This window comes from Nitrososphaera sp. (assembly GCF_013388945.1).
In the GTDB taxonomy this organism is placed as follows: Archaea; Thermoproteota; Nitrososphaeria; order Nitrososphaerales; family Nitrososphaeraceae; genus Nitrososphaera.
Window position 1 is genome coordinate 1 of sequence record NZ_JACAEH010000014.1, and the last position, 178,465, is coordinate 178,465.

205 protein-coding genes, 4 tRNA genes and 1 pseudogene are annotated in these 178,465 nt (G+C 55.4%); 103 read left to right on the forward strand and 107 right to left on the reverse strand.

Annotated elements, in window-relative coordinates:
- From aspS to HXY31_RS07250, 3 genes are all read right to left on the reverse strand, one after another.
- Positions 1-1,262, reverse strand: a 1,262-nt coding sequence (gene aspS / locus HXY31_RS07240) for an aspartate--tRNA(Asn) ligase (RefSeq protein WP_292641412.1), incomplete at its 3' end; no start/stop codon positions are given.
- 37 nt (positions 1,263-1,299) lie between these two features.
- Positions 1,300-2,220, reverse strand: coding sequence for a DHHA1 domain-containing protein (locus tag HXY31_RS07245; RefSeq protein WP_292641415.1), 921 nt, complete (start codon positions 2,218-2,220; stop codon positions 1,300-1,302).
- 33 nt (positions 2,221-2,253) lie between these two features.
- Positions 2,254-3,048: a MarR family transcriptional regulator gene (locus HXY31_RS07250; protein ID WP_292641418.1), complete on the reverse strand. Its 795-nt coding sequence runs from the start codon at positions 3,046-3,048 to the stop codon at positions 2,254-2,256.
- 125 nt (positions 3,049-3,173) lie between these two features.
- On the opposite strand from HXY31_RS07250, the gene HXY31_RS07255 reads away from it, so the two are divergent.
- Both HXY31_RS07255 and HXY31_RS07260 read left to right on the forward strand, forming a co-directional pair.
- Positions 3,174-4,025, forward strand: coding sequence for a carboxypeptidase regulatory-like domain-containing protein (locus HXY31_RS07255; protein ID WP_292641420.1), 852 nt, complete (start codon positions 3,174-3,176; stop codon positions 4,023-4,025).
- Positions 4,026-4,077: 52 nt separating this feature from the next.
- Positions 4,078-5,118 (forward strand): formate--phosphoribosylaminoimidazolecarboxamide ligase, encoded by a 1,041-nt coding sequence (locus tag HXY31_RS07260; protein ID WP_292641421.1) that lies wholly within the window; start codon positions 4,078-4,080, stop codon positions 5,116-5,118.
- Here HXY31_RS07260 and HXY31_RS07265 read toward each other — a convergent pair.
- The 9 genes from HXY31_RS07265 to HXY31_RS07305 all read right to left on the reverse strand — a co-directional run bounded on the left by HXY31_RS07265 (position 5,111) and on the right by HXY31_RS07305 (position 14,475).
- Entirely contained in the window at positions 5,111-6,946 is a 1,836-nt protein-coding gene (locus tag HXY31_RS07265) for a CFI-box-CTERM domain-containing protein (RefSeq protein ID WP_292641423.1), read from the reverse strand. The genes HXY31_RS07260 and HXY31_RS07265 overlap by 8 nt on opposite strands.
- A 58-nt stretch (positions 6,947-7,004) precedes the next feature.
- Entirely contained in the window at positions 7,005-7,892 is an 888-nt protein-coding gene (locus HXY31_RS07270) for a hypothetical protein (protein WP_292641425.1), read from the reverse strand.
- A 57-nt stretch (positions 7,893-7,949) separates the two neighbouring features.
- Positions 7,950-8,450, reverse strand: a complete 501-nt coding sequence (locus HXY31_RS07275) for a hypothetical protein (RefSeq protein ID WP_292641428.1) — start codon at positions 8,448-8,450, stop codon at positions 7,950-7,952.
- Positions 8,451-8,596: 146 nt separating this feature from the next.
- Positions 8,597-9,088: a hypothetical protein gene (locus HXY31_RS07280; protein WP_292641431.1), complete on the reverse strand. Its 492-nt coding sequence runs from the start codon at positions 9,086-9,088 to the stop codon at positions 8,597-8,599.
- A gap of 8 nt (positions 9,089-9,096) precedes the next feature.
- On the reverse strand, positions 9,097-9,606 hold the full coding sequence (locus HXY31_RS07285) for a winged helix-turn-helix transcriptional regulator (RefSeq protein WP_292641433.1): 510 nt from the start codon (positions 9,604-9,606) through the stop codon (positions 9,097-9,099).
- Complete coding sequence (locus HXY31_RS07290; protein WP_292641436.1) at positions 9,606-10,007, reverse strand: hypothetical protein; 402 nt, start codon at positions 10,005-10,007, stop codon at positions 9,606-9,608. Before HXY31_RS07290 ends, HXY31_RS07285 begins: the two co-directional genes overlap by 1 nt.
- 75 nt (positions 10,008-10,082) lie before the next feature.
- On the reverse strand, positions 10,083-10,865 hold the full coding sequence (locus HXY31_RS07295) for a hypothetical protein (protein ID WP_292641439.1): 783 nt from the start codon (positions 10,863-10,865) through the stop codon (positions 10,083-10,085).
- Between the two features lie 5 nt (positions 10,866-10,870).
- Positions 10,871-11,509: a hypothetical protein gene (locus tag HXY31_RS07300; RefSeq protein ID WP_292641442.1), complete on the reverse strand. Its 639-nt coding sequence runs from the start codon at positions 11,507-11,509 to the stop codon at positions 10,871-10,873.
- A gap of 80 nt (positions 11,510-11,589) precedes the next feature.
- Positions 11,590-14,475 carry a copper resistance protein CopC gene (locus tag HXY31_RS07305; protein WP_292641444.1) on the reverse strand — a complete coding sequence of 962 codons (2,886 nt, stop codon included), beginning with the start codon at positions 14,473-14,475 and terminating at the stop codon, positions 11,590-11,592.
- Positions 14,476-14,579: 104 nt separating this feature from the next.
- Here HXY31_RS07305 and HXY31_RS07310 point away from each other — a divergent pair, with 104 nt between their 5' ends.
- On the forward strand, positions 14,580-15,254 hold the full coding sequence (locus tag HXY31_RS07310; RefSeq protein WP_292641447.1) for a hypothetical protein: 675 nt from the start codon (positions 14,580-14,582) through the stop codon (positions 15,252-15,254).
- On the opposite strand, the gene HXY31_RS07315 is transcribed toward HXY31_RS07310, so the two are convergent.
- Genes HXY31_RS07315 through HXY31_RS07325 form a run of 3 tightly spaced genes read right to left on the reverse strand, consistent with a single transcriptional unit; the run spans position 15,251 to position 17,045 of the window.
- The gene (locus HXY31_RS07315; protein ID WP_292641449.1) at positions 15,251-15,748 is read right to left on the reverse strand and encodes a hypothetical protein; all 498 of its coding nucleotides are present in this window, start codon (positions 15,746-15,748) and stop codon (positions 15,251-15,253) included. The two genes, HXY31_RS07310 and HXY31_RS07315, sit on opposite strands and share 4 nt — an antisense overlap.
- Before the next feature lie 31 nt (positions 15,749-15,779).
- Positions 15,780-16,223, reverse strand: coding sequence for a hypothetical protein (locus HXY31_RS07320; protein WP_292641451.1), 444 nt, complete (start codon positions 16,221-16,223; stop codon positions 15,780-15,782).
- Positions 16,224-16,250: 27 nt separating this feature from the next.
- Positions 16,251-17,045 (reverse strand): plastocyanin/azurin family copper-binding protein, encoded by a 795-nt coding sequence (locus HXY31_RS07325; protein ID WP_292641452.1) that lies wholly within the window; start codon positions 17,043-17,045, stop codon positions 16,251-16,253.
- A gap of 84 nt (positions 17,046-17,129) precedes the next feature.
- On the opposite strand from HXY31_RS07325, the gene HXY31_RS07330 reads away from it, so the two are divergent.
- Entirely contained in the window at positions 17,130-18,041 is a 912-nt protein-coding gene (locus HXY31_RS07330) for a cobalamin-binding protein (protein WP_292641454.1), read from the forward strand.
- Here HXY31_RS07330 and rpsJ read toward each other — a convergent pair.
- The gene (gene rpsJ, locus HXY31_RS07335; RefSeq protein WP_292641456.1) at positions 18,035-18,346 is read right to left on the reverse strand and encodes a 30S ribosomal protein S10; all 312 of its coding nucleotides are present in this window, start codon (positions 18,344-18,346) and stop codon (positions 18,035-18,037) included. The genes HXY31_RS07330 and rpsJ overlap by 7 nt on opposite strands.
- Positions 18,347-18,351: 5 nt before the next feature.
- The gene (gene tuf / locus HXY31_RS07340; RefSeq protein ID WP_292641459.1) at positions 18,352-19,665 is read right to left on the reverse strand and encodes a translation elongation factor EF-1 subunit alpha; all 1,314 of its coding nucleotides are present in this window, start codon (positions 19,663-19,665) and stop codon (positions 18,352-18,354) included.
- A gap of 155 nt (positions 19,666-19,820) precedes the next feature.
- Here tuf and fbp point away from each other — a divergent pair, with 155 nt between their 5' ends.
- Genes fbp through HXY31_RS07355 form a run of 3 tightly spaced genes read left to right on the forward strand, consistent with a single transcriptional unit; the run spans position 19,821 to position 22,706 of the window.
- Positions 19,821-20,942: a fructose-1,6-bisphosphate aldolase/phosphatase gene (fbp, locus tag HXY31_RS07345; protein WP_292641460.1), complete on the forward strand. Its 1,122-nt coding sequence runs from the start codon at positions 19,821-19,823 to the stop codon at positions 20,940-20,942.
- Positions 20,939-21,604: a triose-phosphate isomerase gene (gene tpiA / locus HXY31_RS07350; protein ID WP_292641462.1), complete on the forward strand. Its 666-nt coding sequence runs from the start codon at positions 20,939-20,941 to the stop codon at positions 21,602-21,604. The genes fbp and tpiA overlap by 4 nt, the downstream gene beginning before the upstream one ends.
- Positions 21,605-21,647: 43 nt before the next feature.
- Positions 21,648-22,706, forward strand: a complete 1,059-nt coding sequence (locus HXY31_RS07355) for a class I SAM-dependent methyltransferase (RefSeq protein ID WP_292641463.1) — start codon at positions 21,648-21,650, stop codon at positions 22,704-22,706.
- Here HXY31_RS07355 and HXY31_RS07360 read toward each other — a convergent pair.
- Entirely contained in the window at positions 22,696-23,343 is a 648-nt protein-coding gene (locus tag HXY31_RS07360; RefSeq protein WP_292641465.1) for a trimeric intracellular cation channel family protein, read from the reverse strand. The genes HXY31_RS07355 and HXY31_RS07360 overlap by 11 nt on opposite strands.
- Before the next feature lie 300 nt (positions 23,344-23,643).
- Here HXY31_RS07360 and HXY31_RS07365 point away from each other — a divergent pair, with 300 nt between their 5' ends.
- Positions 23,644-24,369, forward strand: a complete 726-nt coding sequence (locus HXY31_RS07365) for a class I SAM-dependent methyltransferase (RefSeq protein ID WP_292641467.1) — start codon at positions 23,644-23,646, stop codon at positions 24,367-24,369.
- Between the two features lie 21 nt (positions 24,370-24,390).
- A complete protein-coding gene (locus HXY31_RS07370) occupies positions 24,391-25,515 on the forward strand; it encodes an MFS transporter (RefSeq protein WP_292641469.1) in 1,125 nt (374 codons plus the stop codon).
- Here HXY31_RS07370 and purN read toward each other — a convergent pair.
- Both purN and HXY31_RS07380 read right to left on the reverse strand, forming a co-directional pair.
- Positions 25,510-26,127, reverse strand: coding sequence for a phosphoribosylglycinamide formyltransferase (gene purN, locus HXY31_RS07375; RefSeq protein WP_292641472.1), 618 nt, complete (start codon positions 26,125-26,127; stop codon positions 25,510-25,512). The two genes, HXY31_RS07370 and purN, sit on opposite strands and share 6 nt — an antisense overlap.
- A 147-nt stretch (positions 26,128-26,274) precedes the next feature.
- Entirely contained in the window at positions 26,275-27,081 is an 807-nt protein-coding gene (locus HXY31_RS07380) for a hypothetical protein (protein ID WP_292641474.1), read from the reverse strand.
- Between the two features lie 676 nt (positions 27,082-27,757).
- Here HXY31_RS07380 and HXY31_RS07385 point away from each other — a divergent pair.
- On the forward strand, positions 27,758-28,762 hold the full coding sequence (locus HXY31_RS07385; RefSeq protein WP_292641475.1) for a hypothetical protein: 1,005 nt from the start codon (positions 27,758-27,760) through the stop codon (positions 28,760-28,762).
- Here the strand turns inward: HXY31_RS07385 and HXY31_RS07390 are convergent, their stop codons facing one another.
- A complete protein-coding gene (locus tag HXY31_RS07390; protein ID WP_292641477.1) occupies positions 28,763-29,845 on the reverse strand; it encodes an LLM class flavin-dependent oxidoreductase in 1,083 nt (360 codons plus the stop codon). It abuts the gene before it with no gap.
- 232 nt (positions 29,846-30,077) lie between these two features.
- On the opposite strand from HXY31_RS07390, the gene HXY31_RS07395 reads away from it, so the two are divergent.
- Positions 30,078-30,296 (forward strand): hypothetical protein, encoded by a 219-nt coding sequence (locus tag HXY31_RS07395; RefSeq protein WP_292641479.1) that lies wholly within the window; start codon positions 30,078-30,080, stop codon positions 30,294-30,296.
- Here the strand turns inward: HXY31_RS07395 and HXY31_RS07400 are convergent, their stop codons facing one another.
- Genes HXY31_RS07400 through HXY31_RS07425 form a run of 6 tightly spaced genes read right to left on the reverse strand, consistent with a single transcriptional unit; the run spans position 30,297 to position 35,474 of the window.
- Positions 30,297-31,520 (reverse strand): NADP-dependent malic enzyme, encoded by a 1,224-nt coding sequence (locus HXY31_RS07400; protein ID WP_292641482.1) that lies wholly within the window; start codon positions 31,518-31,520, stop codon positions 30,297-30,299. It abuts the gene before it with no gap.
- Positions 31,521-31,558: 38 nt separating this feature from the next.
- Positions 31,559-32,734: a citrate/2-methylcitrate synthase gene (locus tag HXY31_RS07405; protein ID WP_292641485.1), complete on the reverse strand. Its 1,176-nt coding sequence runs from the start codon at positions 32,732-32,734 to the stop codon at positions 31,559-31,561.
- Between the two features lie 55 nt (positions 32,735-32,789).
- Positions 32,790-33,044 (reverse strand): hypothetical protein, encoded by a 255-nt coding sequence (locus tag HXY31_RS07410; RefSeq protein WP_292641487.1) that lies wholly within the window; start codon positions 33,042-33,044, stop codon positions 32,790-32,792.
- Between the two features lie 50 nt (positions 33,045-33,094).
- Positions 33,095-34,807 (reverse strand): urease subunit alpha, encoded by a 1,713-nt coding sequence (gene ureC / locus HXY31_RS07415; protein WP_292641489.1) that lies wholly within the window; start codon positions 34,805-34,807, stop codon positions 33,095-33,097.
- Entirely contained in the window at positions 34,804-35,166 is a 363-nt protein-coding gene (locus HXY31_RS07420; RefSeq protein ID WP_366933090.1) for an urease subunit beta, read from the reverse strand. The genes ureC and HXY31_RS07420 overlap by 4 nt, the downstream gene beginning before the upstream one ends.
- Before the next feature lie 5 nt (positions 35,167-35,171).
- Positions 35,172-35,474 (reverse strand): urease subunit gamma, encoded by a 303-nt coding sequence (locus tag HXY31_RS07425; RefSeq protein ID WP_292641491.1) that lies wholly within the window; start codon positions 35,472-35,474, stop codon positions 35,172-35,174.
- A 155-nt stretch (positions 35,475-35,629) separates the two neighbouring features.
- Here HXY31_RS07425 and HXY31_RS07430 point away from each other — a divergent pair, with 155 nt between their 5' ends.
- From HXY31_RS07430 to HXY31_RS07445, 4 genes are all read left to right on the forward strand, one after another.
- Positions 35,630-35,782, forward strand: a complete 153-nt coding sequence (locus HXY31_RS07430; RefSeq protein WP_292641492.1) for a hypothetical protein — start codon at positions 35,630-35,632, stop codon at positions 35,780-35,782.
- Positions 35,783-35,941: 159 nt separating this feature from the next.
- The gene (locus tag HXY31_RS07435) at positions 35,942-37,930 is read left to right on the forward strand and encodes a sodium:solute symporter family protein (protein ID WP_292641493.1); all 1,989 of its coding nucleotides are present in this window, start codon (positions 35,942-35,944) and stop codon (positions 37,928-37,930) included.
- A complete protein-coding gene (locus HXY31_RS07440) occupies positions 37,931-38,437 on the forward strand; it encodes a hypothetical protein (protein WP_292641494.1) in 507 nt (168 codons plus the stop codon).
- Between the two features lies 1 nt (position 38,438).
- Positions 38,439-38,864: a universal stress protein gene (locus tag HXY31_RS07445; RefSeq protein ID WP_292641495.1), complete on the forward strand. Its 426-nt coding sequence runs from the start codon at positions 38,439-38,441 to the stop codon at positions 38,862-38,864.
- 117 nt (positions 38,865-38,981) lie between these two features.
- On the opposite strand, the gene HXY31_RS07450 is transcribed toward HXY31_RS07445, so the two are convergent.
- Complete coding sequence (locus tag HXY31_RS07450) at positions 38,982-41,300, reverse strand: sodium/solute symporter (RefSeq protein ID WP_292641496.1); 2,319 nt, start codon at positions 41,298-41,300, stop codon at positions 38,982-38,984.
- Positions 41,301-41,444: 144 nt separating this feature from the next.
- On the opposite strand from HXY31_RS07450, the gene HXY31_RS07455 reads away from it, so the two are divergent.
- Positions 41,445-41,984: a histidine kinase gene (locus HXY31_RS07455; protein WP_292641497.1), complete on the forward strand. Its 540-nt coding sequence runs from the start codon at positions 41,445-41,447 to the stop codon at positions 41,982-41,984.
- On the opposite strand, the gene HXY31_RS07460 is transcribed toward HXY31_RS07455, so the two are convergent.
- Complete coding sequence (locus HXY31_RS07460) at positions 41,985-42,848, reverse strand: ParB/RepB/Spo0J family partition protein (RefSeq protein WP_292641498.1); 864 nt, start codon at positions 42,846-42,848, stop codon at positions 41,985-41,987.
- Between the two features lie 74 nt (positions 42,849-42,922).
- The gene (locus tag HXY31_RS07465) at positions 42,923-43,096 is read right to left on the reverse strand and encodes a hypothetical protein (RefSeq protein ID WP_292641499.1); all 174 of its coding nucleotides are present in this window, start codon (positions 43,094-43,096) and stop codon (positions 42,923-42,925) included.
- A gap of 135 nt (positions 43,097-43,231) precedes the next feature.
- Between HXY31_RS07465 and thsA the strand changes: the two genes are divergently transcribed.
- Entirely contained in the window at positions 43,232-44,899 is a 1,668-nt protein-coding gene (thsA, locus tag HXY31_RS07470) for a thermosome subunit alpha (protein WP_292641500.1), read from the forward strand.
- Here thsA and HXY31_RS07475 read toward each other — a convergent pair.
- The 4 genes from HXY31_RS07475 to HXY31_RS07490 form a co-directional block, all read right to left on the reverse strand.
- Positions 44,893-45,684 carry a hypothetical protein gene (locus HXY31_RS07475; protein WP_292641501.1) on the reverse strand — a complete coding sequence of 264 codons (792 nt, stop codon included), beginning with the start codon at positions 45,682-45,684 and terminating at the stop codon, positions 44,893-44,895. The genes thsA and HXY31_RS07475 overlap by 7 nt on opposite strands.
- Before the next feature lies 1 nt (position 45,685).
- The gene (locus HXY31_RS07480) at positions 45,686-46,072 is read right to left on the reverse strand and encodes an urease subunit gamma (protein WP_292641503.1); all 387 of its coding nucleotides are present in this window, start codon (positions 46,070-46,072) and stop codon (positions 45,686-45,688) included.
- 7 nt (positions 46,073-46,079) lie between these two features.
- Positions 46,080-47,225 (reverse strand): agmatinase family protein, encoded by a 1,146-nt coding sequence (locus HXY31_RS07485; RefSeq protein WP_292641504.1) that lies wholly within the window; start codon positions 47,223-47,225, stop codon positions 46,080-46,082.
- Positions 47,226-47,340: 115 nt separating this feature from the next.
- On the reverse strand, positions 47,341-48,096 hold the full coding sequence (locus tag HXY31_RS07490) for a ParB/RepB/Spo0J family partition protein (protein ID WP_292641506.1): 756 nt from the start codon (positions 48,094-48,096) through the stop codon (positions 47,341-47,343).
- A 190-nt stretch (positions 48,097-48,286) separates the two neighbouring features.
- Between HXY31_RS07490 and HXY31_RS07495 the strand changes: the two genes are divergently transcribed.
- The 6 genes from HXY31_RS07495 to HXY31_RS07520 all read left to right on the forward strand — a co-directional run bounded on the left by HXY31_RS07495 (position 48,287) and on the right by HXY31_RS07520 (position 52,149).
- On the forward strand, positions 48,287-48,559 hold the full coding sequence (locus HXY31_RS07495) for a hypothetical protein (RefSeq protein ID WP_292641507.1): 273 nt from the start codon (positions 48,287-48,289) through the stop codon (positions 48,557-48,559).
- A gap of 79 nt (positions 48,560-48,638) precedes the next feature.
- The gene (locus HXY31_RS07500; protein ID WP_292641508.1) at positions 48,639-50,162 is read left to right on the forward strand and encodes a hypothetical protein; all 1,524 of its coding nucleotides are present in this window, start codon (positions 48,639-48,641) and stop codon (positions 50,160-50,162) included.
- Between the two features lie 45 nt (positions 50,163-50,207).
- Positions 50,208-50,729, forward strand: coding sequence for a hypothetical protein (locus tag HXY31_RS07505; RefSeq protein ID WP_292641509.1), 522 nt, complete (start codon positions 50,208-50,210; stop codon positions 50,727-50,729).
- Between the two features lie 185 nt (positions 50,730-50,914).
- Positions 50,915-51,082, forward strand: coding sequence for a hypothetical protein (locus tag HXY31_RS07510; protein ID WP_292641510.1), 168 nt, complete (start codon positions 50,915-50,917; stop codon positions 51,080-51,082).
- 41 nt (positions 51,083-51,123) lie between these two features.
- Complete coding sequence (locus HXY31_RS07515; RefSeq protein ID WP_292641511.1) at positions 51,124-51,615, forward strand: hypothetical protein; 492 nt, start codon at positions 51,124-51,126, stop codon at positions 51,613-51,615.
- Positions 51,616-51,672: 57 nt separating this feature from the next.
- Positions 51,673-52,149: a universal stress protein gene (locus HXY31_RS07520; RefSeq protein WP_292641513.1), complete on the forward strand. Its 477-nt coding sequence runs from the start codon at positions 51,673-51,675 to the stop codon at positions 52,147-52,149.
- On the opposite strand, the gene HXY31_RS07525 is transcribed toward HXY31_RS07520, so the two are convergent.
- The 4 genes from HXY31_RS07525 to HXY31_RS07540 are packed head-to-tail and all read right to left on the reverse strand — an operon-like array spanning position 52,150 to position 54,880.
- Complete coding sequence (locus HXY31_RS07525; RefSeq protein ID WP_292641514.1) at positions 52,150-53,040, reverse strand: urease accessory protein UreD; 891 nt, start codon at positions 53,038-53,040, stop codon at positions 52,150-52,152.
- Position 53,041: 1 nt separating this feature from the next.
- Positions 53,042-53,692 carry an urease accessory protein UreG gene (gene ureG, locus HXY31_RS07530; protein WP_292641516.1) on the reverse strand — a complete coding sequence of 217 codons (651 nt, stop codon included), beginning with the start codon at positions 53,690-53,692 and terminating at the stop codon, positions 53,042-53,044.
- Between the two features lie 17 nt (positions 53,693-53,709).
- Positions 53,710-54,393: an urease accessory UreF family protein gene (locus HXY31_RS07535; protein ID WP_292641517.1), complete on the reverse strand. Its 684-nt coding sequence runs from the start codon at positions 54,391-54,393 to the stop codon at positions 53,710-53,712.
- A complete protein-coding gene (locus tag HXY31_RS07540) occupies positions 54,383-54,880 on the reverse strand; it encodes an urease accessory protein UreE (RefSeq protein ID WP_292641519.1) in 498 nt (165 codons plus the stop codon). Before HXY31_RS07540 ends, HXY31_RS07535 begins: the two co-directional genes overlap by 11 nt.
- A 66-nt stretch (positions 54,881-54,946) precedes the next feature.
- On the opposite strand from HXY31_RS07540, the gene purM reads away from it, so the two are divergent.
- The 11 genes from purM to HXY31_RS07595 all read left to right on the forward strand — a co-directional run bounded on the left by purM (position 54,947) and on the right by HXY31_RS07595 (position 64,129).
- Complete coding sequence (purM, locus tag HXY31_RS07545) at positions 54,947-55,990, forward strand: phosphoribosylformylglycinamidine cyclo-ligase (RefSeq protein WP_292641520.1); 1,044 nt, start codon at positions 54,947-54,949, stop codon at positions 55,988-55,990.
- 41 nt (positions 55,991-56,031) lie between these two features.
- Positions 56,032-57,615, forward strand: a complete 1,584-nt coding sequence (locus tag HXY31_RS07550; protein WP_292641521.1) for a tRNA uridine(34) 5-carboxymethylaminomethyl modification radical SAM/GNAT enzyme Elp3 — start codon at positions 56,032-56,034, stop codon at positions 57,613-57,615.
- Entirely contained in the window at positions 57,616-59,238 is a 1,623-nt protein-coding gene (gene lysS / locus HXY31_RS07555) for a lysine--tRNA ligase (RefSeq protein WP_292641523.1), read from the forward strand.
- 44 nt (positions 59,239-59,282) lie between these two features.
- Positions 59,283-59,699, forward strand: coding sequence for a hypothetical protein (locus tag HXY31_RS07560; protein WP_292641525.1), 417 nt, complete (start codon positions 59,283-59,285; stop codon positions 59,697-59,699).
- Positions 59,700-59,731: 32 nt separating this feature from the next.
- Positions 59,732-60,385 carry an HAD family phosphatase gene (locus HXY31_RS07565; protein ID WP_292641528.1) on the forward strand — a complete coding sequence of 218 codons (654 nt, stop codon included), beginning with the start codon at positions 59,732-59,734 and terminating at the stop codon, positions 60,383-60,385.
- Positions 60,382-61,338 (forward strand): hypothetical protein, encoded by a 957-nt coding sequence (locus HXY31_RS07570; RefSeq protein ID WP_292641530.1) that lies wholly within the window; start codon positions 60,382-60,384, stop codon positions 61,336-61,338. The genes HXY31_RS07565 and HXY31_RS07570 overlap by 4 nt, the downstream gene beginning before the upstream one ends.
- A gap of 67 nt (positions 61,339-61,405) precedes the next feature.
- A complete protein-coding gene (locus HXY31_RS07575) occupies positions 61,406-62,170 on the forward strand; it encodes an SDR family oxidoreductase (protein WP_292641532.1) in 765 nt (254 codons plus the stop codon).
- A 102-nt stretch (positions 62,171-62,272) separates the two neighbouring features.
- Positions 62,273-62,617: a P-II family nitrogen regulator gene (locus HXY31_RS07580; protein WP_292641535.1), complete on the forward strand. Its 345-nt coding sequence runs from the start codon at positions 62,273-62,275 to the stop codon at positions 62,615-62,617.
- 73 nt (positions 62,618-62,690) lie between these two features.
- On the forward strand, positions 62,691-62,984 hold the full coding sequence (locus HXY31_RS07585) for a hypothetical protein (protein ID WP_292641538.1): 294 nt from the start codon (positions 62,691-62,693) through the stop codon (positions 62,982-62,984).
- An 84-nt stretch (positions 62,985-63,068) separates the two neighbouring features.
- A complete protein-coding gene (locus HXY31_RS07590) occupies positions 63,069-63,932 on the forward strand; it encodes a cation diffusion facilitator family transporter (RefSeq protein ID WP_292641540.1) in 864 nt (287 codons plus the stop codon).
- A 62-nt stretch (positions 63,933-63,994) separates the two neighbouring features.
- On the forward strand, positions 63,995-64,129 hold the full coding sequence (locus HXY31_RS07595; RefSeq protein WP_292641542.1) for a hypothetical protein: 135 nt from the start codon (positions 63,995-63,997) through the stop codon (positions 64,127-64,129).
- 1 nt (position 64,130) lies between these two features.
- Here the strand turns inward: HXY31_RS07595 and HXY31_RS07600 are convergent, their stop codons facing one another.
- Positions 64,131-64,475, reverse strand: a complete 345-nt coding sequence (locus HXY31_RS07600) for a P-II family nitrogen regulator (protein WP_292641544.1) — start codon at positions 64,473-64,475, stop codon at positions 64,131-64,133.
- 148 nt (positions 64,476-64,623) lie between these two features.
- Here HXY31_RS07600 and HXY31_RS07605 point away from each other — a divergent pair, with 148 nt between their 5' ends.
- Together HXY31_RS07605 and HXY31_RS07610 are read left to right on the forward strand one after the other, a co-directional pair.
- Positions 64,624-65,037 (forward strand): hypothetical protein, encoded by a 414-nt coding sequence (locus HXY31_RS07605; protein WP_292641547.1) that lies wholly within the window; start codon positions 64,624-64,626, stop codon positions 65,035-65,037.
- Positions 65,034-65,252: a C2H2-type zinc finger protein gene (locus HXY31_RS07610; RefSeq protein WP_292641549.1), complete on the forward strand. Its 219-nt coding sequence runs from the start codon at positions 65,034-65,036 to the stop codon at positions 65,250-65,252. Before HXY31_RS07605 ends, HXY31_RS07610 begins: the two co-directional genes overlap by 4 nt.
- Here HXY31_RS07610 and HXY31_RS07615 read toward each other — a convergent pair.
- Both HXY31_RS07615 and ppdK read right to left on the reverse strand, forming a co-directional pair.
- A complete protein-coding gene (locus HXY31_RS07615; RefSeq protein ID WP_292641551.1) occupies positions 65,238-65,405 on the reverse strand; it encodes a hypothetical protein in 168 nt (55 codons plus the stop codon). The two genes, HXY31_RS07610 and HXY31_RS07615, sit on opposite strands and share 15 nt — an antisense overlap.
- A gap of 33 nt (positions 65,406-65,438) precedes the next feature.
- Positions 65,439-68,102: a pyruvate, phosphate dikinase gene (gene ppdK / locus HXY31_RS07620; protein WP_292641554.1), complete on the reverse strand. Its 2,664-nt coding sequence runs from the start codon at positions 68,100-68,102 to the stop codon at positions 65,439-65,441.
- Positions 68,103-68,252: 150 nt separating this feature from the next.
- On the opposite strand from ppdK, the gene HXY31_RS07625 reads away from it, so the two are divergent.
- The 7 genes from HXY31_RS07625 to HXY31_RS07655 all read left to right on the forward strand — a co-directional run bounded on the left by HXY31_RS07625 (position 68,253) and on the right by HXY31_RS07655 (position 75,466).
- A complete protein-coding gene (locus HXY31_RS07625) occupies positions 68,253-68,714 on the forward strand; it encodes a hypothetical protein (RefSeq protein WP_292641556.1) in 462 nt (153 codons plus the stop codon).
- Between the two features lie 27 nt (positions 68,715-68,741).
- A complete protein-coding gene (locus tag HXY31_RS07630) occupies positions 68,742-71,300 on the forward strand; it encodes a DEAD/DEAH box helicase (RefSeq protein ID WP_292641559.1) in 2,559 nt (852 codons plus the stop codon).
- Between the two features lie 42 nt (positions 71,301-71,342).
- Complete coding sequence (locus HXY31_RS07635) at positions 71,343-73,028, forward strand: DNA topoisomerase I (protein WP_292641561.1); 1,686 nt, start codon at positions 71,343-71,345, stop codon at positions 73,026-73,028.
- A 115-nt stretch (positions 73,029-73,143) separates the two neighbouring features.
- A complete protein-coding gene (locus tag HXY31_RS07640; RefSeq protein ID WP_292641563.1) occupies positions 73,144-74,526 on the forward strand; it encodes a hypothetical protein in 1,383 nt (460 codons plus the stop codon).
- 64 nt (positions 74,527-74,590) lie between these two features.
- Positions 74,591-75,214: a CBS domain-containing protein gene (locus HXY31_RS07645; RefSeq protein WP_292641565.1), complete on the forward strand. Its 624-nt coding sequence runs from the start codon at positions 74,591-74,593 to the stop codon at positions 75,212-75,214.
- Positions 75,215-75,266: 52 nt separating this feature from the next.
- Positions 75,267-75,341: transfer RNA gene (locus HXY31_RS07650), tRNA-Met, on the forward strand.
- 51 nt (positions 75,342-75,392) lie between these two features.
- Positions 75,393-75,466: transfer RNA gene (locus HXY31_RS07655), tRNA-Phe, on the forward strand.
- On the opposite strand, the gene purB is transcribed toward HXY31_RS07655, so the two are convergent.
- A complete protein-coding gene (gene purB, locus HXY31_RS07660) occupies positions 75,455-76,810 on the reverse strand; it encodes an adenylosuccinate lyase (RefSeq protein ID WP_292641567.1) in 1,356 nt (451 codons plus the stop codon). The two genes, HXY31_RS07655 and purB, sit on opposite strands and share 12 nt — an antisense overlap.
- Before the next feature lie 131 nt (positions 76,811-76,941).
- Here purB and HXY31_RS07665 point away from each other — a divergent pair, with 131 nt between their 5' ends.
- Genes HXY31_RS07665 through HXY31_RS07675 form a run of 3 tightly spaced genes read left to right on the forward strand, consistent with a single transcriptional unit; the run spans position 76,942 to position 79,068 of the window.
- Entirely contained in the window at positions 76,942-78,354 is a 1,413-nt protein-coding gene (locus tag HXY31_RS07665) for an RtcB family protein (protein WP_342816535.1), read from the forward strand.
- On the forward strand, positions 78,351-78,737 hold the full coding sequence (locus tag HXY31_RS07670) for a DNA-binding protein (RefSeq protein ID WP_292641573.1): 387 nt from the start codon (positions 78,351-78,353) through the stop codon (positions 78,735-78,737). Before HXY31_RS07665 ends, HXY31_RS07670 begins: the two co-directional genes overlap by 4 nt.
- On the forward strand, positions 78,730-79,068 hold the full coding sequence (locus tag HXY31_RS07675; protein WP_292641576.1) for a hypothetical protein: 339 nt from the start codon (positions 78,730-78,732) through the stop codon (positions 79,066-79,068). Before HXY31_RS07670 ends, HXY31_RS07675 begins: the two co-directional genes overlap by 8 nt.
- On the opposite strand, the gene HXY31_RS07680 is transcribed toward HXY31_RS07675, so the two are convergent.
- The 6 genes from HXY31_RS07680 to HXY31_RS07705 form a co-directional block, all read right to left on the reverse strand.
- Positions 79,065-79,472: a 30S ribosomal protein S11 gene (locus HXY31_RS07680; protein WP_292641579.1), complete on the reverse strand. Its 408-nt coding sequence runs from the start codon at positions 79,470-79,472 to the stop codon at positions 79,065-79,067. The two genes, HXY31_RS07675 and HXY31_RS07680, sit on opposite strands and share 4 nt — an antisense overlap.
- A 38-nt stretch (positions 79,473-79,510) precedes the next feature.
- On the reverse strand, positions 79,511-80,257 hold the full coding sequence (locus HXY31_RS07685) for a methyltransferase domain-containing protein (protein WP_292641581.1): 747 nt from the start codon (positions 80,255-80,257) through the stop codon (positions 79,511-79,513).
- Positions 80,258-80,283: 26 nt separating this feature from the next.
- Positions 80,284-81,516: a PQQ-dependent sugar dehydrogenase gene (locus tag HXY31_RS07690; protein ID WP_292641583.1), complete on the reverse strand. Its 1,233-nt coding sequence runs from the start codon at positions 81,514-81,516 to the stop codon at positions 80,284-80,286.
- Between the two features lie 64 nt (positions 81,517-81,580).
- The gene (locus HXY31_RS07695; protein ID WP_292641586.1) at positions 81,581-81,730 is read right to left on the reverse strand and encodes a hypothetical protein; all 150 of its coding nucleotides are present in this window, start codon (positions 81,728-81,730) and stop codon (positions 81,581-81,583) included.
- Positions 81,731-81,762: 32 nt separating this feature from the next.
- Positions 81,763-82,698, reverse strand: a complete 936-nt coding sequence (gene thiL, locus HXY31_RS07700) for a thiamine-phosphate kinase (protein WP_292641588.1) — start codon at positions 82,696-82,698, stop codon at positions 81,763-81,765.
- Positions 82,682-83,968 (reverse strand): hypothetical protein, encoded by a 1,287-nt coding sequence (locus HXY31_RS07705; RefSeq protein ID WP_292641590.1) that lies wholly within the window; start codon positions 83,966-83,968, stop codon positions 82,682-82,684. Before HXY31_RS07705 ends, thiL begins: the two co-directional genes overlap by 17 nt.
- A gap of 79 nt (positions 83,969-84,047) precedes the next feature.
- Between HXY31_RS07705 and HXY31_RS07710 the strand changes: the two genes are divergently transcribed.
- Positions 84,048-84,121 (forward strand) — tRNA-Thr (locus HXY31_RS07710).
- A gap of 202 nt (positions 84,122-84,323) precedes the next feature.
- Positions 84,324-84,470 carry a hypothetical protein gene (locus HXY31_RS07715; RefSeq protein WP_292641592.1) on the forward strand — a complete coding sequence of 49 codons (147 nt, stop codon included), beginning with the start codon at positions 84,324-84,326 and terminating at the stop codon, positions 84,468-84,470.
- A 193-nt stretch (positions 84,471-84,663) separates the two neighbouring features.
- Here the strand turns inward: HXY31_RS07715 and HXY31_RS07720 are convergent, their stop codons facing one another.
- Entirely contained in the window at positions 84,664-84,840 is a 177-nt protein-coding gene (locus HXY31_RS07720; RefSeq protein WP_292641594.1) for a hypothetical protein, read from the reverse strand.
- Positions 84,841-85,104: 264 nt separating this feature from the next.
- Between HXY31_RS07720 and HXY31_RS07725 the strand changes: the two genes are divergently transcribed.
- The 4 genes from HXY31_RS07725 (at position 85,105) to HXY31_RS07740 (ending at position 86,766) form a co-directional block, all read left to right on the forward strand.
- Positions 85,105-85,641 (forward strand): hypothetical protein, encoded by a 537-nt coding sequence (locus tag HXY31_RS07725; RefSeq protein ID WP_292641596.1) that lies wholly within the window; start codon positions 85,105-85,107, stop codon positions 85,639-85,641.
- A 90-nt stretch (positions 85,642-85,731) separates the two neighbouring features.
- Complete coding sequence (locus tag HXY31_RS07730; RefSeq protein WP_292641598.1) at positions 85,732-86,295, forward strand: V4R domain-containing protein; 564 nt, start codon at positions 85,732-85,734, stop codon at positions 86,293-86,295.
- Between the two features lie 68 nt (positions 86,296-86,363).
- Entirely contained in the window at positions 86,364-86,510 is a 147-nt protein-coding gene (locus tag HXY31_RS07735; RefSeq protein WP_292641600.1) for a hypothetical protein, read from the forward strand.
- Positions 86,511-86,541: 31 nt separating this feature from the next.
- Positions 86,542-86,766, forward strand: a complete 225-nt coding sequence (locus HXY31_RS07740; RefSeq protein WP_292641601.1) for a hypothetical protein — start codon at positions 86,542-86,544, stop codon at positions 86,764-86,766.
- Here HXY31_RS07740 and HXY31_RS07745 read toward each other — a convergent pair.
- Together HXY31_RS07745 and HXY31_RS07750 are read right to left on the reverse strand one after the other, a co-directional pair.
- On the reverse strand, positions 86,763-87,011 hold the full coding sequence (locus HXY31_RS07745; protein WP_292641604.1) for a hypothetical protein: 249 nt from the start codon (positions 87,009-87,011) through the stop codon (positions 86,763-86,765). The genes HXY31_RS07740 and HXY31_RS07745 overlap by 4 nt on opposite strands.
- 224 nt (positions 87,012-87,235) lie before the next feature.
- Positions 87,236-87,472, reverse strand: a complete 237-nt coding sequence (locus HXY31_RS07750; protein WP_292641606.1) for a hypothetical protein — start codon at positions 87,470-87,472, stop codon at positions 87,236-87,238.
- Between the two features lie 87 nt (positions 87,473-87,559).
- Here HXY31_RS07750 and HXY31_RS07755 point away from each other — a divergent pair, with 87 nt between their 5' ends.
- From HXY31_RS07755 to HXY31_RS07765, 3 genes are read left to right on the forward strand one after another with little or no spacing between them, the layout of a single operon-like run.
- The gene (locus HXY31_RS07755; protein WP_292641608.1) at positions 87,560-88,846 is read left to right on the forward strand and encodes an SLC13 family permease; all 1,287 of its coding nucleotides are present in this window, start codon (positions 87,560-87,562) and stop codon (positions 88,844-88,846) included.
- A gap of 59 nt (positions 88,847-88,905) precedes the next feature.
- Positions 88,906-89,223: a hypothetical protein gene (locus HXY31_RS07760; protein ID WP_292641610.1), complete on the forward strand. Its 318-nt coding sequence runs from the start codon at positions 88,906-88,908 to the stop codon at positions 89,221-89,223.
- Positions 89,224-89,279: 56 nt separating this feature from the next.
- Positions 89,280-90,302 carry a hypothetical protein gene (locus tag HXY31_RS07765; protein WP_292641613.1) on the forward strand — a complete coding sequence of 341 codons (1,023 nt, stop codon included), beginning with the start codon at positions 89,280-89,282 and terminating at the stop codon, positions 90,300-90,302.
- Here HXY31_RS07765 and HXY31_RS07770 read toward each other — a convergent pair.
- Together HXY31_RS07770 and HXY31_RS07775 are read right to left on the reverse strand one after the other, a co-directional pair.
- On the reverse strand, positions 90,299-91,339 hold the full coding sequence (locus HXY31_RS07770; RefSeq protein ID WP_292641615.1) for an alcohol dehydrogenase catalytic domain-containing protein: 1,041 nt from the start codon (positions 91,337-91,339) through the stop codon (positions 90,299-90,301). The two genes, HXY31_RS07765 and HXY31_RS07770, sit on opposite strands and share 4 nt — an antisense overlap.
- Positions 91,326-91,898, reverse strand: coding sequence for an NUDIX hydrolase (locus HXY31_RS07775; RefSeq protein WP_292641617.1), 573 nt, complete (start codon positions 91,896-91,898; stop codon positions 91,326-91,328). The genes HXY31_RS07770 and HXY31_RS07775 overlap by 14 nt, the downstream gene beginning before the upstream one ends.
- Before the next feature lie 96 nt (positions 91,899-91,994).
- Here HXY31_RS07775 and HXY31_RS07780 point away from each other — a divergent pair, with 96 nt between their 5' ends.
- Genes HXY31_RS07780 through asnS form a run of 3 tightly spaced genes read left to right on the forward strand, consistent with a single transcriptional unit; the run spans position 91,995 to position 94,556 of the window.
- Positions 91,995-92,792 (forward strand): hypothetical protein, encoded by a 798-nt coding sequence (locus tag HXY31_RS07780; protein ID WP_292641619.1) that lies wholly within the window; start codon positions 91,995-91,997, stop codon positions 92,790-92,792.
- A 37-nt stretch (positions 92,793-92,829) separates the two neighbouring features.
- A complete protein-coding gene (locus HXY31_RS07785; protein WP_292641620.1) occupies positions 92,830-93,207 on the forward strand; it encodes a hypothetical protein in 378 nt (125 codons plus the stop codon).
- Between the two features lie 50 nt (positions 93,208-93,257).
- Complete coding sequence (gene asnS / locus HXY31_RS07790) at positions 93,258-94,556, forward strand: asparagine--tRNA ligase (protein ID WP_292641622.1); 1,299 nt, start codon at positions 93,258-93,260, stop codon at positions 94,554-94,556.
- 19 nt (positions 94,557-94,575) lie between these two features.
- On the opposite strand, the gene HXY31_RS07795 is transcribed toward asnS, so the two are convergent.
- Positions 94,576-95,925, reverse strand: coding sequence for a dienelactone hydrolase family protein (locus HXY31_RS07795; RefSeq protein WP_292641625.1), 1,350 nt, complete (start codon positions 95,923-95,925; stop codon positions 94,576-94,578).
- 143 nt (positions 95,926-96,068) lie between these two features.
- On the opposite strand from HXY31_RS07795, the gene HXY31_RS07800 reads away from it, so the two are divergent.
- Entirely contained in the window at positions 96,069-96,638 is a 570-nt protein-coding gene (locus HXY31_RS07800; protein ID WP_292641627.1) for a hypothetical protein, read from the forward strand.
- 5 nt (positions 96,639-96,643) lie between these two features.
- On the opposite strand, the gene HXY31_RS07805 is transcribed toward HXY31_RS07800, so the two are convergent.
- The gene (locus HXY31_RS07805) at positions 96,644-97,081 is read right to left on the reverse strand and encodes a hypothetical protein (RefSeq protein ID WP_292641629.1); all 438 of its coding nucleotides are present in this window, start codon (positions 97,079-97,081) and stop codon (positions 96,644-96,646) included.
- Positions 97,082-97,198: 117 nt separating this feature from the next.
- Here HXY31_RS07805 and HXY31_RS07810 point away from each other — a divergent pair, with 117 nt between their 5' ends.
- The 5 genes from HXY31_RS07810 (at position 97,199) to HXY31_RS07830 (ending at position 102,677) form a co-directional block, all read left to right on the forward strand.
- On the forward strand, positions 97,199-98,131 hold the full coding sequence (locus HXY31_RS07810; protein WP_292641632.1) for a homocysteine S-methyltransferase family protein: 933 nt from the start codon (positions 97,199-97,201) through the stop codon (positions 98,129-98,131).
- A gap of 48 nt (positions 98,132-98,179) precedes the next feature.
- Positions 98,180-98,671, forward strand: coding sequence for a universal stress protein (locus HXY31_RS07815; RefSeq protein WP_292641852.1), 492 nt, complete (start codon positions 98,180-98,182; stop codon positions 98,669-98,671).
- Between the two features lie 108 nt (positions 98,672-98,779).
- Positions 98,780-101,281 carry a dihydropteroate synthase gene (locus HXY31_RS07820; protein ID WP_292641634.1) on the forward strand — a complete coding sequence of 834 codons (2,502 nt, stop codon included), beginning with the start codon at positions 98,780-98,782 and terminating at the stop codon, positions 101,279-101,281.
- 41 nt (positions 101,282-101,322) lie between these two features.
- On the forward strand, positions 101,323-101,889 hold the full coding sequence (locus HXY31_RS07825; protein ID WP_292641637.1) for a hypothetical protein: 567 nt from the start codon (positions 101,323-101,325) through the stop codon (positions 101,887-101,889).
- Positions 101,890-101,894: 5 nt separating this feature from the next.
- Entirely contained in the window at positions 101,895-102,677 is a 783-nt protein-coding gene (locus HXY31_RS07830) for an ABC transporter ATP-binding protein (protein WP_292641638.1), read from the forward strand.
- Here HXY31_RS07830 and HXY31_RS07835 read toward each other — a convergent pair.
- Positions 102,670-103,431 carry a hypothetical protein gene (locus HXY31_RS07835; protein WP_292641640.1) on the reverse strand — a complete coding sequence of 254 codons (762 nt, stop codon included), beginning with the start codon at positions 103,429-103,431 and terminating at the stop codon, positions 102,670-102,672. The two genes, HXY31_RS07830 and HXY31_RS07835, sit on opposite strands and share 8 nt — an antisense overlap.
- Before the next feature lie 84 nt (positions 103,432-103,515).
- Between HXY31_RS07835 and HXY31_RS07840 the strand changes: the two genes are divergently transcribed.
- On the forward strand, positions 103,516-104,085 hold the full coding sequence (locus tag HXY31_RS07840; protein ID WP_292641642.1) for a CoA pyrophosphatase: 570 nt from the start codon (positions 103,516-103,518) through the stop codon (positions 104,083-104,085).
- 99 nt (positions 104,086-104,184) lie between these two features.
- On the opposite strand, the gene HXY31_RS07845 is transcribed toward HXY31_RS07840, so the two are convergent.
- Both HXY31_RS07845 and HXY31_RS07850 read right to left on the reverse strand, forming a co-directional pair.
- Positions 104,185-104,976, reverse strand: a complete 792-nt coding sequence (locus HXY31_RS07845; protein WP_292641645.1) for a YhfC family glutamic-type intramembrane protease — start codon at positions 104,974-104,976, stop codon at positions 104,185-104,187.
- A 51-nt stretch (positions 104,977-105,027) separates the two neighbouring features.
- A tRNA-Arg gene (locus tag HXY31_RS07850) sits at positions 105,028-105,120 on the reverse strand.
- 95 nt (positions 105,121-105,215) lie between these two features.
- Here HXY31_RS07850 and HXY31_RS07855 point away from each other — a divergent pair.
- Genes HXY31_RS07855 through HXY31_RS07865 form a run of 3 tightly spaced genes read left to right on the forward strand, consistent with a single transcriptional unit; the run spans position 105,216 to position 107,144 of the window.
- Positions 105,216-105,926, forward strand: a complete 711-nt coding sequence (locus HXY31_RS07855) for a hypothetical protein (RefSeq protein WP_292641648.1) — start codon at positions 105,216-105,218, stop codon at positions 105,924-105,926.
- A 28-nt stretch (positions 105,927-105,954) separates the two neighbouring features.
- On the forward strand, positions 105,955-106,650 hold the full coding sequence (locus tag HXY31_RS07860) for a hypothetical protein (protein WP_292641650.1): 696 nt from the start codon (positions 105,955-105,957) through the stop codon (positions 106,648-106,650).
- Positions 106,647-107,144 carry a hypothetical protein gene (locus tag HXY31_RS07865; RefSeq protein ID WP_292641652.1) on the forward strand — a complete coding sequence of 166 codons (498 nt, stop codon included), beginning with the start codon at positions 106,647-106,649 and terminating at the stop codon, positions 107,142-107,144. The genes HXY31_RS07860 and HXY31_RS07865 overlap by 4 nt, the downstream gene beginning before the upstream one ends.
- A gap of 14 nt (positions 107,145-107,158) precedes the next feature.
- Here the strand turns inward: HXY31_RS07865 and HXY31_RS07870 are convergent, their stop codons facing one another.
- The 3 genes from HXY31_RS07870 to HXY31_RS07880 all read right to left on the reverse strand — a co-directional run bounded on the left by HXY31_RS07870 (position 107,159) and on the right by HXY31_RS07880 (position 108,766).
- Positions 107,159-107,311: a hypothetical protein gene (locus HXY31_RS07870; RefSeq protein ID WP_292641655.1), complete on the reverse strand. Its 153-nt coding sequence runs from the start codon at positions 107,309-107,311 to the stop codon at positions 107,159-107,161.
- Between the two features lie 32 nt (positions 107,312-107,343).
- Complete coding sequence (locus HXY31_RS07875) at positions 107,344-107,883, reverse strand: hypothetical protein (RefSeq protein WP_292641658.1); 540 nt, start codon at positions 107,881-107,883, stop codon at positions 107,344-107,346.
- A gap of 64 nt (positions 107,884-107,947) precedes the next feature.
- Positions 107,948-108,766: a tRNA (adenine-N1)-methyltransferase gene (locus tag HXY31_RS07880; RefSeq protein WP_292641660.1), complete on the reverse strand. Its 819-nt coding sequence runs from the start codon at positions 108,764-108,766 to the stop codon at positions 107,948-107,950.
- A 103-nt stretch (positions 108,767-108,869) separates the two neighbouring features.
- On the opposite strand from HXY31_RS07880, the gene HXY31_RS07885 reads away from it, so the two are divergent.
- Positions 108,870-109,130: a hypothetical protein gene (locus tag HXY31_RS07885; protein WP_292641663.1), complete on the forward strand. Its 261-nt coding sequence runs from the start codon at positions 108,870-108,872 to the stop codon at positions 109,128-109,130.
- Here the strand turns inward: HXY31_RS07885 and HXY31_RS07890 are convergent.
- From HXY31_RS07890 to HXY31_RS07915, 6 genes are all read right to left on the reverse strand, one after another.
- Entirely contained in the window at positions 109,080-109,790 is a 711-nt protein-coding gene (locus HXY31_RS07890; RefSeq protein ID WP_292641666.1) for a DALR anticodon-binding domain-containing protein, read from the reverse strand. The genes HXY31_RS07885 and HXY31_RS07890 overlap by 51 nt on opposite strands.
- A gap of 36 nt (positions 109,791-109,826) precedes the next feature.
- Positions 109,827-110,972, reverse strand: a complete 1,146-nt coding sequence (gene argS / locus HXY31_RS07895) for an arginine--tRNA ligase (RefSeq protein WP_292641667.1) — start codon at positions 110,970-110,972, stop codon at positions 109,827-109,829.
- Positions 110,969-111,670 (reverse strand): phosphoglycolate phosphatase, encoded by a 702-nt coding sequence (locus HXY31_RS07900; RefSeq protein ID WP_292641669.1) that lies wholly within the window; start codon positions 111,668-111,670, stop codon positions 110,969-110,971. Before HXY31_RS07900 ends, argS begins: the two co-directional genes overlap by 4 nt.
- A 41-nt stretch (positions 111,671-111,711) precedes the next feature.
- The gene (locus tag HXY31_RS07905) at positions 111,712-112,161 is read right to left on the reverse strand and encodes a hypothetical protein (protein WP_292641671.1); all 450 of its coding nucleotides are present in this window, start codon (positions 112,159-112,161) and stop codon (positions 111,712-111,714) included.
- Positions 112,162-112,288: 127 nt separating this feature from the next.
- Positions 112,289-112,795 carry a DUF192 domain-containing protein gene (locus HXY31_RS07910; RefSeq protein ID WP_292641674.1) on the reverse strand — a complete coding sequence of 169 codons (507 nt, stop codon included), beginning with the start codon at positions 112,793-112,795 and terminating at the stop codon, positions 112,289-112,291.
- A gap of 25 nt (positions 112,796-112,820) precedes the next feature.
- Complete coding sequence (locus HXY31_RS07915; RefSeq protein WP_292641677.1) at positions 112,821-113,996, reverse strand: TrmB family transcriptional regulator; 1,176 nt, start codon at positions 113,994-113,996, stop codon at positions 112,821-112,823.
- 162 nt (positions 113,997-114,158) lie between these two features.
- Here HXY31_RS07915 and HXY31_RS07920 point away from each other — a divergent pair, with 162 nt between their 5' ends.
- The 4 genes and pseudogenes from HXY31_RS07920 (at position 114,159) to HXY31_RS07940 (ending at position 116,997) form a co-directional block, all read left to right on the forward strand.
- On the forward strand, positions 114,159-114,776 hold the full coding sequence (locus HXY31_RS07920) for a hypothetical protein (RefSeq protein WP_292641681.1): 618 nt from the start codon (positions 114,159-114,161) through the stop codon (positions 114,774-114,776).
- A gap of 110 nt (positions 114,777-114,886) precedes the next feature.
- A complete protein-coding gene (locus HXY31_RS07925; RefSeq protein WP_292641683.1) occupies positions 114,887-115,411 on the forward strand; it encodes a hypothetical protein in 525 nt (174 codons plus the stop codon).
- Between the two features lie 87 nt (positions 115,412-115,498).
- Positions 115,499-116,713, forward strand: a pseudogene (locus tag HXY31_RS12365) (AAA family ATPase).
- 53 nt (positions 116,714-116,766) lie between these two features.
- Positions 116,767-116,997, forward strand: a complete 231-nt coding sequence (locus HXY31_RS07940; RefSeq protein WP_292641689.1) for a hypothetical protein — start codon at positions 116,767-116,769, stop codon at positions 116,995-116,997.
- A gap of 235 nt (positions 116,998-117,232) precedes the next feature.
- Here the strand turns inward: HXY31_RS07940 and ppa are convergent, their stop codons facing one another.
- On the reverse strand, positions 117,233-117,766 hold the full coding sequence (gene ppa, locus HXY31_RS07945; protein WP_292641692.1) for an inorganic diphosphatase: 534 nt from the start codon (positions 117,764-117,766) through the stop codon (positions 117,233-117,235).
- A 161-nt stretch (positions 117,767-117,927) separates the two neighbouring features.
- On the opposite strand from ppa, the gene HXY31_RS07950 reads away from it, so the two are divergent.
- Complete coding sequence (locus HXY31_RS07950) at positions 117,928-118,101, forward strand: hypothetical protein (RefSeq protein WP_292641694.1); 174 nt, start codon at positions 117,928-117,930, stop codon at positions 118,099-118,101.
- Between the two features lie 35 nt (positions 118,102-118,136).
- Entirely contained in the window at positions 118,137-119,207 is a 1,071-nt protein-coding gene (gene hflX / locus HXY31_RS07955) for a GTPase HflX (RefSeq protein ID WP_292641697.1), read from the forward strand.
- Between the two features lie 16 nt (positions 119,208-119,223).
- Here hflX and HXY31_RS07960 read toward each other — a convergent pair whose 3' ends face one another.
- The gene (locus HXY31_RS07960) at positions 119,224-119,394 is read right to left on the reverse strand and encodes a hypothetical protein (RefSeq protein WP_292641699.1); all 171 of its coding nucleotides are present in this window, start codon (positions 119,392-119,394) and stop codon (positions 119,224-119,226) included.
- A gap of 292 nt (positions 119,395-119,686) precedes the next feature.
- Here HXY31_RS07960 and ileS point away from each other — a divergent pair, with 292 nt between their 5' ends.
- Positions 119,687-122,914, forward strand: a complete 3,228-nt coding sequence (gene ileS, locus HXY31_RS07965) for an isoleucine--tRNA ligase (protein WP_292641702.1) — start codon at positions 119,687-119,689, stop codon at positions 122,912-122,914.
- Between the two features lie 2 nt (positions 122,915-122,916).
- On the opposite strand, the gene HXY31_RS07970 is transcribed toward ileS, so the two are convergent.
- Together HXY31_RS07970 and HXY31_RS07975 are read right to left on the reverse strand one after the other, a co-directional pair.
- Positions 122,917-123,300, reverse strand: coding sequence for a type II toxin-antitoxin system VapC family toxin (locus tag HXY31_RS07970; protein WP_292641705.1), 384 nt, complete (start codon positions 123,298-123,300; stop codon positions 122,917-122,919).
- Positions 123,301-123,305: 5 nt separating this feature from the next.
- Positions 123,306-123,539 (reverse strand): antitoxin VapB family protein, encoded by a 234-nt coding sequence (locus HXY31_RS07975; RefSeq protein ID WP_292641708.1) that lies wholly within the window; start codon positions 123,537-123,539, stop codon positions 123,306-123,308.
- Positions 123,540-123,825: 286 nt separating this feature from the next.
- Here HXY31_RS07975 and HXY31_RS07980 point away from each other — a divergent pair, with 286 nt between their 5' ends.
- Positions 123,826-124,161: a hypothetical protein gene (locus HXY31_RS07980; protein ID WP_292641710.1), complete on the forward strand. Its 336-nt coding sequence runs from the start codon at positions 123,826-123,828 to the stop codon at positions 124,159-124,161.
- 2 nt (positions 124,162-124,163) lie between these two features.
- On the opposite strand, the gene HXY31_RS07985 is transcribed toward HXY31_RS07980, so the two are convergent.
- A complete protein-coding gene (locus HXY31_RS07985) occupies positions 124,164-125,048 on the reverse strand; it encodes an Lrp/AsnC family transcriptional regulator (protein WP_292641712.1) in 885 nt (294 codons plus the stop codon).
- A gap of 99 nt (positions 125,049-125,147) precedes the next feature.
- Between HXY31_RS07985 and HXY31_RS07990 the strand changes: the two genes are divergently transcribed.
- Positions 125,148-125,423: a hypothetical protein gene (locus HXY31_RS07990; RefSeq protein ID WP_292641714.1), complete on the forward strand. Its 276-nt coding sequence runs from the start codon at positions 125,148-125,150 to the stop codon at positions 125,421-125,423.
- A gap of 4 nt (positions 125,424-125,427) precedes the next feature.
- Here HXY31_RS07990 and HXY31_RS07995 read toward each other — a convergent pair whose 3' ends face one another.
- The gene (locus HXY31_RS07995) at positions 125,428-125,925 is read right to left on the reverse strand and encodes a dual specificity protein phosphatase family protein (protein ID WP_292641717.1); all 498 of its coding nucleotides are present in this window, start codon (positions 125,923-125,925) and stop codon (positions 125,428-125,430) included.
- 71 nt (positions 125,926-125,996) lie between these two features.
- Here HXY31_RS07995 and HXY31_RS08000 point away from each other — a divergent pair, with 71 nt between their 5' ends.
- Positions 125,997-126,179, forward strand: a complete 183-nt coding sequence (locus HXY31_RS08000) for a zinc-domain-containing protein (protein WP_292641718.1) — start codon at positions 125,997-125,999, stop codon at positions 126,177-126,179.
- On the opposite strand, the gene HXY31_RS08005 is transcribed toward HXY31_RS08000, so the two are convergent.
- A complete protein-coding gene (locus HXY31_RS08005) occupies positions 126,180-126,311 on the reverse strand; it encodes a hypothetical protein (protein WP_292641719.1) in 132 nt (43 codons plus the stop codon).
- 149 nt (positions 126,312-126,460) lie between these two features.
- Here HXY31_RS08005 and HXY31_RS08010 point away from each other — a divergent pair, with 149 nt between their 5' ends.
- On the forward strand, positions 126,461-127,447 hold the full coding sequence (locus HXY31_RS08010; RefSeq protein WP_292641720.1) for a hypothetical protein: 987 nt from the start codon (positions 126,461-126,463) through the stop codon (positions 127,445-127,447).
- An 81-nt stretch (positions 127,448-127,528) separates the two neighbouring features.
- Here the strand turns inward: HXY31_RS08010 and HXY31_RS08015 are convergent, their stop codons facing one another.
- A complete protein-coding gene (locus HXY31_RS08015; RefSeq protein WP_292641721.1) occupies positions 127,529-128,341 on the reverse strand; it encodes a plastocyanin/azurin family copper-binding protein in 813 nt (270 codons plus the stop codon).
- Positions 128,342-128,424: 83 nt separating this feature from the next.
- Here HXY31_RS08015 and HXY31_RS08020 point away from each other — a divergent pair, with 83 nt between their 5' ends.
- Together HXY31_RS08020 and HXY31_RS08025 are read left to right on the forward strand one after the other, a co-directional pair.
- Positions 128,425-128,676 (forward strand): hypothetical protein, encoded by a 252-nt coding sequence (locus HXY31_RS08020; RefSeq protein WP_292641724.1) that lies wholly within the window; start codon positions 128,425-128,427, stop codon positions 128,674-128,676.
- Complete coding sequence (locus HXY31_RS08025) at positions 128,673-128,972, forward strand: hypothetical protein (protein ID WP_292641726.1); 300 nt, start codon at positions 128,673-128,675, stop codon at positions 128,970-128,972. The genes HXY31_RS08020 and HXY31_RS08025 overlap by 4 nt, the downstream gene beginning before the upstream one ends.
- Here the strand turns inward: HXY31_RS08025 and HXY31_RS08030 are convergent.
- The 6 genes from HXY31_RS08030 to HXY31_RS08055 all read right to left on the reverse strand — a co-directional run bounded on the left by HXY31_RS08030 (position 128,953) and on the right by HXY31_RS08055 (position 132,876).
- Entirely contained in the window at positions 128,953-129,198 is a 246-nt protein-coding gene (locus HXY31_RS08030) for a hypothetical protein (protein ID WP_292641729.1), read from the reverse strand. The two genes, HXY31_RS08025 and HXY31_RS08030, sit on opposite strands and share 20 nt — an antisense overlap.
- 31 nt (positions 129,199-129,229) lie before the next feature.
- Positions 129,230-130,261, reverse strand: coding sequence for a PfkB family carbohydrate kinase (locus HXY31_RS08035; protein WP_292641731.1), 1,032 nt, complete (start codon positions 130,259-130,261; stop codon positions 129,230-129,232).
- A gap of 55 nt (positions 130,262-130,316) precedes the next feature.
- A complete protein-coding gene (gene thsB / locus HXY31_RS08040; protein WP_292641733.1) occupies positions 130,317-131,978 on the reverse strand; it encodes a thermosome subunit beta in 1,662 nt (553 codons plus the stop codon).
- A gap of 55 nt (positions 131,979-132,033) precedes the next feature.
- Positions 132,034-132,456: a thioesterase family protein gene (locus HXY31_RS08045; RefSeq protein WP_292641735.1), complete on the reverse strand. Its 423-nt coding sequence runs from the start codon at positions 132,454-132,456 to the stop codon at positions 132,034-132,036.
- A gap of 24 nt (positions 132,457-132,480) precedes the next feature.
- Positions 132,481-132,690, reverse strand: coding sequence for an MJ0042-type zinc finger domain-containing protein (locus HXY31_RS08050; protein WP_292641737.1), 210 nt, complete (start codon positions 132,688-132,690; stop codon positions 132,481-132,483).
- Positions 132,691-132,753: 63 nt separating this feature from the next.
- Complete coding sequence (locus HXY31_RS08055) at positions 132,754-132,876, reverse strand: hypothetical protein (protein WP_292641739.1); 123 nt, start codon at positions 132,874-132,876, stop codon at positions 132,754-132,756.
- Between the two features lie 102 nt (positions 132,877-132,978).
- Between HXY31_RS08055 and HXY31_RS08060 the strand changes: the two genes are divergently transcribed.
- Entirely contained in the window at positions 132,979-133,254 is a 276-nt protein-coding gene (locus HXY31_RS08060; protein WP_292641742.1) for a 50S ribosomal protein L44e, read from the forward strand.
- A 2-nt stretch (positions 133,255-133,256) separates the two neighbouring features.
- Positions 133,257-133,457 carry a 30S ribosomal protein S27e gene (locus HXY31_RS08065; RefSeq protein WP_292641745.1) on the forward strand — a complete coding sequence of 67 codons (201 nt, stop codon included), beginning with the start codon at positions 133,257-133,259 and terminating at the stop codon, positions 133,455-133,457.
- On the opposite strand, the gene HXY31_RS08070 is transcribed toward HXY31_RS08065, so the two are convergent.
- Genes HXY31_RS08070 through HXY31_RS08090 form a run of 5 tightly spaced genes read right to left on the reverse strand, consistent with a single transcriptional unit; the run spans position 133,410 to position 137,603 of the window.
- The gene (locus HXY31_RS08070; RefSeq protein ID WP_292641747.1) at positions 133,410-134,018 is read right to left on the reverse strand and encodes an NTP transferase domain-containing protein; all 609 of its coding nucleotides are present in this window, start codon (positions 134,016-134,018) and stop codon (positions 133,410-133,412) included. The genes HXY31_RS08065 and HXY31_RS08070 overlap by 48 nt on opposite strands.
- A complete protein-coding gene (cobS, locus tag HXY31_RS08075) occupies positions 134,015-134,758 on the reverse strand; it encodes an adenosylcobinamide-GDP ribazoletransferase (protein WP_292641749.1) in 744 nt (247 codons plus the stop codon). The genes HXY31_RS08070 and cobS overlap by 4 nt, the downstream gene beginning before the upstream one ends.
- Positions 134,745-135,713 (reverse strand): cobalamin biosynthesis protein, encoded by a 969-nt coding sequence (locus tag HXY31_RS08080; protein ID WP_292641751.1) that lies wholly within the window; start codon positions 135,711-135,713, stop codon positions 134,745-134,747. Before HXY31_RS08080 ends, cobS begins: the two co-directional genes overlap by 14 nt.
- Positions 135,710-136,558, reverse strand: a complete 849-nt coding sequence (locus HXY31_RS08085) for a cobyric acid synthase (protein ID WP_292641754.1) — start codon at positions 136,556-136,558, stop codon at positions 135,710-135,712. The genes HXY31_RS08080 and HXY31_RS08085 overlap by 4 nt, the downstream gene beginning before the upstream one ends.
- Positions 136,542-137,603, reverse strand: coding sequence for a histidinol-phosphate transaminase (locus HXY31_RS08090; protein ID WP_292641756.1), 1,062 nt, complete (start codon positions 137,601-137,603; stop codon positions 136,542-136,544). Before HXY31_RS08090 ends, HXY31_RS08085 begins: the two co-directional genes overlap by 17 nt.
- A gap of 142 nt (positions 137,604-137,745) precedes the next feature.
- Between HXY31_RS08090 and HXY31_RS08095 the strand changes: the two genes are divergently transcribed.
- Positions 137,746-138,801: a hypothetical protein gene (locus HXY31_RS08095; RefSeq protein ID WP_292641757.1), complete on the forward strand. Its 1,056-nt coding sequence runs from the start codon at positions 137,746-137,748 to the stop codon at positions 138,799-138,801.
- 13 nt (positions 138,802-138,814) lie between these two features.
- Here HXY31_RS08095 and HXY31_RS08100 read toward each other — a convergent pair whose 3' ends face one another.
- Both HXY31_RS08100 and HXY31_RS08105 read right to left on the reverse strand, forming a co-directional pair.
- Positions 138,815-140,446, reverse strand: a complete 1,632-nt coding sequence (locus HXY31_RS08100) for a glycosyltransferase family 39 protein (RefSeq protein WP_292641760.1) — start codon at positions 140,444-140,446, stop codon at positions 138,815-138,817.
- 258 nt (positions 140,447-140,704) lie between these two features.
- Positions 140,705-141,529: a hypothetical protein gene (locus tag HXY31_RS08105; RefSeq protein WP_292641762.1), complete on the reverse strand. Its 825-nt coding sequence runs from the start codon at positions 141,527-141,529 to the stop codon at positions 140,705-140,707.
- Positions 141,530-141,876: 347 nt separating this feature from the next.
- Here HXY31_RS08105 and HXY31_RS08110 point away from each other — a divergent pair, with 347 nt between their 5' ends.
- On the forward strand, positions 141,877-142,854 hold the full coding sequence (locus HXY31_RS08110) for a hypothetical protein (protein WP_292641765.1): 978 nt from the start codon (positions 141,877-141,879) through the stop codon (positions 142,852-142,854).
- A 140-nt stretch (positions 142,855-142,994) separates the two neighbouring features.
- Complete coding sequence (locus HXY31_RS08115; RefSeq protein ID WP_292641768.1) at positions 142,995-143,558, forward strand: hypothetical protein; 564 nt, start codon at positions 142,995-142,997, stop codon at positions 143,556-143,558.
- 66 nt (positions 143,559-143,624) lie between these two features.
- Here HXY31_RS08115 and HXY31_RS08120 read toward each other — a convergent pair whose 3' ends face one another.
- The gene (locus HXY31_RS08120) at positions 143,625-144,869 is read right to left on the reverse strand and encodes a hypothetical protein (protein WP_292641770.1); all 1,245 of its coding nucleotides are present in this window, start codon (positions 144,867-144,869) and stop codon (positions 143,625-143,627) included.
- A 111-nt stretch (positions 144,870-144,980) separates the two neighbouring features.
- Between HXY31_RS08120 and asd the strand changes: the two genes are divergently transcribed.
- The 3 genes from asd (at position 144,981) to HXY31_RS08135 (ending at position 147,581) form a co-directional block, all read left to right on the forward strand.
- Positions 144,981-146,057 (forward strand): aspartate-semialdehyde dehydrogenase, encoded by a 1,077-nt coding sequence (gene asd, locus HXY31_RS08125; protein WP_292641773.1) that lies wholly within the window; start codon positions 144,981-144,983, stop codon positions 146,055-146,057.
- Positions 146,058-146,170: 113 nt separating this feature from the next.
- Complete coding sequence (locus HXY31_RS08130) at positions 146,171-146,635, forward strand: Lrp/AsnC family transcriptional regulator (RefSeq protein ID WP_292641776.1); 465 nt, start codon at positions 146,171-146,173, stop codon at positions 146,633-146,635.
- 52 nt (positions 146,636-146,687) lie between these two features.
- Positions 146,688-147,581 (forward strand): heme o synthase, encoded by an 894-nt coding sequence (locus HXY31_RS08135; protein WP_292641779.1) that lies wholly within the window; start codon positions 146,688-146,690, stop codon positions 147,579-147,581.
- On the opposite strand, the gene HXY31_RS08140 is transcribed toward HXY31_RS08135, so the two are convergent.
- Positions 147,574-148,284 (reverse strand): ribosome biogenesis protein, encoded by a 711-nt coding sequence (locus HXY31_RS08140; protein ID WP_292641782.1) that lies wholly within the window; start codon positions 148,282-148,284, stop codon positions 147,574-147,576. The genes HXY31_RS08135 and HXY31_RS08140 overlap by 8 nt on opposite strands.
- A gap of 24 nt (positions 148,285-148,308) precedes the next feature.
- Here HXY31_RS08140 and HXY31_RS08145 point away from each other — a divergent pair, with 24 nt between their 5' ends.
- From HXY31_RS08145 to HXY31_RS08165, 5 genes are all read left to right on the forward strand, one after another.
- Complete coding sequence (locus HXY31_RS08145) at positions 148,309-148,611, forward strand: RNase P subunit (protein WP_292641785.1); 303 nt, start codon at positions 148,309-148,311, stop codon at positions 148,609-148,611.
- Positions 148,612-148,648: 37 nt separating this feature from the next.
- Entirely contained in the window at positions 148,649-149,104 is a 456-nt protein-coding gene (locus tag HXY31_RS08150; protein ID WP_292641788.1) for a 30S ribosomal protein S19e, read from the forward strand.
- A 1-nt stretch (position 149,105) separates the two neighbouring features.
- Positions 149,106-149,381: a DNA-binding protein gene (locus tag HXY31_RS08155; RefSeq protein WP_292641792.1), complete on the forward strand. Its 276-nt coding sequence runs from the start codon at positions 149,106-149,108 to the stop codon at positions 149,379-149,381.
- A gap of 69 nt (positions 149,382-149,450) precedes the next feature.
- Complete coding sequence (locus HXY31_RS08160; protein ID WP_292641795.1) at positions 149,451-150,512, forward strand: zinc-binding dehydrogenase; 1,062 nt, start codon at positions 149,451-149,453, stop codon at positions 150,510-150,512.
- A 38-nt stretch (positions 150,513-150,550) separates the two neighbouring features.
- A complete protein-coding gene (locus HXY31_RS08165) occupies positions 150,551-151,408 on the forward strand; it encodes a CoA ester lyase (RefSeq protein ID WP_292641798.1) in 858 nt (285 codons plus the stop codon).
- On the opposite strand, the gene HXY31_RS08170 is transcribed toward HXY31_RS08165, so the two are convergent.
- The 3 genes from HXY31_RS08170 to HXY31_RS08180 form a co-directional block, all read right to left on the reverse strand.
- A complete protein-coding gene (locus HXY31_RS08170) occupies positions 151,405-152,292 on the reverse strand; it encodes an arsenic resistance protein (protein WP_292641801.1) in 888 nt (295 codons plus the stop codon). The two genes, HXY31_RS08165 and HXY31_RS08170, sit on opposite strands and share 4 nt — an antisense overlap.
- Complete coding sequence (locus HXY31_RS08175; RefSeq protein WP_292641804.1) at positions 152,279-154,084, reverse strand: M3 family oligoendopeptidase; 1,806 nt, start codon at positions 154,082-154,084, stop codon at positions 152,279-152,281. Before HXY31_RS08175 ends, HXY31_RS08170 begins: the two co-directional genes overlap by 14 nt.
- 296 nt (positions 154,085-154,380) lie before the next feature.
- On the reverse strand, positions 154,381-155,493 hold the full coding sequence (locus HXY31_RS08180) for a CAP domain-containing protein (protein WP_292641805.1): 1,113 nt from the start codon (positions 155,491-155,493) through the stop codon (positions 154,381-154,383).
- Positions 155,494-155,584: 91 nt separating this feature from the next.
- Between HXY31_RS08180 and HXY31_RS08185 the strand changes: the two genes are divergently transcribed.
- The gene (locus tag HXY31_RS08185) at positions 155,585-155,794 is read left to right on the forward strand and encodes a DUF167 domain-containing protein (RefSeq protein WP_292641808.1); all 210 of its coding nucleotides are present in this window, start codon (positions 155,585-155,587) and stop codon (positions 155,792-155,794) included.
- A 17-nt stretch (positions 155,795-155,811) separates the two neighbouring features.
- Here the strand turns inward: HXY31_RS08185 and HXY31_RS08190 are convergent, their stop codons facing one another.
- A complete protein-coding gene (locus HXY31_RS08190) occupies positions 155,812-157,290 on the reverse strand; it encodes a hypothetical protein (protein WP_292641810.1) in 1,479 nt (492 codons plus the stop codon).
- A gap of 44 nt (positions 157,291-157,334) precedes the next feature.
- On the opposite strand from HXY31_RS08190, the gene HXY31_RS08195 reads away from it, so the two are divergent.
- Positions 157,335-158,054, forward strand: coding sequence for a DNA alkylation repair protein (locus HXY31_RS08195; RefSeq protein WP_292641813.1), 720 nt, complete (start codon positions 157,335-157,337; stop codon positions 158,052-158,054).
- Between the two features lies 1 nt (position 158,055).
- Here HXY31_RS08195 and HXY31_RS08200 read toward each other — a convergent pair whose 3' ends face one another.
- Positions 158,056-158,268 carry a hypothetical protein gene (locus tag HXY31_RS08200; protein ID WP_292641814.1) on the reverse strand — a complete coding sequence of 71 codons (213 nt, stop codon included), beginning with the start codon at positions 158,266-158,268 and terminating at the stop codon, positions 158,056-158,058.
- A 36-nt stretch (positions 158,269-158,304) separates the two neighbouring features.
- Positions 158,305-159,657: a glycosyltransferase family 2 protein gene (locus HXY31_RS08205; RefSeq protein ID WP_292641817.1), complete on the reverse strand. Its 1,353-nt coding sequence runs from the start codon at positions 159,655-159,657 to the stop codon at positions 158,305-158,307.
- Positions 159,658-159,816: 159 nt separating this feature from the next.
- Between HXY31_RS08205 and HXY31_RS08210 the strand changes: the two genes are divergently transcribed.
- Together HXY31_RS08210 and HXY31_RS08215 are read left to right on the forward strand one after the other, a co-directional pair.
- Entirely contained in the window at positions 159,817-160,320 is a 504-nt protein-coding gene (locus HXY31_RS08210) for a hypothetical protein (RefSeq protein WP_292641819.1), read from the forward strand.
- 64 nt (positions 160,321-160,384) lie between these two features.
- On the forward strand, positions 160,385-162,589 hold the full coding sequence (locus HXY31_RS08215) for a substrate-binding domain-containing protein (protein ID WP_292641821.1): 2,205 nt from the start codon (positions 160,385-160,387) through the stop codon (positions 162,587-162,589).
- Positions 162,590-162,813: 224 nt separating this feature from the next.
- Here HXY31_RS08215 and HXY31_RS08220 read toward each other — a convergent pair whose 3' ends face one another.
- Both HXY31_RS08220 and HXY31_RS08225 read right to left on the reverse strand, forming a co-directional pair.
- Positions 162,814-163,452: an O-methyltransferase gene (locus HXY31_RS08220; RefSeq protein ID WP_292641823.1), complete on the reverse strand. Its 639-nt coding sequence runs from the start codon at positions 163,450-163,452 to the stop codon at positions 162,814-162,816.
- A gap of 72 nt (positions 163,453-163,524) precedes the next feature.
- On the reverse strand, positions 163,525-163,695 hold the full coding sequence (locus HXY31_RS08225; protein ID WP_292641826.1) for a hypothetical protein: 171 nt from the start codon (positions 163,693-163,695) through the stop codon (positions 163,525-163,527).
- 557 nt (positions 163,696-164,252) lie between these two features.
- Here HXY31_RS08225 and HXY31_RS08230 point away from each other — a divergent pair.
- Positions 164,253-164,510: a hypothetical protein gene (locus HXY31_RS08230; protein WP_292641828.1), complete on the forward strand. Its 258-nt coding sequence runs from the start codon at positions 164,253-164,255 to the stop codon at positions 164,508-164,510.
- Positions 164,511-164,637: 127 nt separating this feature from the next.
- A complete protein-coding gene (locus HXY31_RS08235; RefSeq protein WP_292641830.1) occupies positions 164,638-164,823 on the forward strand; it encodes a hypothetical protein in 186 nt (61 codons plus the stop codon).
- 56 nt (positions 164,824-164,879) lie between these two features.
- Here the strand turns inward: HXY31_RS08235 and HXY31_RS08240 are convergent, their stop codons facing one another.
- Together HXY31_RS08240 and HXY31_RS08245 are read right to left on the reverse strand one after the other, a co-directional pair.
- A complete protein-coding gene (locus tag HXY31_RS08240) occupies positions 164,880-165,125 on the reverse strand; it encodes a hypothetical protein (protein ID WP_292641832.1) in 246 nt (81 codons plus the stop codon).
- A 988-nt stretch (positions 165,126-166,113) separates the two neighbouring features.
- A complete protein-coding gene (locus tag HXY31_RS08245) occupies positions 166,114-166,863 on the reverse strand; it encodes an Lrp/AsnC family transcriptional regulator (protein WP_292641835.1) in 750 nt (249 codons plus the stop codon).
- 346 nt (positions 166,864-167,209) lie between these two features.
- Between HXY31_RS08245 and HXY31_RS08250 the strand changes: the two genes are divergently transcribed.
- Positions 167,210-167,446 carry a hypothetical protein gene (locus HXY31_RS08250; protein ID WP_292641836.1) on the forward strand — a complete coding sequence of 79 codons (237 nt, stop codon included), beginning with the start codon at positions 167,210-167,212 and terminating at the stop codon, positions 167,444-167,446.
- Positions 167,447-167,575: 129 nt separating this feature from the next.
- On the forward strand, positions 167,576-169,345 hold the full coding sequence (gene glmS, locus HXY31_RS08255) for a glutamine--fructose-6-phosphate transaminase (isomerizing) (protein WP_292641838.1): 1,770 nt from the start codon (positions 167,576-167,578) through the stop codon (positions 169,343-169,345).
- 35 nt (positions 169,346-169,380) lie between these two features.
- Here glmS and HXY31_RS08260 read toward each other — a convergent pair whose 3' ends face one another.
- The 7 genes from HXY31_RS08260 to HXY31_RS08290 form a co-directional block, all read right to left on the reverse strand.
- Positions 169,381-170,058: a winged helix-turn-helix transcriptional regulator gene (locus tag HXY31_RS08260; protein ID WP_292641840.1), complete on the reverse strand. Its 678-nt coding sequence runs from the start codon at positions 170,056-170,058 to the stop codon at positions 169,381-169,383.
- Between the two features lie 279 nt (positions 170,059-170,337).
- On the reverse strand, positions 170,338-171,696 hold the full coding sequence (locus HXY31_RS08265) for a cadherin-like domain-containing protein (RefSeq protein ID WP_292641843.1): 1,359 nt from the start codon (positions 171,694-171,696) through the stop codon (positions 170,338-170,340).
- Between the two features lie 435 nt (positions 171,697-172,131).
- Positions 172,132-172,302 carry a hypothetical protein gene (locus tag HXY31_RS08270; RefSeq protein WP_292641845.1) on the reverse strand — a complete coding sequence of 57 codons (171 nt, stop codon included), beginning with the start codon at positions 172,300-172,302 and terminating at the stop codon, positions 172,132-172,134.
- Positions 172,303-172,664: 362 nt separating this feature from the next.
- Positions 172,665-174,593 carry a polysaccharide deacetylase family protein gene (locus tag HXY31_RS08275; RefSeq protein ID WP_292641847.1) on the reverse strand — a complete coding sequence of 643 codons (1,929 nt, stop codon included), beginning with the start codon at positions 174,591-174,593 and terminating at the stop codon, positions 172,665-172,667.
- Entirely contained in the window at positions 174,593-176,380 is a 1,788-nt protein-coding gene (locus tag HXY31_RS08280; protein WP_292641848.1) for a right-handed parallel beta-helix repeat-containing protein, read from the reverse strand. Before HXY31_RS08280 ends, HXY31_RS08275 begins: the two co-directional genes overlap by 1 nt.
- A 5-nt stretch (positions 176,381-176,385) precedes the next feature.
- Complete coding sequence (locus HXY31_RS08285) at positions 176,386-177,726, reverse strand: glycosyltransferase (protein WP_292641854.1); 1,341 nt, start codon at positions 177,724-177,726, stop codon at positions 176,386-176,388.
- Between the two features lie 226 nt (positions 177,727-177,952).
- On the reverse strand, positions 177,953-178,465 hold a 513-nt coding region (locus HXY31_RS08290), incomplete at its 5' end, for a chitobiase/beta-hexosaminidase C-terminal domain-containing protein (RefSeq protein ID WP_292641850.1).

A 178,465-nucleotide genomic window follows, 5' to 3' on the forward strand; every position in this document is an offset into this window, starting at 1 on the left:
GCCATCAGCAGCCGCTCAAGCCCGAGGCCAAAGCCGGCGTGCGGCGGGACCCCGTAGTCAAAGACGCTCAGGTGGTAGTCAAAGGCATCAGGTTTCAATCCTTGCTTTTGCATCCGCTCTACAAGCTGGTCCTTGCGGTTTATCCTAGTGCTACCAGACGACATCTCTAGCGGGCCGTGCATCAGGTCGAAAGACTCGCACACTTTGGGATCTGAGCCGGGCTTGACATAGAACGGCTTTGCCGAAGTGGGCCAGTCGACTATAAAGTAAAAGCCCTTCATCCTCTCGTCTGAGAGGCTCTTTAGCGCCTGCGGCGAGATGTCGTCGCCCCACTGGATGCGCTCGCCGGCCTCCTGCAGTCTGTCTATCAGGTCTGAATACGAGTACTTGGGGAACGGCAGCTCCAGCGCCGGCATCTGCACTTCAAGGAATTTCAGGTCTGACGCGTTGCGTTCCTTGACCGTGTCGACGATGTTCACTATCATGCGCTCAAGAAGCGACATGGCGTCGCCATAGCCGGCAAAGGCCTGCTCGACGTCTATCGACGTCGCCTCTGACAGGTGGCGGTTTGTGCGCGAAGGCTCGGCCCGGAATATCGGGCCTATCTCAAACACGCTCTCAAAGGCCATCGTCAATTGTTCTTTGTAAAGCTGGGGGCTCTGCGCAAGGAAGGCCTCCCTGTCGTAGTAGAATATGGGAAAAAGCGCCGCCCCGCCTTCCGTGGCAGTCGCTATCATCTTGGGCGTGCTAACCTCCATGAACTGCTGGCGGGCAAGGAACTCCCTTACTGCGTTTACCACCGTCTGGCGTATGCGGAACACCGAGCCCAAGTAGTTCCTGCGCAGGTCCACTGCGCGGAGGTCAAGCCGCGTGTCGATGCCAACCGGCGAGCTCTTGCCCTGCGTCATGAAGGGCGGCGCCTTTTTTGCTATCGAAAACGCGCGGATTTCGGCCGGCACTATCTCTGCGCCAGTCGGGGCCTTTTCCTGCGGCCTCACCTTGCCCCTCACGCCAATCGAGGAGTGCTCCTTTACCTCCTGCGCAAGAGAGAAAAGCCCGTCGCCTATCTCGCTCTTTTTTGCAGTCACCTGCACCTCGCCTCTCAGGTCCTTGATTATTATGAACTGGATGTTGCCGTGGTCACGCACGCTTGAGACCCACCCCATTACTACTACCTCCCTGTCTGCCATCGAGGGTCCGACTTCTGCCGAGTAGTGGGTGCGCCTCCACTGACCTAGATCCTCCTCTCTGAGGGTTTCCAAATTAAACAGAGCGTGTTGTATGCAAGAGGTTATAATTTTACCTCAAGACGCTCTCGGATATCGCGTCGATTATCTGCCGCGCCTTTTCCTTCCTGACGACGCCTGTCACAAAGTGCGGCTTGCCGCCGCCCCGGCCGTCGGCGCCGGCTGTTTCCCGGAACAGCTTGTTGCAATCCAGGTTCATAGCCTCGCTTCGCGCAAAAATAAAGTACGCCATTTCAGGCGCGCCGGCGTTTGAAAGGATAACCGCGGTATTTTGCTTTGCTATCATGTCGCCGGCAAACTCCAAAAGCGCCTCGTCGGCAAGGCCGGAAAGTGCGCCCTTTAACACCGAGACCTTGCCGTTTGAAACCGGAACGAGCGCATCCAGCTTTTCCCTGCTGAGCGCCTTTGCTTTCTTGAAGTTGGCGTCGCCTTCCGCCCTTGCCTTCCTCGCAGTGCTCTCGACGGTGTTCGGGTTTGCCCCAAGCTCCTCGCAGACTTTCATCATCTTTGCAGAAAGCGCTACTGCCGCGTCCCTGGCCTGGCTTCCCACCACAAAGTCGACCTCGTACTCGTTTCCGCTCTTTGAAAGCCGCGTAGCGAGGAAGAACTCGCACTCGCGCAGGTTTGCAGCGTGCTCCATGGCACACGCCGTGACGTCGTGGCCCTCTATCTCCACGACCCTCACCTCGCTGGCTATCCGCTCCTCGTTTGCGCGAAGAGAAGGGTTGTGCTTTTTTGCTTCTTCAAGCGACGGGTACGAGCGCGTCGTGACCTGCCGGCCCTCTTCGATGAGCGCGTTTACCATGTTCTCTGCCTTTACCACTGCGTCGATTCCAAGCTGCGAGACGACTATGAAAGCTGTGTTGCCGTCCTTCTTGTGCTCGACCTTTCGCACCCTCAGCGTCTGGCCGAGCACTTTTTGCAGCGCGCCGACAAATGCGTGCTCTGCTGTGTGAGCGGCTCGCGTATCCACGCCCAGCCGTTAGAAAGGCCGGCAATAATAGGTTCACGCTATCCGGGTCTTCATCACGTCAAACGGGCCGGCCCGGGCCCACACGTGGTCAAACAGGTCCGAGCACCATTCCACGAAACCGCTGTCATTGCCTACAAACATCGCGCCCATGTCCACCTCGCCGTTCCTGTTCGGGAACATCACAGCCGCCTCTTCGTCGGCGACGTAGAGCGCAAGGTCGAGCTGCTTGACCATCCTGTTCCGGGGAGCGGTAGGCAGTTTTTCTATCAGGGGGACTATCTCCTCTACGACGTTTTTCGGAAACACCGTGTTGTGCCCGACTATGACCCACACCTCCACGCCGCGGCTTGCCCGGTCCACCAGTATCGAGCCTTCCTCCGGCCACGCCTGAGTAGCCGCTATCTTGAGCCTCCTAGATGCAGAGGCTTCCAGCCGCTTCAGCTCCTGCATGACAAGAGTCACGCTTTCGACTAGCCGGCACCCCTGCAGGACGCCGATTCTCTGGGCAAACTTTTCAGGTACAGGAGCAAGCGTGTGGCTGTTCATGAACTTGGAGTATTTTTCTACGAACTTGAAGTAGCTTATCTGCCGTGCGACCATCCTGCCGGATTCTGTCAGGTGGAGCATGCCGTCGTTCCGCTCTACAAGGCCTGCCCCCATCATCCTGTTCACGTTCCTGTGGACGTCCTGCACTGTCACGCCAAGCTCTCGTGCAAGCGTGCTCATCCTGGCCGGCCTCCTTGCAAGCGATTCCAGCATCAGCCGTCGGGTCTCGCCTGCAAGCTCGAGAAACAGGTCTGCTCCGCCTTCCACCTCAGCAGAGTCCACGAGTAGATAAAGCTCTGGCCGTAATTAAGAATTGCCGGCTTTCTCGCACGTTTAAGCAGCGCGGCTTAACCTTGAACAGGGTTGTTCAAGCACGGATATCTGCACGGGCCCCCATAAAAGAGCCAATGACAGACGCAGGCGAATTACGCAAAGAGTTTGCAGAACTCCAGAAGAAATACAGCGAGTACCTGCCAAAGGTCGACCCCATGCTGGTCCACGACATCCTTCTCAGGCAGATGGAGAACCCCGGCGTTGCGCCCATCTACATGCTCGAAGTCTTTACCAAGCCGGGCGTCAACACCGAGCAGGCGCGCGACTACATATTCAGCAAGACAGGCATGAGCCCCGCCATATTTGACAACGGAACGCACTATGCCACCAACCAGAAGGTGACCCTTGAGATGCTCAAGGAGATCTCCGACTCTGACGACGTGGTGGAGATAACAGGCGACTACACCGGAAGCATCGGCGCGTATCCCGTGAGCCACGAGCACCGCCACAGGGAGCACCCGAGGGTGGCCCAGGGCTCGGGCCAGGTGGCGCAGCTGGAACCCCGCGTTGAAGTAAAGATGCCCACGCCGGAGGAAAGGAAGCAGAGGAGCAGCCAGTACAGGTTCGGCATGTACGTGGCAGGCGGCATAATCGGCGCGATAATCCTGGCAGGCGCGGTGATAAGCGGAGGGATGCTTCCAAACATCAACGTCCAGTCAGCCGCGCCGGGCAACGTGCCGGGCGTACTGCACGGCTATGTTGGCGGCCCCGGAGGGCTTCCGGCCGTGGGCGCGGCAGTAGTCGCAGCAGAGCAGGGTACAGGGCACACCGTCAACGAGTTTGTCTCAGTCGACGGCAACTACTCGTTTGACCTTCCGCCGGGCAACTACATAATCGTGGTAGCGTACCCTGACGGCACGAACAAAATAGTCAACGACTACGTGGTAGAGAGCGGTGCGAGCCACAGGCTCGACTTCTCCTACTGACCCCTCTTTTTTTCGACAACGATTTTAACCTCCAGCCCCGCAACCTGCACTGTTGGCAAAGGGCAGGGCTGTTACCATCGCTACGCTGGGCTCGCACTGCGCGCTCCAGGTGCTCAAGGGGGCAAAGGACGAGGGCTTCAAGACGCTTTTGATATGCGAGAAAAAACGCGCCGGGCTGTACGGCAGGTTCGGCTTTATAGACAGCATGATACAAGTCGACAGCTTCAACGAATTCCTGCGCGACGGCATCCAGGGCAAGCTAAAGAAAGCAAACGCGGTGCTGGTGCCGCACGGCACCCTGATATCGCAGATGTCAAGCGACCAGATAGAGAAGATAAGCACGCCCGTGTTTGGCAACAAGTGGATACTGCGCTGGGAGGCCGACAGGGCGCTCAAGCAGAGGCTGATGGAAGAGGCGGGGTTGAGGACGCCAAGGCCGGTCGCTTCAAAAGACGACATAAAGGGGCTTTGCATAGTGAAGCTGCACGGGGCGGCCGGAGGCAAGGGGTATTACCTTGCATGGGACAGGCAGAGCTTTGAAGAGGGCGCAAGCCGGCTCGTCTCGCAGAACATGATAAAAGGCGAGCAGGACCTGTACATACAGGAATTCATCCGGGGAGTGCCGGCATACCTGCAGTACTTTTACTCGCCGGTAACAAAGGAGCTCGAGCTTTTAGGCGTCGACAGGCGCTACGAGTCTGACATCGACGGGATAGGCAGGATACCTGCAAGGCAGCAGCTTGGCGCAGGCTCCGAGCCGTCCTACACCGTCGTCGGCAACATCCCGCTTGTACTTCGCGAGTCGCTCCTTGACGAGGTCTATAAAATGGGCGAGGCGTTCTGCAGGGCTGCAGAGAGGCTCGTAAAACCGGGCATGCCGGGCCCCTTCTGCCTCGAGGGCGTCTACGACAGCGAGGGCAGGTTCACCACTTTCGAGTTTTCCGCAAGGATAGTGGCAGGCACAAACCTCTACGTCGACGGCTCGCCTTATTCTGGCCTGCTCTACGACGAGCCCATGAGCATGGGCCGCAGGATCGCCCGCGAAGTAAAGATAGCCAAGAAAAAAGGCAGGCTCGGCGACGTTGTCACCTAGTCCGGACTGAACCTGCAAGTCTGGCGACTGCAAGCGCCGACGCGCCTGCGGCTGACACTACAAAAGCCGACGCGGCAAGCTGCAATGCCAGAAACGAGCCGGCCTGCAAGGAGACAGCAGTGGCCGCAAGGCAGGCCGCGACTGCCAAAAGCGCAGCGAGGAGCATTTTCGCGCTCACGCGTTTTTTACCTGCAATAGCAACTGCCGCTGCGGCAGGCGAGACATAGACTGCGCCGATGAGAGAGCTTGCCAGCGCGCCTGCAAGCACTGTCCCGGCCTCGCCCCCGCCCGATGCTGCAAATGCTTTCTCTGACGCAAGCAGTATGCCAAACAGCGGGTAGATTGCCGTCTTTACAGTCGCCTGCAGCCAGGGCTGGTCGCGCTCATAGTCTGCAACCTGCGGGCTGAACGAGTAATAGACTGCGTTGAACGCGTTCATGAAAGCCGAGCCGGAGGCAGACTGCATGACATAGTTGTCACGGAAGCCCCGCAAAAACTGCACCTGCGGCGTCAGCTCCGACCCGAAAGCCGCGGTGGCTATAAGGCATCCCGACGGCTGCTGCGGCTGCTCGGCTGGCGTGGTTCCCTGCAGAACGACGATGTCTATCTGGGCGCTCTCGTTTTCGCCGTTTATGTTCCGGGCGGCAAGCGTGTATGTTCCGGGCTCTGCAAAGGTGTACTGGTGCGAGAATATGCCCTGGTTTGACGACAGGCGCTGCCTGTATACTTCCCTGCCGTCCTTTTCAAGCACAAAGTCAAAGGAGGCGTTCCTGACAAGGTCGGTTGTTGCAGGGTCCTGTATGTTCATGGCAAACGTCGTGAGCGCGCCCGTCTTCATCACTTCAGGGCCCCAGGCTACCTGCCAGTCGTACTTTTCAGTCGTCGAGTACAGGTCCAGCGGGAATTTCGGGACTGACGCCGGAACCAGCTCAAAATCCATGCTCTGGCCTGTGGCCTCTTCTGCGATGCCGGCCAGCTTGGCGTTGTTAAGCACAAAGTGCACGACCCGGGAATCCGGGAAAGAGTAGTCGTCTATGAGCACCGCGTCTGGCGTCAGCGCGACGCCGTTTACCGTGCCAGAGTAGCCGTTTGACTGCAGCTTCTCAACGGCCTTTGGGAACTCGACTTCCATGTGCACGAGCTGCACCTGGCTCACGTACTGCGCGCTCCAGTCAAAGGGCATGGAAAATGACAGCCTTCCGTCATCAGGGTCGTAGGCAAAGTCCTCCACGTCGGCATAGTAGGTCTTGACGGACATCTTTTGCGTGCCCTGCTGCGTGTCAACCTGGAATTCCTGGGTCTTTGAGATGCTGACATAGAGGTCAAACTTGCGGTCCTGCTCAAGCTGCAGGCCTGTGCTGCTCTTTTCAAGCGTTACTGCGACGTGGTACAGGCCGCCGTCTGCAAGTATCCCGCTCCTCACCTCTGCAGGGCTGTCGCGGCTCACCTGCACCTGCTCGCCTGACGCCGGCTGGCCGTTTACCTGCGCAGTTTCGATGTCGTCGGGCACAAGGTTTGCTATCACAAGCCCGTCAGGCGACGTGAACCTCTGGTCCAGAAGCACTTTGTTTTGCAGGTTCACTACAACCCTAAAGTCCGTGCCGGCTATGGTCGAGTTGGTGGCAGGGTCGTGCGCCCTGACTGTGAACACGGGACGGCCTGCCTGCGCGCCTTCGATGTAAAACGGTGAGAGCGTGGTCTCTACAGATACCTGCCTGCCAGATATTGTCACAGGCGGCGACTCGTCAAACCCAAGCCCGTGCCCGTAGGCGCTTGGCAGAGAAATTGCCAGGAGAGCGATAACTGCGGTGACAATGTAGCGCCGCACGCTAAAAGCAAGACCTGATACTCAAAATAAAGATTTGTCCAAAAAAGTGGAGGGAAGGCTACTGCCCTTCCATGTGGTCGTCCATCGCGCCTTCGTCCATGTGGTCGCCTGATTCCTCTTCGGATGTCGCGTGCCCCTCTATTTCAAGGCCGTAGGCTTCCCTCAGCTTCTCGTGGACGCCGATGTGCACCACCACTGTCACGTCCTCGACAGAGTGGCCCCCATACATGGCCTCTCTCAGCTCGACAAGGCCGGACTGGACGTCGTGCGCCACCTCAGTGCCCTCGTCTACCAGGTGTTCCCGGTAGAAGGTGTTCTTGGCAAGCGTCGCAAAGGCCTTTGCCGCGACGTAGGCGTCATGGTCGACAATGTCGCCACCTGCCACGTGGTCTCCCTCCATCGCGTGGTCCTCTTCCATCACCTGACCGTCGTCCATCATGTGCTCGCCAAGGCCGTGCGCCTGCTCGTACGAGGCAAGCGCGTTGTCTGCAAGCCCTGCCACTATGAGCGCCTGGACGTGCGGGTCAGAAACGTGCTCGCTGTCTATCCTGACGCTGACAGCCTCCGCAAGCAGGCTGCTTATTTCGCGGAACTGGCCGATAATTACGCTCCGCTCCTCGCCGCTTTCCACCATTGCTGCAAGGTCGTCAAGCGCGGCAGGAATATCTGCAGATATCCTCTCGTTCTGCTCGGCTATCTCGTTGAGCATCTCGTCGTCTATTATCATGTGCACGTGGTCGATGTGTGCAAGAGCCGCTTCAGGGTTGTCAAGGTTCTTGCCCACCAGCATCAGGTGAACCTTTGCAGCCATGACGTTTACAAGAAAACTGGCGCTCTCGTCCTCGGTGAAACTGTGCGCAAACGCCCTCTGGCCTGCAGCGGCATAGGTCATCCCTGCAAGGGCCATGCCTGCCATCACCAGCGCTGCGATTTTCGTTGGCTTCATGTACCAGCCTTGGCGCTTTCCTCTAATTAGCCTTTTAGTACATGCGCCGAACCTGCGCTAGATCATTTTTCGGGAATGCAGGTAGAAGGCTATGCCAGCGATGGCCGCGGCCGCCGGAGCCACGTAGTAGATCAAAAGCTCGTCTAGTGGAAGCCCGGAAAACGTGGTCAGGTCAAAAGTTGCCGTCAGCGGCTGCGCCTGGTATTTTTCATCGCCGGGTATCCGCGCCTCGACGGTAACTTTGTAGTCGCCCGACTCTTCAAAGACGTACGGCACGGTGATGTCGCTTATCTCGTACTGCCTGTACGGCTCCTGCAGCACCACCTCGCCTGTGGACTTCTCCACCTTGACTGCGGCATGGATGTTGAAGAGGTTGGCTCCGTTCTGGAGCACGCTAAAGTTCAGGGTAGAGTTTTCGCCTATCGCGGGGTTGTCAGGGTACGGCGCAAATATCACCTGAAAGCCGTCCACCTCCTTTGTGTCGCCGAAAAAGTGCGCGTCTGCCGGCTTTGCCGCAAGCAAGAGCAGGACAAGCGCCAAAGGCAGGTACCGCAACACGGGATGATTGCACCGTTTTCGATATTTTAGGATTGGTGCATTTGGCGAATGAACCACAACCGCTAATATGCAAATTCGCACCAGAAAAGACGAGACGCCAGACCGGCGGATCGCCTGTTCATTGCACGTGATGGGGCTTTTCCCCATCAACCGTGCCTGCGCCTTCTCAGTATGACTATCGCCCCAACCGTGGCAGCCGCCGCGGCGCCTATGCCCGGAAAGAGGTAGTCGGCAGGCCCCGGCACGTTGAGGAAAAACGTGAAGGTGAGCACCTCGCCGCTGTAGGCATAGTCGCGCAGGTCGACAAAGAGCGCGTACCTGCCCGGCTCTGCAAACGTGTAGGTGTAGTTGTAGTGCCCCGAAGGCACGACGAGCGGGCCTGCGCGCTCTAGCGCGTGGTTGTCCTTTTCTATCCTTATCTGTATTGGCACGTCAAGCAGGTCGTCGCCGTTTACCCCGGCTATCCTGAGCATTATGTTTGCAGGCTGGCCTGCCTGAGGCGGGCTGGGCGCAGTCGCTATCTCAAAGTCATAGTTGCCGATGCGCTGCCGCGTGACCTGACCTGTAAGCGGGTCTGCAAAGGCCTGCTGCCATGAGATCAAAAGAGCTATTGTGATTGCTAAAAATGCCAGCCTCAACGTGCATCCTACAGCTCGTCGAGCATTTCAACGTAATTGTCGACGACCCTGTCTGCGTATGTCGCCCTGTATTTTGCAAGCACGTCTGCCACAAGGTCGCGGTTTGCAAGGCTGTACAGCTGGTACTCACCGTACCTGACGCGCACGATCCCGGCCTCCTTCAGCCGCTTCAGGTGCGACGACACGGTTGACGGCGCCTTGCCCGTGTGGTCAACAAGCTCGGCAAAGGTGCACGAGTCGTTTGCAAGTATGAACGAGATTATCTCGCGCACCGGCCCGTGTCTCACGAACCCGAGCACGTGCGACTCGCCTTCGGGAACGTTGAGCGGGTAGTAGCGCGTCGCGCCAGACTGCCTGTCCACCCGCACCATGCTCGACTTTTCAAGGGCCGACAGGTGGTAGGTGAGCACGCCGTTTGCAAGTCCCGTCAGCCGCAAGAGCTCCCGGTAGCGTATGCCCGGCTCCTTTGCGATGTACGCAAGGAGCAGGTCAGGCGTGTCCAGCTGCGAGACTTCCATCACTTGTTCACCTTGAGCACTCCAAGCCCGAACATCATGAGCATGACAAGCGTGATGATGTGCGACGCCTCGATGTTGATGGCAGGGACATAGAATGGAAGCGGTATCGCCGCTGCCTGAAGCAGGTAGAACAGCTCCGCCACGCCGAGAGCGATGAAGCCGATGGTCATAAAAAGCGTCCTTGCGCCGCCGGCCCTGCTGTACGCCGTCAGCGAGACTATGCTCAGAAACGCGGCGATGGCAACGGCTGCAATGTGGAGAATGATATGGTAGACCATCGACGGGTGGGTGACGTGCGGCAGGGTCAAGGGTGCTATTATCCCGACCACGACTGCGGCAACTAGGCCGAAAAGCAGCGGCTTGCTAGCTGTTTGCTGGGCAGGCCTGGTACCCGTCTGCATCCACAAGTAACTTGGTAGTTTTCAACTAATAAACCGAATGGTACAAAGCCAGAACTAGAAAAAAGTGAATGAGGGCTACTGTCCGTCGCCCTTCCTTTTCAGGCTCCGCCAGCCAAACACGCCTGCCGCCGCTGCAAGCGGCAGCCCTATGAGCAGTCCGTACGCAGGTCCGGACGCCTTTGACCCGGTTTGCGGAACATCGGTCCCGACTGCCACCTGCTGGATTGCGGATCCTGATTCAGTTCCGATGCGCGTTACGTCGTTGTTCCTCTTGGGAAACAGGATGTCGTTTACGTCTTCGGTGCAGCCAAAGCTTCCGGTCCATCCGGGGCTGTTGAACTTGGTCGTGTCGCCGTCGGCAGACTTGCAGAATATGGTCGAGTCTATGGGCACCGTCCCTTCTCCGAAATAGTTTATCGTTCCGTAGACGCGGTAGCCGTAGATGCCCTCTTTCTGCACCTGCCTTGCGACGTAATGGCCCGGTTCGCCAAACACCCCGCCGACGGTGACGCCTTTTACCACCTCGTCTGCCCTTTCAGCCGAGCTTGCCCTGTTAAACGACCTGATGTCCTTGAAGTAGTACTTGTCTGCCTTCAGGCTTGCGCCAGATACAGGCAGGCTCGTCGCGGCGTCGCTGATTCTAACCTCCATGTTGTGCTTGCCGTCGTGCACTCCGGGCTTTGCCCCGAAGGTCGGCTCGCTTGTGTGGCCCAGGACTAGCTGGATCTCGTGGCCTGCCGCAGGTCCGTCCGGCACCGCCAGCGTCGTGTGCGCGTGCGCAAACGCAGGCTGCAGGATGGCTGCATAGCCCGAGACGAGCGCGATCGATAGGATGGCCGCCATGATTGCTTTTGTCATTTCTCTCACTCCTCGTGGACGAACCCGAGCCCGTCGTTGTCCGGGTTTTCATCGTTCAGGTCAAACACAGGGTTTCCGTGCTCCAGGTCTGCAGGCAATTTCATTTCGTCGTAGGGCGCGCTTGACATGCTGCCAAGTACGCGCTGGACGTTGATGTCTGCCGCGTCGCCGGGGCCAAAGCTGACGCTTTCGCCGGACAGGTTGACAAGCGCCACGTCGGTTATCTTGGGCGCTCCGCCGTTGAGCGGGTCTGGCATGTGCGCGTGGTACACGCAGCTGTCAGCCGTCGACGCGTGCAATATGTAGTACAGCGGCATCTTGTCCACGTATGTTCCATGTGCGCTCTCGTCGACGTGTCCTGCGATCACAGTCACATACGGGACGTGGGTATCAGGGTCGCACGGCGCCCTCATGAGAAAGTGTCCCGACACAAAGTTCGGGCTTGCGTCGTACAGCGGAAGGACCCCGCCTGCAGGCAGCGTCAGGCCGTCGAGCCTGACGTGCGTGTTGTCCGGGATCGTATTTCCGGACACGCCTGCCTCGAAGCTGTGGCTTGCAAAAACGGTCCCGCCGTATACGGCGCCAATGGCAGCCAGGCCTGCGGCAATCAGCAAAAGCCGCAGGTGCTTTGCATTATCAGTCATTGCAATTTTTTCTTTCTTGTTTTGAAATAAGCGGTTTGGTTCATTCGTAGAATGAACCAGAGCTTGTAGCCGGTAAGAACCTAGCCCAGCTTTGACGCTTCGCGCACGTTGCGCCTAAGGTCGGTAGCGCTTTTTGCATACAACAACCCCGCAATGATGATGCCCGCGGCGATGCCAGGGCCGGCATAGTCGGCAAGTGGCAGGTTCATCTCGGCTTGCTGCTCCGGCTCCGGCTCCTCTGGACCGGGCTGCTGCGTCGGCGGCTTGGCAGTCACCACTATCTTGCCAATCTTGGCCCCTTGCTGCTCGGCTATCCAGATGTTGCCCAAGTCGTCAGAAAGGATGTACTGCACAAACGAGCCGGGCGTAGGTATCTTGACCTCCGTGCCCTGGCCGGTCCGCGGGTCGAGCACGGCTATCCTGTCTATCTCGTGCTGGGCGTACCAGAGGTTGCCGAACCTGTCCTTTGCCATTCCAAACGGCAGCCCGCCGTCGTTGACCGAAGGATACTCCCTGAAAGTCTCAAAGAGCGGGTTGAACGCGGTCACGGTGTGGCCCGTGTGCTCTGAAATGAAAAGCGTGTTGCTGTCAGGGTCCGGGAAGACGACTGTCGGCTCGTCCAGCTTGTTGCTACCCGGCGGCGCGTACTCTGTGACTGCGCCGGTCTTGGTGTCTATCATCGCTATCCTGTCACTGCCAGACTCTGCGACCCACACGTTGCCGTTTCTGTCAAGCGAGACTGCAACCGGTATCGAGCCGGCCGTCGGCAGGTCAACGTAGGTAAACTGCTCTGTCGAAGGGTCGAACCTGAATACCCTGTTCAGCTGCACGACAGGCATCCAGAGATTCCCGTCTCCGTCCATGACAAGCCCCGAGACTATGCCCTTTTGCGGAAGCTGGAAGTTCTTGTTGGCCCTTGTGTCCGGGTCGTACACGCCAAGTATCCCCGTCGGGTCGATGTACCACAGCATGCCGTTTCCGTCAAGCGCCATCTGCGTGATGATTGCCGCGCCCTGCACTTCATGCAGCGTGTAATTTCCGGTCGCCATGTCCAGCTGCCAGATCTTGCCCGTCGTGCTTCCCTGGACAGGCAGCGAGTCTCCAACCCATATCGAGTTGCGCTCCCCGTCAAGCACAGGGAACAGCGGCAGGCTGCGCGACGCCGGTATCCTGTACTCTGTGAGCTCAAATGCAAGGTCCGAGACCGCCGGTCCCACGTCTAGGTCGATGCTTGCGACAATGTTTGTCGACTCGGGCCTCACGCCTTCCACCACCACGCTCCAGGTGCCGGCGATGCCAAACGCGGCCTCTGCGGTGTAGACGCCCTCTGACTTTTTGGCAGTCTCTACTGTTATAGGCCCTATGCCCCTTTCGACGTTTGTCATCTTTACCGACGCAGACTCGATGCCTGATGCCGGCTTGCCGTCCAGGTCAAAGAACGACAGCGTGAACGTGTTCTGGCCCACCGCGTAGGGCTTGACTGCAAGGTCTATCCTGCCGGCAGACGTTATCAGGGTCTGCACGTAGCCGCGGTCCGCAGGCGCCTGCGCAAACGCACTCTGCGTGTCGTCCTTGGCGTACTGCGGGAACTCGCCTTCGGGCAGCGCGCCGTTTGCCATGAGAGAGACCATAAGCAGGAGCGCTATCCCGGCCTCGGCCTCGGCCTTGAGCGTCCTGCCGTACCTGCCCACGCCGGTGTGCTGTATTGACTGGCCGCCGGCCATAGCCGCCACTGCCTTTTTCTGGACGACTGCCTGCGAGTAGGCGCCCATGCCGACCATCACGCCTGCAAGCGCCAGCTTGATAATCAGCACCCTGCCGTAGGTGGACGCAAGGGTGAGCGACAGGTTGTCCTCTATCATGAAAAGCAGGAGCGGGCCGGTGATTACAGACAGTCCCAGGATTGTCACGACGACTGTCGAAAAGCGCGGGATGAGTATTGATATGGCTGCAGGCCTTGCCCTCTCGTCTGACAGCGCAAGCAGGCGCGGGACTACAACGAATCCCATGAGCACCACCCCGCCTATCCAGATGCTTGCAGCCGCGTTGTGGAAAAAGTCAAGCAGGATTGCGGCTGTCTGCCCTGTTGCCGCGCCGTGCGAGATGAGGCTGGACGTGACGAGCACCGCAAGTCCCATGACGAGGATTGCAATCATCTCTGCCCGCGACGGGATTGCGCCTTCGCGCGCCATCTTGCGCTGCACAAAGACTGCGATTATCATGAGAATCGACGACTCTATCATGCGCGTCGTCCAGATCGTGCCGAACTTTGTCGCTATGGCGTCGCCGATGCTTGCGTTTATCTCGTACGCCTGCACCGATATCATCGCCGCGTTCGATGCAAGGACAAGCCCGGTGCCGATGATCACGAGCCCAAGCATCTTGCGGTCTATTTCATGGCGCCTTGCCGCTACTGCGTTTGCAAGCCAAGGCACCTTTTCAAGCGGCTTCCACAGCCAGAGCGTGCCAAACGCAGCGCCGACCACTATAATCTGCCCTACCATGCCGGGGAACCTCGACGCGGACTCTTCCGGCGACAGCACGTCTGATTGCGGCGCAGAAGGACTGTCTGTTTCGACGGGTGCAACACCGATGCCAAACGTGAAGGCGTTGTCAACCACGTGGCCGTCGACTGCAGAGAGCACACGCGTCGTGACTGTGTAGACGCCCTCCGGAAGGTTTGGCTGGAGCGAGACGCGAAGCGAGGCCGTGTCGCCGTCGGCATAGCCGGGATCGTTCCTGTCGACCCTCGAGCCGTCCGGACCGAGCACCGCTATCTTGCTGTAGTCTATCTCTATCGCCTCGCTGAAATGCACCGTCACTTCCGGAGGAGTGGACGAGACACTTGCAAAAGGCCGCGGGTCTGAACCGGTCAGGATGGGATGTGCAGACGCCTGCTGCACGTTTACAATCAAAAGCGCCGCCACTGCTACCATTACTGGGACGTACAGCAGCCGGCGGCCCATGGAAGAAATTACGCGCCGGCGTATATTTGACTCTTGCTTGTTTTGTGGTACAAACCCCGAACCAGACTCAAAGATTATAAGCATTGCAAATCAAGTTTTTACAGATGAAAAAGGCAGCCCTTGCGCTTGCACTCGCACTGCCGCTTTTGCTTTTTGCCTTCAAGCCCGCATTTGCGCACAACGAGGCGGAGGTGGGCGACATCAGGATTGTCGGAGGCTGGGGAATAGAGCCGCCGCTCATAGGCCAGCTCAACACGATAGTGATTCAGGTCACGAGCATTTCGACCGGCGACCCTGTCACGAACGCGTTTGCAAATGCAAACGTGGTCGTGAAGAAGGGAGGCGTGCAGAAAGCGCTGGAACTTACTCCGGCAGAGGAGGCCGGCTGGTACGAGGCAGAGATCATCCCGACGCAGCTCGGGCAGTATGCCATAGCGTTTTCAGGCCGCATAGGCACGCAGCAGGTGAACACCCAGATAGAGCTTGAAGACGTCGATGACACAAAGAGGCTGAACTTCCCAGAGGGCGGAGACTCGAACCAGGGCATCCCGGAAGACTTTGTTGACCAGATGCGCCAGGTCATAACCGGCCTGACCGTCCAGGTCGAAAACGCCAACACCTCGGCGCAGAATGCAAGCGACGCGGCTGCAAGCGCGGCCCAGTCTGCAGGCGAAACAAGGTCGGCGGCCGACAGGGCGTACCTGGTCGGCCTGGTTGGCATAGGCGTCGGCGTGGCAGGAATCGCCATTGCCGCAGTAGCGCTTTCGAAAAAAGCCTAGAGCTTTTTCATCCTTGCAACCGCTATTGCGCCTGCAGTCACGGCTACTGCCGAGAGCGCGCCGGCCGGGAACTCGGGCGTCACGTTGACTGGGAACTCGGCGGTCTCTGGCGTTATCGGGATGAACTGTATGCCCGTCATCTCTACGGTTATCGTGTAGTCGCCGTTTCCTTCGAACTTGTACGGGATTGTGACCACGCCCTCAGCGGTGTGCAGGGTGGGCTGGTTGACCTGGCCTGCCGCGCTGAACACCTCGTTTCCGCTGCTGTCAGCAATCTTGACATCGTAGTCGATATGCTCCTGGACAGTCTGCGAGCCGGGTTGCAGGAACGAGACTTTGATCTGCGCCTGCGCGTCCTGGCCCCACTGTGGGTCTACCTCGATATCAAGCGATCCGCCACTTGACGGCTGGTTCATTCCCTGCGCAAACGCGGGCTGCAAAAACGCGGCCGGCACAAGGGCGGCCGCCAAAAGAGCAAGCATGTATCCCTTCATCAATGAAAGGTGTGCATTGAAGGTAAATAAGTTATCTGGAGAGTTTCTTTCGCAATGCGAAAATCGACGCAAGTGCGCCGGGCAGCACCCAGGCGACCTGGAACTCGGGCGTGACCTGCACGGGGAACGAGGCACCCTCGCCGAGGCCGTCAATGTTGTCGACTATGATGGTATAGGGCCCGGCCACGCTGAACGCGACTTGTTGTGTATTTGAAGTCTGATCCGTCCTCTCCAGCACCGTGTTGCCGGCCTGCGCTATTGCAAAGTCATAGACCACGTCCTCGACCTCCTTGCCTGTCTCCGGCTCTATGAAGCGGATCTCAAACGTGTTTTCGGCGCCAATGTCAGCTGGCGTCCACCCTATCTCCACCAGAAAAGTGCTCTGGTCGCTTGGCGCTTCCAGCATTATCTGTTCCTGCGCAAAAGCCTGCAGAGGAACAAGGAGCAAAAGTACCGTCAGTATTGCCTTGAGCAAGATGAAAAAGGAAAAGAGAGGGAAGGCTTAGAACCTTCCGAGGCCGAACAGGTTACCCTTGAAGCGGGCAACACCTATGACAGCCACGAGCGAGACTGCAAGCACCAGGGCGGCTATCACGCCAAACTCCGGAACCACGGTTGCGCCCGTTATCTCCACCGATCCGCTGTCTGGGACAGTGACGCTGATAGTCGTCGACTGGTCGTCTTCGTTCACCACTTCAGCCGCCGCTCCGTCCACCATCAAGCTGCCGCTTACCATGCTCTTTGGCAAGGTTACTTCCGCAGCGCCCGGACCGTCGAATGTCAGGGTCACCGATTCGCCTGCTGCTATCTCTGCAGCTGTTATCGAGTTGTCAGCAGACGTTGAAGTCACCTCGTAGCTGTTGCCGCCAAGCTCTGCTGTGGCAGTGCTTGTTGTTGGCTCGTCGCCTCCGCCACCAGCGCCCACTACTACTGTGCCAACCATTGCTGGGTGCAAGCTGCAGTAGTATTCATATTCGCCTTCCTCAGTAGCAGTCCATTCCTGTGTCTTGTTCGGACCTATAATCTCGTCACCGTCTCCACCGAAGAGTCCAGAGGGCCCGTCATCGAGGTTGCCTGAAACCACTGTGTGGAAGGTACTGTCCTTGTTTGTCCAGACTATGGTGTCGCCCACGTTAGCATTTACAGGGTTGGGCGAAAACGCATCGGTTGTCTTGTTAGTCGCTCCGGGAACTATGTCCACGTTGATTGTTGCTGCAAAAGCCGCCGGCGCAGGCAGCGAAATAACCGCTGCCAGAACAGCCGCCAGGCCCACAGCAAGAGCCATGCTCGACTTCATTGTTTGAAAAACACATTTAGTGACATTAAACTGTTTTGGATGCTCTAAGTAGGCTTTTTAACAGTGAGAAAAGATCTGTAATTGTTGCGCATAGTCTCATTCCTGCCCAGCGCTACAGAAACGCTGTACGAGCTTGGAGCCGCAAGGGAAATCGTCGGCGTGACGCACGAGTGCAAGTACCCGCCGGCCGCAAGGAAAAAGCCGCAGGTGATACGCCCGTCGTTTGACCCGGGCTCGATGACAGGCAAAGAAATAGACAGCAAGATTGTAGAGCTGGTGCGTTCTGGCGGCGACATCTACCTGGTCGACGACAAGGCGCTGAGAAGAGCCAAGCCCGACTTGATAGTCGCGCAAGGGCTGTGCGAGGTGTGCTCGCCCTTTACAAAGGAGATAGGCAGGGCGGTCAGGATACTTGGTGGGGCACCGGACGTCCTCGTGCTTGACCCGCACGACCTTGACGACATACTGGTCTCGATAATGGACGTTGCCGAGAAGGTGGGCAGGGTGAGGGAAGGCAGGAGGCTTGTGGCGTCTCTGCAAAAGCGCATAGACGCAGTCAGGTCCATGAAGATTGACGATAAACCAAGGGTGGCGTGTGTCGAGTGGGTCGACCCGCTTTTCACCGCGGGCCACTGGGTGCCCCAGATGGTCGAGTATGCAGGCGGCATAAACGGCATGAGCGCCGCAGGCGAGCAGTCGCGCAGGATGCAGATAGACGAGCTTGCACGGTTCGACCCCGACATCATAGTCATGATGCCCTGCGGCTATGGAATAAAGCGCACTCTTGAAGAGATGGAGGTCCTGAAAAGCAACGAAACGTGGAATTCTCTTTCCGCAGTCAGAAACAAGAAGGTGTACGCAGTAGAGGCTGGATCGTATTTCAGCAAGCCCGGGCCGCGGACTGTGGTCGGCCTTGAGATACTTGCAAAGATAATCCACCCGGAAGCTTCGAGGAAAATAAAAGTGCCCAAGGGCACCTACAGAAAAATCTACTGAGTCAGCGAGACTTCGATGTAGACGTCGTCCGGGATCTTCAGGCGCATCAGCTGCCTTATCGCCCTGTCGTCGGCGCCCACGTCGATTACCCGGCGGTGTATGCGGAGCTCATACTTGTCGTAGGTGTTGGTACCCTGGCCGCACGGCGACTTTCTTGTCACGACCTTCATCCTCTTTGTCGGAAGCGGATGGGGGCCGCGGATCTTGATGCCGCCCTTTTCGCCGATGCCCTTTATCTCGGTGCACACACTCTCAAGCGTGGAGAGGTTGGTGCTCGTGAGCTTGATTCTTGCTGCCTGGGGCATTCAGGTCACTTTTTGTTCGGGTCGTACTTCTCGGTTACGTTCAGGACGACGCCTGCGGCGATGGTTGTTCCCATGTCGCGGAGCGCAAACCTGCCTATCTCCGGAAAGTCCTTGAATGTCTCTATCGGAAGCGGCCTCACCGGGCGGATCCTTACAATCGCCGCGTCGCCTGTCTTGAGGAACTTGGGCGCCTCTTCTGTCGTGGCGCCGGTCCTCGGGTCCAGCTTGGACACGAAAGACGAGATCGTCGCTGCGACCTGCGCCGTGTGCGCGTGGAGCACAGGCGTGTAGCCCGGAGCGATTGCTGTCGGGTGGTGGATGACTATGATGCGCGCCTCGAACTCCTTTGCAACGCTTGGCGGGCTGTCGACCGGGCCGATTACGTCGCCCCTCTTTATCTGCTTCTTGTCTACGCCCCTCAGGTTAAAGCCGACGTTGTCGCCAGCCTCTGCGGATTCCATCTGGGTGTGGTGGGTCTCGATTGACTTGATTTCTCCAACAGCGCCTGACGGCATGACGACCACCTTGTCGTTTGGCCTCATCTTGCCTGTCTCGACCCTGCCTACCGGCACGGTTCCGACGCCTGTGATGGAGTAAACGTCCTGTATCGGGATCCTCAGTGGCTTGCCTATCGGCTTCTCGGGGACTTCGAACGCGTCAAGGGACTCTGCAAGCGTCATGCCCTTGTACCACGGCATGTTGGTCGACTTTTTCACTAGGTTGTCGCCCTTCCAGCCGGACACCGGCACAAAGTTGATCTTGGCGGTGTTAAAGCCGACTGACTTGAGCATCTTCTCTACCTGGTCCTTGACCTCCTTGTAGCGCGCCTCCTGGTAGCCTGCGTCGTCCATCTTGTTGAGCGCGACGACCAGCTGGCCTACGCCGAGGGTCTTGGCAAGGAATGCGTGCTCCCTGCCCTGGCCTCCTGGCTCGATTGAAGCTTCTGTCTCGCCGGGCTTGACTGAAATGACAAGGATGGCGGCGTCAGCCTCTGACGCGCCTGTGATCATGTTCTTGATAAAGTCCTTGTGGCCCGGTGCGTCAATAAGCGTGAAGAAGAACTTGTTGGTCTCGAATTTCTGGAAGGCGAGGTCGATGGTGATACCCCTTTCCCTCTCGTCCTTGATGCTGTCCATGACCCATGCGTACTTGAATGTGTCGCCCTTGCCCGTTGCCTCGGATTCCTTGGCATAGGCATCTATAGTCCTCTGGTCAATTTCACCAAGATCGACAAGTAGGTGACCTACAGTAGTAGATTTACCATTATCGACGTGGCCTACAACCACAATGTTCAGGTGTGGCTTTTTGCTTGCGCTCATAGGGCATGAACGCTTTATGGGCTTTATTTGTATTTCGCCCTGAATTGTTGCGAAATCTAGCTCCTCTCATCGGCAATTTTTTGCCGCGCTGCTGAAAAAAATCGCAAGAAGAAAACATCGGAAGAGTTTTAAACCAAAGAGAGCGAGTTTTGCTCATGCGAGTTACAATCAGCGCCATCAAGGCTGACATAGGCGGGATAGGCGGCCACACGCGCCCAAGCGACGAGCTGGTGCAGGCCGTCAAGGACTTTGTTGCAAAAAACGGCAAGGGGATGCTAATCGACCATTACATAGGCTACGCCGGCGACGACATACACATCATAATGACGCACCAGCGCGGCGTTGACGACGAAAAGATCCACAAGCTCGCATGGGACGCGTTTACTGCAGGCACCGAAGTAGCCAAGAAGCAGGGGCTGTACGGCGCCGGCCAGGATCTTTTGAAGGACTCGTTTTCAGGAAACGTCAAGGGCATGGGGCCCGGCGTTGCCGAGATAGAGATGGACGAGCGCCCAAGCGAGGTGTTTTGCATATTCGCAGCGGACAAGACCGAGCCGGGTGCATATAATTTCCCGCTGTGGCGCATGTTCGTGGACGCAAGGAGCAACACCGGCCTTTTGATAAACGAGAAACTCGCAGAGGGCGTCGTGTTCAGGATACTTGACGTGATGTCAGGCAAGATTGCGGACCTGAAGATGTGGGAGGACAAGGCCGAGCTTGAAGCCGCGCTGATGTACCCCGGCAGGTACGTCGTGTCGGCTGTTTATTCTGCAGACATGAAGGACCACATTGTTTCTGCGTCGACTGACCGCCTGCACAACATCGCCGGCACCTACGTCGGCAAGGACGACCCGATAATGATAGTCAGGACGCAAAAGAACTTCCCTGCAACAGAAGAGGCTGGAAGCGCGTTCAACGACCCGCACTACGTTGCAGGCAACACGAGGGGGAGCCACCACATGCCACTGATGCCCGTGAAACTCAATTCTGCTGCAAGCCTCAACTACTCGATACCCATTGTGTCGTGCCTGCTCTTCTCGATGCACGAGGGCAAGCTGACAGGCCCGCACGACGGCTTTGGTACAGCCGACTGGGACCTCCAGCGCATGAGGGCGTCAGAGCGGGCGATGATAATGCGCAACCAGGGGTTCATCCACCCTGCTACGCTCATACCTGAGGAGCTTGAATACAACAAGGGCTACGAGGCGCGCATGAAAAAGCTCGAATCCAAGTTCCGCGACATGGACTCTGGCAAGAAGGGCAAGGGCAAGCGTTGAACCGGCCCCTTGTCATAAATTTCAAGAATTATTCCGACGCTTCTGGAGACAGGACGTTAGAGCTTGCGCGTGCCGCCGAGCAGGTAGCCAGGAAATTAAAAGTAGAAATAGTGCTTGCGCCGCCGCAAGGGTCGCTTGCGCTTGTCGCAAAGTCAGTCGGCATCCCCGTCATCTGCCAGCACGTAGACGACGCAAAGGAAGGCTCGACCACGGGGTTTTTCGTGCCCGAGATAGCCAAGATGTACGGCGCCTCCGGTTCGCTTGTCAACCACAGCGAACACAGGATCGAGTTGAGCACGATTGAGAGCCTCGTAAAGAGGCTGCGCGCACTTGGCATGACTTCCATAGTGTGTGCCCAGACGCCCGACGAGGTAAACAAGATAGCGTCGTTTTCGCCGGACTTTATCGCAATCGAGCCGCCGGAGCTGATAGGCAGTGGCAGGGCAGTGTCGAAGGAAAACCCGGCGATAATCACAAATTCGATAAAGGCGGCAGGCAGCAGGTCCAAAGTCATCTGCGGCGCGGGCATAACCGACAAGAGCGACGTTGCAAAGGCGGTGGAGCTTGGGTCGCACGGCATACTCGTTGCATCCGGCGTCGTAAAAGCCAGGTCGTGGCCGGACAAGATCGCCGAGCTTGCGCAGGGAATGAAACCGGAATAGATCTGGAAAATTCTTTAAGTATAAAATCCCCGATTCCTTGCTGATGCAGATGGTGGATCAGGCAAAGCTTGAGGCGTTCTTGGGAAAAGCGGTTTCAGACATGGGAGGCGCATGCGGCGCGCTCTTGGCGTTTGTGGGCGACAGGCTCGGACTGTACAGGGCGATGGCCGGCTCGGGGCCGATGACTGCGGAGGAGCTTGCGCAAAAGACGGGCACCAATGCGCGCATGATAAGAGAGTGGCTTGCAAGCCAGGCTGCAGGCGGCTACGTCAATTACGATCCCGCATCTGCCAGGTTCTCGCTTTCCGAAGAGCAGGCCCTTGCGCTAGCGCAGGAAGGCGGGCCTGCTTTCATGCAGGGCGGGTTCCAGGTGATGGTCTCGCTTTTCAAAGACGAGCAAAAGATAATCGACGCTGTCAGGACAGGCAAGGGGCTTTCGTGGGCCGACCACGACAGGTGCCTGTTTGAGGGCACCGAGCGGTTCTTCAGGCCGGGCTACAACGCCAACCTGACCGCCAGGTGGATACCGGCGCTTGACGGAGTCGAGGCCAAGCTGAAAAGAGGCGCCAAGGTGGCAGACGTTGGTTGCGGCCACGGCGCGTCCACGATACTGATGGCAAAGACGTACCCCAATTCAAGGTTCTTTGGCTTTGACTACCACGCCCCTTCGATAGAGTGGGCCACAAGGCAGGCAGAGAAGGAGGGCGTGTCAGACAGGGTCAGGTTCCAGGTAGCAAAGTCAACGGATTTCCCCGGCACCGACTATGACATGGTCGCGTTCTTTGACTGCCTGCACGACATGGGCGACCCTGCAGGGGCGGCCGCGTACGTGCGCAAGACGCTCAAGAATGACGGCACGTGGCTCATAGTCGAGCCTCTTGCAGGCGACAAACTTGAGGACAACCTCAACCCGCTTGGCAGGCTGTTCTACTCTGCATCTGCGACGATATGCGTGCCGGCGTCGCTTGCGCACAACGGTGCTGCGCTTGGGGCGCAGGCAGGCGAAGCAAAGCTGAGGCAGGTAGTGACGGCAGGCGGCTTTACAAGGTTCAGGCGCGCCACGCAGTCGCCGACAAACATGGTGCTCGAAGCTAGACCCTAGGCCTCGGCAGGTTCCAGTTGTACTTCATCGCCAAGAGCCTGAGCGCCGTCACCGCAACTATGCACGGTATTGCCGCCACCTGCAGAGGCACGCCGGCCGACATGAGCGCAAAGAGCATCACGACGCCGGCAAAGCTCGCAGTGGCGTACAGCTCTTTTACAAACACAATGGGCACCTCGTTCACAAAGACGTCGCGCAGTATGCCACCGCCTATCGCGGTTATGAGGCCGGCAAAGGCCATCGCAAGAAAGTTGAGGCCGGCAAGGTTGTAGGCTACAGTCGCTCCAATGACTGTGAACACGCCAAGCCCAATTGCGTCAAACTTCAGGAATAGGTTCCAGTGCTTTTTCATAGACCCGTACAGGAAAAAGATGGCAACTGCCATCGCTATGGCGATTCCGACATAGAGCGGGTTTGACATTGCGGCCGGCGGGAACTGGTTGAACGTGATGTCCCGGATAACGCCTCCGGCAAGCCCCGTTATGCTTGCAAGGATGACTATGCCCACTATGTCGGACTTGTGCTCGACTGCCTTGAACGCGCCTGTCACGGCAAACGCCGCCGTGCCAAAGAGGTCCAGCAGCTGGATGAGAAGCGACACGGAGCCTAGTGGTTCTGACAGCGAAAATCGCCACACTTGGCTGCACCTGCATCGATTTGAAACTATCGGTGCAGGACCGCCGGCTTTGTAAAAAAAGTCGCCTCTCGATGCCTCTGCCTGCACATTTACAAAGCCAGGGTCGGACTCTGTACCCAATCCGGACAGGTCCAGAACCCTTTTCTACCCAGCAGAAAAAATGTTACATCGTGTAACATTTTGAGCACGAAAAAATGATACAATTTTGCAGGATGGCAAGAGGCAAAAGCAATCTCGTGCGCAGAATTGGTTCTTTTAAGGCGGTTTTTTACAAAGCCAGGACCGCCGAAGGATACAATAATGACTGACTGCTCCGGTGCTCCTGTCTTGTCCGGGCTTGGCGACAGATACTGGCCTGAGGTAATCGAGGTGCTGCGCACGGTGGTGCCCGTCTACGACAAGGTAAACCGCGTCATCTCGCTTGGCAAGGACGAGGAGTACAGGAGGCATGCGATAGCCGGCCGCGTTGTTGCCGGCAATATAGTTCTGGACGCCGGCTCGGGGTTTGGCAACATGTCCCGGCTTGCGCTTGAGGCCGCAGGAGGCGACGCCAGGATAGTGATGTACGACCCCATCCCGGAGATGCTTGCAAACGTGCGCAACGTCTGGGGCGAAAAGCACCCGGCGCTCTCGTCCGGGATATTTGAGCATCTGCCTTTTAGGGACGGCGCGTTTGACGCCGTGATGTGCGGCTACTCGCTGAGAGACGCAATAGACCTCAGGCAGGCGATATCAGAGATGCACCGCGTGCTCAAGGCCGGCGGCCGGCTGATTATAGTCGACCTTGGCAAGCCTGACAATTCCTTTGCGCGCTGGGTCGTGTCTGTATACTTGAAGTATTTCCTTGGGATCTCGGCGTATTTTGCCGCAGGCAAAGTAGGGTTGAAATTCAAGACGCTTTACGGCACGTTCCTGCGCTGGCCGAAAAACTCCGAGCTTGAGGCCATGCTGAAGGAGAAATTCTCGCAGGTCGTGTTTGACAAGGGCATGATGGGCGGCGCAGTCATGGTAGCCGCCTACAAATGACCTGTTATGAAAGCCATCATATTGATAGCCGCGTGCGCCGGCATCGTCGGCTTTGCGTACGGCATGCACTCGCCCATAGTGCCCGTGTTTGCAAGGCAGGAGCTTGGCGCGGACTTTTCCCAGGTGGGAGTGATTGGCATGGCAAACTTTCTGCCGTACATGCTCGTGCCGTTTTTCGTGGGCGCGATGCTTGACAGGACCAACAAGGCGTTCCTGCTTTCCGCCGGCGTCGCGCTCAACATAGTCGCCATATTCATGCTATCGCAGGCGCAGACAGTCCCCGAGACTATAGCATTGCGCGGTCTTGCAGGCGTGGCGCACGCGGTCTTTTGGCCGTCCTCTGAAGTGCTCGTGTCCACAAACACCCCGCTTGAGAGGCGGGTCAAGTGGATATCGATATTCATAGCGACCTGGATTGCAGGGTTCATGACCGGACCGCTCCTTGGCAAGCTGATACTAGACTACTTTGACTACCGCGTCCTCTTCCAGCTGTCTGCAATCGGCATCTCGCTTGCAATAGTGCCGGCGCTGTTGCTGGTAAGGCACGGCCGGCCGGTCAAGGGCGAGGCGAGCCACATGCAGACAGCGTCGCTTGGCGACATCAAGAAGGAGTTTTCATCAAAGCCGGTGCTGAGCGCGTCGATTCTTTATTACGCAGTCACGTTTGGAGTCACGCTTGCAATAATCCCGGCGTACATGAAGGACGCGGCGATTTCTGACCAGAACATCGAGATAATCTTCTTTGCCTTCGGCGCGGCAAGGTTTGCGTTCCTGCCCCTTGTCCAAAAGATAGCGCCTCACGGCAGGATGGCCCTTGCGATGGCAGTGGTGATGACAGCTGCTGGAATGGCTATCTCGTTTGCGTTCTCGTCGGTCCTGTCGTTTGCAGTCGCGCTCATGCTCATCGGGGTAGGCACAAGCATTTTCTACCCTGTCACCTTCAACCTTGTGACAAGGGACGCGCCGGTGGAAAAGATGGGCTCAAGGCTCGGGATTTACGGCGCGCTTTTCGGGGCGGGGTGGACAGCAGGCCCGATTGCAGTCGGCCTTTCGTCGGACGCGTTTGGGCCCAGCAGCCCCTACCTTGCGTTCTTTATAATCGGGGCGGCGCTTGCAAGCGCTATTGCGATGAAAAAGAGCTCATAGTATCCGGACTTTGCGGCCCTCTACTTTCAACCGCCCTTGCGCGAACAGCTTGACCGCCTCGGGGTACGCCTCGTGCTCCTTTTCGAGGATCCTTGCCGAGAGCGTCTCTTCGGTGTCGTCGTCTCTGACCGGGACCGTCTTTTGCAATATCACCGGGCCCGAGTCGACTCCGTCGTCCACGAAATGCACTGTGCAGCCAGATACTTTGACGCCATAGTCGACTGCCTGCTTTTGCGCGTGCAGGCCCGGAAACGACGGCAGGAGCGCGGGGTGGATGTTCAGGATACGCATCCTGTAGTGGCGGACAAACTCGGGGCTCATTATGCGCATGAAACCGGCAAGGCACACCAGTCCCTCTTCGGGCGTGACCCGCGCGTCTTCAAGTGCTGCGGCCAGCTTTTTGTCATAGTCCCAGCCCTTCAGGCCGTCTGCCGGGACGACCTTTGTGGGCACGCCGTACTTTTTTGACGCAGTCTCGAGTCCTGCCGCGTCGGGCTTGTTTGAGATTACTATGCACGGCCTGACGTTTGGGATGATGCCTGACTTTACTCCGGCCAGAATCGCGTCCATGTTGCTTCCCCGGCCGGAAATGAGGATACCCAGATTTATCAAACGGTACTGATGTTCGTGTGCCCGTTCTTAAATGTCACTAGCTAAATGTACGTGTTCAAATCCAGATATGATTATCACAAGCATCGTTCAACCTTCAAAGCGTACCTTGACGATCATAAATAAGTAGAAGATTCAAAGAGCCTTTAGCTAACTATCATATTCATTTTTATATTTCACTTCCGGGGGACATGATTTTCTAATGATGCCATTGACAGAATTGAAAATACGATCTATGTAATGGTCGGCAAGGTAACGGTAAGCCTCCATGTAGGTGCTATATTTTGGATCATTTCTTTTCTTTAGAAATTGTACTGGCAACATATTTTCTATCAAACTGGCGACAACTTGTTTTACCATTGACTGCAGTTTCCTACGCAGATCCACTATTCTCAAAAGTTCCTCTTCAGATTTTATCGTAAGCTTCCATCGGCTAACAATGACCGGGACATTTGTATGAAGATCTTCCATCAAGAGCTTCAGGAGATGCTGTTCGTTTTTCGCTTTGATAAATTTCCATTTAGTCTCAGGAGTAATCTGAATATTTTCTACAATAATCTTTACAAGAAGTCTCGTATCTTCAGGCGTGAAAAAGGTTCCATAAGTCTGGAATTTCTTACATATCAGTTCATGAAAGTCGATCTTTAGAACAGCGTAACGGAAGTACCTGCTTTTGACAAAGAAGTTAAGATTAGAGTCTAATACAAAACCAATTAGCAAAGAGAAACCGGTATCGAATGAATATTTGAGTCTGAATTTACGCCCTTGTAGTGAATAGTGCTCGATATCACAGATTGCAAGTAGCTTTTTTCTGATCTTGCTCACCATCGCCTCACTTACATCAGCTTTTCTCGCAAGTTCCTGATGAGACAAGCCATCATCATTGGCATTTACAAGTGGTTTGATGTAGTTTATCAATGTAAGAAGGTCATGTGTGGGATCCTCGTCTTTCGTCACAGACATCGTCGCTTAACCTGAAGTTAAGAAGTTGAATGGTGGTTAATAAAGTGATGGAAAATTAATTTTTACGAGGTAGCCGCGTTAACCGATTAACTTGCTAGTGGTATCGGGGTTGATAAAATCCTGCCTTATTAGGCAGGATTCGGAAATGGTATGGTGATGACAAAAATCATCAGGAAATCAAAACTATGACTCTGTATATACCAACGGTAAGCAAACAGTACACCTGGTCGGAAGTGATCAGTATGGTAGCTCCTCTGCCCAAACATCAGGACTTGCGTATAGAAGGATGGATGGTCCCGCATCCGTCAAAGTCAGGGTTTGGCACGCGGCATGCAGACAATGATGGACAGCTCGCTGACTATGGAGTAGGACTGCAAGACGGCAGGGGCATTCACGTCAAAGTCTATCAAGGATACTACAAAGTACACTGGGATGAGAGAGACCCCTCTACTGACCCATTGGGTCACCTAGTTCACGATGCACCACATTGGCTGATATTAGGAGGGTTGTTATTGGCAGGATTGGCGGTACTGGCGGGCAGCAGAAACAACAACCAGCTCTAATTCTTGCAGGATAGCGGTAGGCGCGACTCAATCGCCCATCGCTATCCTAGAAACTTATTTTAAGAAAGTTAAAATAGTAACACTATGCTTTACCCGATAGCTCGGGATTGCAGGCAAGCGTTTCGCATGAAAAGTCAGGGATAACCGTCCGCCAGAAGGACGGCACCACGATAGCGCTTGACCCGTCGACGCCCAACGGCTGCGACTATGCTTTCGTGTCGCACGCCCACGTCGACCACCTGCACAGAAAGGGCAACAGCAAGTCAAAGCTGATAGCGTCGAAAGAGACTGCAATGCTTGCCTCTGCCCGGGGCTACGAGATTGAAGGGAACGAATACGACGGATTCCAGCTCGTCGACACGGGCCACATCCTTGGTTCCCGCGGCCTTCTCACCGGCGACGGCGTCTATTACACCGGCGACCTCTCGACCAGGGCGCGCGAGTTTCTAAAGCCGGCAAAGATGCCAAGGGCAAAGACGCTTATCATAGAGTCGACGTTTGGCAGGCCCGGCTACTCTTTTCCAGCCACTGACGAAATAACGCACAAGGTGAACAGGATAATATCTGAAATGTACGGCATGGGAATCCCCGTCGTGTTGATGGGCTACGCGCTTGGCAAGGCACAATTATTGACAAGTATGTTCGGCCACTGGGACCCGGTGTTTGTGCACGACTCTGTCGCAAAGATGAACAGCGTGTATTCGGACCTTGGCATTGACTTGAAAGACGCAGTCACGCACACAGAGGCCGAGGAAAAGGGCCTGCTCTCAAAGCGCCGGCCCTGGGTGATGATAGCTCCTCTCATGTCAGGCAGGAGCTCGTTTGTAAAAGACATGAAGGAAAAGTACGGCGCAGTCACAATCGGGTTCTCGGGCTGGGCAGTAGACCCAAGGTACCCGTACCGCATGGGCCTTGATTACGCGCTTCCGATGAGCGACCACTGCGACTATGCAGAGCTTGTACAAGCGGTAAAGGCATGTTCGCCGGACAAGGTCTACACCTTCCACGGCTTTGCAGAAGAATTCGCGGTGTCATTAAAAAAGATGGGCTTTGACGCAGAGCCTGTAGAAAAGGCAAAGGGCCGAGCGATGTCGCTCGACGCGTTCTCCTAGCTACTTTTTCCTCTGGTCCCGGAAGTAGGGTATGACCTTCTTGCCGAACATCTCGATGTTCTTGAAGTAGCCGTCGCCCCAGAACCTGATGATAAAGTGGTTGGTGCCTGCCTTGATGAAGCGCTCCAGCATCTCTATCACGTCGTCAGGCGAGCCGACGCCTATAGCAGTCCTTGCAACGCTGTCAGGTATCTGAAGCGCCGCCTTTTTCATCTGCTCCATCAGCTCTGGCTTGTCCATCGTGTATTCGGTGAAGTACTTGCGGAAGTCAAACTCCGAGTCGCCGGTGATGTTGTGCACCTTCAAAAGTTCCGGCTTGTATAAACTGACCTTGACTGCGTTTTTCATCTTGTTCCAGGCCTCCTCGCCGTCTTCAGAGAAGTAGATGTCCACGTCGTTTGCAAACTGGAAGTTTGTCAGGTCGCGGCCAAGCCTCTTTGCGTGGTCTTTTATGATGTTTGCATGCGCCTTGAAAAGTTCTGGCGTGTAGCCAATAGGGATCCAGCCGTCGCCGTATGTCGCGCACAGCTCCAGAGTCTTTGGCGCGCCTGCTGCAATATACACGGGCGGCCTTGGCTTTCTTATCGCCTTTGCCTGCAGGCAGGCGTTTATCAGCTTGTAGTACTGGCCGTTGTAGTTTACCTTGTGATCCGGGTCGGACTCGAACAGCTTTTCAATCACTTCAAGCTGCTCCTTGAACTTTGTCACGGGCTTTGAAAACTCGATACCAAAGTCGACGACGTTTTGCGCCTCGCCGGCCCCGATGCCAAGGATGCCCCTGCCGTTTGTTATCCTGTCCAAGGTGATGGTGGAAAGCGCTATTGCAGACGGGTGGCGCCTGATAGCGTCGGTCACGCACGTCCCAAGCTCGACGTTTCTCGTGACGGCGCCAAGCGCAGCCAGCATAAGCCACGCGTCGTTTACCACCGCGTTCTTCCACTGCGGCACGTTCGAGTGGTCCATGGCCCATATTGAGTCATAGTCCAGCCTGTCGGCCATCTGGGCGGCAGTCATTATCTGCGTCTCGTCAAGCCCGAGCCTTGCGACGTTGAGGCCCTGCGTGAAACCAAATTTTATTCTCATGAGAAAATAGCCCCCAAACTTGAAGTCTCAATCACGCAATTCATTTAGGATACAAGTCAAAGAGGGGGCTTATTTAAGTATTTGAAGGATGGTTCGGTTTTTCGAGGCATCCTGCGGTTTTCTGCCTGCTTCTTGCGATTTGCAGCGAAAAAAGCCTTGTCAACATAATATACGCAATCTGTCAAGTGTGCTTGAATAGCGCAGTAAAAGCGCAAATGCGCGACTTGCCCGCATGTCCATCACTGAAGCCGACGACGAGCAGTTCATGAAGATGGTAGACGAGATGGTGATGAGCGCCGAGAGCGACTCGGAGCTTGCCGAAGGCTTGAAGTGGATAGACATGCAGGCGCGCAGAAACGGCGTGACCTTTTACGAGATGGCCCTGATAATCCTCAAAAAGCACGTGGCAGAAAAGAGGGCCAAAGAGTGGCTCAAAGCCCGCACAGCATGACTACTTTGCTACCGACTTGACCGCTGCAGTCACTGCCGGCTGTATCCTCTTGTCCATTACGTCGGGAAGGATGTTAAACGGCGTCAGGCTGTTTTTGGGCACCAGATCTGCAAGCGCGTTTGCAACGGCGACGAGCAGGCGCTGGTTTATCGTGCGCACTCTATTATCCAAAATAGCGCGCATCGTGAACGGGAAGACGAGCGCGTTGTTGGCCCTGTTCTCAAACTTGTAGCTGCCAGTCGCTATCACCTTTGCGCCCGACTTTGCGGCAAGCCTCGGGTGTATCTCGGGGTCAGGGTTTGTGAGCGGCAGCACTATCGAGTCCTTGTTCATTGAAGAGACCATCTCTGCACTTAGCAGGCCCTTTATCCCTGACACGCCGACAAACACGTCCCTGCCCTTCACCGCGTCGGCAAGGCTCGAGAGGCTCCCTTTCGAGCCGTCCCGGTCTGTCATCTCTGCAAGCTCTAGCTTGTACTTGTTCATCGTCGTCAGGTCGCGGGCCTTGGATATCACGCCCTGCGAGTCGGTCACCGTGATGTCCTGCACGCCCACTTCCTTGAGTATCTTGACAATGCCATAGCCGGCAGAGCCCGCGCCGGCGACCACCACGCTTGTCGACTCGGGCTCTCTTTTTGTTAGCCTCATGGCGTTCAGAAGAGCTGCCAATGTTACAACAGCTGTGCCGTGTTGGTCGTCATGGAATACAGGAATGTCAAGCTCGGCGTCCAGCCTCTCGACAATCTCGAGCACCTTTGGCGTCTCGATGTCCTCTATGTTGAGCCCGCCAAAAACAGGCGCGATGTTCTTTACGGTTGCGATAATCTCTTCGATGTCAGTCGTCGCAAGGCAGATTGGAAATGCGTCGACGTTTCCAAACTGCTTGTACAAAAGCGCCTTGCCTTCCATCACTGGCAATGCGGCTTCTGCGCCGAGCTTGCCAAGGCCCAGGGTCCTCGTGCCGTCCGTGACAATGGCAATGTTGTTCCACTTTGACGTGTATTCAAACGCCTTCTCCCTGTCGGCGTGTATCGCCCTGCACACCTCTGCAACGCCGGGCGTGTAAGCGATGCTTATGTCGTGGGTGTCTTTAATGGGAAATTTGCTCCTTATCTCTATCTTGCCCCTGAGCTTTTTGTGGAGCTCCAGCGCCTCCTTGCCTAAGTTGGGCTTTTCCTTTTTGGCCCAACGCCTGCCTTTTGGGCCTTCCCTGAGGGTTTCCATGCCTTTCCTGTCCGCCCTTTACAATTGCCGTCTTCTTATCAGCTTTTCGAATTGCGCTCGGCAAGGGGCACGTACTCGCAGCCCATCGGGCCGCAATACCTGCCGATGTACACGGCCTTTGGCCGGTAGAGCGCCGGCTTGGGCGCTGCCTCTGCAAACTTTTCTTCAATGATGTGCGCCGACCATCCTGCGATCCTTGAAACTGCAAATATCGGCGTGTTGAGGTCGAGCGGAAGCCCCATGCTGTAGTATATCGAGGCGCTGTAGAGGTCGACGTTTGGATAGATCGCCTGCTTCTTGTTTTCCAGCATCCACTTTTTGGTCGCCCGCTCGGCCCTCTCTGTCATCTCGTACCACTTGTTGTTCTTCTCCTTCGATATCGCCCTTGAGAGCCTCGACAGTATGTCGGCCCTCGGGTCCGTCGTCCTGTAGACGGCGTGCCCCATGCCCATTATCCTGCCGCCAGACGACAGGCGCTGCGCGACCCACTTTTCCACGTTTGCAGGGTCGCCTATCTCCAGGAGCATCTTCATTACCTGCACGTTTGCGCCGCCGTGGAGCTCGCCGGATAATGCTCCAACAGCGCCGCTGACTGCCGCGTACATCGACGCGCGGGTTGACGATATTTCTCTTGCAGCAAAAGTCGACGCGTTAAAGCTGTGCTCTGCGTGCAGTATGAAGCAGATGTCCATCACCTTTGCCTCGTCAGTCGATGGCTCGACGCCGCGCAGCATGTACAAAAAGTTCGTCGCGTGCGAGCCTTCCTCCATCGGGTCGACGACGTGCTGGCCCGACCTTATGCGGTTCCACGCCGCGACAATTGCCGGAATCTTGGCGATGAGCGAAATCGCGCGCCTGACGTGCGCCTCCTTGCTCATGTCCTCTATGTTCAGGTCATAGTCTGCAAGCTCGGCCACGCACGACTGCAAAACGTCCATAGGCTGCGCCCTCTTGGGCCTGTTCTTCAGGTTCTTTATGATGGGCTCGGGAAGGTTGCGCGCCTCGCGGAGGCGGCGGCCAAAGTCTGCGAGCTGCTCTGCGTTTGGCAGCTCGCCAAAAAGCAGGAGGTACGACGTCTCTTCAAAAGTGGAATGGTTTACGAGGTCGAGGATGTCAAACCCGCGGTAGATGAGCTTGCCGTTCTCGCCGTCGATTGAGCAGATCCTCGTGTCTGCGACTTCGATGTTGCGGAGGCCGATGTTCCGAGCGTCCATCCGGACGAGCTTGCGCTAATTATTATATTAAACCTACTGCCGGCCGGCCAAAAAATCAGAGGGGCGTCATCGTGTCGATGAGCCTTGCGTTTGTCACCTGGCCGTCCTTCTCGTTTATCAGGAGGTCCACCGTGTACTGCAGGCCGCCCAGCAGGAACGTGACGTTTGCGTCCCAGCCCGTGCGCTTGTGCTCGTTTGGATACGGCAAAAGCACCCTTACTTTCAGGTCCTTGAAGCTAGGACCGTACAGCGTCTCGATGGCCTTTTTGGCGACGGCTTCCACTTCTTTCTGGTTAGTTACAGGAGGCATGCCATTTTATCTAATTACTAAATATATAAATATTCACGTGCCACCGCCCGCTAAAAGAGGTTGTACAGCCTCGCAAGCGACAGCTTTGTGGCCGGCTCCGTCGTCGCCACCTTGCCGTCGACTTTGACGACGTAGGTCTCGGGGTCTATCTCTATCTTCGGTGCAAGGTCGTTGTACACCATGTTGCGCTTGCCTATCCTGCGGCACTTCTGGACCGGCAGGAGCTTTTTCTTCAACCCAAGCTTTTTTCCAAGCCCGCGCCTTATCGCCAGTTTCGACGTGAATGTAAACGACGTGGAGTATTTTGCAGAGCCCATCGCCCCGAACATCGGCCTGTAGTAGACCGGCTCGGGCGTCGGTATCGAGGCGTTTGGGTCGCCCATCAGCGCGTACGCGATGAATCCGCCCTTTATCACAAGTTTGGGCTTTATCCCGAAAAACTGCGGCGTCCAGACTATAATGTCGGCCACCTTGCCCTTTTCAAGCGACCCGACGTGGTCGGCGATGCCGTGCGTTATCGCAGGGTTTATCGTAAGCTTGGCAAGGTAGCGCTTGGCGCGCAGGTTGTCGTTGTCGCCCTTTTCCTCTTTGAGCCTGCCGGCCATCTTTTTCATCTTGTCGGCAGTCTGCCAAGCCCTCGTCGTGACCTCGCCTATCCTCCCCATCGCCTGGCTGTCAGACGAGTACATCGAGAGGGCGCCTATGTCGTGCAGCACGTCTTCGGCGGCTATCGTTTCAGCCCTTATTCGCGACTCGGCAAAAGCCACATCCTCCGGTATGCCGGGGCTCAGGTGGTGGCAGACCATCATCATGTCAAGGTGCTCTTCAAGCGTGTTTACTGTAAACGGCCGCGTCGGGTTTGTCGACGACGGCAGGATGTTCTTTTCGCCGGCGATCTTCATGATGTCCGGCGCGTGTCCGCCGCCGGCGCCTTCCGTGTGGTAGGTGTGGATTGCCCGCCCCGCTATCGCCTCTATCGTGTCGTCTACAAAGCCGCACTCGTTCAAGGTGTCCGTGTGGATTGCAACCTGCGTGTCTGTCTTGTCCGCGACGCGAAGCGCCGCGTCGATTGTTGCCGGCGTTGTGCCCCAGTCCTCGTGAAGCTTCAGGCCGCACGCGCCCTCTGCTATCTGCTCCATGAGGGCAGGCTCGAGCGAGTCGTTGCCCTTGCCAAGCAGGCCGAAATTAAGCGGCAACTCCTCAAGCGCTTCAAGCATCCTGTGTATGTTCCAGGGACCCGGCGTGCAGGTTGTCGCGTTGGTGCCGTCTGCCGGCCCCGTCCCGCCGCCTATCATCGTGGTCGTCCCGGCGCAGATTGCCTCGATTGCCTGCTGCGGCGATATGAAATGGATGTGGGTGTCGATTGTGCCGGGCGTGCATATCGTGTGCTCGCCTGCGACCACCTCGGTGCTTGCAGACACCACCATGTCCACCTTGTCCATCACGTTTGGGTTGCCCGCCTTTCCGACGCCGGCAATCCTGCCGTTTTTGATGCCGATGTCTGCCTTGACTATCCCCAAAACCGGATCAAACACTATCGCGTTTGTTATGACCATGTCAAGCGCGCCCCTGCTCGGCACGCCGCTTGCCTGGCCCATGCCATCCCTGACGCTCTTGCCCCCGCCAAACACCAGCTCGTCGCCGGGCAAGAGCAGGTCCTTCTCGACCTCGATTATGATGTCCGTGTCTGCAAGCCTTATTTTGTCGCCGGCAGTCGGCCCGTAAAGGTCGACGTACTGCCTTCTAGGTATCTCTAGCGTCATGCGCCGGAGAACCCCCGCGCTTTTGCCTTTGCAAGCGCCTGCTTTTTCCGGGCAGACAATTTGCCGTTCACAAGGCCGCTAAAGCCGTACACCATTTTTTTGCCGGCGTATTCGACAAGCTCCACTTGGCGCGTGTCGCCCGGCTCAAAGCGGAGCGACGTGCCGGAAGGAATGTTCAGGTGAAAGCCGTACGCCTTTTCCCTTGGAAACAAAAGCGCCTTGTTCACCTCAAAAAAGTGGGCGTGCGAGCCGACCTGTATCGGCCTGTTGCCCGTGTTGCTCACCTGCATTTTGACAGTTTTCCTGCCGGCGTTTGCGACGACTGGCCTGTCAGATATGAAATACTCGCCGGGTATCAACTCTATCACGCTATGGGGCTGTGGACGGTAACGAGTTTTGTCCCGTCCTCAAAGGTCGCCTCTACCTGCACGTGCTTTATCAGCTCAGGCACGCCGGGAAGCACGTCGTTTCTTGTCAGCACGTGTTTGCCGGAGCTCATCAGCTCAGATACCGACCTGCCGTCCCGGGCGCCTTCGACTATGTGGTCGGAGATGAGCGCGACTGCCTCCGTGTAGTTCAGCTTCAGGCCCCTTGCGCGCCTTCTGCGCGCGACTTCGGCTGCCATGAAAACGTACAGCTTGTCTATCTCGCGTGGAGCAAGCATCATGGCGCATAGTTGCGGTGCGCCGTATTTATGGTTGAGTACAAAATGTGTAAACTACGGCATATATCGCAAATTTTGTAAAGTGGCCGGCGGATCCGGGCGCACTGCACCGCAGCGCATACCCGGTGCATATAAACTCGTTTGGGATATCTCACTTAATGAACCGCTTACGGAAATTCATCAAAATAATAATGTTTGATGAAAATACTCGCGATGACAACTGGGTCCTGCGCTGCGACAAGTGCGGCGAGCTCCTTGCGACAGACAAGCCCTACCTTATCGAGTCGCACAGGAAATGGTGCCGAGTCTAGTTTTTGAAAAAAAGTGAAAAAGCCGGCCAGGTCTGGCCCCGGCCTTTCGCAAAGTTTTTTCGATTTAGCCGACGTCGGCTGGATTTAGTTTACAAAATCAAGCTAATAAGGAAAATAGCTGCTCAAACCGATAAGTAAATCATAATATTCTCAACAGCCATGAGAAGGCTGCAACTGGTAGGTCTGTCGTTATTTGCAGTTGCTGCAATACTTGCGATGGGCAGCGCCCAGAACGCAAGTGCTGCAGGCGCAATAACGGGAGAATTCAGGATAGGGGAGGTCCTCGATGAGTCCATAGGCTGGTTCATAGTGGTCGGCCTCGGCGCTGTTTTTGCCGTGGTCATATCGCTTGAAATCAAGGTCGAGGAAAAGTTCCTTGGAGTCACAAAGACGTCAGAGTGGTTCAACACCGCCGGCAGGGTGATAAAGACAGGGCTGACTGCGGCCGCCATAGTCTCTGCGTGGACATGGGCGGCGACTTTATTGCAGTCGTCGACTGTCGCATACCAGTACGGGGTAAGCGGGCCCTTCTGGTACGCGGCCGGCGCGTCGATACAGGTGCTGCTGTTCGGCATCCTTGCGATAGAGCTGAAGAGGAAGGCTCCAAACGCGCACACGTTTTTGGAAATAATCCGCGCGAGGTTTGGCGACAGCGCGCACAGGGTGTTCCTCGTGTTTGCGCTCATGACAAACATGATAGTGACTGCGATGCTTCTTCTTGGAGGAGCCGCGGTGGTCAACGGCCTGACAGGCATGAACATCTCTATCGCGGCTTTTCTGATACCAATAGGCGTCATGATCTACACGCTCGTCGGCGGGCTCAAGGCGACCTTTGTGGCAGACTATATGCACACTATCATCATATTCGTGGTGATTCTGACCTTCGTGTCGACTGTCTACTTTATCAGCCCGGTCACGGGCGGCGTGCAAGGGATGTACGACAAGCTGGTCGAGGCCGCGGCCATAAAGCCTGTTGAGGGCAACGCGGCTGGCGCGTACCTCACGATGGCGTCGCTTGGCGGCCTGATATTTGGCATCATCAACATAGTCGGCAACTTTGGCACGGTGTTCGTCGACCAGGCGTACTGGCAGCGCGCAATCGCTGCAAGGCCAAGCTCCACTGTCAAGGGATTTCTGCTTGGCGGCATGTGCTGGTTTGCAATCCCGTTCACGCTTGCCACTACGATGGGCCTGACCGCAGTCGCGCTCGGAGTCAGCCTGACGCCGGAGCAGGTCCAGCTCGGCCTCACGGTGCCGGCGGCTGCGTCGGTGCTTATGGGAGAGGTGGGCGCGGTGATGGTGCTGACCATGCTGTTCATGGCAGTCACGTCGGCAGGCTCGGCTGAGCTGATAGCCGTGTCGTCGCTGATAACCTACGACGTCTACAGGACCTACCGCAACCCGAACGCGACTGGCAAGCAGCTCTTGAAGATATCCCGGGCAGTCATCGTCGGGTTCGGGCTCGGCATGGGAGGGCTTGCAGTCATACTGCTCTCAGTCGGCCTCAGCCTCGGGTTCGTGTACCTGGCGATGGGAGTGCTCATCGGCTCTGCAGTCATACCCATAGCGCTCACGATAACGTGGAAGAGGACAAACAAGTACGCGGCAACAGCAGGCGCCATAGCGGGGCTTTTCATAGCGCTCGGCGCCTGGGTCGGAACGGCGATGTCTCTGCCGCAGTACGGTGGCGTTGTCTCGATAGCGAGCCTCGGCGACAACTATGCCATGCTCTACGGGAACGTCGCAGGCATACTGAGCGGAGGCGCCATCGCGGCAATAGGCAGCATGTTCAAGCGCACAGAGTTTGACTGGAAGGAGATCCAGAGAAAGATCACGCTTGTAGAGCTGACGCATGCAGAGATGGACAGGCGGGAGCAGGACGAGGAGACGCTCAAGAAGGCGTTCAGGTTCTCCTTGAAGGGAGGCGGACTCATGACCCTCATCCTGATAGTTGGATGGCCCATGCCGCTGTTCTTCTCGGGATACGTGTTTGACGTCGGGTTCTACGGGCTGTGGGTCGGGATTGCTGTTGCCTGGGTGTCTGGCGCGACATTCTTCATAGTAGGCCTGCCTCTGATAGAGGCGCGCCACGGAATAGCCAAGATAGCGCGCCGGCAAAAGGCCATCCCAGAGCCGGAGGGCCGGTAAATGACCGGCTGCTCTGGCTGCGGCAAGGCGCTTGGCTTCAAGAAGTACAAGTTCCACCGCATGTGGCGGATACCCGGCTACTACTGCCGCGACTGCATGCTGAAGATGGGCAAGGACTTTGACGACCACGGCAGGATAACCCTGCCCCTCCAGCGCTGCGAACTCTGCAAGGTGGAATTCTACTTTTTGAAATCCGCCTGGCAGGGCAAGAAGCAGGGCCACTACTGCGACGTGTGCCACCAGGCAGTGACGTCGGGCGCAATCCCGGACAAGACGCAAAAGCAGGTGCCGCAGCGCCTGCCGCAGGTGATGACTGTCTTTGCAGGTCTCGGCGTTTTGATGATGGGCCTGGGCCTGGTGTTCACCCTGACGGCAAGCGGGGACAGCCTGGTCAGCATCCTGTTCGGGTCGGTCACCACTGCGCTTGGATTCGTGCTGTTCAAAAAGACCGTGCGCTCAAGGAGCCTCATCCTGGGAAAGGCAAGGGCCGCGGAGGCGACAAAATAAGATGAACTTTAGCAGGATCCTTGCGCCACTGGACGGCTCTGAGAATTCCAAGCGCGCGCTTGAAGCCGCGATAGCGCTTGCGCAAAAGTGCGGCTCCAGCATACTTGCAGTGTTCGTGCTGCCGTTCCCTGCAGTCCAGGCCTACCAGCCTGACAGGGCCGCAAAGGAGCAGATCTTCAAAGAGGCAAAGGTCTTTCTTGAAGACTCGAAGAAAAGCGCCGAGTCAAAAGGGGTGCAGCTAAAGTACGAGATCCTGGAAGGGAGCCCCGCGTCTGCCATCGTGGACTATTCGCAGAGCGCGAAAAACAGCGTGGACCTGATAGTGATGGGCTCAAGGGGAATGAGCGGCCTGAAGGAGGCGTTCCTTGGAAGCGTGTCCCACCACGTCACGCAAAAATCAAAGGTGCCGGTGCTGGTCGTAAAGTAGGGCCGAAATTCGCAGGGCCGGCTCTATGATAACGAGCAGCAGGGCGTATTTTTTTAATTTGTTTCAAAACTGTCTGCAACATTATGCTATTTCTTGAATCAGCCGACGTCGGCTAACCTACAGGAGCACGACCGGCCTTGAGGTTGACTGGAGTACCTTTGCAGTCACGTGGCCCACGTCTGAGTGGCTTCCGCCAAGACCCTTCCTGCCCATCACAATCATGTCGACGCCGAGCTTTTCCGCGGTCTCGGCAATCTTTGTCGCAGGGTCGCCCAGCTTGACTATCCTCTCGTACCTGCCTATCTTCTTTGGAATCATCACGCTTCGAAGCATCCGCTTGCCCTCCTCCTCCATCTCTGACGCCAGCCTCTCGTCAACCGAGCCGTCGCTCTCGTCGGTCCACTCGATGACGTTGAGCAAAAATATCTTGACCTCAGTCGGCTCGTCGTAGAGGTAGCTTGCGTAGGTCAGGGCGCTCAGCGAGTCCTTTGACCCGTCGACTGCCACTAGTATCTTGCGCGAGTCGTACTGGGCGCGCCTTTCGTGTTCCAGGCTTTCCGCGCCGGGCGCCGGCTCGTCTTTTGAAAAGCTCAGGGTCGTTATCCTGCGGAGCACTACAGAAATGCCGCGCCTTGCTTCCACGAGTGGCAGCACTATGACGACCCCGGCAGCGCCTGCGGCCCAGGCGACAGCTATTCCTATCCACACGTGGTAAACAAATGACGAAAAGACATAGCCGGAAAAGTACAGCGGAAGCGGCCACACGACGACGAGCACCAGCGTCAGCGCGATTGCGTACCTGTAGCTGAACTGGGCGGACTTTTTTAGGAACTTTTCGTCCGTGTCGTGCTCTATCATCGACCTTATCCTGTCGTCGACTACGAGGATCTTTTGCTTCATCACCTCAAAGTTAAAGTTCTCAGGTTTTACCAGGCTCCCAAGTATCGACACGAGCGCGCCCACAGATATCGCAGTCACATTTCCAATCAAGAGCGGCGCCTGCTGGCCGGTCGACTGCACTGTTATCTCGCCGTAGAGCACGCTTGCAGACCCAAGCCATGCCGCGACCCCAAGCGCAAGGCCGATGAGCGCGGCAGAAGTAGCCGCGACCTTGTTGGCCTTTTTCCAGACAACTGCTATTGTTATTGGCGCGACTGCAGAGCCTATCAGTATGCCCATCGCAAGGTAGACGTACTGCAGGCTGGCGCCCACCTGCAGGAGCATGGTGGCAAGAATCCCCATGCCTATGCCAAAGCCCAGGATTGCGACGCGGGACACCCGCAGGAGCTCCCTGCCGGTCGACGACGGCTTGACGTAGGTTCTGTAGACGTCGTAGGTGACAAGCGACGACACCGCAACAAGCTCAGCCGAACCTGCAGACGTGACTGCCGTAAAGAGCATCGTGAGAAGCAGTATCGCCCCGATGTCGCCCAAGAGCTGCGACGCCGCCGCTGGCGCGACAAGGCCCATCCCTATCTGCTCAGGTGTGAGCGAGACTCCTACCGCGACTGCGCCAAGGCCCAGAGTGGTCGCAAGGGCAAAGGGGATGGCAAACCAGGCAAGCCCGCCTACAAGAAAGCCGCTGATTGCAGACCTGGGCCTTGCAGCGATTGCGCGCTGCCAGTACGCCTGGTCCACGAACACTGTGCCAAAGTTGCCGACTATGTTGATGACCCCAAACACCAGCGCGCCTGCAGAGGCCATCGTCAGGTACGCGCCCATCGAGTTTCCTTCAACGGGCCGGAGCGCGCTGGCCGCCGCCAGCTTGTCAAACATGCCGGTTATCCCGCCGATGTGCGGGCTGGCAAAGTAGACTGCTGTAACAAAAATCAGGATAACGACAAAGATGAAAGTGGTGTTGAGGTAGTCGGCAAAGAACGTAGCCTTTAACCCGCCAAAGAGCGTGTAGATGATGACGCCCACCGGGATTAGAAACGCCGCGACATAGATGTTGACGCCGGTAAGCGAGTTCACAACGGCCGCGCCTCCAAGCACGAGCATCGCAGTAACAATGGTGTTTGTCATGAGCGCAAAAAACAGGAATATCTTGTGTGCGTGTCTGCCAAAGCGCGCGTAGATTACTTCTGGAAAAGTGTGCGACGTCGGGACCTTCCTTTTCAGCTCTATCGCAAGGATTGCAAAGAGCACCACCTGTATCGACGCGCCGGCCGCGTACCAGAAGGGCCCGCTTATCCCAAACTGGTAGGCAACAGTCGACGACTGCAAGAGAGTCGCCGCCCATGTCCACGCAGACACGACAGACGTCGCAATCAGGCCGGTCTTGACGTTCCTGCCGGCGGTGTAGAACCACTCGAAAGTCTTGCGGGTGCCGAGCCACTTTGTCTCGGCCCTGACAAGAAGCGTCACCACCAGGGCCATGACAAGCCCCACTCCAAGGAGCACGAAATAGCCGATGCCCTCGGAGAGCATTCCCATTTTCCGGAGCTTGCGCTGGCAAATATTTAAGATTATTAACCAAAACGCGCGGCTATTTCCAGCAGGCGTGGTTTTGGGCCCGGAATTAGCCTGCCGTGCGCCCTAACTTGAAAAATCTATAACCTACCTGCTCCTAGACTTGGTGTGGTCGACGACATCGACGAGCTCATCCTGTCCGCGCTGAGCAAGAATTCCAGGCAGGACGTAAAGGAACTGTGGGACTTTCTAAGGGGCCACGGCCACAACCTGACCGAGGAGGAGATAGAGTCCCGCATTGCCAAGCTCGAAGGCGACGGCGTGATAACGGGCTACACCATTTCAGTCGACATGAAAAAGCTCCGCCGCCGGACCATGCGCATGGCCCTTGTCACTTTCAAGACGTCGCAGCACCTGCCAAAGAGGATAGAGGGGCTCAAGAAATACCTCGCCGACGCGCCGTTTGTGATATTCTCCGGCAGGACCCGGGGAGGCTACGACTGGATAACCGTGCAGGTGTTCTTGAACGAGGAGATGGCAGACGAGGAGAGCGACATATACAGGAACCTGTTTGGCGACATCATCCAGTCATACGAGGTCTATGACTTTATCCCGACAAAGGACCCGTCGTTCCACGCGCTCACGCACACTCCAAAGGAATACAAGAAATTCCTCGACGAATGGATACCGCCTTTTCTGGGCCGCTAGTCAGCGTGCAGATTTCTGGCTTGCGTTCTTGAACCTGATAGCCTCGTCTATCATCGAGTGCACCTGCATGCGCATTGACATCAGCATGCCCACAAGCTCGGCGCGCTGCTCGGGCTCGACTGTAGAATGCACTTCTTCTATCAGGTTGTCTATTCTGGCAAGGGTCACGCGCAGGGTGAGCGACGCCTTTTTGGCTATCCTGACAGGCTTGGGCGCGCCTGCCGGCTCGTAGCTTGATTCTTCGTGCTCCATCTTTGCCATTGCAAGCTTCATCTCGCGGATCTCCCTGACAGTCATGTTGTCGTTCACTATCTGGCTCACTACCTCGCCCTGCCTCGACGACGACATCGTGGTAAGTTCCATCGCCTGGCTGACGTTTATCCTGTTCTGCGATATCTGCTCCTTGACGCTGTCAGGCAATTTCAGCAGCTGAAGGCGGTGGGAGACATACTCCTCGCTCCTGCCTATTTTCTTGGCAAGCTCGCTTACCCCGCCCCAGCCAAAGTCCATGACGTACCTGCGGAACGCCTCGGCCTCCTCTATCGGGTCCATGGACTTGCGCTGGATGTTTTCTGTGAGCTGTATCTCGTAGGCCTGTTTGTCTGACATCTCGCGAATCTTGCAGGGGATAAAGCGCCACCTGAGCGACCTGCACGCTTGATATCGCCTGTGGCCGGCCACTATCTCAAAGCCGTGGTCAAGAGGCCTTATCAGAATCGGCTGGAGGAGCCCGTGCTCCCTGATGCTTGAAGCCAGGGTCTCTATCTCGCCCATCTTCTGGTTCTTGTCCCTGACAGCAAACTGCGATGGCCGTATCATCTTCATCTCTATCTGCTCGACGATACTTGTGTCCGGGAACTCCATGCCAGTAAAATTCATTGAGAACTACTTATGATTTTAAGATCCGTCACCTTCCGCGCAAGTTTTATGATAATAATCTAATTGGCTGCTTTCCGGCCTTTCAGGAACTCGTCAAGCGTCATGGTCAGATACCCTACGAGCCTGCACTTTTTGTCGTGACGCTCGGCGCTTTCCCGGGATGAAAACACCTCCAGGCATCCAAGGCACCTGTACAGGTAGATCATGCAGCTCTTGTACACGCTTTTGGACAAGAACTTTGCTTGCCAATCCGGCGTTAAATACGCGATACGTAAACTACCACCGGGCAATGCTGTCTGAAAGTTAGCCTGTTGGTATTCTACACATTTTGGGATACTGCATAAATACGCAATCTTTGAACCGTAGGTATGTCTGGCCAGGAGCTTTTCAAGGAGGGCACCACCCGGGCAACAGGAGGCCAGGCAAGGCGCTACAACATGCTTGCCGCCAGGCTGATGTCTGAGATGGTCAAGAGCCTGCTCGGGCCCCGGGGCATGGACAAGGTGTTTGTCGACGTCATGGGCGAGGTCACGATAACAAAAGACGGTGCGACTCTTTTGAGGAAAATAGACGTCGAGCACCCTGCCGCCAAGGTCCTGATAGAGGCGTCAAACGCGGTCGACAACGCGGTGGGCGACGGCACCACCTCCGTCGTGGTCTTGGCAGGAGCGCTTGTCGCAAAGGCGGAAGAGCTCTTAGACATTGGAATCTCGCCGGCGACCATAGCCGACGGCTACCAGAAAGGATTGGAAATCGCAATTGACAGGCTGGGCAGGATCGCCATCCCGTGCGAGCCTTCGGACCGGCAGGTGATGGAAAAACTTGCAGCGACGTGCCTTGGATCAAAGGCGATATCGTCATGCGCGGAGGCAGGCGACATTTCCCGGATAATTGTTGACGCGGCGCTTGCAGTCGCCGACTTTGGCGCAGGCAGGGTGGAAGTAGACGACGTCAAGATAGAGCAAAAGACCGGCAGCGTCTCTGACACGCGGCTGGTTTCAGGCGTCGTGATAGACAAGACAGTGGACAACTCGGCGATGCCAAAAGAGGTCAGAGACGCCAGGATACTGCTTCTTGACGATGACCTTGAGAGCAAGAGGACCCGGACAGACGCCGAGGTCAGGATATCGCTCCCGTCGCAAATAAGGGCATACATCGACAGCCAGGCGCTTGACCTCCGGCGCAAGGTGCAGGCAGTAATAGACTCGGGCGCAAACGTCGTCATAGCGCGGGGCGGAATAAGCATGCCTGCCCAGACCATGCTTGCGCATGCCGGCATAATGTCGGTCCGCAGGGTAAAGGAAAACGACCTGTGGTGGCTTGAAAAGGCAACAGGCGCGCGCACAACCCGCGACCCCGGACGCGTTTTGAAAAGCGACCTTGGGTATGCCGGCCGCGTGTATGAAAAGTTCACGGGCGACGACAGGATGGTCTTTGTCGAAGGGTGCAAAAACCCCAGATCGGTAACGATACTCTTGCGCGCAGGCTCGGCCAAAGTCCTCGACGAGTTCCACCGCTCGGCGCTCGACGCCCTCAACGTCATCAGGGACTTTGTGGCAAACCCTGCCGTGGTTGCAGGCGGGGGCTCTGCCGAGGCCGCGATGGCCCGGGCAGTCAGGGAAAAGGCGTCAGGCATACAGGGCAGGGAGCAGCTTGCGGTACAAAAATTTGCAGAGGCGCTTGAAGAGATCCCGCTGACAATAGCCGCCAACGCCGGCATGGACGTAGTCGACACGCTTGTCCGGCTGCGCTCTGCAAAGGGCGGGCACGGCATAAACGCGCTCGAGCGCAGGGTGCAGGACATGCTGTCGTTGAACATAGTCGAGCCCGTGTCGGTCAAGGAGCAGGTCCTCGGGACCGCCGTCGAGGTGGCAAGCCTGCTCTTGCGCGTCGACGACGTGCTGATGGCAAAGCCGCAGTACTACACGCACACGCATGCGGACGGCACCACTCACTCGCACCGCGGAGGCAGGCAGGATCACGACCACTTTGACAAGCTGGGCAAGGCACAGCGGCCGTCCCACCACTATTACTGAGAAAACACCCGGTCTACAAATCCAAGCTCGTATACCATGCCGGCGCCTATCACAAATGCCACAATCGCTGACGCATACTTTAGCGCAAGCGCCATTTTTGCATAGTTGCGCGCCTTTGCAAACGGCAGGCCGATGAGGGTGCTGACGCCGGCCATGCTCGCTATCGAGCCTGCCCCAAAGATTGCGATGTATGCAAGGCCGAGGGGCACATAGTGTATCGTGGAAAGCACCACCAGCATCAGCGCGCCGCTCCCGGCCATGCCGTGTATCATGCCGACTATAATCGACTTGTGGCCGTGGTGGTGCTCGCCTTCGTGGTCGTGGTCGTGCGTGTGGATAATCCCGTGCTCCGGGTGGGCATGCGGGTGCGAGTGGCCCTGCCTGCGGAAAAGGCCGCGGAAGAACCTGCTTGCGCTAAATCCTGTAAGGGCCGTAACTGCCAGAAAGAGAAGCATCACGCCGACTCCAAACTCGAGCCTTCCGCTCACTTTTTCCGGGATGTTGACTGCAAGCAGGAGCACCAGCAGGCCTGCAGCAAAAAGAGTGGCCGTGTGGCCCAGGCCCCAGAGCGTGCCAAGCAGCGGCGCGTTGCGCAGCTTTTTTCCGCCGCTTGCAACCATGGTCGAGACTGCAGCCACGTGGTCTGCCTCGATTGAATGGCGCAGGCCCGTCAAGAGCCCGAGGAGTAGTATCCCTGCAGGCGCGGCGGTGTCTATGGACGACTCGGCCGCCTGAAATGCCGAGAAAACCGGCTGAAGCATTACGTCGAATATTTCCAGCACCATGTCACTCTGCCGCCATTATGTATCCCGATGAAGGGATGGGCTCCTTTAGCACCACCCAGTCGCGCCTGCCATCCACCACTGCATCAAACGCAATGGTTCTTAACGTTTCCGGCACGCCTATCATCACCTGGCCTGCCGACAATACCGCCTTGGCGTCCTTTTCAATCGCGCCCGTGTGCTTTTTGGCGCGCATCTGGCTTGTTACAAAGTACGCATAAAGCAGCAGGGCCTCGTTGACGTTCAGCTTCATGTTCTTGAGGAGCTTTTCCTTTACCATCTCGACAGAGTGGTGCAGGATGAGCTCGTCGTCTTTGTCCGCGTACTGGAATGTCCTGGCAAGGGGCAGAGCGTCGGGCTCGCCCCTTGCAGTCGCCTTGATGTATATCATGGCCCGTCTACTTTTTCCTGGACCCGTAGCTCAGCGGCGGCCTCTTTGGAATCCTTGCCTTGGGCCCGTTGCCAAAGTCGTATGTGTGGCCCGTTCCCCTGTAAGACCGCGGCCTGACCGGCTTGCCTTCCGTCTGGCCCTTCTTTGTCAGCGAGAGCCCTGCCAGCAGTTCCACGATGAGCCTGTTTGCAAGGCCCGACGTGATGCCTCCGTTGTAGGAGCTACCGTCGCTCACGTCATAGTTTGGCGCGACTTCCACCAGGTCGAAGGCAAACCTGTCCGGGTCAAACGAGGTTGAAAGAAGGCGCATCAGCCTCATTCCTTCCCTCGATGTCAGGCCGTTTGGCTCCGGCTCGCCTGTTCCCGGCGCGTATGCAGGGTCAAACGTGTCGATGTCCCAGCTGATGTACACCGCGTCGACGTTGTCGTTTGCCCTGTCTGCTGCTTCTTTGGCAATCTTGTCGATGCCAAGCTCCTCGACGTCGAGCATCGTGAACCACTGAAAGTCCTGGTCGGCCATCCACTTGTAGAGGTCCGGCCCCGGCCAGTAGCCCCTGGGCCCGATGAGCGTGTAGTTCTTGCCTTTCAGGCACCCAAGCTCCATAATCCTGCGTATGTGCGCGCCGTGATCGTACTTGAAGCCAGTCAACCCCTGCGGCGCGCAGTCGGCGTGCGTGTCGATGTGGATCATGCCGATGTTCTTGTACTTTTTAGCAAAAGCCCTCACGTTTGCAAACGTGATAGAGTGGTCGCCGCCGAGCATCACCGGTATGCCGTCGATGTCCAGGACCTCCTTTACCTTGTCCGTCATGCGCCTGTGAGACTCGACGACGTCGCCGGGCGAGATGTTCACGTCGCCATAGTCGACTGTCCTAAAAACGCCAAACGGGTCGACGCCTGTTTCAATGTTAAAGTGCTCATAAGGCGGCGACGGAACGGTGGAAGCCGCGCGGATCGCCCTTGGGCCGTACCTTGCGCCAGGACGTATGGTGGTCCCAAAGTCAAACGGCTCACCTATGATGGCGACGTCCGGCTTGACCTTGTCCAGCTCCGCCTTGCTCCTTACCCACGGCAGTTTCAAAAACGTGGGTATTCCGACAAAGATCGGTTCGTCATTTCCCTTGTACGAGTCGCCGTAAAATTCCATGCCCATGGACTATCGCTTTTAATAATTAGTAAGTATATTAAAAATATTTCTAGGTAATTTACGTCACACGGCTACCCTCATTCCCAGATTGCCGCAACACATCTTGTCGAAATAACGTAATCTACGCTTTCTCTGCGTGCTTTGCAAGGACGCGCCAGGCGTACTGCGTCACGTCGAGTCCTTCCTGCTCTGCCAGCTCGCCAAGCTTGTCCCATAGCTCCTTGTGCTGCTCTTTTCTCGGGTCAAAGACCAGCCTGACCGTGAGAAGGCCACGCGGGGCTCCACGCTTGACGCCAACGTCAGCCATTGCCTCCTGCAGTGCGCCCTTGCTTGCAGCGGCTGCAAGTTTTTCCTGGACTGCCTTTGGCTTTCTTGCTATCATTATCGCCTCGTACGTCGTTATCTTGCCGCCCTCTATGGCGTCCTGGAGGGGTTGCGGCAGCGAAAGTATGCTGATCCACTCGCTAACAGTGCTCTTTGGAAGGCCGTACTTTGAAGAGACTCCGGTTATGCCCGACTTGGTTGTGTCGACCAGCCTCTTGACCATCTGCGCCTTTTCAAGCGGCGACAGGTCCTTTCGTACCAGATTCTCAAAAAGCGATGCGGCCCCTGCCTCTGCGCCTTCAAGCTCTGTCACGACTGCAGGGATCCGGGTCTCGCCCTTGGCGCTCAGCGCGAAAAAGCGCCGGCGGCCTATCAGGAGCTTGTAACGCTTGCTCTTTGCGTCAAAGCGCACGACGACCGGCTGCAAAAGGTCGAACTTTGAGAGGTGCTCCTTGATGAGCCTGTCCTTGCTGTCCTCTCCAAAAGAGTGGTCCTTTCTGACGTTCTCTTCTGCGATGTCTATCTTGCTTACCGGGATGTTCTTGACGCGCATTCGCGCATGGTATTAGTAATCTACGTATTTATAATTTCTGTCTGGAAATACCGTAAAAAAGCGCAGATATTCCATCTTTTGTACATCAGACGGCGGCACAGCTGTAGTATACGCATCATCCTATGCTCTCAAATACGTAGTTTACATTTTTTGCACCAATGCTTATATCGCACGCGGGCACCATCCAGACATGCAAGGAAGTGCGTCCAAGGTTATCCGCGCGGTGGCCGACGCGGAGAGCACTTTGATGAAGACCAGCTTCCTGAGCTATTATATCTCGATGTACAACACGGTCAACGAAAACCTGGGCTACAAGGACGCGCCGGTGACAGTCGACGAGATCTATGACTTTTTGCAGGACCTAAAGCACGAGGCCGGCGAGCACGTGCCTGACATCGAAAAAGAGGACATCGCCTTTTCCTTCCACATCCTGAACATGCTTGGCGTCTGCAAGAGCGCGTAAAAAAGCGCGCGGGACGTTCGACAGTCGAACTTTTGCCCGAGCAAGTTTTATATATTTACTAAATACATAAGAAAAGGGTATGGCTGGGCTGGACGGATATGGAATAGCTATCATTGCGTTCCTAGGGCTGTCGCTTGCAGTCGGGACGCTCACTTCAAGGCTTGTAAGGAAAAGCAGCAAAAGGTACATGGTCGCCGGAAAAAGCCTGCCCCTCTTTTTCGTGGGCACCATGCTCGCCGCGCAGTCCATCGACGGCAACTCTTCTCTTGGCAACGTCTCGCTGGTCTACAATTTCGGGTTCTGGGCCGGCGCCGCGATCCCAATAGGCCTCGCCGCGTGTCTGATACTCACCGGCGCGTTCTACGGCAAGAAACTGAACAAGATGTCGCTCCTGACCCTGCCTGACTTTTACTTCCGCAGGTTTGGCGCCGGCGCAGAAGGCATCTCTGGCGTCATCATGATGGTGAGCTTCATAGTTCTTGTCGCCGGCAACTTTGCAGCAAGCGGCTTTATCATGTCAGCCGTGTTTGGCATCGACTTTTTCTGGGCAATGCTCATTGCGGCCATAGTGGTGCTCGTTTACACATTTGCCGGCGGCCTCTTTTCGTCGGCCTACACCGACATATTCCAGATATACCTTGCAATAGGCGCGTTCTGGGCCGCGTTCATATTCTTTGCCGGCGGGTTCTCGGGCACGCCGTTTGACACGATACTTGCCGCGGCGCCTGAAGGATACCTCGACCTGTCAGGGCTTATGACGCTTGAAGGAGGAGGCCTTGTCAACTGGGCAGGCATCATCGGCCTTGCGGTTGGCGACATCGTCGCGCTTGACTTTATGGAGCGCGTCTTTGCGGCAAGGGATGGCAAGACCGCGCAGAAGGGCGCGTTCATGGGCGCCGGCCTGACAATATCGACCATAGTGCCCACGAGCATGATGGGCATAGTCGCGCTCTTTCTCATACCGGGCATAGCCGACCCGTTCCTAGCCTATCCGGAACTTGCGATAAACCACGTGCCGTTCCCGATAGGGGTGGCACTCCTCATGGGCGTCCTTGGTGCCTCCATGTCGACTGCAAACGGCGGTCTGCTCGCAATTTCAAGCGTCATTTCAAGAAACCTTATCCAGCGCGACATTCTGAAAAAGTGGCTCAAGAGGCCGGGCATGGATGACAAGAAGCTGCTGAGGACGACGCGCATCTTTACCATACCCATGATGGTCTCTGCGTTCATACTGGCCTACCTGCTGCCCCAGCCGGGCGTCTACCTGATACTTGCGTTTGACATCGTGTTTGCCGGCGCGTGGGCGCCCCTGACGCTCGGCCTGTTCTGGAGAAAGGCCAACATGCCTGCAGCTGTGGTTTCGCTCGTAGTTGGCACCGGACTGAGGCTCCTGATGTTCTTCGTAATACCTCTCGAGCTTGCAGGGCTTGACACGTTCATACCGCCGCCTATCTCCTTTGCGCTGTTTGTAATCGTGGCGCTTGCGACGCAGAAAAAGTATCCCGGCGAAAAGAGGCATGGAGTCGTCGACTATGTGCCGCCTGAGGAAGACGTCGTAAACGGCGAGGACCTGAAGAGCTACGTGGAGCCAACCCCGAAATAGGATTACTAAAAAGGTTAATTATCGGAAGGGGCGCTCCATGCTCCTGTGCCAAGCCAGGGGTACGCCACCATCGGCCTCAAGCCGGCGATACTGGCAAAGCTGCAAAAGATAACCGACGAGTACTACCCGGGCATGTTCGTGCCAAGCGCGCTCATCATCATGATGAACGAGGTAAAGCGCGGCTACTACACTGTTGACGCCTGCACAATCAAGGAAGACTTTGCCGGCAGGTACACGTCGCTTACCATACGGTCAGACGTCAAGGCCTGGCTCGACGAGAACTATGAAAAATTCAAGGACGAGTACAGCAGAAAGTACAGGGCGAACAGCTTCACCCAGTTTGCGAGCTACTTTATGCTCAACATGTTCGAGTCAAAGGCCAAGTCGCAGAACTTTATGCTGAAACTAAAAGAAGCAGATTTTGCATGGCTTGAAGCTGAATATCAAAAGCGCAAGCAGGAGTACAGGACAAAGCATTCAGTCTACACCTTTGAGCAGTTTGCCGACGTGTTTTTGAAAGAGCTGCTGGACAGGGTCAACGAAGCAAAGAAGGTCCTGACTATCTAGCGTGCGTAGTTTACATATTTGACGGTTGCACAAATAATGCAATAAATATACTCTGTAAAACCCGTTCGCCAGATAATTCTTCTACCGTCTTTCTGGTTTTCAATAATTTCTGTCGCACAATATCGTCGCTTTAACATATTATCATAATATCTAAATTTATATCCACAATGCGGCAGACACCGGGCATGCTCGAGGAAGCGATAACAATAGCGATCATAATTGGAGGCAGCGCAGCCGCAGTCTGGTATGCCAAGAAAAAGTTCCAGCCGGAAATAGAGAGCAGCCTGGACAGGCTGGAAAGCCGCGCAGTAGTGGAAGAGTACGTCCGCAAAAAGCACGACGACCTCCGTTAACTGCGGCAATATTGAATAGCAACCGCGACGATTACTAGTGGTTGCTGTTCAACATCCGTCCGGTCAAGGACGTACCCGGCGTAAAACGCGAGATAATAAGACTTGTAGAAAGACAAAAGCGCGGGACCTGGGACGACCTTTCGCCTTTTAGAAAGGAAATAGACGAGCTGTTGTCGTCGTTTTCAGAGTTCCTCCCCTCGTGGAAGAAGGCGCCGGCGGTATTTCGGGTGGCGCGGGTCCAGGCAGGCGGGGAGGCAAGAACCTACACCGAAAACATCGAACTGCCAGACATCAAGCACGACATAGACATGGTGCTGCAGATGCTCAACCACATGCGCAAGGAAAAGGGCCTGGCAGAAGTCAAGATGCCGCTTTTTGTACAGCCCGACGAAATGTCGCTTGCCTTCAAGGCCGGCAGGATTGACTATCAGCCCGACAGCATCCTCTCGCAGCTGGCAATCGTGTTCCAGAAGGGCGGGATAATGCTTGCAGGGTTTGTTTTTGGCCGCGACTTTGTGCTTTTGGAGAATTGATTCGTAATATACAGCTAGAGCAACCATCTTTATATAATTAGTAAATCATCTATGGCTATGACAGGTGCCGAGGCCCCGTCTTTTACAAAGATACTGGTACCGCTCGACGGCTCGCCTGTTTCCAGAAAGGCCGCGAAATACGCGATACACCTTGCGCGCGTCGAAAACGCCAAGCTGGTCCTGATGCACGTCATCGAAGACGTCAAGCAGGGCGGAGCCATAGGTCTCCAGGCCAAGTACGGCAACGTCAGGCTGGTGGAGGGTTTCAAAAAGGCAAGGACCAAGGCCGCGGAAAAGTGGATAGAGGAGATCAAGTCGCAGGCAGACAAGGCTGGCGTAAAGACGGCAAGCGAGATAGTGCCAGACGACGGCACGTCCGAGGTTGGCATGATAACGTCCTACGCCAAGAAAAACGACGTAGACCTCATAGTCATGGGCAAGCGCGGCCAGTCAAAGTTCCGGCAGCTTTTGGTCGGGAGCGTGACAAACGCTGTCCTGAACCACGCCCCGTGTCCGGTGCTGGTCGTGCGCTAGTCAGCCCTTGCGCATCTTTGTGTAAGGCGCGCCAAGCACGAGCTTTCTTGTTATCTCGGCTATCCTGGCTGCGCCTTGCTGCAAGATTTCTGCGCGGTCTCCGAGCATCCTTGCGGCGATGCCGCAGCTGTGCGGCATGACAGACGCGCCAGCGCGGATCTTCATGTCTGCCAGAGCCGCGTTTGCAAGCCTGCCAAGCTCGGGGACGAGCCTTGAAGGCGCCATCACGTAGACGCTTGCGACCACGTCCTGCTCGAGCGCACCCGGCGCCATCACGTCATGTTTTTTTGGCTCTAGCACCGACGAGTCTGCAAATTTCAGCCCGCCCTGCAGGTCGCTTCCCTGTATCCTGAGGTAGCAGACGTCGTAACCAAACCTCTCGCCGGACGCCACCCTGCCGGGTGTGATTATCTCCGAGTAGACCACCGTCGCCTCCTCGTGCGCCCTGATGCTCGTCTTCTGGTAGAACCTCGAGCCTGCATAGGGTATTATCTGGTCGGGCATGTACTCCAGGTAGCAGCCCCTGTCTGCGGTGATGTTTATCTCCTGCGTTGCAAAGCCCTCCTCCATCTTGTAGACCCGGGTGGCGCCCTGCGTAGTCAGGTGGGCCTGCGCGCCGCTTTCAAGCGAAACGTCTATCCTGTACGTGTCGCCCTGCAAGACGCCGCCGGAAGGCGATATGACGTACATGTAGGCCATAGATGGAAGCGACTCTTCAAGGTACATCGGCTTTTGCGCATAAAGCGGGACCTGCGAGTACTGCTCTTTTACAACCGTCCTGCCAGTGGTTTTGTCGCCGGCAAGCCTCAGAGTAAGCACGCCGCGCTTGCCCGTCTCGCTTACAGGGTTTGCGGCGCCGTACCCTGCCACCTCCGGCGGTATGCCTTCCATCTCAGCCCGCCCTTGCCTTTGGCGGCAGCTCAAAGAGGACGTCGCGGACTATGTGGCGTGCGACCTTGTCGACGCCCTCGCCGGTCCTGCAGTTGACAAACGCAAACGGCCTGTTGCCCCTTACAGCTTTTGCGTCGCGCTCCATGACTTTCAGGTCCGCGCCGACGTGGGGCGCAAGGTCTATCTTGTTTATGACCAGAAGGTCGCAGGTCTCTATGCCAAGGCCCCTCTTCCTCGGGTACTTGTCTCCCCCTGCGACGTCGACTATGTAGATGAAGTAGTCCGCAAGCGCCGGGCTGAAAGTAGTGGTGATGTTGTCGCCCCCGCTCTCTATTATTATAAGGTCAAGCTCGGGGTGGCGCGACTCCATCTCCTCGACCTCGGCGATGTTCATCGACGGGTCCTCCCTGACTGCAGTGTGCGGGCAGCCACCTGTCGCAAGGCCTACCACCAGGTCTTCTGCAAGCATCCCCTTCTCGGTGGCAAGGTTGCGCCTCATCCTGTCCGCGTCTTCCTTTGACACCACGTCGTTGGAGATTATTCCTGCCCTGTAGCCCATCGAAAACAGCACCGGCACGACCTGCTCTATCAGCATCGTCTTGCCCGAGCCGACCGGCCCGCCGACGCCGACGCGGGGCACGCGCTTTGCCATGCAGGAAAAACTCGAATTTACGTAATAAACATTTTCGAGTCCAGCTGTTCGTGCTCCATTTGAGTGATGTCAATTGCGGGCGCAAACTGCCACATCAGGTCAAGAGGCTTGTCGACGTTTTCCTTGACCGCTGCTGTTATGGCCGGCCCAAGCTCGTGCAGCATCTTTTGCGCAGCCACGTGGTCGATGACGCCAAGCCTCAGGGCCGCGCCGGCCATGCCGACGCAGAACGAGTAGAGGAACATCGCCCCGGCTTCATGCTTTGGTATCCCAAGCGCCGCGCAGGCGACTCCAAGCGCAACGGGATGCATGCCTGTAGCCCTTTTTTCATTTACCGCCTTGGCATATTCTGCAAGCAGGGCGTCATTGGAAAATGCGGCGACGCAGCGGACAAGGTTGGCGCCGGACCGGGCAGAAGCGTTGCGCACCTCTTCAACCAGCTTGGCAGCATAAAGCGCCTGGTCGGCGCGGATGATGCCTTCGATGTCGCCTGCTTTTGCACTTTCATACGCCGCGCCCAGCGTGCAGCAGTCCGCCGGCCCCACCTGCCTTTCAAGGTGGGTCCTGACAAGGACCTGCAATTCGTCAGCCTTGACCTTCTTGCGTTTCGAGAGCGCCTCAAGCCCGTTTGACATCGTGTATGTGCCTGCCGGGAAGAACGAGTCTGCAAGCTGCAGCATCGACAGGAACTCAGTGCTCATGGGCCCCTGCCTCCGGCTCGAACACGACAAAATCGCGAGTTATGTCGACATTGCCCGCAAGTGGCCCCAGCTGCCTCCTCAGCATCTCTACTTCTCCGTCGGACTGGACAGGCAGGATTATCCTGTCGCCTTCCACCCTTATCGGCCTGTGCAGGTTCCCAATCGCGTGGCCGACGAGCACCGCCGTCCTTGCGTCGCCGTTTTTCAACCTGACCACCGCGACATTTTCCGGCTCTATTGCGACGACTATCATCCTGTCGGCCAGCGACACCACGTCGCCGTGCCTGAGCCGGGTGCCTGCCGGCATCGAAAGTGCGATGTCTGTCCCCCTGTCGGTGCTCTTTCTCATCCGCAGGCGCTCCGACTCGGCCCTGCTTATCGATATCCTTTCAACTGCGTCTTTTGCAAGCATCTCGTCGTATTTGCCTTTGAGCCCTTTTCCGATGTTGCCTATCACAGACTCACAGATTATCAGGGTTATCGCCAATTCTAAGGGCGGTCTGCTTAATTTCCTTTTGAAATTCTATTTATAATCATAGATTGCTACCTCCTGATGTTTAAGAAGAAGATGACTTATCGCGACGCCGGTGTCGATGTCGGCAAAATCCGGGCGGCGCAAAAGTCCATAGGCGACATAATTTCCATCACGCACAGGTTTCCCAGAAAAGGCAGGGTGCTTTCCGGCTTTGGCCACTATGCCGGCCTTGTAAAGCTCGGCTCCCAGACCATAGCGCTGCACTCCGACGGCGTGGGCACAAAAGTGCTGGTCGCGCAGCTCATGAACAAGTTTGACACGGTTGGAATCGATTGCGTGGCCATGAACGTCAATGACGTCATCTGCGTCGGCGCAAGGCCTGTAGCGTTCATCGACTATATCGCGCTGAGGCAGCCAAACGAGAAACTGATAGAGGAGATAGCCGGCGGCTTGGTGGAAGGCGCCAGGCAGTCGCAGATGGCAATCGTGGGAGGCGAGACCGCGGTCCTTCCAGACGTCATAGCCGGCGAGGGCGACAACGCCTTTGACCTTGCAGGGATGGTGATGGGCGTGGTGGAGAGGCAGGTTCTTGGCAACTCGATAAAGCCCGGAGACGTGATACTTGGCGTCGAAAGCAGCGGACTCCACTCTAACGGCTACACGCTTGCAAGAAAAGTCTTGCTGTCGAAATATTCAGTGGACGAAAACGCCGAGCACCTTGTCCAGACTGTCGGAGAAGAACTGTTGACGCCGACTAGGATATACGTCAAGCCAGTGATGGAAGTGCTTGAAAAGACCAGGGTTCACGGCCTTGCCAACATCACCGGCGGCGCGTTCACCAAACTTACGCGCCTCAACAAGAACGTGCGCTATATGCTTGACGGCCTGCCTTCGGTCACCGGCATCTTCAAGCAGATACAGGTAGACGGCGACATCGACATCGAGGAGATGTACAGGACGTTTAACATGGGCGTCGGCTTTTGCGTCGTGGCGCCCAAGGCATCTGCAGAGCAGGTGATCAGGATATTTGGCAAGCACAAGATGCGCTGCAGCCCTATTGGAAGGATAGAAAAGGGTGCAGGCGTCGTCGCAACGCTTGAAGGCAAGAAACACATGCTGTAATGCCAAGACTAATATGCGAACGGGGACGATTTTGACAGACATTGCTGGCAGTCCCCGGACCTGACAACTACCAGAAGGCCTGCGCCGCCATAGCTGGCAGGCTGGCAGGGCAGGAGCTGTCTGCCGGCGACGTGTGGAAAATAGTGAGAGAAGTGTCTTCTGCCTACGGCCTTGAGACGATGCCAAAAAACGAGCACATCCTGGCATGTCTACCAAAGAACAGCGGGTACCGAAGGATGCTGATGGTAAAACCGGCAAAGACCGCGTCAGGCGTCGCAGTCGTGACTGTCATGCCCAAGCCGTTTGAGTGCCCGCACGGCAGGTGCGTGTACTGCCCCGGAGGCATCGAGTTCAACACGCCACTTAGCTACACCGGCACCGAGCCGGCGACAAAGGCCGCGCAGAAATTCTCCTTTGACCCTTACGAGCAGGCATCGTCGAAACTGCATCAGCTGCAGGCAAGGGGGCACGACACCGGCAAGTCAGAGATTGTCATAGTCGGAGGCACGTTCCCCTTCATGCCACAGGATTATCAGCGTAGTTTTGCCAAAGGCTGCTACGACGCGCTCAACGGCTGCGTGTCGCCAAGCCTTGCAGGCGCGATGCTTGCAAACGAGACGGCACAGAACCGCTGCGTCGGCTTTACAGTCGAGACAAAGCCGGACTATTGCAAGGAGCCGCACGTCGACCTGATGCTTGAGCTCGGCGTAACGAGGGTCGAGATAGGCGTCCAGTCGCTCAGTGACGACGTCTACAAACTCGTAAACCGCGGCCACACGTTTGCAGATGTTGTAGATTCATTCAGGATAGCTCGGGAGGCCGGCTACAAGATAGTGGCTCACATGATGCCAGGGCTTCCGGGCTCGTCGCCTGAGCAAGACATAAAAGATTTCCAGCGGCTGTTCAGCGACGACGCGCTCAGGCCCGACATGCTCAAGGTGTACCCGACGCTTGTGCTGCAGAATACAGGATTGTACAAAATGCACCAGAGCGGAAAATACCGGGCATATTCTGACAATGATCTTGTGAGCGTCATAGCAGAGATGAAAAAAATAGTCCCGGACTATGTCAGGATAATGCGCGTCCAGCGCGAGATCGAGTCTGCAGACATCATAGCGGGGCCAAAGAGTGGGAACCTGCGCCAGCTGGTCCTGCAAAAACTCCATGAGGACGGGCACGAGTGCCGGTGCATAAGGTGCAGGGAAGCCGGCCTGCAGAAGCGTTATCCCGAAGCCAAAGATGTCGTGCTAAAGCGACACGATTACGTCGCTTCATCAGGTCAGGAAACTTTTCTTTCCTTTGAAAGCCGCGACGGCAGGACGCTTTTAGGGTTCTTGCGCCTGCGCAAAGTCGCAAACCCGCACAGGAAGGAGCTAGCCGGCTCGGCCATAGTCCGCGAGCTACACGTGTACGGCCAGGCCATCAGCGTCGGCCTTGAAGCCGATGACGCGTCGATGCAGCACAGGGGATATGGAATGAAACTTATGCGAGAAGCTGAAAGGATAGCAAGGGACGAGATGGGCGTCAGCAAGCTTGCAGTCATAAGCGCGGTGGGGACGAGGGAATACTATAAAAAACAACTGGGATACCGTCAAGACGGGCCTTACGTCTCAAAGGTGCTCTAGATGGAAGAAGAACAGATACTGATTGGCAAGGGAACATGGCTTGACAAGCTTGCAGACACGCTTGTAAAGCGCGACCAGAGGCTCGGCCGCAAGCTGGACATGATAAGGGTGGAAAGCGGCCTTGGCGCGTCAGGGATACCCCACATAGGCAGCATGGGCGACGCTGTTAGAGCATACGGGATTGCGCTTGCGCTAAAGAACATGGGCTACAATGCAGAGCTTATCGCCTATTCAGACGACATGGACGGCCTGCGCAAGATCCCTGCCGGACTGCCAGACTGGCTATCACAGCACATCGCAAGGCCCGTGTCAGAAATCCCGGACCCCTTTGGCGACTGCCACGCGTCCTACGGCGCGCACATGAGCAGCCTGCTCCTCGACGGGCTTGACAGGGTGGGCGTGAAATACAGGTTCCAGAGCGGCCGCGAGGCATACAAGTCGGGCAAGCTGGTAAAGCAGATTGACACTATTTTGCAAAACAGCGAGAGGCTCGGCAAAAAGATTGCCGAGTTTGTGGGCCAGGACAAGTACGTGAGCGTGCTCCCCTATTTCCCGGTCTGCTCAAACTGCGGCAGGCTGTATACAGCAAGCACGGAAAAGTACCTGCCTTCAGAAAAGAAGGTGCTCTACACCTGCAAGGGGAGCAGGATAGGCAAGCAGGAAGTTGCGGGCTGCGGCCACCGCGGCGAGGCAGACATCACAAAGGGCGAGGGCAAGCTTGCGTGGAAGGTCGAGTTTGCCGCAAGGTGGCAGGCGTTTGACATCAGGTTCGAGGCGTACGGCAAGGACATCATGGACTCGGTGCGCGTAAACGACTGGGTCTGCGACGAGATACTGGGCCACCCGCACCCGCTGCACGTGAAATACGAGATGTTTCTGGACAAGTCGGGCAAGAAGATAAGCAAGTCCGCAGGCAACGTTTTCACGCCGCAGATGTGGCTAAAGTACGGCTCGCCCGAGTCTATACTGCTTCTTTTGTTCAAGCGCATAGCAGGCACGCGCCACGTAGGAGTCGACGACGTGCCGGCGCTCATGGACGAGTACGACTATTACGAAGACGTGTATTTCGGAAAAATAAAGGAAGAAAACCCGGCAAAACTTGCCAAGCTGAAGGGGATATACGAGTACATCAACAAGCTCCAGCCGCCGGCCAAGCCGGCGCAGCACGCGCTTTATCGCTTTCTGGCGCAGCAGGCGTCGATATACCCCGGCGACCCCGACAGGAACGAGAAGGTCTTTGCGCGCCTCGTAAAGTACGGCATGGCAAAAGAAAAGAGCAGCGACCTGATGAACAGGATAGCGCTTGCCGCAAGCTGGGCCGACGACAACCTTGCAACCGATGAAAAATTCGAGGTGCAGCTGTCAGACAGCCAGCGCAAAGCAGTCCAGCAGCTGATAGACATAGTTGGCGAATATGCAAATGTCCAGGAAACGCCGGACAGCGCCAAGGCGCTCCAGTCAAGGGTGTTTGACACCGCGAGGTCAAACGGGATGGAGCCAAAGGAGCTGTTTACATTGCTGTACAGGATGTTCCTGAACGCGGAGAGGGGCCCGAGGATAGGCAACTATTTCCTCGACCTTGGCGCCGAGCGCGTCGCAGCCGTGCTCAAGAGATACCTGTAGCGGCCCGGGAAGGTTATATACCCAAGAGTGTCCATTTTTCATAGATGAACCGGCGTTCAGCCGAAAAGCCGCCAATGATAGTGGTGAGCGGCTCGTGCGTCAACTTTGAGCAGGAAAGGCCCAAGATAATCGCCTTCCTTGAGACTCTTGAGCAGGGCGCCCGGACAAAGGGCAACATCGAGTGCTCGTCGGTGGGCAAAAAGTACCTCGGATGGGACTTTTTCTACATCTATTTCGACCCGGACTTTGTTGGTGTGCTTTTAGACCTCTACCCTGACATACAGAAGCAGGAGGCCAACGACCTAGAGAACAGGTTCGTGATCTGGCTCGACAAGCAGTTTGGGAAAAAGAAATTGAAGTACAACCTGAAGCTGAGCGACGTGCCGCACGAGCAGGCGCGCGGGTTCAAGCTCAACCCTGACGACTACAGAAGCGACGACTGGATGGAAAGGTACCGCTGACACATTTATTACGCGTAAATCAACCACGCTATGTGCACGCTGTTATCTTTGACCTGGACGGGGTGCTCGTGGACTCGATGCCGTCGCACTCGCTGTCGTGGGTGCAGGCGTTTCAAAACGTTGCCGGCATCAAAATAGACCGGCGCCTGCTTTATGTCCTGGAAGGCATGCGCGGAGCAGAGCTTGTCGAGAGGGTATTTGCAGAGAACGGCACCGACAGGTCCCTTGCCGCTCCCGTCATGAGGGAAAAGGACCGCATCTTCAAGGGCATGGACCGGCCAAGGCCGTTTGAGGGCGTGAGGGAAATGATGCAGGAGATAAAGTGCGCCAAGGCAGTCGTGTCAGGTTCAAACAGGCACGACGTCGAGTCGTTCTTAGACGATATAGTTGGCAAGGAAAACTTTGACGCCGTGGTCACGGCAGACGACATTGGTAGGGGCAAGCCCGACCCGCTTGCGTTTGTGACAGCGCTTTCCAAGCTGCGCGTCGAGCCGGCGCAGGCAGTCGTGGTCGAAAACGCGCCGCTGGGCGCAAAGGCCGCTGCTACTGCAGGAATTCCGTGCTACGTTGTGTTAAACAGCACGCTTTTAGTCCGGTCAGACTTTGCCGGCATAGTTCCGCAGGACAGGATTTTTGAAAAAACAAGTTCATTAAAGGGTCTGCTCAAAAACCTCTGTAACGAATGAAGGTAATGATATTCTCGCACGAGTCTGACCTCGACGGGCTGTACTCGGCTGCAATCGGGCTGATACGGTATCCGCAGGCGATGACCGTGTTTTTGGGCTACGGCAGGGAGAACTTTGAAAAGATGGGCAACTTTGTCTACTCGGCCACGCACTACAGCAAAGAGCGCGGGTTAGTCATTGTGGCCGACCTCGGGCTCAACGACGACACGATAGAGACCTGCGACCAGGTGTTTTCAGACGCGGTGCGCAACGGCTGGCAGATAATGTGGGTCGACCACCACCCGTGGTCTCAGGCTGCAATAGACACGGTAAAGAAATACGGCGAGCTTGTGCACGACGCGTCGGGCAGGAAATGCGCGGCAGACCTGATGCACGAAAGGCTGCTTCCGGAAAACGACCTGGCGGCAAAACTTGCAAGCATGGCCCACACGATGGATTTTTTCACAAAGGACCAGTATCTTACTCCAATAACTGAGATGATAAAATACTACCAGACCCTGCCGGACTTTTACGAGCGCATGACGGACCTGGCACACAAGTCCGCAAGAGGGATACTCTGGGACGCCGACATGCAGAGCGACTATGTCAGGTATGAAAAGCTGCGCGACGAGGCGAGGGTGCAGGTGCTTGCCGTCACCGAGGTGAAGGAGACTGCTGGCGTCAAGGTGGCCTACGTCCCGACATCGCAATATTTGCAGAGCAGCCTCTTTTCAGAGGAGGTGTTTGCCGTCACCGGCGCAGACCTTGCCATGTTTTACAGTGGCAAGGGCAAGGTGAGCATACGCAGGAACAACGGCAGGGTCTCGTGCAGGGCAGTCGCGGCAAACCTGCCTGAAGGCGGCGGCCACGACTATGCCGCCGGCGCGACTTTTTCAAGCGACCCGGAAAACAGGAGCGCCGTTGTTGCAGAGCTTGAAGCCGCGGTGTCAAAGGCAGTAAGTCAAATACTGTGAACTATCTGGCTACAGAATTCACGCCCACAAATACTTTAAAAGAACAGACATCGAAATACAGTGCATTATGGCTGGTGGATTGAAGGGCAAGGTGGCCGTAGTGACGGGCGCGGGCGGCGGCGTGGGCAGTGTCATTACAAAGAGGCTGGCATCTGAGGGGTGCAAGGTGGTTCTGATAGGCCGGAACATCGAGAAGCTGAACAAGGCAGCAAAGGAGGCCGGCGACAAGAAAAACACCCTGACCTTTGCCGCCGACATCACCAAGGAGGCGGAGGTCCTCAGCGCGATGGAGCAGACCATTTCGTCGTTTGACCGAGTGGACATCCTTGTCAACAACGCCGGCACAATCAACGACCCCGTCGCGTTCCACGAGATGACAGACGACAAGTGGAACGAGCTTGTCGACACCAACCTGATAGGGACCTTCCAGATGACAAAGGCGGCCATCCCCATAATGATGAAGCAAAAGAGCGGGAGCATCGTCAACATCTCGTCGGTGCTCGGCATACGATCAATACCCAACGTCCCGCTTGCGGTCTACGGCACGACAAAGGCCGGCGTCATCATGTTCACAAAGAGCATCGCAGTCGAGTACGGGCCGCACGGCATCCGCTCAAACTGCATCTGCCCATCAACCATACGGAGTTCGCTGATAGAGCCGTACCTGCAGGACGAGAACGCCAAGAGGATGCTCGAGTCGGCATTCCCGCTGCGCCGAGTCGGCGAGCCCGACGACATCGCAGGTGCAGTATCATACCTGTGCTCCGACGACGCAAAGTGGGTGACAGGCACGGTATTGATGGTGGACGGCGGCATCACGGCAAAGCAGTGACCGCCTCAATCCCTTTATCATAAATATCGTAATTTATGATAATATCGTAATTTTAACGACTGCCAGAAACCCTTATTACTTTTGGGCTACGCTAGGTGTGGTATGAAGAGACTTGACATTATCATCCCGCACGAGCGCCTCGGGGAAGTCAACGAGATCCTCCACAACCACAAGGTCGGGGGCATGTCATTTTACGACATCAAGGGCAGGGGCAGGGCCAAAAGGGAGCCCGTCTCTGTCGGGAGGGGCGTCATGCGGTACGTGCCGGAGTTTGGATTTCGCACCAAGATAGAGGTGCTCGTCGCCGACTCGCTTGTCAAGCCGATAATTGACGACATCATCAAGAAGATAAGCACCGGCTCTGCGTCGGACGGCAAAGTGTTTGTCTTTGACGTGGCAGAAGCGTACGACATCGGGAGCAAGGAAAAGGGCGACGCGGCGCTCTAGGCTCTTTTTTCTCCGCGCCCGGATTTCTGTCGGGCTTCGATAGTTTAAAGTGCGATGCGCCCAAATAGTGGGCATGGGATTGGATCCACCAACAAGGGGAGCGGTTGAACAGACGATAGACCAGGCCGTCAAGCTGGTCCCGGACACGGCCCAGATTTTCAGGGCGCCGGCGATGAAGTCGAGTTTTCGTATATCAAGCGAGCAGGATTTCGTGCTTGGCGTGACTTATGGGCGCATAATGATGTCCATAACCACGTTCTGGAACCTCACCCACAAGCGCACAATGAACGGCGAGGAGGTGGACGAAATAAACAGCGCGATACTGAGGCGCCTGCCAGAGATTCACAAGGCTATCATGGCCGACTAGTCTGCTGCCTGGCATGTATGCCAGAAACTGCATCCGTAAAAGCTAATTAGAGGGTAAAACAGCCTCCCGGGTACCGGTCGATTATTGGACAAGACCAAAGTCTTCGAGGAAGGAAGACGCGCTGCATGGGTCTCCGTTTGGACACTGCTAGGGATAGGAATTGGAGAGATCGTCATTTCCACCACGACCGGCAGTCTGACCCTTGCTGCGGACGGCTTTGACTCGCTTGCCGACGCGCTCGTCTCGTTCATCGTCTGGCTTGGAATCGGGATGCTGCACAAGCCAAAGAGCAAAAAGTTCCCGTTCGGCTACACCAAGATAGAAAGCTTTGCCGCGTTCGTTGCGGCGGTCGTCATTATCATACTGGGCGCGTTCATAGTCTACCACGCCTACGAGCGGTTCCTCAACCCTGTCGAGGTCGTAAACCCCGAGATAACCATGCTGACGCTTGTTGGCGCGGGCGCCATCTCGCTTCACAGGGCTTTCAAGGTGAGAAAGATCGCCAAGAAATACGACCTCATCTCGTTGAACCTTGACGCAAAGAACTCTATCAAAGACGGCACTGCGTCCTTTGTGGGCCTGAGCACGGTCCTAGCAGGATACTTTGGCATCCCGCACATGGACTCTGTTGGCAGCATCATGATAGCAGGCTACATATTTTACATGGCGTACAGCGCGTTCAAAGAATCCACCCTTGTCCTTGTCGACGCGGTGGAAAATCCAAAGCTGCAGGAGCAGATAATCACGTACGTAAGGAAGAACTTTGGCGTCGCAGTCGAGCAGGTGCGAATAAGGCCACTAGGGCACGCGTTTTCCGCCCAGGTGCACGTGGTTCTTGAAAGCAAGATGACGCTTGACGAGGTTCATGCCTTGACCAAAAAGATCCAAGAGTCAGTCGAGAAAGAGTTTGAGACAGAAGAAACGGTTGTAATCCCCCGGCCCGCCTGAGCAACAGGTTTGCGCCAGAACTTCTCGAAAGTTTTATAATCTCGCCGGCTTTAGTATCTGCCATGCACACAGAACACGATAAGAGGACCATGCCGGTATGCTTTACTCCCGAGCAGCTGAAGTTGGTGGAAGAGTATGCCAAGAAAAAGGGCATGCTCAACGCAAGCCAGGCAATCGAGGAGCTGGCCGGCAACTAGGCTATAGTGCCGATTCCCCGCGCTTTTTCGTCCCCACGTCGACAACGTCGTCGATGTTGGAGACAAATATTTTGCCCTCTCCCTTGAGCCCGGAGCTGGTGCTTTCCAGTATCTTGTCTATCACCTTGTCAGCCATCGAGTCGGGCACAACCACCACTATGGTCGAGTTGACGTTGAACTCGGGCGTGTAGGTGCTAGTTCCCCTCCCAGAGTGAACCTTCTGGCGCGGGATCTCTCCCCTTCCCTTTGACTCAAAGTAGGTGATTCCTCCCAGGTCCAGTTCCTTGAGTGCTGCAAACGCCCTTTCCAGACGCGCGCTTGGGACTACTGCTTCTATTCTCTTCATAATTTGAGTACCTGCTTGCGCTATGCAGGTCTTTTATTAAAATATTGTGCACATACCGCAATAAATTATGTCATATTTGTCACAATTGGAATATTTTGACCGTTTTTGCTCGCATACTTTTTGTACCCGTCCAGCCGAAAAAGACGCGTTGGGTCTCTTTGGCAAAAAGCCACTCTTCTGCGCCGTCTGCAAGAAGGAGCTGAAGCACAAGTACAAGCCAAGCGAAGAGTGGAACATGGAAGGGTACCTGTGCAGCGACTGCCACATAGAAAAGACCAAAGAGTTTGCCATGAAAAGCCAGAGCACGGACAGGTGTGCCGTCTGCAAGGCAGACCTTGGCGACATCGCAGTCAAGCCCCGGTGGCAGTGGGAGATGGAGGCCGGGACTCTCTTGTGCCAGCCCTGCTTTAACAAAAAGGACGCCGAGTACAACAAAAAGCTGAACTTTTGCGCCGTGTGCGGGACAAAGATAGGGTTTGTGCGTTACAACCCCAAGCCTGCATGGAAGATACAGGGGCAGATGTGCCGCAAGTGCTGGGACGTGAGGAACGCCCAGAAATGATATTCAAAAAGCACGAGTGTGACAAGTGCGGCAGGAAATTCGGCAAGGTGGAGGAGCTCATGCACCACCAGATGCTGGCCCACGAAAGCAGGCTGTATTTATGCGAAAAGTGCGGCATGGGCTTTGAGGGGATGGAGCAGATGCGCGACCACGCAAAAAAGTTCCACTCGTACAACCGGCAGGTGGACGAAAGAAAAAGGTCAGATGGCCTTTAGCTGTTTTACTATAGGCGGCCTGGCCTTGCGGAAAACTCGAAACCCGCAGATGCACTTTATCTCAGGAAGCCTCGACAGCTCTTCAACCGTGACCGGCGTTCCGCAGCGCATGCACTCGTACGTGACGTTTGCGGCGGAGGAACTTTCAGACATAGGGAAAGCGTGCCCCGGCCCACATTTTAAGCTTTAATCGGCCAAGAATCTCGAAAGCTTGGTCTCCCTGCTTCCCCTTATGGCCGACTGCGCCGCGGCAAGTATGGCGATCGGTATCCTGTGCGACGAGGCGCTGACGTAGTCGAGGCCCATCCTTGCGCACAGCTCTATAGAGCGCGGGTCGCCGCCGTGCTCGCCGCAGATCCCGACTTCCATGTCCTTCTTGACCTTCCTTGCAGACTCGACTGTCATTGCCATCAGCCTGCCCACGCCCTTGCTGTCAAGCGTCTGGAACGGGTTTGCGGAAATTATGCGCTTTTCAAGGTAGACCGGCAGGAACTTGCCCTCCGCGTCCTCCCTGCTGAAACTGAACGTCGCCTGAGTCAGGTCGTTTGTGCCAAAGCTCAAGAAATCTGCGACGTGCGCTATCTCGTCTGCAAGCAGGCACGCCCTCACGACTTCTATCATGCTGCCAAACATCATCTTGAGCTTGACCTTGTGCCGGTGCTCGACCTCGCGCTTGACAGACTCGAACATGTGCCTGATGGTCGCAAGCTCGTTTACCATGCCCACCTGCGGCACCATCACCTGCGGCTCAACCCTCACGCCTTCCTTTGTCAGCTCTGCCGCAGCCTCGCATATTGCGCGGATCTGCATCTCGTAGATCTCGGGAAACGTGATGCCAACTCTTATGCCCCGGTGTCCGAGCATCGGGTTTATCTCGGACAGTTCGTGCACGCGCCTGAGCATCTTTTCGCGCTCTAGCATCCCCTTTTCCGCTTTCGGCCCGCCTTCTGACTTTAGCTCAAATATCTGCATCATCAGGTCCTCCTCTTTCGGCAAAAACTCGTGAAGCGGAGGGTCGAGCAGCCGTATGGTCACGGGCAGGCCCTGCATCTCTTTAAATATCGACTTAAAGTCGGACCGCTGCAGGCGCTCAAGGTCTGAAAGTGCCTTCCTGCGATCCGAGTCGCTTTCAGCCATCACCATCCTGGCAAATAGCGCGCGCCTTTCGTGCTGGTTGAACATCCACTCGGTCCTGCACAGTCCTATGCCTTCGGCGCCGTACTTTCTTGCAAGCGCGGCGTTTTCCGGCGTGTCGGCGTTTGCGCGGATCTTTATGACTTTCATCTCTGACGCCCACTGGAGGATTTCCTTGAATTCCGACGAGATCTCTGCCTTTGAGGTAGGCACCTCGCCCACGTACACCCTGCCAGTCGAGCCGTCGATGGTTATTGTCTGGCCCTCTGACACCGCTACCCTGCCGTCTATGGAAAAGCGCTTGCCCTCGGGGTCTATCTCTATCGGGGTGCAGCTTGCGACGCATGGTTTTCCCATGCCCCTTGCGACCACGACAGGGTGCGAGGTCTTGCCCCCGCTGCTTGTCAGTATGCCTGCGCAGAGTCTGAACGCCGAGACGTCGTCGGGCTTTATCTCCTTCATGACAAGTATCACCCTGTTGCCGTGCCTTGCAAGCGTCTCTGCCCGCGAAGAGTCAAACACAGCCACGCCTGAAGCCGCGCCGGGCGACGCCGGGATCCCGGTGGCAATGGCCCTGTGCTTTGCGCTTTCAATCCTAGGGTAGAGCGCCTGCTCCAGTCCTTCCGGGTCTATCCTCTGCAGAGCCTCCGTCTTGCCCAGGAGCCCTTCGTGGTACATGTCAACTGATGTCTTGACGCTTGCAACAGCACTCATTTTCGCGGTCCTTGTCTGCAGCATGTACAGTTTCCCGCGCTCTATTGTTATCTCGGTGTGCTGGCACTCTCTAAAGTGGTTCTCAAGCTTCTCGCACACCTCGGCCAGCTGCCTGTAGGCATCTGGAAGCTCTTTTTCCATCTGGTCTATGTGGCTCGGGTTTGCCTTGCCTGACACGACGTCTTCTCCCTGCGCGTTTGTCAAATAGTCGCCGTAGATCTTTTTCTCGCCGGTAACGGGATCGCGGGTAAAGACGACGCCGGTGGCACTGTCTGGCCCCATGTTGCCAAACACCATGGCGACCACCGCAACTGCCGTGCCGTTTGCCATTTCCGGCGTTATGCCGTGCTGGCGGCGGAACTCCGTCGAGCGCTTGCCGGTCCACGACATGAAAACGGCGTTGATTGCAAGCTCCAGCTGCCTGTAGGGGTCTGCCGGGAATTTCCTGCCGCCCTTTTCGCAGAGCGACTTGAAAGCGGCCGTGAGTTTTCGAAGCGACTTGTCGTCGTTCAGGTCTGTGCCTGCCATCGCCTTTTCAAACTGCCTGTCGTCTATCCCAAGAACAATCTTGCCAAACATCTGGACAAAGCGCCTGTACGAGTCCCAGGCAAACCTTGCGTCCGTGTTTTTCGCAAGCCCCTCGACGGTCTCGTCGTTCAGACCCAAATCAAGGATGGTGTCCATCATGCCCGGCATCGAGACTGCGGCGCCTGACCGCACCGACACGAGCAGCGGGTTTTCAGCCCCGCCGAACTTCTTGCCCGTCATGACTTCAAGCTTTCTTATGGACTTGCGGACCTCGTCCATCAGCCCGTCGGGCATGTGCCTGCCGGCCTCGTAGAACTTTTCGCAGATGTCAGTTGTTATTATGAACCCCGGCGGGACAGGAAGGCCGAGCTTTGTCATCTCCGCTAGCCCCGCGCCCTTGCCGCCAAGGAGCGCCCGGTCCTTGCCGTCGGCCTCATCAAAGAAGTAGATGGGCTTTGGGATGGCGCTGCTCAATTCGGGTATTGCTCCGCCGGCGCTGGTTTAAAACGTTGTGCGCGCAAGGCCGGCGACGCGGCAGAGCAAACTTATAGTGCGGGCTACCAAAAACGTTAAAAAAGAAAATTTCTGTTTTTCGGCAAGGGCGCGTCTTGGGCGGGCTGTGAAATGACCAATTCCAACAGGAACAGGGTTGCAGGAGGGCTAGGGATAGCGTCTGCGATACTGTTCATCGTGTCAGGCTACAGCGTCAACCTCGGCATATACCGCGCAGTCGAGTCGGGCATCCAGCAGAACACGTCGCAGGAGGTGTGGCAGGTCGCCGCCATCCCCATCAACATCCTTGCGCTCGTCGCGCAGCTTGGAGGATTTGCCGTGCTTGCAGGCGCGCTCTTGTTTCTCAAGAACCACATAACAGGTGGCAAGGTACTGGTTATCATAGGGATAGGGCAGGGGATAATCACGATAATAGTTGCGCTTGTCATAGAGATGATGCAGGGCGGAATCGTGGACGCAGGCAATTATGTCCTGTGGCTTGCGACCTCTGCAACAGGCATCGGCATCGTGTTTTCAATAGTCGCAAGGAGCATCGCAAAGCCGGTCCCAAAGGACGTGAGCCAGCGCAAGTAATTTATCCCGCAAAAGCGCGCCGGCTCCGTGGCAAACAGCTACCGGTGCCCCGCCTGCCAGTCACAGCATTCAGTTGCGGCAGACAGGATGTTTGACGGCCGGCTGATATTTCGCTGTTCCAGGTGCAAGGTATGCGCCATAGTTCCCCAGCAGCCAAGCGCCGACGAGGCGTACCTGGACTTTCTTGATAAATACGAAAGCGGAGGGGCTGCAAGCGCCGACGACCTGAGGCTCCTCATGGAGCAGGAAAAGATTGTCAGGCCAAAGAAAGAGATAGACGCGTTCTTGAAATCCGCAAAGGCAGAAGGCGATCCGCTCCTTGAAGGCATCATGCGCTCTGAACAGGATTTCATAGTAGACCTGCGCACCATGGAGGAGCCGCCGCCAGAGTACGGCTCGCCTGTAGAAGGCCTGCCGGTAGACCCTGCAATTTCGCAGGTCCTTGCAGGAAAGGGCATCGAAAAGCTGTACAAATTCCAGGAGGACGCCGTGAAAAAGATCCTGCAAGGGCGCGACGTGGTAGTGACTGCGCCCACCGCGTCGGGCAAGACCGAGGCGTTCTGTATACCTGTTTTGGAAAAAATAGGAGAGGTGATCCTGCGCGACGGCCCTCTCCGAAAGGACAAAGGTGTGATACGTGCCATCTTTGTGTACCCTACAAAAGCGCTCTCTCGCGACCAGCTGCCAAAGATAAGGGAGCTTGCAGAGCCTCTTGGGGTAAGGGCCGCGGTGCTTGACGGCGACACGCCCGACGCAGAGCGCTCAAGGTTCCTTGAGCACCTTCCAGACATACTTGTGACAAACTTTGACGTGCTGCACTACCACATGATGCACAGGACCACGTTTTCCCGCTCGCTCCACACCGCAAGGTTCCTGATAGTCGACGAGGCGCACGTCTACACCGGCGTGTTTGGCGCAAACGTGCACCACATCATCAAGAGGCTCGAGAGGCTTGCCGGCACGATGCAGATAGTTGCAGCTTCGGCGACATTGCCAAACGCCGGCGAGTTCTGCCGGGTGCTGTTTGGCAGAAAGATGGAAGTGGTGCAGGGCAGGGGCAGGCGTGGCAGGATACACCTTGCGATAATCTTTCCGTCGCTCAGGTCAAGGAGGTCGCTGACAATGGACCTCGTCAAGGCTTCTGCAGAGGAAAAGCACAGGACGATAGCGTTTTCCGGCTCCCACCTCGGCGCCGAGCTGACGGCGTTTTACGCGGCAAGGCAGGGCGTCAGCATCAGGGTGCACAGGGCCGGCCTCACCGCCAAGGCCCGCGCAGAGGTCGAGGCGATGTTCAAGTCAGGACAACTCTCTGCGATATCTGCGACGCCCACGCTTGAACTTGGGCTTGACATAGGCGACGTCGACGCCATAGTGTCAAACATCGTCCCGGTAAACAGGCTGGTGCAGAGAATAGGCAGGGCCGCAAGGCGCGGCCAGCAAGGCTATGCATTCCTTGCGCTTGGCAACGACCCGATAAGCCAGTACTACAAGTCCCACCCCGACGACTATTTGTCAGACCAGGAGCACGCCTACACCGACCCCGAGAACCCGTTTGTGATGGAATACCAGGTGCTTGCGATGGCGTGCGACAGGGCGATTTCTATGGCCGAGTCAAAGCCCGTGTGGGACACGCTGCAAAAGCTGGTCTCAAAAGGCATGATAACATCTGCAAACAACAGATTCTCTGCAGACCTGAGAAGGGCGAGGGAGTACCTGAAGGAGTACAGCATCCGCGGCATCGGAAGCAGGGTCGACATCAAGCTCGCAGGCAAGATTGTAGGCGACAGGTCGCTTCCGCAGGCACTTGAAGAGCTGCACAGCAACGCCGTCTACTTCCTTGCAGGCAGGCGCTACCGCGTAAAGGAACTTCACTTTGAAAAAAACAGGCAGCCGTTTGCAGAGCTTGAAGTGCTGCCTGGCGACTACCCGTACTACACAAAGGCGCTTACTGACGAGTGGCCTTCCATAATCGAGGTCTACGAACGAAAGAAGGTCTTTGGTATAGAAGTGGCGTACTGCTCGCTAAAGATAGACAAGAAGGTGCTGGGCTACGCCAACATTGAGATAGGTCAGGAGGTCGCGCAGGGCAAGAAGGTGCTGTTTGAAAAGCCGCTTGAATTTGAGTTCATGACAAAGGGTTTTGTGTTCCGGGCGCCCCACCCGCTTGGAGAGTCGTCAAAGGCAGACGACGAGGAGTACGTGCAGATGTCCGGCTTTCACGCGTCAGAGCACGTCGTGATTGAAGGAAGCGCGATGATAACAGGCGGCGCGTCGCAGGATCTTGGCGGCATATCGCTTGGCTCGTCGGGCCTCATTTTCGTGTACGACGGGAGCGTAGGCGGAAACGGAGCAAGCAAGGCCCTTTATGATCGCCTTGACAGGGCGTTTGGCAGGGCGCTTTCCATCCTGTCAGAGTGCCCCTGCAGAAGCGAGAGCGGCTGTCCCCGGTGCACCTACTCGTACAGGTGCGGCAACAACAACGAGTATCTCCACAAGCCGGCGGCAATAGAAGTGATGAGAAGGATAGCCGGCGGCGAGGCAACCGAGATAGGCGAGGAGATTGCAGGCGAGCGGGCGCTAGTATAGGTAACGTTTAAAGATAGTTCTGGGCGCAATCCATTAAGCCACATGGAAGAGGTTGCAGCGGCAGCCCCCAAGCAGGCCAAGGTAAGGTGGCACACGCTTGAGCACAAGGGCGTGGCGTTCCCGCCCGCGTACCAGCAAAGGGGCATAACGATTTCTATCAAGGGTGAAAAGCTCGCGCTGAACGCGGACCAGGAGGAGCTGGTTTATGCGTGGGCAAAGAAAAAGGACACCCACTACGTACAGGACCCAGTATTTCAGTCAAATTTTCTTTCAGACCTAAAGCCGCTTTTGCCCGACAAATTCAGGAAGATGGAACTAAAGATTTCAGACTTTGACTTTTCCCAGGCTTTCCGGCTTGCGGACGAGGAGAAGGTGATGAAGGAGCAGGAAAAGGAGAGGCTCAAGAACCTCCCTAAGGAAGAAAAAAAGAGGCTTCGGGAGGCAAAAAAGGCCGAGCGGGAGCGCCTCAAGGCGTTCTACGGAAAGGCGGTGGTGGACGGACAGGAGGTAGACATCGCAAACTGGCTGGTCGAGCCGCCGGGCCTGTTCATGGGCAGGGGTCAGCACCCGCTCAGGGGCAGGTGGAAGCCCCGGGTAAGGCCGCAGGATGTTACGCTGAACCTCGGCAAGGACGCGCCGGTGCCCGAAGGGGCGTGGAGGGAAATAGTCCACGACCAGACGTCTACCTGGCTTGCCACCTGGATTGAAAAGCTTACGGACAAGCGCAAGTACGTCTGGCTCCACGATTCTGCGGCAATCAGGCAGGACAACGACAGGGCAAAGTACGACAAGGCCAAAAAGCTCGCAGAGCACCTGCCCAAGGTAGAAAAGGAGATAATCAGGAGGATGAAGACGTCCGGCGACAGGGCTGCAACTGCAGCCTACCTGATCTTCAAGCTTGCCATGAGGGTGGGCGACGAGAAGGACCCCGACGAGGCAGACACCGTGGGCGCAAGCACGCTCCGGGTCGAGCACATCAGGTTCCCGCAGTCAAACGGCAGGCAGCAGATAGAGTTCAACTTTCTCGGCAAGGACAGCGTGCCCTGGCAAAAGACGCTTGACGTCGCAAGCGACGACACGCAGGCGCTGCACGACAACCTGAAAAAGTTCATGAAGGGCAAAAAGCCCGACGAGCCGATCTTCGACGACATCAACTCGCGCAAGGTAAACGCGTTCTTCCAGACTATAATGCCCGGGCTCACCGCCAAGGTGTTCAGGACCTGCATCGCAACAAAGGTGGTGCAGCACGCGCTCGTCAACCCGCCAATAAAGGTGGACAAGAGCTCGCCAGAGCCCGACAAGATATACGTAGCAAAATCTGCAAACCTCAAGGCGGCCATCGAGTGCAACCACAAAAAAGGCGTCGACCCCAAGAACCCTGCTGCAAAAAAGGCCGCTGAAAAGTTTGAAGAGTCGGTAGCCAAGAGGAAGGAGGCCATCGCACATCTGAAAAAGGAGGTAGCTGCAAAGAACTGGAAGACAGAGACCCAGGAAAAGCGCCTGAAGGAGAGGCTTGCAAAGTTAGAGATGCAGCTGAAACTCCAGCAGGAGACGCGCGACTACAACCTCGGCACGTCGCTTCGAAACTACATCGACCCCCGCGTCATGAAGGCCTGGCTCAACTACGTCGAGCTTGACTGGACCAAAGTCTACACCGCGACTTTGCAGCGCAAGTTCAAGTGGGTCGAAGACTATTCCGACAGGAACTATGCGCGTTTCTACCCTTGATTGTGAGAAGACTTATATCGTTACCTCTTGCTTTTTAATCCGGATAATTTTGGATGGCTCGTGGAATCCTTGGACACATAGCTCAAAGTTTGCCGTTCCAAGGACACTGGTTGTCATGTCGCTTGTTTTCATGCTCTTGATGACAAGGAGCGCTTATGCGCAGCAAGGGTATACGCCTGACTCGCTTTTCATCGTGCTTTATTCGGTTGGCGACGCGCTAATAGAATACGACATAAAAACGGATGATCCGCTTGCAGACTCTATCTCCGTGAACATTTTCGGCAATCCAACGACAGATCCAATCGTCACCGACTTGGAAGACAAGTTCATTGCTTCCAGGACCGGCGCAAGTCCCAACGAGTTGCTGATAACCCCGGCCGGGGCAACCGACATCAGGATAAGCTACTCCACGTCGGATCTCGTAAGTAAATCAGGGAGAGAATGGACTTTTGCCATCGACTCGCCTGTCAGCTTCTCTGTAAAGATGCCGCAGGATAGCATAGCCATCCAGTTTGGAAACGACGTACCTGACCAGCTTCAGATTGGAAGCCAGACACTCCTGACGTTCCCGGCAGGAAACCAGACTGTCACCTACATCGTAGGACTCCTTGGCACAGATGTGTCGGCAACTATTGCGATAAAAGCTGCCGAGACCTCAATAGATCAGGAGAAGAAGGACAACCCCGGCATCATTCTAGCCGGCGCCGAGGAGCTGCTTGCGAGGGCGAAAGAGGCGTACGAGGCAGAGAAGTTTATCGACGCAGAAAGGTTCGCCCGGCAGGCAAATGAGAATGTAGAGACAACTGTCGAAGACTATGCTGACGCCATAGCGGCCAGAAACGATGCCCGGTCAAAGATTCAGGCGGCAGAGTCCCAGGGCCGCGACGTTTCAGGTGCCAACGCGCTCTTTGCCCAGTCCACCCAGCAGTTTGAGGCAGGCGACTATGCCAATGCTACCAATTCTGCAGAAGACGCAGTCAGGGCGATAGGTGGGGTGCAGCAGAACATCTGGCCGTACGGCCTGGGCGCCGCAGTCGCAGGCGGAGTAGCCGGCGCGTTTTACGTGATGAAAAGGAGGCAGGGTCCAAGGCAGCAGGCCGCGCTTGTCGACCCGGACCCTGCAACTGCATCGGAACCAATACACTGGCCGCAGCCGCCCCCTCCGGCCCCAAGCCCGCCAAGCGTGCCTGCGCAGGAGCCGGCAGCAAAACTATCAGGCATACCCGAGTCGCAGCTTGACAAGGAGCTCCTCTCAGGCATCGTCCACAGGATAATAGAGGAGAGGCCGCACCTGCGCCAGGAAGACCGCGACGTGCTCGTGTTCCTTGCGCAGAGCGAGGGCGCGGCTTTTGAAAGCGAGGTCCGCTCGAAATTCCAGCTTCCAAAGACGACGGTGTGGAGGCTTGTAAAGCGCCTTGAGCGCGAGGAGCTTGTCGAGATACGGAAGGCCGGCGGCCAGAACCTGATAAAGCTCAGGTTCGAGGGAAGGCAGCCCTGATAGTATCATTTCTTTTGAAAATTTTCCACGCCACCCTTAAATAAAGCGAAAGCAAGAATTGGCTATGAGCTCTGGACCCGACATATCGTCGCTCCTTGCGCGCCCGGTAGAGAACTTTATCAACATGAACATAGCCATCCTGGAAGGCGACAGGTTCGTCGACGAGGCCCTGCAAAAGATGCAGGAAAAGAACGTCAGGAGCGTGCTCGTGTCCCACCAAGGGGAGGTGGTCGGCATCCTGAGCAAGACGGACATACTTTTCAAGGTCATGTCGCAGGGCAAGAACCCCGGCAAGGTGCGCCTGCGCGAGATAATGACGAGCCCGGTGCTTGCAGTAGACCCCAAGACGACGGTGCAGGAGACGCTTGGCATGATGGATAAGCACGTCGTGCGCCAGCTGATAGTGAGCTCGCACTCGGCGGTGCTTGGCATGGTCTACCGCGACGACATTTTTGAAAAGATACACATGGCAAGCGCGGCGACTGCAGAGACTGCAGTCACCGGAAGCCCTGCTTGCATCATAAACCCGAAGGCGATTGCGTACATCAGGGACACCACCTCTGCAAAGGTTGTCTGCCCGTATTGCGAATTGCCGTACGACAGCAAGGAAGCATTGTCAAAGCACATCGACAGGCTTCACACGGGTGCCGGCGTGCTTGAAGGCGACGTCCGGCGCACGTTTGAATAATATATATAATCTACTGCGAAATTGCAGAGTGCAATACGCTTGCTGAGCTGGTGCCGGGGTAGCTCAGCTTGGTTAGAGCGTACGACTCATAATCGTAAGGTCGCGGGCTCAAATCCCGCCTCCGGCACTCTTTTCTGTCTAACGATTATATATGATGCAAAAAGCAGTCAACTCCGGTGCCGTCGTAGCTCAGCCTGGGAGAGCACTCCGCTGAAGACGGAGCCGCCGTGAGCTCAAATCTCACCGACGGCACTTTTCTTTTACTAACCTTGCGACGCTTTCGATTATCTTTTCAGACGCCGCAAGGTGGCTCTTTGGCCTGAATATGTCCGCTACTTCTTTTCTTGTCAGGTGCTTGGCAATGTTGCCGTCCTTTGACACCGCGTCTGAAAACTGCTCGCCTGACTCGAGCGCGGCAAATGCGACGCGCTGGATGTCCCGGTATGCTTCAAAGCGCGGGACGCCCTTTTTCACAAGCGCTTCGAGTACAAACTCGGCAAATATCTGCCCCCTTGTCATGTCCAAGTTTGCAGCAACGCGCTTTTCGTCCACCTTCAGCTCGGCAACGACCTTTGTCATTGCGTTGAGCATCTCGTCAAGCAGTATCGCCGCCATGGGGAGCGTGAAGCGCTCGTTTGCAGAATTTGACAGGTCGCGCTCGTGCCACAACGAGATATTGTCCATCGAGACGGATACTAGCGACTTTAGCATCTTTGCAAGCGACGACGTGCGCTCGCTCTTTATCGGGTTGCGCTTTACGGGGACTGCACTTGAGCCCATCTGGCCCTTCTTGAAAGGCTCCGCGACCTCGGCTATCTCGGTCCTCTGCAGGTTTCGTATCTCCACTGCAATCTTGTCAAGGGTCGAGCCAACAAGCGCCATCACAAACTGCATCTCGGCATAGCGCTCCCTTGGCACGACCTGCGTCGCCGCGTCCACCGGATACAGCCCAAGCGACGACGCCACCAGCCTTTCAACGTCAAGCGCCCTGTTGCCCATCAATGAACCTGTGCCGACCACGCCTCGGGTCTTGCATGCCAGAAAGCGCTTCTTGCCCTGCTCTATGCGCTCGACGTGCCGGGCCATCTCTGCCGCCCACACCGCGAATTTCAGCCCAAAGGCGATGATGCTTGCGTGCTGGCCGTGCGTCCTGCCGACTGCCGGCAGGCTCCTGTATTTTGTGGCCTTTTGCGAAAGCAGGATTGCGATCTTGGCGACCTTTTCTTCGATTATTGAAAACGCGTCGCGCATCTGCATCGAAGTCGAAGTGTCGACGACGTCGTTGCTCGTAAGCCCGTAGTGGACCCAAGGCTTGGCGCTTGCAGACACCTGCTCGCTTAGAGCCTCGACCATCGCAGCCGTGTCGTGCTCGCTTGCCGCCTCGAGCTTTGCCACGCGGGCAAGCGTGACTTTTCCTGACCTGGCAGCTGCAGATATCTGCCGCGCGGCGCCTTCTGGTATCATGCCTATCTTTGCCTGCGCCCTTGCGGCCGCGGCCTCAAAGTCTAGTTGGTATTGCAGGCGCCTCTTGTCGCCAAAAATGTCGCGCATCTCCTTGCTACCGTAGCGTCCCGAGTCTATGGGCAGTATGGGCACAGTAAAGAGGGTGGAGGTGGCGGAAATAAATCTTCCATCAGTCAAGATTTATAACGACTTCGCAGTGATTCTTTCTAGAATTGAGCGAGTTTTCAACGAAGGCAGGTCTCACGATAAAAAAAGTGAGAGAGATGGAATTTCGGATAGACCCCGACGCCTCACGGGGCATGAAGGTGCCAGTCACGATTTACGCTAACGAGTCTCTCCTCTCAAAGATGGTGACAGACAGAACCATTGACCAGGCCGCCAATGTTGCAACACTGCCGGGCGTCAGGAAACACGTCGTTGTTTTGCCGGACGGCCACGAAGGCTACGGCTTTCCCGTAGGCGGCGTGGCCGCAACTGACGTCGAGGAAGGCGTCATCAGCCCCGGTGGTGTCGGCTACGACATCAACTGCGGCGTCAGGCTGGTGCGCACAAACCTCACTGAAAAAGACCTGCGGCCCAAGCTCAAGGACCTTGTCAACGAACTGTTCAGGTCGATACCTTCCGGCGTCGGGAGCGAGGGCGCCATCAGGCTGACCAGGTCAGAGCTTGACGAGCTTTTGGTGGAAGGCGTCAGGTGGGCTGTGGAACGCGGCTATGGCACGCAGCATGACGCAGAAGTGTGCGAGGAAAACGGCACCATGAAAGGCGCCGACCCGGCAAGCGTGTCAGACACTGCAAGAAAGCGCGGCGCGCCGCAGCTTGGGTCGCTTGGCTCTGGCAACCACTTTTTGGAAGTGCAAAAGGTGGACAGGATATACGACGAGCGCGCGGCAAAGGCGATGGGCATTGAAAAAGAAGGCCAGCTCACCGTCTTGATACACTGTGGCTCGCGCGGATTTGGGCACCAGATATGCACCGACTATTTGCGCGTTTCAGAAGCAGCACTCCGCAGGTACAACATCACGCTTCCAGACAGGGAGCTTGCCTGCGTTCCAAACAACTCCAAGGAGGGCGAGAATTACCGGAAAGCGATGTTCTCGGCGCTCAACTTTGCCTGGGCAAACAGGCAGATGATAACCCACTGGACGAGAAAGACGTTTGAAAAGGTGTTTGGTGGCAATCTCGAGATGGACCTCGTATACGACGTGGCGCACAACATAGCCAAGGTGGAGCGCCACAAGGTTGACGGCGGCGGCATGCGCGAAGTTGTGGTGCACCGCAAGGGCGCGACCCGGGCGTTTCCTGCAGGAATGGAGCAGGTGCCTGCAAAGTACCGTGCCCTAGGCCAGCCGGTGATAATCCCCGGCTCCATGGGGACTGCAAGCTGGATACTTTTAGGCGGCAAGAACTCGATGGAGCTGAGCTTTGGCTCGACTGCGCACGGCGCAGGCAGGACGATGTCAAGGTCTGCGGCAAAGAGGAGCTACACTGCAGAAGGCGTCAAGGGCACGCTCGAGTCAAGGGGCATATACGTAAAGGCGCTCACGCGGGAAGGCGTGGTCGAAGAGACGCCTGAAGCCTACAAGGACGTGGACGCAGTCGCAAACGTCTCTCACGAGCTTGGCATAGCCACCAAGGTCGCAAGGCTCCTGCCGATGGGAGTGATAAAGGGATGAGCGAGGACAAGGACATCGAGATTATCAAGGCGCGCAAGCTGCGCGAGATGAAAGAGAGAGCCGCGGCGATGGAGCGGGCAAAAAAGGCCGAGCCGGAGAAAAAGGAAAAATCGCCCAGAGAAACCGTCATGGCGTACCTGTACGACAGGGGCGACGAAGTGCTGAATGCGGCGTACGCGCAGTATCCTGCACAGACCGAAGCGATAGTGGCAAAAATAGCCGAGCTGATAAAGTCAGGCGAGTTGAAGGAAAGGATCTCCGGCGGCGAGCTCCTGTCGCTTTTCAGGTCTGTCGGCCTGCGGGTAAGAATCGACACGTCGATAAGGATACAGCAGGACGGCAAGCTGGTCTCGTTCTCTGAAAAGCTGAAGCAACATGAGTGAGATTGGCACCTTCATACTGGATTTCCAGACCACGGACTTTGGGTCTGATGAAAAGATAGCAAACGACTTTATCGCAGGCCTGCAGTCGGCGTGCCAGCTTGAAAACCAGTACGCGCTCGACCCGCCCATGGAGCGGGCAGGCTGGGCGTTTGCCAAGCTCTTTTTTGCAGGGCAGTTTGTGGAAAGGATCTACTCTGTCAACTCGTACGAGATAGACAGGTCAAAGGGAAAAAAGTTCAAGGACAAGTTCATCAACTGGCTTGCCTCGCAGCTGAAAAACAGGGGCTGCACCGCCCAGATAAAGGCGGCGCCGGAAATGAAACAGTTCTAGACTCTTCTACCGCGTCTTCCGCCCGGCTTTCTCGTCGTGTCGTGCGGAATTGGTGTCACGTCGTCGATCCTGCCTATCCTGAAGCCCGCCCTTGCAAGCGCCCTGATGGCTGCCTGCGCGCCGGGGCCGGGGATCCTCGGGCCCACTCCGCCAACAGCCCTGACGCGGATGTGGAGCGCGTTTATTCCCTTTGTCTTGGCGACTTCTGCTGCCGCCACAGCGGACTTCATGGCCGCATAAGGCGACGACTCGTACCTGTCTGCAGTGACATGGCGTCCGCCCGAGCTGAAGGAGATAGTCTCGCTCCCGCTCGTGTCGGTGATATGGACAAGCGTGTTATTGTAACTGCTAAAGATGTGGGCTACTCCCCACCTAGTCTGGGTGATCTCGTCTGCTTCAGACATGCAGGCAGTATCGTCTTGCAAGAGGGTTAAAAGTGTTATCAGTGTATCCTGCCGGCCTTCAGGTAGATGGGCCACGTCACCTTCATCTTGGCTGCACCGCCCCAGGCCTTCTCAAAGTCTGGGTACGTCTTTTCCACCGGGTCTGAGCCGTTTTCTTGCATGTACCTCTGGACGCTTGACCATGTGTAGAGGTAACCTGCAAGGTCGCGCAGGCTCCATTCGAGCTCTATCTGGAAGACAGGCGCGTCTATCCGCCGGAACGGAAAAGGTATGTCCTCGTACCTGTTTTCGACGTGCCTTATCTCCTTTGGCCAGTACCTGCCTATGACGTCCTTGTAGAACCTCTGCGTGACCGCGTCCACCTCGGGGCTTGATGAGTGCAGGCCGTACGTCCATGCGGCTATCACTCCTCCTTTCCTCGCCACCCTCCTTGCCTCTCGGTAAAAGTCGTCAAAGCGGAACCAGTGGATAGCCTGGGCCACGGTGATGAGGTCCACGCTTGCGTCATTCAGCTCGGCCTTTTCTGCGGGGAACACGGCAAAGCGCACGTTCGGGCCGGCCTGGGCATTTTCTATCTGCTTGGCACTTGCGTCGCTTGCCACCACTTTTTCAAAGTACTCTGCAAGGATGGCCGCCGCCTGGCCGTTCCCGGTTGCGCAGTCCCAGGCAAGCTCTCTTTTTTCCACAAGACCTGCAAGAAAATCAAAAAGCGCCCTCGGGTAGGTTGGCCTTGACGCCGCGTACTCTTTTGACTGCTTTGAGAACAGGTCCTTGAAGCCGGCCAACCGGCTGCATTTGCAAAACGGCCTAATTAACTGGCCGTTATCCTGTATATCTTGCCGTCCAGGAAAGAGAGCACGTAGATGTTGCCATCGGGGCCCGTCTCGATGTCGGTTATCCCGCCAAACCCTGTCGCAAAGGCGGCTGCAGATATTTCGCCGGGGCTGTCGCCCACAAGGTCTGAGAGGCCGTCATGCAGCACAAGGCCGTCCCTCTGCCCGTTCAGCTCGAAGAAGTAGATGTTGCCGCTGTTGATGTCGCCCACGAAGATGTTGTTTTCGTATTTTCCGCCCAGCCTGCCTGTTTCGATGAACTCGATGTCAGTCACGCCTATAGAATCAAACCAGCTGAATTCCGGGTCGCTGTAGTGCGCGCCTTCAAAGAGCACCAGGTCGCTTTCAGTCGCATTGGACCTTGCCATGGGGCCCATCAGCCTGTGCCAGCCGCTGTTGAGGCCGGGCTCCACCAGGTTCACCTCGTCGTACTCGTCCTCGCCGTTTTCAGTCATCCACAGCCGGCCAGTCACGGGGTCAAAGTCCAGCCCAAAGCTGTTCCTTATGCCGTATGCGAAATACCGGTGGAGCCTTTCGTTTTCGCTGCCGTAAAACGGGTTGTCGTACACCCCTTCCCCGGTCTGCCTGTCCACGCGATATATTACCGACTTGTCGTCCGGCGCCCTGCCCGCCGCGTCGTTGTCAAGCATCCCCCCGCCGGCGTTGGTGTCGCCGATGACCGTGTAGAGCCGGTCGTCCGGCCCGATGACAACCTTGCCGCCGTTGTGGAATGGGCCCGGCTCGCCCGGAAGGTCCAGTATCAGCGTGCCATTGAAAAGTGCCTGTTGCCCCGGGTCGTAGTCGAACTTGTATACCCTGTTCCTCAAGATGCCTGAGGCGTCTTCGGTGAAATACAGGTACACCTCGTCGGGCTCGCCGGGAGCTACCGCAATACCGAGCATCCCCTGCTCTGCCACGTTTTCCACGTCAACTTTCAGAACGGGCTTTTCAACAAGCGTGCCGTTTGAGACTAGCCGGACCTCGCCGTTCTTCTGGAGCACGATTAGGTTGTTCTCGTCCAGGAATCGCATGCTGGTCGGCATCTGCAGCCCCTCTGCCACAAGCTCCACCCTGAGCGCGTCGTCGCGCAGGGCAGGCGCGTTTATCTGCGCCATGGGCCTTCCCGTGTCAGGATGCGGATAGAAAGCAACTGCAAGGCCTGCAGCAGCCGCTGCTATAATGATGTAAACGGCAAGGTGTTTTTTCCGCAATGCCCCGCAATTACTTCATGTACTGGCATAAATGACGTACGAAGGATTCCTCTCCCTGCCGCCTCTATGCGTCTTCAAAATATTTCTTGATGAGCCGGTCCATGCTTTCCCTCGACTTGCTTCCAGCCATCACTTCCGGGTGCTTGTCGCTCAGGTGCTTTAGCACAAACCTAACGCTGTCGCCGCATATCTTGCAGCGCGCCTTGCCAAACACATGCTGTATTCGTCGGGGCAGGTAGTAAAGCGTTATGCGAGGTGCTGGTAGCCGCGGTTTTCCAAAAGCGACTTGCCGGCAAACACCCTGCCTGTCCCTTTTTTCACCGCGCCTACTTCATGCAAGACGATGCCGGCCTTTTTTGCAAGCGCCCTTGCCTTTGGAAGCGACTTTTTCGGGATTGTCGCGACTATCTCGTATTCCTCGCCTCCATAGAACACCAGTTTTTGCAGGTCAAGTCCGTTTGCCTGCGCAAACTCGTCGACGCCTGCCGCCTTGACTTTTTCATAGTCGACGTGGATGTCAACCCTGCTCTGCGCCGCTATCTCGTACAGCGAGGTCGCAAGCCCGTCGCTAGAGTCTATCGACGACGAAAAAAGAGGCGCTAGGACTGCAAAGTCCTGCCGCGGCCTCGGCTCTAGCACAGAGTCGACTGCCTGCTTGCGGAACTGGCCCGTCGCCCTTGCGCTGCCCATCAGGATCGCAAGGCCCGAGGCTGGGTAGCCGAAGAGGCCTGACATCACCACGATGTCGCCGGGCCCGGCGCCTGACCGCGGCGGTATGCGGTCAGCGAGACCTATCATGCTGCAGTCGATTACAAGGTCGCTTGCCTCGTTGGTGTCGCCCCCAACGATTTTCACGCCAAACTCTTGCGACGCGATCTGAAATCCCCGCGCAAGCTCCTCGACGTAGCCCCTTGTTATGCTGCGTGGAAGACCCAGCGATACCATTGCCGCCAGAGGTTTTGCGCCTTTTGCCGCAAGGTCGCTTGCGCACGCAACGACGCTTTTTCTTGCAGCCTGCCGGGGCGACATCTGCTCCGGCACGTCTGTCATCCCCACGAGCATGTCGCACTTGAAGGCAAGTGCCTTTTTACCAAGCGGGATTTCCGCAACATCATCGAGATCGGCGATTCCAAGCGCCGACGAAAAGATGCCAATGATGTCTTTCTCACTTAATCTCGTCATAGGCGCGCTGGACCTTCTCGCTCATCTTCTTGAACAAAGATTCTGCCCTGCCTGCTTTCGACTCTACAGAGACGCGGATGGCGTGCTCGGTGTTTGACGGCCGGACGAGTGCCCACGAGTCGTCATCTATGATAGCTTTTACGCCGTCGCCCATTATCAGCTCCGCCGACTCGGCCTTTAGCATGTCGGGCAGTTTCTCTATGACCTTTGCGTGGAGCGACGAGTCTGCCGGCACCTTTGACCTTATCTGCGAAAACTGCGACGCAAACGCAAGGCAGTCTGCGACCATCTTTTTGTCAAGCGTCGCTATCGTGCCGGCAGCCAACAGCCCGTCGCGGCACATGTTGAACTTGGGCATGATAAAGCCGGCGCTGCTGCCTTCTCCCCCAGCCTCGGCGCCGGTCTCGAGCATCTTTTTCACCACGTTTGCCTCGCCAACCTTCGAGTGCTCTATCCTGCCCCCACGATTTTTCACGTACCTGTCGATTGCGACGCTTGAATCTATGCTTGACACAAAATTTTTGACGCCCATCTCTACTGCGCGGGCTATGCACAGAAGCATCGTTGAATCGGGGCTCAGCTTCTGGCCGTCCTTGACGACTACGAGCCTGTCACCGTCCGGGTCAAGCGCAAAGCCAAAATCAAGATTGCTTGACTTTACAAGCGAGCGCAGGTCTGCAAGCTCGTCGGCTGTGGGGTCTGGGCCCCTGGACGAAATGCCCGGGACTCCATTTATGCTGATGCACTTCATGCCAAGCTTTTTGAACAGCTGCTCGGCGTAGCCGCACGAGGCGCCGCCACCGCAGTCTATTGCCACCTTTGCGCCGCCGGCGCCGATGAGGGCTGCCACGTCGTCAACGTAGGCGGTGCCTGCATCGTGTTCGGTGCCAAAGCCGCCTGCCGCAGGCTGTGACGCAAGCATCCTGGCAAGCTCCTCTTCAAACAGCCCGCGCCCCTGCACTATGAACTTTAATCCGTTCCATTCAAGCGGATTGTGCGACGCGGTGACCATGACGCCGGCGCCATATTTCCGCGCTTCACGGAACGCCGCAGGCGTGGGCGCGACCCCGAGGTTATAGACGTTGACGCCAGCCGACATTAAAGAAGCCGATACTACCTGCGAGATTATCCTGCCAGAAGGCCGCGTGTCCCTAGCAACGATGCACTTTTCTCCCGCAACGCCGGCAAAGAGGGAGGAAAAGCGCGAGACTTCGTTGAGCGTCAGGTCCTGCCCGTATATGCCCCTGACGCCGGATATCGATACCTTCATCCATTTTGAAATTTTGCTCGCGGGTATTTAACATAGCGCGAAGGATTATAACGTCCATCTTACGAGTGAAACACGTTTTGCCTTAGTAGCTCAGCCTGGCAGAGCGAGGGTTTCGTAAACCCTAGGTCGTGGGTCCGAATCCCACCTAAGGCTTGTTTCTCTCATGGTGAATCCTTATATCTTTTGGAGCCGTATAGTTTACGGATAGCAGTCAAAGGAAGAAACATCGATACGTTAACACCGCATCGGTGGACGTAAATCTTTGGATGGACGTCTGATTCCCGCGACTGCTATCCACCGAAACCGCTTCTGCCAGTACAGGTACCCTTAACTTTATCGGCTGCGTAATACCAGCATGGCTGACTCTCTGATGAGCTATGCCATAGTGGTTGGCATAGGGGTCTTCCTGGCGGGGGTCCTGTTTGGCACCAGGTACAACCGCGTAAGGCACGCCCACAAACAAGCGCACGGCGGGGGCATGTCGCACTCCGAAGCTGCCTGAGCCCGTTAACGGGCGGAAGGTAGCCCAGAGCCAGCCTGAGAGCTGTACGGTGCGACGACAGGCATCAGCGCCACACTTTTTTCTTGACAAAGCGGGCACGATGAAAAGCCGCATTTTGTTGCATCTAAAATTGAAGCAGACCAGAAGCAGGATTCGCACAGCGCAAAGCTGACGGCCTGCCTTTTCTCCAGCACTAACTGGCCCATGGCAGCTTCACGTCTTGCGAAAATGGCGCGTCGCGCACGTCGTGCATTATTTCATTCCAGCAGGGCGCGCAGAAATCCTCGTCTTCAACCAGGCGCTGCTCAAAAGTGAGCGACGAGTCGTCGACGCTTTCCCCGCACAATACACATGTTCTTTCTTGTTCCATCCTGCACAACCCTACAAGATCCCCGGGCGCCGCGATGCCCAGTCCAGCCCCCAAATGAGGTGGGGTTCGGGGGCCGAAGCTTGGACACCGCAAGGCACACCTATCGGAGACTTGCAGGATACGAAATAACGCGCCAGAATAAATTCAGGAGGTTTACCTTGTAAACAACCGGATCGCCTGTGTACGCAGGAGATTCTAGAAGATTTTTCTAATATGTAGGATTGTACCAATAAGCACTTATAATTAGCGGGCTATCTTGCGCTGTTGTACCGCGCGGGTGAGGTGGCCCGTAAGACGGACGTAGTAGCTTTTAGGATACCTGCTGAAAAAATAGACCGGCTCAGAAAAGAGGCAAAGATCAAAAAGGTCAGCGTGAACGTGATGGCAAACCACATCCTGGACCTGTTCTTCGACTTCCAGCTTGCCGCCAACAACGCGGGATTCATCTCGCTCCCAAGGAAGACGATTCGCGGGATGCTGGGCGCGCTGCGCGAAGAGGAGATAGCCATCCTGGCAAGGGGTCCGCTCAAGTCTGACTTTGAGGACCTTGTCTACATGATGGCCGGCAAGTTCACGCTCCAGTCGTTTCTGAACACCTTCCTTGCATGGGCCAGGGACTCGAATTTCCCGTACCGCGACGACTTTGAGGACGGCCAGAGGAGCATAACTATCCACCACAACATGGGCAGGAAGTGGTCGATGCTCCTGAAGGAGTTCCTTTCGCCGACGCTTGAGGGGCTTGCCTCCAGGGTCACGTTCAGCGTGCGCGAAGACGTCCTGGTCATAGACGTCCAGGAATGAGCAAAACGCGCAGCGTATTTTCTAAAATGCGACTCCTGCCTGAAAAATTGTTCCAATTTATTTAATTATTTCCTGCATGCAAAGTATCCGGTGCCCAAGGAAGACGTTTCGCGCGTACCTGAAAGCGTCTACCTGAACGAGTATTTCGATTTCGATCCAAAAGCAAACAAGACGCAGGACAAGGTGTTTGGCTGCAAGGCGATTCTCACCAACGAGGAGTTCTGGGACGCGCTGCAGGACGGGCTATATGATACATTAAACGAGGGCTGGTCTGTGATACTTTTCCAGATGGGATTAAAGTACGGCACGTCGGTTGGAGGAAAGGCCAGAGAATCGATACAGGATGTCCAGCAGGCAGTCAAGTTCTTAGAATCGTACGGGCTGATGGCCGGCTGGGGCAGGTTCAAGGCCGCCCCTTTCACGCTTGCAGCAGGCAAGCTTGCCGGCGACCTCAGGGTTACAGTCGAGGACAACTTTTTTGCAAAGACGGGCAAGAAAAAGAAGTGGGAGACTCCCCGGTGCTTCTTTATCGCCGGCCTGCTTGCAGGCATTGCGGAGGGACTGCTTGGCGAGGGCCATGCCTGCATAGAGACAAGGTGCATGGCAAGCGGCGCCCACGCCTGCGAGTTTCTGGTGACCCGAAGGAACAGGTAATGCAACCAATTGCAGTGCATTATCGTGCAGACCTGCACCTTAAGACCCAAGCGCGCATTTGGAGCGCCATGGGATTCAGATGCCTGGAATGCGCAAGCGACCTCCGGAACAAGGTCATGGTAACAAGGCTTGGAGACATCGACGTGTGGTTCTGCGACGGCTGCAACATCTACTACGACAAGAAGGAGATAAAGGGCCTCATCTTTTGCAGGTAAGTCTAATATAGGATGCGCAGGACGTATCTGCGTGCAGGCTGCAAAAAGCCACGACCTCCGGGTGCTCGGGATAATGATAGGCGCCGCGCTGTTCTTTGCAGTCACGCTTCTAATCTCGTTCTTTGGAGTCATCATCATGATAAAGGAGCTTGGCATACCCGCAAGCGAGGGCCCCAACTACTTTATGCTAGGGCTCGTACCGCCTTCGATAGGGACGTTCTTTCTCTTTACAAAGGTGCTCGGCCGGTTCCTCTAGGGCATGAGGTCAAGGGCCATGCGGAGCTCTGCTATCTCTTTTTCAACCACGCGCCTGTCAGACTCGTCCTGCGCGTATTTCAGCAGACGCTCGCACGCGTCAATCTCTGCCATGATGACGTCCCTCTTGCCAAGGCAAAGGGAATGGTACTGGTCTGTAAACGCGTAGGCTATCTTCTTTGAATCCTTGCACCCGCAGGTTTTTGCAACTATGATTGAGCGGACCTCGGTCTCAGCGATGTTCATGAAAGTGAAATGGCGCCCATAAAATAAAAAGGGCACTGAACATGGTGCAGCGATGCTTAACATCGCGCAAGTCTTTTAAAATATGGCTTTCCGGTACTTGTCATGAAAGAGTCGTTCCACTGCAGGCCGTGCGACAAAGAGTTCATCGAAGAGGACTTGGCAGTGAAGCACAGGCAGACGACCGGCCACGAAGTGATACAGCGCAGGCTGGAGAGCTAAAAAATTCAGGGAGGAAGGTCTGCAAGTTTTACCTGCGCCTTCCCTTCGCTGCTTGCTGATCTTATCGCGTCGATGCACGCTGCCTTGATGTCGTCGTAGGCCGTGACTCTCATTATCTCCTCAAGCGACGGCAGCGCCTCTACGCCCCGCGCCGACAGTCTTTTGATGGCCTCCTTCTTTTCCTGAGGGTTGCTTGACCACTTCGCTGCCTCTTTCAGTTCCCAGAGCGATTTGTCGGACAACCGGTCCACCTGCCTATTTATCGCGCAACTCGTATTTACGCAAGCTGGTCAGGAAAGGTTATAGCCACGTCTCATAGCCCCACGGCTATGCAGGAGTACGTCGCCCTTGCGGTGTTTGCGGCGGTGTACGTCCTGATAATAGGCCGCAGGCGCTTTGGGGTGCCGATATGGGTCGCGATGCTCATTGGGGCAGCGCTTATGGTCGGCCTGCAGGTCACGTCAATCCAGGGCGCCTACGACGCAGTCAACCTGGAGGTGATTGCGTTTCTCTTTGGCATGTTCAGCATTGTCTCGGCGCTGGAGAGGGCCGGCGTGCTAAAGATGATAGCCATGAAGATGCTGTCGTGGGCAAGGACGCCTTCGCAGCTCCTGATGGCCTTTGTGGTCGGGATGGGTGTGCTCTCGGCTTTTCTTGTAAACGACACCATCGCGCTTCTCGGGATACCGCTTGCAATCCACGTCGCAAAACACGCAGGAATCAAGCCTGCGGTTCTTTTGCTTGCGCTTGCGTTTGGCATAACGGTTGGGAGCGTCATGACGCCTATTGGAAACCCCCAGAACTTGCTAATAGCCATAGACAGCGGCTTTGACCTGCCGTTTCGGACGTTTCTCTTTTACCTGGCAGCCCCGACTGTTGCAAACCTCTTTGTCACCTATTTTATCTTGAAGCTGTATTTCAGAAAGGAGCTTCCGCAAAAGCTGCAGTACGCGCCTGTTGCAGCTGAAGTTGTAAGTGGCGAGAGCATCCCGGACCCGAGGCAAGCAAAAATCGCGATATACATAACGATAGCCACGCTTGCTGGCTTTTTGCTGTCAGAGCTCCTGCATGTTTACCAGATAGCGCAATTCAGCATCAGCATAGTCGCGATGCTTGGAGCGGCCGCGCTCTACGCCCTTTCGTCAGAGCGGACGCAGCTTTTGAAACACGTGGATTATTCTGTTCTGGTGTTCTTTGCGGGCATGTTCATAGTCACGTCGTCGATGTGGCAGTCAGGCGCAATAGGGATAATCACCGGCTGGCTCCCTGACCCAAGCCCAGCAGACGAGGCGCAGAGCCTGAGCGTCATAACCGCGGCAAGCCTCGCGCTCAGCCAGGTCCTCAGCAACGTGCCGTTTGTCTCGCTGTACGACTTTGTGATGATTGACAGCGGCTTTGGGCAGGAGCACGTCGCGCAGTGGCTGATGCTCGCTGCAGCAAGCACTGTCGCAGGCAACCTGACTATACTTGGCGCGGCGAGCAACGTGATCGTCATCGAAGCAGCCGAAACGCGGGGCATGCGCGCGTTTTCGTTTGTCGAGTTTTCAAAGATAGGCAGCATAATCACCGTTGCAAATATCGCAATCTACTACGCGTTCATCTATTTCGTGCTCTAGGGCGTACGTGCGAAAATAGACTTGCCGGGGCTTTAATAGCGCAGTCACTAAAACCCGCCGTGGTTCGCATAACCGTCTCGCCTGATGCTGCAAGGTACCTCATAAGGAAGATGAAGAGGCCAAACGTCATAGTCTACCGCGACATTTTCCGCGCAAAGCGCGGGTCCGTGTTCATCCTCAGGGTCAGGGCGGCAGACGGCAGGGAGCCGGGCGGGCAGTTTGAGGCAAGCGACCACGCAGGCGTGACTGTCTGGGTGGAAAGCGAGTTTCTGCGCCGGCTTGCGCCGGGCGAGGGCATTTCAATCGGCCTTGACAGGGGCCTGATAAAGAGCCTGAAGGTCGAGATGGCGTCTGAGCGAATAAGCGCGCTTGCCTAGATGTATTTCTGCGAACGTACAACCCGTTATGAAATATGCTGGCATGACGCGTGTAGATGAAGCTCAAGACTATCATGGTGCTGGCGCTGATGGTGGTAATTTTCATGTCCTTTAGCATGCTCCAGGCCCGGGGCGAAGAGTTCCAGGGCCCGACGCTGACTGCGACTGACACCATAGCAGGTAGGTACACCGACCCTTCCTCGTTCCTTACAGTCGAGTTCCCGGACGGGTGGACTGGCATAGACTACCTCGGCTCGCCCCTCGTCTCGCCTGACGGCGTGCTTGAAGACGGGGGCATGGCAGGATGGCCCGAAGTGTCCATGATGGCAGTCGTGATGAAAAGGTCGGGGCTTGAAGGCATGATATCAGACGCTGCCGACGACGAGTCGGACTATGGTTGCAAGACGCTGTCCACCAGATACGTCACGATGCAGGGCGTCAACGCGATTGAAAACGTGAAAGAGTGCGCTTCTGACGGTAATTACGCCAAATCAAAGGTGTACATAATGCCGACGCAGTCGCAGATTGCAGTCCTTGCGTATTCCGTGACGTCTGCCGAGAAATACGAAGACTACCTTCCTGCCTTTGAGCAGTCGGTGCAGACTGCAAGGCTGGATGGAAAGCCGGTGCAGGTAGGCTCTTTTGTGTCAAGGTCGCTTGGGCTTGAGCGCACCACCTACCCGATAACGGTTGCAGGAAATCCTGTGGAAATCGCGCTTGAAAGCTCCTCTGACATAAGCGACTTTTCTTTTGACGAGGAGTCCAAGACAATCTCCTTTACTGTGGCAGGGAGCGAGGACAAAAAGGGCGTGACCATAGTTCCTGCAAGCTGGGCGCTTGAAGGCCCCTACACGGTCATGGTAGACGGCAGGCCGGCACAAGACGTCGTCGTCATAAGCGACACCACGTCGCAGGACGAGCAGACCATCGTGAGGCTCGACTACAGCCACAGCGTGCACGAGATATCGATAACGGGGGCGGCAGTCGCGCCCGAGTTCCCGCCGTTTGTTGCAGGCCTCGCCGCGGCAGGCGCAATAGGTGCAGGCCTTGCCGCGCGAAAGGTGCTTAGGATAACCTAGGGCACGAGCACTGCGCGCGCCTCTACTTCCGAGTTTTTCAGGCGCGCCAGCACCTCGTTTGCCTCTGCAAGCCTGTGCGTCTCTATGACTACTTTGAGCGAGCTTTCAGAAGCTACCTTTACCAGGTCGGCCATGTCCTGCCTTGAGCCTATCACAGTGCCCCTGACAGTCTTTTCGTCAAAGGCAGAAAAGTTGGGTATGTTGCCCACGACGCCGACGACTACAAGCCCGCCCTTTTTGACCGACTTTATTGCCGCATCTATGGCGTTTTCAGAAGGCGCAAACACTATTGCGCTGTCCAAGAGCCCCTCTTCCTTCTTGAGCTGCTTGACAAACTGGTCCGGCGAGTCCTGATATGCGACTGCATTGTCGGCGCCAAGCTTTTTTGCAAGGTCGAGGTGCTTTTTTGCCCTCGATATCGCCACAACGCGCGAGCCTTCCATCTTCGCCAGCTGCACGGCAAGGTGCCCGACGCCTCCCACGCCGAATATGCCAACGGACCTGCCTTTTGCCGGCTCGCTTGCCTTGACTGCCTTGTACGCGGTTATCCCGGGGCAGAAAAGGGGCGCGGCGTGCGGCGAGTCGATGCTGTCAGGTATCGGCGTCACAAAGTCTTCGCTGGCGACGATGAACTCGGCGTATCCGCCCTGCACGCTCTCGCCCGTTATCTCGGCGTCGTCGCACAGGTGTTCCTTGCCTGACTTGCAGTACCCGCACTTCAGGCACGAGCTGAAAAGCGGCTGAATCCCGACCCTGTCGCCCTGTTTTATCCTGCGGGCGCCGGCGCCGGCCTTCTTGACCACGCCCACCACCTCGTGCCCCGGCACCACGGGAAGCACGGAAGGCGAGCCCCTGTCCTTCCAGTCGCCTTCTATCATGTGGAGGTTCGACCTGCAGACCCCGCACGCCTCTATCTCTATGAAAAGGTCGTTCCTGTTTTTTATTTCAGGGTTTGCAAGCGTCCTCAGCTTCAGCGGCCGCGTCTCTATGGGCGCGCACCTGTCAAGCACCATCGCCTTCATGTCACTTACTGGCACCCTTGCCGTTTATCTTCATTCCTGCGCAGCACAGCAGGTATGCGACAAGCGTGCCGGCGTTTTCCACCTTTCTCTCTGCTATCATTTTTTCAAGCTTGCCGATGTTCACTATTTCCACGCGTATGTCCTCGGTGCCGTCGTGGTCGGTCTTGCCGTTTTTCAGGCCAGTCGCCCTGTACACGTGGACCGTCTGCCTCGACTTGCTGACCGACGGGTGGTAGTCATAGACGTGCTCTACCTTTTCTGCCCTGTAGCCGGTCTCCTCGGCAAGCTCGCGCCGCGCAGTCGCAAGCGGGCTCTCGCTTTTTTCCACGTGGCCTGCCGGGAACTCTATCATCACTTTGTCCAGCGGATACCTGTACTGCCTTATCATGACAAGCCTCTTTTCGTCAAGGAACGGGACTACCACGACGACGTCAGACGAGCTGTAGTGCGTGTAGCGCATCTTTTTCCCCTTCGGGGTCTGCAGCTCGTCCTGGAAAAGCTCCATGTAGACCGTGTCGCCGTCCCTTGCCTCGTACACCTTTTTCCTTGAAAGGCGCTTCCAGCCCCTTGCCAACGCCTCTGCTGGCATCGGGCGCAATTATAATGTTCTACTGCCAGAACAGCCCCGCAGGGGAGTTCCCCTTAAATCCGCGTCGCGCACAGAACCACCGTGGAAAGCCCGGACATCGAGCGCAAGCTCTCTGGCAGGACCCTGCAGGTCTACCTTTACCTCCAGCGCAAAAAGGAGCCCGCCGGCATCAGGGAGGTCCAGAGGGACCTGGGCCTTTCAAGCCCGAGCGTGGCAGACTACCAGATAGAAAAGCTGGCCGGCATGGGGCTTGTCTCAAAGGACAGGCACGGCAGGGTCTTTGTGACAAGGAAGGTCAGGGTGAAGGCGCTTGACTCGTACGTCAACTTTGGCAGGTTTTCAGTCCCGCGTCTTGCGTTCTACGCCTCGGTGTTTTCGGCAGTCGCAGTTCTTTACGCAGCGTTCAACATTTCGAACATGAGCATTTACGGCGTGGCTGTGCCTGCAGCGGCGGCTGCAGTCCTGTGGGTCGAAGCGTGGAGGATGTGGAGGTTCAGCCTCATAGAGAGGGCGCAAAACGCCAAGGCCGGCGAGAGACAGACCCTGCTCCACATGCTTGCGCCCGGGATAGCGGCAGTTGCCGTGTTTGTAGCGGCAGGCGGGTTCCTATCCCAGTACTCGCAGCAGTCGTCGCTTGTGCCGGCGCCTGTCGCCCCTTACGACTGGGAAGCAAGCAGGCCGACTCTTGAAGAGTCTGCAGAGATTTCCCACGAAAAGGTGGTCGCGGCGGGAAGCCCCTCTGGGATAGCCGAGCCGGTCATGACCGGCTTGCTCTTTTCTGCGGCAGTAGTCATGGGGTTTGTGGCCTACGTCGTCGCAAGGTACCGCTCTGCAGGGCGCGTTCTGGAACCAGAACAGGCGCACGACGCCGCGTCCTGAACGCAGGATTATCCAGAGCGCCTCCCATAGTTATTGCATGGACGCAAAAAGAAAGCAGATAGCGCTGCTCGCAGCGGCCGGACTTTTCTTGGCAATCGCCGGCCCTGCGCAGCAGGCGCACGCGCAGTACGGGGTCGGAGGCAACCCGACCACCGCCCCTTCAGAGGAGCAGCTGCAAAAGTGCGACGAGTACAGCATACCTAGGGCGCAGTGCACGGAAAACGCCATCCTAGCAATCGAGAGGGTAAAGAGCGCGGAGAAGACCCAGTACGGCAACGATCCCGAGGGCTCGGGCACGTCGCTCCTTGCGACGCAGGCAGGCCAGACGTGGGTGTTCTTAGGAGTGCTGGGCGCCATATTCGGTGGAGTCGCGGCGGCGTTCTTTGTCAGGGGCAAGGGCACAAGGACGCCCTGACCCTTCTTTTTTTAAAAAATTATAATAATCTGTCTCGCACAAATCCACCAATGCGCGCAGGCGACATCAAGTCGGAGAGCTTTTCCGGCAAAGAAGTAACAATCCGCGGCTGGGTGCACAGGCTCCGCAAGCAAAAAGAGCGCGCGTTCATACTCTTGCGCGACGACAGGGGAGGCGTCATCCAGTGCGTGTTCCCAGCAGACAGGGTCGCAAGCCTGACCATCGAGTCGTCCATCGAGGTGACGGGCACGGTCAGCAGGGACGAGAGGGCGCCGGAAGGCGGCTACGAGATAAAAGGCGAGCAGCTGAAAGTCTACAACGTTGCAGCCGAATACCCGATAGGCGAGTACCAGAGCGACGAGCTTTTGCTCGACAAGCGCCACCTTGCGCTCAGGACGCGCAGGATGATAGCAATCGCCAAGATACGCGCGTCGGTCTTGCACTTTGGCCGGAGCTGGTTTGTAGAAAACGGCTGGATGGAAGTCACCGCGCCCACCATAGTCAAGGGCGCAGTCGAAGGAGGCTCGACCCTTTTCAAGCTGCGCTACTTTGACCAGGACGCCTACCTGTCGCAGTCGGCGCAGCTGTACCTTGAAGCGATGATATTTTCTCTGGGTCCGGTGTGGAGCCTCACGCCGTCGTTCCGGGCAGAAAAGTCAAGGACTGTCAGGCACCTTGCAGAATTTTCGCACCTTGAGGCAGAGGCACCCTGGGTGGCGCTTGAGGACATTTTGAAGGCAGAGGAGCAGCTGGTGTCCTATGTAATTCAGAGCACTGTCAAAGAGCGTGCAGAAGAGCTTGCTCTGCTAAAGCGCGACGTGTCAGAGCTGAAAAAAGTCGAGCCGCCGTTTGAGCGCCTGCCTTATGGCAGGGCTATAGAAACTCTCCGGTCAAGGGGCTTTCAGGTGACAGAAGACAGCGGCAAAAGACGCGACATCCAGTTTGGCGACGACCTGTCGATAGACTCAGAGCGCGAGCTGACAAAGGACGCCGACAGGCCCGTGTTTGTCGTCGGATACCCAATAGCAGTCAAGCCGTTCTACGTCAAGGAAGACCCCGAGCATCCCGGTGTCGGGCTGACTGCAGACATGCTTGCCCCGAGGGGCTTTGGGGAGATAACCTCCGGCGGCCAGAGGGAAGACGACATCAATTCGATAATAAACAGGATGAGAAAAGAGGGTCTCGATCCTGCGGCGTACGAGTGGTACCTCGATCTGCGCCGGTACGGCTCGGTCCCGCACGGCGGCTTTGGGCTTGGCATCGAGCGGCTGGTGCGGTGGATAGCAAACGTCGAGGACATCAAGGACACGGTGCTGTTCCCAAGGACCATGTCACGCGTAGAGCCGTGAAAAAAGTAGGGCGTGAGCCCTACACGTGCTCGCCCAAAAAGTTGAGCGTCTTTTCCCACGCGTCTGCAGTCTCTTCAGGCGCGTGGCCGGCGTTTGACGGGTTGGCAAACGCGTGGCCCACACCTTCGTAGACATAGATCTCGTTTGGCGTGCCGTTGGCGTCAAGGGCCGCCTTGAACTGGTTCACCGACTCGACGCTAATGGCCGGGTCTTCCGACCCGAATACGCCGAGCACCGGCCAGGTTATGCTCGAGAGTTGCTGCTGGTCGGTCACAAGCGGCGTCCCGTAGTATATCACAGTCGCAGCCAGGGGACTGTCCGCGTTGAGTGCCAGCTGGAGCGAGTACCCGCCGCCAAAGCACCAGCCCAGTGATGCAATACGAGAGCCGTCCACGCTGTCAAGGGCTGCAAGGTATGCTACTGCCGCGTTGAGGTTCTCAAGCGCGACGCCGGTGTTGTTCCTCACCTCCGAGGAGAGCATTCGTGCCTCGTCCTGGCTGTCCGTGACCCTTCCGTTGTAAAGGTCTGCCGCCAAGACCACGTACCCTTCCTTTGCCAGGTTTTCGGCCGCGCCCTTGACAAAGTCGTTGAGCCCGCGGTTTTCGTGTATCACCACCACCGCAGGGAGCTTGCCCTCGGCTTCCGCCGGCTGTACCAGGTAGCCTGACACGTTGGCGTAATAGTTCACCATCTCGGCCCGCACTTCAGAGCTTGACGTGTTGTTGCGGTGCAGCGCGCCAACGTCGATGCGCTCTATCAGCTCACGCGACGCGGACGAAAGCACGCCGTACACGGGCCCTGTGCCAAAGTGCGAGTCTATCAGCTCGGGGCCTATCTGCATCGCCATGACCGCGTTGTTGGATATGGTGACAGTCAGGGGGACGCCTGACACGGGCCCGTCCCTCATGGTCACAGTCGCGGTCCCTTCAAACGTGTGCGTCGAAGTCGCCTCGTCGACAGAAGAGCTTGCCACGTCAAAGTTGTACACGCTGTGGCTGTGCATGGCGTTGCCGTCGGGCATCACCATCACAAAGCGCGCCACCAGCTGTACGCGGGGCGGCTCTGACTCGTCGCCTGCCTGCAGGATCCTCATCACCCAGATGCCTGACTGTATCCATGCAGGGTTCCCATCTTCAAGCTGCACGCTTGCTATCTGCCCCCGGAACACGCTTGCCGCCGGTCCCTGCACGCTGACCGTGGACGCAGATACGCGAACGTCCACCGCAGGGTTTGTCCTGATCTCGTCGGACATCTGGCCGTATGCGGGTGCACTTGCGCCCGCGGCGGCCACCAGGATTGTCGCCAAAAGTACTGCACAGGTGTAGCCTGCCAAGCGGGGAGTTGCATAACGTCTGCTAACCCACTTCATTGATAATGAAGTGCCAACATCGAGTAAAAATATTTCCAAAAGTCATGGAGGAAGCCTCTAGAATAGAGCTCTACCCTACACAGCCGGGATGAATGTATCTTGCCAACCAAGCCTTAAGTAGGCCGGCCATTGACGTACCCGACATGCCAAGAGACGCAGCGAAGGAGCGGCCGCTGGAGCGGCAGCACAAGGCCCTCCTCATAGTCGCAAGCGTCGTGATAAAGACCGTCCTCATGGTGATAGTCGCCACGCACGTCATGTGCGGGAGCGCCGACCCGAGGGCGCTTTTTGCATGCGGCGAAAACGCAGCGTACGTGGGCGGCAGCGCGGCGGCAGTCGCGCTGATGGGCTTTATCTTTGGCCACTACATAGTCCGGCTAAAGTCGTTTGACGCCATATTTGGCAGGATGATGGGCGCAGATTTCATGGTGACTGTGATGTACTTTGCAGTCGCATTCATCGCGCCGGACCTCGTGGCTGAAAAGACCATGATCTGGCTCTTTGGCACGTGGATACTCGGGATGCTGCTTGCGCCGGTAAACAGCCAAAAGACGTTTCTGAAAAAGCTGTCGCAGTACGGCGGGACTGCGGCGCTTGGAGCGTTTTTCTCGCTCCACTTTATCCCCGAGTTTGCGCAGCTCGGGTCCGCCTACACCGCCGGCATGATGGTGTCAAGCATCCTTGCCGTGTTTGGCGGCGGGCGGACAAGCTAAAAATACTAGGCGTCCGCCTTTTTGCGGACAGTCCTCTTTCTGGTCGCGGCCTTTTTCCTTGCAGCCTTCTTTTTCGGGGCTTCAAGGGCTGGCGGCGACGCAAGCGCCGGCATGCTTGGCAGCGCCGGCTCGGGCTTGGGCCTTGTGAGGTGTATCTCTATGAAAGAGACGCGCCTTGTGATCCCATCAGCGACAAACTCGCTTGTTCCTATCCTTATCGGCTGGGTCTCAAGCCCCGCCACGTCGTGCTTGACCATCTCGGCCACGTTGACCGCAGTCACTATGCTGAGGCTGCCCTTTGCCTTTATGAGGAGCTCTCCAAGCGTGCCTATCCTGAAAAGCGCGGGCGCAATGTAGTCAAGCGCGTTCTTTTTGCCTACAATGAGAACGTGTGGTGGAATGTCGGTTGTCTGTGATGGTGTTTCCTGAATTACTGAAGTCATCATGCCCTCGGGATTTCCCGGCGCGGTTTAGAGGCAGGGTGTCAAGAGATGTTGCTTTCTTTGTTTATTTTTCACTGCGGGCAACCGTTAAATTGGTTCTATCCCCTCTGCTGCGTGTTGCCTTTAAAAGAGCCGTTTGCAGAAGCCGCAAAAAAGCGTGTGCTTTTGTTCGACGGGGCGATGGGGACTGAGATCCAGAAGCTCAATCCCAAACCGGAGGATTTCCCGGACAGCAAGGACGGCTTTAACGACGGGCTGGTCCTGACAAGGCCTGAATGGATAAAGCAGATCCACAAAAGCTACCTGAAGGCCGGGGCCGACTGCATAGAGACCAACACCTTTGGCTCAAACAAGCTAAAGCTTGACGAGTACGGATACGGCGACAGGACTGTAGAGTTTAACAGAAAGGCTGCCGAGCTTGCAAGGCAGGCCGCCGACGAGTTTGAGAACCGCTACGTGATAGGCTCTATGGGGCCGACGGGGTTCCTGCCAAGCTCAAACGATCCGGACCTCGGGCAAAAGCCGCTTGCAGAAATCCGCGAAGCCTTTGCGCTGCAGGCAGAAGGGCTGATACTTGGAGGAGTCGACGCGCTTTTGATAGAGACAAGCCAGGACATACTTGAAGTCAAGCTTGCGATAGAGGCGTGCCATGCGGCGATGGAAAAGACCGGCAAAAAAGTCCCGATAATCGCAAACGTGACACTTGACCAGTACGGCAAGATGCTGCTTGGCACAAGTGTGCAGGCCGCATATACGACTGTGAGCGGCATGGGCATCGACTTTTTCGGGCTCAACTGCTCGACGGGACCGGCAGAGATGTCGCCTAGCGTCAGGTGGCTTGCAGAGCAGGACCTGCCGATACTTGTCATGCCAAACGCGGGCATGCCGCACAACGAGGGCGGAAAAGCGGTATACAAGATGGAGCCGGGCGAGATTGCGGACAAGATGACAGAGTTTGTCGGCTATGAACACGTGCGCGTGGTTGGCGGCTGCTGCGGGACGACGCCGGCGCACATCGCTCAGCTGAGAAAGGTTCTGGACGGCCGCTAAGATCACGCTTATAGCCTATGGTCACGAAATTTCATGCAAGGCGTGGTCATGAAGATCCTTGTGCCCTTTGACTTTTCAGAGCCTTCCGCAAAGGCGCTGAGGCACGCTATGACCCTGTCAGGGGTCATGTCTTCTAAAAACGAGGTGATAGTGCTTCACGTCATCGAAGAATTGAGCACCCGCATGGCGCTTGAGCAGGCATTCGGGACCGGCAGGTGGAAGGAGGAGGAAGAAAGGCGCAAGAAAGAAGGAAAGGAGACAGAGCTTGGCGAGTACGAGCAGGACCTGGTAGCCCAGATGGAGAGGTATGCAAAGAGGATAGCCGAAGAGGTCGGCGCAGGGGCGCCTGCGATGCGATACCTCATCCGGGTTGGCGGCAGGCCTGCAGACAGGATTCTTGAAGTAGCTAAGGAGGAGAGCTGCGACCTTGTCGTTCTTGGCAGCGTCGGTCACAGCGGGCTTGCCAAGATGCTAAAGATGGGAAGCGTCTCAAGGGAGGTGCTTGAAAAGTCGCCGTGCCCTGCCACGATAGTGCACTGACCCGCAAAATGCAACGCGGTTTTCCGGAGCGACTCGGAGTATCTGTCGAACTATGCGAAAGAGCGCCTATGAATAGCAAATATACCTGATTTTGCGATAAGCCTCTGTTTGAAGGTACCCCGGGTCAGTTCTGCGCTCAAGGCAGTGGACATCAGGCAGCAGCCTCCGCCGCTCATAATAGGCGAGCGACTGAACACGCAGGGGTCTAAAAAAGCCAAGGAGCTGGTGCTGAGCGACGACTTTGACGGGCTTGTCGACCTTGCAAGGGCGCAGGTGGAAGACGGGGCGCACTGCCTCGACGTGTGCGTAGCTACCACAGAGCGCGCAGACGAGCTTGCGTTCATGAAAAAGCTGGTCAAGCGCCTGAGCCTCGAGATTGACGCGCCCCTTGTCATAGACTCGACTGACCCGAAGGTGATAGAGGCCGCAGTCGAGCAGATACCCGGAAGACCCATCATCAATTCCATAAACCTTGAAGGCGACGGCTCGCGGTTTTCCGCGCTTGCGCCTATCATGGCAAGGTACGGGCTTCCCGCAATCGCCATGTGCATAGGCCCAAAGGGCATGGCAAAAACGGCGCAGGAAAAAGTAGAGACTGCACAGCTGCTGTTTGACACAGGAAAAAAGTACGGCCTTGAGCCGTGGCAGTTCATATTCGACGTGCTCACTTTCACGCTTGCCACAGGCGAGCAGGAGTTTGTCGACTCTGCGAAAAACACGCTTGAAGGCATAAGGAAGGTCAAGGAGCGCTTTCCCGAGTCGTTTACCACGCTCGGGCTCTCAAATGTCAGCTTTGGGCTGCCGGCAGGCGCGCGCAAAGTGGTGAACTCGGTGTTCCTGTACCACGCCATCAAGGCAGGGCTTGACACCGTGATAATAAATGCCAAGGACATCATACCCTACCCGGAGATTGACGCGCAGCAGAAAAAGCTTGCAGAGGACCTGATATTCAACAGCCACCCTAACGCGCTTGCAGACCTCATCGCGTACTTTGAAGGCGAAAAGGGAAAAGTCGCAAGCGGAGCAAGCAAGCGCATCGAAGTCGACCCGACGTGGCCGGCGGAGAAGCGCTGCTACTTTCGCATCCTCAACCGCCTGAAGGACGGCATAGAAGACGACGTGGTCCAGGCAATAGCCGACAGGACTGCAGGCGGCAGGGTAACGCGCAAGGAAGGCAGGATAGTGCTTGAGGCGCCAAGGGAAGCCGCGCACCAGGCTGCAGTCAGCACGCTCAATGAAGTCCTGCTTCCTGCGATGAAGGAAGTGGGCGACAAGTTTGGCGCAGGCGAGCTGATACTACCTTTTGTGCTAAAGTCGGCAGAGTGCATGAAGGCGGCAGTTGCAGAGCTTGAAAAATACCTGATAAAGCAGGAAGGGGTGAGCAAGGGCAAGCTCGTGCTTTGCACCGTCTACGGCGACGTGCACGACATCGGCAAGAACCTTGTAAAGACGATTTTCACAAACAACGGCTACACCGTTTATGACCTTGGCAAGCAGGTGCCCATGCAAAAGATACTTGAAAAAATCGACGAAGTAAAGCCGGACGCGCTGGGGCTCTCGGCGCTGCTCGTCTCGACGTCAAAGCAGATGCAGTACTTTGTAGAGCATGCAAGGCAGAACAATATCGCAATCCCGGTGCTGTGCGGCGGGGCTGCAATCAACAGCAACTACATCAACAGGATTGCAAAAGACGGCGGGATATACGAACCCGGGGTATTTTACTGCAAGACCGCGTTTGACGGGCTGAAGGTGATGAACGCGCTAGCGTCCAAAGAGCGCGGCCAGTTTGTCGGCCAGTGGAGGCAAAAGCTGGAAAAGTGGACGGAAAAGGAAGCCGTCGCAGACACTGCTTCAATCCCGTACAGCGGCATAAAGCCGGTCGCGCCACCGGTGCCACCCCACGTAAACAGGCAGGTGAGGCTTGACGACTTTGACCTTCACGACGTATGGAAGTACATCAGCAAAAAGTCGCTTTTCGTGCTCCAGTGGGGGGTGAGGGGCAAGGGCGCAAGCGAGAGCGACCCGGAAAAGCTGTTCGAGGAGTGGACGCGCAGGGTGATAAAAGAGAAATTGTTTGAACCAAGGGCAGTCTATGGCTACTTCCGCTGCCACAACCTTACGATGGACAGGCCGGGGCCGGGAAGGCTCGCAGTAGACCTGCCTGACGGGCAGGCGGTGTTCGAATTCCCGCGCTCGTCAAAAGAAAAGCACCTTTGCCTTGCAGACTATTTCGGGCAGGACGACGTCGTCGCGTTCCAGGCGGTGACTGTCGGCAATAAAGTAACGGAGATAATCGACAGGTGGAACAAAGAGGACCGTTACACCGACGCCTACTACCTGCACGGGCTTGCAGTCGAGACTGCCGAGGCGATGGCAGAGTGGGTAAACGCCAGGATAAGAAAGGAGCTCGGCATAGGCGAGAAGCGTGGTCTGCGCTACAGCTGGGGATACCCGAGCTGCCCCGACGTGATGCAGCACCAGCTTGTTTGGAAGATACTGCAGCCTGAAAAGTCTGGCATGACGCTCACAGAATCGGGCCAGATTGTCCCGGACCAGTCGACTGCCGCAATAGTGGTGCACCACCCGGACGCCGAGTACTTTACTCTGTGAGCCCGTAAGATTATATCATTGTGGGCCATATTCAGGGTAAATTGCGGTTGCAGAGGGGCTACGTGCTTCTTTTGGCGGGCGGCGCCATCGTTGCGGCAGGCCTTGCTGCAAGCTTGTACTATGTCTCCGAGTTCCTCGCAGAAATAGAAAGGACCGGCGTCCACAGCATCGCGCCCCGGGACTCTTTTGAGGTGGTGCAAGGCATCGGCGGTACGCAGGGCGCATACTTTGTCGCATTTCCAGGCTACGAGGAAAACCCGGTTGCAGCCACGATAAGGGTGACCGACCCGTCGGGCGACACGGTGGTGGAGAGGGAGATAGACCTGCCGTTTTACAGCGAGCAGTTTGCGGCCCAGAGCGCAGGCAACTATACTCTTGCAGTGCTAAATTCTTCGTCTGACAGCGCGGTCCAGGTCTCGGCCATAATAGGCGACCCCGAGACGATTGCAGAGCTTGTAGGCACTTCTACGATAGCGTCAAGCGCTGTTGCGTCGTTCATAGTGATGGCAGGAATAGCCGTGCTGGTTGCAGGCGGCGCTTTGATAGTTCTTGACAGGCGCCGGACGCAAAAGATGAAGCAGTACGGCGACCTGAGCGACCTAAAGTGATCAAGATGGCAAAGCTTGAGGCAAGGAACATCGGCAAGCACTTTACGACGGTGCAGGGAGGCCAGGTGCAGGAAGTAAGCGCAATCAAAAACATCAACCTCTCTATCGAGGACGGCCAGTTTGTATCCATAGTGGGCCCGTCTGGCTGCGGAAAATCCACACTTCTCAACATACTTGCCGGGCTTGACAAGCCAAGCGAGGGTGAGGTCATACTTGACGGCAGGCCGGTGTCTGAGACCGGCCCGGACAGGATAATGGTGTTCCAGGAAAACGCGCTGTTCCCCTGGCTCAAGGTGCAGGACAACGTCGAGTTCGGGCTGATGGTAAAGGGCCTCGGCAAGGAAAAGCGCTCAGAGATTGCGATGCAGTACCTGGATATGATGCAGCTCACAAAGTTTGCAGACGCGTACACGTATCAATTGTCGGGCGGCATGAAGCAGCGCGTCGCGATTGCGCGCTCGCTTGCAATCGATCCTGAAGTGCTCTTGATGGACGAGCCGTTTGCGTCTTTGGACAGCCAGACCCGCGACCTCTTGCTTGTCGAATTGCAACTGATCTGGGCGAGGACGAAAAAGACCATAGTGTTCATCACGCACAACATCACCGAGTCGGTGTGCCTGGGCGACAAGGTCGTCGTCTTTACAAAAAGGCCGGGCACGGTGAAAAAAGAGATACCCATCGACTACAGGAGGCCCCGGCTCCCGGAGGACGAGGGCCTGCGCCCGTTCCAGCGGCAGGTTCTCGAACAATTAAAGGGCGAGATAGCAAAAGGCGACGAGGTCAGCTGAGCTCTTTTAGCAGCTGAAGTCCGGCCTTGAAGCTTCCAGGCGACGTGAGGAGCACGCTTCCCGCAATCCTGCCGGCCTTTTTCACAAACTCTGCCGGTTCTTTTTCGTAGCCGGACCAGTCAAGCCCTATCATCCTCGCAGACTGGGCGTTCTTTTCGGAAGGCGCCATGATGCAGGCGGTGACTTTGATGCCGTTCTGCTTTGCAAGGTCGACGATTTCTGCAAGGTCGGAAAGCGACGATATGGACTGCGTCACAAACGCGCGCGGCCTGGCTGCAAGTTTGGCCTGTATTGCAGGCGACGACCTGTCGGTGATTTTTGCAGGAAACGACAGGTCGAGCTTCAGCTTGCGGTCAAATCCCTGATTGCGCAGCATGGAAAGTGCCTGCGACGGCTTCAAGCCCGACGCGCGGCCGTCGGTTGGCGCGTCGCCCATCAAGAGTAGCAAGCTGTCCACATCTGCCATAACAGCGTCGACTGCGGCCTGCGAGAGCGTTATCACGTTCCTGTCGCTTGTCCTGAGGCTGCACGATATTTTCAGGCCGCCTGCAGCCTTTCTGATGTGAGCAGCCGCTGCAACGCCAGAGACGCGCGGAACGCCAAGGACCGAGTCTGTGAGGTGCACGCCGCCTGCGTGCCTTTTGAGAAGCGACGTGCGCTTTCTCAGAACCTCCATGCCCTTTTCAAGGCGCCTGTGGTCGAACCGGCCGTCATCTGCAATGCGGGGTGGGTTCAGCTCGTACGCTATCTTCATCGCTTGGCATCCAAGCGTTGTCCGGCATTATTAAATGCAAAGGTAAGCCGCAACGGAATTTAACCGCCATCTCCAAGCTCCACCGTGCGCAAGGACGAGCTTTTGCGGGCGCTGGAAGGCGTGCTTGAGAAAAAGACGTTTGCCGCGCAGGACGCCGCACCTGCGACGCCGGCCGCGGTCCTTGCAATAATCCATTACGGCGACAGTAAGCCGTGCGTCCTGCTTACAAAGAGGCGCGAGAACCTGAAGATGCACAGGGGCGAGATCTCGTTTCCAGGCGGCAGGTTCACACAGAGCGACCTCACGCTTATGCACACGGCTTTGCGTGAAACCGAAGAGGAGATAGGGCTTGCGTTTGGGCCCGGCGACGTCGCCGGCGCGCTGCAGCCAGTCAGGACCATGACGTCGAACCACTTTATCGTGCCGTTTGTTACCGTGCAGGACAGGCTGCCGAAATTGCGAATCGCGCAGGACGAGGTCGCAGGGGTGCTGGACGCGCCCCTCATCGAGACGCTTGGGACGATGGAGCCTGACAGGGAGCACTTTAGGTTTTCAAAGACAGCAGTCAGGTTCAAGTTTGAAAGCAACGTCATCTGGGGCGCGACTGCGCGCATACTGAAGCAGTTGCACGAAGTACTCATCAGACCGTCGTAAGGTGGTCATCGCTGCGCTCCCCTGGATAACAGGTCATCATTTGAGCGTGGAATAATCCTGCGCCCACGGTTATACGTCTTGTTCCAGCGAGAATGTCGGTCAGGGCGCGGCGGCAGACGAGGCCGGCCACTTTTTTCTTGCCAGGTAGATGACAAACAGGCTTGCGCCGGCAAAAACTCCGACCATCGCCTCGGTTAGTGCAAGGTCCACGACGCCTGCCTGGTAGAGCGCGGGTAGAAAGTCGACCCCCGCGTGGAATGCGATGGCTATGAGGAGGAACCGGATGCCTTTTCCTGTTGCCAGCCCGTAGAGGACCACCATTGAAAGGGCGATGTGGACTGAAATCGCAAAAACCCTCTCCATGCCGCCCACAAGAAAGAGGTACGGGTCGGTGGCAGGCAGGCTCTGCCTTATCGCGGACGAGGCCTCTTCTGGCAGGAGCCCTTCAACTTGGGCAAACGTGCCGCTGTTTATCATCATGGCAAGGACCAGGAGCTGGGAAAACGGCAGGGCCGCTATCACTATCGACTCTGCGCCCCCGTGGCCGATGCCAAAGGCCATGCCGTCCTTCCACTGCCTCCTTGTTTTCAGGAAAAACGAGAGCGCCACGTAGCGCCCGACTTCTTCAAACACGCCGGCGGCAAGCGCGCCGTACGCCCCAAAGACAAAAGGCTGGGACCCCGGGTCTATCAGCGGCAGGACGACTGTATGTAATGCGCCTTCAAGGCCCAGCGCAAAAGCCAGCCAGACTGCAGCTCCCGAACCTGCGACAATCAGGGCTATCCTGTGCCTCAGCCTGTAGTATGCAAGAAGCCCTATTGGCAGGCCAAACGCGATTGCAGTGGATATGGCAAGAAAGGCAATCGTCGCATCCGGTATGGCCCCTGACACGCACAGCTATTGGCGTCTATCGTTTAAAATGCTCCCTTTTAATGGGATTAGCGGGCCCGGTGGGCTTCGATCCCACGACAACTAGCTTCGGAGGCATGCGCTCTTTCTCAGATTAGCACCCTATCCTGACTAGGCGACGGGCCCCAAGTAGGTGCTCGCATAACGGCATATATGAAAGATGGTATCGGTGTAGGCAGACTCCACAAAATTATCATACGAGAATCTTGAAGCAGGCGTGATTGGCGGGGGACAGGAAATCAATTATCGCTCTTGCAGCGATGCTATTAGTCCTGCCGATCCTTCCTGTATATGCTTCCGAAAGCGAATGGAAAACAGCCTACGGCGTGGGCAGATTCCTGTATTCAGATCCACCTCGACCTGATCAGGTATTCAAAATACATGCCAGAGCCATAAACGGGGCAGTTGAAGAATTGCATGCCGGAGAAAGCTGGTTTTCAGCAAATGTGACCAGTGCTCATGACGGGATACTGGAAATCAGATACCCAAGAAACTATCCTTACACCAATGAATTCATCAATGAACCTGGGGTGCAGCCATTGCTTTTCGTCAACGGCATGGAAACATTGCCGGAGGCGACACCAGCCGAAGTAACTGATTGCTTCTTTGTTTTCTCTATACCATTCTCAGAGAGTGCCGAAATCGGGCTGGCGTGGCCGTATCTAGCAGTAGCAGAACCTCATTACGGCGATGACGTTCCGGATAGTTGTACGCCTGAGACAATAGTTAACGTGCCTACCAGAAAAGATGGCACGATCTCTCCATTGCAACAGTTCAAGGCAGGAGTAAAGGCTGAAGACGTTCTATGCGGGGACGGCTATTTGAATAATGAATATCGACTCGTCGTGCATCCTGACGGTAAACCATTTTGCGTTACGCGATCCTCGGCTACAGAATTGATACAGCGATGGGGAGTGACGATACCTGCATGATTTGTGAGGGCGGCTGGCGACGACTTTGTTGATTGGCCCCAAGTTAGTCATCGTCCATTTACTGGTGTTTACCATGCTCACATCATTCATCTTGCCGGCATCTGCAAGTGCGTCTCAAGAATGGCAGACACATTATGCAGTCAACGGCCTTGTAAACTCGGGGCCGCCTGACCCGTATCAGATTTTCAAGGTCCACTACCGTGCAATTAACGGAACTGTCGAGCAATTTAGCATGAAGAATGTGGAATATCCTCATGATTTTCAAGCAAGCGTTACCGGCAACGGCACACTGGAAATTATGTTTCCAAAGAACTATCCTAATGTCAATGCGGACGCTCCAGAGGCAGACATCGCCGAACCGATATTCTTATCCAATGGTCAAGAAATCGCTGCTTCATATTTCGACTCTGACTGTTTCAGAATGTTCTCAATTCCATTTTCCGGCTCCCAGGTAATAGATATCGCCTGGCCGGATTTCCTCACCAACGAACCCTATAGGGGATCTGATGTGCCAGAGAGCTGCATGGCGGAGACGCTTGTACAAGACGTAGTCAGGACAAAAGATGGCATTATTCCCCCGCTGCATCAGATGAAAGCCGGCGTGCGGGCAGAAGAAGTAGCATGCGGAGATGAGTTTGAGCTTGTAGCTCGCCCTGACGGCAGGCCGTACTGCGCAACTTCAACCTCTGCCGAGATATTGAAACAGAGATGGAACATTAAATGATGGCACCCGTACTTGCGGGCTTTTTCGCAGGCGTGCTAATTGTCGTCCTTTTCGCTTACGCTCCAAATCCGCAAGCCTCAAGGTTAATCATGCCGGCGTCAGCCGAAGAACAGGATCTTGTCCACAAGTCAAACGAACTGGACGCCGTACAGGCTTTTCTGAAAAAATATCCGTTTGCTCAGGTGGGACTTCAGAATAGGGATGACTTTGTAGTCTATGACGACAAGGGCAACATCAATGACACCATTCCTGCACTGACAATATCCTATATCGGGTCGCCTCATACGATATTCAGCCTAGACGAGTACAAGGCAAACCTGCATCTGATCAGGTACGAGAACCCGAGTTTGTGGATTGTAACAGCATTGGACGGCAAAGTGCTTGACGTGAGATTGCGGTGCACCATATCTTATGGCGAGGGCACGGGCTTTGTCGACGTAATTCAAGGAAGCGACAGAGCCATACAATATATCGATAGAGGATTTTGTTCGTAAGATTGAGGCGCGCCTTATTCCCTGTAAACGCCCGCTTCTTTCAGGATCTGTATGACCACCGGGATTTCAAGGTCTACCTGCATCGCAACAAATTCCTCGGGTATCCCCGACGTGTACAGGTTCTTTACAATCTCCTTTGTGTTCTCAGATACCAACCCCTTCTGCATTCCGACTCCACCTATCCGCTCCAGCCAGAATATTAAGTAGTTTTGTCGCCTGACGACCTTCTGTAGGCCATCAGGTAGCCTGCGCCGCCGGCAAGCACGCCTGCCAGCAGGACCAGAATTGAGGCACCTATCGGCTCCACAAACGGGACGATGAGCCCGTGCACCTGCCCCTGATTAAAGCCGGCTCCGCCCACTGCTTCAGGCAGTGCAGCAGCTCCGCCGACATACCCTGCGTACATCATCATCCCGGCTGCTGCGGCCACCCCTGCGTTCATGAGGACAAGGTGCAGCCAGCCAAGGACCTTCGGCACCCTATTTCCAAGCGACTGGTAGAAAAGCGCCGAGACGGCGACGCCTACCACGCCGACTACTATGTATATCACAAACCCAAACGTGAACCATGTTCCAGCGCCTCCCGCCGCTATCACCCTTGACACCTCGGGCTTCATAAAAGACGTCTGCCCCAGTACCAGCACGGCAGTCAGGGCCACTATGGCCGCGCCCTGCACTATTGCTGCAGTCATGAACCTTGCCGACCACGCGCTTGACGTTATAACCTGCGGTCTTTCCATGCGCATGAAAACCTAAGCGGCGCTAATATCGACTATGTGTACAGCGCAATGCAATGTACGCGGATTATTCCTCGTCGCCTTCTTCTTCAGACTCGTCCTCTACAGGCACTTCTGCCTTTTTCTGCACCTTTCTTGCAAACACGAGATACGTCGTGTGCCCTATCATCCTCATCGACGGCCGGGTCATGCCTTCCCGCGCCTCCATCTGCCTTATCAAAAGCTCGATGCTTTCGACGTCGACAAAGCCGCTCTTTTTCAATTCAGTCGCGGTCTTTTCTATCTGGTTTGCAGTAGGGCATATCGCCACAAAAGCGCCGCTGCCTTTCAGCGCATCGTGGACGACGTCAAGCACGGTCCAAGGGTCGCCGAGGTCGACTATGGCAATGTCTGCATCCCTGACGTCGACGCCCTGGTGCGGGTCGTGGTGGTTCATTGTCACAAATTGCGCGACTCCGGCCTTCTCCAGGTTGCGCTTGGCAATCTCCATAAAGTCTGGGTTGACGTCAAAAGTGTAGACGTGGCCCTCGGGTTTTACGATGCTTGCAAAGAAAGTCGCGGTCGCGCCGCTGCCGGTGCCAATCTCAAGGATTTTCGAGCCGTTTTTCATCCCGGTCCTGGCGGCGATAAAGCCGAGGTCTTTTGGATAAACGATCTGCGTCCTGCGCTCTGACTTCATGATAAAGTCGTGGATGGTAGGCTCTATCAGGAAAACGACCTTGCCTTCTGTCGTCCTTATCACCGACCCGTACTCCATGCCAATCGTCGCCCCCACGTCGATTATGCCAAGGTGCGTGTGCATCTTTTTGTCCGGCGTCACTTTTGTGAGCCACTTTTTGCGCGACGTGTGGAAAAGGAGCACGTACGAGCCTTCCTCTATCTTCACAGAAGGGGTAGCGAGAAGTACTGGATAAAAATCAATCTAATGGATTCAGTCTCTAGTGCAATTTTGCACAAGGGTTAACTTGCCCCGGGCGTTTTTTGAGGCGTTGTCCTGCAGGGGCCTGTGCAAGAGACACCCGCGGTTTGTGCCGACAAAAAAGATAGACTATGCCAAGGGGATGAAGGTCTGCACGATATGCGACACGGCCATTTTTGTCGGCATGCCAGACAACAAGTGCCCCTGCTGCAGAAAGAACCTGCGCACCAGGCCGCAGTACCACGGCGAAAAAGGAAGGATGACACGAGAAGCGGCAAGGCTACATCTTGTCGAGCGCAGTCACCCCAAGGAGCGACAGCGCGTTTCTTAGCGCTATTCCAAACGCCCTGACAAGCGCAAGCCTCGCAAGCATCTTTTCCCTGTCAGGCTCTTTTATGACCGGCACCTTTTCATAGAATAAACTGAACACGGTGGCAAGGTTGTACGAGTAGCGGGCAAGCGCCTTTGGCGACAACGATTTTGCGGCGTCTTCTACCACAAGGTCCAGCTTGGCAATCTCTTTTATCAGCGCAATTTCGGCCTCGTGGCTCAAAAGCTCGAACCTCGCTGTCGAAGGCGCCTCGACCCCGGCCTTTTCCAGTATGCGCTGCGACCGGGCATAGGCATATTGAAGATACGGCCCCGTGTCGCCTTCAAGGCTCATGGATTCTGTGATGTCAAAGGTGATTATCTTGTCCAAATCTTGTTTGACCATGTTGTAGCGGATGGCAGAAATCGCTATTTCTTCTGCCACTGAATTGAGCTCCTCGTCTGAAAATTCGGGGTTGCGGGTCCGCACCTCTTCTTTTGCCTTTGCCTTCAGGTGGTCAAGCACGTAATCGGCGCCGACGTAGATGCCTTTCCTGCCGGACATGTGTATGAACTGCCTGTCGCCGATGTCGATGCCAAGTGCCTTGGCTGTGTTGGCAGACAATGTCACTGCCTCGTAGCCCAGGTGCTGGTAATTTGCGCTGGTTCCGATCTTGCCCAAGACCTGCGAGATGATGCGCTGGAGGCGCGCCTGCCGCTAATCGATGATGGTCACGACCCTGTCCGCGCCGGAAAAGACGCCGGCTTTGCCCTGCGCAAGCGTAGTTGCATGGAGCGTCGAGTCGTCCCACTGCCTCCCGTACTCGACGTAGCGGAACGGGTCGCCGACGAGCCCGAGCTTCCACGCGGCATAAGGAATGTCCTTTGCGACGTAGGTTGCCGTGCCGTCGCTCCGCACCACCACCTTGTCCTCCTCGCCTTCTGCCTCTATCACCCAGCAGCCCCTGTTCTTGCCCTCCTCCTCGAATTTCACGAGGCGCTCTTTTTTCAAGAGCTCAAACGCCCTCTCCCACATCTTTGAGACCACGATCTGCGACTCGAAATTCAGTATGTCATAGCGCGCCTTCAGGCGCCAGCATGTCTGCAATTGCTCGTCAAGCACGCGCTTGGTTATCTCTGCGGCAAACCTTGCAATCTCTGATTTTCCTTCCTCTATCTCCTTTAGCACAAACTTGCGCTTTTCTGCAAGCGACGGGTCCTTTTCGTACATCTGGTTGACCTTGACGTACACGTCGTCGCCGCAGTACTGGTCGAACTTGCGGCCTTGGGGAGGCTCGGGGGAAAAACCTGCGAACTTGAAGCCTATGACGATGTCTGCCACTTGCAGCCCCGAGTCGTCGACGTAGTTGAGGACCGTGGTGTTGTGGTTTGTGGCCTTCATTATCCTGTACAGCGTGTCGCCTAAAATCACGTTTCTCATGTGGCCTACGTGGAGCGCCTTGTTGGGGTTGACGCTTGTATGCTCAATTACCATCCGCCGGCCCTGCCCGGCGTCGATGTGGCCGTATTTTTCAGGGTCTGAAAGCACGCCTGAAAGCGTCGACGTGGAAAGGGCCGCGTGGTTTGCCGTAAAGTTGACATAGCCTGCAGGATGCGGCGCCACCGACAAGACAAGTGCGCCCGGCTTTATCAGGGGCTTTATGAACTCGATTAGCTCTGCCGCGATTTTAGCAGGCGCCTTTTTCAGCTGCTTTGAAAGCGGAAAGGCCACGTTGCAGGTGAGATCGCCAAACTCTTTTCGAGGAGGCTCTGAAACGTCAAACTGCACCGAAGGGTAGCCTGCAGCGGCAAGGCTGTCGGCGACTATCTGCCGGGTCTCTTCTACAAGCTTTCGAAAAGTCATGCCTTTACCCCCAGGTAGTTCAGCGCAACGTGATCAATGGCCTCAATAAGGCCGACGCCTTCCTTCCCTGAAACGACGTGCGACGCCTTTGCCTTGACGTGCTCGTCGGCGTGCCCGAGCGCGATGCCGTGCCCGCACAGCTCAAACATTTTGATGTCTGTTTCGCTGTCGCCTATAGCGACTGTTTCTTCGGGCTCGGCCTTCAATATCTTCAATGCCTCTTTCAGCCCGAGCGCCTTGTCCACGCCCTTTTCGTTTATGTGAAAAGCGTACTTGCTGTCGTTCAAATACAATTGCAGCCCGTGCTCGTCGAGTATCTTTTGCCCTTCTGCGATGTCAAAGGTCCTGAGCATCACCACTTCGGTCATCCTCGGAAAGACTGGCTTTTCTTGCACGCCGTCAAGGCTCTTTTTCAAAATCTCATAGCCTTGCATGCACTTTTCTCTGCTTGCAAGTAGTTTGTGCTCCTGCGGCGCAAGGGTGATGGCGCCCCCGTTCTCGCCGACTGCAAGGCGCGTGGTCCCGCCAAACACCGCAAGCACAAACGCCTCTATCGACGACCGGCCAGTCACGTATATGACGCTGTAGCCCAGCTTGTCGAGGTATCTGAGCTTTGCCAGCGCAGACAGGCTCACCGCCCCGCCCCCGTTCTCAGTCAGGGTGCCGTCGATGTCGACTGCAAAGACCTTGATGCCCAACCGCGAGTAAAGCTTTGGCTGAACGTTATAAGTGTAATTGGCTAGGCCGATATGTCCATCGCAAGCGAGCCTTTGAGCAGCTCCTTGAACCTGGCAACGTCTTCCACCGATACTTCTGGCGCCGTGGCGACAGCCGCCGGCTTTGCCGTGACCTCTATCGCGGGCTTGACCGCAGGCTTGGGCGCGCGGGTCCTCCGGTCGGTCAGCGACTTTTGCTTTTTCACCCTTATCTTTATCCTGAATCCCCACTGGCCCCTGCTGCTCCACCTTTCCATCTCGACCACGTCGCCGGACCCCTGCAGCCTGTCGCCCTCGGCTGTCACGACCATAAAGTCTGTCCTCTCGCCCTCCCTTATCGACGAGATCTTTTCGTAAAAGTGCTGCCAGTCAAGCGGGTTTGTTACAAGCGCCTGCACGGTCAGCAGGTCGCCCATGCTGACTTCCTTGATGTAGCTTGACAAAATTTCTATGCTGCAAAACTTGGCGTACACGGCTTATCTATGGAGGGCTATGAATAAATAATTTTTGGAACGCAGGACAGTATATCTGTAAATGTACCATTTTTACTTGAATCTATTTTGCAGATATTACACTAAAATGCGATAAAGAGTGGAAATCCTAGCCCAGCTGGAATTCGGCCTTGCTGCCTTCGGTTACGCCGTGCCTTTCTGAAAACCCGGCGACTGTTTCAAGCACGTACCTGGCCTCCTCTTCAGGGTTGTACGACGGGCAGTCAAGCGGCGTGCACGGCTGCAAGCTGTGCTCTATGTGCACCACGGTCTTGTCAGAGTCAAGCCAGATTATGTCGATTGGAAACTTCATGCCGTGCATCCAGAAAGACTGTCTTGCTTCTATGTCAAATGGAAAGAGCATCGCCTCGCCCTCGTCCATGCTTTCGCGCACCCCAAGGCCCAGGCTCTTTTTCTCCGGCGTGTCTGCAATGTCTGCCAGGAGCCCTGCGCCTCCAATGTAGACAACCGTCTGGTCGTAGCCTTCAAGCCCGCCCTCCTTTGAAACTGGGACGGGGTCGCCTGACACAACAGTGTATGCTGGGTAGAACATGAGCACCACTGTCGCAATGGCGGCAGCGGCAGCCCCAAGCCCTATCGCGATTGCAAGGCGCACAGGGCCGGATTGCAGTTTTAGGTATTTATGCTATCGGACCTGAAAGGCGCAGGTGCACCAGCTGCGGGCTAGACTTGCCCTGCATTATCCTCGCGTCGTTTCCGGCCTTCCTAAAGTATGACGCAAGCACCACCGCCCAAGGCAGGACATGCTTTCCTTCCGCCTTGGAATGCAGGCTGAGGATGTTGTTGCTCCTGTCGTGTTTCAGGCCGCCGGCGCAGCTTATCTTCAGCGCAGAATCGACAAGCTCGAGCATTTCAGGCGCGCCAAGGCCTGCAAGCTTTATCCCGTACTTTTTCTCCATGACTTCTAAAAGTCCGGTAGACGGGTCCTCGCTGTTTACCGCGTACTCTAGCATGTGCGACGCAAGGCCGTTGTCGACTGCCCGGGCAAGCTCGAGCGCCTTTGCCGCGACCGCGGGCTCGGCCTCTAGCACGTGGCGCACCTCTGTGGCTTTGCCCCACGCCTCCTCAAAGCCCTTGCTCTGCAGGCCGGCGTAGGCGTCAAGCGAGGCAAAAAGCGCTGCCTTGCCGTTGCTAGAGTCTATCGAGACTGTGTGCGCCGAGTCTATCATCATGACGTTAGAGTGTACGTCTCCCATGCGCAGCTCTATGCCGTCCGGCAGCGAGAAAAGCCCCTCGCTTCCGACGCACTGCGTTCCTGCTATGAGCCTTATGCGGGCGCCGTTGGTGGCGGCCTTTACCAGCTGGCCCCTGCACTGCGAGAGCAAGCGCAATCCCCACGCGTCAATCGTCCCTGTTATGGACGAGCGGGCGCCTGCTATGAGGCTTGCAACCTTTGAAAGCGCCGAGTCGGCGTCAAGTATGAAATACCTGCGCTCCTCCGAGCCGCGGGGGCGCTGGCCCTCGTCGCTCAGCTTTTGCAGGCGCTCGACAATCTTTTGCATGTTTTTCACCCTGCGCTCGTGCAGGCTGACAATCTCGCCAAACGCCTCCTCGGGCGGGATGGCGCTGCAGATGAGCGGCTTTTGCTTTGACACCACAGCCAGCCTCTTTTTCTCGAGCTTTTTCACCGTCTGGTACACCTTTGTGCGCGGCAGGTTGGCATAGTATGCAAGGTCGCTTGCGGCAAGAGAGCCCCTGCCGAGCATGGTCAGGTAGGCCCTGCCCTCGTACTTTGACAGGCCGAATTCCTCGAGGCTTGACGGAAGATCATTATTTTCAATGGCGTCGGCTGGCATCTGGCGCATAGTCTTGCGGGCGGAAGGTAAAACGGATTGTCAAACATATTCGGCACAAGTTTGAAAAAATGTCAAGCTGTTACCGCCCTTCCCTGTTACCGCGGTGACAAAACTTTCCGGCACACGGGTCGTATTATCCATGTCGCACGGATGCTTGTCATCATGACATCAAGATGGGTAAAGTCAGAGTCAGTTGTTAACGACGATTCCACGCTCCCCAAACCCGGCGGGCCGCTGAGGCCGAGGCTTGAGGCCGTCCGCAAAAAGATAGAGGGCCAGGTGGCAAGGCTGGCAAGCCTGCAGGCAGGCATGAAGGAGAAGGACGCCGAGACGTTCCGCAAGCTGCTCGAGTCGATAAAGGAGAACAACGTGCAGTATTCCACGGTGCTGTCGTCTGAACTGTCGACTGCAAGGCAGGTAAGCCGCGTCGTCTCGACTGCCAAGGTGGCGCTTGAAAAGATGCAGGCAAAGCTTGCGTCTGCGTCTGACTTTGGCGACCTTGTGATAGTCCTGAGCCCGGCGATGTCGGTTGTCAAGAACGTGCGCTCGTCGCTTGTGCCCTACGTGCCAGAGATGGAGGCAGACCTGGGCATCATTGCCGAGCTCCTGTCAGGCATCCTGGTCGACGCCGGGCAGGTGGGCGGTTACACTATCAACTTCGAGACTGCAAACGAGGAGGCGGCAAGGCTGGTCGAAGAGGCCTCCGCCACGGTAGAACAGGTAATGAAGGAGGAGTTCCCGGGAATCCCGGATCTTCCCCTCGTGCCAAAAGCTGCCTAGCCGGTACGTGGCTGTCCCGGCTGGGCAGCCCGGTCACCCCGGGTAGGCAAATAGCCCAACATCTTTTAACACAGCCTCTTTTCGTCGCAACCCTGCGCTAATGGTAGGCATTGCTGTTCCGCAGAGACACCGCTACCCTCAGGGAAAGGGCGCAGCTTGCGCTTGCAAGCATCCAGCGCAATGCCTATGCCATGAGTGTGCTGAGGGCGAGGCTCGAGTCCAGGGTTGGAGCAAGCAATGGCGACAGCAGGCAGGAACTTGAGCGCGTCTTGGAACTTGTGAAAAACGGCGAGGTGATACTCAACGAGATGTCGGGCAAGATGGAGGCGGCAAAATACCTCGAGGAGTTCATCACGATAATCGACTCGGCTGCCGGTTCGGTTGGCGAGATACGGGACGACATTGAAAAGATGGTCCCGATTGCCGAGAGCGCACTTGCAGAGATACACGAGGCGGTTGCAAAGATATCGGGCGGCGAGTACCCCGGCGCGCCGCCTACAAGCCAGGAATTGCAAAAGCTGATAATGGAAGAGGCCGAGAATGCGGCAAAGGCGGCGGAGGCAAAAATGCCTGTGCCCCCGGCCGCGGAGGCAGCGGCAGAACCCGAACAGGAGCGCGAAGCCGAGCCGGCGTAGGGTGCAAAGTTTTTTCTTGCTTGGGCAAGATAGATTTACACCCGGGTAATTCAAACGGGGCACCAATTCCTGCTTGGACAGTAGTTTATGAGTCTCGCACCCCAGGAACTTGAAAATAGCGCTAGCAAGTACGCAGCCGAGGCGATCAGGCTTGACTCCCAGGGCTCTCGCGGCATGGCAATCCAGTCGTACCAGAAGGCCATCGAGGCGCTGGTCAAGCTCGTGCAGATCTACCCGGATTACAAGCTAAACAAGGTGTACATGGAGAGGGCAAGCGCCTACCAGAACAGGATAAAGGCGCTGCAGATGTCGCACGGCCTTGAAGAGGAGAGGCCGGCACCAATCGAAAACAAGCCGCAGCCGTCAAACGGCAACGGCAAGGGCCACGCCCCGGCGCAAAAGCCGGGCAACGTCGAGACGCTCAAGGCGGACTTTGACGACCTTGTCATGAAGGACAAGCCCAAGGTCAGCTGGGACGAGGTGATAGGGCTCTAAGACGCCAAGAGGGCGATAAGGGAGTCCATAGTTTATCCAATGAAGAGGCCTGATCTGTTCCCGCTAGGCTGGCCCCGCGGGATACTGCTGTACGGCCCGCCTGGATGCGGCAAGACTCTGCTCGCAGCTGCGGCAGCAGCTGAAATCGACGGCTACTTCATCAACGTCGACGCGGCGTCGATGATGAGCAAGTGGCTCGGCGAGGCGGAGAAGAACATTTCAAAGCTGTTTGCGATGGCGCGCAAGCTCAACGAGAGCGAGGGCGTGCCCGTCCTGCTCTTCATAGACGAGATTGACTCGCTTTTGGGGACGAGGAATAGCGAGGTCGGCGGCGAGGTCAGGGTAAAGAACCAGTTCCTGACTGAGATGGACGGCATAAACGGCAAGTCAAAAGAGTCGCAGCTTTACGTTATAGGCGCTACAAACAAGCCGTGGAGCCTGGAGGCAGGTTTCCTGCGCAGGTTCCAGAAGAGGATCTACGTCACCCTGCCGGACAACGCTTCCCGGGATAATTTGTTCAACCAGTACACGCGCCCGCTCAACACCGAGGGCAACCTGAAGATAGAGGAGCTTGCCAAGATAACCGAAGGCTACAGCGCAAGCGACATCAAGGACATCTGCCAGTCGGTCCAGCTGCGCGTGGTCAACGAGCTGTTCGAGAGCGGCAAGGCGATGGACAGCAGCGCAAACCCGCGCGCAATAGGCACGAGCGACTTTAAGGAGATACTGAAGATCCGCAAGCCGTCTGTCAGCGTGGACATGATACGCGCCTACATGCGGTGGAGCGACCAGTTCAAGGCGCTCTAAGCCTCTCCCTTTTTTCCTAATCTTTAAATTCAAAGTCAGCTGTAGTATTTGCAGTGACTGCCCAAGCAGAACGACACAGATTGGAAAAAAAGGTAGATCTATTATCAAAGGCATTGCACCTTTTGCTCTTTGAAGAAAAAGAAACCATCTCAAAGAAAGAAGCTGCAGAGATAAGAGCAAGACTATCATCTTACTTGAAAGGCAACAAAGGTGATTTTGTTGATCTGGAAGATGTCTTGAATGCTGGCAGTAAAAGTAAGCAAAAAAGCTCTAAAAGAGCTTGATTCACTGCCGGCGGATGCAAGAATCAAGATTCTCGATGCTTGCAGATCTATGAGTGAAGATCCTTTCTTGGGCGATGTAAAACCACTAAAGGGATTATCGGGCGTATTTAGAAAGCGTGTAGGCGGCTACAGATAGCCTTCAGCGTCAATTTCACCGAAAATGAAGTTTTGATACTGAAGGTCGGTAAAAGAGACAAGTTCTATCAAGACTTGTAAGCCTTGATAGATTGTCGGTTTACTTTTCTTCCTTGTAGCGCTGCATCGCTTCGCTTATCTTCTTTTTCGCAGACTCTTTGTTTTCCCAGCCGGCTACCTTGACGTACTTCCCTTTTTCAAGCTCCTTGTAGTGCTCAAAAAAGTGCTTTATCTGGTCCCGGATGTGTGCAGGCACGCTGTCAATGTCTTTTACGTCTGAAAACGACGGGTCGACCTTTGCCACAGGGACTGCAACCACCTTTGCGTCCTGCCCCTCCTCGTCCTCTGTTATCAGCACGCCCACGGGGTTTGCCTTTATCACTGCCGCCGGGACTACAGGGTCGTTTCCAAGGACGAGCACGTCGACCGGGTCGCCGTCCTTTTCCTTTGTCTGCGGCACAAAGCCATAGTTGCACGGGTAAAACATGGCGGTGAACAGCTTGCGGTCCACAAAGACCGCGCCAGATTCCTCGTCGATTTCGTACTTGATGTTGCTCCCCTTCGGGATCTCGATAACGACGTTGATTTCTTCCGGCGGGTTCTTGCCGGCCTTGAGTGTGTCTACGAGCGCCAATTTGACCGGGACTAACGCGAGCTGCTAAAGATATAATCCTATTGGAGCGTCATGGACTCGCCGGGCTGCACAGGCGGGCACAATCCGCGCCGCATTCTTATACGCGACGGGGCTATAACAATCGTGATAAACTCTTCTTCTAGCATGGCAGAAGACGCCAAATGCCAAGGCTGATGTTAAAGTGCAAGACCTGTGGCGAGGTGTTCCCGGGGCTGTATGTCCCCGACGAGAACGCCGGCAGCCTGCAGTCGGCTATGAGCGCCGACCCATTCCACACGTGTTCCCGGGGCCACAGGAACGAGTATGCGGCTGAAGACTGCATGGACTGGTCCTGATTCTGATGAACCAAAAGTCAAGGAAGGTGGTACTCGTGACGTACCCGGATAGCTTTGCGCAGGAAGAAGCGAAGAGCCTGGTCGAGTCGGCAGGCCGCCAGAGCGTCAGGGTCTTTACGCAAAAGTACCTGAACCGGTCGCAGTACGGGATGGGCCCGGGCAAGGCGGAGGAGATAAAAGAATTCCTGAAAGGGTCGGGTGCGGAACAGGTCGTAGTCGACGAGCGCCTCACGTCGAGGCAGATACATAACCTGGAAAAGCTCACAGGCGTCCAGGTAGTCGACAGGGAGCGGCTGATACTTGACATCTTCCAATCGAGGGCCACGACGACTGAGGCCAAGCTGCAGATAGAGCTTGCAGAGGTAAAGTACGAGATGCCCCGGGTGCGCGAAAACGCAAGGATAACCTCCGGCAACGAGCGCCCCGGAAAAGGCGGCAGCGGGGAATACGTGGTCGATGTGAAGTTCCGGGAGCTGAAACGGCGCATGTCGTTTATCAAGGAAAAGCTGGACGACGCCAAGAAAAAGCGCGAGCTGTACCACCAGCAGCGCGAGAGGGACGGCATGCCGGTCATCTCCCTTGTCGGCTACACGAGCTCGGGCAAGACCACGCTGTTCAACCTGCTCACCGACGAGGACCGCGAGACCTCGAGCAGCCTGTTCACGACGCTTTCCACCACCACGCGTGCGCTCAAGGTCGGCGATACCGACGCGCTGCTCACCGACACTGTCGGATTCATCAGCAGGCTGCCGACGTACATGATAGACGCCTTCAAGTCGACGCTCGAGGAATCTCTGGCGGCCGAAGTCGTGCTTTTGTTGATAGACGCGTCGGAGGACACGCAGAGCATCAGGATAAAGTACTCGACCTGCCTGCGCGTGCTTGAAGAGTTGAAGGTTGACAGATCAAGGATGCTCGTGGTCTTTACGAAATACGACAGGGTTGGCTCAGAAGAGGCAGTATCGGATATTGCCAGGGACCTTGCGGTTCAAAACTGGATTGCAGTCTCGTCAAAAACAGGGTACAGCATACACAAGCTGAGGGGAATTGTCAGCCAGCGGTTAGCTGAAAAGACGGCCAAAAAGGTAGTGGCAGGAAGCGGCTAGTTCGCCGAACCACGTCTTACTGCCGGCATTCCTTGTTTGTCCACAGCCTGCACTTTGCGCTGTGGCGCCAGCTCCCGTTCACAAAGTGCTCAAGGTGCTTGACGCCGTCGCGGTCTGTCACGGTCCGCTCCTGGCCGTTCTTTGGCGCGCCCGAGCCAATAAGCTTGGGCGAATCTCTCTGGTACAATTTACGCTATGCTCCCTGTTTCCTTGAGCATGACGCCAAGGCAAGGTTCGCAATATCGCTCGAGAACTGAAATGCCGTTGCCTACGTCAAAAATCGCCTCTTTTGTAGCCGGTTGATCGCAATCCCTGCACTTTTTCTGCTTGCCAGATGGCCCGGAAGACGAGGTGGCAAGGCTTCTTACTGATAAGAACCGCTTGTTCATCATTACGTAGCAGTATTGAAGCAATAAGAACGTACGGAATCGAGCCGCTAACCAAAAATTTAAACGGGCCACGGCCCCGCCTTCCCGTAGATGGAGTTTAACACGCGTTTCGACGCCAAGGCGATCGAAAACGAGGTTCGCACTTATCTCGACGGCATCGACCTGCGCGCCCTGCTTGAAAACGAGCTCGCAGACAAAGAGCTTGTAGGCTACATCGAAGGCCCGCCCACAATGAACGGCGAGCCGCACGCCGGCCACCTCAGGGGCCGAATAATCAAGGACTTGTGGTACAGATTCAACACGCTGTGCAAGAAAAAGGTGATTTTCCGCGCAGGCTGGGACACGCAGGGGCTGCCGGTTGAATTGGCTGCAGAAAAGGCGCTTGGGCTCACTGGCAGCAAGGCCGAGAACGTCGGCAAGGTCGGCATCGAGAAAATAGTCGAGACGTGCAAAAAGCTCATCCACGAAAACAACGAGAAGTGGGTCGCAGTCGATCAATTACTTGGCATGTCGTTCAACTATGAAAAGGCGTACTGGACCTACAGGGACGACTACATAGAGCGCGAGTGGCAGTTTCTGAAAAAGGCGTGGGAGACAGGCGTCCTGAAGGAGTGGTTCAGAGTCGTGGCGTACTGCCCGTCGTGCCAGACGTCGCTCTCAAACGCCGAGGTGAACCAGGGCTACGAGACAGTCGAGGACCCATCGTTTTACTACAAGGTGAAAATGACAGACGAGGACGCCTACCTGATAGTCTGGACCACCATGCCCTTTACGATAGTGACAGACGAGATGGTCGGCGTCAACCCCAAGGCCGAGTATGCCTATGTTTGGGTGAACAAAGAAAACAGCGCCGGCGGCGAGCGCTGGCTGGTCGGTAAAGATAGACTGGAAGAGCTGATGAAAGAAGTGCGCGTCGAAGACTATAAGGTGGAAAAGGTCGTGAGCGGCAGGGACCTTGACGGCAAGCACTACGTTCATCCATTATTGCACATGATACCCGGCCTTGACGAGCTGGCAAGGTCAGGCTCGGTCCATTTCGTCGTCGCGGAGGATTTCGTCGACACCGCTACCGGCAGCGGGCTTGTTCACCTGTCGCCGGCAAACGGCGAGGACGACTTTGAGATTGCAAACAAGCGCAAGGTGCCCATCTTTGTGCCCATCGACGACCGCGTGGTGTTCACCGAGAAGGCCGGCGCGTTTGCCGGCATGTTTGTGCGCGACGCGGACATGAAGGTGTTCGAAGCGATGAAGGCAGCCGGCGCGTCTGTCAGGATGGGGAAACTGAAACATCAGTACCCGACGTGCTGGCGCTCGCATCACAAGGTCGTGTGGCTTGCAAGGCGCGAGTACTTCTACATCATTTCAAACCTGGGCGACAGGCCGCTTGAATCGGCGCAGGCAGTCGACTATTTCTTTGAGCAGCCGAAAAACAGGTTCGTGGAGATTATCCGAGAGCAGCACCCCTGGTGCATATCCCGCGAGCGGGTCTGGGGCACGCCGCTCCCCATCTGGTCCTGCGGAAAATGCGGCCACAAAGAGCCGCTGTTCTCAAGGGCCGAGATAGTTGGCAAGGCGTCAGAGCTTCCTGACGGCCCTGACTTTGAGCTCCACAGGCCGTGGATTGACAGAATAAAGATAAAGTGCGGCAAGTGCGGCGCGGAGATGAACCGCGAGCCGTTTGTGCTTGACACCTGGCACAACTCTGGCGCCGCTCCTTACGCGTCGCTCACCGACCAGGAATACTCTGACCTTATCCCTGCCACGTTTTTGACGGAAGGAATCGACCAGACAAGGGGCTGGGCCTATACGCTGTTGATGGAAGGCGTGATAATGGCAGGCAGGGCGCCTTTCCAGTCGTTCCTGTTCCAGGGGCACGTGCTTGACGAGAAGGGCAACAAGATGAGCAAAAGCCTTGGAAACGTGCTGGACGCGCGCAAGCTGCTTGGCGAAAATCCGGTCGACCTCATTCGATTGTATTTCATGTGGAAGTCGTCGCCCATCGAGGCTCTCAACTTCAGCCTGGACGAGATGAAGACAAGGACGTACCAGATCCTGAGCACGCTGCACAACCTCCACGTGTATTTCAGGCAGAACAGCGAGTTTGACAGGTTCGACAGGGAAAAGCACATGCTGCAGTGGGTCATAGAAAGCAACCTGCTTGCGCCCACCGAAACGTGGCTCCTGTCAAAGATGCAGGGCCTGATAACAGAAGTGACGGCGGCGTTTGAGCGCTGCAGGTTCCACGAAGGCGCAAAGGCCATCGACGAGTTTGTGATAAACCATTTGAGCCAGACGTACGTTCCGCTGACAAGAAACGTCATCTGGGACGACAGCGCCGAGAACCTGAACAAGCGCCTGGCGACGTACGCGGTCTTGGGCCACGTGCTCGAGAAAATTGACGTCATGCTCCACCCGCTCTCGCCGTTTGTAAGCGACTACCTCTACCTGGCCTGCTTTGGAAGGAAAAAGAGCGTGCTCCTTGAGGCGTGGCCTGAGCGGGACGAAAAGCTGGTCGACGCAAAGGTGGAAGGCGCGTTTGACATGATAAAAGAAGTAGTATCATTGGCAAACGCGGCGCGAAACCTGGCAGGGCTGAAGAGGCGCTGGCCGATAGGCGAGGCCGCGATATGCGGGACGCACACCGAGCTGAAGCCGCTTGAAGTCGACGGCACGACAGACGCGCTGAAGAGCCAGCTGAACGCAGAAAAGTATTCGCTTGTCCAGATAAGCGGCGGCACGCAGCTTGACAAGGCCGCAAGCCTGCTTGAGAAAAAGATGCCGATAGCAGTCGAGGCGTCGCTTGTGAGAAAGGGAGTCGCGCCCAGGGTAAAGGCCGACATCAACGCGGTGGTAAAGGCGTTTGAAGGCGTAGACAGGCAGTCGCTTATTCTGGAACTGAAGGCAAACGGAAAATACTCGCTTGCGTACGACGGCAAGGCAGTCGAGCTGTCACCGGCAGACGTAGACGTAAGGTACAGGGCTTCTGAAGGCTACTCGCTTGCAGAGCGGGGCAACCTAGTCGTGTTCATTTCTACAAAGAGAGACGGGAGCCTTATCGCAAAGGGGCTCCTGCGCGACCTTGCGCGCAACCTGCAGCAAATGCGCAAGGAGAGGCAGTACAACCCCACGGACATTTTGTCGGCGGCGTACGTTGCAGGCCTTGAAGAAGAAGAGATATCCGCGCTTTCGGCAATGAAAGACGAGATGACGTACCTCGTGAGGGTCAAGAAGGCTGTCCTGTCAAAGGAGCCTAACGAGGGCGTCAAGTACGGTTCTGTAGAAATAGACGGGCGCAAGTTCCAGATCTCCGTTGAATAGGTTCACCAGCTTTCCACTTGTAAGCCGGGCACCTTTTCAAAGTGTTTCTTGTTCTTCGTGATCAAAGTCTGATTGTTTGAAAGGGCTATGCTGGCAATCAGAAGGTCGGATTCGCCGATTGGATTTGACTTGTCGTGAAGGGCACCGGCAGACTGTGCTGCATTTCTGTCAAGCATCAGTATGAAAAAGGCGTCAAGGAGTTTGTCTACTCTGGCAAGTTCATTGCGTGTGTCCCTTGCCTTGAATGCTCCTTTGTAGAGCTCGAACGCGTTTATTATTGTGGTATGGACGGGTTCGTCGGTTGATTCCAGTTCTTCTAGCTTGCTTCTGGCTTTGGGGTCGTTTCTCAGGTAGGCAACTAAAAAGTCGGTATCTAGACAAGCCATTTTGATCAGAGTGTCACGTCACGGGTTTTGAAGCTCTTGCGGAAATCTTTGCTCGCTTCTTCAACATTGGAAGCCAATTCTGGCGAATGCAACTCATCCATCATTTCGAGTAATCTTTTTGCGCTGCCCTTGTTACCAGTTAACCGGAGAATCACATCTGTGAATGACTCCCCCTCTTTCTTTCGAGCCTTCAGAGCGCGGTAAGCCTCTTCTTTTATTGTCAGAGACCTTGTCGGCATTCTAATTATAGAATACATATACGTGTATTTAAACTTGGGAACCGGGTGTAAACCAAGGTCAAGCATAGCCCAAGTCATGGTCGGAGTTTCCAGCATAAACCAATTTTTACAAAATGGTGTGCATTTTTGCTGCCATAACGTAATATCTGCCGGTGGCAATGTGTTTGCTATCGGGGGCAGATAGCGCAACTTCTGCAGGTACTGGCAAGTAAGGGCTTTTCGCCCACGTAGTCAATGTTTTTTGCCATACTGTCTTAAATAGAAATTTTTGCTGAAGTATCTGCAATTGACCAACGAACAGGTGACCCTTGACAGCTGGGTCATCGCAAGGCTGCAGGACAGGCTCAGGCGGGCCTCTATCTTGGCGACGCGCACAGGGACGCCTGTCGTTCTGTACCGCCACACGATAGAGGAGACCGACGGCGCGGCCGAAGAAGAGATTGCGACTGTCAACGAGCAGTACGTCGTGGTCCAGGTGATGACGCACGGCGGCTACATCCCGCCAAACTTCCAGCAGCAGTTCGTGTTCACGTTTGAGCAGTTCCCGGACTACATCATGAACCGGAGCAAGGAACTGCTGTCGATGTGCCTCGAGAGCCTCGATCAGGAAATCACGGACTGATCTTACGCAGCAATACCAGGTCGCGATCGTTCCATCTTCTGAATCTGTTCCCGGACGAGCCGGTGCGCAGTCTTTGTCGAGAACAGGAACTCCCGATTCAGAGTCGTCGTGACTGAATTTACGCCGGGAAGCTTGCCCAGGGCGCTTGTCTTGGCAGTCAGGCTTCCAAGGTCGCTCTCCCTGCAGAGCAGGTACCTCATCGGCGGTTTTTCCACTTTGTTCACGAGCACGATGTCCCCCATCAGCCTGTGCAGCTCCTTCATCTCTATCTTGCCGTCGACTGCGAGGTATGACACTATCTCGCCCGAGCCCGTGGTGGGGCCTATCCGGGGCAGGATGGAAATGATGGACGACTCGAAAAGTGCATTGAGGCGCTTTCGCACCGTCTTTGGGCTCAAGCCTGTCAATTCTATGATATTATTCAAAGGTATTGTCGGGTCGTCTATCAGCGCGTCGATTATCTGCAAGTCAAGGATTGACAGGGGGCGCAGGTCGCGCCGGCGCTCGGTAAACGCCGCCCGGGAGTGCCGGGATCCAAGGGCGCGTGTGAGGTTTTCGACTGTTCGCTTGATGTTGTCCGACCATGTCCCTATGCCCAGGCCGCCGTCAAGCCTCCAGGCCACAAACGCTACGTCAGGTAGCTCCAGGACCTTTTCCACTTCCTGGCGCGTCCGGTCGCCCTGAAAAATGACAATAAGCTGGTCGCGGTCAAAGATGCCAGGCTCTATCCGCAGCCCGTAGCCGTGGAGCACGCCCTGGTCCTTCAGCCGCTCCAGCCTCTCGCGCACCGCAGGGGCAGTCAGCGAGACGCGGCGCCCGAGCGACCTGTAGCTCTGCCTCGCATTCTGGTGTAGCGCGACCAGCAGCTGAAAGTCCTTGGAATCCACTGAGAAATGTACACGCGCCTCGGATATAAGATTCCCTAAATCAAAAGTCAGGCCTGAGCGCAGTTAATTAAAATATCTCCGCCCTTTTTTGTTCTCTGTATGGCAAAGTATGACGGCATAAAGAGTCAGGAGCTCCTTGATTTTGAGAAAACCAAGGACGAGCTTACGCTAATCTTCAAGGACAACAGGTACCTGTTTATCAAGATCAAGAACGGCGACCTCGCTGTCGACCTGGCAGCATGCAACAGCGCAAAGGGCCAGGAGCTGCAGAGCGTCGAGGAAGGCAACGGCGAGATCACGCTTGTATTCAAAGGCTTCAAGCTGCCAGTCAAGGCCCAGAGCGGCAATCTGGAAATCGATTCCATCCCAGAGTAAGACGCTATTTTTCGATGTGTTTTTCGTACATCGTAATGGCCCACTCTTGCACTTCCGACTGCACAGAGCCGGGCCTCATCTCGCGTATCCTGTCAATCGACGCCGCCGCGCCCATCCTCTTTGCCTTTACAAAATAGGCCGCCAGTATCACGCCTGTCCTGCCCTTTCCTGCAGCGCAGTGGACGAGGACCGGCCTTCCTGCGGCCACTTCTTTTTCAATGAACGAAATTGCGCGGTCGATGTCTTCCGGCGACGGAGCGTCAAAGTCGTCCACCGGCAGATGGAGGTAGCCCATGCCGTCGTTGACCCATTCCTGCGGGAGCGGCTCCTCTCTCACGGTGACTATGGACTTTATGCCCTGCGACACAAGCCAGTCGACCTCCGCCTTTGTGACGGGCATCCCCGAGCCTGCAAGCATGTTTTCTTCCACCCAGCTAAAGTTGGTGGGCCTGTCAGACACCATGCCGTGCATCTTGCGGTACATGTCGCCTATGCGGGTCAACAGGCGAAGATTGGATTCTGGAACTTATAACGGTTAGCAATCTAGATATGCTCCGCCCTCGCAATATCACTGTGCTTGAGGCAAGGTGCGCCATGTGCGGCAAAAAGGCGCAGGTGGACGACGACATGGAAAACGTCAGGTGCGAGCACTGCGGCTATTCTGCAAAATACGACGAGTACCTGGAGACGATGAAGGACAAGGCGCTTCTGATGGCCGACGACTTTCAGATGAACTGGGACAGGAACCCGCTTTAGCTACCACGTCAGCCCTTTTTCGCTGCAGTCGAGGTGTCCGCCGCAATTTGAGCAGATCATGTGACACGCCGTCATGTTCTTCATCTCAAAGCCGCAGCGCGGGCATTCGACGGCTTCTTTTGTCTCGGACAACGCCAGACTTTCGAAAGCCTAGCTTTTAACCGTTTCAGAAACGTCGCTGATAGTAGTCAGAGTCTTCTTGCAGAAGATTAAATACGCAGCAGGCATCCCCGGACCGCATAGGAGGATGCTGCACGGCATCCAAGAGTCTGTGCCTGCCATTGCTTTTCCTGCTTTGCGCTAGCATCCTGACAGGCGTGCTTTTGCCACAAACTGCCGCGGCAAAGCGGGTGCCGATGGGCCATCCAAGCCTGGTAGCAGGCCTGTCCCCGGGCCCGGATCCGCGCTTTGACTTTGTCGTCGTGGACGGCGAGGAAACGATAGATACGCTGGGGGCCGACATCGACGCCAGATTATACGCCATATTCGATACGATAGTCCTGCCGGAAATCAGGAAGAGCTTTGACGAGAGAAGGGGCGTTCTCTCTGACAGCTACGTCGAGGACGTCTCTGGCAGCTATGAACAGAACGATTCCCGGCTTGACATCCTGATAAGCAAGGTTCCGCCGGAATACGGCTGCAGCACTGAAAGCTGCGCCCACAGGACAGTGGCCGTTGACCTGCCGCCAGAACTGGAGCTGTCTCACATCAGGCAGGTATTATTCTCGATTGCAGTATACGAGAACATGGGAAGCGGCGCAGAATACGACCAGCTGGTGGACAGGATAATCGCAAAGGCATCTGGCGAGGCCAGGGTCCTTTTCTCCGAAGCCGCCAACGTCTTGGAGGACAACAAGCAGGAGCTGCTTGAAGACGGCACCGCCATCGAGCGTCTGCTCTTGCGACAGTACGAGGACATCTCCAGAATAAGCGTGCTATTCCTGCAGTCTGAGCCCGGCGTCTCCGACAAAAAGCCGCTGGATGTCGTGATAACTTCAAATTCGTACTACGAACGCTCGTGGTCCTACTATGAGCAATCCGGGGAAGAAGAGCCCACTCCGGAGGTATTGCAGGAATGTGCCGAGCTTGGAATAGACGAGGCGGAATGCAGCGAAATTGCCGTCCTTGAGGCGAGGCGGCACCAGCTGCCGACCGACGATGACTCGGCAGAGCAGGGCAATGCGGCCGTGGATTCTATCGCCTTGATTGGAATTGGAGTCGCAGGTGCAGGAATAGCAGCCATTGTGGCGATAAGAAAGCTGAGGTGATCGGTTGAAAGCTAGCCTGTCGCCGGCATAAAAGAACTAATTTTTTGTGGCACTTTCCACTGGAAACGACCCCCCTCCCTGTCAGCCCCTGATGACGAGTCTGCCCTTCATCCCCTCTTCCGAGTGGATGGTGCAGTGGTAGTCAAACACGCCCTCTTCGTCAAAGGTGTGCGACCACGACTGCTCGCTCTTGAAAAAGCCGCTGTCAAGCTTTGTCTCGCCTGACGCAGTAGTATATGTCCCGACGACGTTGTGCTGGACCGAGGACTCGTTTACCCACCTGACAGTCGAGCCCTGCCTTGCCTCCGCCACGTCTGGCAGGTACATGTTCATGCCGCCGTAGACGATGTTGGTCGCAAGCGTCTCTCTCATCACGCGCTCCTGCTCTGCCATCACGCTTACCACGCGCTGCCTGTCAAGGTCGACTATGACGCTCCATATCTTCTGGTGGGACTCGCCGGCCCTGCCGTCAAGCGAGGAAAAGCTTGCGCCGGAGTACCTCCTGCCGTCCACCAGCTGCCAGTTTGCAGTTATTATTATCTGGCCCTGGCCGCTGTGCGTCACCTTCCCGTCGGGGCTCACAAACGCGGTCGGCTGGACGGCGGCGATTGTGACGGCTGTTCCCTTTATGCTGCCCAGGATCTCCTTCACTCCCTCGTCGCCTGCCGCTATCTCCCACGCCTGCTTTGCGACGTCGTTTATGGCATAGATGTACGTGTTGTCCTCTTTTGTGGGCTCCTGTATCACCCGGATCTCCGACTGGAGCGATATCGACTCCAGCGAGCGAAAGTCCTGCGCGTGCTCTTCAGGGAGCAGTCCTGACTGCATGAGCGCGGTACCGCCGGCCACGAAAATGGCGACCACGCCTGCAAGGGCGAGGTACTCCCTCTTCAACAAAGATGCCAGGGCTGAAACTCGCTATATACCATGTGGTTGGCCGGACACCGTTTTAATATCTGGCAGGCTCATGAGAGCGCATGAGCTCAATCGCTGTCGAATATTATGGCAAGAAATTTGACGACAATGCGTCAGCTGCTTTCATCCACCTCGTGAGGGAGATAGGCGAGATTGCGTTTGCGATGGAAAAGGGCAACGCAGAACACGCCAAGCTAGAGATAACAGAATCAGTCGCTCTTTTGCACTTTCTGGCGTCAAAGTACAGCCTCGACGTCGACGCAAACATGCAGGCCGTGTACTCGAAAAAGCTGGAAGCGCTCAGGGCCAAATGACCGGGCTCCGGCAGGACCTCGACGCGATTTCTGAAATACTGCACGAAACGTTCAAGGTAGAGGGTTTCAAGCGCGACTACGACGCGACTTTTGCAAAGGTTGCGTCAATCCTGCGCCGCTACGGGATAGAAGAAAACCCGCGCAACCTGCGGTTTCGGTTCATCCTCTGCATGCAAGAATTCTTTGACGGCATGCCGCAGGACCAGTGGCGCGTAAAGGACCCGGCGTTTGTAAAGCAGTCGGAGGAGTTTGCCATTTCCAGGTTCCGCGACTGGGTCATCGAGCAGGTGGCCTAGACTTTGCCACCCACCCTTCGTACATCTTTATCAGCTCGTCGACGTCAGCCTCGTTCTCAGAGTATGTAACTATGACTGCGAACTTGCCCTTGCCGTCGTGGCCCCTCGCGTAATAGCCCCAGTACCTGTCAGGCAGCCTTGCAAAGTTGCTCTTTGACATGGCGACGCCTGCAAGGTTCTTTGCCAGCGCGTCGGCCACTCTTGCCGCGTCGTCTGCTTCTATCATGGCCTTGCTGCGCGTGCGGGCGATTTAAGGGCTACCTGACGCGCTCAATGAGCTCGAAAACCTTGTTTATCGCGGGAGGCTCGCCTGCGGGGTCGCGCACGAAAAGCGATGCAGCTGCGTTTGCAAACATCAACCTCTCTGCGGGATCAAGCCCTGCGAGGTAACCGATGATGTCGGCAGCATCCCACACGTCGCCTGCGCCGGTCAGGAGCTTGGGCTCGACCTTTATCGCGTGCGCAAACTCAACCTCCCTGCCGTTTGACCACGCCGAGCCTATTCTCGTGTGCAGGTCGGTGGTGACGCCTGCGCTCTCGGCTATCTTTTTTGCAGCCGACCTGACGTCGTCCGGGCCGTAGGCCGTGCCTAGGGGCGCGTCGAGGCCGAGTGCATGGGCGAGGTGTGCGCACTCGTTCTCGTTTATGCTCAGGCAGTCTATCACCGACGACAGCCTGAACAGCGCGTCGCGGAACTCCTCCTTTCTTGTAGAGATATCGGCAGGGTCTACAAAGTGCATGGCGCTAGGCGAGCTCTTGAACGCGTGCTCCATCAATTCGGTCCCTTTCTTGTTGCTTGCCCAGTTGACCACCATGACCGCGTCTGCGCCCTTTAGTATCGCAGAATCTTCTTGCGAGCCGAGCCTGTTTGGGCCAAACTGCTCGTTGTCGCCCACGTCGCTCACCATCACGTTGACCTTGCTTTTGTCATGCGCAAACTCAAACGAGGTGGTAAAGCCCTGTCGGCCTGGAAGGATCCTCAGCGTCACGGACTGGCCAAACTGCGAGAACGACTGCCTTATCATGGCGGCGCCGATGTCGTCTGCCACCGTAAAGAGCGAGACCTTTGCGCCGAGCTTTGCAAGCGCGTAGGCGACGTTGACTGCGTTTCCGCCCCGGATGTCAGTCGTCGGGACGCCGCGGATGCTACCGCCGCCATTTTTGGCCTTTTCCTCGATGGCTGCCAGCAGCTTTTCTGCAGACTCGATCCTGATTATCCTGTCGACGAAAAAGTCGGGCATGACAACTATCGAGCCCAGAGACTTGAACTGCTTCAGCTTTTCGATCAACAAGACGGGTGCAAGAGCGCGGTATTTCTAGTTTGCAAAAAGGAGAGGGGAGGGTTTACTCCATTCCCATGCCGCCCATTCCACCCATGCCTCCCATACCGCCCGGCGGGCCGGCAGGCATCTTGGACTTGGTTGCGGCAATCACGTCGTCTATTCTCAGGATCATGGATACGACCTCGGTTGCAGACTTGATTATCTGCTGCTTTACAACCACAGGCTCGAGCACGTTCTGCTTGAACATGTCCGTGACCTGGGTGTTGCGCGCGTCGACCCCGGTCCACTTGGCTCCCTTGCTCTGCTTTGCGCGAAGCTCTGTCATGGTGTCTATCGGATCCATGCCGGCGTTCTCTGCCAGGTTGAGCGGGATTGCGTCAAGCGCGTCTGCAAACTTTTGCACCGCAAGTTGCGCCCTGCCTTCCTGGCTTGACGACCACTGGCGCAGCTCGCCTGCGATGTAGGCTTCCGGCGCGCCTCCGCCTGCCACTATTGCGGGCTTTTCAAGCACGTCCTTCATGACCATGAGGGCGTCGTGGAGCGACCTGTCGGCCTCGTCGACCACCCTCTGCGAGCCTCCGCGGACAAGTATCGTGACTGCCTTGGGGTTCTTGCATCCTTCGATGAACACCCACTTGTCGGTCTCGACCTTTCTCTCTTCGACCAGATCTGCAGAGCCCAGGTCCTTTGAGGTGAGGTCGTCCAGGTTGTTTACTATCCTTGCGCCTGTTGCGCGGGACATCTTGGTCATGTCGCTCTCCTTCACCCTGCGCACGGCAAGCACGCCTGCCTTTGCAAGGTAGTGCTGGGCGATGTCGTCGATGCCCTTCTGGCACAGGAGCACGTTTGCGCCAGCTTCTTTCACCTTGTCGACCATCGCCTTCAGCATCCTGTTCTCCTCTTCCAGGAACATCTGCATCTGGTGCGGGTCGGAAATGCGGATTTCTGCGCTCATCTCCGTCTTTTCGATTTCAAGCGCGGAGTTGATGAGCGCAATCCTGGCCTTCTCTATGCGCTTTGGCATGCCGGCGTGGACTACCTCCTTGTCGAGCACTATGCCCTTGATGAGCTTGGTGTCGCGCATCGAGCCCCCGGCCTTCTTCTCGACCTTGATGTTGTCAAGGTCCACCTTCAGTCCGTCGTCGGACTTTTCGGCGACCTGCTTTGTCGCGTCGACGACTATCTGGCCCAAAAGTGGGCTGTCCTCTGACACGAGTTTAGAGTCCATGCTCGTCCTCGCTATCCTGAGGAGCAGGTCCTTGTCAGAAACGTCGACGTTGACTGCTATCTTTTCCAAAAGCTTGAGCGCCTGCTCTGCTGACGCGTTGTAGCCGTCGACGATTATTGACGGGTGGACGTCCTTGTTTATCAGCTCCTCCGCCTTTTCGAGCAGCGCGCCCGCAAACACTACAGACGATGTTGTGCCGTCGCCAACCTCGTTGTCGACTGATTTTGCAACCTCGACCATCATCTTTGCCGCCGGGTGCTGCACGTCGATTTCCTTCAGAATGGTCGCGCCGTCGTTTGTGATGGTGACGTCGCCAAGGTTGTCCACGAGCATCTTGTCCATGCCCCTCGGTCCAAGCGACGTCTTTACTATCTCTGCAATCAGTTTTGCAGCTGCTATGTTGTTCTTTTGTGCCTCCCTTCCCTTGCTCTCCTTTGTCCCTTCCTTGAGGATTAATACTGGCATTCCGCCAGCCGTGGTTTGAATCGATGCCATACTATCAGTTCACCTTAGAATAATTGCAGTTTTCCATGATTCTCATATATGTTTTTCACATGCCGAGCTTGCGCGCCTTCTCGTCGAACCTGGCCCTGAACTTGGGAACGTTGATTATGAACCTCTCGTGCCTGCCCTCCCCTATCCTGTCGAGCCTGTCGCTTGCCTCTACCTCGAACATGACCCGCCTGCCGTCCACCGATACCACTGTTGCCTTCAAGAACACCTGCGCGCCCACAGGGGTCGCCGCCAGGTGCTTAATGTCCACGATGGTGCCGACAGAATCCCAGTCGCTCTCCGGTATTGCCTGCTCCTTTAGCAAGAGCCTGCAGGTCTCCTCCATCTCCATTATCATTGCCGGCGTCGACAGCACGTTTTCCCCTTCCCAGAGAAAGCTTGTCGTCATGTTCGAGCCTACCGTTATCTCCCTCTTTTTGGTGGCCCCGACCTTCAGCCTTGATGCAAAATCAGCGCTCATCTTGGATTCCTTTGATCATCTGGCTTAAAACCTGTGCCGGCGCTCGTCCACCTTGTGTTCCTTTTCTTCCTTGACGTGGTGGAGCCTGTCTTTTTCGTGGAGGAAAAGCTTGCCGCAACTTGCGCATTTCACGACGTGGCGCTTGTGGGCTTGCTGGGCGTGGCTCACAAGCTCGTCATAGCTTTTGAACCTGGCGCGGCATTCCTCGCACTCGTGCTTGCTGAAGAGGCCCACGAGATGTCATAAACAAAGCTTGCTAAAAAGATGTCTGAAAAAGAAAGGGTAGCGACCCCGCGTTTACCTGCTACGCCTCATGCTTGAGGCAATCGCATAGGCCAGGCCGACGATGAGGCCAAAAGCCAGCGGAATCCATACCGGGAAAGCGGCCGGGTCGATCTGTCTGAACAGAGCTTCGAACATGCCAGATGGTTGATAGCACAAGTATATTAGATTTTCTACAGCATTCCTCCCGTGCGGGCCCCGGCTATACATTAAATTACCCCAAGGGGAAAGTGCTTCATCATGAAGATGCTGAAGGAGATTCGCAAGTTCTGCCCCAAGTGCAAGACGCACACTATCCAGTCTGTGGCCCTGTACAAGAAGGGCAAGGACAGGACGGTAGCAGAAGGCGCACGCAGGCACGCCGAGGACAAGAAGGGATACGGCGGCCAAAAGTTCCCCGAGCTGAAGAGGACTGCCAAGACCTCCAAAAAGATGACTTTGCGCTATACATGCAAGACTTGCCAGAGAAAGACCATGAAAGAAGGAATGAGGATACGCAAGCTGGAGATAGCATAGGCATGAAGCGCGAAATGATCCCAGTTCCAAAACCAAGGAGCAATTTCCTGACGGTCCAGTGCGAGAAGTGCAGCGCAACAACGACGGTGTTCTCTCACACGACGGCAAACATCAAGTGCTCCGGCTGCGGCGAGCCGATTGCGCAGAGCAGCGGCTCAAAGGCCAGGATACTTGGCAAAGTCGTCGCCACGCTTGACCAGTGACTCGGCAAGCTCTTTTTCCCTTTTTGTGTTGACGTTTACCGCCGTTTCTGCCCTGTTCATGACGACGTAGCGCTCTTCGACGGGTCCTGAAACTTGCGAGTCAAACAGCGTTATGCCCGAGTGGCACAGGTTGCCGACAAGCACGCTTGGAGTCAGGCCAAGCTTTTCCACAAAGCTTTTCTCTGCCGCAAGCGAGACGGCAGGACCGCTTTCTTTTTCAAGAAGGTCAAGCACATCGCGCACCACGGCTAGCGTGAGAAGCGGCACGTCGGCAGGGACTACAAGAACCTTCTCAGGTACAAGCTTTGCCAGAAGGAGCGACAGGTCCTGCGGGTAGCCGGCGCCCGGCGTGTCTATTATCTCGACGCCTTTTGCGGCCAGCAGCTTTCTTGTCAAGGGGGTCTTGGGCGACACGGCCGCGACCACCCTTGCAAACCTGCCCGACTTGTCAAGCGCGCCTATCACCCGCTCGACGTAGCGCTTTCCTGCAAGTTCCAGCATCGGCTTTTCGCCGGCTCCGAGCCTAGATCCGGCGCCACCGCACATGACTGCGGCTATCAAAGCATCACCGACGACAGCACTATCAGCGACGCAAGCCGGGTCACTTCGTTTGACGCTCCAAGTACGTCGCCAGAGATCCCGCCAAAGCTCTTCTTCGAGGCGTGGCGCATCAGCGCCCCAAGCGCTATCGAGACGCCAAGCGCCACCATGCCGGCATAGCCGGAGGCAAACCAGACTATTGGGATCATGATTCCAGTCGCGGCGGCCATCCGGCGCCCGTCCTTCATGGCAGCCGTAAAGGGCGAGCTGAACCCCTCCCACGCAGACGTGCCCCTGTAGGTCAAAAGCACCATGATGTATTTTGCTATCACTTCAGCCGCGATTATGCTTGTCAGGATCTGAAAGCCGGAAAGGCCGGAGCCAAACACGATTATCATGCCGGCAAAGTACATGACAAGCGCCGCGACGCCGGCCGAGCCGACGGCCGGGTCGAGCATCGCCTTGCGCTTGACTTCCTTGTCGCCCTTTGCCATGAGCCCGTCCGCAAAGTCGGCAAGCGCGTCGGTGTGGTGCACGCCCGTGAGTATGACGAGGCTGCCGGCCACGATGAGGCCGACCAGCAGCGGGTGCAAAAAGGGCGATATGCCAAACGCCATGCCGCCCACGATGCCGCCAATGACTACGCCGGCAAGCGGGAATAGGTACATGTTTTTTGCGACATAGTGTATGTCATGGATTTTGCCAGCCGGCAGTATGGTCAGAAACGCAAGCACGGACTGTATCGGCCTAAGGGATGCCAAGCAAAAGCCTCCACCAGCCGGCCAGATACAGGACGGACATCGCCGGTGTCGAGAACGCGGCGAACAGCAAGACCGTCGTCAGCTTCATTATCGAAACAGCCTGGCGGCACTTTTCTATAGTCGCCGGCTCCTGCGAGTCGCCAAGCGCATAGTGGCCTATCTTCTCAAGCCTGACCCTGAGTGCGCCGGCCATGGTAGCCATGGGGTAGCCGGCGTTTGGCGAGAACGTCTTGGCGTGGTCGCGCTGCAGCATGCGTGCTGAATTCTTCCAGTCAGCGCCGATGATTTTTGCCGAGACCACCATCAGAGAGGCGGTTATCCTTGCAGGGATGTAGTTGGCAAGCGTGTCAAGCCGCGCGGACATCCAGCCGATGTTGCTATAGTACTCGTCCTTGTAGCCTACCATCGAGTCAAGGGTGTTTATCACCCTGTACGCAAAGGCGCCTGCGGGCCCGAAAAGCGAGTAATAGAAAACCGGCCCTGCGATCCCGTCAACCGTGCTTTCGCCCACGCACTCTATAGTCGCCGACAGGACATGCTGCTCGTCAAGGTCGTCTGTTTTGCGCCTAACTATCATGGAAAGGTTCTGCCTTGCCCCGGGCAGGTCGCCCCTCTCAAGGCAGCCGGTTATTGCCATGGCATGTTTTTCCATGCCCCTTACGGCCACAGTCACCTTCAGGATGATAGCAGAAAACGCGCCAAGCGTAAAAAGGCCTGCAAGATGCAAGCTTGCAACTGCTGCAAAGTGCACCGCAAGCGCAAGCAGGCCGACTAGCAGCAGCGCAAACGCCGCCCCTTTTGCCCTTTCAACTGTTGCAGAACCTGACTTTAATCTTGGAACGAAATACCCGACGAGCCTGCCGAGCCACGCCACCGGGTGGTAGCGGTTAGGCGGGTCTCCAAAGGCCCAGTCAAGTGCAAGCCCGCCGGCGAGCGCTGCAATAAGTGTAATCAAAGGCCAGCCACCTTTTCCAGCTTGGGAATGTCGACGCTCTCACTTATTGCCTTTGCGAGCAGGCCTATCTGCCAGTCCCACGACTCCTGCGGCAGGTCCGGCCTGCCGGGGCCGCCCGTGAGCGAGTCTTCCTCGGGCAGGTCAAAATCAATTTTCGGTATGACTCCAAGGACGCGCTTTTTTGTAAGGTTGTAAATCTGCTTTATGCCCGGCTCGAGCAGCGACTGGTCGCCCCGGAACTTGTTTATCAAAAAGCCCTTGACAAGTGCCCTGTGCCTTGCCTTTAGCAGCTGCATCGTCCCTGCGATGCTTGCAAAGCAGCCGCCCCGCTCGATGTCGGCGACTATGATGACCGGAGCCTTTGCCCTTTCGGCGATGAGCATGTTTGCAATGTCGTATTTTGAGATGTTCACCTCAGCAGGCGAGCCGGCGCCTTCCATCACAACAATGTCGTGCTCTTTGCGCAGGCTGTCAAGCGCCTTGAGCGCTACAGGCAGCCCTTGCTTGAGCGCAAACTTTTCGTAATAATCCTTGGCGTGCATCTCGGCGTAGAACCTGCCGTTTACAAGCACCTCGCTCCGGTAGTCGCCAAGAGGCTTCAGAAGCACAGGGTTCATCAGTGCGCTTGGCTGCACCCTTGCTGCCACTGCCTGTATCGCCTGCGCCCGGGCCATCTTGCAGCCGTCCCCTGTCGAGTAGAGGTTGGACGACATGTTCTGCGCCTTGTACGGCGCGACCTTGTAGCCGGCGTCAGAAAACAGCCGGCACAGTCCGGTGACAAGCGTGCTCTTGCCAGAGCCTGACGAGGTCCCCTGGATCATGAGGAGCCTAGCGCGCCTTGCCATTTTCCATCCTCTCAAGTGCTTTCAAAACAATCAGGTTCTCCCTGTGCGTTTTCACGGCTATCCTGACGTGCTGCGAGCCCATGCCCGTGAACGTGCTGCAGTCCCTGACAAGCACGCCGGTCTTTTTCAACAGCTGGTCGCGAAACCCAGTCGAGTCGCGGCCGTCCAGCTTTACAAGGAAATAGTTGGCGTCTGATGCAAGTGGTGTGAACGACTGCATTTTCTTGATCCTGTCGTGTATGAACTTTCTTTCTTTTTTGACAAGCTTTGCAGCCCTTGCGACGTGGGCCCTGTCTGAAACCGCGGCGACGCCTGCTGCCTGCGCAAGGCCGTTGACGTTCCACGGCACCCTGAACGCAGACAGCTTTTCAACAACAGCCGGCGACGAGACGCTGTAGCCCACCCTCAGGCCGGCAAGCCCGTGCGACTTTGTGAGGGAGCGCAAGACCACGAGGTTGTCATGCCCATTTACCATGTCGACAAGCGTCTCTGCCCTGTCTGCAAGCTCGATAAAGCACTCGTCGAGCAGTATCTTTGTCGAGCTGTCGATACTTTCGATTATTTTCTTTATCTCGTTGGTCGCTAGCAAGCCGGTGGGGTTGTTTGGGTTGCAGAGAAAAACCGCGTCGGCTCCGCGGGCGGCGTCAATGACTGCGCCGGCATCAAGGTGCAAGTCCGGTGCAAGCGGCACGAAAGTTATGCTGGCGCCGGCCCTCTGCGACGCAAGCTCGTACTCGCAGAAAGTGGGCGCCGGGATTACAACGCGCCTTTTTGCAAACGCCTGCGCAAACCAGTGCACAATCTCTACCGCGCCGTTTCCAACCGCTATCCTGCCGGCGTCGGTTCCGAGGTGGCGCGCTAGGCTCTCTCTCAAGCTGGTGCATTCAGGGTCCGGGTAAACAGGCGCAAGCGACGACGCGCCTTTCTCGATAACCCGGATGGCCTTTTTCGGGGCGCCAAGCGGGTTGACGCTAGAGCTGCAGTCCACCCTGACCTGCCTGTGGTCCACCGAATAGATGCCACCGTGCGAGCAGGCGCCTGTCACACCGGGTTATTGCCGCAGTCTGTATTTAGAATGTACGCCTTTGTTCCTGCTCCTCCGGATCTGAAATAAGCTCTAGAAAATACTTATCTAAAAGGTAATCAGAACATGGTTATCACCTGTTATGGTTAAATTTACTGTCGGCATGAACAATGGCTGGTTTGCTGACAAGTACGCAGTTGACCTTGGCTACAACCAGTTTTCAGGATCAGAGCTGTGGCACTGGCCTCACACCGATCCGATACCGATAGACCTCAGCAAGCCTGACCCTAACCCGCCCAGGCCTTTGCTCTCTGACCATCCAGAGCTCATAGACCAGTATTTCTCTCAGGTTCAGGGGATCGATGTGGTAAGGATATGGGTTTTCGAGAGGCTTGAAGGAATCAGGTTTGACGCAAGCAACAGAATCGTTGGAATCGACAATGAGCTGCTGAACAATGCGCTTGCTATTCTAGACTCTGCCAATGCGCATGGGGTGAAGGTCTATTTCTGCCTCTTTGACTCGTGGGTCGTAAAGCATGAACCTCCTCAAGGCCTGCCGGCATCCAGAATAAGCAATTACAATGGCTGGCATGCAGCTGTAAAGAGTATCATGAAATCGATAGTAGAGAACCCGTCTGATTTTGTAAACCTGGTCCTCCAGCCATTTGTTAATGCCATAGCTAACCATCCGGCTGTTTATGCCATCGACGTCATGAACGAGCCGGAAGGAATGACTCTAAATACACTGACTGTAAGCAACTCGGCAATGCGTAACTACATTAGCCAATGTTGTAGTGTTATCAGGCCCCGGTTCAAGGCAAGCGTGGGTTGCATGAGAAGCGGTACTGCAAAGGGTTACTCAAATCTGCCTGTTGATTTCTGCGACTTCCATTCGTACAATGATGTTGCAAGTCTGATATCCTATGCAGCAAGCAGCTACAATAACAAACCGTGTATAATCGGGGAATGTGGATACCCGGTCGGCCGACCAGTATCATCAAGGAGTGCGAATGAAGTGCAGACTGCAAAAGACTATGTCACCATGGCGCTTAACAAGGGATACTCCAGCTGCCTCCTCTGGAACAGCTATACAAGCGATGCCAACAGGATGGAGGTAGAACAGTGGTCCAAGCAATTCGCAAGCAACAACCACCAGGTCCAGCCAGCTCCTGCCATGACTTTCTGGGAATGGCTCCTGAGCTTGTTTGGCATAGCATAACGGATAAGGTTCCTTATGTCCTCGCAAGAATCTCGTAGTATTGATTCTCGTATATTGTATGATAGTATAGGTCAAGCTCGCTCCTGTGGTCACTCCAGTACTTTGCAGGCTCTACACCATCCGAATCTGGCACTTTGGAAATAACTATCAACGTGTTATCGGATTGCCAAGGTTCGCGAAACGATTGTTTCCATGTGCTGGATTCGATTATGGAGTCAAAGTTTCTAAGGGCTATCCCGCTGGCTACCATTATCCTGTGCTCCTGCGCAGAGCCCGTGATTATCATTACCGAACCCGTGCCATCGTAAATCGAGCCAAGTTTCTCACCTGTCTGAATTGCAATCGGAGTCTCTTTGTACCCAAAACCACCTTTGGCGTCAGCAAGAGTCACGACAGGTCCAAAAGCAAGGGCAACCGGCAGAAATGCAAACAGCGCTGCAACAACCCCTGCCAAAAGCAGCTTGTTGTTTGCTATTATTTTTGGCTGTTTTGAGATATAGATTCCTGCAAGGACTATCAATAATGGTGCCAGCAGGACGACGAACCTAGAATTGAACCACAGGGTCATCTCGCCGATTCCAATGAGCATTGAAACAATGGTAAATATCGGGGCCGCTGCAAGAAAAGCAAGCAGGTGTCTTGTTCCGCCGGCTCCGCCTATTGTTCTTCTGTGCACTAGATATGCAATAGCCGCCGCGGCCAAAAGAACGGGCCCGTAAGCCATTACTGCTGTTATCCCGTAGACGCTTATGACGTTGTACGGCTGCAAAACGAGGCTTTCGCGTACCGGCCTGTTGAGCGCCTGCGACGCCGCAGAATAGTACTGTGCATTGGCGAATTCCAGCGGATCACCATATTTTACTTCGTTGAATGCAAGCCAGAACATTATTCCTGACAGGGAGATGACCACTATGGCTGCGGCGCCCAGAACAGTAAGGCTGTTTGCAGTCCTTTCTTGTCTCTTGTGAAGGATCGTTATCGCAACGGAAACCATGAGGAAAATAGGTAGAATCCAGCCCTCATACCTGCAAAGCGTGGCTGCAGAAACAAAAGCCGCGCATACAAGAAGATACTTCAAATTGCCCTGCGAGCCGCCTTTGTACTCCTCGATCCATCTTAGAAGATAGAATGCCGAGCCAACAAAAAAGAGCATAAACGGCGCTTCGGTCATGGCGGTGATGCCTAGATACATAAAGTTAGGATTGAGCGCGTAGAGCAGGGCACCTGCAAGAGCAACGTACGGTATGAGATGTATCTTGATGTTTGGAATTCTTGACAAGACTCTTGCCGTTATCTTGTACAGAAAGATGGAAGTAAGTGCCAAGCTTGAAAGACTTATTGTAAGGCCTGCAAACCCGGAAAAAAATAGCCCGTCTATAAGCGATGGAAACATCAATAGAAAATGCGGAAGGGGAAGCCAGACGGTGCCTATCTGATCCCATCCCGGGTTCTCTTTCCAGTCAAACAGCTTTCGGCCAGCTATCAGGTGGGAGCCTGCATCCCCATAATATAACAATGCGTATTTGTCGACATTGTACATGTATAATGCAGTAACAAGTCCGCAAATCGTAATTATGATGAGTAGGAGACCAACATTTCTTCTGTGGTTAATATCATAGGCGCCTTTTTGGAGACCTGCTTCCAATTGGTAATGAATATGCCCTCTTGTCACAGTATAAAAGTTCACTGTTGTTGGCCTATAGAGACTGTATGATTTCTTTGGGATGCACTCATTCTCAGTGTGGAGCTCGTAATTTAACCGGCTTTATGCTATTTTCGTCTGTTAGGTTTATGAATTAATAAAAAATGGAAAGGAGAGGCGCGTCCTATGGACGAGTAAGCTCCGTCATTGAAAAGCCACCTTTGGCAGAAGCCGAGGCTCCTTGAACGCTATTGAAGATCTCTATTCCTGTTTCCATACCAACGATTTTGAAGTTAGCCCTGTCTCGGGGTCAGTTGATGTGCAACCCTGTTCCAAATCGTAGTGACTGCCAAAAGCGTTAGCGATGTGATTATTGATATTCATGGACCTCTCCCACCATGTATTTGATTGTACTTGTGTAATATCCAATATCACATTGTGGCGGTATACTACAATTCCATCTCCATTCTTGTCTTCACAAGTAGTATCAGTATACTGCACCCCTCCCACCGCATCATCTTGATCTGTGAATGATTTTTGTACCCAATTGCCTCCACTGTCTGTAACTGCATCCCACATAAAGTCGATTACAATATAGTTATTGCTCGTTGGCGCATCTATATCTTGCAACCATATGTCCGTGAGGTAGAAGGCAGTAGTAGTACCGTCAGCATTAGTTGAAGTTGGCTTTAAATCGTTAGTCCAAATCCATTGTCCTTTGAGAGTGTAATCATATGTGGATAGCATTGGGAACTTATCGGTGCTTTGTGTGCGCTTTGTAGGCGCTTTATTTTCAGTACTCGGATTCCACGGAGTACCCCATGGATCCTGTCCTTGTATCATTGCTTGCCAAGCAATACCATTCGCCGCTGATCCACTGTTTCTAACTTTTGCTTCGAAATAATTGTCTCTGTCAATCCATGTAGACCTATTTGGGTTGTCAGCACATGTGTCGAGTTTCCCGAACTTGTCTGCAAATACTGGATTGGTGTCATCATATGTAGGGTTCTGATAGTTTTTTACACCCCAGTAACCAATCCCGCAACCGATGCCTACATCATCGTTTGCAGTTATGGCAAACGCCAAGGGCATCCTGCTCCACTCGCTGCAATGATCAACACCACTCCTGCAGAGAGCATCAGAATACTCCTAAGCACATGCCTGTTGTTTACCCTCGTCTTGTTTACGCTCATCATAAAACACGAATGAAGAACGTGTCTTAGTTTTTTGGACGCGTATGGAGTCAGTCATCTACACTGTGGTCGCATTTTCCAAGTTTGACGCAAGATGACGCCTCTTGACACTATATGCACCATTTTATGCGAAGTGACAACGCTGCAGCCAAAACGGCTATCCAAATCGTCTTAATGTCGAGACTGATGACTATTATGGGAAGAGAAGGACGAAATGATAGACAGATAGCGCGGCCGGCGATGGTACTGGCCACAGCTATGGCCCTTGTCATCCTGGTAAGCGGCACCGCTATGCCTTTTGCCGCAGGCTCGCATGGTGGAACGCACAAGGCACAGGACCCTGGCTTTGGTTGCGGAGATTCGTACTGGGGAATAAAGAGTGGCCAGTATGAATATGACCAGTACAAATACGGTAAGGAAGACAACAATAACAACTGCGGCACGATTCTGTATACATATTACGGCAGAACCAACATCGTGAAGCTCCACACATTCCTGCCGGGCGACATGTCACAACAATATGCGACTCAGTGGCAGGCAGCAATTCAAGGCACAGACCCTTGGGGTAATTATGGCCAGTACGCTTGGGAACATCCGCCCGAAATACTCAATGGAAATGGGGCTTTCCCCGCTTCGACAAGTCCAAGCTACAACCTGAAGGCACAATGGCTTTGGACGAATGACGCCAAGCCGCTAACGGATAATGTATATGCAAACTACTTGACGAATCTATGGCTGGTGAACACCAACAGCTACATAGTAATAGACTTCATGTGGATGCAGCTGAAAAGCAATGGATCATCTCCCTATAGCTGGGTTCAAAACATCGTCACCGACCAGAGTTCGACAACAAAAGGAAACACTGCCAATCCAGCTTCTGGAATTCAATACTACCAACCGTATTGTGACCGTGAACCTGGTGCCGGAGGCACATACAAGAACGTCTATCACTACAATGTAGTACTGGACAATACCTCTCACGGATCAGGCCAGTGGATTGAGAAAGTTGCAAGCATCAATTCTATTCTGACCCAAGCTACTACCTATGGCGGCTATGTACAAGCGGGTCCATTTGGAAACTGCACAACACTTACGCCGGGAACAAGGTCCAGCTACTCTATAGTGGATGTAGAGTCAGGAATAGAAGTTGCGGCCGGTAGCTACGGTAAATCGGGGAAAGCTGAAGGTGGATTCTCCAACACCGACCTATACTACTAAGACTATCGCCTCCCTCTTTTTCTTTGTTATCTTAACGTTCAGTCGAGTACTATCGGCAGCTATTCCGGGAAAGTTTCCTTTACCCAATCATAGTATCAACCTCCAGAAACATTATTTATTTCGTCACCATTTGACGCAACATGATTCTGGAGACGTTGGTCAAGCGTGAGACTGCTAACAGAATAACACTGAGACTGCCAACTACTATCCTGCAGATTTTAAAAGAGGATGCAGACAAACGGGACATTTCACTTAATGCTCAAATTTCGAGTGTATTACGCAAGAACATCGTTTTTGAAAATAGCGTTAACGCCGTACCTAACATCACGATACCACATTTTTTGTTCAATAAAGTGCTTGACAATATTGATGAACGGTTTATTCAAGAGCTTGCCATGGAAGCTCCAAGTCAAATTAGAAAATCATTTATGAAAAGAGGAATTAGGTATGAATTGCAGGAGGTTATCAATGAGTATCTTATCCCCACGGGAAAGTATTGTGGCTGGTATAATTTTGTGTGCGAGGTCAAGAATGCACGATGCAGGCTTGTCTTTGAAACGCACTTGGGACGCCAGTGGACAAGCTTTCTTTTTGCATATGTTAAGGGCATTCTAAGCTCCCTGCAGGTATTCATAGAATTCGAATCAATGGATGATAATGTCATTGTCTTCATAGTAAGGACTCCAGACCGGTTGATGGCGTAAGAAGCTAGCTTCAATACCTTACAAGAGTATCTCCGCGCTAGAAAATCAGTAAAGACACAAAGTAGGCTAGTGGTTTTGTGGTGGTAGTGTAGAAAAGGATTTCTTGGTAGCGAGTATTAAAGTGAAAGCTAGTAATGAAGAAGCTAAGATAATCATTGTCACGCTACTAAATTCTGGAACGGGTCTGGCTAGCTGGATAGTCACTATTCGAGGATTAATGTCGTTTTCATCACCCTGTGGATAAATACGTTCATCGGAACCCTGAGCATTAGTTGCAAGATAAGCACCGTCAGGACTGATTACCGTATCAAGCCAGCCCCAATTGTCCATATACACTAACTCTCCGTTCTCCTTGGCTCCTTCAATAGAAACAATCCTCAAAACATAGTCTTCACCATTTTCACAGTTTCTTTCAAGATGGGGAGAATAAATCAGGAACTCGGCATTCGGACTGAAAGCTACATTGCTAATGCAGGTACGCGGTATGATTGTTCTAACAACTCCGCTTTGCAGGTTGATATATTTGATGCCATCCACTGTAGGAAAGGCGAACTTCTTGCCATCGGGACTAACGACAAACCGATCATTGTCAAATGTCATGAGGTTTCGCAGTTTTGAGCCTAGCTGGAGATTATCTTGAGGATAAAAGTGAAATGTGCTGTCGTGTGTAAGATAGACTGACGTATCATCTGCCTCACTTGCAACATCAAACCAACTAACATTGGAGCTATTTGTTATCTGATAGCTGACGCCCGTTCTAAGGTCATATCTGTAAATGTTTTCTGGGTACCTGTTTTCTGGGTCATTTCCCCCGACAAGATAGAAAATGCTGTCTCCGGATGAGGAGAACTTTGCTTGGTAAATTGTCAGCAAATAACCCTTGGGAAAATGATCACTAGGAGCACTTGTAGTTTCTAAGTCAAGTTTATTCACCTTGTTACCGTCCATAAGGTCGATCATTGCCAATGAATGAGGCTCGGCCGGCCCCAAAAGTTCGGGCTTACTAAAGTCGTAAAATCTAAAAAGTATGTATCTTCCATCTTGGCTCCAATCAAAAACGTGAATTTGCTCGACTCCGGTCGCATCTCTACTATTTATCATCTCTTTTAATGTAGTAGTATTTACGATGGTTCTAACTATTGTAGGCTTGAACATGCCATCACCCTGTGGAATCTGATAGTCACTGTCTGTATCTGTGACATCATTGATCGAGCCTGCAGCTGTTTTGAAAATCAAAAAATTTAGATCAGATGCAATTACTAAACTCAATATAGCAACAACACCAATTATCGGGAGACTGAAACTCGGCATCAGGTAATCACATTATGCAAGTCTATCCTTTTTAGCATTTTATCATTACAGATTTGCGATTTTCGATTGGCTAAACGATTATTAGTTCCATTTTGGAACAAAGCCGCAGTAATGCTAAAGGTAGCAGTAATAGGGGCCACCGGCGCCGTGGGCCAGGAGTTCATCGTCGCCCTCAACAAGCACAAGTGGTTCCAGATTACACAGATCGCAGCTTCTGAGCGCTCTGCGGGCAAGAAATACATCGACGCCATCCGCGACCCGAGCTCCGGCATCCTGAGGTGGCACAACCGAGAGGAAGTCCCCGAATATGCAAGGGACATGATAGTCAGCAAGGTAGACGACATCAAGCCCCAGAACTTTGACCTGATATTCACGGCACTAGAGTCGGACGACGCCAAGGTGATAGAGCCCAAGTTCGCAAAAACCACGCCGGTCATAAGCACCGCCGCGGCGTTTCGATACGAGCCGGACGTGCCCATTCTCATACCGGGCGTAAACGACTCGCACGTGGAGCTTTTGAGCGCGCAGAGCAAGAACCGGGGCTGGAAGGGGTTCATAGCGCCGCTTCCAAACTGTACCACGACGGGCCTTGCAATCACGCTAAAGCCGATACTTGACAAGTTCGGCATAGACAAAGTCTTGATGACATCGATGCAGGCGCTCTCTGGCGCGGGCAGGTCGCCCGGCGTCATAGCCCTTGACATCATGGACAACGTCATCCCCTACATACCAAAGGAGGAGGAGAAGGTGCAGATAGAGGCGAAAAAGATCCTCGGCTCGTTTGGAGACAGCTCGATAAAGCCGGCGGACTTTAGGGTCAGCTGCACCTGCACGCGCGTGCCTGTGATAGACGGCCACACAGAGACCGTGTTTGTCGAGACTGAAAAGCCGGCAGAGGCAGAGAGCGTCAAGAGAGAGATGCTTGACTTTTCAAAGAAGGTGTCGATAAAGGCACTCCCGACTGCTCCCAAAGACTACATCATCGTGCACGACGACCCGACCCGCCCCCAGCCGAGGATAGACCGGGAGATAAACGACGGCATGACTACGGTGGTCGGCAGGCTGCGCAAGGACACTGCCTTTGACAACGGGATAAAGTACGTGCTCCTGTCGCACAACGAAAAGATGGGCTCTGCCCGCGGCGCGGTCCTGCTTGCAGAGCTCCTGAAAGAAAAGGCGGCGCTTTGAGCGCCAGCCCGCACATTTCTGCGCGACTTTGTAAAATATTGAATTAAAACGGCGTTTGCCGTGATATTATACGTTTATTAACACCCCGCCTCTTAAGTTATGCTCGGCTCCCGATGGGAAAGATTGACGATCTTGACGTGAAAATATTGAGCGAGCTTGCCAAGGACGCCAGCATTTCCGTCCCGCGGCTTTCCAAGAAGATAAACGTCAACGCCTCGGTGGTCTACAGCAGGATAAAGCGCCTTGTAAAGAAGGGCCTGATAAAGAAGTTCACGATTGTGATAAACGACGAGGCGCTTGGCTTTAACGTCAAGGCGCTCACAGGCATCAACATGGACTCGAAACTGCGCGACAACGTATTGAACGAGCTTTTCAAGATCCCCGAAGTGCGGGAAGTATCAGAGGTCACGGGCAGGTTTGACATCCTGGTCACCATGACGTCGCACACCCTTGACGAGATGCACCAGCTCATCTCTGAAAAGATAGGCAGGATAGAGGGCATACAAAAGACCGAGACCTTTATCGAGATGCGCAAGACGGTGCGCGAGCTGGCCTATCCTGCCTCGATTTCCAAGTGACGTTTAAGCTATAAATAACATCTAGGGCACCTGTATCTCGGATCTCGACCCCTTGGACACAGTACGCCAGGTCTCGGTTGGCAGCAAGATAAAGGACTACTATGAAGTGACCAAGCCCAAGATCTGGTACCTGCTTGTTTTCACGGCCTTTGGCGCGGCCCTCACGGCGTCGCTCCTTTTTGACATATACCTGGACCCCATGACGTGGGCGCTTTTGATAGGCGGAGTCGCCGCAGGCTCGGCGGCTGCCGACACGCTGACAGGCTACAACGACCGGGACATCGACGCGATAATGGAGAGGACAAAGGGCAGGCCCATACCTTCTGGCAGGATAAAGCCGCAGAACGCGCTTGCATTTGGGATAATCCTCGCCGGCATATCTCTTGCCTGCGCCTGGTTCATCAACCCGCTTGCGTTTGGTCTGATGGCCTTTGGGCTCTTTGACAACATCATCGTCTACAGCAAGTGGCTCAAGAGGCGCAGCCAGTCAAACATCATCCTCGGCGGGTTTTCCGGCGGCGCGCCGGCGCTGATAGGCTACGTCGCCGTGACGACTATGAACATCGAGATTGGCCTCGTGATGGCCGGGCTCGTGTTCCTGTGGATACCGACGCACATCTGGAGCCTTGCGCTGCACGTGAAAAAGGACTACTCTGCCGCAAAGGTGCCGATGCTCCCGGTGGTGTCAAGCGAAAAGTCGTCTGTCAGGGTGATTGCAGGCACGACTGTCATGATGGTGGTGTTTTCGATTCTGCCGTTCTTTTTCAACCAGTTCGGGCTCATCTACCTAGTAACTGCAGGCGTGTTTGGCGCGGCCATGCTAGCGATGTCAATCTGGCTGCTCGTCAGGCCGAGCGAGAAGGCGTCGTGGACCGTCTTCAAGTTCTCAAGCCCCTACCTCACGGCGCTGTTCATAGCGTTCATGGTCGACGCAGGCTTCAAGTAGCCTTTTCGCACTCGTACAGGATTCTCGCTATCACGACGTGCGTCTCAAGGCCGATATCCTGTATGGAATAGGTGCAGTTGAAAAGCTGCGTAGTCTTTTCAGAGAAATGGCCCTTTGGGAATGCCCCGACCACAAAAGCGCAGTGGCCCGCCCTGTTCTTGGCAACGACTTGCTGCGCGCTTGACTGCACGCCGGCAGACGACAGGCCGACGACCCTGTCAGGCTCCAAGTCGCGTATCAGCTCTTCAAGCGTGCCGTCCTGTATCTCCAAGAGCACCTTCCCGTCGTCGCTTTTGACGGCGCCGTCCCTGAACAGGTTTGTCATGACGCCTTCGAACCGGAAAAATGACTTTGGGATGCGCAGGCCTTCTGCTACGCTGATGACCTTGTCGCCGTACGTGTGCACAAACACGTCAAGCTTGTTGTTGATGAAAAGAGGCGTCGCAAGGGCCTCCACGAGGGCAAAGTGCACGATGTCAGGCCTCCCGCGCTTCCAGCTCTCGTCGAGGTTCTTCATGGCCGCGTGGTGGTAGCTACGGTCAAGCAGCGTCTCTGACGCCTTTGCGCCCAGCCTGCGGGCGCGGCTTGACACCGCCGGGTGGCCGGCTATCTCTGCCGGCACCATTTCAAGGGCGGCCTCTGCCAGAACAAGCGTGAACTTCGTGGCATGCGGTTGGCCCGCATAATAATAAGAGTTTATCACCCGGCCGTTGCTACCGCTTTTTGCTTGAAGGACAAAAAGGCGCAGGCAAAAGAGCTCGCAAGGGAGAGGATAGAGATCCTGGTGGCCTCGGCGCTTGGCGAAAAGGACGAGGAGCTTGCAGGCAGGCTGGCCATGCTTGCGAAAAGGATAGCCATGCGCCACCGGGTGCGCCTGCCTTATCCTATACGCCAGCTTTTCTGCAAAAAGTGCAAGGCGTTCATAGTGCCGGGCAGGACGTCGCGCGTTAGGGTCGGCAGGTCAAAAACGAGGGCAGTCAGGCTGACCTGCGCAAGGTGCGGGCACACCTACAGGCGCATCCTGCCGTGATAAGGATTTATAAGGGCTCTGCAATTTTCCGAGTTACATGGCCAAAGTTTACGACGTTCCGGCCGACGAGCTTATCGCCAGGCTGGCCAGGCAGCTGAAGGAGGACGCAAAGGTCCAGCCCCCGGCATGGTCAGTGTTTGTCAAGACAGGCTCGCATGCCGAAAAGATCCCCCAGGACAAGGACTGGTGGTTTACAAGGTGCGCTTCTCTTCTGAGAAAGATTTACCTCCACGGCCCGGTAGGCGTCTCCGACCTCAAGGTGGAGTATGGCGGCCGCAAGAAGGTGGGCTACAACCTGGCACACCACCGCGACGCGGGCGGCGCAGTCGTCAGGCACGCGCTGCAGCAGCTTGAAGCCGCAGGCTACATCACCAAGGTGCCCAAGAAGGGCAGGGCAGTGACAAGCGAAGGCACAAAGAAGCTAGACCGGCTCGCAACCGAGATCCACAAGGAACTCGCCAAGGCCGCGCCGGCGCTCCAGCGCTACGCGTAAAATGTCTGCCCCGCAGGCCGGCGACGACGAGGCAAGAAAGCGGGAGGTAGAGGCGGCACGGCAGCGCGTACTTTTGTCGCTACTTGACGTGCAGGCCCGGCAGAGGCTTACAAACATCCGGCTGGTCAAGCCGGAGCTTGCCGCGGCCGTTGAAAACTATTTGATAAGCGCCGCGTCGTCGGGCAGGCTGAACAGGCCCCTTACCGACGAGGAATTAAAGCAGATTCTTTTGAGCATCCAGCAGCCAAAACGCGACTTTAAAATAGACAGGCGCTAAACGCCGGGCGTTGTTTTCCCACACCGTACTTAGTTAACTATTTAAGTTGAACTGGACGTTTTTGCTCCAATGAAGGCAGCAGTATTTCGAGAGTACAACAAAGACCCGACAAAGGTCATCAAGATTGAGGATATCGACGTTCCAAAGATAAAGCCAAACGAGGTCCTGATAAAGGTAGAGTCGGCGGCCTACAACTATAACGACCTGTGGGCCATCTGGGGCGAGCCGGTTAAGACTCCTCTGCCGCACATATCAGGCAGTGATGTTGCCGGCACCGTGGTCGAGGTGGGCTCTGACGTCCAGAAGCTCAAGGTAGGCGACAGGGTTGCCTCTCACTCGAACATGTCGTGCAGGGTGTGCGACGCCTGCACGTCGGGCAGGGAATACGACTGTAACGACAGGAGCATCTGGGGCTTCCAGACAGGCCCGCTCTGGGGCGGCTTTGCGCAGTACACGCACCTTCCAGAAGTAAACGTCGTAAAAATCGCAGACAACGTCTCGTTTGACGACGCGGCTGCAGTCTCGATGGTCGGCATGACCTCGTGGCACATGCTGGTAGGGCGCGCCAAGATAAGGCCCGGCCAGGTAGTGCTTATAATGGGCGGAGGCTCGGGCGTCGGCTCCATAGGCATCCAGATTGCCAAGCTGTACAACTGCACGGTCATTGCGACTGCAGGCAATCAGGACAAGCAGGACAAGTGCATCAAGCTCGGCGCAGACTATACCGTCAACCACCGCGAGCCGGATTGGTACAAGAAGGTGCGCGGCATAATGAAGGAGCTCGGGCAGCCGGCCGGCGTTGACGTGGTGTTTGAGCACATCGGCAAGGCGACCTTCCCGCAGGAAGTGGGCCTGCTCAAGATGGGAGGCACACTTGTTGCGACGGGCGCGACCACCGGCTACGACTCGACAATCGACCTGAGATACCTGTTCTTCAAGGGCACGAACCTCCTTGGCTCGACCCAGGGAACAAAGGCGGAGCTTGAGCAGGTGATGTACTGGGTGTCCAAGGGCAAGATAAAGCCGGTCGTGGACACGGTCCTTCCGTTCTCAGACATGGTCAAGGGCCACGTGATGATGGCAGAGGCCCAGCAGTTTGGCAAGATCCTGACAACCCCGCAAAAGCTCTGAGGGAAACATTTTTCCCCTCTTTTCCTCTTTTTACAGCCATGTTCCGCACGCTGATATTTGTGCCCGGCGCCAACGCCCGCTTCGTTGAAAAAGCCAAGACGCTTGCAGCCGACGTCGTCTGCTTTGACCTTGAAGATTCGGTGCCGGCAAACGAGAAGGCCCTGGCGCGAAAGACAATAGCCGACGCGCTGTCAAAAAGGCACGAGTACCGGCGGCCGCTGTACGTGCGCACCAATTCTCCCGAATCGGGGTTGATACCGGCAGACCTGAAAGTTGTGGTGAGAAAGGGAATCGACGGCTTGGTGATCCCGAAGGTAAACGACGCAGGCGAGATCAAGAAAATCGCCAGGATGGTCGCGGTGCTTGAGAAAAAGCACAGGACCGGCAGGATTGCGCTCATCCCCTCCATCGAGTCTGCAAAAGGGGTCGTCAACACGTACGCGATAGCAGGAGCCGATAGTCGCGTGAGCGCTGTCGTGTTTGGCGTCTTTGACTTTTTGTACGACATGCGCATGGACTACGACGAGCACGACGGAACGGGCTATGCTTATGCGCGCTCCCGCATACCCGTGGAGGCAAGGGCAGCAGGCGTGCCTGCCATAGACGCGATATGGCAGAAAGTAGACGACATCGACGGCCTGACAAAGGACGCGGCTGCGGCCAAAAAACTGGGCTACGCAGGCAAGAGCATCATACATCCCGGCCAGATAGAGCCCGTGCACAGGGTGTTCCTGCCGTCGCAGGCCGAGGTGGACTGGGCCAGAAAGGTGGTGGACGCACTTGGAAACGCAATGGAAAAGGGAACCGGCCGCCTTGCCGTGCGGCTTGAAGGGCGCATGATAGACGCGGTGCACTACAAACAGGCAAAGGCCATACTCGACGCGGCCAGGGGCTAGCGGCAGATTATCCTCTTGAGAACAAGTATCCCCGCGTAGTAGGGCAGGTTGTAGATAGCCGCAAGCGCCGCGACTTGCGGCCCGAAGAACTGTGCCGCAAAGACCATGACAAGCGTGTTGTTGACGTACGTCATTGATATCAGGCCTGCTGCGCGCTCGTTCTTGGGCGCGCTGGCATACCCTGCCGCCGCAAACGCGGCGTATGCAAGCGACGAGCCGGCAAGTGTCTGCAGCACGAAAAGCTGGTCGCTGAAAAAGTACGGCGAAAGGGTCGAGAACATGCCCATGTTTATGAGCACCACGAACACGAGCGAGAGCGCAAACGAGTTTTTGTCGGCAAAGCTCGAGGCGGACGGCGCGTACCTCTTTGTCAGCCAGCCGGCGCCAAGCGGGATAAAGAGCGCAAGCACCAGCAGTATCACCATGTCTGCAAGCGGCAGGTCAAACTCCGAGCCCACCAGCACGTGGACAAGTGCAGGGAGTACAAAGGGCACGGCAAGTGACGTGACTGTTATCATGCCGACTATGAGCGGGAGCCGGCCTCCGACAATGTTTACCACAAACGGCGCGCCAAGGCCGGTCGATATGCCGGCAAGAAGGAGTATTGGAAGCGCAAAAGGCGGGTAGAGCAAGTAAGCGACGCCGTACATTGCAAGTGGGAGCGCCCCCAGCTTTACTGCCGCAAGGGCCGCAAGCGGGCCGGGCCTCGAGAACGTGCCGGCAAGGTCTCTCGGCGCCAGCCTGAGAAGGTTGAGAAAGAGCAGCGCCCCGAGCCACACGAGCAGGTACGGCTCTGCAACCCTTCCCGCCTGCGGCAACAGGATGCCGACAAGGATGGAGCCGGCTATTGCGGATGCGAGGAGCGCGTCCTTACCGCGTCGCAAGACCTTTCAGCTGCTGTATCTTTTCGCGCACAAGGTCAAAGCCCTGCTGCCAGAACTCTTCCTTTGAAATGTCCATGCCTGCGTCCATCAGGAGCTCTTCAGGTTTCCTTGAACCTCCTGCAGCAAGGATGCCAAGATATTTTGGCACAAACGACTTGCCTTCCAGCTTGTACTGCCTGTAAAGCGACAGCACCAGCAGGTTGCCAAACGAGTACGCGTAGCAGTAAAACGGCGTGTGGTAAAAGTGCGGAATGTAGACCCACTCCCACGCAAACTCGTCGGACACCTGCACGGAATTGCCAAACTGCTCTGACAGGTTCTCGGCGTATATCTTTGACACCTGGTCAATCGTGGCGTCCTGCTCGCCTATGGCCCTGTGCGCGTCTGCCTCAAAGAGCGTGAAATACGCCTGCCTCATTATGGTCGCGTACATGTCGTCTATCTGCTCTGCAAGCAAGAGCCGGCGCTCGGCTGCAGGAAGGGTCTCCATCAGCCGCTCGTTCAGGAGCATCTCTGCAAACACGGACGCAGTCTCTGCAAGCGGCAGTGGCGCGTGCGCGACTGTGAGGGGCAGGTCGCGTGCAAGCATGCTGTGAATCGCGTGACCAAACTCGTGGGCAATCGTCGACACGTCGCGCGTCCGGCCGTCAAAGTTCAGGAGCACGTACGGAGTCATCTTTGGTGTGACAGTGTGGCAGAACGCCCCTCCCCTCTTTGCCTTCCTTATCTCCGAGTCGACGTGGCGCTCGGCAAAGACCTGCTCGGCGAGCCGGCGCACATCGGTGTCAAAGCTTCCAAACGTGTCAAGAACAGTCGAGACCGCCTTTCCGTAGGCGAACTTTTTGCCAGACCTCTTTGTAGAGAGCGGGGCGTAGAGGTCGTAGCGCCGGAGTTTTTTTGCGCCAAGCATCCGGGCTTTTTCGCGGAAATATTCGTGAAACACAGAGCTGTTCTTGCGGCAGGCAGCGAGCAGCGCGTCGACGGTCGCGTCGTCGAGGTTGTTGCCGACGTTCCGTATGGAGATAGGGCTTCTGTAGCCGCGTATGGATATGCCCTCGTCGCGCCACTCGACTACGATGTTCTGGTAGATCTCGCCGAGCACGCCCGAGTTTTTCTTGTAGACTGCAAAAAGGGCCTTGTATGCTGCTTCGCGCTCGGCAGGGTCCGCGCTCCTCACAAGCGATGCGAGCTTTTCGCGGTTGTCAAACTTTCTGACCACGACTTTTTTGCCCTTTTTCATCTTCATCTCGAATTCAAACGCCGAGGTCATCTTGTCGTATATCTTTACAAGGGCGCCCGTGCCTGTGACTTCAAGCGTGTTTATTATCCTCTCTTCCGGCTCTGAAAGCGAGTGCTTTGCAAGGAGCCGCTCGTGCCTCAGGTGCTCTCGATACACCGGCGAAACGCCCTCTATCAGCCGCGCAGCGTTTGCGTCGTCGACCTGCTTTTTGAACCAGAGGTCGAAAAACAGCAGGCGGTTTGCCGCGTCGGCTGACATCTTGTCCATCCTTGTTACAAGGGCCGACGCTTCGTTAGACGCAGTGTTTGCGTAATAGCGCAGGTGCGCAAAGCCTGCTGCCACGCTCAGCTTCTCGGAGATGCCCTCTATCTCCCGTATCATGCCCTCGAATTCCGGGGCAGGCATGTCTGGCCTCAGATTCTGCCTCTTGGCTTCAAACTCCTTGACGCTGTTTTCAATCGACGCGAGGTACTGGCCAAACTCTTTGCTTGCAGGGTCCTTTACCAGACCGGAGAGGTCCCAGGAACCGACCTTGAGGGTGGAGTAATTCACGGCGCTGCATCGGCCTCCGTCAAATATGTATCTTGCATCATCCTTGCGGGCTGGATAGTGCGCATGTTTTGAGATGCGCGGCGACCTCTATTATTCAACCACACATAGTCTAAATGAATTAACGCAGGCTATAGAAAGAATTGCCAGCTGGCTTAAATAACTGAAATGCCCTATTACAGTCGCTCGCAAAAGCGAGTTTCAGCATGGACGAACGGAGCAGGCGAGAAATATGCATGCGCCGGGCGCATTTGGCCCGCGACGGTGTGCATGATAATGCCTGCATTCCCCGTGCTGTTCTAACTTACCGACCCTACAAATATCGAGTGCGACGTCGCCGGGAACTGCTCGCCGTCCCTTTCAAACATGGCATAGAGCGTATAGACGCCCGGCTCTTTTATGGCAGGCGACATGTCAAACTTCACGTCAACGTCCCCGCCGCTCTCCCAGCTGCTGGCCTCTATGACCACGTGGTCGCCTGCCTGCTGGTAGTGGAATCCCGGCGGCAGCGGCTCAAACACCGATGCCGCAAGCTCGCCGGCGCCGTAGGCAAGCATCTTCTTGTTCTCCTCGTACGCCTCCGGCGTGGGAAGCGGGTCATAGTAAATGACGACGTTTTCAAGCTGGGCGTCCCGGGGCATGGGCCCTGAAATGCTTACGTCGGTGTTGTCGGCCTCGACTGTCAGGCCGTAGTCGTTTTCAAAGTTCTGGACTATGACAAGGTAATAGTCATCGTACATGATGCCTATGCTGACGTGCGTGTGGTTGGGGTCAAGTATGTTCTCCCTGTGGCCGTCGTTGCAGCATTCTAGGTCGTTGTACATCATCTCGTATTCGAGCTCCTCAATTGCGGCAAGCGGGTCTATCTTTTCGCACCGCAAAAACGACGACTGGCACCTGTCGTACTCTTCTTGGCTGAACCCCGATATCGCCACGTTCTGGTGGACGCTCCCCGGGCCGTCAAGCCGGCTGTAAGTCATGTAGGGCTTCTCGCCGTTTGACAGCCAGTGCGATATCTGCTTGTTCGCAAACACGTCCTCGGCGGCCACCTGCGCCGCCTGGTTGTCGCTCAGCTGGACAGACCTGAGGCCAAAAGCAGCCCTGTCGCCGTTGATTGCCGCAAGCGCGTGCTGCACGAGCTCTTCCTGAGGCACCGTCGCCGGCCCGACCTCCTGTGGCTGCAGTATGGTTATCGCCATCTGGAGCGGGCTTGGCTGTTTGAGCGGAATTATCTCTGGGACAAGGAAGACTATGGCAATTATTGCAGTCGCGATTCCGACAAAAGCAGCTACCTTGACGCCCCTTCCCGAACTGTGAGTCGTGTGGCTGTTCTGCGCGCCGCACTTGGGGCACGCGGCAAGGTCTGCCGCGTAGGTCTCGCCGCAGGCGCAGAAGATCTGCTCGTCGGTCATCGGTCAACTGTGATGGCTTGCTATCTGCGTATAATGCTTTACGGAAGATCATTCTACACACATATTAGATGGCGCAATGCAGGCTGTCCTGTTGCGGTACCGCGTCAGCGTCCGGCTCGGAGGAGCCGGGATAAAGGTCGAAGGCGACGAGATAGAGGTCGGGATAAAGTCCGAGCCTGAGCGCGGCAGGGCAAACCGGGAGCTTGTGAAAAAGCTGGCAGAGCACTTTGGCGTGCCTGTCCAAAACATAAGGATAGTCTCCGGGCACACGTCGAGAAAAAAGCTGGTCGACGTATTCTAAAAAAGAGGGGAGGGCCCCTACACCTCAACGAAGGGGCAGTTCACCACCACGCCGGCCACGTCCACCGACAGCGCGCCTTCTTGTCCTGCATCGCCTATCTCCTGCGCTGTCGTCAGGAACCTTGCCTTGCTCGCATCATCCCACGTTGTGGCAAGTATCCTCCATAGCGGGCTGTACGAGTCGTCGCCGATGTCGCTTCCTGCCACGCTTGCCTGGAAGCCCATGGGCCCGGTGCCCTCTATCCCGTTTGTGAACACCCACAGGTCGGATGCAGAGCCTGTCAAGAGCGCGGCTCCGGTCTTTTCGGCGTGTACGACGCCCAGCGCGTCGGCGACCTCCTTTACGGACGCGTCGGTGGCGATGTAGTAGATGGTAGAGCCGTCGGGCGCAAAGCCGCGGTGCGCGACAAACGTCACCTTGCGCGCGTCTGTGTCTATTTCAAGAACCTGGCCTCCGCCGTACGGAGAGTCGTCTGACAGGTTCCTGTCTTGGCGCAGCTGCAGCGAGCCGCCGTCCCACTGCACGAACGGGCAGTTGACCACCATCTCGGTAAAAGTCACCGTCACCTCGCCGGCGCTGGCTGCTGCCAGTACCTCTTGTTCAGACCTCAGCTCGCGCACCTGGGCCCCTTGCTGCCACTCGACTACGTTTATGCGCCACAGCGGGCTGTACTTGGCATCGCCTGGCTGCGAGTCTGCCACGTTTGGCTGGAATCCCAGTGGGCCCTCGCCTTCTATGCCGTTTGAAAAGGCGTAGATGTTGGCAAGCGATTCTGCGGGCGCGCCTGCAAGCGCAGGAGCGTACGCGACGCGGGAGCCTGTCAGCGACGTCAGGTGGTCGGCAAGGTCCTTGTCTGAAGCCTCAGTCGAGATGTAGAACACCTCGCTCCCTCCGGCAAAGCCCCTTGTGAGCGGGAGCTCAAGAGGCACGCTTGTCCGGGTCAGCTTTTTCTCCATCATCATGGCGCCGGCAGAGCTGGCCTTTGACACTGTCCCGTAGATCGGGCTTGTGCCAAAGTGGCCGCCCAGAGCCTCCGGGTCTATCGATACGGCCACCGCGGCGCCGTTGAGCACCTTGACTGTGACGCGCACGTCGTCGGCCCTGCCGGTCGGGGCAGTCACGTCGGCGGTGCCCTCTATCACGCGGATGCCATCGCCTTCCGTAAAGTCGTCTTGCAGGCTAAAGCCGCTTATGGTGTGCGTGTGCGCCGATGTCCCGTCTGTTGCCACCATGCTTATCCTTGCGATAAACGAGGCGTCCCCGCCTGGCAGGACCCGAAGGACCCAGATCCCCGACTGTATCCAGGCAGGCTCGCCGCCGTCAAGCTGGACGTTGGCCACGTTGCCCCGGAGCGCGTACGCGCCGTCCTTTTCCATCATCATGCTGTCTTGGCTTGCTGCAAATACGTTTGTTGCAGGCGCCTGTGCAAGCAGGCCGGACAACAAAAAGGCCGCCATGCCCGCAAAAAGCGCCAGTTTTGAATTTCTGGCTTGCATTGCCGCAGAGAGCGCTTATAATATAAAATGCGTTTTTCCAATTGATGTCCAGATCTGTTCCACATCGTGACCCTGAATTGAATGCGATAAAAGAGGACCTGCGAGCTCTGGCCGACCCCAGAAAGGCCAGGGTGCTCCAGCGCTTTTTCAAGACAGGCCCGGGAGAGTACGGGCAAGGCGACCTGTTTATTGGCGTGACTGTGCCCAAGTCGCGCCAGGTGGCAAAGAAACACGCTGGCGCCGGCATGGACGAGGTAAAGGAGCTTCTTTATTCCAAGATACACGAAGAAAGGCTGGTCGCGCTGCTAATCCTGGTCGACAGGTACAGGCGCGACCCGGAAGGCGTTGCACGGTTTTACCTTGACAACCTGGGCCAGGTGAACAACTGGGACCTGGTGGACCTGACTGCGCCCAAGATACTTGGGCCTTTCCTGGAAAAACGAGGCAGGTCGCTTCTTTACAGGCTGGCCCGGTCAAAAGTGCTCTGGGAGCGGAGGGTCGCCATCCTGACCACATACCACTACATTCATGCAAGAGACTTTGCCGACGCGCTAAAGATATCTGAAATCCTCCTGCGCGACAAGCACGACCTGATGCACAAGGCCGTCGGGTGGATGCTCAGGGAGATAGGCAAGCGCGATATCAGGGCAGAAGAGGCGTTTTTGCAAAAGCACTACAAAAAGATGCCCCGCACCATGCTGCGCTACGCCATAGAAAAGTTTCCGGAGCGCACAAGGCGCGCCTACCTGGAAGGCACGGCCTGAATCACAGGAACCTGCGCGGCGAGTACTTGTTGTAGATCTCGGCGTTTATCTGCCGGAGGAGCTTTTTCTTCGACCTTTCGGCCTTTTTGTTTGCGCCATAGTCCTTTGCCGCCAAAAGCGTGCGCAGAAGGTCCAGCTCGGCGACGCTGAGGGCCTTGAGACCCTTGTCTGACACTACCTCAAGCAGCCTGCGCAGCTCGCCTTCCTCGCTCATCACCTGCATATTCCTGCTTGGCTGTATTTATCGCATTCACTTTGCCACGACGTAAAAGTCGTAGACAGGCATCTTCTGTCCTGTCTCTCTTTTCTTGAAGTAGTACTCTATCGTGGCCCAGAACGCCGGGAAAGTCTCCACAAGGCCTATGACAGGGCACAGGAACAGCGTCTGGAAGTGGAACTTTAGCCTCTTCAGGGTGCCCACCTTCGAATATCTCAGGTTCAGGAACAGCCCGAGCTGGTACGACGAGATCCAGACTATCGAGGTGAACAGCAGTATCGACCCCACGCCTATCTCAAGATACGCCGAGTCGGCCACGGCTTCAAAGAGCGTCTCGAAGAACAGGAACGGCAGCCTGTCAGGGATTGTCATGATGTTGTAGCTGAGCTCCTGGTACTGCCACAGCGCCGAGATGTAGTTGTACAGCATTATCGAGGTGGAGGCCGCTGCAGACGCAAACCCCAGAAAATACGTGAGCGACTTGTAGATCAGCTTGAACCTGTGCCACCGGGGGAAGTTTGCGAGGTTCTGGAGCGTGCCGAAAACCCACCTGCGCCTCTGGAAAAAGTGGTCCCTTATGTTGAGGGGCGGCTGCTCCAGCAGTATGCCGCCGTGCCAACCCATGGACTCGGGCCCGTACTTTTCAAACACCTTGTAGCCGAACATCTGGTCTTCCGCAAGGGTCGGCCCGAACTGCCACTCTATCTCGTCTTCCACGTCGGACCTGACAAGCAGGTTGCTCCCGTGTATGTGGAGAGGCGGCGGGTTTGTCATCTGCGACACGCAGTCGTAGCACGTAAACGGCCTTATCGACTCGGCAAGTGCGGTTATCCTGCTTGCGTCTTCGAACTTGAGCGGGTAAAAGATGGGACCTTCAGACGCGATCTCTTTTCCGCCCTCTATCGATTTCAGCAGCGCAAGTATCGTCTGCGTCGTGACATAGCTTTCGTCGTCCATGTGGAATATCCAGTAGTCCCGGGTGTTCTCGCCGGTCCTCCGGCGGTGCTCGATTGCGTACTGGAGCGCCCTGCCCTTTCTTATCGCGTTTGTCTTGAAGCCCGGCTTGACTAGCACAACCTCGCACTCGACTCCTTTGAGCGTCACGAGGTCTTCAGGGTCGTCTGTCACCACCGAGACCTTGTAGCCTTGGTAGTCTATCTTGTGCGATGAGTCTATGACTGACTGGATGCCGCGCCTCACCACGTGGGTCTTGGTGGCCGACCGGGTCGTTATCTGGAATATTATGGAGGCGTCGTGCTTTCGCTTGGCGTGCTTTTCCACAAACACGTGCCTGTTCTGCAGCACCCTGTAAAGCGACACTATGGCTATCGGGACGTACGAAAACCAGAAGAACATGGCGACAAGTAGGAACAGGTTGTCCAGCAACAGATATTGTCAATCTTCATCATTTAAAACAGTGCAAACATTTTCCTCTTGTAGATTGTTCAAGAAGCGCTCTACTATCAAGAGCTGTGTACTGCCGCAAGAGTTGGTAGAGATAAAAAGGATGGCGTCGTATGTAATCTGGCTCCGGTAGAGGAAAGCATGTTTCGGGCGTACATCTTTGGCAGGCAGCTCACGATGAGGCCGGTCAACGTGACCTCTGCCGCGTCCATAGCCATCTTTGCGATGCTCTACGGCGTGATAGAGCACACGCTCCTCACAAGCCCGCTTGGCGTGAGGATATTCGTCTATCCGCTCAGCGTGCAGCTCTTCGGCAACCTCTACTTTTACCACGTGCTGATGCTCGCGCTTGCGGTGCTGGTCGCGTTCAACCCGTTCTTTGACATATTCTTCTTCAGGTCGACTAAGGCGGCAAAGAGGCAGGCGCTCCTGTGGGGCTCTGGCAACATCATCAACTTCATCTGGATAGAGGACCTGTCCTACTGGATCCTCTTTGGCGAGTGGCCCAAGGACGTGATGACTCCCCTCAACCTATCGTTTTATGGCATCGTGTGGTGGTACCCTGTAGCCTTTGTGACTGCGTGCGTGCTGTATGCGCTCACCATACGCGGCATGCCCAAGGGCCGCGGCCTCGGGATGTCATAGAAGCATCTTCTATCAAACACCGAACCCGTTAATAATTTTGCATGCGTGTAATAGCTGCCGGATCATGACTGGGAGAAAGGCAGCCGCGCTTGCCGTAATAGTCGTCGCGGCTGTGGCAGTTTCCGCGTACTTTATGCTGTTCTACGCAAGCGGCGGGATGCCGCCCGGCCCTCCTAACGGCAACGGGACGGGCCCTCCCAAGACGCCCCTCAGCGTGCTCTCGTCGCCTGCCACTTTTCCCTTTGTCGAGAAATGGGCGGCGCAGTACAACAACGGCGACAACCTCGGCAAGGTGGAGCCGGTGTATTCGCCAGACGCTGACGACACCAACATCCCTCTGCTTTATTCAAACGTCTCTAGCTTTCTTGCCGGCTATTCGGCAGACCTAGCTATAGCAGGCAGGCCGGTGCAGCCGTCGGGCAACTTTACGTATGAAGGGTCTGTGTTCCTGCCGGTGAGCCCGCAGGCGATAGCGGTGGTCTACAACGTGCCGGGCTTCCCGGACGTGCCGTCAGGGATAAAGCTCGACGCGCCCACGCTTTACGCCATACTGAGCGGAAACGCGACGCGCTGGAACGACCCGAGGATAACGGCGCTCAACCCGGACCTGGGCCTTCCAGACCAGCCCATAGCGGTGGTGCACGAGCGCAAGGCCGGGAGCGCCACCGAGCTTGTCGAGCGGTACCTGAACGCAACGGTAGCGTGGCCCGGGTCAAGCCAGGCGGCCGAGTCGCCCGACGCGCTCTCGGCAACCGTGAGGCAGACGCCGTATTCAATAGGCTACGTGGACTTTTCCAATGCGGTGCAGACCCGCATGACTTTTGCGGCGCTGCAAAACTCCGACGGCGAGTACGTCATGCCGTCGGCAGACTCGATAGCCCGGGCGGTCCAGAACGGGACCGTGGTGCACGAGCCTGCAGTCGTAGACGGAAAAGAGACCGTGGCGATGCCGCCAACAACGTCGGTTGGGCAGCTCGGCAACGGCTCGTACCCCGTGGTCGGGTTCTACTACGCGGCGCTTTCAGACGCGCCCGGCGCGCACAAAGCCGCGTCGTTTGACTTTGCAAGGTGGATAGCAAGCCCGGCAGGGCAGCAGATGCTTGCCGACGTGCAGTACCCGTCGATATACGACCAGAATGAAGAGCTGAAGGTCATGGCAGAAGAGCTTGCAGCGGGCATGCCCAGCGCCCGGTTTGAGAACGCGACGAACCTGACGAACAACCCAAACGACTCGGTGTACGGCCAGGTCGCGGCGTCAGGCGACAGGGTGTACGTCGTGTGGGAGGAGTCTGTCGAGGGGCAGAACTACGACATATTCTTCAAGAGGAGCCAGAACGGCGGCAGGACGTTTGATGGCGGCGCGGCAAACCTGAGCAGGAACGCCGGCTTTTCAGAGCACCCGCAGGTAGCCGCGGCCGGCTCTGGCGTCTACGTCGTGTGGACAGACAACACGTCTGGCAGCAAGGAGGTCATGTTTGCAAAGAGCGCAAGCTCCGGCAACGCCTTTGGCAGGGCCATATCGCTGAGTGATCCTGCGAACAGCTCGTACAACGCGGAAATAGCGGTGGCCGGAAGCAGTGTCTATGTCGTGTGGCAGGAGCAGAGGCAAAACAGCACCGCCATAGTTATGAGGGCAAGTTCCGACGGCGGCGCGACGTTTGCCGAGCCTGTCACGGTGGCAGAAAACGCCAGTCCCGAGTCGTTCCCCAAAGTCGCTGCCGACGAAGACTCGGTCCACGTGGTGTGGGGCAACCCCGGACAGCCGGGCCTGCGCCACGTGGCAAGCTCTGACGGCGGCGCCACGTTCTCGCAGGCCGCGTTGCTGAACGACGGAGAGGCTGTGGGCGAGGCTCAGGTGGCAGCATACGGAAGCAGCGTCTTTGTGGTGTGGGGCGGGCTGAACCTGAATACGGTGGAGAGGCTGACGTACGTGGCAAGCGCCGACGGCGGCGCGACCTTTAGCGAGCCTGCGACAGTAGACACGATTGCCAATCCGATGAACGTAGAGCTTGCGGCGATGCAGGGTCAGAACGGTGAGCATTTCGTGCACATCGCGGCCCAGGTCGAGACGTCGCCGGGCAACGAGGAGATACTGCTCGTATCGACTGCAGACGGCAGCATTTTCACAGAACCTGTGAACCTGAGCAACAACGCCGGGATATCTGAATGCCCCTCGATAGCGGTCTCGGGCAACAACGTCTATGTCGTATGGGAGGATAGGACGTTTGGCAACAACGAGATATTGTTTGCAAGGGGAAGCGTGTCGTAGGGAGGGGGGTTGTTTCCAGTGGGTTATGCAGAAAAAATGTTACATCATGTAACATTTTGAGCACGAAAAAATGTTACAATTTTGAGGGCCGGGTGACCTGGCTGCAATTAGTTCTTTTATAGCGACGGTGACGTCTGCAGGTTGCAGGGGAAAAGGTATAGACTGCCATGGTGCAGGTGCCGTACCCAGAGGCGGCGCGCCGGCGTCGATGAATGCAGGTGGGGTTATGGCCGCAGCTTTATCGTTATTTCCTCGCCCATGCCGATGGGAACGGTCACCGACTCGGCATCCGGCCTGCCTTTCACGTACCTGGAGTACTTGCTCATTTCTGCGACAAGATTCTCGGGATGGAGTATGTTGTCGGCTGCTATTATGCCTCCTGTCCTTACCATCGGAAAGACCAGATCGAAATAGTTGATCGCGTTTTCCTTGTCCGCGTCGATAAAGACAAAATCAAATGGCGTATCATCATAACTTGCCTGCATCTCTTTCAACACATCGATGGCCGTGCCCCGGCGTACGTCGATCAGGCTGTCAACGCCTGCTTCTTCAAAGTTCTTTCTAGCCCTGTTAGTTTTTGCCGGGTTTTCGTCAATGGTAATGATGGGTTTTGCATGATCACTATTGTTGTACTTTATTGCGTCAACAAACCAGAGCGTGGAATAGCCTGTTGAAGTACCGACTTCCAGGATTCTTTTGGCATTGATGGCTTTCAGCATTATGTTAAAGTAGACACCCGTGTCGCTTGTTATGGCAAGCATCATTTCGCTTTCTGGAATTGTTGCCTGCCCTGAGCGCTCTTTGTCTGCCTGTTCTCCAAGCCTGCAGAGAACCTGCGATATTTTTTGATCTAGGTTGTGCATGTAGAAATATTTGAACGAAAAGTGGTATTTACTTTACTTGAAATGCTCGTTTCTTGAAGGCAGCGCCAAAGTCTATTGCGTGCTGGAATCCGTATATGAGCGGGAAAGTTCTTCCGTCAGCTGCGTATTGAGGGTATTGAGTATGCCCATTACTTCATTTCTAGAGATCATGTTCGACTCGTAGTATCCCTTGATAATGAAAATGATGACGTTCTTGAGGGCCAAGGCATTCTCTGCTGTCATCAGAGTTGATGAATTCCTTCAGTATACATGCATTGTTTTCACTATTCTGCACGTGACCGAACATTTCATTCATACGCGCCTGAAGGTTCTTACCTCTTGGGTCACCGCGATACTACGGCCAGCGGATTACTTGTTCTGTTTTTTTGACCTCATGTCACGTATGGGACATGCGTGTCATACACGGCCTGCCTCCCAAATCACGTCGAGTATCAAGAATGCTGGCAGGATACGAAATACTGGGGGTGCATGGGGGATATCGGTGCGGGGAGAAGCTGCGACGTTCAGCCATACACCCCCGTGTTGCGAGTGATATACATACGAGACGGTTAGTTAAAAAAACACCAGTTGATTTGTACTAGTCTTCCATACCATAATGACCTTCCATCAACCATCGGATACTTTGACCGCATGTTTGTTCAAAGCACGCGCTGGGCTCCTGCTGGTCAGGTTGACCAATGAATTCAATACCAAACTCCAAGTTTTAGATGAGCAACTTTGCCTGTTTGTGGCCGCGATCCGGGTATCATCGTGTTATACGAGAAGGCAGAATGTCCTGCGTGACGCGCACCAAGACCGACAAAGTCATAGAGATATGGGCCAACGAGGAAGGAACAGAGTATGCGATAAGAACGAGCAAAGATGAAAAATTCCGTTATGCAACAAAAAGCGGAATCGTCTACAACCACGTTGTGGAAGGTCTTCCATGCGTTCTAGACCTGCCTGAAAGCATCTATGACTGGAAGCTTATTCTTCGCCATTGGATACGAGAAAAGCGCGAGCAGGCATATCTGCAAAAGTTCGTGTATGGGACATGACAGTAAAATTTCTATTGAGCAGGCAGGCATCTTAAGCCGCGATGCCGGCTAGTCCCAGTTGCAGCTAAATTCATACGTTATTTTCTTCTATAACCCTTATTAACTACATACAACCTCTGCGAGTTCCATGCGGCATCCTGATTCGGCAGTCGACGAGTATGTGAAACTCGCAAAGCTTGGGGTCAGGATAGATCAATTGGTAGAGCTGTCGCTTTCTGCTGACGAGCTGAGAACGCTACTGAAAAATATTGAGAGACTCCTCGAAGCATCCGAGAAGAGGGACAATCGCGTGGTCATAAGTCATACACCATAGGAAGTGATTTTCTGTCCTTGCACCCAGCCAGCTGTCCTGCTTGTGGTCCAACGCAGCTACGATTTTTTTTCAGCTGAATATTCTTGCAGGTATTTTTGGAAAATACTCATCAGGGTCGCGGCGGAATCGTGCATCAACAGCTCAAACGCTGTCTGCACTTTTTCAGGGGAAGTGCAGTAGGTTTCATCCAGTACTATGTTATGCTGCTCTTTGAGTTCGCTCAAGATGGCACGCCTCACCTTGGGCCCAAGAACGTCGAGAGTCTTGTCAACCGCCAACCACACGCGGCTATCAATGCTCATCTGCTCAACTTGTATAAAGCAGTCTTATAGTCGTTCTGATGCGCAATGAGTCCGACTGGTCGGATGTGTAGACCTATGGACAGGCTCCTAATCGGTTGCTATCAGTGTCACTTTTACACCTTTTTCCGGCCCTCGTCGCCATGAAATCTCGTCCATGCGGGTATCAGGTAGTTATAATTCCGGATATCCACCTACCACGATGGTTCACATTTGCAAGGGCTTCTGCGAACGTTTCAGGGCCAACAAAGAGCAGAAAAGGGGTCGTTACGAGGTGGGTTTCCGGCTTTGTCGAACATGCTTTGTATGGATGATTGTCACAGAAAAATTCTGCCCCTGCTGTCGATCGCAACTCCGGACCAGGCCTCGCAGCAGGCGCAACAAGGAAAGATTGCGCGCCATTTTTGCCAAGGGAGATGTTCAAATGCAATCAGCCTGCCGCCGGGTATTTGCACAAAGAGAGATATTCGATGGCGGTTCGGCAGAATGGATCTCCGCGCAGGCAGCGAACGTTTCATGAAACTTGTGCTATATCGATTCTGGAGCGAAAGTTGCAGGTTTCGTTCGATGGGAGCTGAAAGAGCTCTACATAAAATATCCTACAATGCATGAAAAATCTAACAAACAACCTTTGCATTACCCGCCGCGCAGACGTGGCTCCGGCAGCTAAAATGGCAAACTCTGTACAGGATTGTTTTCGCGCTTTCTCTCAGAACTTCTCAAAAGTAAGACGGTCAGTTTCTCCCTAAGATCCAACAATTCGTCCAATGACAGATTGTGTTTAAGGAGCCCGCCAATATCTACCCCCATTTCTGATAGATCGTCCGTAACACGCTTCAAATTACGTGTATCATTGCTCATTCTCATTACCAACCCTGCAGACAACTATATGGGACCGCGATATTTCTCAGTTATGGAAGACTCGTATATAGAAAAAACTAGGAAGAATCGAGGCTGGTATGGGCCTGCAGCAGCAACCACGCAGGCTTGCCTAGGAAGAGTCAATAACCTGGCGGTAACAATCGCTGTTCCTGCCGATTGATTCGACTGATTCGCTCCAGAAGACATTTCTTACCCCATCACATGATTTGATGCGGTCTATCAGCAACAACAGTTCATGATTGGTCCTGAAGATCACCTCCACCTTTATGTCAATGGTGTTCTCGCCGAGCGTCCTTGTAACCGAGGTCACAGTATTACTCATATCCAGGATATCCTTTCCTACAATGGCTGTTTTTCCATTGGTTGTAGATACAAACAGGGTCGCTGTCCTCCATCCAAACTTTTCCACTCTGAGCGTATAGTGCCTTTCGACCAGATTCGACTCTAGCCTTTTTCTCCTCCTCTGTACAGTGCTCAGCGGGATGCCCAGCTCCCGAGATAGCATCAAAGAGGACACGTATCCGTTAGAAGAAAAAAGATGCCTCAATATCTTCTTGTCAGGCTCTGATAGAACGGGGATATATTCACCATTGTTTTTCGGCCTCCCCGGCCTCCTGTGCATTGAACTGGCTCTTACCAGGTTTTGAAGGCTGTCTAACAACTCGCTCAGATTCTCCATCGGAAGCGAACTGAACGCATCTGTGTCAACTCCTAGGCTCTCAAGCTCTCCGAGGATTTCGTGCCGGGATTGGTGCTTGCTGGCTGCATGGCTGACCGCAGAGTGGATATCGAAATCCTGGTTTTTGTTCTTTGACTCATTGTCATGTAAGGTTTTTAGTGCTGGTTCTACCTGTGTCATGTTATGGTTTCTTGAAATAGAAGATAGTGATAAAGGCAATACGTCCTAGTTAACTGGCCTTGGTGAAAAGATTAACCATTTCAAAAGAAGTAGTTGACCGGATGACTCCGTTTTTCTCGATCAACGCGGGTACGAAGGCAGATCCAAAACCGCGGTCGCATTAGCACAAGCTTCTGAAGCCGTAACTCGATGCGGGGTTCTCTGCCGACCATCGTAAAACTGAACGGTACATTGCCTTCCGAGTCCTGCATCGGGAAATCCGGTAAAAAGGTTCCGGGAGTTTCCGCGTGGAAACTCAAAAAGTATAATAAAGTCGGTGCCAGCGGATACGATTGATACGCGCCGAGTGGAAGAAAGAAGGCTTAAAGTCGAGCTTGATGCAGCCTTGGATGTTTTTGGTCCGCGAGTGAAGGAAGCGGTTCTTCAGGAACTAGAGGAATCCGGCTATTCATTTGAGGAAAATGGAAATCTAGGCCGACTCAGAGGGTTCCTCGTCCGTATAGGAGGAGAATCGCTTGCGTCCATCGTCATGAAAAGGCTTACCAAACAGATTAGCGAGAACAATCACGCTCGTAAACGCTGATTCTTGCGCTGCCGGAATTGGTTTCTGATGAAAATCCGCGTCTTTTAAATCGTATGTGGTTAGTAATGCCGGAAAATCTTTTGCTTATGAAGATGCTTCATTCATACTCCGTCATCTTACCTGTATGCAATGTGTTCCATTCTCGGCTACAAAGGCAACAATGATGCTGCTTCGATCCTGGTTGAGGGTCTCCGCCTGATGGAGTACAGAGGTTACGATAGTGTAGGAATAGCCATGCTTGATGATAACAAGTTTACAATTCGCAAGGGGGTTGGCAAGGTGCAGGAAGTCAACGAGAGGTTCGACCTTGACAAGATGGTCGGCAAGATCGGCATAGGCCATACCAGGTGGGCGACCCACGGCGGCGTCACGGATAAGAACGCACATCCCCATCCAACATGTCGACAAGAAATCGCGGTTGTGCACAACGGCATCATATCAAATTACCGCGAGCTCAGGCAGAAACTTACTGAACGTGGTCACACCTTCAGGAGCGATACGGACAGTGAAGTGATTGCTCATCTTCTTGAAGAAGGCTACGTGAAGGGCGACGACATAAAGTCTATCCTATTTCGCACGTGCGACGATCTGGAAGGCTCCTATGCTTTTGTGGCAGCGTTTCACGATGGCACAATCGCTGCTGCCAGGTGGGAAGAGCCTCTCATCATAGGCATTGCTGATAACGAGTACTTTATTTCAAGCGACGTCCTTGGCTTTCTGAAGCATACCGACAAGGCCGTCTTCTTGGACAACGGTGACACCGCTATTCTCTCCGGAGATAATGAACTTGAAATCTTTGACAGTGCAGGGAACCCCATAAGCCGTCCGGTGACTCGAGTCTCGTGGGAACTCGGACTGGCCGACAAGGGAATTCACGCTCACTATACGCTCAAAGAGATCAATGAACAGACTGCGACATTGTTCAGAGCAGCGGATGTCAGCAACGACAGCCTGAGAAAATTCTGCGAAATAATTTCTAACGCCAAGAACGTCTACATGACAGGAAGTGGATCGAGTTACCACGCTGCACTTGAGGCAAAACATTTCTTTTCCAAGCTTGCCAGGGTAAGGGCGGATGTCATTATTTCAAGCGAATTTAGCTACGAATCAGACGCGATACAACCCGGTTCCGTGCTCATAGCAATATCGCAGAGTGGCGAGTCAGCAGATGTATTGCACTCGGTAAAAAAAGCCAAAGAATCTGGTTGCACCATACTTTCAATCGTTAACGTTAGCACCTCCTCTCTTGCGAGGGCCTCGGAAATGTACCTGGAACTTGGCTGCGGGCCTGAGATCGGAGTCGCGGCAACCAAGAGCTTCACGAGCCAGGTGGCACTCCTTTATACCATAGCTTCTATCCTAGGCGGCCGCGAGAATGAGCTGGTAGTCAAGCGCGGGGTACTACAAGAGGCAGTAGCAAAGGTGCTTTCCAAATGTGACCTCGTCGCAGACTTTGCCAGAAGCATTGCAAAGTTCAACGACATCTATTTGCTTGGCAGGGCGTTGCACTATCCAATAGCACTGGAGGGGGCGCTCAAGCTAAAAGAGCTTGCATACGTTCACGCAGAAGGTTTGGCGGCAGGCGAACTAAAACACGGTCCGCTTGCACTGATAGACTCCAACGCCATAGTCATAGTCTTAAATCCCAGAGACGGCACATACGTCGACACCTTGTCAAGCCTTCACGAGATAAAGTCGAGAGGTGCGACTGTGATTGGCATTTCAAATGTAAGGGATGACACGTACGACTACTGGATAGAGCTGCCTGAGGCGGAGAGCAACATCTATCCCCTGCTGGAGGCAATCCCCCTGCAGATGCTCTCTTATTATCTTGCACTGCAAAATAAAGTAAATCCAGACTACCCGCGAAACTTGGCAAAGTCCGTAACTGTGAGATAGCTTTACTGCGCGCGGTACGAAATAAGCCAGTCTGTTCATCCGACTTGGACTTGCCTGTCTTTGGCAAGGTCTTCCATCATGCGGACGAGGTGACCTTGATTATGGCCTACAACTTCGACGGTCTCGCTCCAGGATACGTCCTGCACCCCAATAGATTTCACCTTTTCAATAAGCCGGAGAAGTGCATCGTTCCCGGATACTAGACATTCTGCCGCCACATCCACATTGTTCTTCCCCATCGTCCTGCTTACTAGAATCGTACAGTCTTTCCAGGATAACAATTCCCTGGCAATCTCCGCAGTTCTGCCATTTTGCGCTGAAATAAAGAGGCTCACTCTTCTCCATCCAAACTTTTCCACCCGTAGAGAATAAGACATTTCTAAAAAGTCAGATTCAAGTTTTTTCCGTCTTCTCTGGATCGTGCTAAGTGGGATGCCAAGCCGTTTTGACAGCTGTAAAGAAGAGATTTTACCGGTAGAGCCCAGCAGGACCTTCAGAATCTCGCGATCTGTCTCGGACAGCGTCGGAGTCGCATTATTGCGCGGACCACCCATTCCTGAAGCCGGCCGAGAGCCGCTAATTTCGCGCATCCTTTCAATCAGATCCCGGATCCCTTCAGAAGAGATTGCTTGGAATATTGCAGGGTTGACGCCAAATTCTGCAAGCTCTTCCAAGAGATCCTGTCTGGTTTTGCCCTCTTCATATTTTCCCATAATCATTGCCTTGCAAATTCAGAAGACCTATGATTTTTGAAGGATCGTCATGACGGTCAGTTCCGTATCTTTGCAGCATTATCCCAATACGATAACTGGATACATAGAGAAGAGATAAAAGAAATGCCTCCTATTTGCAGCAGAATTTGTGGAGGACTATCCGCTTTATGCTTCCTGCAAGATGTTATTGTTCTCTTTGTGGATTTCCGGTAACCGGTAACGCTTGAGAGCCTGCCAGAATCTCGTATTGTACAGCACGCAATGGTACTTTAACCGCAGTCAAGCAAGTACGATCTCTATCACGAACCATCCCATGTTGCCGGCGCCATCGGTGGATCGCGCCACCAGTGTCTGTGCGCCAGACGCATTGAAAGTGCGTACGTGAGTCCACTCTGACCAGTCGCCGGACGAGATTGGGGTTGCCATCTGGTAAGAAGTATTGCCTGTTCTTACCTCTACTTTCTCGATTCCGCTCATCGCGTCAAAAGATGTTCCGGTTATGGTGGCCGTCAGACTCGCGCCTGCAGCCACAGTCTCACCGTTTGTAGGAGACACTATGGTCACCTTTGGCTGCGTCGCATCTGAGTCAAATACTACTTCTGTCGTTGAAGAAAGCCACCTTACGTTCCCTGCACTATCAAATGCTCTAGCCACTATCCTGTAGTTTGCTTCTTCATACACTTTGAACTGGTAGCTCCATTCTGACCAGATGTCTGGTCCGACCCCTATCGCATCCGCCTGCCTGTACCACCTGGTAACCTTGCCTGAATCCTGATTGAAGATGGCTACCTGCACCCTGTCAAATCCGCAGCCATCCGGATTGTCCGATGCGGCGCCTTCGATGAGCAACAGCACGCCGTTTGAAGGACCAGCAGTTATGCTATTTGGCAAAGGCGTCATGATTTGCAGCTGGGGAGGTGTTGTGTCGGTACAGGCAGGCACAAAAGACGAGGAGCCTGAGGGCCTGAAAACAGTTACGGAAACGGTGGCCGTGCTTTCAGCGCCCCGACCATCGGAGATAGTATAAGTAAAAGCGTCGACTCCTATGAAGTTGGCCTCAGGACTGTACCTGACAAGCCCCTGACCCTCGTCGACGGCCAATCCATTGTCAGGGTTTGAAATCGCGATAACTGTCAAAAGATCATTATCAACATCAGCATCGTTTTCAAGAACATCTATCAGTACGCTGGTGTTGACGCTCGTCGTCGCAGAATCGTCAGTGGCAGTCGGAGCGACGTTCTGTAATACAGGATCGTCCTCAGAAACAGGTTCCGCAGCTTCATCCTGTCCTGACGCAATTCCGTCGTCGGCCAGTATTTCAATTTCTCTCTCACACGAGGATAGGCGATAAGACGAATCCGCATCAAAAAAGCCATAGGCCAGATGCCTGCCGGGCTCAAGTCCTGCAAGGTCCAGCGCCGCGCTCGCGTATCCATCCTGACCGGTGACTGCCCTGACACCCGCGTCACTGTCGACAAGCGTCAGGACAACTGTCTTTTCTTCAATACCGGTCAGATTTGTAAGGTCTGTGAGGCGCCATAGAACAGGGATCGTCGAATTCTCCTTGACCGTATCGGGCATGTCGCAGAAAAGGGCGGTATCCTTTGAGACGTCTTGCAGGTCGCCGGTTTCCGACACGTCTTTCAGACTCACTCCCAGTTCATCATAAATCTGGATCGTACTTTCCGCAGAAAGTGAGCCAGAATCGTCGTAATTGCTTCCTCCGTTCTGGAGGATCTGTCCAAAAGGTAAAGCCAGAATCAAAATCGTGAGGGCTGCGCCGCTCCCTAACCCCCCTATGACCCACAGGTTCCCGGATCCACTCATGAAGGCATGAAGACTGATTTGCATGATAAGCTGCTATGCAAAATGCGGCTAATTTGGTGACAGGGGATATTACCTTACAAGCTGGCAATTGGCCATTTGCGTCAAATATGTATGAATACAAGCTTTGTGGTTGTCGTTCAAGCACATGCTGTGCGACAAGCGGCCTTTAAGCTACGCAAAAACACGGGCGCGCGGCGATAAAGTGCTTCAGCGTAAACACGGCGCTCATGCATCCATTCGGCCACCTCACGAACCATCCCCAGCGTCATCGTTATGGAGACTGCGTGCAATATTCCTGTCAAATGAGTAGTACTGCACCATGCCCAGGATTATCACTCCCGATATCACAGAAACAATCAGGCCGCCTATAACCACGTCGCCCATGCTGTACGACTTGTGTACTATCCGGTCTGACACCTCCACAAATGTCTGCTCGATAGTGTAGTAGAGATCAAAAGCAACCCTTCCTACTTCATCAAGCCAACTCATCTTTCAGCAACACTCCTGAAGCAGCAACATATTGACTGGCATCACGGCAGAAAAGATATGCGGTATCCAACAGGAAGTGCGCTGGAAGAATTATCCAAAAAAACCGAAGCACGTGAGGTGTTTTGAGGGGAAAATGGCAGAAAATTAAAATCAACTCGACCTTCATGCTACCCCAAGTCTTACACAGGTTTCTAATCTGCCCTTTGTCAGAGTTATTGAACAATAAATAATTTGCATTTTGCCAAAGCATTCTAAAGCGTAAATCCATCAGTCGCGCACAAAACTTCTGCTCAATGCTTCAATTTTCTAGTAAATTGCATGAAGAAAAGTATTGTGAATCCTACAGCAAGCATCACCACGAATGTCGGAAACTCTGGAACCGTCACGATCCTGGAATCGAGTATGGATACAGAGTGCGAATTGATGTTTGCGACGTATGCGGCGGCCGTAGCAGTATTGACGTCGATAGAAACAGGGTTTTCTCCCACCTGCAGGGTCAGTACCACGGCGTGCGACTTGTCGTCTATGACGGAAATGGTATTCTCTTCGGAGTTGGCCACAAACACATGGCCGGCAACCGGATCAACAGCTATTCCCACTGGCACGTCGCCAACAGCTATCTTTTTGATCACGGAATTTGTGCTGCCGTCTATTACTGATACAGAGTCGGAGCCGGCGTGAGTCACATAAACTGTGTTTGTCGCGGGACTTACGGCAACCCTGTCTGCCTTGTCGTCAAACTCGATGCTGGCGGAAAGAGATTTGCCCTCAAGGTTTACAACAGCAAGCGATTTCGGGAAGACGGCGTACAGGAAGTTTGTCGCAGGGTTCACGGCAAGGGCCAACGCCTTGCCGCCTATTCTTATGGAGTCGATGACTTTGTGCGTTGAACCATCGACGATGGACACAGAGTCGGACAGCCAGTTGGCAACATATACAGTGTTGGTGTTCTGGTTGACAGCGATCCCGAATGGCGCGCCTCCCACAGGCAAGTTTCCTACCACCCTGAGCGTCGAGCCGTCAATAATGGACACAGAGTCGGACAGCCAGTTGGCAACATATACAGTGTTGGTGTTCTGGTTGACAGCGATCCCGAATGGCGCGCCTCCCACCCTAATTTGCTGCAGGACCGTGCGCGTCGAGCCGTCAATGACAGAGACCGTGTCAGATTTGGAATTCGTAACAAAGATCATGCCTGTCGCAGAGTTTATGGCAACTCCTGCAGGGCTGTTTCCAAGAGTGAAGACGTTCAGTGGTGTATCCCTGCCGTATGTCATACCAAACCTGCTCGACCCTTCATAGTGCCTGTCAGACAATCCAGCCAGATGCGAGAAGGTAGAAATCTGGTAGCCTTTTGCTTGCACCAAGTCCATCAGCCTCGCAAGATCCACCAACTCCCTTTCGTCAGGGATCTTTGTATACCTGCCTTCTTCAATCCTTACAAAGTCCTGAGGATGCATCATCACCACTGCGTATCCGTATGAGGCGATGCTTGAGTCTATTTCGCGCATTATCTGCTCAACAGGCACCTTGGTGAACTCTTTTATGCTGCCTGGCTCTGCATCCTCCTTGGTCCTAAACGCAGTAGTTGCAGGTATGTGGTGCACTTTTTCCTCCTCGTCTTCGGATGGATCCTGACTGGTGTCCCCGCTGGACAAAAAGTACGGGTACTTGTCCAGGTCGGTCTCTGAGCTGATTATCTTCATGCCTACTTCTTTCATCACATCGAGGGTCTCGGAGTTGAAGCGGTTGTAGGGCGCTATGAACACGTCAGACCTGTCTCCAAACATCTCTGCCATCTTGTCGTTTGCCTGCTGGATTGAATTCAATTGCTCAGCCTTGGTAAGAGTGGAGTGGTTCTCGTGAGTCCAGCTGTGGTTGCTCAGCTCAAAGATGCCACGCGAGCTTCCCTCAAGGATCTTGTCAACTATCATATCGTTGTCCCCAAGCCTCCCCATGATGAGGCCGAGCGACAGGCTTTGGTTTTTCAGGAGGAAAAGATCCATGACGGCAAGCTGGGCGGGCTGTACAAAGTCGTCCTGAATGTCGTCAAACCGGAATATCACGCAGTTGCATGGCAAGCCAGAGCCCTCGATCTGCTGGGAGTACGAGTCTTTAGGGAGGGAAGCAAAGATGATGGCGGCTGCAAGTGCGCACAGTGCCATCCTGTATGCGCATCCTCTGCATTTTACAAGGCTGACGGCGCGCAGATCCTTCACTACTCCCTGATTCTTCCTCGAATTATTTCAGGCACTTCGTAAGCCACCGGAAAAGATGAATTGTTTTCTACAACATTTGAGGTGCTGTCGCGCTCCATGTAGATGTCTGAAATCCGACTATCGGCCACGGTATTATGACGGACGACGTTGTCAGAGGAACCTTCGAGGAGGCCGATCCCAAGTCCGTTTCCAATCACAACGTTGTTCTGGAACGTGTTGTTGAAGCTTTGTTTCTGGATGAAGATCCCGTACTTCTGGTTGTACCTTACGACATTGTTTTCTACTATGCTGGAGTTGGTGAGCCAGTGCAGGCCGATGCCTTCGATGTTGTACTCGACTACGTTGTTGGTTATTGTCACGTTTGCGCATTGCAGTGAGCAGATTATGCCCTGGTTGCCGTTGTCGTGAACATAGTTGGAATCTATTATGAAGTCCTTTGAGCCGGTATGCGGGTCAAGTCCGTACCTGGTATTGCCGTAAACCTCGTTACCTATTATCCTGAAGTTGGTGGCGTGGTCGGAATAAAAGCCGTAATAGTTGAAGGCTATGGTTGAATTGACGACCTCGAAGTTGCCTGTGTTGTAATATGATATTGCAGACCGGGCATATCTCGTATCGCTTACCCCTCCAAGGGAATATCCAAGATGGGTTATGGCCGAGTCGTAAACATTGATCACGCCGCCATTCTTGGCCAGTATGTACGGCCTTGGGTGGTATCCGTTAATGTCAGACCCGTCTGTCGCCGGATCCCACGAAGATACGGTGGAATTCCTGATGACTGCGCTTCCCCTCACTTCCAGCGTCGCAGGTTTGTCTGTTGACGAGCGCAGGAGGACCGTGACATTTTCAATGGCAAGGTGTGCGTCGCTGTCAATTACAAGTGGATCAAGGATGACGTATGCGTCCCTAGATTCCAAATACGTTATGGCAAAAGGATAGGCTGCCTGCAACTTTGTGATGGTCCAATCGCCCTCCCTTATGAGCACCGAGTCGCGGTACTCCGATCCGACGCCTGCCAAGTCCAGTACGGGATCGGTGTAGCTGGGATCCTCCTCGTGCTCTGTGAGGTAGGCGGGGCTGTAGATATTGCTGGCAGTAGACCTGTTTTCATCTGTAAATATCAGGCTTTTGTCGTTGTACTTCAGCACCTCGTCCAGCAGGAGTCTGTGAGAAACTATTTTGGGGGTGAATGCCACCACGCTTGCCTCGTTGTAATGCAACGCCATTGAAAGGAATGATGCCGCGTTGTTGTCACGTTGAACATTCAGGAGGAGCTCGCTACCTATCAGGGGTACGCCGAGAAAAACTGTTGGAGCGTATTCTCTGTCGTAGGCACCAACATTTTCCCACGCCTCTACCTTGTAGCCGTTGTACTCAAGTGTCTGGATCATGAACGGCCTGGCACTCATATACGACTTTTCAACAAAAAATACGGCCTTTTTCACCCCATATTCGCGCAGTATCTCGACTAGTTGTGGAAGCTCCAGATGGTTGCCGTACTCGACATAGAAGGTCAGTGTAACTTGACGTGGGTTTTCGCTGCCGTCGGCCAGCACCCGTGGACCCGTATGCAACTCATGCTTTGTACTCAAGAATGGCTCTATCGAGGACATGACGGGGACCAGAGGCGACAAGCTCCCGCCGGGCTTGTACTCGTCCGTTATGATGTTCCTTGCGTATTGGAGAAAGTCTGCATTCTTTGAGCTTGACACTGGCAGTACCAGGTTCCACGTCACAAGAGCAAAGATTACCGTTGCAACCCCGATGACTGGAATCGTGAAACCCATTCAAATCACCTTGTGAGCCAAGACTTGTTTTTCACCGTGAAGATGGAGTAATACATTAGAGAGCTGAAGAACACCGACAGTGGCGTCATCAGAATGCGGTAGAGCCACCTGTCTCCTGTGTCAGGATTTCGCAGCCTGTATGTAATGCCGAACATCAGCCCGAGAAACAGCAGCCCGAAAAGGTAGAACATGGCGTCATAGACCCTGCCGTTCAAGGGCAGATAGACAAGCGCCCTGTATGCTATTATAGGCGCCAGGAGGGAGAGCGTCATCTGCGTATAATAATAGAGGACTGATACCACGTGCCGGTTCTTGAAGAAGAACGGCGCGTTAAAGAGGAAGACTCTGACCCAGCTCTTCTTCCAGCGTATCTGCTGATTAACGAACTTTTTCAGAGTCGAGGGAGCCTCGGTATAGACCAGCGCGCCTGCGCAGTAGACCACCTTCCACGACTTGTTCTTTCTATCGATGTAGTGTTTATTGCCGCCAAGTACGTAGCTTGTGAGGTGTCTGTCATCACCGGGCCTGAATTCGATTCCCAGAAACTTGTCATTGCACCATGCATCCAGGCACGGCAGTATGGCCTCTTTCCTGTATGCAGATAGGCTGCCAGAGCAGCAGGTGACGCTATTGAAGCAACTTTCCATTCCCTTGATTACGAAGAACTGACCGTCGTACCATGTGTCCTGTATCTTTGTCAGTATGTTTTGGTCCACGTTTATCACCTTGGCACTTCCGGTAGCAGCTCCCACATCGGGATCATCAAAAACGCGTACTATCTTTTCAATGGCATCGTCCTTCACAACGCTGTCGGAGTCTATGAGGAGTATGATCTCGCCCTTCGGCGAGCCCTGAAGCAGGGCCTCCCGGATTGCCCTCCTCTTGCCGACATTTTGCACCATGTGTATGACCTTCACCTTCTCCGGATTCTCCTTATGCAACTCGTCCATGACGGCGCCCGTGTCGTCGGTAGAACCATCGTTGACGAAAATGATTTCCGTGTGAGGATATGTGGAGTTAAGAATAGCAGCCACGCTCTTTCTGATTATCACGGGATCGTTCTTGGCAGGTATTATCACTGAGACAAAATGGGGTTTTTCAGGTGGTGGGAACTTTCCTGTGAAAGATGGATCCTGGTATTTAAGAAATGCAAACAAGAATGCGACAAATACAAGAGAAGTTGTTATCAGACCGTATATTCCCGTAATGAGGTCGATAACAAAAACTACGAGGTAGATCTTGACGAGTATGATGCTCCCTATGCCGGCAAGTATCATGCCCCTTGCAATTTTTTGCTTAACGCTTGTCCTCTGAACTTTTAGTGGCGCGACTGTCTGCGCCTGCATCAAGGTGTGATCTAGCTTTTCGCCTCTATTGGTGCCAACAATCATCCGACTCAGTCCAACTTCCGAATTAGACATCCGCCAACGTTATGAAAGACTAGTGACCGAGTTCCAGCGGTAAACTAAGAAGAATACCCATGGACATGCGACGTACTAGAATGTATTCTCATCCTGATTGATGCCAGTGCACAAGCCAAGAATGCAGGAACCGGGCTGTTTCCTGCGAGTACTATCCGGTAAACGTGATCGTGATGCTGACCGTGAACCACTGGACATTGCCGGCGTTGTCCGTGGCCTTGGCTATCAGGGTGTGGCTACCTTCCGCAACAAACGTCACTGAATGGGTCCACGTAGACCAGTCGCCAGGAGAAGCTGGCGTAGCCGGCTGGTACGAGGTGTTCTGGGTCCTCACTTCCACTATCTGGATGCCACCGTCGTCAAAGGCGGTGCCCTGCACATTTACTGCCACGCCCGTAGAGGGACCCTGAAAAGACTGGCCCGCGGAAGGGGACGTTATGTTAACGGCGGGTCGCACGGTATCATTAATCGTGTATGTCTCTGTCTGGACAGTTCCGGTATTTGCGGCTGCGTCTACCCCAAAGAACTTCAGTGTGGTTGTTCCCAGCGCCGTTATCGGTATTGGCGAGCTGTACACAGGGCTTGACGTGGTAGGTGTGCTGCCGTCAGTGGTATAGTAGATGGTCGCCGGCTCGTCGGCGCTCAAGGTGACGCTCTGCTGGGA

Bases quoted from the DNA above. Each gene is read 5' to 3' on its own strand.
- HXY31_RS07255 (WP_292641420.1), top strand. From the start codon at position 3,174: ATGACAGACGCAGGCGAATTACGCAAAGAGTTTGCAGAACTCCAGAAG.
- HXY31_RS07270 (WP_292641425.1), bottom strand. From the start codon at position 7,892: ATGAAGCCAACGAAAATCGCAGCGCTGGTGATGGCAGGCATGGCCCTT.
- HXY31_RS07285 (WP_292641433.1), bottom strand. From the start codon at position 9,606: ATGGAAGTCTCGCAGCTGGACACGCCTGACCTGCTCCTTGCGTACATC.
- HXY31_RS07290 (WP_292641436.1), bottom strand. From the start codon at position 10,007: ATGCAGACGGGTACCAGGCCTGCCCAGCAAACAGCTAGCAAGCCGCTG.
- HXY31_RS07295 (WP_292641439.1), bottom strand. From the start codon at position 10,865: ATGACAAAAGCAATCATGGCGGCCATCCTATCGATCGCGCTCGTCTCG.
- HXY31_RS07300 (WP_292641442.1), bottom strand. From the start codon at position 11,509: ATGACTGATAATGCAAAGCACCTGCGGCTTTTGCTGATTGCCGCAGGC.
- HXY31_RS07305 (WP_292641444.1), bottom strand. From the start codon at position 14,475: ATGGGCCGCCGGCTGCTGTACGTCCCAGTAATGGTAGCAGTGGCGGCG.
- HXY31_RS07310 (WP_292641447.1), top strand. From the start codon at position 14,580: ATGAAAAAGGCAGCCCTTGCGCTTGCACTCGCACTGCCGCTTTTGCTT.
- HXY31_RS07315 (WP_292641449.1), bottom strand. From the start codon at position 15,748: ATGAAGGGATACATGCTTGCTCTTTTGGCGGCCGCCCTTGTGCCGGCC.
- HXY31_RS07325 (WP_292641452.1), bottom strand. From the start codon at position 17,045: ATGAAGTCGAGCATGGCTCTTGCTGTGGGCCTGGCGGCTGTTCTGGCA.
- rpsJ (WP_292641456.1), bottom strand. From the start codon at position 18,346: ATGCCCCAGGCAGCAAGAATCAAGCTCACGAGCACCAACCTCTCCACG.
- tuf (WP_292641459.1), bottom strand. From the start codon at position 19,665: ATGAGCGCAAGCAAAAAGCCACACCTGAACATTGTGGTTGTAGGCCAC.
- fbp (WP_292641460.1), top strand. From the start codon at position 19,821: ATGCGAGTTACAATCAGCGCCATCAAGGCTGACATAGGCGGGATAGGC.
- HXY31_RS07355 (WP_292641463.1), top strand. From the start codon at position 21,648: ATGCAGATGGTGGATCAGGCAAAGCTTGAGGCGTTCTTGGGAAAAGCG.
- HXY31_RS07365 (WP_292641467.1), top strand. From the start codon at position 23,644: ATGACTGACTGCTCCGGTGCTCCTGTCTTGTCCGGGCTTGGCGACAGA.
- HXY31_RS07390 (WP_292641477.1), bottom strand. From the start codon at position 29,845: ATGAGAATAAAATTTGGTTTCACGCAGGGCCTCAACGTCGCAAGGCTC.
- HXY31_RS07395 (WP_292641479.1), top strand. From the start codon at position 30,078: ATGTCCATCACTGAAGCCGACGACGAGCAGTTCATGAAGATGGTAGAC.
- HXY31_RS07400 (WP_292641482.1), bottom strand. From the start codon at position 31,520: ATGGAAACCCTCAGGGAAGGCCCAAAAGGCAGGCGTTGGGCCAAAAAG.
- HXY31_RS07405 (WP_292641485.1), bottom strand. From the start codon at position 32,734: ATGGACGCTCGGAACATCGGCCTCCGCAACATCGAAGTCGCAGACACG.
- HXY31_RS07410 (WP_292641487.1), bottom strand. From the start codon at position 33,044: ATGCCTCCTGTAACTAACCAGAAAGAAGTGGAAGCCGTCGCCAAAAAG.
- ureC (WP_292641489.1), bottom strand. From the start codon at position 34,807: ATGACGCTAGAGATACCTAGAAGGCAGTACGTCGACCTTTACGGGCCG.
- HXY31_RS07425 (WP_292641491.1), bottom strand. From the start codon at position 35,474: ATGATGCTTGCTCCACGCGAGATAGACAAGCTGTACGTTTTCATGGCA.
- HXY31_RS07430 (WP_292641492.1), top strand. From the start codon at position 35,630: ATGAACCGCTTACGGAAATTCATCAAAATAATAATGTTTGATGAAAAT.
- HXY31_RS07435 (WP_292641493.1), top strand. From the start codon at position 35,942: ATGAGAAGGCTGCAACTGGTAGGTCTGTCGTTATTTGCAGTTGCTGCA.
- HXY31_RS07440 (WP_292641494.1), top strand. From the start codon at position 37,931: ATGACCGGCTGCTCTGGCTGCGGCAAGGCGCTTGGCTTCAAGAAGTAC.
- HXY31_RS07445 (WP_292641495.1), top strand. From the start codon at position 38,439: ATGAACTTTAGCAGGATCCTTGCGCCACTGGACGGCTCTGAGAATTCC.
- HXY31_RS07450 (WP_292641496.1), bottom strand. From the start codon at position 41,300: ATGGGAATGCTCTCCGAGGGCATCGGCTATTTCGTGCTCCTTGGAGTG.
- HXY31_RS07460 (WP_292641498.1), bottom strand. From the start codon at position 42,848: ATGGAGTTCCCGGACACAAGTATCGTCGAGCAGATAGAGATGAAGATG.
- thsA (WP_292641500.1), top strand. From the start codon at position 43,232: ATGTCTGGCCAGGAGCTTTTCAAGGAGGGCACCACCCGGGCAACAGGA.
- HXY31_RS07475 (WP_292641501.1), bottom strand. From the start codon at position 45,684: ATGGTGCTGGAAATATTCGACGTAATGCTTCAGCCGGTTTTCTCGGCA.
- HXY31_RS07480 (WP_292641503.1), bottom strand. From the start codon at position 46,072: ATGATATACATCAAGGCGACTGCAAGGGGCGAGCCCGACGCTCTGCCC.
- HXY31_RS07485 (WP_292641504.1), bottom strand. From the start codon at position 47,225: ATGGGCATGGAATTTTACGGCGACTCGTACAAGGGAAATGACGAACCG.
- HXY31_RS07490 (WP_292641506.1), bottom strand. From the start codon at position 48,096: ATGCGCGTCAAGAACATCCCGGTAAGCAAGATAGACATCGCAGAAGAG.
- HXY31_RS07495 (WP_292641507.1), top strand. From the start codon at position 48,287: ATGCAAGGAAGTGCGTCCAAGGTTATCCGCGCGGTGGCCGACGCGGAG.
- HXY31_RS07500 (WP_292641508.1), top strand. From the start codon at position 48,639: ATGGCTGGGCTGGACGGATATGGAATAGCTATCATTGCGTTCCTAGGG.
- HXY31_RS07510 (WP_292641510.1), top strand. From the start codon at position 50,915: ATGCTCGAGGAAGCGATAACAATAGCGATCATAATTGGAGGCAGCGCA.
- HXY31_RS07520 (WP_292641513.1), top strand. From the start codon at position 51,673: ATGACAGGTGCCGAGGCCCCGTCTTTTACAAAGATACTGGTACCGCTC.
- HXY31_RS07525 (WP_292641514.1), bottom strand. From the start codon at position 53,040: ATGGAAGGCATACCGCCGGAGGTGGCAGGGTACGGCGCCGCAAACCCT.
- ureG (WP_292641516.1), bottom strand. From the start codon at position 53,692: ATGGCAAAGCGCGTGCCCCGCGTCGGCGTCGGCGGGCCGGTCGGCTCG.
- HXY31_RS07535 (WP_292641517.1), bottom strand. From the start codon at position 54,393: ATGAGCACTGAGTTCCTGTCGATGCTGCAGCTTGCAGACTCGTTCTTC.
- purM (WP_292641520.1), top strand. From the start codon at position 54,947: ATGTTTAAGAAGAAGATGACTTATCGCGACGCCGGTGTCGATGTCGGC.
- lysS (WP_292641523.1), top strand. From the start codon at position 57,616: ATGGAAGAAGAACAGATACTGATTGGCAAGGGAACATGGCTTGACAAG.
- HXY31_RS07560 (WP_292641525.1), top strand. From the start codon at position 59,283: ATGAACCGGCGTTCAGCCGAAAAGCCGCCAATGATAGTGGTGAGCGGC.
- HXY31_RS07570 (WP_292641530.1), top strand. From the start codon at position 60,382: ATGAAGGTAATGATATTCTCGCACGAGTCTGACCTCGACGGGCTGTAC.
- HXY31_RS07575 (WP_292641532.1), top strand. From the start codon at position 61,406: ATGGCTGGTGGATTGAAGGGCAAGGTGGCCGTAGTGACGGGCGCGGGC.
- HXY31_RS07580 (WP_292641535.1), top strand. From the start codon at position 62,273: ATGAAGAGACTTGACATTATCATCCCGCACGAGCGCCTCGGGGAAGTC.
- HXY31_RS07585 (WP_292641538.1), top strand. From the start codon at position 62,691: ATGGGATTGGATCCACCAACAAGGGGAGCGGTTGAACAGACGATAGAC.
- HXY31_RS07595 (WP_292641542.1), top strand. From the start codon at position 63,995: ATGCACACAGAACACGATAAGAGGACCATGCCGGTATGCTTTACTCCC.
- HXY31_RS07600 (WP_292641544.1), bottom strand. From the start codon at position 64,475: ATGAAGAGAATAGAAGCAGTAGTCCCAAGCGCGCGTCTGGAAAGGGCG.
- HXY31_RS07610 (WP_292641549.1), top strand. From the start codon at position 65,034: ATGATATTCAAAAAGCACGAGTGTGACAAGTGCGGCAGGAAATTCGGC.
- HXY31_RS07615 (WP_292641551.1), bottom strand. From the start codon at position 65,405: ATGTCTGAAAGTTCCTCCGCCGCAAACGTCACGTACGAGTGCATGCGC.
- HXY31_RS07625 (WP_292641556.1), top strand. From the start codon at position 68,253: ATGACCAATTCCAACAGGAACAGGGTTGCAGGAGGGCTAGGGATAGCG.
- HXY31_RS07635 (WP_292641561.1), top strand. From the start codon at position 71,343: ATGGAAGAGGTTGCAGCGGCAGCCCCCAAGCAGGCCAAGGTAAGGTGG.
- HXY31_RS07640 (WP_292641563.1), top strand. From the start codon at position 73,144: ATGTCGCTTGTTTTCATGCTCTTGATGACAAGGAGCGCTTATGCGCAG.
- HXY31_RS07645 (WP_292641565.1), top strand. From the start codon at position 74,591: ATGAGCTCTGGACCCGACATATCGTCGCTCCTTGCGCGCCCGGTAGAG.
- HXY31_RS07665 (WP_342816535.1), top strand. From the start codon at position 76,942: ATGGAATTTCGGATAGACCCCGACGCCTCACGGGGCATGAAGGTGCCA.
- HXY31_RS07670 (WP_292641573.1), top strand. From the start codon at position 78,351: ATGAGCGAGGACAAGGACATCGAGATTATCAAGGCGCGCAAGCTGCGC.
- HXY31_RS07675 (WP_292641576.1), top strand. From the start codon at position 78,730: ATGAGTGAGATTGGCACCTTCATACTGGATTTCCAGACCACGGACTTT.
- HXY31_RS07680 (WP_292641579.1), bottom strand. From the start codon at position 79,472: ATGTCTGAAGCAGACGAGATCACCCAGACTAGGTGGGGAGTAGCCCAC.
- thiL (WP_292641588.1), bottom strand. From the start codon at position 82,698: ATGACGAGATTAAGTGAGAAAGACATCATTGGCATCTTTTCGTCGGCG.
- HXY31_RS07705 (WP_292641590.1), bottom strand. From the start codon at position 83,968: ATGAAGGTATCGATATCCGGCGTCAGGGGCATATACGGGCAGGACCTG.
- HXY31_RS07715 (WP_292641592.1), top strand. From the start codon at position 84,324: ATGGCTGACTCTCTGATGAGCTATGCCATAGTGGTTGGCATAGGGGTC.
- HXY31_RS07720 (WP_292641594.1), bottom strand. From the start codon at position 84,840: ATGGAACAAGAAAGAACATGTGTATTGTGCGGGGAAAGCGTCGACGAC.
- HXY31_RS07735 (WP_292641600.1), top strand. From the start codon at position 86,364: ATGGGATTCAGATGCCTGGAATGCGCAAGCGACCTCCGGAACAAGGTC.
- HXY31_RS07745 (WP_292641604.1), bottom strand. From the start codon at position 87,011: ATGAACATCGCTGAGACCGAGGTCCGCTCAATCATAGTTGCAAAAACC.
- HXY31_RS07755 (WP_292641608.1), top strand. From the start codon at position 87,560: ATGCAGGAGTACGTCGCCCTTGCGGTGTTTGCGGCGGTGTACGTCCTG.
- HXY31_RS07765 (WP_292641613.1), top strand. From the start codon at position 89,280: ATGAAGCTCAAGACTATCATGGTGCTGGCGCTGATGGTGGTAATTTTC.
- HXY31_RS07785 (WP_292641620.1), top strand. From the start codon at position 92,830: ATGGACGCAAAAAGAAAGCAGATAGCGCTGCTCGCAGCGGCCGGACTT.
- asnS (WP_292641622.1), top strand. From the start codon at position 93,258: ATGCGCGCAGGCGACATCAAGTCGGAGAGCTTTTCCGGCAAAGAAGTA.
- HXY31_RS07795 (WP_292641625.1), bottom strand. From the start codon at position 95,925: ATGAAGTGGGTTAGCAGACGTTATGCAACTCCCCGCTTGGCAGGCTAC.
- HXY31_RS07800 (WP_292641627.1), top strand. From the start codon at position 96,069: ATGCCAAGAGACGCAGCGAAGGAGCGGCCGCTGGAGCGGCAGCACAAG.
- HXY31_RS07805 (WP_292641629.1), bottom strand. From the start codon at position 97,081: ATGACTTCAGTAATTCAGGAAACACCATCACAGACAACCGACATTCCA.
- HXY31_RS07815 (WP_292641852.1), top strand. From the start codon at position 98,180: ATGAAGATCCTTGTGCCCTTTGACTTTTCAGAGCCTTCCGCAAAGGCG.
- HXY31_RS07830 (WP_292641638.1), top strand. From the start codon at position 101,895: ATGGCAAAGCTTGAGGCAAGGAACATCGGCAAGCACTTTACGACGGTG.
- HXY31_RS07835 (WP_292641640.1), bottom strand. From the start codon at position 103,431: ATGAAGATAGCGTACGAGCTGAACCCACCCCGCATTGCAGATGACGGC.
- HXY31_RS07865 (WP_292641652.1), top strand. From the start codon at position 106,647: ATGATGGCACCCGTACTTGCGGGCTTTTTCGCAGGCGTGCTAATTGTC.
- HXY31_RS07870 (WP_292641655.1), bottom strand. From the start codon at position 107,311: ATGCAGAAGGGGTTGGTATCTGAGAACACAAAGGAGATTGTAAAGAAC.
- HXY31_RS07875 (WP_292641658.1), bottom strand. From the start codon at position 107,883: ATGGAAAGACCGCAGGTTATAACGTCAAGCGCGTGGTCGGCAAGGTTC.
- argS (WP_292641667.1), bottom strand. From the start codon at position 110,972: ATGACTTTTCGAAAGCTTGTAGAAGAGACCCGGCAGATAGTCGCCGAC.
- HXY31_RS07915 (WP_292641677.1), bottom strand. From the start codon at position 113,996: ATGCCAGCCGACGCCATTGAAAATAATGATCTTCCGTCAAGCCTCGAG.
- HXY31_RS07920 (WP_292641681.1), top strand. From the start codon at position 114,159: ATGACATCAAGATGGGTAAAGTCAGAGTCAGTTGTTAACGACGATTCC.
- HXY31_RS07950 (WP_292641694.1), top strand. From the start codon at position 117,928: ATGCCAAGGCTGATGTTAAAGTGCAAGACCTGTGGCGAGGTGTTCCCG.
- ileS (WP_292641702.1), top strand. From the start codon at position 119,687: ATGGAGTTTAACACGCGTTTCGACGCCAAGGCGATCGAAAACGAGGTT.
- HXY31_RS07970 (WP_292641705.1), bottom strand. From the start codon at position 123,300: ATGGCTTGTCTAGATACCGACTTTTTAGTTGCCTACCTGAGAAACGAC.
- HXY31_RS07975 (WP_292641708.1), bottom strand. From the start codon at position 123,539: ATGCCGACAAGGTCTCTGACAATAAAAGAAGAGGCTTACCGCGCTCTG.
- HXY31_RS07990 (WP_292641714.1), top strand. From the start codon at position 125,148: ATGGCAAAGTATGACGGCATAAAGAGTCAGGAGCTCCTTGATTTTGAG.
- HXY31_RS08020 (WP_292641724.1), top strand. From the start codon at position 128,425: ATGAGCTCAATCGCTGTCGAATATTATGGCAAGAAATTTGACGACAAT.
- HXY31_RS08025 (WP_292641726.1), top strand. From the start codon at position 128,673: ATGACCGGGCTCCGGCAGGACCTCGACGCGATTTCTGAAATACTGCAC.
- HXY31_RS08030 (WP_292641729.1), bottom strand. From the start codon at position 129,198: ATGATAGAAGCAGACGACGCGGCAAGAGTGGCCGACGCGCTGGCAAAG.
- thsB (WP_292641733.1), bottom strand. From the start codon at position 131,978: ATGGCATCGATTCAAACCACGGCTGGCGGAATGCCAGTATTAATCCTC.
- HXY31_RS08045 (WP_292641735.1), bottom strand. From the start codon at position 132,456: ATGAGCGCTGATTTTGCATCAAGGCTGAAGGTCGGGGCCACCAAAAAG.
- HXY31_RS08055 (WP_292641739.1), bottom strand. From the start codon at position 132,876: ATGTTCGAAGCTCTGTTCAGACAGATCGACCCGGCCGCTTTCCCGGTA.
- HXY31_RS08060 (WP_292641742.1), top strand. From the start codon at position 132,979: ATGAAGATGCTGAAGGAGATTCGCAAGTTCTGCCCCAAGTGCAAGACG.
- HXY31_RS08065 (WP_292641745.1), top strand. From the start codon at position 133,257: ATGAAGCGCGAAATGATCCCAGTTCCAAAACCAAGGAGCAATTTCCTG.
- HXY31_RS08085 (WP_292641754.1), bottom strand. From the start codon at position 136,558: ATGGCAAGGCGCGCTAGGCTCCTCATGATCCAGGGGACCTCGTCAGGC.
- HXY31_RS08095 (WP_292641757.1), top strand. From the start codon at position 137,746: ATGAACAATGGCTGGTTTGCTGACAAGTACGCAGTTGACCTTGGCTAC.
- HXY31_RS08110 (WP_292641765.1), top strand. From the start codon at position 141,877: ATGGTACTGGCCACAGCTATGGCCCTTGTCATCCTGGTAAGCGGCACC.
- HXY31_RS08115 (WP_292641768.1), top strand. From the start codon at position 142,995: ATGATTCTGGAGACGTTGGTCAAGCGTGAGACTGCTAACAGAATAACA.
- HXY31_RS08120 (WP_292641770.1), bottom strand. From the start codon at position 144,869: ATGCCGAGTTTCAGTCTCCCGATAATTGGTGTTGTTGCTATATTGAGT.
- asd (WP_292641773.1), top strand. From the start codon at position 144,981: ATGCTAAAGGTAGCAGTAATAGGGGCCACCGGCGCCGTGGGCCAGGAG.
- HXY31_RS08130 (WP_292641776.1), top strand. From the start codon at position 146,171: ATGGGAAAGATTGACGATCTTGACGTGAAAATATTGAGCGAGCTTGCC.
- HXY31_RS08150 (WP_292641788.1), top strand. From the start codon at position 148,649: ATGGCCAAAGTTTACGACGTTCCGGCCGACGAGCTTATCGCCAGGCTG.
- HXY31_RS08155 (WP_292641792.1), top strand. From the start codon at position 149,106: ATGTCTGCCCCGCAGGCCGGCGACGACGAGGCAAGAAAGCGGGAGGTA.
- HXY31_RS08160 (WP_292641795.1), top strand. From the start codon at position 149,451: ATGAAGGCAGCAGTATTTCGAGAGTACAACAAAGACCCGACAAAGGTC.
- HXY31_RS08165 (WP_292641798.1), top strand. From the start codon at position 150,551: ATGTTCCGCACGCTGATATTTGTGCCCGGCGCCAACGCCCGCTTCGTT.
- HXY31_RS08180 (WP_292641805.1), bottom strand. From the start codon at position 155,493: ATGACCGACGAGCAGATCTTCTGCGCCTGCGGCGAGACCTACGCGGCA.
- HXY31_RS08190 (WP_292641810.1), bottom strand. From the start codon at position 157,290: ATGCAAGCCAGAAATTCAAAACTGGCGCTTTTTGCGGGCATGGCGGCC.
- HXY31_RS08195 (WP_292641813.1), top strand. From the start codon at position 157,335: ATGTCCAGATCTGTTCCACATCGTGACCCTGAATTGAATGCGATAAAA.
- HXY31_RS08200 (WP_292641814.1), bottom strand. From the start codon at position 158,268: ATGAGCGAGGAAGGCGAGCTGCGCAGGCTGCTTGAGGTAGTGTCAGAC.
- HXY31_RS08210 (WP_292641819.1), top strand. From the start codon at position 159,817: ATGTTTCGGGCGTACATCTTTGGCAGGCAGCTCACGATGAGGCCGGTC.
- HXY31_RS08215 (WP_292641821.1), top strand. From the start codon at position 160,385: ATGACTGGGAGAAAGGCAGCCGCGCTTGCCGTAATAGTCGTCGCGGCT.
- HXY31_RS08220 (WP_292641823.1), bottom strand. From the start codon at position 163,452: ATGCACAACCTAGATCAAAAAATATCGCAGGTTCTCTGCAGGCTTGGA.
- HXY31_RS08225 (WP_292641826.1), bottom strand. From the start codon at position 163,695: ATGACAGCAGAGAATGCCTTGGCCCTCAAGAACGTCATCATTTTCATT.
- HXY31_RS08235 (WP_292641830.1), top strand. From the start codon at position 164,638: ATGCGGCATCCTGATTCGGCAGTCGACGAGTATGTGAAACTCGCAAAG.
- HXY31_RS08240 (WP_292641832.1), bottom strand. From the start codon at position 165,125: ATGAGCATTGATAGCCGCGTGTGGTTGGCGGTTGACAAGACTCTCGAC.
- HXY31_RS08245 (WP_292641835.1), bottom strand. From the start codon at position 166,863: ATGACACAGGTAGAACCAGCACTAAAAACCTTACATGACAATGAGTCA.
- glmS (WP_292641838.1), top strand. From the start codon at position 167,576: ATGTGTTCCATTCTCGGCTACAAAGGCAACAATGATGCTGCTTCGATC.
- HXY31_RS08260 (WP_292641840.1), bottom strand. From the start codon at position 170,058: ATGGGAAAATATGAAGAGGGCAAAACCAGACAGGATCTCTTGGAAGAG.
- HXY31_RS08280 (WP_292641848.1), bottom strand. From the start codon at position 176,380: ATGGGTTTCACGATTCCAGTCATCGGGGTTGCAACGGTAATCTTTGCT.
- HXY31_RS08285 (WP_292641854.1), bottom strand. From the start codon at position 177,726: ATGCAGGCGCAGACAGTCGCGCCACTAAAAGTTCAGAGGACAAGCGTT.